The sequence below is a fragment of the Amycolatopsis ruanii genome (genome assembly GCF_003385175.1).
Lineage (GTDB): Bacteria > Actinomycetota > Actinomycetes > Mycobacteriales > Pseudonocardiaceae > Amycolatopsis_E > Amycolatopsis_E thermalba.
Genome location: NZ_PQHY01000006.1, coordinates 1 through 176,030 on the forward strand (window position 1 = coordinate 1; position 176,030 = coordinate 176,030).

Here is a 176,030-nt window from a genome sequence, read left to right on the forward strand (position 1 = left end):
CGGCCCCCCCCACACGAACTGCCCCCGCACGAGCTGCTCGACCCGCAGCCGCAGCCCGACGCGCCGCTCGTCGCCGAGCCGGCCCCCCAGCGTCGGCTGGGGCGGTGGCGGTGGTTGGGGCGGGGGCGGCGGTGGTAGCTGAGCGGCTGGGCCCGGTCGGCGTGACCGACTTCGCGGGCCTGGGGGGTGCCGGTCTTCCTGCTGGTCTACGCCGGACTGGTGCTGATCCCGGTCGTCATCCGGCTCGTGGTGCCGCACCTGCCGCGGCTGCGCCGGGGCGCTGGCCGTTCCCGCCGTTGCCATTGCCCCGGTGGTGCTGCCGGGCTCGCGGACATCCAGTGGGCGGACGGTTCCGGGTGCGGCGGCTGCGGAGGTGGTTGCGGTGGGGGTTGAGCGGCTGGGCGTGGGGATCGGGTGGCGGCCCGAGATCGACCTGTCGATCGCCCGGTTGCCGGGTGTGGAGTGGGTCGAGGTGATCGCGGAGAACCTGCACCCGGGGAATCTGCCCGCGTCGCTGGTGGAGCTGCGCGAGCGTGGCCTGCCGGTGTTGCCGCACGCGGTGTCGCTGTCACTGGGCGGCGCGGAGCCGCTGGACACGCGGCGGGTGGAGCACCTGGCCGCGGTCGCCGACGAGCTGGACGCGCCGCTGGCCAGTGATCACGTGTGCTTCGTGCGCGCGGGCGGGCTGGACGCGGGGCACCTGGTGCCGCTGCCCCGCACGCGGGAGGCGCTCGACGTGCTGGTGGACAACGTGCGGCTGGCGCAGTCGATCGTGGGCCGGCCGTTCGCGCTGGAGAACATCGCCGCGCTGCTGGAGTGGCCGGACGTGGAGTTGAGCGAGGGCGCGTTCCTGGCCGAGCTGGTGTCGCGGACCGGGTGCTGGTTGATCGTCGACGTGGCGAACCTGTACGCGAACGCGCGGAACCTGGGCGCGGACCCGGTGGGGTTCCTGGCGGAGGTGCCGCTGGAGCGGGTGGCGTACGTGCACGTGGCGGGCGGCATCGAGGTAGGTGGTCTCTACCACGACACGCACACGCACCCCGTGCTGCCCGAGGTGCTGGACCTGCTGGGCGAACTGCGCCGCCGGAGTGAGCCCCCGGGAGCCCTCCTGGAGCGCGACGGAGCGTATCCCCCGGACGACGAGCTGGCCGGGGAACTGGAGTCGATCCGGCAGCGGCTGGGTGGTGCAGGGCCGGCGCGCCAGGCCGGACTGCCGGCGGTCCGGGAGCAGCCGGCACGCCAGGCTGCACCGCGGGCGATCCGGGCGCAGGTGGGCGGTGCGCTGCCGGCGCGCCCGACGCACGGGGAGCGGCGGTGAGCCGGGAGGAGCTGGCCGCCCGGCAGGCCGAGTTGCTGCGCGCCCTGCTGGCCGGCGCCGAGCCCCCGCAAGGTTTCGACGCGGGGCGGGTGGCCGCCGAAGTGATCGCCCTGCGGGCCAAGCGCCGCTCCATCGTCGCCAACCTGCGGCCCGACCTGTGCCACACCCTCGGCGACCGGTTCCGCCCCCTGTTCGACGCCTACGCCGAGGCCACCCCGCGCACCGACGGCACCGGCTACCGCCAGGACGCCGCGAACTTCGCCGCCTGGCTCACCGACCGCGGCGCGCTGCGACGCCCCCGCCGGAAGCTCTTCCGGCGCGGCTAAACCATTCCGCGCACGAGCCACCCCCGCAGCTCACCCACCGCGGGAACTCCCCCGCACCACGTCCGCCGAACGCCAGCACGCGGCCCGCGACCGGCCCCGCGATCACGTGCGTCGGATCGAGCACCGGCACCACACCCAGCGGCCGCACACCCGCCACACCACGGCGGCCAGGGTCGCCGCGGCGACGATCATCGACGCGGCCGCCGCCACCCGGTACGGCCCGGGCCGCACGCCCTCCGCGCCGGTGAACTCGACCGGGCCGGGCGCGTCACCGGTCAGGTCGCGCCACAGCGCGTCGAACACCTACGGCAGGTTCAGGATCAGCTCGGCGGGCACGACCCTGGTGCCGGTGTAGAACGGGATCTCCTCCCGCACGTGGCGCCGCGCCTCGGTGCCGCGCAGGTGACGCATCAGGTCGACGATGCGGTGCAGCTCGTCGGCCTCGAAGGCGAGGATCCACTCGTAGTCGCCCAGCGCGAAGGACGCGACGGTGTTGGCGCGGACGTCCGGGTAGTCCCGGGCCTCCTTGCCGTGGTCGGCGAGCATCTTGCGGCGCTCGGCGTCCGGCAGCAGGTACCACTCGTAGGAGCGCACGAACGGGTACACGCAGACGTACTTCCGCGCCTCCTCCCCGGCCAGGAACGCGGGGATGTGGCTGCGGTTGAACTCGGCGGGGCGGTGCAGCGCGAACTGGCTCCACACCGGCGTCGACACCCGGCCCAGCGGCGTGCGGCGGAACCCGGTGTAGGCGGCCTGCACCTGCTCGGGGGTCTCGGCGTGCCACCAGATCATGTAGTCGGCGTCGGCGCGCAGCCCGGCGACGTCGTAGACGCCGCGCACCACGACCCCCTTGCCCTCCAGGGCATCGAGGTACTCGGTGGTCTCCGTCGCGGCCTGGCCGCGGTCCTCGGGCAGCCGCCCGGGCTCGACCCGGAACACCGACCAGGCGGTGTAGCGGATGGTGTCGTTGAGCTCCTGATAGTTCAGCCGCGCCATGCCCCCATCTTGGCACCGCGGCGAAACCGGCTGCTAGCGCACCAGGTGTGAGGTGACGCGGGTCGCGGCCGCGGTGGCCGTCGCGATGCACGCCGGCACGCCGACGCCGTGCAGGGCGGCCCCGGCCAGCGCCAGCCCCGGCACCTCGGCGACGGCCCGCTCGGCGCGCTCCACCAGGTCGAGGTGCCCCGGCCCGTACTGTGGCAGCCCGCCGCCCCAGCGCTGGACCGCGACGTCGATCGGCGTCGCGGTGATCCCGGTCAGCTCGGCCAGGTCGTCGCGCACCAGGCGGACCAGCTCGTCGTCGTCGCGCTGCAGCGCGCCGGGCTCGCCGAACCGGCCGACCGAACCACGCAACAGCACCGGCCCGGTGTCCAGGTGCGACCACTTGCGGGAGGAGAAGGTGAAGGCCTTCGCCGCGAACGGCCGGCCGTCGGCGCGGCGTTCGCGCGCGCCGATCAGCACCCCGGAGGCGGCCGGCAGCTCGGTGCCGGGCGGCAGGGCCATCGCGACGACCGCCATCGAGGCCAGCTCGACCTCGCCGAGCGCCGACGACGCGGCCGGCGCGACGTCGGCCAGGAGCCGGCGGGCCGCCGGGGCGGGCACCGCGAGCAGGACGGCGTCGGCGTCGATCGCCTCGTCGCCGATCTCCAGCCGCCAGCCGTTCGCCCGCCGCCGCAGCCCGGTGACCGGCTGTCCGAACCGGATGTCCGGCTTGGCCAGTTCGACGAGCCGGTCGATCAGGGTGCCGAGACCGCCGGGCAGGGTGCCGAACACCGGCGCGCCGCTGGGCTTGGCGGGGATCAGGCCGGCCGCCGCCGCGGTCAGCGAGGGCGCGCCGCGGTCGATCGCGGCGGCGAGGGCGGGGACGGTGGCACGCAGGCCGAGACCGTCGGCGCCGCCCGCGTAGACGCCGCCGAGCAGTGGGTCGACCAGGCGGTCCACCAGTTCGTCGCCGAAGCGCTCGCGCAGCAGGACGCCCAGCGCGGTGTCGGACTCCAGCGTCACCGGGGGCAGGTCCGGCTCGGCCGCGACCCGCGCGCGCCCGGCGCCGGAGAGCACGTCGGCGACCGCGTCCGGTGAACCCGGGATGCCCATCAGCGTCCGGCCGGGCAGGGGCGCCACCCGCCCGCCGGCCCGCACCGTGGAGCGGGCCTTCGTCGGGTGGACCAGCTCCAGGCCCAGCTCCGCCGCCAGCCCGGCGCCTTCCGGGCGGCGGGCGAGGAAGGCTTCGGCGCCCACGTCGTAGCGCACGCCCGCGACCTCCGCGGTGCGCAGCTTGCCGCCGAGTGTGCCGGTGGCCTCGACGACGGTGATCGCCGCGCCGTCGCCCAGCGCGGCGCGCAGCCGGTACGCCGCGACCGCGCCCGAGACGCCTCCGCCGACGACCGCGACGTGCATCAGCCCTCCAGGCTGTGGACGAGCTCGACGACGCGGGTCAGCACCTCGGGGCCGGTGCCGGGCGGCACGCCGTGGCCGAGGTTGAAGATGTGTCCGGCGGCGGCGCGGCCCTCCGCGGCGATGCGCCGCACCTCGGCCTCGATCACCGGCCAGGACGCCTGCAGCAGCGCCGGGTCCAGGTTGCCCTGCACCACGGGCGGGGGCTCCCCGTGCGCGGTCAGCCGCCGCACGGCCTCGTCCAGCGGGACGCGCCAGTCGACGCCGACCACGTCGGCCCCGGCCTCGCGCATGGCGGGCAGGATCTCGCCGGTGCCGACGCCGAAGTGGATCCGCGGCACGTCCAGGTCCGCGACCGCGCCGAGGACGCGCGCCGAGTGCGGCAGCACGAACTCGCGGTACTCGCGCAGGGTCAGCGCGCCGGCCCAGGAGTCGAACAGCTGCACCGCGTCGGCCCCGGCCTCGACCTGGCCGCGCAGGAAGGTCACCGCGATCCCGGCGAGCCGCCCGGCGAGGTCGTGCCACACCTCCGGCTCGGAGTGCATGAGGGCCTTGGTGCGCTCGAAGGTGCGGCTGGGGCCGCCTTCGATGAGGTAGGAGGCGAGCGTGAACGGCGCGCCGGCGAACCCGATCAGCGGGGTCTGGCCCAGCCGCTCGACCAGCAGCCGGGTGCCGTCGAGCACCGGCTCGAGCCGCCGCGGGTCGAGCTCGGGGAGGCGGCGGGCCGCCGCGGCGTCGCGCACCGGCTCGGCGACCACCGCGCCGAGGCCGGGCACGATGTCGACGTCGATGCCGGCGGCCACCAGCGGGACCACGATGTCGCTGAAGAAGATGGCGGCGTCCACGCCGTGGCGGCGGACCGGCTGGATCGTGATCTCGGCGATCATCTCCGGGTCGAAGCACGCCTGGAGCATCGGCACGCCCTCGCGCAGCGCGCGGTACTCGGGCAGCGAGCGGCCGGCCTGGCGCATGAACCAGACGGGCAGCCGCGCGGGACGGCGGCCGCGGGCGGCCGCGAGGAAGGGAGACCCGGCGAGGTCCCGGTGGGCCGTGCGTGGCCGCGACTGCGCAGGAGTGGACATCGTCAACCATGGTGCCACGCGGCCCGGCGGCGCCTTCCCTCGGCGCGTCTGCCGCCCGGCGCCCGTTCCCCGTCCTACAGTCGGGCTGTGACCGCGATGACGCATGCGCCCGAGATGTTCCGTGAAGCTGTCGCGGCGTTGCAAGCGATCCGGCCGCGGCCGGAGATGACCCTCGAACCCGTGCGCGCGCCGCAGCGCCTGGCCCCCTGGTCCTACGCGCTCAGCTGCGACGCGACGGGTCCCGCGGACGTGACGGCCACCGGCCGCCTGGTGCTGCTGCACGACCCGGAGGGCCAGGAGGCCTGGAACGGGGTGCTGCGGATGGTCGTCTACGTGCGCGCGGAGATCGACCGGGAGCTGGCCAGCGACCCGTTCCTGCCCGCGGTCGGGTGGTCGTGGCTCACCGACGCGCTGGAGAACTCCGGGGCGGCGTGGACGGCGCTGGGCGGGACGGTCACCGAGACCTCGTCGGCCCGCTTCGGCGACATCAGCGGCCCCGCCCGCACCGACGACCTGGAGCTGCGGGCGTCCTGGACGCCGGCCGACCAGCACCTGCGCCCGCACGGCGAGGCGTTCTGCCAGCTGATGTCGAGCGTGGCGGGCCTGCCACCGGTCGGGGTCTCGCTGTTCGGCCACCGCCAGAGCGGCTGAACCGGCCCTCCGGCGCGCCGGGTGTGACGCAGACCTCAATCCGGGGCCGGGGACAGCACGGATAGAGTTCGCTCGCGCGGTTCCCGGTCACCCCGATTTCCCCCGTACGGGGCGCTCCGGGGCCGCCCGCGGGCCGCCTACGCTGCGCGAAGTGATCGCGTACGTCGATCCGATGACACCCTCACCCCGTCCGGGGAACACCGGGCGGCACCGCGCGTGAGCAGATGCACGGTCCGTATGCACGCGCAGCGCTCTGTCCCCAAAAAGGGTTTATCGCTGGCGCTCCGCGACGCGTTAGCCACGCGCGGTGTATTACTCCGAACGTGCTACACCGATGCCAGCTAGTAACTACCCGATCGAGATAGATACCCGTTCGATCCCCCCGCGGAGGGCGATCGGCGGCTAGAGTGCCTCTTCGACGACACCACTTTCGGTCTAGAGCTGGCGCGGCTGATCGGCCGAAAGTACCCGGTGCCGGTCGGGGGGCACGACCGACTCCAGGGAGGTAGTGACGTGGCTGCCGTCGGCTTGTCGCAGGCCGTCAGATCCACGCCAGCCGGTGCTTTGCCGGCGAGCATGGTCCCGCACCCGCGGGAAGAGCTGTTTTCGGTGCTGGTGGTCGACGACCACCCGCTCCTGAGGGAGGCGATTGCCGCACGACTCGCACAGATGGGTGCGGGCACCGTACACGAAGCTGCCTCGGTGGCCGAGGCGAGGGCGCGGGCGACCGCGACGGGTCCGTGCGACCTGGCCATCCTCGACCTCGGGCTGCCGGACGGGAGCGGGATCGACCTGGTCACGGAGCTCCGTAGCCAGGGCTGGCCCCGGATCGTGGTGCTCGCCTCCTCCGACGACCCGTATGCCGTGCGCTCGGCCTTCCAGGCCGGTGCCCAGGCGTACCTGCTGAAGTCGGCCTCGCCCATGGTGGTGACCGACGGGGTGCGCCGGGTGCTGGACGGCGGGGTGTACGCGGACCCGAGCGTGGCCCCGGTCCTGGCGACCGGCACGCGGGTGCCGGGCACCGACAACACGCCGCGGGAGCTGTCCGCGCGCGAGGTCGAGGTGCTGCAGCTGGTCGCCGACGGCCAGTCCAACAAGGAGATCGGCGAGGAGCTCAGCCTCTCGGCGCTCACCGTCAAGTCGCACCTGTCCCGGATCGGGCGCAAGCTCGGCACCGGCGACCGGGCGCAGATGGTGGCGCTCGCGATGCGAGCCGGCGTCATCCGCTGATCCCAGCCGATTGCACGACCCCAACGGACGGGCGTACCGGTGACGGTGCGCCCGTCCCGTAGGGTTGACCGACGTGGAAACCGCAGATCAAGTGCCTGATACCAGCGAACCGGACGTCCCGGTCACGCTCAAGGAGCCGGCCGACGGGACGCCGGACGTGGTGGCGGACGAGCCGGCGCTGGCGCGTGCCTGCGCACGGCTGGCGGCGGGCACGGGTGCGATCGCGGTGGACACCGAGCGCGCGTCCGGCTACCGCTACTGGCCCAAGGCCTACCTGGTGCAGCTGCGCCGCGAGGGCTCCGGGACGGTCCTGGTGGACCCGATCGCCCTCGCGGGCAGGCTGGGGCCGTTGCGGGACGTGCTGAACGGCCAGGAGTGGGTGCTGCACGCCGCCTCGCAGGACCTGCCGTGCCTGGCCGAGCTGGACCTGGTGCCGGGGAGCCTGTTCGACACCGAGCTGGCCGGACGGCTGGCCGGGTACGAGCGCGTGGCGCTGGGCACGCTGGTGGAGCGGTTGCTGGGCTACCACCTCGAGAAGGGCCACAGCGCGGCGGACTGGTCGAAGCGGCCGCTGCCGGTGGACTGGCTCAACTACGCGGCGCTGGACGTCGAGCTGCTCATCCCGCTGCGGGAGAAGCTCGAGGCCGAGCTGGCTGCCCAGGGCAAGCTGGACTGGGCGCGCCAGGAGTTCGAGGCCGTCCGGACCGCCCCGCAGCCCCCTCCGCGCAGCGAGCCGTGGCGGCGCACGAGCGGGATCCACAAGGTGCGCACCGCGCGCGGCCTGGCGGCGGTCCGGGCGCTGTGGGAGGCCCGCGACGAGCTGGCCCGCAAGCGCGACCGCGCGCCGAGCCGGGTGCTGCCCGACAGCGCGATCGTGAACGCGGTGCTGGCCGACCCGAAGTCCGTGGCCGAGTTGCAGGCGCTGCCGGTGTTCGGTGGTCGCGTGCAGCGGCGGTACACCGGGAACTGGTTCCGGCACCTGCAGGCCGCCCGTCAGCTGCCGCGGGACCAGCTGCCGAACCCGGCGCAGCCCAACGACGGCCCACCCCCGGCGAACCGCTGGGCGGACAAGGACCCCGACGCGGCGGCGAGGCTGACCGCGGCACGGGCGGGGCTGGCGAAGATCGCCGAGCACCACCAGCTGCCGGTGGAGAACCTGCTGCTGCCGGACCTGTTGCGCCGCACCTGCTGGCGGCCGCCGGAGGACCGCAGTGTGGCGGGCGTGTCGGCGGCACTGGCCGCGGGAGGCGCCCGGCCGTGGCAGGTGGAGCTGACGGCACCAGTGATGGCGAAGGCCCTCCAGGCGACTGCCTGAGCGCTGGGGTTGGTGCTTGAGGTGGGCGGTGCCGTGTCTTGGGCGGAGGCCGCCGCGGGCAAGGCCGCCGGGGTTACCGCTGGATGGTGAGATCGGCGCCGCTCACGGGGGTGGGTCGCCGCTCCGACGGCGAGTGGCCCCTGCAGGCGCGAAGTCAAACCACGAAACGCCGCCCGGCAACGCAACAGCACCGACTACCCCAACCAGACCTCCCCCGCCCCCGATCCACAGCCGGTCTTTGGTCGCCGACCAGGCGTGTCAAGGTACTCTTTCCCGCCTTGACACGCCTGCTCGGCGACCGAAACACAATCAGGCATCGGGGGCGGGGGTGGTCGGAAGGTGACCTTCCGGCGCCGTGAGGCGCTTTCCGCCCGAAGGGCGTTGCCCGCCCGTAGGGCGGACTCCCCGCCTGCCCAACGTCACCTCTAAAGATCAAAAGATGTCCTCGCCGGACGGGCAGGCTCCGGGATGACGGGGGACCGTTGTCGGCTCACCTCGAGCAGGTGGTCGCTGGGTGGTCATCCCGTCGCCTTCCGGTTTGTGCATATCACCTTGAGCCAGGCCCGCAAGGTTGGCATGGTCGGCCGCCGGTTGGCGGCCTGGGTTGCGGCCCTGGCTCAAGGTGATCGTCCAGTGTCAGGCGACGGGATGACCACCCAGCTACCTTGGGTTTGCCGCCCCGGGTGCCGCTCGAAAAGGTGGTCTCACCCACCACCCTGGTTACCCACCGGTAACCGGGGTTAGAGTGGCGTCATTACCGCCGGGTAACCGGCGTCCCAGTACTGACAGAGGGAGCACATCGTGGCCGCAACCCCCCTTGCGCCGACCGCGCGGGCGGTGCGCACCGTGGCCTTCGTCGAGGGGGTCCGCACCCCGTTCGGCAAGGCGGGTGACAAGGGCATCTACGCCAACACCAGGGCCGACGACCTCGTCGTCAAGGTCATCCGCGAACTCCTGCGCCGCCATCCGGAGCTGCCGCCGGAGCGGGTGGACGACGTCGCCATCGCCGCCACGACCCAGACCGGCGACCAGGGCCTCACGATCGGCCGCACGGCCGCCCTCCTGGCCGGCCTGCCGCGCTCGGTCCCGGGCTACGCCATCGACCGCATGTGCGCCGGCGCCATGACCGCCGTCACCACCGTCGCCGGCGGGATCGGCTTCGGCGCCTACGACATCGCCATCGCGGGCGGCGTCGAGCACATGGGCCGCCACCCGATGGGCGAAGGGGTCGACCCCAACCCGCGCATCGTCGCCGACCGGCTGGTCGACCCGTCCGCGCTGGTCATGGGCCAGACCGCGGAGAACCTGCACGACCGCTTCCCGGCGATCACCAAGCGCCGCGCCGACGAGTACGCCGCGCAGAGCCAGGAGCGCTACGCCGACGCGGTCAAGGCCGGCAAGATCGGCCCGGAGCTGGTCCCGGTCGCGATCCGCTCCGAGCTGGGCTGGGGCCTGGCCACCGAGGACGAGCCGCCCCGCCCCGGCACCACCGTCGAGACCCTGGCGAACCTCAAGACCCCGTTCCGCCCGCACGGCCGGGTCACCGCGGGCAACGCCGCGGGCCTCAACGACGGTGCGACCGGTGCGATCCTCGCCGACGAGGAGACCGCCCGCGAGCTGGGCCTGCCGGTCGCGATGCGGATGGTCGGCTACTCCTTCGCCGGCGTCGACCCCGAGGTCATGGGCGTCGGCCCGGTGCCGGCCACCGAGAAACTCCTCAAGCGCACCGGACTGTCCATCGACGACATCGGGCTGTTCGAGATCAACGAGGCGTTCGCCGTGCAGGTGCTGGCCTTCCTCGACCACTTCGGCATCGACCAGACCGACCCGCGCGTCAACCCGTGGGGTGGCGCGATCGCCTGCGGCCACCCGCTGGCCTCCTCCGGCGTGCGGCTGATGACCCAGCTGTCCCGCCAGTTCGCCGAGCACCCCGAGGTCCGCTACGGCATCACCACGATGTGCATCGGCCTCGGCATGGGCGGCACCGTGATCTGGGAGAACCCTGCCTACGACGGGAGTGACAAGTGACGTTCACGGTTGAGCAGGCCAAGGCCGCCTTCCCGGACGAGGTCGTCACCCGGGCGACCACGCGCCTGATCAAGGTTCCCGGCCTGGACCAGCAGGTCGCACTGATCACCTTGGACAACGGGCACGACCACACCCGCCCGTCCACGTTCGGCCCGCAGGGCCTGGTGAGCCTGAACGCCGCGCTGGACGAGGCGTTCGCCGCGGAACCGGCCGCCATCGCGGTCACCGGCAAGCCGTTCATCTTCGCCGTCGGCGCCGACCTGTCCGGCGTCGAGGCGATCAGCGACCCGAACCTGGCGCACGAGATCGCCGAGACCGGCCACGCGGTGTTCCGCCGCCTGACCGACTCGAAGATCCCGACCTTCGCGTTCGTCAACGGCGCGGTCATGGGCGGCGGGCTCGAACTGGCCCTGTCCTGCCACTACCGCACGCTGTCGGAGTCGGCGGCCGCGATCTCGTTCCCCGAGGTGTTCCTCGGCCTGTTCCCGGGCTGGGGCGGCACCCAGCTGCTGCCGAACCTGATCGGGCCGGACGCCGCGGTCACCGTGATCATCGAGAACGCGTTGAACCAGAACAAGATGCTCAAGCCCGCGCAGGCCGCGCAGCTGGGCATCGTGGACGAGCTGCTGGGCAGCGCGGACTTCCTCGAGCAGTCGCTGCTGTGGCTGTCCAAGGTGGTCAACGGCCAGGTGACCCCGCAGCGCAAGGAGATCGACCGCGGCGCCGGGTGGGACGCGGCGATCGCCCGCGCGAAGGCCATTGTGGACGGCAAGACCAAGGGTGCCTCGCCGGGCGCGACCAAGGCCGTCGAGCTGCTCGAACTGGCCCGCGCGAACGACCTGGACGCCGGGTACGCGGCCGAAACCCAGGCGCTGGCGCAGCTGCTGATGGACGACACGCTGCGCGCCGGGCTGTACTCGTTCAACCTGGTCAACAAGCGGGCCAAGCGGCCGGCCGGCGCGCCGGACAAGTCGCTGGCGCGCAAGGTGACCAAGGTCGGCGTCGTCGGCGCGGGCCTGATGGCCAGCCAGCTGGCGCTGCTGTTCGTGCGGCGGCTGAAGGTCCCGGTCGTGCTGACCGATGTGGACCAGGCGCGCATCGACAAGGGCGTGTCCTATGTGCACGGTGAGATCGACAAGCTGCTCGGCAAGCAGCGGATCTCGCCGGACGAGGCGAACCGGCTCAAGGCGCTGGTGAGCGGCTCGCTGGACAAGGCCGCCTTCGCGGACGCGGACTTCGTGATCGAGGCCGTGTTCGAGGAGATGGGCGTCAAGCAGCAGGTCTTCGGCGACCTGGAGAACTACGTCAAGCCCGAGGCGATCCTGGCGACGAACACCTCCTCGCTGTCGGTGTCTGAGATGGCCTCGAAGCTGCGGCACCCGGAGCGGGTCGTCGGGTTCCACTTCTTCAACCCGGTGGCCGTGCTGCCGCTGCTGGAGATCGTGCGCGGCGAGCAGACCGACGACGCGGCGCTGGCGACGGCGTTCGCGGTCGGCAAGCAGCTGAAGAAGTCCAGCGTGCTGGTGAAGGACGCCCCGGCGTTCGTGGTGAACCGGCTGCTGCTGCGGTTCCTCGGCGAGGTGCTGACCGCGGTCGACGAGGGCACCCCGTTCGACGTGGCCGACCGCGCGCTGGAGCCGCTCGGCCTGCCGATGTCGCCGCTGACGCTGATGCAGCTGGTCGGCCCCGCGATCGCGTTGCACGTCGGCGAGACGCTGCACGACGCGTTCCCGGACCGCTTCGCGGTGAGCGAGAACCTGAAGAAGTTCGTCGCGTCGGGCAAGACCGCGGTGTGGCAGTGGGACGAGCAGGGCAACCCGAGCGTCGACCCGGAGGTCGCGGCGCTGTGGCAGCAGGGCGACCGGCCCTCGACCGCCGAAGAGCTGCGCGAGCGGGGGCTCGCCGCGATCGCCGAGGAGATCCGGATCATGCTCGACGAGGGCGTGGTCGCGGAGGCGCAGGACATCGACCTGTGCCTGATCCTCGGCGCGGGCTGGCCGTTCTGGCTCGGCGGCATCACGCCGTACCTGGACCGGACCGGCGTGTCGGCCAAGGTGACCGGCAAGCCGTTCCTGGCGCCCGGCGTCGCCTCGGTGCCGGCGTAGTCACCCGACCTGACGGCCCCCTCGCCCACGGGCAAGGGGGCCGTCGGCGTCCGGCGGGTTCCCGACCTAGGACTCCTTGGCGACCCTCTCGCGGACGGCCGGCACGATCTCCCGCGCCCAGCGTCCGAGGGAGACGTCGTCGTGGGCGGCGTGGCCCGGTGGGAACAGGATGAAGCCGCTCATGCCGTGCTCCAGGACGCCCGTGGTCAGCTCCTCGACCCACTGGTCCACGGACCCGCCGATCCAGCGGCCCTCCGCGTCCCGCGTCTTCGCCAGCGGCGCTTCGGTGATCGTGCCGGGGAAGTTCAGGATCGTGCGGACCTCGCTCGGGTCGCGGCCCGCCGCGGCCGCCGCGTCGTCGATCACCGGCCGCGACGTGCGGTACCGCTCGCTCAGCCAGTCCGCCGCGTGGCCGGGGAGCCAGCCGTCGGCCACGCGGCCGGTCGCGGCGAGCGACTTCCGCCCGACCGACCCGGTCCACACCGGCGGCGCGGGCACCGGCGCGGGCTCGATCCCGCGCACCCGGTAGTGCCGCCCCTCGTGGGTCACCGGCTCGTCACCCCCGGCCAGGCTCTTGACCAGCAGGATCGCCTCCTCGAAGGCCTCCACCGCCTCGGCCGGGGTGAACCGCGGGCCGCCCATGTCGGCGATCCGGTCCGGCAGCCCGCCCGCGCCCATCCCGAGCACGACCCGGCCGCCGGACAGCGCCGACAGGGTCGTCACCGTCCGGGCCAGCATGGCCGGGGGCCGCAGCGGCAGGTTGGTGACGTTGGCGAAACCGGCGATGCGCTCGGTGTGGCCCAGCAGGAACCCGACGGTCGCGTAGGCGTCCAGCCTGCCGCCGAAGTAGGGGTGGTCGGACAGCGAGACCAGGTCGAGCCCGTCGGCGTCCGCGCGCCGGACCAGGCGCAGCAGGTCCGGCACCTCGTCGACGCCGGTGTGCGCGCCGAACCCGAAAACCACGTCAGATGCGGTCATGATGCCCTCCTTGAAGTTCGTACTGCGAACAATAATGGTTCGCAGTACGAACTGCAAGCGCGGTCAGCGGTCGAGGAAGACCGGGGGCACCTCGTTGTCCGTCACGACCCGGCCGAGCAGGCGGGCCTGCCGGTCCCGCTCCGCGGCGTCGAGCCCCGCGGGCAGTTCCTCGATCCGGCGGCACGTCTCGGCGTAGAACTCCCCCGCCAGCCGCTGCCCCTCCGGGGTGAGCGCGACCCGGACCGCCCTGGTGTCCCGGGGATCCGGCTCGCGGCGCACCAGGCCGTTGCGTTCGGTGCGGTCGACCAGCCCGGTCAGGCTCGACTTCGCCAGCCGCAGCACCGCGCCCAGCTCGGTCATGCCGTAGGGCCGCGCCATCAGCACGCACAACAGCTGCCCCTGCGGCATCGTGATGCCGTACTCCCGGGCCGATTCCGAATACACCGCGTTCACCAGGAACGTGGACCGCACCAGAGCGGTCACGATCCCCATCCGGCCGTCATCCTGTGCGGGCATTCCGCCAGACTAACAGTTCGTGGTGCGAATTACCTCACGCGTCGGGGTGGGGACCGTGCCGGTCGCCGGACTCCAGGGTCGCCAGGCCGGCGATGTCGTGGGAGTCCAGCTCGAAGTCGAAGATGCCGATGTTCTCCCGGATGCGGCTCGGGGTCGCCGACTTCGGGATGATCATGTGCCCCATCTCGATGTGCCAGCGCAGCACCACCTGCGCCGGGGTCTTGCCGTGCTTGCGGGCGATCGTCGTGATCACCTCGCTGTCCAGCTGCCTGCCGCGGGCGAGCGGGCTCCACGCCTCGGTCACGATGCCGTGCTTCTCGTGGAACCCGCGCAGCGCGGCCTGCTGCAGGCCGGGGTGCAGCTCGATCTGGTTGACCGCGGGCACCACCTCGGTCTCGGCCATCAGCCGCTCCAGGTGCGGGATCTGGAAGTTCGACACGCCGATCGCACGCGCCTTCCCGTCGGCCAGGATCTTCTCCAGCGCGCGCCACGTCTCCACGTACTTGTTCTGCCGCGGCACCGGCCAGTGGATCAGGTACAGGTCGACGTAGTCCAGCCCGAGCAGCTCCAGGCTGCCGTCGAACGCCTTCAGCGCCGAGTCGTAGCCGTGCTCGGTGTTCCACAGCTTGGTGGTGACGAACAGCTCCTCGCGCGGCAGGCCGGACGAGCGCACCGCCGCGCCGACGCCCCGCTCGTTGCCGTACAGCGTGGCGGTGTCGAAGCTGCGGTAGCCGGCCTCCATCGCCACGTGCATCACCGCCTCGACCTCGTCATCGGGCAGCTTGTAGACCCCGAACCCGAGGGCGGGCAGCTCGACGTCGTTGTTCAACCGGATCGAAGGGACCATGCCCAGCACCGTAACTCAGCGGGTCGCGGGCAGCCGGACGGTGACCGCGACGCCGCCCCCGACCACCGGTTCCGCGCTCACCAGCCCGTCGTGCGCCTCCACCGCCGCCCGCACGATCGACAACCCGAGACCGGCGCCGTGCCGGGCGGTGCGCGCCACCCCCGCGCGGCGGAACGGCTCGAACAGCTCGTCCACCGCCTGCGGGTCGACCAGCCCGCCGGAGGATCGCACCCGCAGCGCCGACCACTGCTCCCCGGCCTGGGTGGTGACCTCGATCCAGCCGGCGTCGACGTTGTGCCGCACCGCGTTCTCCAGCAGGTTGCCCGCGATGCGCTCCAGCAGCGCCGGATCGCCCGTGGTCCAGGCCGGCTCGACGTGGAAGGTGGTCTTCAGGCCGCGCTGGTCGGCCTCCCCGGACACCGCCCGCCACGCGCTGGCGACCAGCCCCGCGAGGTCGACCGGCTCGGTCACCACCAGCCCGGCGCCGTCGGTGCGGGCGAGCAGCAGCAGCGACCCGACGAGCTGGTTGGCCCGCTCGGTCGCGTCCCGCACCACGCCCGCCATGCGGCGCAGCTCGGCGGTGTCGGCCTGGTCGTCGGCGAGCGTGACGTCCAGCTCGGTGCGGATCACCGACAGCGGGGTGCGCAGCTCGTGGCTGGCGTTGGCGACGAAGTGCCGCTGCGCCTCGAACGCCGACTGCAGCCGGTCGAGCATCGCGTCGAACGTCTGGGCCAGCTCGGCCAGCTCACCGCGCGCGTCGACGTCGCCGATGCGCTCGCCCAGCGATTCCACCGACAGCCGCCGCGCGGTGCCGGTGATGTCCCGCAGCGGGCGCAGCACGCGCGAGGTGAACGTCCAGGCCAGGACCGCGGTGGCCAGCACCACGCAGCAGAACGCGATGGTGCCGGCCAGCAGCATCTTGTCGCGCGCGTGGTCGCGCAGGTGCGCGGCCAGCGCGGCGGCGTCGACGTCCACGCCGTCGACGCGCACGACCGTGCCCGGCGGCATCTGCGGCACCGCGGACACGGCGTCGCCGACCAGCGTCCAGGCCAGCCAGAGCAGCACGAGGCTGACGCCGGCCGCCAGCCCGGTCGCGAGCAGCGTGATGCGCGCCCGCAGGCTGCGTACCGGCGTGCGTGTCGAGCGCGAGCTCACCCCTTCGCGGGGCCGGTGTCGCGTGCCCGGTACCCGGATCCCACCACGGTCTCGATGATCCCAGGTTCGCCCAGCTTCTTGCGCAGGGTCATCACCGTGACCCGGACGGTCGTGGTGAACGGGTCGGCGTTCTCGTCCCACACGCGTTCGAGCAGCTCCTCGCTGCTGACCACCGCGCCCTTGGCGGCCATCAGGACCTCCAGGACGCCGAACTCCTTGCGGGTCAGGTCGACGGGGCCGCTCGCGCGGCGGACGGTGCGCTTGGCCGGGTCCAGCTGCACGTCGCCGACGGTGAGCAGCGGCGGCGCGGCCGGGGTGGCGCGGCGGCCGAGCGCGCGCACGCGGGCGACCAGCTCGGGGAAGGCGAACGGCTTGGCCAGGTAGTCGTCGGCGCCCAGGGACAGGCCCTCGACGCGGTCGGAGACCGTGCCGCTGGCGGTCAGCATGAGGACGCGGGTCAGCTCGTCGGAGGAGACGATCTGACGGCACAGCTCGTCGCCGGACATGCCGGGCAGGTCGCGGTCCAGCAGCACCACGTCGTAGCGGGTGATGCTGGCCTTCTCGTGCCCCTCGTCACCGGTGAGGGCGACGTCGACCGCCATGCCTTCCCGGCGCAGCCCGCGCGCGATCGCGTCCGCCAGCGGCGCCTCGTCCTCGACTACCAGAATTCGCACGCGAACCACCGTGCCACAGTTTCCTGAGAGTTACCTCAACGGCGGTGTCCCGGGCGTTCCGGGACGGCGCCGGTCACTTGCCGGACAGGGTCCGCGCCGCGATCGTCACCAAGTCCTTCAGGTGCGGGCGCCGGTGCCCGTCGGCGACGGCGAGGCAGATCTCGAACTCCTCGGCGTCGCCGATGCGGCGGTGGATCACGTCGGGCCGGGAGTAGTAACGCGCCACGCTGCGGGGGATCATCGCGACGCCGCGGCCGGCCGCGACCAGCTCCAGCTTTTCCTCGATCGTGCTGACCCGCCTGTCCTGCCCGTCGATGAGGTGTTCGCCCTCGAGGTCGGCGTACCGCACCCGCCGCCGCTTCGCCAGCGGGTGCGCCGCGGGCAGGCACACCACCTTCGGCTCGCTGCCCACCCGCAGCGTCCGCAGGCCCGTGGCGTCGAACGGCTGCCGCAAGTAGCCGACGTCGGCGCGGCCGTCGCGCATCGCCTCGGCCTGTTCGAACCAGTGGAGGTGCAGCAATTCGACCTCGACGTCCGGGTGCGCCTGCGCGAACACCCGCACCGCCGGGGAGACGGTCAGCCCCGGCGCGAACCCCAGGACCAGGCGGCGCGTACCCCGCGCGGCGCCGTAGGCCCGGCGCGTCGCCGCCACAGCGGTCGCCAGCACGCCCGGCGCGTCCGCGTACAGCTGCTCACCGGCCGCCGTCAGCCGCACCGACCGCGTCGTGCGCTCCAGCAGCTCGCAGCCCAGTTCCCGTTCCAGCGCGCGGATCTGCCTGCTCAGCACCGGCTGCGCGATGTGCAGCCGCTCCGCCGCGCGGCCGAAGTGCCCGTGCTCGGCGACGGCGGTGAAGTACCGCAGCTTGCGCAGGTCCAGATCCATACCCGAAGGGTATCAATGCCGGCGAAGAGGTATTGGACGATCGGCGCCGCCCGGGCGGAGGCTGGTCGCATGATCGTCATCACCGCACCGGCCGGCCGGATCGGCCGTCAGCTCACCGAATCCCTGCTCACCGCCGGGGCGCCGGTCCGCGTCATCGTGCGCGACCCGTCCCGGCTCGCCCCCGCGGTCCGGGAGAAGGCCGAGGTCGTCATCGGCTCCCACGGCGACCCCGAGGTCGTCGGCAAGGCGTTCGCCGGCGCGGACGCCGTCTTCTGGCTGGTCCCGCCGAACCCCGCCGCGGACAGCCTGGACCGGGCGTTCCTGGACTTCACCCGGCCCGCGTGCGAGCTGTTCCGCACCCAGGACCTGCGGGTGGTCGGGGTGTCGGCCCTGGGACGCGGCGTCGCGGTCAACGCCGGGCTCGTGTCGGCGTCGCTGGCGATGGACGACCTGATCGCCAGCACCGGGGTGCCCTACCGCGCGCTGACGATGCCGACCTTCATGGACAACGTGCTGTGGCAGGCGGCGTCGATCACGCGCGACGGCGTGTGGTCCGAGATGGCCGTCCCCGGTCACAAACGACCGCTGTGCGCGACGAAGGACATCGCCGGCGCCGCCGCCCGGCTTCTGCTCGACGAGACGTGGACTGGGCGGGGCGAGGTTCCGGTGCTCGGCCCGGAGGACCTGTCCCACCTGGAGATGGCCGGAATCATGTCCGACGTGCTGGGCCGGCCGGTGCGGTTCGAGCAGGTCACGGCCGAGGCGCTGAAGGCCGGCCTGCGGCAGCGGGGCTGGACCGAGGCGATGGCGCAGGGCATGGCCGACATGATGGCGGCCAAGAACGCGGGCCTGGACAACGCCGAGCCGCGCACCCCGGAATCGACGACGCCGACGACGTTCCGCCAGTGGTGCGAGGAGAACCTGCGGCCCGCCGCGTAGCAACCGCCCGCGGTCCGTCCACGATGGACTGTCCACGTGTACTCGTACGCCGCGCGGCGACGACGTGGTCCGGGCGGTCGCATCCCGCGCGCGGGATGCGACCGTCCGGCACGGACCTAGTCGGTCGGCGCGTCCGCCGTCGCCGGCTGGGCCTCGCCGATCAGGTTCGACGCCCACTCCGTCACGCGCCGCGCCACGTCCTGCGCGGTCAGGCCGACGCTCGCCAGCACCTCCTCGCGCGAGCCGTGCGGCAGGAACTGCTGCGGCACGGCCAGGTCACGCAGCGGCACGTCGCACTCGGCGTCCCGCAGCACGGCCGACAGCGCGCTGCCGAAGCCGCCGTGGCGGCCGCTGTCCTCGACCGTCACGACGAGCCGGTGCTCGCGCGCCAGGCCGACCAGCTCGTGCGGCACCGGCAGCACCCACCGCGGGTCGACGACCGTCACACCGATGCCCTGGTCGGCCAGCCGCTCGGCGGCGGCCAGCCCGAGCGGCGCGAACGCGCCCACGGCGACCAGCAGCACGTCCGCGCCCGCGCCTTCCCGCGGCCGCCGCAGCACGTCGACCACGCCGATCCGCTCGGCGGCGGGCACCGACTCGGTGACGCTGCCCTTCGAGAACCGCAGCGCGGTCGGCCCGTCCGACACCGCCACCGCCTCCCGCAGCTCCTCGCGCAGCGTCTGCGCGTCCCGCGGCGCGGCGACCCGCATGCCGGGCACCATGCCCAGCAGCGACAGGTCCCACATGCCGTGGTGGCTCGGGCCGTCCGGCCCGGTGATGCCGGCGCGGTCGAGGATCAGCGTGACCGGCTGGCGGTGCAGCGCCACGTCCATCAGCAGCTGGTCGAAGGCGCGGTTGAGGAACGTCGAGTACACCGCGACCACCGGGTGCAGCCCGCCCATCGCGAGGCCGGCGGCCGAGGTCACCGCGTGCTGCTCGGCGATGCCGACGTCGAACCAGCGGTCCGGGTGCCGATCGGCGAACTCGTGCAGCCCGGTGGAGCGCAGCATCGCGGCGGTGATCGCCACGACGTCCTCGCGCTCCTCGCCGATGCGCGCCAGCTCGTCGCCGAACACCGACGTCCAGCTCAGGCCCTTCGGCTTGGGCAGGCCGGTCTCCGGGTCGATCGGGTCGGTCTGGTGCATCTGGTCGGCCTCGTGGTTCACCGCGGGCGGGTAACCGTGGCCCTTCTCGGTGACCGCGTGCACGACGACCGGGCCGCCGAACGCCTTGGCCGCCTGGAACGCCTTCTCCAGCGCGGCGATGTCGTGGCCGTCGACCGGGCCGAGGTACTTGAGCTTGAGGTCGGAGAACATCTCCTGCGGGCTCAGCGCGTCCTTGATGCCCGCCTTCGCCGCGTGCAGCGCCGCGTAGATCGGCTTGCCCACGACCGGCGTGGACAGCAGCAGCTCGCGGCCGCCGTCGAGCATGCGCTCGTAGCCGGGCTGCAGCCGCAGCGACGCCAGGTGCTCGGCGAAGCCGCCGATCGTCGGCGAATAGGACCGGCCGTTGTCGTTGACCACGATCACCACGGGACGGCCCGGCTCGGCGGCGATGTTGTTCAGCGCCTCCCAGCACATGCCGCCGGTCAGCGCGCCGTCCCCGACGACCGCGACGGCGTGCCGCCCGCCACCGGCCAGCTCGAACGCCTTCGACAGGCCGTCCACATAGGACAACGCGGTGGAGGCGTGGCTGTTCTCCACCAGGTCGTGCTCGCTCTCCTCCCGGGACGGGTAGCCCGACGGCCCGCCCTGCTGGCGCAGCAGGTCGAACTCGGGGTGCCGGCCGGTCACGATCTTGTGCACGTAGCACTGGTGACCGACGTCCCAGACGATCGCGTCCTTCGGCGAGTCGAAGACCCGGTGCAGCGCCAGGGTCAGCTCGACCACGCCGAGGTTCGGGCCGAGGTGGCCGCCGGAGCGGCGGACCTTGTCGACCAGGAAGTCGCGGATCTCCCCCGCCAGGTGCTCGAGCTGGCCGTGTCCCATGCGCTTCAGGTCGGCCGGTCCGTGCACGGACTCCAGCAGCGTCACTTTCCACCTCACCCGCATAGATCCCTCGCCCTGCCCGCCAGGGCGCGTCCAGTCAGTCTACGGAGAACCGTAGTCCCCCGGCCGCCCCGCGGGTCCCGGGTCACTGATCAGGTCGTGAGAACGTGCCTGCCGGTGCCGCAACCGTGTGAACGCGGTCTCACTGATCTGACGCACCGGGGTGCGCGAGTGGTGACATCCCGTGAGATCGGGTCCGGCCAGGCGTGGCGTTACTCAGTCCACGGGATTGGTGAACCGATCAAGACCCCGTACGGGTGGCGGCGCGCCTCAGGCGGGGTGCCCGAGGTGAGGCAAGGCACCCCGCCTCGACCGGCGAGGCACCGCACGGGCGGGGAACCCCTCGGGCGGCGTGCCGGTGGGGGGGCACCGCCCCAGCGGAGCACCGCCCCAGGTGGCCGCGCCGGCAGGCTCCCGCCCCACCACACCGCACCCGGTGACTCACCCCCACCAGCCCAACCCGCGGCGGCCTCCCCCGCCGACACTCACCGCCCGGCCAGCTCCACCCCGGCCGGCAGCGCGCCGTCCCGGTGCAGGTCGTCCAGGTGGGCGCGCAGCGTCTCCCGGAACGCGCGGGCGGCGTTGGTCGGCGCCACGTCGGTCCGCTGGGCCAGCGCGATGGTCCGCGTCATCTCCGGCGCGGTCAGCGGCGTCCCGCGCAGGGCGGGCCGCCCGGTCAGCACCAGGCTCGGCACGACCGCCACCCCCAGTCCCACCTCGACGAACCGGAGCACGGCGTCCATCTCCCCGCCCTGCGCCGCGAACTCCGGCGTGAACCCGGCGGCGCGGCAGGCCTGCAGGGTGGTGTCGCGCAGGTCGTAGCCCTCCCGGAACATCACCATCGGCCGGCCGCGCAGCTCCTCGAGCCGGACCGCCGCGCCCAGGTCCACCCCGGCGGGCGCGGCCACCACCAGCCGTTCCCGCAGCAGCGGCACCGTCGTCAGCGCCGCCTCGTCCCCGGCCGCGATCAGCACCGCGAGGTCCAGCTCGCCGTGCGTCAGCGCCCGCACCAGGTCCTTCGACCCGCTCTCCTCCACCACCAGCTCGATGCCCGGGTACTCGCGGTGGAAGCGGTGCAGCACGTCGGCGAACACGGTGACGCACAGGCTCGGCGTCGCGCCCACCCGGACCCGGCCGCGACGCAGCCCGACCAGCTCGGCGACCTCCAGGCGGGCGGTGTCCACGTCGGCGACGATGCGCCGCGCGATCGGCAGCAGCGCCTCGCCGGCCGGGGTGAGCGTGACGTTGCCCCGCGCCCGGCTGAACAGCGGCGCGCCCACCCGGTCCTCCAGCGCCCGCACCTGCTTGCTCAGTGAGGGCTGCGCCACATACGTGCGCTCGGCGGCGCGCGTGAAGTGCCGCGTCTCGGCCACGGCCAGGAAGTACAGAAGCTGTTGCAGCGTCATAGCCTCAGGCTATCGTCTTCAGCTCTTCGATATATTGGACGACTCGATCTCCCCGGCCGCACGCTGCCGGAGTGGCCCTTCTCGAACGCTCCTCACCACCACGACCGCGCGGCCTGTGGTCCTCGACCGTCGGGCAGAAGGCGATCATGGCCGTGACCGGCCTGTTCCTGCTGCTCTTCGTCATCGCGCACATGCTGGGCAACCTCAAGTTCTTCGTCTCCGCGGCGAGCTTCGACCACTACGCGGCCTGGCTGCGGACGATCCTGGACAGCGTCCTCGGTCACTCCGGGTTCCTGTGGGTGCTGCGCACCGGCCTGGTCGTCTGCGTCGTGCTGCACGCCGTGACCGCGGCCCGCCTGGCACGCCGCGCCCGCGCCGCCCGGCCGGTCCGCTACGCCCACCGCGGGCGCGTCCAGGGCGGCTACGCGGCGCGGACCATGCGCTGGGGCGGGGTGATCCTCGCGCTGTTCGTCGTCTACCACGTGCTCGACCTGACCACCGGTCACCTCAACCCGAACGGCGTGCCGGGCGCCGTGCACGACAACGTCACCGCCGACTTCCGGCTCTGGTACGTGACGCTGGTCTACACGCTGGCGGTGGTCGCCCTCGGATGCCACATCCGGCACGGGCTGTGGAGCGCGCTGCAGAGCCTCGGCTCCTCCGGCGCCGCGCGGCGCACCGCGCAGGGCGTCGCGCTCGGCGTGGCGGTCGTCGTCGTCGCCGGGTACCTGTCCGTCCCGTTCGCCGTCGTCACCGGATTGGCCGGGTGAGCACCGTGTTCGTCGAAGGAACCCCGATCTCCGACACCCGCGCGCCGGACGTCCCGCTCGCGCAGCGCTGGGAGCGGCGGCGGTTCACCGCCCGCCTGGTCAACCCCGCCAACCGGCGGCGGCTCTCGGTCATCGTGGTCGGCACCGGGCTGGCCGGCGCGTCGGCCGCCGCGACCCTGGCCGAACTGGGCTACCGGGTTCGCTCGTTCTGCTACCAGGACAGCCCGCGCCGCGCGCACAGCATCGCCGCGCAGGGCGGGATCAACGCGGCCAAGAACTACCGCGGCGACGGCGACAGCATCCACCGGCTGTTCTACGACACGGTGAAGGGCGGCGACTTCCGGGCCCGGGAGTCCAATGTGCACCGCCTCGCCGAACTGAGCGTGCGGATCATCGACCAGGCCGTGGCGCAGGGCGTGCCGTTCGCGCGCGAGTACGGCGGCTTGCTGGACACGCGGTCGTTCGGCGGCGCGCAGGTGTCCCGGACGTTCTACGCCCGCGGGCAGACCGGGCAGCAGCTGCTGCTCGGCGCGTACCAGGCGATGGCGCGGCAGATCCACCTCGGGCGAATCGCGATGCACCCGCGCACCGAGATGCTCGACCTGGTCGTGGTGGACGGCCGGGCGCGCGGGGTCGTGGTGCGGGACCTGGTCACCGGCGAGATCTCCACGCACGTCGCGGACGCGGTGGTGCTGGCCACCGGCGGTTACGGCAACGCTTTCCACCTGTCCACCAACGCCAAGGGCTGCAACGCGACCGCGATCTGGCGCGCGCACCGGCGGGGCGCGTTGTTCGCCAACCCGTGCTTCACGCAGATCCACCCGACGTGCATCCCGGTCAGCGGCGGGCACCAGTCGAAGCTCACGCTGATGAGCGAGTCGCTGCGCAACGACGGGCGGGTGTGGGTGCCCGTCACCCCCGGCGACGCGCGGCCGCCGTCGGAGATCCCCGAGGCCGAGCGGGACTACTTCCTGGAGCGACGGTATCCGGCGTTCGGGAACCTCGTGCCGCGCGACATCGCCTCCCGCGCGGTGAAGAGCGTGTGCGACGCGGGCCGTGGCGTCGGACCCGGCGGGCGCGGGGTGTACCTGGACTTCGCGGACGCGCTTTCCCGGCTCGGGCGGGACGGCGTGGAATCCCGCTACGGCAACCTGTTCGCGATGTACGAGCGGATCACCGGGGACGATCCGTACCGGGTGCCGATGCGCATCTACCCGGCGGTGCACTACACGATGGGCGGGCTGTGGGTCGACTACGACCTGCGCAGCACGATCCCCGGGCTGTTCGTGATCGGCGAGGCGAACTTCTCCGACCACGGCGCCAACCGGCTCGGGGCGAGCGCCCTGATGCAGGGCCTCGCGGACGGGTACTTCATCCTGCCCACGACGATCGGCGACTACCTGGCCGACGGGCCGTTCCCTGCCGTGGGGGACGTGTCCGGGCCGCAGGCGGAGGTCGAGGACCGGATCGCGCGGCTGCTGGCTGTGGACGGGGACCGGTCCGCCGAGGACTTCCACCGCGAGCTGGGTGCGGTGCTGTGGGAGCACTGCGGGATGAGCCGCACCGAGGCGGGGCTGCGGAAGGCGCTGGAGCTGATCCCGGCGCTGCGGGAGGAGTTCTGGGCGCGGCTGCGGGTGCCGGGTTCGGGCGCTTCGCTGAACCAGTCGCTGGAGAAGGCCGGGCGGGTCGCGGACTTCCTGGAGCTGGCGGAGCTGATGTGCGTGGACGCGTTGCACCGCACCGAGTCCTGCGGCGGGCACTTCCGGGAGGAGAGCCGGACCGTCGACGGTGAGGCCCAGCGCGACGACGCCGCGTTTTCGTACGTGGCCGCGTGGGAGTTCACCGGGCCCGGGAAGCCGCCGGTGCTGCACCGCGAAGCCCTGACGTTCGACCATGTCACCCCCAGTCAGCGGAGCTACTCGTGAAACTCGTGTTGAAGATCTGGCGGCAGAAGGATGCGGCCGACCGTGGCCGGCTGGTGCGGTACGAGGTGGACGACCTGTCGCCGGACATGTCGTTCCTGGAGGTGCTCGACGTGCTGAACGAGCGCCTCACCGCGGCGGGCGACGAGCCGGTGGCGTTCGACCACGACTGCCGGGAGGGGATCTGCGGGGCGTGCGGGGTCGTGATCGACGGCACGGCGCACGGTCCGCAGCGGGCGACCACGACGTGCCAGCTGCACCTGCGGCACTTCGCGGACGGGCAGACGGTGACGGTCGAGCCGTGGCGGGCGCGGGCGTTCCCGGTGGTCAAGGACCTGGTGGTGGACCGCGGGGCGCTGGACCGGATCATCGAGGCGGGCGGGTACATCACCGCGCCGACCGGCAGCGCCCCCGACGCACACGCGACGCCGGTGCCGAAACCCGCCGCGGACCGCGCGTTCGAAGCCGCGGCCTGCATCGGCTGCGGCGCCTGCGTGGCCGCGTGCCCGAACGGCTCGGCGATGCTGTTCACCGCCGCCAAGACGACGCACCTGGGAACCCTGCCCCAGGGCGAGCCGGAACGGCTCCCACGGGCGGTGACGATGGTGGCCGCGCAGGACGCGGAGGGCTTCGGCGGATGCACCAACAGCGGCGAGTGCACGGCGGTCTGCCCGAAGGGGATCCCGCTGGAGACGATCGGCCGCTTGAACCGGGACGTGCTGGGGGCGGCGCTGCGGCCAGGGTGAGGTGAGGTGGGGTGGGGTGGGGTGGAGCCGCGGTAGCGCGAAGCGCGGCGGTAGCGCGAAGCGCGGCGGTAGCGCGAAGCGCGGCGGTAGCGCGAAGCGCGGCGGTAGCGCGAAGCGCGGCGGTAGCGCGAAGCGCGGCGGTAGCGCGAAGCGCGGCGGTAGCGCGAAGCGCGGCGGTAGCGCGAAGCGCGGCGGTAGCGCGAAGCGCGGCGGTAGCGCGAAGCGCGGCGGTAGCGCGAAGCGCGGCGGTAGCGCGAAGCGCGGCGGTAGCGCGAAGCGCGGCGGTAGCGCGGCGAGGCGGGGCGCGGCGGGGCGCGGCGCGGGGCGCAGCGGGACGCGCCGCCGCACGCGGGCGGTGCCCTTGACGGCCCCGCGGAGCAACGGCGCCCCTGGGCAGCACCTCAACGCGGACCGCGCCTGGGCGACGCTCAAGATGAAACTCCGCCTGGGCAGCGCCTCGAGACGAACCAGCCACTGGCGGTGCCTCAGGGCCAACCGGTGCATCGGCAGCGCCCCGCGGCGAACCGTGCGCCAGGCCCGGCGTGTCTCCGTGAAGAACCCATCGCCGGGTGGCCAGGAGCGCATCCGGCAATGCAGCCCCCACGAAAGACCCCTCCTAACCAGCCCCCAGTTCCGTGCGCTCCACCGTCAGCCGGGCGTGGTTGGCTGCTTCTCGGCCGGCTGTCCAGCCCTCGCCGTTGCTGATGGTTGTCCTGTGGCGCGTTGTGTGGGGGAACAGTTCCGCGAACAGCGTGTCCACCTCCTGCCGACGGCGAGTCAGGATCGGCAGCAAGCGCGAATCGGCGAACTGGGCGCCTGCCGTGCGGTCCGCCTCGGTCAGGCGCTCGCCGATTCGGGTGGCGTACGCGAGCAGGAACGCGTGCCGGAACGAGCGGGTTCTCGCTCCGCGGCCGGCGGCCAGCATCGCCTCGTTGGCTTGCACCAGCAGCGACGTCGACAGCAACTCCACCAGGTCCAGGTCCACCTCGTGACCCACCAGCGCCACGAAACCCAGCTTCGCGTAGAACGCCGCCCGGCACCGGTTCGCCGTCGCGACCGCGGTGACCAGCGACGACTTCGGGCCCAGGTACGGCTGCTCCAGCCAGAACCGCCGCGCCGAACCGGACCGCGCCGCGACCCCCTCCACCAGCGCACGCTCGAACGAGTACCGGCTCATCAGCTGCTGCGCCTTCGCCGACAGCGCCTCCGCCTCCTCCGGGAACGACGTCGACTCCGCCTTCGCCAGCAGCGCCCGGATCCGCGCCAGCATCTTCTCGTCCACCCCGGCCGCCCGCTCCTCCGGAACCGGCACGTCCGGCAACCGCGGCAGCGGCAACAGCACCTCCAGGACCGCCAGCACCACGAGCAGCGCCGTCACCCGCTCGACGCCGTGCCGCTCCGACCACCGCGCCAACAACGGCCGCCCGGCGCCGTCGCACCCGGCGAGCACATCCGAAGTCAGCGCCACGCCACGCCGGTCCAGCCGCCGCAGCGCGATCTGGTGCACGTCCCGCGGCTGCCACCCGGTCCGCCACAGCCGCGCCAGCACCTCGCGCAGCGCCAGCTCCGCCGCCCGGTCGATCAGCCCCGCGTCGTAACGCGGGCCGGCCAGCTCCCGCGCCGCCAGCTCACCCAGCCGCCGCCGCGCGGCATCGCACAGCAGGACGGCGAAAGTCTCCACAGTGGACTCCGCCACGAGGTCTCCCTTGCCGGTCAACGGTTTCGCGCACGCACCAGCAACGGAGCCGGCGGCCCCCGTCCGGCCCGCGAACCACGCAGCGATGTCATGCCCGCATCATGCCGGAGGGCACCGACAATTTCCGGAGCCTCAGCGCGCCAGCAGCGCCACGCACTCCACGTGATGGGTCATCGGGAACGCGTCGAACGCCCGCAACCGCTCCAGCCGGTACCCCGACTCGGCGAACGTGGCCACGTCCCGGGCCAGCGCCGCCGGATCACACGCCACGTACACGACCCGCTCCGGCCCGGCCGCGGCCACCGCCCGCACCACGTCCCGCCCGGCCCCGGACCGCGGCGGGTCCAGCACCACGACCTCCGGCCGCCCGGACAGCGACCGCAGCACGTGCTCGGTCCGGCCCGCCCGCCAGCTCACCTGCGGCAGGTCCGCCAGGTTCTGCTCACCGTCGCGCACCGCCCGGTGCCCCGACTCGACGGCCACCACGTGCCCGGTCACCCCGACCTGCGCGGCCAGCACCGAGGCGAACAACCCGACCCCCGAATAGAGGTCCCAGGCCAGCGCCCCCGGCGAGGCCCGCGCCCACTCCCGCACCACCGCGGCGAACGTCTCCGCCGCCGCCGGGTGCACCTGCCAGAACCCGTGGGCCTGCAACCGCCACTCCCGCCCGGCCGCCTGCTGCACCGCCACCCCGCCGGCCAGCTGCCGCGCCCGGCGCTTGCCCCGCACGGTCGCCAGCTCGCGGGCGTGCACCTGGCCGTCCCCGTCGCTGGTCACCTCGATCTCGGTGCCCGGCCGCCACCGCCGCGACAGCGCCCGGTCCAGCGCGCCCGGCACCGCGATCGGGCACTTCTCCAGCGCCACGACCCGGTGGCTGCGGTGCGCCCGCAACCCGGCTCGCCCGTCCTGGCCGGCGACCAGCCGGACCCGCGACCGCCAGCCCAGCACGTCCCCGGGCAGCGCCTCGACCTCGACCGGCCACTCCAGCCCGGCCAGCCGCTGCAGCTGCTCGGCCACCACGCGGCCCTTGAGCTCCCGCTGGAACTCCGGCGTCGCGTGCTGCCAGTCGCAGCCACCGCACTGCCCCGGCACCGCCAGCGGGCACGGCGGATCGACCCGCTCCGGCACCGCGCGGAGCACCTCCACCGCGTCCGCGCGGCAGAACGAGCCGCCCTTGTCCTCGGTGACCTCGGCCCGCACCAGCTCGCCGGGCAGCGCGTGCCGCACGAACACGACCCGGCCGTCCACCCGGGACACGCAGTGCCCGCCGTGGGCCACGGGTCCCACGTCGAGCTCCAGGATCCGGCCGGTCCAGTCCTGCCCGGTCACTTCCCGCCGTCCTTGCCGGCCCCGTTACCGGCAGCCCCGTCCTCGATGAAGCCGCGCCGCACGTCACCGGCCGCCGGACGGGTCCGCGCCGCGCGCCGCACCGCCTTCGCCGACGACGCCAGCTGCCACGGCACGCTGGTCACCATCACGCCCGGCTGGAACAGCAGCCGCCCCTTGAGCCGCAGGGCGCTCTGGTTGTGCAGCAGCTGCTCCCACCAGCGCCCGACCACGTACTCCGGGATGAACACGGTCACCACGTCCCGCGGGTTGTCGCCGCGCACGCGCTTGACGTAGTCCAGCACCGGCCGGGTGATCTCGCGGTAGGGCGACTCGACGACCTTCAGCGGCACCTTGAAGCCCTTGGCCTCCCAGTCGGCGGCCAGCTGGCGCGTCTCGGCGTCGTCCACGTTGACCGTCACCGCCTCCAGCACGTCCGGCCGCATCGCCTTGGCGTAGGCCAGGGCGCGCATGGTCGGCAGGTGCAGTTTGGACACCAGCACGATCGCGTGGTTGCGCGAGGGCAGCACGGTCGGGCTGCCGTCCAGCGCGGCCAGCTCCTCGGCGACCCGGTCGTAGTGCTTGCGGATCGCGGTCATCAGCAGGTAGATCACCACCATCGCGGCGATCGCGATCCACGCGCCGAGCAGGAACTTGGTGATCAGCACGATGATCAGCACTGCGGCCGTCATGAACAGGCCGAACGAGTTGATCGCCTGCGACCGGCGCATCCGGCGCCGCGCGAGCGGGTCGGTCTCCGTCCGGAGCAGCCGGTTCCAGTGCCGGATCATGCCGCTCTGGCTCAGCACGAACGAGACGAACACGCCGACGATGTAGAGCTGGATCAGCCGCGTGACCTCGGCGTCGAACGCGATCACCAGGATCGTCGCGAACCCGGCGAGGAAGATGATGCCGTTGGAGAAGGTCAGCCGGTCGCCGCGGGTGAGCAGCTGGCGCGGCAGGAACCGGTCCTTGGCCAGGATCGAGCCGAGCACCGGGAAGCCGTTGAAGGCCGTGTTGGCCGCCAGCACCAGGATCAGGCCGGTGAAGAACACGATGTACCACACCGCGGGCGGGAACCCGGCGAACACCGCGGCGGCCAGCTGGGCGACCAGGGTCTTCTGCTCATAGCCGGCCGGGGCGCCGACCAGGTGCGCCGTGTCCTCGACGATCACCGCGCCGCTCACGTGCGCGAGCACCAGCAGCCCCATGAACATCGTGACCGCGATCACACCCATCAGCAGCAGGGTGGTCGCGGCGTTCTTCGACTTCGGCTTGCGGAACGCCGGCACCCCGTTGCTGATCGCCTCGACGCCGGTCAGCGCCGCGCTCCCGGAGGAGAACGCGCGCAGCACGAGGAAGGCGAAGCCGATGCCCGCGAGGTGCTCGCTGTTCTCGGCGATCTCGAAATGAGCGCTCTCCGCGCGCACGTCCTGTCCCAGCACGATGACCCGGACCAGGCCGTAGATGATCATCGACAGGATGCCGAAGACGAACGCGTAGGTCGGGATCGCGAAGGCGCTGCCGGACTCCCGGATGCCACGCAGGTTGACAGCGGCGAGCACGACGATCGCGGCGACGGCGAACAGCACCTTGTGCTCGTTCACGAACGACACGACCGCGCCGATGTTCGCCGCGGCCGACGAGATCGACACCGCGACCGTGAGGATGTAGTCGACCAGCAGCGCACTCGCGACCACCAGGCCCCACCTGCGCCCGTGGTTGACGGTGGCGACCTCGTAGTCGCCGCCGCCGGAGGGGTAGGCGCGGACGTTCTGCCGGTAGGAGGCGACCACGGCGAGCATGACCACCACGACGACGACGCCGATCCACAGGCTGAACGCGTAGGCGGACAACCCGGCCACCGACAGGGTGAGCAGGATTTCTTCCGGCGCGTAGGCGACGCTCGACATGGGGTCGGAGGCGAACACCGGCAGCGCGATCCGCTTCGGCAGCAGGGTGTGGGACAGCCGGTCGCTGCGGAACGGACGGCCGACGAGCAGCCGTTTGGTGGCGGTCGCAATCTTCGACACGTCAGAAGGGTACGGGCGGGTCCGCGAAGGGGCCGGACAAGGTAGGTTCTGCGTCGGCATCTACCGGGTAACCGCCGTTCGGGTGACACACAGGAGGCAGGACGTGCACGTGGTGATCATGGGGTGCGGCCGGGTGGGCGCGTCCCTGGCCGCGGCCCTCGAGCGCCTCGGTCACGAGGTCGCGGTGATCGACAAGACGCAGGAGGCGTTCCGGCGGCTCGGCAGCGACTTCCACGGCCAGCAGGTGCTCGGCATGGGCTTCGACCGGCAGGTGCTGATCGACGCCGGCATCGAGAAGGCGGGCGCCTTCGCGGCGGTGTCCAGCGGCGACAACTCCAACATCATCTCCGCGCGGGTGGCCCGCGAGAACTTCGGCGTCGAGCACGTCGTGGCCCGCATCTACGACCCCAAGCGCGCGGCGGTCTACGAGCGGCTGGGCATCCCGACGGTGGCGACCGTGCCGTGGACGACCGACCGGTTCCTGCGCACGCTGCTGCCCGACGGGGTGGCTTCGGCGTGGCGGGACCCCAGCGGCAACGTCGCGGTGCTGCAGCTGCCGCTGCACGAGGGCTGGGTCGGCCGCAGCGTCACCGAGCTGCAGGAGACGACCGGCGCGCGGGTCGCGTTCATCATGCGGTTCGGCACGCCCGTTCTGCCCGATTCCAAGACGGTGTTGCAGGCGGACGATCTGGTCTACGTGGCCGCGAAGTCCGGGACCGTCGGCGACGTGACGAGCATTGCGGCGCGTGCGCCGGAGGAGGAAGCCTGATGCGGGTCGCGATCGCGGGGGCCGGCGCGGTGGGCCGGTCGATCGCCAAGGAGCTGATCGACGGCGGCCACCAGGTCATGCTGATCGAGCGGCAGGACGGGCAGTTCGAACCGGACGCCGTCGAGCAGGCCGACTGGGTGCTCGGCGACGCGTGCGAGGTCTCGACGCTGGAGGAGTCCGGCATCGAGCGCTGCGACGTGGTGATCGCCGCGACCGGTGACGACAAGGTGAACCTGGTCGTGTCGCTGCTGGCGAAGACCGAGTTCGCGGTGCGGCGCGTGGTGGCGCGGGTGAACAACCCGGCCAACGAGTGGCTCTACACCGACGCGTGGGGCGTGGACGTCGCCGTGTCGACGCCGCGGATCCTGGCCGCGATGGTCGAGGAGGCGGTCAGCGTCGGCGACCTGGTGCGGCTGCTGACGTTCCGGCAGGGGCAGGCCAACCTGGTCGAGCTGACCCTGCCGGACCAGACCCCGCTGGCCGGGCGCCCGGTGAGCGACCTGGCGCTGCCGCGGGACGCCGCGCTGGTGACGATCCTGCGCGGCGACCGGGTGATCGTGCCGCAGCCGGAGGACCCGCTGGAGCCCGGCGACGAGCTGCTGTTCGTGGCCAGCGCCGAGGTGGAGAACGACATCCGCAAGGCGCTCGGTTACTAGCGCACTGGGCTACTGGCGGCCGAGGAGGTCCCGGATCGCGGCGGTGACCTCGCCGGGGCGTTCCTCCGGCAGGAAGTGGCCGCAGGGCAGGACCCGCGTGCGCAGGTCCGGCGCCCAGCTCGCCCACAGCTGCCGCGGGTCGAACGGCAGGACCACCTCGCCGGGGTCCTGCCACATCGCCAGGACCGGCATCGTCAGCGTGCGGCCGGCGTCGCGGTCGGCCTGGTCGTGCCCGGCGTCGACGAACGCGCTGGCGCGGTAGTCCTGGCAGATCGCGTGGATCGCGGCCGGAGTGCCCGCCGCGGCCAGGTAGGCGGCCCGGACGTCGGCCGGGATCGCGCCCGGCTCGGCCGTCCAGGTGTCCAGGAAGTGACCGAAGAACACGTCCGGGGCTGCCCCGATCATCCGCTCCGGCAGGCCGGAACCCTGCGCGAGCAGGTACAGGTGGAACGCGAACACCCCGCCGGCGCCGTGCAGCGCGGCCCAGTTGTCCACGGTCGGGATCACGTCGAGCACGGCGAGGTGCTCGATGACACCGGGGTGGTCGAGCGCGGCCCGGAAGGCGACCAGCGCTCCCCGGTCATGCCCGACGACGCTGAACCGCTCGTGACCGAGTTCGCGCATCAGCGCGACCATCGTGGCGGCCGTGACGCGTTTCGCGTACGCGGCGGGGTCGTCGCCCGGCGGCGGGGCGCTCGCGCCGTAACCGGGCAGGTCCGGGCACACCACGTGGAAGTCCGCGGCCAGCGAGGCGGCCACGTGCCGCCACGCCAGGTGGGTCTGGGGGAAACCGTGGAGGAGCAACACCGGGTGCCCGGCGCCGCCGTGTGCCACGTGCACGCTCGAGCCGTCCACCGCAACCGTGCGCTCGACCAGTCCAGGGATCACTTCCGCAGCCTCCAGCTGTACGGCGTCCAATTCATACTGGACACTGTACAGTAGGCGTCGTGGAACGTGCTCCTGGTCATCGCGCCGGACTGACCCGCGCGGCGGTGGTCGGCGCCGCGCGCGAATTGCTGTCCGAGCGGGGGCTGACCGGCTTGTCGATGCGGGCGCTGGCGGCGCGGCTCGACGTCGCGCCGAACGCCCTCTACAGCCACGTCGCGAGCAAGACGGCCCTGCTCGACGCGGTGCTGGACGACGTGCTCGCCGAGGTCGACACGCCGACGGAGGACGGCGACCCGGCCGAGGGCCTGCAGCGGCTGATGACCTCGACCTACACGGTGCTCCTGGACCACGCGGACCTCGTGCCGCTCTACCTGAGCCGGCAGGGCGCGCACGGCCCCAACGCGCAGCGCCTCGGGGAGATCACCGCCGCGCTCCTGCGCCGGGCGGAGGTCGCCGAACCGGCCGTGCCGGAGGCGTTGCGGGTGCTGATCGTCTATACGATCGGTTTCGCCGCGTTCACCCGCCACCTGCCCCCGGGAGCGGGCACCGAGCGGCAGCCGAGCGCGGCGGAGATGCGGGGCAACTTCGACCGGGGCCTGGGCTGGCTGCTCACCGGCATCCGCGTGCAGCCGGACCGGCGGCGCTAGGCCTCCTGCGGCGGCTGGCCGTACTTGAGCCGGAGGCGGGCCTCGACGTCGGCCTCCTCGGCGACGCGGGCCTCTTCGAGGGCCTTGAGGCGCTTGTCGGAGCGGCGCACGGCCCACACGACGACCAGCAGCGCCAGCCCGTACAGCGGCCAGCCCATCGCGATCTTGGCGAAGGCCAGCCAGCCGGTGTAGTCGGCGTCGTAGAGCCACCGCTGCACCACGAACCGCGCGCCGAAGACGGCGGCGAGCGCGAGGGTGGCGATGTCGTAGCCGAGGCGCGACGGCTTGTCCCGGCGCCACGCGGTGCCGGTGCCGTTGAGGAAGTTCCAGATCACGCCAGCCAGCGGCCAGCGGACCAGCACGGACGCCACGAACACGCCGCAGTAGACGAGGCTCGCCCAGATCCCGAACAGGAAGAACCCCTTCGCCGACCCGGTGCGGTAGGCGATGAACGCGCCGATGCCCACGCCGAACAGGCCGGAGATCGCCGGCTGCAGCGACTCGCGGCGCACCAGGCGCACGATCGTGATCAGCGCGGCGCTGGCGACCGCGCTCCAGATGCCCACGGTGAGCCCGAAGAACGAGTTCGCGAGCACGAACACGACGATCGGCACGGAGGAGTAGACGAGCCCGGACACGCCGCCCATCTGCTCCAGCATCGTGGGCTCGGGCCGCTCACCCACCCGCCCAGGCTCGGCCCCGGACTCGGACTCGGCGGGGCGGTCGTCGGTCTTGTCGCCTGGACGGGCAGGTTCAGTCACGCGGTTACCAATTCAGGAGGTCGTCTGCAGCTCGTAGAACGGGTTGTACAGCACCTTCTGGCCGTCTCGCTCGGCCATGCGGCCACGGACCTTGATGGTCCGGCCCGGTTCGATGCCCGGGATGCGGCGCCGTCCCAGCCAGACTAGCGTCACGCCCTCCGTGCCGTCGAACAACTCGGCACGCAGTGTCGCCGCCTCTTTCGTGGGACACAGCTCCACGCTGCGTAACCGCCCCAGGACGGTCACCTCTTCGCCCGACCGGCAGTCGCAGGCTCGTCGCGCACCGCCGGCCTCGGATTTTTCGGACAGATCATCAGCGTCGAGTTCCTCGACGTCGCTGGTCAGCTTGCGTACCAGCCGGCTGAAATAGCCGCCGTCTTTGGCGGACATAGGCGTCTGCTCCTGTTCCAGGGCCCCCGACTCGAACGGCCCGTACGTCATCCAGCCTAACCTCGTGGGGGCCAGCACAACGGCTTTGCGGCAAGATCGCAACGTGACGTCCGCTATGCCGAAACCGGCCGCCGTTCTGCTACCCGGGACGGGCTCGGACGAGGTGTTCGTCCGGTCCGTTTTCGCAGGTCCGCTGGCCGCGTTCGGGATGCGCACGGTGGCCCCGCCGCCGCCGCGCGGGGCGGCGGTGACGGCGGGCCTGCTCACTTCGCTCGACGAGGCGGCCGCGGACGGCCCGGTGCTCGCCGGAGGCGTCTCCTTGGGGGCGCATCTGGCGGCCGAATGGGCGGTGCGCAATCCGGGCAAATGCGCCGGACTGCTGCTCGCGATGCCCGCGTGGTGCGGCCATCCGGGCGAGGCGCCGGCCTCGCTCGCCGCGCGCGCGTCGGCCGACCTGGTCGACGCGCACGGGCTGGACGAGGCGCTGCGGCTGGCGACGGCCGGGGTGGCGCCGTGGCTCGGCGCCGAGCTGACGCGGGCGTGGCGCCGGCACGGCGACGGCCTGGCGGCGAGCCTGCGCGTCGCGGCGGCCCACCCCGCGCCGACGCTGGAGGCGCTGGCGGAACTGGACATCCCGGTCGGAATCGCCGCGTGCACGGACGAGCCGGCCCGCCCGGCCGCGGTGGCGCACGCCTGGGCGAAAGCGCTTCCCCGGGCCGTGGTCCGGGAGACCACGCTGGCGGCGCTGGGCGCCGACCGCGAGTCACTGGGCCGGGCCGCACTGCTGGCCTGGCTCCAGGCGGGCGGGTGAGGTCCGCACCGCCGCCGCGGCGGCCGCCACGGCGGTGACCGCCAACGCGGCCGCGGCGAGCAGGGTCGCGCCGTCCGGTCGCAGCAGCGCCTGACCACGCAGCGCCTGCCAGGTCAGCAAGACGATCAGGCCGAGGTACTCCACCGCCGCGATCCGGATCAGCCGCCGCCGCACGACCGCGGCCCGCAGCACGGGCACCCGGCGGGCCAGCGCCTCCAGGCCGAACGCCAGCAGCGGGATCAGCTGCAGCGCGTGCAGGCCGGCGAAGTGCGCGATCCGCAGGTCGCCGCCGTCCACGCTCCAGCCGGTCAGCGGCAGGCCGGGCCCGTCCTCTGGCGCCCCGACGCTGTGCGACCCGACGACTGCGGGCTCACCGCCCGCGTCGATCACGGCCTGCTGTTCCGGGGTCGGGGTGAACATCAGCATGCCCAGCGCCATCCCGGTCAGCGCCAGGAAGAGCCCGGCGCGGATCGCCGAGGCCCGCGCGGGGTCGGCCAGGCGCTGCCACACCAGCAGCAGCGCGACGACCAGGGTCGCGGCCCAGAGCAGGTACACCGCGGTGGCCATCTGGTTGTGGATGAACCGGTCGGCCTCGGTCGCGAAGTTGAAGTGCAGGCGCCGCCCGCGGACGATCGTCTGCCCGATGATCAGCACCATCTCGACGGTCAGCCCGGCGGCCACGGCCGTGCCCATCCACCAGCCCCAGCGCCGCGCCCTGGGCAGCAGGGACAGCATCCCCGACAGAGTGGCCGTGTACAGCGCGATCGAGACGGCGAACTTGGCCGTCTTGCTCCAGACGGGAGCGCCGACGAGCTGCCGGGGATCAGCGAACAGGCCCACCACGGCGACCGCGGCCAGCACGGCCATCACGGCGGTGACGACTACCAGCGGGCGGTGCAGACCCGCCCGGCTCTCGATCAGCGACATGATCAAGAGCTTTCCGCCCGCCGGGAGCACGCACACTGGTGCGCGCTCCCGCGATCACGGTGGGGCGGGCCCCCTACTGCTGCGCCTGCTGCTGCGCGATGTGCTCCGCCACCGCGTCCGGCAGCGTGATCGGCAGCGGCGTGCGCACCGGCATCGGCGCGTCGCCCCGGTCGACGATCGTGCCGCGGACGATGTCGCGTAGCACCGCGGGCGCCTCGGCGGCCATCGACTGCGGTCCGGCGATCACGCCGCGCAGCATCCAGCGCGGGCCGTCCACCCCGACGAACCGCAGCGCGACGTCACCGATCAGCGCGGACAGCTCCGGCCCCCACTCGCCCTGGCCGGGGGCGACCTTGGCGCCGTCGGTGCGCAGCTGGTCGGTCAGCTCGGCGATCACCTCGCGCCACAGCCCGCCCGACCGCGGCGCGGCGTAGGCGCTCACGGTGACCTGCCCGTGGGCCGTCACCACGTGCACCGCCCGCACCCCACCGGCCTGCGGGTCCATCTCGACCTGCACCTGGGTGCCGTCGGGCACCGGGACCCGCACCGAGCCGAGGTCGATCCGCGGCCGGCCGTCCTCGGGCGCCTCGGTGACGTCGAACGGCCCCTCGGAGGCGTCCGGCTCCGGGTCCTCTTCCGGCTCCTCGGCGACGTCCTCTTCCCAGGACTCGTCGGGGTCGGCCATCGCGTGGCGGCCCCGCTTCTTGCGTCCGAAGATGCCCACTACTTCCTCGTTCCTTCCCCGGGGTTTCCGGTCAGCGTCGCATGCCCGCCGGTCGATCCGTACCCGCCGGCCCCGCGCTCGGTGGCCGCCAGCTCCGCGACCTCCACGAACTCGGCCGTCTCCACGCGCTGGACCACCAGCTGCGCGATCCGGTCACCCCGCGCGAGCCGGATCGGCTCGGTGCGGTCGTGGTTGACCAGGCACACCTTGATCTCCCCGCGGTAGCCGGAATCGATGGTGCCCGGCGTGTTCACCACGGACAGCCCGGTGCGCGCGGCCAGTCCCGAGCGCGGGTGCACGAACCCGGCGTAGCCCGGCGGCAGCGCGATCGCCACGCCGGTACCCACCAGCGCCCGCTCGCCGGGCTCCAGGACGACGTCGGTGGTCGTCACGAGGTCGGCGCCGGCGTCACCGGACCGGGCGTAGGACGGGATCGGGACGCCCGGATCGAGCCGGGTGAGCAGGACCTGAACGGGGGACACGGGCGGCGAGACTACCCTGAAGGCATGGGTGAGCACGCGAGCGCGGCCGGTGCGGTGGGTGAGACGGCCACGGGAGACGGCCGGACGCGGTATTCCGAACGGCTGTACCTGTCGTGGTGGGGCTGGCCGCTGCCGCTGGCGGGCGCGGCGCTGCTGGCCTACGAGATCCACCTCGGCTACCCGGCGGTGCCGTTGTGGCTGCCGTTCGCGGTGCTGATGCCGCTGGCCGTGGCGTTGCTGGTGGCGATGGGCCGGGCCCGGATCCGGGTGACCGGCGACGAGCTGGAGGTCGGGGACGCTCATCTGCCGTTGCGGTTCGTCGGTGAGGTCGAGGTCATCGGGAAGGACCGGAAGCGGAAGGCGATGGGACCGGAACTCGACCCCGCCGCTTACGTGACGCATCGCGGCTGGGTCGGTTCGCTGCTGCGCGTGCACCTGACCGATCCCGCGGACCCGACCCCCTACTGGGTGTTCAGTACCCGCCGGCCGGAGGCACTGGCCGAGCTGCTCCGCTCAGGGAAGTAGCCCGGCCGCCCGCGGTGTCACGCGCAGTCGCGGCAGATCATCTGCCCGTTGTGCTCCTCCGCCAGCCGGCTGCGGTGGTGCACCAGGAAGCACACGGAGCAGGTGAACTCGTCCGCCTGCTTCGGCACCACCTTCACCGTCAGGTCCTCACCCGACAGCCCGGACAGGTCCGCGCCCGGCAACTCGAAGTTCTCCGCGCTCGCGTCCTCGTCCACGTCCACCACGCCGGACTGCGTCTCGTTCCGGCGAGCCTTCAGCTCCTCCAACGAGTCCTCGGCGAGCTCGTCGGCTTCGCTGCGGCGCGGAGCGTCGTAGTCGGTCGCCATTGTCCCTCACCCCTGCGATCAGCTCTGTAATCACTGTTCAAGCACGCTGTTCGCATGCCATCGTGCCGCTGGACAACGTCCCAGCGCCCCGGTTTGTGCCCGCCGCCGTAGTGAGCCAGGTCTCTCTTCAGCAACGTGTTTCGATACCTGATCCACGGGCGGAGCCCGCAGAGGGTAGCTCACGCTTTACCCGGACGCGCAGAGTGTCATTCGAAGCAGGACGTACGTCACCCAACAGGGGGAACGCGGTGCGGGGAGGTTCATGGGACCGTGCGACACGGACCCCGGCTTCGGCCGGGTGACGGCGCTGGTGCACTGTAACGCCTACGCTGATCAGGAACGACGGTTCGGGCGAGCGGGTGTTCGGGTCTTCGATCGAAGGGATGGGGCAGGTGTCGTCGGGGATCGGTTACGGCAACCGGAGATCGCGGCCCTACCGCAAGCGCCGTCCGCTGCCCGCCCTGATCGTGATCGGAGTGCTCGGCCTCATCGCGATGTTCATCTGGGTGCGCGCGATCACCAGCAAGCAGGACATCGACGCGGCGCTGCGGTGCGATCCGCCGCCCACGCCACCGCCCGGGGTGACGTACACCAACCTGGGGTACACCGCGCTCGACGGGACGACACCGGTGCCCGCCGACCGGATCGCGGTGAAGGTGCTCAACGCCAGCGAGAAGCGCGGGCAGGCCGCGATCACCACGGAAAGCCTGCGGCAGCTGGGTTTCACGCAGATCGCGCCGCCCGAGAACGACCCCGCCTACGCGACCGCCGAGGCGGCCTGCCGCGGCCAGTTGCGCTTCGGTGACAACGGCAGCTCCGCGGCGCGCACGCTCAGCCTGGTCGTGCCGTGCGTCGAGCTGGTGCGGGACAACCGCGAGGACGCCAGCGTGGACCTGGCGATCGGCAGCGCCTTCGGCGACGTGGTGCCGACGCAGGCGGCGCGCGAGATCCTCGCGCAGCTGCAGGCGTGGTCGGCCCAGCACGACGGCGACGGCGGCGAGCAGTCCGCGGTGAGCCCCCCGCCGATCGACGAGGCACTGCTGGCCGCCGCGCGCCCCGGCACCTGCTGAGGCCCGGCGAGTCCCCCACTCGGGGAGGCGAGTCCCACGCTCCGGCTGGCGAGTCCCCCACTCGGCCCAGCGAGTCCCACGCTCCGGCTGGCGAGTTCCGCGCTGCGGCTGGCGAGTTCCGCGCTCACGCGCGCGAGTCCCCACTCGGGCAGGCGAGTTCCGCGCTCGGCGCGTGGCCCCGCGAACGCGGGTGGACGGGCGCCGCGGCGGCCAGCCTCATCCAGCGCCCGCGAGTCCCACGCACGGTCCGGGGAGTTCCACGCTCCGGCACGTGAGTTCCGCGCTCGGGCCCGGCAGGCGAGTTCCACGCTCGGCGCGCAGGCGCCGCCAACACGGGCGGAAGGGTGCCGCGGCGGCCAGCCTCATCCGCCCGCGAGTCCCACGCTCCGGCTGGCGAGTCCCACGCTCACGCGCGCGAGTCCCCACTCGGGCCGACGGGCCCCGCACTCCGGCTGGCGAGTCCTGCAACCCGGCAGGCGAGTTCCGCGCTCGGCGCGCGGCCCCGCCAACGCGGGTGGACGGGCGCGGCAGCGGGCCAGCCTCAGCCGCGCCCGCGAGGCCCACGCACGGTCCGGGGAGTTCCACGCTCCGGCACGTGAGTTCCGCGCTCGGGCCCGGCAGGCGAGTTCCACGCTCGGCGCGCAGGCGCCGCCAACACGGGCGGAAGGGTGCCGCGGCGGCCAGCCTCATCCGCCCGCGAGTTCCACGCTGCGGCTGGCGAGTCCCACGCTCACGCGCGCATGTTCCACGCTGCGGCTGGCGAGTCCCACGCTCACGCGCGCGAGTCCCCACTCGGGCCGACGGGCCCCGCACTCCGGCCGGCGAGTCCTGCAACCCGGCAGGCGAGTTCCGCGCTCGGCGCGTGGCCCCGCGAACGCGGGTGGACGGGCGCCGCGGCGGGCCAGTCTCATCCTCGCCCGCGAGTCCCACGCACGGTCCGGGGAGTTCCACGCTCCGGCACGTGAGTTCCGCGCTCGGGCCCGGCAGGCGAGTTCCACGCTCGGCGCGCAGGCGCCGCCAACACGGGCGGAAGGGTGCCGCGGCGGCCAGCCTCATCCGCCCGCGAGTTCCACGCTCGGGCAGGTGAGTCCCCACTCCGGCAGGTGAGTTCCGCGCTCACGCGCGCGAGTCCCCCACTCGGGGAGGCGAGTTCCGCGCTCGGCGCGTGGCCCCGCCAACGCGGGCGCACGGGCGCGGCAGCGGGCCACCCTCATCCGCGCCCGCGGGCCACCCGGCGCTACACGTCCTTGACGCCGCACTCCACTGCCGCGTCGTAGAGCGCCTCGGCGATCGACGGGGCCGCCGCGAAGGTCGCGTCCTCCCCCAGCGCCGGGTCCGCGCCCGGCAGGTGCACCACCGCGGCGTCCTCGGCCGCGATCAGCGCCCCGGCCGCCCAGTCCCACCGGTTCAGCCCGTGCTCCACGTACCCGTCCAGCCACCCGGCCGCCACCGCGCACAGGTCCAGCGACGCCACCCCGGCCCGGCGCACGTCCCGCACCCTGGTCAGCAGCCCGGACACGAACCGGGCCTGCCGGGCCCGCCGCTCGGCCTGGTAGGCGAACCCGGTGCCGACCAGGCTCAGCTCCAGCCGCGACGGCGAGGACACCGCCAGCCGCCGCCCGTCCAGCCACGCGCCCTGGCCCCGCACGGCCGTCCAGCAGCGCCCGCTGACCGGCTCCACCACCGCCCCGGCCACCGACACCCCGTCCACCTGCGCCGCCAGCGACACGGCGAACAGGGGCGCGCCGTAGAGGAAGTTCACGGTGCCGTCGATCGGGTCCACCACCCACGTCACCCCGTCACCGGCGGAGCCGCCGGCCTCCTCCCCCAGCACGTGGTCCCCCGGCCGGAGCTCCGCCAGCCGGTCGCGCACCAGCTGCTCGGCCGCGCGGTCGGCCGCGGTGACCACGTCGGTGTCGGTCGACTTGGTCTCGACCGACACCGCCTCACCTGCGACCATGGCGTCACGGGCACGGCGGACCAGGTCCGCGGCCTCGGCCGCGACCCGGACCGCGACGTCCTTCAACTCTGTTTCGGCAGCTCCCACGTCCACCATGGGACCACACCCGGTTAAAGTCTCCGGCACAGGTTTCTGAATCGAGCGAGAAGGGACGGCGCCAATGACGGCGACCCGAGGTTTCGGAATCGACATCGGCGGCAGCGGTATCAAGGGCGCCCTTGTCGACCTGGAAAAGGGCGCACTGATCGGCGACCGCTTCCGGATCGACACCCCGCGCCCGGCGACCCCGGACGCGGTGGCCGACGTGGTGGCCCAGATCGTGGCCCACTTCGGCTGGGACGGCCCGGTCGGCATCACGCTGCCCGCGGTGGTGAAGAAGGGCGTCGCGCACACGGCGGCGAACATCGACCCCGCCTGGATCGGCACCGACGCGGACGCGCTGTTCGCCAAGCGGCTGGACCGCCACGAGGACGACATCGCGATGCTCAACGACGCCGACGCGGCCGGCATGGCCGAGATCCGCTACGGCGACCCGGCGGCCCGCAAGGGCGTCACCACCCTGCTGACCTTCGGCACCGGCATCGGCAGCGCCCTCTTCCAGCACGGCACCCTGATGCCGAACACCGAGTTCGGCCACCTCGAGGTCGACGGGCACGACGCGGAGAAGAAGGCGGCCGCCTCGGTCAAGGACAACGAGGGCCTGTCCTACCCGCAGTGGGCCAAGCGCGTGAACCGTTACCTTTCCGTGCTGGAGAACCTCATCTGGCCGGATTTGTTCATCGTGGGCGGCGGGGTCAGCAAGAAGGCCGAGAAATGGGTCCCGCTGCTGGAGATCAGGACACCGGTCCTGGTCGCATCGCTGCAGAACAACGCGGGGATCGTGGGCGCGGCGCTGGCGGCCGCCGAGGGCCTGGAGCACTGAGTCCCGGACCGGGTTCGCCGAGTTCGACCGATGATCGGCCGCAACACACCGGCGTATCGTCGTTACAATGGAACACGGCCCACGGTCGCGGAGGACAAAACCGCAGGCCGCGGGACGTTCCCCGAATCTGAGGCGGCCGGGACGCACCATCCCGGCTCGCCGTGATCGACCGCTGCGAAAGGGCGTACGTGGCAGCCGCAAAAACCGCTACCCGAAGCGGCACGAAGACAACGAGCGCCGCCGACGTGAGCGCGGAACCCGACGCGGGCCGTGAGAACGTGACCGAGGCCGAGGCTCAGGGCTCCGGCGCCACGAAGAAGGCGACCACCCGGAAGCCGGCCGCGGCCAAGGGCCCGAAGAAGGCTCCGGCCAAGGGCCGCTCCACCCGCAAGGCCGGCAAGACCGACGACGGGGAGCCGGACGGCCCCGGCGGCGAGGAGATCGAGGACGTCGACCTCGAAGCCGATCTCGCCGACCTCGAGAGCGAGGTGGAGGTCGACGTCGTCGACGCGACCGTCACCGACGAGGCGGAGGATCTCGACGAGGACGAGCCGGACGAGAAGACGCCGGCCAAGTCGGGCGCCAAGTCGACCGACCGCGACTTCGTCTGGGACGAGGAGGAGTCGGAGGCCCTGCGGCAGGCCCGCAAGGACGCCGAGCTCACCGCGTCCGCGGACTCGGTGCGCGCGTACCTGAAGCAGATCGGCAAGGTCGCGCTGCTCAACGCCGAGGAGGAGGTCGAGCTCGCCAAGCGGATCGAGGCCGGCCTGTACGCGGCGGAGCGGCTGCGCGTCGCCGAGGAGGAGGGCGAGAAGCTCGCCACCCAGATGCGCCGTGACCTGCGCTGGATCATCCGGGACGGGGAGCGCGCCAAGAACCACCTGCTGGAGGCGAACCTCCGGCTGGTCGTGTCGCTGGCCAAGCGCTACACCGGTCGCGGCATGGCGTTCCTGGACCTGATCCAGGAGGGCAACCTGGGCCTGATCCGTGCGGTCGAGAAGTTCGACTACACCAAGGGCTACAAGTTCTCCACCTACGCGACGTGGTGGATCCGGCAGGCGATCACCCGCGCCATGGCCGACCAGGCGCGCACCATCCGCATTCCGGTGCACATGGTCGAGGTGATCAACAAACTCGGCCGCATACAGCGTGAGCTGCTGCAGGACCTCGGCCGCGAGCCCACCCCCGAGGAGCTCGCGAAGGAGATGGACATCTCCCCGGAGAAGGTCCTGGAGATCCAGCAGTACGCCCGCGAGCCGATCTCGCTGGACCAGACGATCGGCGACGAGGGCGACTCGCAGCTGGGCGACTTCATCGAGGACTCGGAAGCGGTCGTCGCGGTCGATGCGGTGTCGTTCACGCTGCTGCAGGACCAGCTCCAGTCGGTGCTGCAGACGCTGTCCGAGCGCGAGGCCGGCGTGGTCCGGCTGCGCTTCGGCCTGACCGACGGTCAGCCGCGGACTTTAGACGAGATCGGCCAGGTCTACGGCGTCACGCGCGAGCGCATCCGCCAGATCGAATCGAAGACCATGTCCAAGCTGCGCCACCCCAGCCGGTCGCAGGTCCTCCGGGACTACCTGGACTAGCAGAAGAGAAGAGCCCGGGCTGCCGACGGTGGCCCGGGCTTTTTTCTTTTCCAGCACCACGGCTGAACCGCAAGCCGGCAACGGCAGTGGACCGACCACGCACCAGACCTCCCCCGCCCCCGCTCCACGGTCGTCAACGCGGTACTCGAGGGCGGGCTGAGCTATACCGAAGCGGCGCGCGATGTTGATGTGGTCGCGCAGACGGTGCACAACTGGGTGACGGCCGAGAAAAAGAAGAGAGCTGAAGAGTCGCCGACCGCGACGCGGGGCCAGGTGGGCGAGCTGGAGCGGCGTATCCGCGAACTGGAGCAGGAGAACGCGTTCCTGAAAAGCGGCAGCCTTCTTCGCGAAAGAACAACGGTAGCCCAGCGCTACGCGTGTATTGCAGCGGAGAAGGCGCATTTCGACGTGGCCCTGATGTGTCGGCTGATGGGTGTGTCACGCTCGGGCTTCTACGACTGGGAGCGTCGCACGGTCTCGGCGCAGGAACAGCGCCGGGGATTGTTGATCGAGCAGATTCACGTGGTGTTCGCCGCCTCGAAGCGCACCTACGGCTATCGGTGCGGGCATGCCGAGCTGGTGCGCGGCTGGTCGGCGATATCACGCAGCTCAACACCGGGGCAGCGCACCGTATCCGACTGCCCGCCGGATCGATGTTCGGCAAGCACGTTGCGTGATACGCTCCGCTCGAGCCGCGTCCGACATTCTCGGAGCACATCACTTTCCCGCCTTGACACCCTGCTCGGCGACCGAAACACAATCCAGGAGCGGGGGCGGGGGAGGTCCACCCAAGGTGACCGTCCGGCGCCGTAAGGCGCTTCGCCTGCAAGGCGCCTTCGTCACAACAACCGCCCACCGCGCTGCGCGTCTTCAGGTGATCTTCTAACGTTCCACCATGGGCATCACCCGAACGCTCGACGTCAACGAAGTCCTCGCCCGGCAGGAGTCCAGCGACCTGAAGCGCCGCCTGCGGGCCAGGGATCTGGTCGGCTTCGGCGTCGGGATCATCATCGGCACCGGCATCTTCACGCTCGCGGGCGTGGAGGCCAAGACGCACGCCGGGCCGGCCGTGACGTTGTCGTTCGTGATCGGGGCCGTCGTCGCGGGCCTGGCGGCGCTCTGCTACGCCGAGCTGGCCTCCAGCGTGCCCACCGCGGGCAGCGCCTACACCTACGCCTTCGCCACCCTCGGCGAGGTGTTCGCCTGGATCATCGGCTGGGACCTGCTCCTCGAATTCGCCCTCGGGGCCGCCGTCGTGTCGCGCGGGTGGTCCGGGTATCTCGCCAACCTGCTCGGCCTGCCCCAGGAGTGGTTCGGCGAGGACGCCACCGTCAACGTCGGCGCCGTCGCGATCATCGCGATCCTCACCGTCGTCGCCGTGCTCGGGATCCGCGAGTCGGCCCGGGTGACGAACGTGCTGGTACTCGTCAAGGTCGCGGTGTGCGTCCTGATCATCGCCGTGGGCGTGTTCTTCATCAAGGGCGCCAACCTGACCCCGTTCATCCCGCCGGCCCGGCCGGGCGAGAGCGGCGCGAGCGTGCTGCACCAACCGGTCGTGCAGGCCGGGCTCGGGCTCGAACAGTCCATCTACGGCATCGGCGGTGTGCTGTCGGCCGCGGCGATCGTGTTCTTCGCCTACACCGGGTTCGAGGCGCTGGCCAACCTCGGCGAGGAGACCCGCAACCCGCGCAAGGACCTGCGCGTCGGCATCCTCGGCGCCCTCGGCGTGTGCGCCCTGCTCTACATCGGCGTCTCGCTGGTGCTGACCGGCATGGTGCCGTTCACCGACATCGACGCCGGTGCCCCGCTCGCCGCCGCGTTCGACTCGGTCGGCCAGCACTGGGTCAGCGCCCTCATCTCGCTGGGCGCGGTCACCGGCCTGACCTCGGTGATGATGGTCGAGCTGGTCACCATCGGCCGCATCGGGTTCGCGATGGGCCGCGACGGGCTGCTGCCCAAGCCGATCGGCACCACCCACCCGCGCTGGGGCACGCCGCACCGGATGACGATCAGCGGCGCGATCCTGATCGCCCTGCTCGCGGCGTTCGTGCCGATCACCGAACTGTCCGACATGGTCAGCATCGGCGCGCTGTCGGCGATGGTGATCGTCGCGATCGCGGTGCCCGTGCTGCGCCACAAGCGCCCCGACCTCCAGCGGCCCTTCACCGTCCCGCTGTCCCCGGTGCTGCCGATCGTCGCCGCGCTGGCGTGCCTGTACCTGATGCTGAACCTGGACGTGCTGACCTGGATCCGGTTCGCCGTGTGGCTCGCCATCGGGCTGACCATCTACTTCGCCTACGGCCGCAGACACTCCCGGCTCGCGCCTAAGGAGTGAGGCGCGCCCGCGCGACGACCGCCCGCGCCGAGGGCGCGTCGGCGGCGGGCACCACCAGCAGCAGCCCGCGCAGTGCCGCGACGACCCGGTCCAGCATCTGCAGGTGCACGCCGTCCCGGCCGATCGAGCGGTAACCGTCCACCACGGCCACGAGCGTGCCGCCGGGACCGCTGACCGTGCCCGCGAGGAACACCGGATTCCGGGCGTGCCAACGGGAACTCCAGAACGGCGGCAGCCCGCCGTCGAGGTAGTCGCGCAGAGCCCGGTCCGGCGTGTCCGGCGCGCCGAGGTCCGCGGTGTCCACAAAGGCCACCAGCGTGACGTCCAGCTCGGGCACACCGGCCAGGATCGCCCGGAGCGCCGCGGCGGTCCACGCGCCCTCCGCGGGGACCGCCGTCAGCTCGCCCCCGGACAACTCGGCGATCGCCGCCGCGGCCGACGCCGGTGACGACCCGGCGGAGGCGGTGTCGTCCTGGCTCGCCACCGCGATTCCGTGCGCCCGCAGGGAAACCAGCGTGACGAACGCGGCCGACTCGCTCTTCTGCTGCGGCATTTCGGCCCGCGCGAGGTCGACGAGGCGCGCGGCGCCGGGGAACCAGCGCACCTCGTCGAGCAGCGCCACTAGTACCGCCAGAGGTGGGCGGCGACGATGTCCTCGACCGTCCGATCGGCGGCCCAGCGCCGGTCGGAGGCCCGCACCGCGCGGAACGCGCAGAGCAGCTCCGCCCCCAGCGCCGCACGCATCCGGCCACTCGATGCCAGCGCCCTGTCCTGTTCGTCCGGAGTGTCCGGAAGGCGGGTGATTCCGGCGGCCGCACGGCGGTCCTCGGTCCAGGTGCCCGGGTCCTCACCCACCGGGTCCGGCAGGGCAAGCCCGTCCGCCAGCCCCTCGACCCCGGCCGTGATCACCGCGGCGAGCGCCAGGTACGGGTTGGCCGAGGCGTCGCACGGCTTCAGCTCGACGTTGGCGTGGTCGTCGCCGAGCAACGCCGACCCCGGCACGTACCGCAGCGGGGCCTCCCGGTTCTCCACGCCCCAGAACGCGTACGCGCTGGCGAAGTAGCCCGGCCGCAGCCGCAGCGTGGACGGCACGCTGGGCGCTGTCACCGCGGTGATCGCGGGCAGGTCCCGCAGCAGCCCGGCGAGGTAGCCGGCCCCGTCGCCGTCCGGCAGCCCGGCCAGCAGGTTGCGTCCCCTGCGCCACACCGAGGTGTGCAGGTGCCAGCCGTTGCCCGCCGCGTCCGGGCTGACGATCGGCGCGAAGCTCAGCCGCAGGCCGTGCCGGTGCGCGGCGGCGTGCAGGGTCTGGCGGGCCAGCAGCTGGTCGTCGGCGGCGGACACCGGGTCGGTCGCCGCGAGCGAGAGTTCCAGCTGCGCCAGGCCGTATTCGGCGTGGAACTGGTTCAACCGCAGGCCGTTGGCCTCGAAGTCGTGCAGCACGGTCGCGACGAAGTCGTCGAGCGGGATCAGCGCGTGCGGGCTGTAGGCGGGGCCGTGGTGACCGGGGGCGGAGGCGATGTCCGGCGCCCCGGCTGGCGCGACGGCGAACTCCATTTCGAAACCCGCGCGGATCTCGTAGCCCCGCCTGGCCGTGGCGGACACCACGTTCTCCAGGGCCGTGCGCTGGCAGTAGGGCCACGGCGACCCGTCGGCGGCGACCTGCCGTCCGGGCGCCCAGGCGAGCGCCGGCTGCCCCGCGAGCCGCCGTAGGCGGTCGATCACCGGCACGAGACGCACGTCACCGGAGGGCGTGGCCAGCCCGGGGTGGTCGAAGGTGATGACGTCGTGCGTGTCGAACACGGCGAACAACGAGGTGATCCCCACGCCGCGCGTGGCCGCCGCGGCCAGGCCGCTCAGCGGCACGATCCGCGACCGCGGGATGCCGTTGTTGTCGGCCCAGGCGAGGTGCTGCGCGCCGACCCCGGCCGCCGCCAGGTCCTTCGCGGCCGCCGACGCCTGCTTCGTCATGACAACGAGTGTCTCGCAGGAACCGGCACTGCCCCGCGCGGGGGATGGTTTCGCACACGGACTGATCACGATCTCACCTCGGACCGGTCCGCCGAATTCCGCTGAGAACGAACAAGCCCGTCCGCGCGGCCGCTTGACACCCGTTTTCCCGGGCCGGGTTCCGCCTCATCACACTGGTCCTGACCACGGGAAACAGGTTTCCGGCAGTCCTCTTCGTCCCGGCTGGCGGGATTGATCTACGACATCCGGGGTAATTCTGCGTGACACACATCCCACACAGCCGGGAACACTTGCCAGGCGCTCAACGTCTGCAAGAGTGGAGGCCAGCGAACACCGCGGAGCCGACGGGCAACCGCAGGGCCGAAGTGGTCGCCGCTGGATCGATGGCATCGGGCAGCCGATGCCGGGACGGAGGGAGACTCCAATGACATCACCGACGCTCACCCGCCCCGAGTTGACCGCAGCCGACCGTTGTGACCGGTGCGGCGCTGCAGCACAGGTACGAGCCATCCTCTCCAGCGGTGGCGAGCTGCTCTTCTGCGGCCACCACGCCCGCGAGTACGAGTCGAAGCTCAAGGAGATCGCTGCGGAGATCCAGCGCGGCTGAGCCAGACCACAGACAGCGAGCGGGCGCCCGGACGGACCGGGCGCCCGTTTTCGTTTGTCCCCGCCGGAATTGTGCCCGGCGTCACACCGGGAACCACCGCGCCGCTCCCGGCGACCTGGAGGGAAAGCCGGTCCCTCCCCGCCGAGGAGCAGCATGACGACGGACGACCTCCGCCAGCCGGCCGCGCCGACCGTCGCCGCGGCGCGCGGGACGCTGCGCCCGGTCCTGCTGCGCCTGCACTTCTGCGCCGGGATCCTCGTCGGCCCGTTCCTGCTGGTGGCCGCGATCACCGGCCTGCTGTACGTGTTCGCGCCGCAGCTCGAGCAGGTCGTCTACGACCACGAGCTGCACGTGCCGGCCGGGACAACGACGCAGACGCTGGCCGCCCAGGTCGCCACCGCGGAGGCCGCCGTCCCGGAAGGCACGTTGTACAGCGTGCGGCCCGGGCCGACGGCGACCGACACCACGCAGGTCGTCTTCACGGTCGACGGCCTGCCCGAGAGCTACTACCGGACCGCCTTCGTCAACCCCTACGACGGCGAGCTGCGCGGCGTGCTGGACACCTACGGCTCCGGGGGCGCGATGCCGATCCGGGGCTGGCTGGACAACCTGCACCGCAACCTCCACCTGGGCGAGGCCGGCCGGCTCTACAGCGAGCTGGCGGCGAGCTGGCTGGCGGTCGTGGTGGCCGGCGGGCTGGTCCTGTGGTGGGGCCGCCGCCGCAAGCGCCGGGCCGCGACCGGCCGGGCACGCACGCTGTCCTGGCACGCCACCACCGGCACCGGGGTGGCGCTGGTGCTGTTCTTCCTGTCCGCGACCGGGCTGACCTGGTCGCAGTTCGCCGGGCAGAACATTTCCGAGGTGCGGGCCGCGCTGAGCTGGCAGACGCCGTCGGTGCCGTCGAAACTGCCCGCCGCGACCGCGGCCCCGGCGGTGGGTTTCGACGAGGCGCTGGCCGCGGCGCGCACGGCCGGTCTGGACAACCCGGTCGAAATCACCCCGCCCGCGGCCGGCAAGGCGTACGTGGTGAAGCAGATCCAGCGCAGCTGGCCGGAGAAGCAGGACGCGGCCGCGATCGACCCGGGCACCGGCGAGGTGCTCGGCGTCCTGCGGTTCGCGGACTGGCCACTGGCCGCGAAGCTGGCGCGCTGGGGCATCGACGCGCACATGGGCCTGCTGTTCGGCCTGGCGAACCAGATCGTGCTGGCGGTGGTGATGGTCGGCCTGATCGCGCTGATCGGGTGGGGCTACCGCATGTGGTGGCAGCGCCGCCCGACCGGGCGCGCCCTGGGCCGCCCCTACCCGCGCGGCTCACTGCGGCGGCTGCCCAGGAGGGTGCTGGTGCCGCTGGCCGCCGCCGGCATCGTGGCCGGCTGGTTCGCGCCGGTCTTCGGGCTGTCGTTGCTGGCGTTCCTGCTGCTCGACGGATTCCTCGGGTGGCGGGCCCACCGCGCCGGGACTGCGGTGCCGCGCAGCGGGACGTAGCCGCCGCGCAGGGCAGGGGCCGTGCGCTCCGGCACTTGGCCCTAGGAGTCGCGAAGCCACCCGGCAACGGCCCACCCAGGACGCACTGCGCCCCGACCGCCGCTGCGTAGGGCGGCGCTCCCCGGCCGGGTCAGCCATCCGTGGCCGCCGCGGCCAGCGGGTTCGCTGCCGTCCCCGTGGTCACCACGCCGGTCGCGCTCCGAGGGAGCCCGGCTCACCAGGAGCGCAGCGTCGCGATCCGCTCCTCCAGCTGCTCCATCGTCGCCATCGCCGTCGGTGGGCCGCCGCAGGCACGGCGCAGCTCGCTGTGGATCGCGCCGTGCGGTTTGCGCGTGCGGTGGTGGTACATGCCCACCAGGGTGTTCAGCTCCTTGCGCAGCGCGGCGATCCGCTCGTTCACCGACTGCGGCCGCGGCGCCGGCGCCGGGACCTGCTCCTTCTCCGGCTTGCGGCGGCTCTCGGCGTCCAGCTGCTCCTCCTGCCGCTTGCGCAGCAGCGCCCGCACCTGGTCCGGCTCCAGCAGGCCGGGCAGCCCCAGGTACTCCTGCTCCTCCTCGCTGCCGGAGAACACCGCGGTGCCGAAGGAGTTGCCGTCGTAGATCACCTGGTCCAGCTCGGCCGAGGCGCCCAGCGACGTGAACGCCTTCTCCTCCTCGCCGGGCTCGTCCTCGGTGCGGTTGGCCTGCGCCAGCAGCTCGTCGTCCCAGCCGTCCTTCTCCCGGTGCGGCTTGCCGAGCACGTGGTCGCGCTGCGCCTCCAGCTCGCCGGCCAGCTCCAGCAGCACCGGCACGCTCGGCAGGAACACGCTCGCCGTCTCGCCCTTGCGCCGCGCCCGCACGAACCGCCCGATGGCCTGGGCGAAGAACAGCGGCGTCGACGCGCTCGTGGCGTACACGCCGACCGCCAGGCGCGGCACGTCGACACCTTCGGACACCATCCGCACCGCGACCAGCCACCGGTCGGTCGACTCGGAGAACTCGCCGATCCGCGCGGTCGCCTTCGGGTCGTCGGACAGCACCACGGTGGGCGCCTCGCCGGTGATCCGCGCCAGGATCTTCGCGTAGGCGCGCGCCGACTCCTGGTCGGTGGCGATGACCAGACCACCGGCGTCCGGGATGCCGCCGCTGCGCAGCTGCTGCAGCCGGGTGTCCGCGGCCTGCAGGACCGACGGGATCCACTCGCCGCCGGGGTCGAGCGCGGTGCGCCACGCGCGGGCGGTCTGCTCGGCCGTCAGCGGCTCCCCCAGCCGCGCGGTGAACTCCTCCCCCGCGCTGGTGCGCCAGGACGCCTCACCGCTGTAGGCGAGGAACACGACCGGCCGGACGACGCCGTCGGCGAGCGCGTCGGCGTAGCCGTAGGCGTGGTCGGCCTTGCTGCGCAGCGAGCCGTCGCCGTCGGGCTCGTAGGTGACGAACGGGATCGGCGAGTCGTCGCTGCGGAACGGGGTACCGGTCAGCGCCAGGCGCCGCACGGCCGGCGTGAACGCCTCGCGGATCGCGTCGCCCCAGCTCTTCGCGTCACCGCCGTGGTGGATCTCGTCGAGGATGACCAGCGTCTTGCGGCCCTCGGTGCGCACCCTGTGCAGGGTCGGGTGGGCGGCCACCTGCGCGTACGTCAGGGCCACGCCGCGGTAGTCGGCCGCGACGGCGCCCTGGCCGTTGCGGTAGTTCGAGTCGATCGGGATGCCGGCCATGGCCGCCGAGGCGGCCCACTGGTGCTTGAGGTGCTCGGTCGGGGTCACGATGGTGACCGCCTCGACCGTGCGATCGGACAGCAGCTCGGCGGCGATGCGCAGGCCGAACACCGTCTTGCCGGCACCGGGCGTCGCGACGGCGAGGAAGTCCTGCGGCTGCGTGCTCAGGTACTTCGTCAGCGCCCGGCGCTGCCAGGCCCGCAGCGGGCGGGCGGTGGAGTCGTGCTGGGGCTCGGGTGCGGCGAAGCCCTGACCGGTCCGATTACCCTGGGCCGTGTCCGACAAGGGATTCCTCCCCCTCCTCTCGCCGACGATGGAACGCGACATGCGAATGCCCCCACGGAACTGCCCGGCCGCGACGCCGGACGGGGGTGAGGGCGGCTCATCGGAGATTACCCGTCCCCACCGACAAGGGCCGCGAACGGCACGGCGGAGTTGAACACGCCACAGCTCTTGACAAGCCAAACCGCGCCGCTTCCGCCATGCTTGGGGCTGAGATGAGTGCACCGTCCGACGAGACGCCCGAGGCCGCCGCCCGCCGCAAGGGCCCAGCGCGCCTGCTCGGGCGCACGCTCAACAAGGCGTGGGAAGGCAACATCTTCTCGGAGTCGGCGGAGGCGGCCTTCTGGCAGACGCTGTCGCTCCCGCCGCTGCTGCTCGGGCTGCTGGGCAGCCTCGGGTTCATGGGCGACTGGTTCGGCCAGGGCTTCGTCACCGCGGTGCACGACCGGATCATCACGTTCGCGGACAAGATCTTCAGCGACAGCGTCGTCACCCAGATCATCGAACCGACGGTCGACGACATCCTGACCATCGGCAAGGGCGAGATCGTCTCGGTCGGCTTCCTGATCTCGCTGTGGGCGGGCTCGTCGGCGATGTCGTCGTTCGTCGACGCGATCACCGTGGCGCACGACCAGTACGGTGTGCGCAACGAGGTGTGGCAGCGGATCTACGCGCTGCTGCTCTACCTGGCCAGCCTGGTGCTGCTGGTGGTCGGCCTGCCGATCATCGCGGTCGGGCCGGACATCCTGATCGACTTCCTGCCGGACGGCTGGGCGCCGACGATCACCACCTGGATCAGCTGGCTGTACTACCCGGTGATCGGGGTGCTGCTGGTCCTGGCCGTGGCGACGCTGTACAAGCTGGCCCTGCCGCGCCGGCTGCCGTGGCACCGCGGGCTGCCCGGCGCGGTGCTGGCGATGGTGATCTTCCTGCTGGCGAGCGTCGGGCTGCGGGTCTACCTGTCGTGGATCACCAGCACCGGCTACACCTACGGCGCGCTGGCCACCCCGATCGCGTTCCTGCTGTTCACGTTCTTCATCGGCATGGCCATCGTCGGCGGCGCCTACTTCAACGCCGCGATCCAGGAGCTGTGGCCGGCGAAGATGACCCGCCGCCAGCGCCGCAAGTGGCGGCGGCTGGAGATGGAACGCGCCAAGGAACGCCTGCGCGAGGACTCGCCGTCACTGTGGGAGCGCACGACGCAGCCGCTGCGCAAGCCGCGCAAGCCGGAGGAGGCCCCGGCGGAGGAGGACCTCGCGGATCAGTCCTCGCCGTCCGGACCGGGGCGCAAGCCCTCGTAGATCTCCTTGCACGCCGGGCACACCGGCGAGCCGGGCTTGGGCGAGCGGGTGACGGGGAAGACCTCGCCGCACAGCGCCACCACGTACGTGCCCATGACCGCGCTTTCGGCGATCTTGTCCTTGCGCACGTAGTGGAAGACCTTCGGCTGATCGCTGTCGGTCTCCTCGGTGGACTCCGGGCGGGTGTCTACCTCGGGCAGCGTCGATGTGCTCATGTGCCCATTTTGCCGCAGCGCCCCGGCACGGCGACACCGGTGGGCATCTGTACCTATTGGTATGTACAGTGAGGGCATGCCTCTCGTTCGCATCGACGCCCTGCCCACCCACGACGACGCCACGCTGGCCGCCCTGGGCGACGCCGTCCACCAGGCCATGACCGAGACGATCGACGTGCCCGCGGACGACCTGTTCCAGGTCATCTCGACCGGGGGCCTGCTGCGGTACGGCACCTACCCTGGCATCCGCCGGGACGACGGGGTCGTGTTCGTCAGCATCACCATGCGGGTGGGCCGCACCGACGCGCAGAAGAAGGCGCTCTACGCGCGGATCGCGGAACTGGCCGCCGAGCGGGCCGGGATCGAACCGCGGAACGTGTTCGTCAGCGTGACGGAGAACCACCCGGTGGACTGGTCCATGGGGGAGGGCGTGGCGCAGTACCTGAAGTGAGGCGGCCCGGCTCGCCCACCCGCCGGGGCTCTCCCCCGGACCGTCGGTGAAGATGGTCCCTCGTGACACCCCCGATATCCCTGGCCGACGAGGTCGCCGACGCCGTGCACAGCGGCCGCGCGGTCGTCGCGCTGGAAAGCACGATCCTGTCCCACGGCCTGCCCCCGGGCCGCAACCTCGCGGTCGCGAACCGGCTGGAGGAGACCGTCCGGAAGGCCGACGCGGTGCCGGCCACGATCGCGGTGCTCGACGGCGTCGCCCACGCCGGGCTGTCCCGCGCCCAGCTGGAGCGCGTGTGCGCGCCCGACGCGGGGCTGGACAAGCTGTCCCTGCGCGACCTCGGGCCCGCCATCGGGCTCGGCCGCTCGGGCGCGACGACGGTGGCGAGCACCTCGGCGCTGGCGCACGCGGCCGGGATCGGCGTGTTCGCCACCGGCGGGCTGGGCGGCGTGCACCTCGGGGCGAACGAGTCCTGGGACGTCTCGGCCGACCTCGGCGTACTGGCGCGGGTGCCGGTGCTGGTGGTCTGCTCGGGGGTGAAGTCGGTGCTGGACATCGCCGCCACCCTGGAGGTGCTGGAGACGAACTCGGTGCCGGTGCTCGGGTACCGGACCGGCGAGTTCCCCGCGTTCTACCGGCGGACCTCGGGTTTCGGCGTGCCGTGGCGGGTCGACGACGCGGGCGCGGTCGCCGCCGTGGTCGCCGCACACCGGCGGTACGCCTCGTCGGGCGTGCTGCTGGCCAACCCGATCCCGGCCGAGGCGGAGATGGACGCCGAGCTGCACGACCGGTTGCTGGCCGAGGGGCTGGCGCTGCTGGAGTCGCGCGGGGTGCACGGCAAGGAGGTGACGCCGGTGCTGCTGGAGCACTTCCACACCGCCAGCGGCGGGGCGAGCCTGGACGCGAACGAGGAGCTGGTGGTGTCGAACGCGCGGGTCGCGGCCGAGGTCGCGGTGGAGCTCGCGTGAAGGTCGTCGTGGTGGGGGACGCCGGGCTGGACGTGGTGGCCCGGCACGAGGGACCGATCGTCCACGGCGGCGACTCGCGGTCGCGGGTGCGGCTGGCCGGTGGCGGCGCCGGCGCGAACACGGCCGCGTGGCTGGCCGCGAGCGGTGTCGAGACCACGCTGATCGCCCGCGTCGGGGACGACGCGGGTGGGCGGATGGTGCGGGCCGAGCTGGAGGCCGCGGGCGTGTCGTGCGCCTTCGCGGTCGATGCCGCCGTGCCCACGTGCTGCGTCGTGGTGCTGGTGGACGGGTCGGGGCAGCGGAGCATGCTGCCGGACCGGGGCGCGATGGGGCGGTTCGCGCCGGAGGACGTGTCCCCTGCCGCGCTCGACGGTGCGGATCACCTGCACCTGTCCGGGTACGTGCTGCTGGATCCGTCGTCGCGGCCGGCCGGGCTGGCCGCGCTGGCGGCGGCGAAGGAAGCCGGGCTGACGACGTCGGTGGACCCGCAGGCGGCGGCGTTGATCACGGACGCGCGGGCGTTCCTGGCGGACGTGCGCGGGACGGATCTGCTGATGCCCAACACCGCGGAGCTGCTGGCGCTGACCGGTTCGGCGGCACCGTCGGCGGCGAAGGCGCTGCTGGACGACGTCGGCGCGGTGGTGGTGACGGCCGGTCTGGAGGGCGCGACGTGGGTGTCCGCGGACGGCGAGGTGAGCGTCCCGGCGGAGGAGGCCGAGTGCGTGGACTCCACCGGCGCGGGCGACGCCTTCGACGCGGGCGTGCTGGCGGCCTGGCTGCGGGGTGAGTCCACTGTGGACGCCCTGCGGGCGGGCGTACGACTGGGCGCGCGAGCGGTCACGAAGGTGGGCGCGCAACCCTGAGCCTCGCGCCCCGCGAGTCCCACGCTCAAGCCCGCGAGTCCCACGCTCCGGCCCGCGAGTCCCACGCTCAAGCCCGCGAGTCCTACGCTCCGGCCCGCGAGCTCTGCACTCGCGGACGCGAGTGCTGCACCGGGGTTTCCCCGCGAACGTGGAACTCGCCCGCGCGAACGTGGAACTCGCCTGCGGGGGCGTGGGACTCGCGTGCGGGGGCGTGGGACTCGCGGGGGTCAGCCGTCGATGATGCGGTGTTCGCGGTGCTCGATGGCCTTCGCGGAGCGCTGGTAGCGGTTGACCTCCTCCCGCTTGCGCGGGGGGCGGTCGTTGGCGATCAGCACCGCGACCCACGGCAGCGGGACCGAGATGACGATGAACAGCAGCGCGAGCCACCAGGTGTGGTAGAAGAGCCCGGCCAGCACCAGGCACGGGAACCGCATGCCCATCATGAGCATGTACTTGCGCTTGCGGGCCGCGTGTTCCTCTTCGTAGGACGGGGCGGCCTCGGTGATGAGAACGGGGGCGTCCTCGTCGCCGGTGCCCCGGGGGGACCTGTTCACCGCGACCACCTCCTGTGCCCTCCATGCTGCCACTTCCCCCGCACCGGCGATACTCGGGTGGCGTTAAATCCCGCACCAGGCGGCACAGATGCGCTTCAGGATCTCCACCGACTCCGCCAGGCGGGTGATCGAGCACCACTCGTCGGTGACGTGCGCCTGCTCCGGCTGGCCGGGGCCGCAGATGAGCGTCGGCACGCCGCCCAGCGCGGGCGTCAGCACGGACGCGTCGGTGAAGTACGTCGCCGTCGCCACCTCCCCGCCGGCGCCCGTGACGTCCCGGACGATCTCGGCCGCCGAAGCCGCCCACTCGTCGCCCGGATCGGTCCACACCGGCGGCAGGTCGATCAGCGGCCGGACCTCGACGCCGGCCACCGAGGCCAGTTCGGCCAGCAGCGCCGCGTGGTCCTGCCCCGCCACCGTGCGGACGTCGACCGTCGCCACCGCGCGGTCGGGTACCGAGTTCGTGTTCAGCCCGCCGGCGAAGGTGCCGACGTTGAGCGTCGGCGGCCCCATCACCGGGTGCGGCTCCACGCCGAACCGGTACTCCGCCAGCCGCGTCACCGCCGCCGCCAGTTTGACGACCGCGTTGTCCCCCAGGTGCGGCATCGACCCGTGCGCGGTGACCCCGGACGCGTGCGCCTCCAGCCACAGCGCGCCCTTGTGGCCGTGGAACGCCACGTTCGCCGTTGGCTCGGTGATCACCAGCGGCCCGCTCGGCCCCAGCCGGTCCGCCACGAACCGCGCGCCCTGCGAGCCGGTCTCCTCCGCCGCCGTCAGCACCAGCCGCAGTCCGGACCGCCGCGGCCGGGACCGCGCGACCGCGACCGCCGCCGTGACGATCGCGAGCACCCCGGCCTTCATGTCGCTCACCCCGCGGCCGTAGACCCGGTCGCCGTCGGTCTCCCCGGCGAACGGGTCGCGCTGCCACGGCGCGCCGCCCAGCGGCACCGTGTCGACGTGCCCGGACAGGCACAGCGGCGGCACGTCGTGCCCGGTCTCCCACTCGGCCACCAGCGTGCCGCGGCCGGGTTCGTGCTCGAACACCTCCAGCCGGAACCCCGCCTCCCGCAGCAGCGGCGCCACGACCTCCAGCGCCGCCGTTTCGGCGTGCCCCACCGTGTCGACCGCGGTCAGCGCGCGGGTGAGCGCGAGTGCGTCGGTCACGTTTCCCTCCTTCAGTACCCGGTCTTGCCGTCGATCCGTTCGCGCAGCAGGTCGGCGTGCCCGTTGTGGCGGGCGTACTCGGCGAGCACGTGCACGATGATCCGGCGCAGCGAGACCGGCGTGCCCGGCGGCGCGTGCACGCCGGTGACGTCCAGCGACGGCGCGTCGGCGACGATCCGCCGCGACTGCTCGCACTCGGCGCGCCACACCGCCAGCGCCTCCGCCGGATCGCCGTCCAGGCGCTCGAAGTCCTGCTCCGGATCGTCGTCGGAGTAGTACAGGACCGGCACGTCCTCGCCGCGGAACTGGATGCGGAACCACCAGCGTTCGACACCGGCGAGGTGGCGCAGCAGCCCGTGCAGGGTCAGGCCCGACGGCGGGATCAGCTTCTCGGACAGGCGATCCGGTGGCACGCCGGCGCACTTGAGCTCGAAGGTCTGCCGGTGCCAGTCGAGGTAGGCGGTGAGGATCTCGCGCTCGTCACCGGTCTTGGGCAGGGGCGGGCGCGTGTCCTCGGCCCACAGCTGGGCGAAGTTGGCGGCCGGGATCTCGGTCATGCTCCGAGCGTGCCACCACCCACCGACAAAAACGTGAGCGCGGCCACGACCAGCGTCTCCACGCCGGTGCGCAGCGTCGGGTGCAGCACCGGCGCGAACCGCGGCGAGTGGTTGGACGGCACGTCCCGCTCGAACCGGCCCTCGGCCATGGCGGTGAGCACGAAGTCCTGGTCCAGCCCGCCGACCAGCCAGAACACCGACGGCACCCCGGCCGCGCGGCCGAACTCGCCGAAGTCCTCGCTGCCGGTGACCAGCGGCGCCTCCATGGTGCGGTCGGCGCCGAAGTGGGCGGTGAAGGCCTCGCTCAGCGTCCGGTTCGCGGCCTCGTCGTTGCTGGTCACCGGGAACGTCGCGATCGGCGTGATCTCCGGGGGCCGTGGCGCGCCCGCCGCGGCCGCCTCGCCCCGGACGATGCGCTCGACCGCGGCCAGCACCCGGGACCGGACCTGCTCGTCGAAGGTGCGGACGTTGACCTCGAGCACGGCTTCCTCGGCGATGATGTTGGGCGCGGTGCCGACGTGCATCGACCCGACGGTCACCACGGCCTGCTCGGTCGCCGCGATCTCGCGGGACACGATCGTCTGCAGCCGCATCACCACCGACGCGGCCAGCACCGCCGGGTCGACGGTCGTCTCCGGCCGGGAGCCGTGCCCGCCGCGGCCGTGCAGCACGATCCGCAGCGAGTCGGTCGCCGCCATCAGCACGCCCGGCCGGGTCAGCACCCAGCCGGCCGGGCCGGGCACGACGTGCTGGCCGAGCACCACGGCGGGTGTGCCGACCAGGTCGAACAGGCCGTCGCGGACCATCGCCTCCGCGCCGTCGCCGACCTCCTCACCGGGCTGGTAGACCACGACGAGGGTGCCCCGCCAGCCGTCCCGCCGCGCGGCGAGCAGCCGGGCGGCGCCGTCGAGCCAGGTGGCGTGCATGTCGTGGCCGCACGCGTGCATGACCGGGACCTCGTCGCCGCCGGCGTTCGGCGCGCGCACCTCGCTGGCGTAGGGCAGGCCGGTCTTCTCGGCGACCGGCAGCGCGTCGATGTCCGCGCGCAGCATCACGGCCGGGCCGTCCCCGTTGCGCAGCACCCCGGCCACGCCGGTGCCGCCGATGCCGGTGTGCACCTCGAACCCGGCCTCACGCAACCGCGCCGCGAGCTTGCCCGCGGTCCGGTGCTCGGCGAACGACAGCTCGGGGTGCCGGTGCAGGTCGACGTAGAGCTCCTGCAGGCCCGGCAGGAGCTCGTCGAGCCCCGCGAACAGCGCTGCCCGGTCCGTGGTGGTCATACGGCCATCACAGCACAGCCGCGGCGGCTCGCGTGGGAGGATCACCCACCGTGAGCATTCCGCGGTTCTCCGACGATTTCCTGGCCCGGCTGCGCGAGGCGTTCCGGCGGACCGGCTACGACGCCGACGGCGTGGTCGGCGCGCTCGGCGGGACCGCGCACGCGGCGCTGGGCCGCGGTGAGCCCGAACTCGCCTTCCGCGCCACCGCGGACGCCGGTGAGCTCGGCACGCTCATCCGCCTGTTCCTGCTGGGCTCGGCCGAGCCGGAGGCGGCGGTGCGGGCGGCCCTGGCGCCGCTCGCGCTGGACGACGCGCTCGCGGCCGGTCTCGTGCGCGGACGGGAGCTGCTGCGCGCGGGCCTGGACGTGCGGCCGCACGGGGACGAGCAGGGTTCCTGGTGGGTGGTGTCGGACCTGGACTCCGACGTGCTCGGCGCCGAGGTGCCGCCGGACCACGTGCTCGGCGTCGGCCACGCGTCGCTGAGCCTGATCCGCGCCACCACCCGCCGCCCGGTGGGCAGCCTGCTGGACCTGGGCACCGGCAACGGGGTGCAGGCGCTGCACGCGACCCGGCACGCCCGGCGGGTCACCGCCACCGACGTGTCGGAGCGGGCGCTGGCGCTGGCGGACGCGACGTTCCGGCTGAACGAGCTGGACGTGGAACTGGTGCGGGGCGAGTGGTTCGCGCCGGTCGCGCGCCGCCGGTTCGACCAGATCGTGTGCAATCCGCCGTTCGTGGTGGGACCGCCGCGCATCGACTACACCTACCGCGACTCCGGGCCGGCCGGCGACGACGCGAGCGCGCTGGTGATCCGCCAGCTGCCCGGGTTCCTGACCGAGGGCGGCACCGGGCAGCTGCTCGCCTCCTGGTTGCACGTCGACGGCGAGGACTGGGCCGACCGGGTGAGCCGGTGGCTGCCGGGCGGCACGGACGCGTGGTTCGTGCAACGCGACGTAGCCGACCCGGGGCTGTACGTGGGCACCTGGTTGCGTGACGCGGGCATCGATCCGCGCTCCGAGCGCGGCCGGGCCAAGGCCGCCGGCTGGCTGGATTGGTTCGCGGAGAACAAGGTCCGGGGCGTCGGGTTCGGGTTCGTCACGCTGCGCCGGACCGACGCGGCGCACCCGACGGTGGTGTGCGAGGACCTGCGGCAGGCCTACGACGATCCGCTGGGCCCGGAGGCCGGCGCCTGGCTGGACCGCGTGAGCTGGCTGCGCGAGCACGGCCACGACCTGCTCGGCGCGCGCTTCCGGGTGCCGCCGACGGTGCTGCTGGAGCGGGTTTCCGCGCCCGGCGACGAGGGCTGGGACACCACCGTGCTGCGGCTGCACCGCTCCGACGGGCCCGGCTGGCAGCACGAGGTCGACGAGACGGTCGCCGCGCTGCTGGCCGGCTGCCGGGGCGCGCTGCCGCTGTCGGACCTGCTGTCGCTGCTCGCCGCCGGGCACGGCCTGGACGCCGACGCGCTGACCGAGGCCGCGTTGCCGCTGGTGCGCGAGCTGGTCCGCCACGGGTTCCTGGAGGCGGTGTGAGGGCGGTCGCGGCGCGGGTGACCGAGGCGAGCGTCACAGTCGGGGGTGAGGTCGTCGGCGCGATCGAGGAGCCGGGGCTGCTGGTGCTGCTGGGCGTCCACGTTTCGGACACCGAAGACAAAGCGGTCACCATGGCACGCAAGCTGCACGAGCTCCGGATCCTGCGCGACGAGGAGTCCTGCGCCACTTCCGGGGCCCCGCTGCTGGTGGTGAGCCAATTCACGCTCTACGGCGACACCCGCAAGGGGCGCCGTCCATCGTGGACGCAGGCGGCCCGCCCGGACGCCGCGCTGGCGTTGTTCGACCGCGTCGTGGCGGAGCTGCGCGAGCGCGGAGCCCGTGTGGCCACGGGGAAATTCGGCGCCATGATGGCGGTGCACAGCGCCAACGACGGGCCCTTCACGGTGCTCGTAGAGGTCTGAACCACTGCCCCGCCGGGCGGGTCTCTCAGCAAAACCTCAGCTTTGGTGGAGCAACCCGGTCCGGTACCGCCCCGTCTGGAAGTCGAGGAGGCGGGAACGTTTTGGCAACGGCCGGCGTTGGAACCATTGTCCAGCCGACGAGCTGGGCGCGCGGGGGTGGAGTACTCCACAGGATTCACCCACGCGGCGCAGGAGCCGGTGTGACGCACCGAACGTGTCCGCCCGTGACCGGGGAGGCAGAACATGTCAGTACAGACTCTCGAGCGTCCGACTCGTGAGGTCCCCGAGCCCGAATTCGAGCCCGTCGAGTCCAGCGTACGCCCTTCGCCGAACCTCGACGCGGATCTCGACGCCCAGGGCCCGGCCGCGGACCTCGTGCGGGTCTACCTCAACGGGATCGGCAAGACCGCGCTGCTGTCCGCCGCCGACGAGGTCGAGCTCGCCAAGCGCATCGAGGCGGGGGTGTTCGCGCAGCACATGCTCGACACCGCGCCGAAGCTGAGCCCGCAGCGCCGCAAGGAGCTGGAGGCGCTCGTGCGCGACGGCCACAAGGCCAAGAACCACCTGCTGGAGGCCAACCTCCGGCTGGTCGTGTCGCTGGCCAAGCGCTACACCGGACGGGGGATGCCGCTGCTCGACCTGATCCAGGAGGGGAACCTGGGTCTGATCCGCGCGGTGGAGAAGTTCGACTACTCCAAGGGGTTCAAGTTCTCGACCTACGCGACGTGGTGGATCCGCCAGGCCATCACCCGCGGCATGGCCGACCAGGGCCGCACCATCCGGCTGCCCGTGCACCTCGTCGAGCAGGTCAACAAGCTGGCCCGCATCAAGCGCGACCTGCACCAGCAGCTCGGCCGTGAGGCCACCAACGAGGAGCTGGCCGCCGAGTCCGGCATCGCGGTGGAGAAGGTCGCCGACCTGCTCGACCACGCCCGCGACCCGGTGAGCCTGGACATGCCGGTCGGCACCGACGAGGACGCCCCGCTGGGCGACTTCATCGAGGACTCCGAAGCCACCGACGCCGAGAGCGCGGTCATCTCGGGCCTGCTGCAGGACGACCTGCGCCGGGTCCTGGCCACGCTCGACGAGCGGGAGCAGCAGGTCATCCGGATGCGCTACGGCCTCGACGACGGCCAGCCGCGCACCCTCGACCAGATCGGCAAGCACTTCGGGCTGTCCCGCGAGCGGGTCCGCCAGATCGAGCGCGAGGTCATGTCGAAGCTGCGCCAGGGCGAGCGGGCCGAGCGGCTGCGCGCCTACGCCAGCTGACCCGTCCAGGGCAACCGACAGGGCCACTCCGCCTACGCGGGGTGGCCCTGTTTGCCTTCCACGACAACCCGATCGGCCGTGTTGACGTATGACGTAGGTCACGTCACCGTGGAAGCAACGTCTGGTGAGTTCTTCACGTCCTACGGACGGTGAACTTCGCGGCGGGCGCCCTGTGCTCCCGGCCGCTTTCCCCGGAAGGTCGGGTCCGTCGGGGTGGGCCCGGCCTTCCGACTTTTCCGGGGTGGTTCGCGCCACGCGATCGCCGGCGAGGTCCGCGCCACACCTCAGCGTGGGTGAGCACGCGCAGGCGGTAACGTCAAGGGCCCGAATTGCCTGCGAGGGAGCCCGAGTGACCACCACCACCTTCCAGTACACCGACGTGCTGCCGCTGGGTCCGGACCACGAGACCGAGTACCGGCTCGTGACGGCCGAGGGCGTCCGGGTCGTCGAGGCCGCCGGACGGAAGTTCCTGGAAGTCGACCCCGAAGCGCTGACCAAGCTCGCCCGGACCGCCATCACCGACATCCAGCACCTGCTGCGCTCGTCGCACCTGGCGCAGCTGCGCGCGATCGTCGACGACCCCGAGGCCAGCGGCAACGACCGCTTCGTGGCGATGGACCTGCTGCGCAACGCCGCCATCTCGGCCGGCGGGGTGCTGCCGATGTGCCAGGACACCGGCACCGCGATCGTCATCGGCAAGCGCAGCCAGGGCGTGCTCACCGGCGGCAACGACGAGCAGGCCCTCGCGCGCGGCATCTTCGACGCCTACCAGGAGCTGAACCTGCGCTACTCGCAGATGGCGCCGGTCACCTTCTGGGAGGAGAAGAACACCGGGACCAACCTGCCGGCCCAGATCGAGCTGTTCCACAAGGACGGGACCGGGGATCCGAGCTACGAGTTCCTGTTCATGGCCAAGGGCGGCGGCTCGGCCAACAAGACGTTCCTCTACCAGGAGACCAAGGCCGTCCTGAATCCGAAGCGGCTGGCGAAGTTCCTGGACGAGAAGCTGCGCAGCCTCGGCACCGCGGCCTGCCCGCCCTACCACCTGGCGATCGTGGTCGGCGGCATGTCGGCCGAGTACAACCTCAAGGTCGCCAAGCTCGCCTCCGCGCGCTACCTGGACAACCTGCCGCGCGAGGGCTCCCCGCTCGGCCACGGCTTCCGGGACACCGACCTGGAGCAGCAGGTCCTGGAGATGACCCGGCAGTTCGGCATCGGCGCCCAGTTCGGCGGCAAGTACTTCTGCCACGACGTGCGCGTCATCCGCCTGCCGCGGCACGGCGCGTCCTGCCCGGTCGGCATCGCGGTGTCCTGCTCGGCGGACCGCCAGGCCAAGGCGAAGATCACCGCCGACGGCGTGTTCATCGAGCAGCTGGAGCGCGACCCGGCCCGCTTCCTCCCGGACGTGACCACCGACGACCTGTCCGACGAGGTGGTCCAGGTCGACCTGAACCGCCCGATGGACGAGATCCGCGCGCAGCTGTCCTCGCTGCCGGTGAAGACCCGCTTGTCGCTGACCGGCCCGCTGGTGGTGGCCCGCGACATCGCGCACGCCAAGATCGCCGAGCGCCTCGAAGCCGGTGAGGAGATGCCGCAGTACCTGCGCGACCACCCGGTCTACTACGCCGGCCCGGCCAAGACCCCGGACGGCTACGCGTCCGGCTCGTTCGGGCCGACGACCGCGGGCCGGATGGACTCCTACGTCGCCCAGTTCCAGGCGGCAGGCGGGTCGATGGTCATGCTCGCCAAGGGCAACCGGTCCAAGCAGGTGACCGCGTCCTGCCGGCAGCACGGCGGCTTCTACCTGGGCTCGATCGGTGGCCCGGCGGCGCGGCTGGCGCAGGACTGCATCAAGAAGGTCGAGGTCCTGGAGTACCCCGAGCTGGGCATGGAAGCCGTGTGGAAGATCGAGGTCGAGGACTTCCCGGCGTTCATCGTCATCGACGACAAGGGCAACGACTTCTTCGCCGAGACCTCGGAACCGGTGCTGCAGATCAGCTTCCGCTCCTGACCGGCTGACGGGAACGGGCGCCACCCGCGGGTGGCGCCCGTTCCTTCACGCCTGGAACAGGTTCACCAGCCGGTCCAGCGTCTTGTCGATGGCCTGCTTGTTCTTGCGCGGGAAGAAGCTCAGGTCGATCAACAGCGGGATCCGCGCGGTGGACCAGTCGAAGGTCTCGGTGACCTCGGTCGAGCCGTCCTCGAGGGGCGTGAGCTGCCAGCGCCAGCGGTGCCCGTTGAAGTGCCGCCAGGCGATCAGCCGGTTCTCGTCGTACTCGACGACCGTGTTGAGGATCTTGTACGGCGCGCCCATCTTCATGTCCATGCCGAAGCGGGAGCCGAGCGTCAGGCGTTCCGGCCCGCTGCTCTGCGCGGCCAGCACCGTGCCGGACCCGTCGATCAGCGGGTGCTTCGACGGGTCCGTGAGCAGCTCGAAGATCTTCTCCGGCGGAGCCGCGACGATCCGCGTGGCGGAGACCTGGCGTTTCTTCATGCCCGGGATACTACCGGTCAGTAACCTCGTTTGGCGCTCGTCAGCACCACGGTCCGCTCGTTCAGGGGTTCGGACAGGGTCGCCGATACCACCGGGTAGCGCATGTCCATGGTGCACATCTGGCCCGCCAGGTTGCTCTTGTTCTCCACCAGGGTGACCACGACCTGCCGCGCGTCCTGGGCGGTCACCTCGGCCGCGGCGCGCCCGCACCCGCCTTCCTCGGCTCGGACGAACAGCTGCCTGCCGTCGGCGCTGACGTACACCTCGCGCGGGAAGTCCGAGGGCAGCGCCGAGGAGTCGACGCGGGTGGCCGGCACCTGGGCGGTGTCCGCGGGCGGCTGCATCTGCCGCGGGCCGCCGGGCATCACCGGGGGCAGGTCGGTGGTCGGGATGGGCGCGACGACCGAGGGCTCGCCGGTGGGCTGACCGCCGGAGCCGGGCTGGACGGATTCGGGTCGCTCACCGCAGGCCGTGGCCGCCAGCAGGACGAGGCCCAGCCCGCACATCGTTGCTTTCCACCTCATGCTCCCTGGACGGTACGGGCCCGCCGGCGGGTTGCACGAAAAATCTCCGGGGCCGTGTCGATCGAATCGTTCCCCGTTCGACCCATGGGGTGAGAGGGTCCGAGAGGGACCCGGACATCGAGGGAGAAACACCGTGAAGTTCATGCTGATCTGGCGGGCCACCGACGAGGCGTTCGCGAACCTGGGCGACTTCGACTTCGACCAGATGATCGAGATGACCGGACGCTACAACCAGGAGCTGATCCGCGCGGGCGTGCTGGTCGCCGCCGAAGGGCTGGACGACGCGAACGACGGCGTGGTGGTCGACTTCTCGTCCGAGCCGCCCGTGGTCACCGACGGCCCGTACGGCGAGACGAAGGAGCTGTTCGGCGGGTTCTACATCCTCAACGTGGCCTCCAAGGAGGAGGCGGTCGAGTGGGCCAAGCGGTCGCCGATCAAGGGCAAGGGCTTCAAGACCGAGATCCGCCGCGTCACCACCATCGACGAGTTCCCGCAGGACAACGAGTGGATCCAGAAGGAGCGGGCGTGGCGCGAGGCGACCAGCCAGCTCTGAGATGACCGAACGGGAAGCGATCGCCGCGGTCTGGCGGATCGAGTCGGCGCGGATCGTCGGTGCGCTCGCGCGCTACACCGGCGATTTCGCGCTGGCCGAGGACCTCGCGCAGGAGGCGCTGGCCGAGCCGCTGGTGACCTGGCCGCGTGAGGGGGTGCCGCGCAACCCGGCGGGGTGGCTGCTCACGGTGGGCAGGCGGCGGGCCGTCGACGCGTTCCGCCGCCGCTCCGCGCTCGACTCGAAGTACGCCGTCCTCGCAGCCGACCTGCGCGAGGACGGCGGCGAGGTCGAGTGGGACCCGGACCAGATCGACGACGACGTGCTCGCGCTGATGTTCATCTCGTGCCACCCGGTGTTGTCGCGGGAGGCCAGGGTCGCGTTGACGCTGCGCGTGGTGGGCGGTCTGACCAGCGACGAGATCGCGCGGGCGTTCCTCGTGCCGACGGCGACCGTGCAGGCGCGGATCACGCGCGCGAAGAAGACGCTCGCCGCGGCGCGGGTGCCGTTCGAGGTGCCCGCGCCGGACGAGCGGGCCAAGCGGCTCGGCTCGGTGCTGAACGTGATCTACGTGATCTTCACCGAGGGGTCGTCGGCCAGCTCGGGCGGCGACCTGATCCGGTTCGACCTCGCGGGTGAGGCCCAGCGCCTCGCCCGGGTGGTGTCGCGCCTGATGCCGGACGAGCCGGAGGTGCACGGGCTGCTGGCGTTGCTGGAGCTGACGGCGGCCCGGTTCCCGGCGCGGACCGGGCCGGACGGCGAGCCGGTGCTGCTGGAGGACCAGGACCGGCGGCGCTGGGACCGCTCGGCGATCCGGCGGGGCCGGGCGGCGCTGGCGCGGGCGGAGGCGGCCGGGCGGGGGCTGGGCGCGTACGGCCTGCAGGCCGCGATCGCCGAGTGCCACGCCGTGGCGCCGTCGGTGGCGGAGACGGACTGGGCGCGGGTGGTGCTGCTGTACGAGGCCCTCGGGCGGCTCGCGCCGTCGCCGGTGGTGGAGCTGAACCGGGCGGTGGCGGTGTCGATGGCGCAGGGTCCGGTGGCGGCGCTGCCGCTCGTGGACTCCCTGGCGGCCGGCGGCACGTTCGAGAAGTCCCACTTGCTGCCCACCGTGCGCGGGGAACTGCTGGTCCGGCTCGGCCGGACCGGTGAGGCCCGGGCCGAACTGGAGCGGGCGATCCAGCTGTGCGGGAACGACCGGGAACGCGCGGTGCTGCGGCGCAAACTGGACGCTCTCGGTTGAGCCCGCGTCGCCGAACGAACGGCCGCCGAACATCCCGTAACGGATCACCACCACGGCCGGGCCACCGGCTACGGTCTCCCCGTGACAGGACTGACGCGCCGGCTCGGGACCGGGGACGCGGTGGTGATCGGCCTCGGGTCGATGATCGGGGCCGGGGTGTTCGCCGCCTTCGCGCCCGCCGCCCGCGCCGCGGGGGCCGGCCTGCTGGCCGGGCTGGCGCTGGCGGCCGTGGTCGCCTACTGCAACGCCACCTCCTCGGCCCGGCTGGCCGCCCGGTATCCGGAGTCCGGCGGCACCTACGTCTACGGCCGCGAGCGGCTCGGCCCGTTCTGGGGCTACCTCGCCGGGTGGGGGTTCGTCGTCGGCAAGACCGCGAGCTGCGCGGCGATGGCGCTGACCGTCGCCGCCTACACCGCGCCCGGCGCGGGCCGGTTCACGCAGTCGCTCGTCGCCGCGGCCGCCGTGCTCGCGCTGACCGCCCTCAACTACCGGGGCGTCCAGCGCTCGGTGACCGTCACCAAGGTCATCGTCACCGTCACGCTCGTCGTCCTCACCGCCGCGGTCGTCGCGCTCGCCACGGCCGGCGCGCCCGTCCCCGGCGGCCTCACGCCCGCGATCGACGCCGGTGGCGTCCTGCAGTCGGCCGGGCTGCTGTTCTTCGCCTTCGCCGGGTACGCGCGCGTCGCCACCCTCGGCGAGGAGGTGCGCGACCCCGCGCGCACCATCCCCCGCGCCATCCCGATCGCACTCGGGATCACCCTCGTCGTCTACGCGGTCGTCGCCGTTTTCCTGCTGCGGCAACTGGGCCCGGACGGACTGGCGTCCACTTCGGACCCGATCGCCACCGCGATCACCGGCACGTCCTGGCCGGCGCTCACCCCGGTCGTGCGGGCGGCCGCGGCACTCGCCGCGCTCGGCGCGCTGCTCGCGCTGGTGCTCGGCGTGTCCCGGACGACGTTCGCCATGGCCCGCGACGGTCACCTGCCCGCTCCCCTGGCCGCCGTGCACCCGCGGTTCGCCGTGCCGCACCGCGCGGAGGTCGCGGTCGGTGTCGCGGTCGGCACCCTGGTGCTGGTGACCGACCTGCGCGGCGCGATCGGGTTCTCCTCGTTCGCGGTGCTGACCTACTACGCCATCGCGAACGCGAGCGCGTGGACGCTCGGCACCCGGCGCGTGGTGCCGGTGGTGGGCCTGATCGGGTGCGTGGTGCTCGCGTTCAGCCTGCCGCTCGCGTCGGTGATCAGCGGTGCCGCGGTGCTGGCCGTGGGCGCCGTGGCGTGGGTGGCAACTTCCGGCCGACGCCGTTGAGGACGCCTCCTCCGGCGCGGACGATTCCGGGCATGACGCTGGAGATGGCACGGACGCGGCCCACCTTCGCCGCGGTGATCGGTGAGGCCCTCCGGAAGTCGTTCGTGGGCACCGGCCGGATGTCGCGGCGCGACTTCTGGTTGTTCGTGCTGTTCTGGTTCCTCGTCAGCTGGGGTCCGCTGCTGACCGCGACCGCGATCGGACAGGAGTGGGTGGGGACCGTCGGGGTGGTCGCCGGCATCGTCCTGATGTTCCCGCTGATCTCCGCGGGGATCCGCCGGCTGCACGACACCGGCCGCTCCGGCGCGTGGTGCCTGCTGCTGCCGACCTTCGCGTCCTTCGTCGTGCTGATCCTGTGGACCGAGGCCGCTCAGCCCCACGCGAACCAGCACGGCCCGGTCACCGGGTCTTGTCGAGCCGGTCGAGCGTCTCGGAGTAGCCGCTGACCAGGTCGGCGATGATCTCGGCCACCGGGCGCACCCGGTCGATCCGGCCGATGATCTGCCCGGCCGGCATCGACACCACCGTCGGGTCGTTCGCCGCGTGGATGCGGTTGTGCGCCTTGCTGACCAGCAGGTTCTGCAGCGGCATCGGCAGCGGCTCGGGCGCGTCCGCGGCCGACCAGGCCTGCGTCCACCGCGTCTTGAGCAGCCGCGCGGGCTTGCCGGTGTAGATGCGCGTCCGCACGGTGTCCGACGACGTGGCCCCGACCAGCGCGCTCTGCATCGCGGTCGAGTCCGGCATCGTCTGCAGGTACTCCTCCGTCGCGAGCCAGATCGAGCCGGTCCACGCGCCGGACGCGCCCAGCGCCAGCGCGACCACGGCCTGCCTGCCCGAGCCGATGCCGCCCGCGGCCAGCACCGGCGCCCGGTCGCCCACCGCGTCGACGATCTCCGGCAGCAGCACCATCGACGCGATCTCGCCGGTGTGCCCGCCGGCCTCGTAGCCCTGCGCCACCACGAAGTCCACGCCGTTGTCGACGTGCCGCACCGCGTGCTCGGCCTTGCCCGCGAGCGTGTCGGCCGGCACGCCGTGCTCGTGGGCCTGCTCGATCACGTCGACCGGCGGGGAGCCGAGCGCGTTGGCGATCAGCTTGATCGGGTGCTTGAGCGCGACCTCGACGTGCGAGCGGGCCACCGAGTGCAGCCAGCCGAGCACACCGGCGCGTTCCGCGGTGTCCTCCGGCAGCTCCGGCACACCCAGCTCGCGCAGGGTCCGCTCGACGAACGCGCGGTGCTCCTCCGGGATCAGCTTCTCGAGGTCGACCGCGGCGCCCTCGGCGGGCACCTTCGCGGGCATGACGATGTCGACCCCGTAGGGCTTGCCGTCGGTGTTGGCGTCCATCCAGTCCAGCACCCGGTCGAGTTCCCCGGCGTCGTTGAACCGCACGCAGCCGAGCACGCCGAGCCCGCCGGCCTTGCTGATCGCGGCGGCCACGTGCTCCGACGGGGTGAACCCGATGATCGGGTACCGGATGCCGAACGTCTCGCACAGCGCGGTGCGCATCAAGTGTCTCCTCAGGCCTTCTGGATCTCGGCGGGCGGGTTCGCGGCGGCGTGCCGCTGCGCCCACGGGTAGTCGGGTTTGCCGCTGGGCAGGCGGCCGATCTCGTCGACGACCCACACGCTGCGCGGCACCTTGTAGCCGGCGATCCGGGTGCGCACGTGGGCCTCGACGTCGGCCAGGTCGAGGCTGCCGCCGGGCCGGGCCTGCACGATCGCCGCGACCCGCTGGCCGAGCCGGTCGTCCGGCACGCCGATGACGAGCGCGTCGAACACGTCCGGATGCGATTTCAGGGCGCCCTCGACCTCTTCCGGGAACACCTTCTCGCCGCCGGTGTTCACGCACTGCGAACCGCGGCCGAGGAGGGTGACGGTGCCGTCCCCCTCGTAGCGGGCGTAGTCGCCGGGCACGACGTAGCGCTTGCCGTCGATCTCCACGAAGATCGTCTCGGTCTTGGCCGGGTCCTTGTAGTAGCCCAGCGGCACGTGCCCGCGCCGGGCGATCCGGCCGACCGCGCCGGGTGCGCGCTCCACCAGGTGGTTGTCGTCGTCGATGAGGATGGCGTCCTTGCCGAAGTTCACCCGCGGGCCCGCGGAGTGGTCGGCGTCCTTGGCCACCATGCCGATGCCGGTGAACCCGCTCTCCGACGAGCCGATCGCGTCGGTGAGCACCAGGTTCGGGAACGTGCGCAGGTACTCCTGCTTGACCGACTGCGAGAACAGCGCCGCGTGGCTGGACACCGCCACCAGCGAGGACGCGTCGTACCCGCCCTGGTGGTAGGCCTCGATCAGCGGGCGCGCCATGGCGTCGCCGACGATCGTCAGCACCTGCACCCGGTGCCGGGCGACCTCGGTCCAGATCTCGTGCGGGTCGAACTGCGGCACGAACACGACGGTGCCGCCGCTGAACATCGCGCCGAACGCGGCCCACTGGGCGGCGCCGTGGATGAGCGGGGCGGCGGGCAGCCGGACCATCGCGCCCTGCTTGCCCTGCTCGGACATCGTCCACTCGTCCGGCACGTACTCGCCGGTGATGAAGTCGATGCCGCCGCCCAGGGCGCGCCAGACGTCCTCGTGGCGCCACATCACGCCCTTCGGGTACCCGGTGGTGCCGCCGGTGTAGAGGATGTAGAGGTCGTCGGAGCTGCGCTCGCCGAAGTCGCGGTCGGGCGACTGGGCGGCCAGCGCCGACTCGTAGTCGACCCCGCCGTAGCCCGAGCAGTCCGCTCCGCTGCCGTCGTCGACCACTAGGACGTGTTTCAGTTTCGGGGTCGACGGGAGCACCGCGGCGACCCGGTCGGCGTACTGCCGCTCGTGCACCAGCGCGACGAGGTCGGCGTTGGTGAACAGGTACTCCAGTTCGGCGTTGACGTAGCGGTAGTTGACGTTGATCGCGATGGCGCGCAGCTTGTACGCGGCGAACATCGCCTCGATCATCTCGACGGAGTTCCGGGAGTAAACGCCGATGTGGGAGCCGGGACCGACCCCCTGGGCGGCGAGGTGGTGCGCCAGCCGGTTGGCCCTGTCCTCCAGCTGGGCGTAGGTGACGTGCCGTTCGCCGCAGATGACCGCGGGGCGATCCGGCACGGCGTCGACGGCGTGCTCGAGCAGATCCGCGATGTTGTAAGCCACGCAGTCAAAGTAGAACATGTTATCGTTTTGGGCAATGGCGCCGGATGGAGAGGTACTCATGGAACAGCCGCACGCCCTGGTGGAACAACGCGCGCACACGCTCGTGGTGACGATGAACCGGCCGGAAGTCCGCAACGCGATCAGCGGCGAGATGATGGCGATCCTGGTCGAAGCCTGGGACCGGGTGGACAACGACCCGGAAATCCGGTGCTGCGTGCTCACCGGAGCGGGCGGGGCGTTCTGCGCGGGCGCGGACCTGAAGTCGATGAACCGCAACTCCCCCGCCGACTCCTACGAGCGCGGCACGTTCGACCCGGGCCGCATCGAGGGCCTGCTGAAGGGGCGGCGGCTGACGAAACCGCTGATCGCGGCCGTGGAGGGCCCGGCGATCGCGGGTGGCACGGAGATCCTGCAGGCCACCGACATCCGCGTGGCCGGGGAGAGCGCGCGGTTCGGGGTGTCGGAGGCGCGGTGGGGGCTGTTCCCGATGGGCGGTTCGGCGGTGCGGCTGCCGCGGCAGATCCCGTACACGCTGGCCGCGGAGATCCTGCTGACCGGGCGGCACCTGACCGCGGCCGAGGCGAAGGAGATGGGGCTGATCGGCAGCGTCGTGCCGGACGGTCAGGCGCTGGAGCGGGCGCTGGAGCTGGCGGACCTGATCGCGGCCAACGGACCGCTCGCGGTGCAGGCGATCCTCCGCACGATCCGCGACACCGAGGGGATGCCCGAGGAGGAGGCCTTCAAGCTGGAGGCGCAGTACGGGCTGAAGGTCTTCCAGTCGGCCGACGCGAAGGAGGGGCCGCGCGCGTTCACGGAGAAGCGCAAGCCCCGGTTCGAGGGCCGCTGAAACTGTCGGTGGTGGCCGCTGGCTCGGGGCGATGGACGACGACTTGCCGGCGGGGCAGTGCGCGTACTGCACGCCGCCGCCGGCGGGAGTGCTGCCCCGGGGCTGGCGCACCACGGGCGGACCGGCCTACCACAACGACGCCCGGCGCGAGTGGCTGGTCAAGGGCCAGGACTCGTGCAGCGCAGGGGCGCCGACGTGGTGCCGGTCCGCTGGGCCGGCGTGGGCCCGGAGAAGCTGCAGCCGTGCGGGCACTGCTGGCTGCGTCTGCGCGGGAAGGCCGAGGCGCCGGCCAGGCCCGGCCCGGTCCAGGACGGCGAGCAGTGGGTGCCCGGCACGCTGACCTGGGAGAAGCACCCCCCGCGGCAACGGGATGTGGTGGGCGTCGGTGCGGTTCTCCCGTGCCGGAGACCTGGTGACGGAGGAGCGCAGTCAGCGCGCGGTGCGCCCACACCCGGCCTGAACCGAGGGCGCGGCGGGGTGGTACCGAGGGGCGGTCTCCTCCGGCAGGCTCGCCCGACCGGCAGGCTCGTCTGGCGGGCTGGCTCGCCCGGCTGGCTGTGGCATCACCTGCGGGGCCTGGTCGTGCCACCGGACTGGTGCTCACCGCGTGCGCCGTCCGTGGTCAGTGGCGTTCCGTGCTCGAAGTGATCGTGCCGGCGCCTCCCGGCAACGCGATCAGATCTTCCGGTCCGTCCAATAGGGATCCCGCAGCTTCCGCTTGTACAGCTTGCCGTTGGGGTCCCGCGGCAGCTCCTCGGCGAAGTCGACGCTGCGCGGCCACTTGAACTTCGCCAGGCGGCCGCGCACCCACTCCAGCAGCTCCGCCGCCAGCTCGGGTCCCGGCGAGACCCCCGGCGCGGGCTGCACGACCGCCTTGATCTCCTCGCCCCAGTCCTCGTGCGGGATGCCGAACACCGCGACGTCCGCGACCTTCGGGTGCATCACCAGCTCGTTCTCGATCTCCGCCGGGTAGATGTTCACCCCGCCGGAGATGATCATGTCGTTCTTGCGGTCGTGCAGGAACAGGTAGCCGTCCTCGTCGAGGTACCCCACGTCGCCGAGGGTGAACAGGTCCCCCACCCGCGCCTTGCGCGTCTTCTCGGCGTCCTTGTGGTACTCGAACGTCGACGAACCCATCCGCATGTAGACCGTGCCGGGCTGACCCGCGGGCAGCTCGTTGCCGTCGTCGTCCAGGATCTTGATCACCGAACCCGGCCACGGCATCCCGACCGAACCGGGCTTGCGCAGCCACTCCTCGCCGGTGATCATCGTGCCGCCGCCCTCCGTCGCGGCGTAGTAGTCGGTCACCACCGGGCCCCACCACTCCAGCATCCGCCGCTTCACCTCCGGCGGGCACGGCGCGGCGCCGTGGATCATGTTCCGCAGCGACGACAGGTCGTAACGCGACCGCACCTCCTCCGGCAGCGCCAGCAGCCGCCGGAACTGCGTCGGCACCATGTGGCTGTGCGTGACGCGGTACCGCTCGATCAGCCGCAGCATCTCCTCCGGATCCCACCGGTCCATCAGCACGACCGTGTGCCCCAGCTGGATCGAGATGGACGCGAAGTTCAGCACCGCCGTGTGGTAGAGCGGCGACCCGCACAGGTGGACGTGGTCGTCGAACGGCTTCAGCCCGAAGATACCGAAGAACCACGTGGACGCCGCCGGCACGCTGTCCGGATCGGCCCCGCTCAACGGCCGCCGCACGCCCTTGGGCCGTCCCGTCGTGCCGGAGGTGTAGAGCATCGGCGACCCCGCCGTGCGCACCTCCGGGCGGCCGCTGCCCCCGGCGCCCAGCTCGGCCACGTCGCGGAACCCGTCGATCCGGCCCACCGCGAACCGCGCCGAAGCGGGCACCCCGGCTTCGTCCGCGGCCGCGATCGCCACCTCGGCGAACCGCTCGTGCGCGAGGAAGGCCTTCGCCCCCGAATCGGACAGGATGTAGGCCACCTCGGGCCCGACCAGGTGCCAGTTGACCATCACCACGTACAGCCCGGTCTGCAGCGCGGCGAAGTAGGCGGCGAGCAGCTCGTCGCTGTTGGGCTGCAGCACCACCACGACGTCGCCGGTCTCCAGGCCCAGCTCGCGCAGACCGCGCGCGTAGGCGTTGGCCTTGTCCGCGAGGGCGCCGTAGCCGACCTCGCTGCCGTCGGGGTTCACGATCGCCGTCCGGTCCGGCTGCCCGGCCGCGATGTGCCACAGGCCGATCGTCTCCAGTGCGGTGGTCATACCCCCGAATCTAGAACTTGTTCCACTTACCGCGCAAGCTCCCGGCGGAGCGTCTTGCCGGGAGATCGAGAACGTGTTTCACTTCGATTCGTGAGTACACCGCTGTCCGCGCCGCTGGATCTCGCCTTCGACTACACCCGCTCCCTCGGGCCCGTGCTCGGCCGGTTCGCCGCCGGTCTGCGCGAGCGCCGCATCGAGGGCGTGCGCGGCTCGGACGGCCGCGTGCACGTGCCGCCGGTGGAGTACGACCCGGTCACCGCCGCGGCGCTCACCGAGTTCGTGCCCGTGTCCGACGAGGGCACGGTGCTGTCCTGGTCGTGGATTCCCGAGCCCCTGGACGGTCAGCCGCTGACCACGCCGTTCGCGTGGGCGCTGATCCGGCTGGACGGCGCCGACACCGCGATGCTGCACGCCGTGCACGTGGCCGGCCCCGCCGACATGCACACGGGCATGCGGGTGCGCGTGCGCTGGGCCGACGAACCCGCCGGTCACATCCGCGACATCGCCTACTTCCGGCCCGTCGGCGCCGGCGACGGGCCCTCGCCCGCGCCGCCGCCGAAGTCCGGACAGGACGGGGTGATGGTCACGCCGATCCAGCTGCACTACCAGCATTCGGCCTCCCCGGAGGAGAGCCGCTACCTGCGAGGTCTCGCCGAGGGCAAGCTGATCGGGCAGCGCTGCCCCGCGTGCGCGAAGGTCTACATCCCGCCGCGCGGCGCCTGCCCCACCGACGGTGTGCCCACAGTGGACGAAGTGGAGCTGCCGGACACCGGGATCGTCACCACCTTCTGCATCGTCAACGTGCCCTTCCTCGGCCAGCGCATCGAGCCGCCCTACGTCGCGGCCTACATCCTGCTCGACGGCGCCGACATCGCGTTCCTGCACCTCGTCCTCGGCTGCGACGCCGCCGAGGTCCGGATGGGCATGCGGGTGCGCGCGGCGTGGAAACCGCGCGACGAGTGGTGGACGAGCCTGGAGAACATCAGCCACTTCGAGCCGACCGGCGAGCCGGACGCGCCCTACGAGTCCTTCGCCCACAACCTGTAGAGGGGAACTGCCATGCGAGACGTCGCGGTGGTCGGGTTCGCCCAGGCCCCGAACGTGCGCTCCACGCCGGGCACCACGAACGGCGTGGAAATGCTCGTGCCCATCTTCGCCGAGGTCTACCAGCAGACCGGACTGTCCAAGAAGGACATCGGGTTCTGGTGCTCCGGCTCGTCGGACTACCTGGCCGGACGGGCGTTTTCGTTCATCTCCGCCATCGACGCGATCGGCGCGTTCCCGCCGATCCACGAGTCGCACGTCGAGATGGACGCCGCCTGGGCGCTGTACGAGGCCTGGCTGAAGATCCGCACCGGCGAGGTCGACACCGCGCTGGTGTACGGCTTCGGCAAGTCCTCGGCCGGGCAGCTGCGCCGGGTGCTGGCGCTGCAGCTCGACCCGTACACGGTCGCGCCGCTGTGGCCGGACTCGGTGAGCATCGCCGGCCTGCAGGCCCGGCTCGGGCTGGACGCCGGGCTGTGGAGCGAGAAGGACCTGGCCGAGGTCGCCGCCCGCAGCCGCGCCGACGCCACCCGCAACCCGCGCGCCCAGTTCTCCGGCGCGAGCGAGGTCGCCGACCTGCTGGACGCGCCCTACGTGGCGGATCCGTTGCGGGCACACGACATCGCGCCGGTCACCGACGGCGCCGCGGTGATCGTCCTGGCCGCGGCCGACCGGGCGCACGAGTTCGCCGAGCAGCCCGCGGTCATCACCGGCATCGAGCACCGCGTGGACACGCCCGTGCTCGGCGCCCGCGACCTGACGCGCTCACCGTCGACGGAGGCGGCCGGGCGCGCGGTCGGCACCGGGGACGTGGAGGTCGCCGAGCTGCACGCGCCGTTCACGCACCAGGAGCTGATCCTGCGGACGGCGCTCGGGCTCGGCGACGACGTCCGTGTCAACCCCTCGGGCGGCGTGCTCACCGGCAACCCGATGTTCTCGGCCGGGCTGGCGCGCATCGGCGAGGCCGCCACCCGGATCCTCACCGGCCAGGCCTCGAAGGTGCTCGCGCACGCCACCAGCGGCCCGGCCCTGCAGCAGAACCTCGTCGCGGTCCTGGAGGCGTGAAATGGCGAAGCAGCTCGCCGCGGTGCTCGGCACCGGGCAGACCCACCACCGGGCCAAGCGGACCGACGTGTCCATGCCCGGCCTGCTGCGGGAGGCGATCGACCGCGCGATGGCCGACGCGCGCGTGGACTGGCCGGACATCGACGCGGTGGTCATCGGCAAGGCACCGGACCTGTTCGAGGGCGTGATGATGCCCGAGCTGTTCCTGGCCGACGCGCTCGGCGCGACCGGGAAACCGTTGCTGCGCGTGCACACCGCGGGTTCGGTGGGCGGGTCGACGGCGCTGGTCGCGACGAGCCTGGTGCAGTCCGGCATCCACCGGCGGGTGCTGACGGTGGCGTTCGAGAAGCAGTCCGAGTCGAACGCGATGTGGGCGCTGTCGATCGCGCCGCCGTTCACGATGCCCGTCGGCGCGGGCGCGGGCGGGTACTTCGCGCCGCACGTGCGGTCCTACATCCGGCGGTCCGGCGCGCCCGAGCACATCGGCGCGATCGTCGCGGCGAAGGACCGGCAGAACGGGGCGCTGAACCCGTACGCGCACCTGCGCCAGCCGGACATCACGGTGGAGAAGGTGCGGTCCTCGCAGGTGTTGTGGGACCCGATCCGCTACGACGAGACCTGCCCGTCCTCCGACGGCGCGTGCGCGATGGTGATCGGCGACGAGGCCGCCGGGGACGCGGCGGCGGGCGCGGCGTGGGTGCACGCGACCGCGATGCGCACCGAGCCGACCACCTTCGCCGGCCGCGACCAGGTGAACCCGCAGGCCGGCCGCGACGCCGCCGCGGCGCTGTGGCGCGAGGCGGGGATCACCGATCCACTGTCCGAAATAGACGCCGCGGAGATCTACGTGCCGTTCTCCTGGTTCGAGCCGATGTGGCTGGAGAACCTGGGGTTCATGCCCGAGGGCGAGGGGTGGAAGCTGACCGAGGCCGGGGAGACCGCGCTGGGCGGGCGGCTGCCGGTCAACCCGTCCGGCGGGGTGCTGTCGTCGAACCCGATCGGGGCGTCGGGAATGCTGCGGTTTTCCGAGGCGGCGAAGCAGGTGATGGGCCGGGCGGGCGACTACCAGGTCGACGGCGCACGCCGCGCGATGGGCCACGCGTACGGCGGAGGCTCCCAGTACTTCGCGATGTGGGTGGTGGGCGCGGAGAAGCCCTAGCGGACGGACGCGGCGGCGCAGTCAGGGCGCCGCCGGGAAACCCACCCTCCACCGGCGCGGCGGGCACCGAGATCGCCGCGGTGCCCGGTCCAGCCCCGCCGCGTGATCAAGGTGCGACCGGGAAACCACCCACCTCCCGCTCGTAGGCCGCGGCCACGCGGAGGACCGTCGCGTCGTCGAAGCGGCGCCCGGCGATCATCAGCCCGGTCGGCAGGCCGTCCACGGGGGCGGCGGGCACCGAGATCGCCGGGTGGCCGCTCGCGTCGAAGGGCGCCGTGTTGCCGACCATCCCCAGCGCGTTGACCATCCGCTCTTCGCGCGTGGTGTCCGGCCCGGGCAGCGGCTTCGCCACGTACGGAACCGTCGGCAGGACCAGCACGTCCACCTCGGACAGCGCCGCGTCGTAGCCCGCGCGCAGCTCCCACGCCAGCTCGCGCGCCATCGCGTAGTGCCGCATGTCATACCGCTGCGCGGCGTAGGCGCCGGTGAGGATCATGGTCTTGAGCGTGTCCGACATGTCGTCGGCGTGCACCCGCCTGCCCTGCGCGAAGTGCACCATCAGCTCGGGGTCGTACCGGCCGGGCACGTTCATGCCGTAGCCGTTGCCGTCGATCATCTGCCGCGCGGTGCCGTCCGTGCCGATCACGGTCCACACGTCGAGCCCCTCGCGGTGCCACGGCACGCTCACCTCGGACACCACCGCACCCGCCGCCGCGAGCCGGTCGGCCGCGGCGCGCACGGCGTCGTCGACGGCCGGCTCGGACACCGGCAGCCCGAAGCCCTCGGTGAGCATCCCGACGCGCACGCCGCGGATGTCCTGCTCGACCGCGGCCAGGTAGTCCGGCGGCTCGGGCGTGCGGTACTGGCGCGGGTCGAACCCGTCGTCACCGGCGAGGACGCTCAGCATCAGCGCCGCGTCCCGCACGGTGCGGGTCATCGGGCCGAGGTGGTCGATGGTGGTCTCGATGGGGAACGCGCCGGTGTAGGGCACGAGCCCGTGCGTCGGCTTGTGCCCGACCACCCCGCAGAACGCCGCCGGCATCCGCACCGACCCGCCCTGGTCGCCACCGATCGCGAGGTCGGCCTCACCGGCGGCGAGCAGGGCCGCGTTGCCCGACGACGAGCCGCCCGCGTGCCGGGCGGGGTCCCACGGGTTGCGCACCGGCCCGCTGGCCGACGTGAAACTGGACCCGGAGTAACACAGGTCCTCGCACACCGCCTTGCCGACGATCGTGCCGCCCGCGGCGAGCACCCGGCTCACCACGGTCGCGTCCCGGCGCGGCACGAACCCGTCCACCGCGCGCGATCCGTTCATCATCGGCACCCCGGCGACCGCGATGTTGTCCTTGATCACGACCTCGCGGCCGCTCAGCGGACCGTCACCGGACGGCGGGATCCGGGTGCGCACGTACCAGGCGCCGAGCGGGTTGTCCCCAGGCCACTCGTAGTCGCGGTGCGGGGCGCTGGGCGCCGAGCGCGCGTACAGCCGCTCGACGGCCTCGTGGGCGGCGAGATTGGCCTCCACGAGGCCGGCGAAGGACTTCCGGTCGGCCTCGCTCAGCTGGAAGCCGTAGCGGGCGGCCAGTTCGGCGAGTTCTTCCGGGGTGGGCGGGATGACGGGCAACGGGCACCTCCTGGCGAGGACGATCGCCTGCGAGGTGTGAGCGTAACCCCTATTCGTAGGCCACCCGGTAGTGCTTGATGCCGTTCAGCCAGCCCGAACGCAGCCGCTCCGGCGGCGCGACCTCACGGATACCAGGCATTTCGTCGGCGATCGCGTTGAAGATCAAGTCGATCTCCAGGCGGGCCAGATTCGCCCCGATGCAGTAGTGCGAGCCGGTGCCGCCGAAGCCGACGTGCGGGTTCGGGTCGCGCAGGACGTCGAAGCGCTCGGGCTCGTCGAACACCTCGGGGTCGAAGTTGGCCGAGCTGTAGAACATGCCGACCCGGTCGCCCTTGCGGATGTGCTGGCCGCCCAGCTCGGTGTCCGCGGTGGCGGTGCGCTGGAAGGCGATCACCGGGGTGGCCCAGCGGACGATCTCGTCCGGCGCGGTCTTGGGCCGCTGCTCGCGGTAGAGCTCCCACTGGTCGGGGTGGTCGAGCATGGCCTTCATGCCGTGGGTGATGGCGTTGCGGGTGGTCTCGTTGCCGGCCACCGACAGCAGGATGACGAAGAAGCCGAACTCCTCCGAGGTGAGCGACTCACCGTCCACATCGGCCTGGATAAGCTTGGTGACGATGTCGTCCATCGGGCACCTGCGGCGCTCCTCGGCCATGTTCCACGCGTAGCCCACCAGCTCCGCGGAAGCGGCGATCGGCTCGACGTCGTACTCCGGGTCGTCGTAGCCGATCATCTGGTTGGACCAGTCGAAGATCTTGCGGCGGTCCTCCTGCGGGATGCCGATCAGCTCGGCGATGGCCTGCAGGGGAAGCTCGCACGCGACGTCCTCGACGAAGTCGCCGGAGCCCTTCTTCTTCGCCTCGTGCACGATGCGTGCGGCGCGGTCGCGCAGGGTGTCCTCCAGGCGGGCGATCGACCGGGGCGTGAAGCCCTTCGAGACGATGCGGCGCAGCTTGGTGTGCTGGGGCGCGTCCATGTTGAGCAGGACGAGGCGGTTCGCGTCGAGGCTCTCGTCGGTCATGTTCTCGTCGAAGCGGATGATCGCCAGCTTCTCCTGCGAGGAGAACAGCTCGCTGTCCTTCGACACGGTCTTGACGTCCTCGTGCCGGGTGACGACCCAGAACCCGTCGTCGCGGAAACCCGCGCGGTTGTGCGGCTGCGCGTTCCACCAGACCGGCGCGGTCTTGCGCAGCTCCGCGAACTCCTCCAGGGGCAGCCGCGTCGCGATCAGGTCGGGGTCGGTGAAATCGAAGCCGGCGGGGATCAGGGGCGTGGCCACGGCTACCTCCCGAGGTGCCTCACATCGTCGTGGAACACGTTCTAAACGCGATTAGAGCATACGGTGTTAACTAAGTCGAGAGGTTGAGTGAAACCCGTTTACTCGATCTTGAACGCGCTGGTGGTCCAGTTGGGCACCGAATGGCGGTTGACCTGGGTCACGCTTGCCCAATACTGAAACAAGTTCTACTTTGAGGGCGAGTCGAGTGGAGGAGGGCTGCCGTGGGTGACCCCGTCATCGTCGAGGCCGTGCGGACGCCGGTCGGGAAGCGGCGTGGCTGGCTGGCCGGGTTGCACGCGGCCGAGTTGCTGGGCGCGGCGCAGCGCGCGCTGGTCGAGCGGGCCGGGGTGGACGCGGCGATCGTGGAACAGGTTATCGGCGGTTGCGTGACGCAGGCGGGTGAGCAGTCGGGCAACGTGACGCGCACGGCGTGGCTGCACGCCGGGCTGCCGGAGACGACCGGTGCGACGACGATCGACGCGCAGTGCGGGTCCGCCCAGCAGGCGGCGCACCTGGTGGCCGGGTTGATCGCGACGGGGGCGATCGACGTGGGGATCGCGTGCGGGGTGGAGGCGATGAGCCGCATCCCGCTCGGCGCGAACCGCGGGGTGGACGCGGGCGCGCCGAAGCCCGGGTCGTGGGCGATCGACATGCCCAACCAGTACGGCGCGGCGGAGCGGATCGCGGTGCGGCGCGGTCTCTCGCGGGAGGATGTCGACCGGTTCGGTTTGGCATCGCAGGCCAAGGCGGCGACGGCGTGGGCGCAGGGCCGGTTCGAGCGCGAGGTGGTGCCGGTGAAGGCGCCGGTGCTGGACGAGGAGGGCCGGCCGACCGGGGAGACCCGGCTGGTGGCGCGGGACCAGGGCCTGCGCGAGACGACGCTGGAGGGGCTGGCCCGGCTGAAGCCGGTGCTGGACGGCGGTGTTCACACGGCAGGCACGTCGTCGCAGATCTCGGACGGCGCGGCAGCGGTGCTGATCATGGATTCGGCGCGGGCGGCTTCGCTGGGCCTGCGGGCCCGGGCGCGGATCCGCGCGCAGGCACTGGTCGGCGCCGAGCCGTACTACCACCTGGACGGACCGGTGCAGGCGACGTCGCGGGTGCTGTCGCGTGCTGGGATGGCGGTCGGTGATGTCGATTTGTTCGAGGTCAACGAAGCGTTCGCGTCGGTGGTGCTGTCGTGGCAGCAGGTGCACGAGCCGGACCCGGAGCGGGTGAACGTCAACGGCGGCGCCATCGCGCTGGGGCACCCGGTGGGCAGCACCGGCGCGCGCCTGCTGACGACGGCCCTGCACGAGCTGGAACGCCGCGACGGCGAGACCGCGCTGGTGACGATGTGCGCCGGCGGAGCACTCTCCACGGCAACCATCCTGGAGCGGCTGTAGGGCGCGCCCGCGCGGCAGGCTGGCGCCGGGGTGCTCGACCAGCCCGGGTGGCCGTCGAGCCCGCCTGCGCGCTGGACCGATGCCGGAGCGCTCCCCACCGCATACCCAACCCGGAGCGGCTGCCGAGCCCACGCGCGCGCCAGACCGGCCGCGGAACGCTCCCACTGCCACCAGTCCGGAGCGGCTGCCGAGCCCGCCCGCGTGCCAGACCGGCCGCGGAACACTCCCACTGCCACCATCCCGGAACAGTTGCGGAGCCACACCCGCGCGCCGGACCGCCGCCGGATTGCTCGCCACAACCACCCCAGCCCGGGTGGCCGTCGAGCCCGCCTGCGCGCTGGACCGATGCCGGAGCGCTCCCCACCGCATACCCAACCCGGAGCGGCTGCCGAGCCCACGCGCGTGCCGGACCGCCGTCGGATTGCTCGCCACGACCACCCCATCCCGGGGTGGCTGTCGAGCGCGCCTGCGCGCTGGACCGCCGCCGAGCACGCTGCCCGCCGCCACCAACCCGGCGCGGCTGCAGAGCCCGCGCACCGCCCCGGAGCACCCGCCACCGCGACCATCCCGAGGTGACTGGAGAGCCCGTCACGGTCAGGGGAACGCTCGCCACGACCAGCAGCTCGCAGCTGTAGCAGAACCCACCTGCGCGCCGGCACGGCCAACGGGGCACTACCGCCGCGACTGTCCCAGCTCGCTCACGGCGCCCGCCCACGCGCCGTCGGCGAGGCGGCGGCCGGCGCGGGCGCGGCCGCCCACGGGCCACGGGCGCCCACGGGCCACGGGCCACCAGCCACGGGCCACGGGCATCAAGCCCACCCTCACGCCCGCCGTGTGAGGGGTGTCCTCGTACCTGTTCTCACTTGCGCTCGAAACGCACCACCTCCCGGCCCGGCCACCAGGTGGTCGCCACCAGCTTGTCGGCCTCGACCGTTGTCAGCACCGCCTGCTGGAGGTCCAGCCGGAAGAGGTGGCTTGGTTGCATGTCGCCCTGGATGGCGTCCAGGACGGCCTTCTCGGTGATCTCGATGGCGACTCCGGACAGCTTCGCGTCGCCCTCGGAGGAGGGGAAGGCGTGCAGCGCGAACCGGCCGTCGCGCTGCAGGTCGCGTGCCTTGCGTGCGCCCCACATCGACCCGATGTACAGCTCGGGCTCCCGCAAGTCGACCTCCGTGCCGCTCACCCGGGGCGACCCGTCCCGCCGCAGGGTCGCCAGCACGTGCGTCTCCGCCGCCGTCAACCGCTCACGCACCGCCGCCGCCAGCGCGGGTGCCTGCTCTTCGAATTCCCTCCAGTTGGCCACGTCCGCAGTGTGCCAGGGGGTACCGACAAAAACGGGACGCGCGCGACCCGCCTTCCAGATAAGGTGCGAACCGTGCCCGACGCGATCTTCGCCCACGCCCGCCTCGCCCCGATCTACGACACCTTCGACGGCGAGCGCGACGACCTCGACCTGTACCTGTCCATCGCCGACGAACTCAAGGCCGAACACGTCCTGGACGTCGGTTGCGGCACCGGCAGCCTGGCCGTGCTCCTCGCCGCGAAGGGACGCACCGTCATCGGCGTCGACCCGGCCGAGGCGTCACTTGCGGTCGCGCGCGCCAAGGACCCGGACGGGAAGATCACCTGGATCCACGGTGACGCCACGGATCTGCCCCCAGCCGTCGGCGATCTCGCCGCCATGACGGGAAACGTCGCGCAGGTGTTCCTCACCGACGACGACTGGGGCCAGACCCTCGCCGGCATCCGGACCGCGCTGCGCCCCGGCGGCCACTTCGTGTTCGAGACGCGCCGCCCGGAACGGCGTGCCTGGGAGGACTGGGCCGCGACCACCGACCCGCTGGTGCTCGACGTCCCCGGAGCCGGCCCCGTCGAGCGCCGTCTCGAGGTCACCGACGTCAGCCTGCCGCTGGTGTCGTTCCGCTTCACGTACCGGTTCCTGGCCGACGGCGAAGTGGTCACATCGGACTCGACGCTGCGCTTCCGCGATCGCGACGAGATCGAGGAAAGCCTTGCTGCGCAAGGTTTCCGCGTGGCCGACGTGCGGGACGCCCCGGACCGGCCCGGCATGGAGTTCGTGTTCCTGGCCCAGCGCGACTAGCTCACGCCGCCCCCACCAGGCGGCGCACCGCCTCCGCGATCACGACGAGCGTGCCGGTCGGGTCGTCGCCGAGTGGGTAGACGCCGACGTGGTCCGCGCCGGCCGCTCGATGGGCCAGCAGCCGTGCCGCCGTGGTGGCCGGGTCGCCGTGTGCGACGAGCGCGTCGATGAGCCGGTCGCTGCCCGCGCCTGACAGGTCGTCTTCGGTGAAGCCGAGCCGCCGCAGGTTCCTCGCGTAGTTGCTCACACCCAGCGCGGTTCCGGGCGGCGCGGACCGGGCGACCGCGCGGGCTCGCTCCACATCCGGCTCGACGAGGGCGAAGTGGCCGGGCAACAGCAGCTTTCCGGGCGCGAGGATCGAGCGGGCGCGCCGGGTGTGCTCCGGGGTGACCATGGCGGGAACGGCTCCGCCGCTGCGGGCGCCGGCCATGCGCAGCATCCGCGGCCCGAGCGCGGCTACCACAATGCGGCCGGCCGGCACGCCCGCAGCGACGAGCCGGTCCACATAGGGCACCAGCGTGTCGTACGGCGAGGCGTATTCAGCGTGGACTTCCCGGTGCCCGATACCGACGCCGAGCAGGAGGCGCCCAGGGTGCTTGGCTTCGATCCTGCGATAGGAGGCGGCGACCGTTTCCGCGTCGGCGGTCCAGACGTTCACCACGCTCGTGCCGACGGTCAGCCGGGTGGTCGCATCGAGCAGCTCCTCCGCGAGGGTGAGATCCGCCGGCGGCGAGGCGTCCAGCCAGAGGGTGCCGTAGCCCGCGCGCTCCACTTCGACCGCGCGGCCGGGGTTCACTTCGTGCCCGCGCAGGTGCGCGCCGAGCAGACCGAGATCGATGTTCATGTCCCGACTCCAGCACCGGAGCCCGCCGGGAACCAGGACCAAGGCTGACGCGCAGCGATAGCCTGGAGGCATCGTCGCGGAGGAGAATCGAGTGGAACTGCGGGCGTTGCGGTACTTCGTCACGGTCGCCGGCGAGCTGCACTTCGGCCGCGCCGCCGAGCGTCTGCACATCGCTCAGCCCGCGGTCAGCAGGCAGATCGCGGCACTGGAGCGCGAGCTGGGGGTCCGCCTGTTCGACCGCTCGCCGCGCCGGGTGCGGCTGACCGATGCGGGACGCCGGGTGCTCGCCTCGGCGCGGGAGGCGCTCGCGGCCGCCGATCGGGTCCGGGTCGTGGCGCGTGAGCAGGCGGGTGTCATGCGCATCGGGACCGGTGCGGGGCAGTTCACCGCCCGTCTGGAACGCGGGATCGACGCCCTGCGGGAACAGGCCCCGGGGTTCGACGTCGTGCTCGTCGACCTGCCGTTGACCGCGCGCCTGAACGCCCTGAGGCAGGGGGAGATCGACCTGGCCCTGGCGAGAGAAGTGCGTTCGGCGCGCGGGTTGCGGGTGTTGCCGGCCTGGACCGAGTCCTTGTTCGCGCTCGTGTCCACCCGGCACCCCGCCGCCGGTCGCGCGGCCGTCGGCGTCGCCGAACTGGGTGCCGATGCCCTGAAGACTTCCCTGGGCCACGACTTGTCGGTGCTCAGCGCGCTGCGGGACGTCGGACTCCAGGGCTCACCGGCGCGCCGCGCGGGGACGGTGCAGGACACGATCGTCGAGGTCGGCTCCGATCCGCGCAGCTGGACGGTGTTGCCCGCCGACCAGGTGACCGAGATCCGCTCCACCCGGGTGCGCGCGATCCCGCTCGAGCCGCGAACGACGATCACGGGCAGCGTCTCGTGCCGGACGACCTCCCGTGCGCCTGCGCGGCGGCCCACGTGACCGCCTTCGGTGACGCCACGGCCGCCTGATCCCAGGACGCAGACGGCTGCGAGCGCGCGTCTAGCGCGCGACCGCCGCCTTCGTCTCGTCGTAGGCGCGACGCGCGGCCATCACGTCCTGCACCCGGCCCTCGACCAGCACGATCAGCTCCCGCAGCCGGCCCGCGACCTCGGCGCCGAGCGGCGTCAGGCTGTACTCCACCCGCGGCGGGATCGTCGGCTCGGCCTCGCGGTGCACGAAACCGTCGCGCTCCAGTGCCTGCAGCGTCTGGGCCAGCATCTTCTCGCTGACGCCGTCGACCTTGCGGCGCAACGCGTTGAAGCGGAACGGCCCCTCGGCGAGCGCGGCCAGCGCGAGCGTGCCCCAGCGTCCCGTCACGTGCTCCAGCACGCCACGTGAGGTGCACGCGCGCGCGAAGACGTCGGCGACCAGCTGGTCGTGCTCGGCGTCGCAACTCATGCCGTCGAGGATACCTGGTCGGCCCCACGGTGGCCTGTGACGGTACTTACCAATGGTTGGTACTCACCAGAAGTTAGTACTAACTTGAGGCGCAGTCGTCCGAGAAGGAGCGAGGAACATGACCATCGTCGTCACCGGTGCCACCGGCCAGCTGGGCCGCCACGTCATCGCCGGCCTGCGTGAGAAGCTGCCCGCCGACCAGATCGCCGCCGCGGTGCGCAACCCGGAGAAGGCCGCGGACCTCGGCGTCCAGGTACGGGAAGCCGACTACGACCGGCCGGAGACCCTGGTGGCGGCGTTCGCGGGCGCGACCAAGGTGCTGCTGATCTCGGGCAACGAGGTGGGCCGCCGGGTCCCGCAGCACCAGGCGGCGGTGGACGCCGCGAAGCAGGCCGGCGTCACCCACGTGATCTACACGAGCGCGCCGCGCGCGGACGACACCACGCTGGTGCTGGCGCCCGAGCACCAGGCGACCGAGGAGATCATCCGCGCGTCGGGCGTGCCGTTCACGATCCTGCGCAACAACTGGTACACCGAGAACTACGTGCCGAACGCCCAGCAGGCCATCGCGAGCGGCGTGCTGATCGGCAGCGCCGGCTCCGGCCGCGTCGCCAGCGCCACGCGGGCCGACCTCGCCGCGGGCGCCGTCGCGGTCCTCACCGGCGAGGGGCACGAGGGCAAGGTGTACGAACTGGGCGGCGACGTGGCGTGGACGTTCGACGACCTCGCCGCCGAGATCTCCGCCATCGCGGGCACGGAGATCCGCTACCGCGACCTGACCGCCGACGAGCACCGCGCGGCGCTGATCGAGGCCGGGCTGCCGGCGGAGACCGCGGGGTTCGTGGTGGCGCTGGACCAGAACATCGCCGAGGGCACGCTCGCGGAGGTGACCGGCGAGCTGTCGGCGCTGATCGGCCGCCCGACGACCCCGCTGGGCGAGGGACTGGCCGCGGCGCTGAAGGAAGCCTGAGAACCGTCCTTTTCGGACCGAGGAGGCCGGAAGGCGGTTCCGGCGGCCAACGCCACCCCGCTGGCAAACACCCGGCGGGGGTAGCGAGCAGACGCCCCGGCGGTGTGAGCTCCGCAGTCGGCGCGCGCGAGGGTCGAGCACCCACGCCGGAGGGAAAGGCCGGGAGCCCACCGGTCAGCCATCGTGTTGTGCTTGACTTCGCCCATGATCTCGGAGAGCACGTGCCCGGTGCCGGACGGGGAGTTGCACGTCGAGCGGGGTGGGGCCGGGCCGGCGCTGCTCCTGGTGCCCGGGGGGACCGGGGCGGCCGCCTCCTACCGGGCCCTCGCGCAGCGGCTCGCGAGCCACTACACCGTTCTCGCCTACGACCGGCGCGGTCACTTCGGCAGCACGGACTCCACCGAGGGGCCCCTGACGATCGCGCGGCAGGCCGACGACGCGCGCGCCGTCATCGAGCACTTCGGCTACGGCAAGGCCCTCGTGTTCGGCAGCAGCGCCGGCGGCGCGATCGGGCTGGAACTCGCCATCCGGCACCCCGACGCCGTCAGCGGGCTGGTCGTCCACGAACCGCCCACGGTCGGCCTGCTGCCGGACGCCGACGAGTGGATCCGGTTCGCCGAGGAACAGGCGGCGCGCAGCGCGGACGGCGACGTTTTCGGCGCCTTCCAAGAGTTCCTCGCCTCCATCGCGGGCGCCGGACTGCCCCCGCTCAAGACCGTGCGCCTGCCGCACGAACACGAGTGGCGCCTGCTGTTCGACCGTGAACTCGTCGGCATCTACCGCTACCTGCCGGACCTGGACGCGCTCCGCCGCAGCCCAGTACCCATCGTGCTGACCGCGGGCGAGGGCAGCCGCGGCTACTACCACTACCGCCCGGCCCGCGCGCTCGCCCTCGAACTCGGCCTGCCGTTCGTCGAACTGCCCGGCGCGCACCTCGCCCCCCAGCGGAACCCGGAAGCGTTCGCCGACGCCCTGAACACCGTTCTCGCCGACCTGGTCCTCTGACCCCGCCACGCCGAAACCTGTCGAGTTCCTGTGAAACCGGTCCGCACAGCGAAACGCGCGCTATCCTGAATTCATACGGCCGGTGTCATCCTCCCCAGTTTCACACCGGCCGGTGCTCCGGCGCTTACCTCCCCCTCGGGCGCTGGAGCGAGGCCCCCGGGCCGCGCCTTCCTCCCCCAGTTTCGGCGCAGTCCGGGGGTCTTCTCACTTCTCCGAACCCGGCGCGACCACCCGCACGCCGTCCTGCCACACCTCCCGCACCCGTCCGGGCAGCGCGGCCAGGTCGTAGGCGTCGCCGGACACCACCACCAGATCCGCGCGGTACCCGGGCGCCAGCCGGCCCAGCGAGTCGCCGTAGCCGAGCAGCTCCGCCGCCGACGACGTGGCCGCCGCCAGCACCTGACCGGGGCTCATACCGGCCGCTTGCATCAACGGCAGCTCCTCGAGGTTCGTGCCGTGCGGGCCGACGCCGCTGTCGGTGCCCATCGCGATCTTCACCCCGGCCTCGACCGCGCGGCGGATGGACTCGGCGTGCACCTCGGCGACGTCCTCGGCCTTGCGAACCATCTCGTCGGTCAGCGCGGCACCGGCGCGGGCCGCGCGGATCACCGCGATCGGCGCGATCAGCGTCGGCACCAGCCAGGTGCCGTGCGCGAGCATCAGCTCGATCGCCTCGTCGTCGAGGTAGATGCCGTGCTCGATGGACCGGATCCCGGCCCGCACCGCGTTCTTGATGCCGTCGGTGCCCTGCGCGTGCGCCATCACCGCCTTGCCCTGCATCGCGGCCTCGGCGACCAGCACGTCCAGCTCGGCCGGCGTGAACTGGGTGTGCCGCGGGTCGTCGCCCGGGGAGAGCACCCCGCCGGTGGTGCACACCTTGAGCACGTCGGCGCCCGCACGCAGCAACTCCCGCGCCACCTTGCGCATCTCGTCCGGCCCGTCGACCAGCGTCGACGGACGGCCGGGGTGCGGCACCATCAGCGGAACGCAGTGCCCCGAGGGCATCCAGTCGTCACCGTGCCCGCCGGTCTGGCTGATGATGCCGATCGAGATGTCCAGCCGCGGGCCGCTGATCAGCCCGTCCGCCTGGGCCTTCTTGATGCCGAGGTCGGCGCCGCCCGCGTCCCGCACGGTGGTGATGCCCAGTTCGAGCGTGCTGCGCAGGTTCCGCGCCGCCTCGTAGAACTGGTAGGAAAACGGTTTCTGGAACAGCTTGATCAGGCTGATGTCGGACACCGTGACGTGCACGTGGCAGTCGAACAGCCCGGGCAGCACCGTGGTGCCGGTGCAGTCGACCACCTCGTCGCCGTCCAGCCCGGTGCCGATCTCGGCGACGCGGCCGTCCTCCACCACCACGTCCGCGTCGAACGGGTCGCTGCCGGTGCCGTCGAAGACCCGGCCGCCGGCGAACAGGATGCGGGTCACGCGCCCACCCGGCTCAACCGCCGCGCGGCCAGCGACGCGAGCAGCGCCGCCTCGTCGGCGACCACGCTGTCGTCGAACGATGCCTCCGGGGAATGGTTGTAGGGCGCGGAGCCGGGGTCGTCGGCGAAGGTCGCCCCGAGGAACACGAACGCGCCCGGGACGCGGTCGAGCACGCGGGAGAAGTCCTCCGATCCGGTGACCGGGGCGTCCGCCACGGAGAACCGCTCCTCGCCGAACACCTCGCGCACGGTCTCGGCGACGAACTCGTGACCGGCCGCGTCGTTGACGGTGACCGGGTACTCGGCCTGGTAGGTGACCTCGACCTCCAGGCCGTGCGCCGCCGCGATATCCCGGCACAGCGGGACGGCCAGCTCCGCGACCCGCTCCCGCGCCTCCTTCGAGAAGCTGCGGATGGTCGCCTCGAAGCGGGCGTCCGGCGGGATGATGTTGCGCTGGGTGCCGGCGTGGAAGTTGCCGACGGTGACCACGACCGGGTCGAACACGTCGAACCGGCGGGTCACCATCGTCTGCAGCGCGGTGACCATCTCGCACGTGGCCGGCACCGGGTCGAGCGCCGCGTACGGCCGCGACCCGTGCCCGCCCGCGCCGATCACCCGGACGAACAGCCCGTCAGCGGCGGCCATGATCGGGCCGGGCCGGGACACGAACTGCCCGCGCGGGATCATCGCCGACACCACGTGCAGCCCGTACGCCTCGGCGACCGGGCGGCCGGCGGCCTCCAGCACCCCCTCGGCGATCATGTGCCCGGCGCCGTCGTGGCCCTCTTCGCCGGGCTGGAACATGAACACCACGTCCCCGGCCAGCCGGTCCCGGTGCGCGGACAGCAGCCGCGCGGCGCCGACGAGGCCGGCGGTGTGCAGATCGTGCCCGCACGCGTGCATCCGGCCCTCGTGCCGCGAGCTGAAGGCGGCCCCGGTGTTCTCGGTGACCGGCAGGGCGTCCATGTCACCGCGCAGCAGCACCACGGGCCCGCTGCCGCCGTCGCCGCCCTGCCCGCGCAGCACGGCGGTGACCGACGACAGCCCGGTGCCGGTGCTGATTTCCAGGGGCAGCCCGTCGAGGGCGTCGAGGACCGTCTCCTGGGTGCGCGGCAGGTCGAGGCCGAGTTCGGGAACCTGGTGGAGCGCGCGCCGGAGTGCCACGAGGTCGTCGGACAGCTCGCGCGCGTCGTGCCTGAGATCCATTCCCCGACTCTAGAGCCGCCGGGCGGGGCAGGTCACGCGGCGATCGCGTCGACCTCGAAGAGCATCCCGGGCAGCGCGAGCCGGGCCACGCCGACGAGGGTCTGCGCCGGCGGCCGCGACCCCCAGATCTCGGCGATCTGGCTGCCGAGCACCACCAGCTTGTCCGCGTCGTGGTCGACGATGTAGGTGCCCAGCCGCACCACCGAGCCGAAGCCGAGCCCCTCCGCGGCGAGCGCGGTGCCGAGGTTGCGGAAGGACTGGCGCACCTGCTCGGCGAAGTCGTCGGAGACGATCCGCCCGGTTTCGTCGGCCGCGTACTGCCCCGCCACGAAGACCAGTCCGCTCGGCGTGCGGGTCAGGTGGCTGTACCCGTAGGGCACGGGGTCGGCCAGGCCGGCGGGGTTGACGACGGTGTGCGTCATCTCGGTTCCTTCCACTGTGGACACATCTCGCCGGGGACGTCCCGGCGAGATCGAATCTACCGATCACCGACCTGCCGCGCCCACGATTCGTGCGTCACCGCACCATGCGGAAGAACGCGCGCACCTCCGCGGCGAACAGGGCGGGTTGCTCCCACGCCGCGAAGTGGCCGCCGCGGTCGGGTTCGCTCCAGTGCCGGATGTCGGTGTAGCGGCCGGCCGCCCAGCGGCGGGACGGGCGCGGCATCTCCTTCGGGAACACCGTGCAGCCGGTGGGCACGGTGACCGTGTCGTCGGTCGCCGTGGTGAACCACTCGCCGACCTGGCGGAAGCTCTCCCAGTACAGCCGGGCCGACGACGCGGCGGTGCGGGTGAGCCAGTACAGGGTGATGTCGTCGAGCATCTCGTCGCGGGTCAGGACCGTCTCGGGGCGCCCGCCGCTGTCGGTCCAGGACGCGAACTTCTCCACGATCCACGCGCACAGGCCGGCCGGTGAGTCGGTCAGCGCGTAGCCGACCGTCTGGGGTTTGGTGGTCATCTGCTCGGAGTAGCCGGACTCGTGCGCGGCCGCGTGGCGCAGGTCCGCCAGTGCCGCCTTCTCGGCCGGGGTGAGGTCGCCGAACGTGGCCGGGTCCGGCGCCGCGATCGGCGGCACGACGTGGATCCCGGCCAGCTCACCGGTGTTCTGCTGCCCCATGCTGGTGGTGACGCTGGTGCCCCAGTCGCTGCCCTGCGCGCCGTACCGCTCGTACCCGAGGCGGGCCATCAGCTCCCGCCACGCGGCGGCGATCCGCTGCACGCCCCAGCCCGGTGCGACGGGCCGGTCGCTGAACCCGTAGCCGGGCAGCGACGGGATCACCACGTGGAAGGCGTCGGCCGGATCCTCCGGGTCGGTCAGCAGCGGGATGACCTTCTCGAACTCCAGCACCGACCCGGGCCAGCCGTGGGTGAGCACCAGCGGCAACGCGTGCTCGTGCGGTGAGCGGACGTGCAGGAAGTGGATGCCGACGCCGTCGATCTCGGTGCGGTACTGGGGCAGCGCGTTCAGGCGCCGCTCGGTGGCGCGCCAGTCGTACTCGGTGGCCCAGTAGTGGCACAGCTCGCGCAGGTAGGCCAGCGGCACGCCCTGCGACCAGTCGCCGACCGGCTCCTCGTCGGGCCACCTGGTGCGCAGGAGCCGCTCCCGCAGGTCGGTCAGCTCCTCCTCCGGAATGGCGATGCGGAACGGGATCACGTGCCGGTCCTCCTCGGTCGGTGTGGTGCGGCGGCGGCCGCCAGTGCGGACAGGGTCTGCGGGGTGAACGGCTCCCCGGCGATCGCGGTGAGCGCCCCCGCCCACCCGGCGACGAAGTACTCCCAGCCGTCCCGGGTGGACAGTCCGTGGGCCGCCGCCTGGTGCAGGAACCTCAGATCGCCCCGGTAGTTCAGGTCCCACGCCACCGTGCCGGGGGTCCACGGGGCGTGCCCGGTGAGGGGGCTGCCGGGCCGGTCCTTGCCGAGCCCGGTGGCGTTGACCACGAGCGTCGCATCCGGGACGAGGTGGTCGGCCGGCCCGGACAGGTGCACCAGTCCGGGCCGCGCGCCGATCCGCTCGGCGACCCGTCGCAGCGCGTCGAGCGCCGCCGCGTCGACGTCGGCGAACACCAGCCGCTCCGGCGCGTCCGCGCGCGGCCTGCCCGTCTCGACGTCCAGGTGCAGCGCGAGCAGCAGGGCGGTCGCCGCGCCGCCCGCGCCGAGGCACACGATCCGGCCACCGGACGGGGAGCCGAGGATCGCGGTCAGCGAGCGGGCGTCGTTGGCGTAGGCGGCCACCCGCTCACCGGTGACGAGGGTGTTGATCTCGCCGGTCAGGTCGACCAGCCGGTCGCGTCCGGGCAGGTCGGCGGCGCACGCGCGGTACAGCCGCAGCTTGTGCGCGGTCACCACGGCGCCCTGGACCAGCGGGTTGCCGCGCATCGCGGTGAGCAGCCGCCGGTAGACCGGTGGCGGCGTGTCCGGCGGCAGGTCGACGCCGCGCAGCACCCACGGGCGGCCGAGCGCGCGGGCCCAGCCGTCGAACACCGCGTGCGCCAGCGATCCCGCGGTGCTGATGCCGGCGAACAGGACCAGCGGCGGGCCGGTCCAGGTCTCGACGTCCTCGACCGTGATCACGTGGTCCGGCATGGTCCTCCGTTCTCCCCCACGGCCCGCCGCCACGCGGCCACCGTGCCGTCCAGGTCCTGGGCGCGTTCGAACACCGACGCCCCGAAGAACCCGAAGCGCACCCCATCGTGTCCGGTTCGCGGGAACGCTGCCGGATCGGTCAGCGGACCACCGTGCGCCAGCAGCGGCACGGCCGGAGCGGCCGCCGCCACCGCGGTGAGGGTGGCGGTGTGCTCCGCGGTGAGCGGACCCGGGCGGGTGATGCCGAGGTGGATCACGACCGCGTCGGCGCCGTGTGCCACCAGATCCGCCGCCTGCGAGGGTGCGCACGCGTACCCCCAGGCCAGCAGCCCGCGTTCGCGCGCCAGCCCCATCAGCTCGACCTCCCGCCGGTAGCCCAGCCCCGCCTCCTCCACCGCGGCCCGCACCGGCCCGGACAGCAGAGCGGTCGTGGGCGCGTTGAGGACCCCGGCTACTCCGTGCCCGGCCAGTTCGTCCAGCACCGGACCGGGTGGGCGCAGGGCGTCGTTCGCGCACACCGTCGCCAGCACGGGCCGTCCGGCGGCCGCGGCGACGACCTCCGGGACGATCCCGAGCGTCAGCTCGTTCGCGTTGGCCCACGGCAGCAACCCGGCCACCGAGGGCAGGCCGCGGCGGCGCAGCACGCTGGAGTGGTACGCGACGATCACGTCCACCCCCGCCCGGGCCAGGCGCTCCGCGGTGTCCGCGTCCCCCGCGGCCGCGGCGATCAGCGCGTTCACAGCAGGTTCGCGTGCCGCTCGGACAGGGCCGCGTCCGGTATCGCGTGGGCGTGCTGGAAAGCCCCGCACAGGGCGTCGCCGAGCAGGAGGCAGGCCTGCTCGAACAGGGAACCGCCGTGTTGCCCGCCGCCGGTGGGGACGACCACGACGAGGTCGGCCTCCGCGGCGAGCGGGGAGTCCGGCGCCGCGGCCACCACGGCCACCCGGGCGCCGCGGGCGCGGGCGACGCCGGCGTTCGCGAGCGGACCGGTGGTGCGGCCGCTCGCGGACAGGCAGACCAGCAGGTCGTCGGCCGTGATCGCGGGCGCGGTGGTCTCGCCGGCCACGTGCACGCGCAGCCCGAGGTGCATCCACCGCATCGCCAGCGCTTTCGCCACCAGGCCGGAGCGGCCGCGCGCGTCGAAGAACACCGTCCGCGCCGTGGTGATGGCCGCGCCGAGGGCGGCCGCGGCGGCCGGGTCGACGGCGGTCACCGCGTCGTGGACCTCCGCGAGCACCGCCCGGGCCCGGTTCAGCACGCCGGACCGGTCCAGCACGTCAGGCATGCGCGTGACCTCCGATCCGGGCCCGGGCGGCGACCAGCAGACGGCTCGCCGCCCGCTCGTCGTCCCGGCTGGCGAACCTGGCCTGCAGCGCCGCGGTGAGCACGGGCGTGGCGATGCCCTGCCGCACGGCCTCCTCCGCGGTCCAGCGGCCCATGCCGGAGTCGGCGACGGCCGAGCCGACACCGGTGAGGGCGGCGACGGCGGCGAGCGCGTCGACGGTCTGCTCCAGCAGGAACGACCGGGCCGAGCAGCCCGCCTGCCACACCCGCAGCGCGGTGAGCGGGTCGAGCCCGTCGCGCGCGGACAGCAGGGCGAAACCCTCGGCGTAGGCCTGCATCAGCCCGTACTCCACGGCGTTGTGCACCGCCTTGACGAAGTGCCCGGCCCCGGTGGGCCCGACCACGGCGACCGCGCCGGGCGCGGCCAGAGCCGCCAGCACCGGGTGGATGCGCTCGGCGTCCTCCGCCGCGCCCCCGACCGTCAGCCCGTACCCGTGCCGCCAGCCCCACTGGCCCCCGCTCACCCCGACGTCGAGGAACCGGACGCCCGATTCCGCGAGCCGCGCGGCCCGCCCGGCCGCCTCCCGCCAGTCGCTGTTGCCGCCGTCGACGACGAGATCGCCGTCCGCGAGGAGTCCGGCGAGCTCGTCGACGACCCCGCCGGTCGCGGGCGGCGGCACCATCACCCAGACCGCGCGGGGCGGTGTGAGGGCAGCGACCAGGTCGGCCAGTGAACCGGTGACGCTGGTGCCCGCCACCCGGGCCCGTTCGGCCGCGGTCGGAGACGAGTCGGCGCCGATCACCTCGTGCCCGGCCGCGGCGAGGCGCCGCGCCATCGGGCCGCCCATCGTCCCCAGACCAACCAATCCGAGCTGCATGCCTCGACCTTCCGCCAGTGGATTGACATCGGATACCTCGTTGATGCCAATATGGCGGAGTTCTTCCCGCCCTGATAGGACCAATCACGGTCCGATTGGTTGGAATCGCCATGCACATCCAGGACGCGCTCGGCGACTGGTCCGCCCGCCCGGGTCCGCTGTACGCCCGGTTGTCCGCAGCGCTGGCCGCGGCGATCGATCGCGGCGACATCCCGCCCGGCACCGCGCTGCCGCCGGAGCGATCGCTGGCCACGCGGCTGGCGATCGGCCGGAGCACGGTCATGCACGCCTACGCCCGCCTCCGCGAAGCCGGGATCCTGGAAACCAGGCAGGGCAGCGGTTCCTGGGTCACCGGCGCGCGCCGGACGGGGACCGCGGAGTCTCCGCGCGAATCGCTGGCGGTCGCCGCCCTGCGGAACCCGGCGGCACTCGTCGACCTCGCCACCGCCGCGCTGCCCGCGCACCGCCGTCTGCGCGAAGCGGTCGCCGCGCTGCGCGTGGCCGACGCCGGCACCGCGGCGGTGCTCGACACCCCCGGCTACCACCCCGCCGGGCTGCCCGCGCTGCGTGCCGCGCTGGCCGAGCGGCTGACCGCGCAGGGCCTGCCCACCGACGCCGGCCAGGTGCTCGTCACCACCGGCGACCAGCAGGCGTTGTCGCTGCTGGCCGCGCACGCGCTGCCGGACGGGGAACCGGCGGTCGTGGAGACCCCGACCAGCCCCGGCATCCTCGACGTGCTGCACGGGCTGTCCGTCCCCGTGCGCGGTGCCCCGCCGGTGACCGGCGGAGGCGACGACCTGCCCGCACTCGTCGACCGGATCCGCCCCGGCCTGGTGTACCTCGTGCCGACGCTCGGCCCGCTCGGCCGGATCCTCGGCCCGACTGACCGGAAGCGGCTCGCCACCGCGCTCGCCGGCCGGGACGCCCTGGTGGTGGACGACGTCAGCCAGGCCGGGCTGGCGTTCGAGCAGGCGCCGCCGCCGCTCGCGGCGTACGCGGAGCCGGGCAACCTGGTCACCGTCGGCTCGCTCAGCAAGCTCCACTGGGGCGGGCTGCGGCTCGGCTGGGTCCGCGGCTCGGCGTCGCTCGTGGCCGCGCTCGCCCGGGCCAAGGCACGCGCCGACCTCGGCACCCCGGTGCTCGACCAGGTGCTGGCCACGCGGCTGCTCGGCATCGAGGACGAGGTGCGGGCGGAGCGGATCGCCGAACTGCGCGACCGGCTCGCGCACGCGACCGGCGTGCTGACGGAGTCGCTGCCGGAGTTCCGGTGGACTCCGCCGGAGGGCGGGCTGAGCCTGTGGCTGGCTCTCCCGGCCGGGACGGCGACCCCGTTCTGCGAGGTCGCCGCCCGGTTCGGGGTGGCGGTGGTGCCCGGCGGCGTGCTGTCGTCCCGCGGGCTGACCGACGACCACGTCCGGGTCGTGTACGCGCGGCCGCCGGAGGTGTTCGACGAAGGCGTCCGCCGCCTGGCCGCCGCGTGGGCGCGGTACCGGCACGCCGGCGACGACCAGCCGGTGCTGCTGTGACCACCCTCGGCATCGACCTCGGCGCCACGCACGTCCGAGCCGGGCTGGTCGACCGGGACGGCCGGCTCAGCGACGTGACGCGGCAGGTGCTGCCGCCCGGTCCGGCGGCCCGGCTGGACGCGGTCCGGGCGGTGCTCGCGCACTACCCCGAAGCGGCCGCGGTGGGACTGGCGGTCGCCGGTACCGTGCGGGACGGTGTGCTGACCTGGTCGGCGAACCTCGGGCTGTCCGATGTGGACTTCGCAGCGGAACTGGGCCGCCCGGTCGCCGTGATCAACGACGCCCGCGCCGCCGGACTGGCCGAGGCACGCTTCGGGGCGGGCGCCGGCGCGGCGACGGTCCTGCTGGTGACCGTGGGGACCGGGCTCGGCGGGGCGCTGGTGACCGGCGGACGGCCGCACGAAGGCACGGGGCACGCCGGCGAGGTCGGCCACCTGGTGCTGGACGCCGGTGGACCGCCGTGCCGGTGCGGCAACCACGGGTGCTGGGAACAGCTCGCGGGCGGGGTCGCGTTGAACCGGACCGGCGCCGGGCTGGGACCGGACGGCGGCGGAACACCCGGCGCCGCCCGGCTCGCCGCGGCCGCCGCGGCCGGGCAGCCACGGGCCGTGGCGGCGCTGGCGCGGCACGCCCGGGAGTTCGCCCGCGGGCTGGACAGCCTCTGCGCCGTCCTCGCGCCGCACACCGTCGTGCTCGGCGGCGGTCTGGTCGCGCGAAGCGGCCCGATCCGGGAGGCCTACCTCGCCGCCGCGCGCACCCTGCGCTGGCACACCGGCCCCGTCCGCCCCGCGCGGCTGGGCGACGACGCCGGGGTCATCGGCGCGGCACTGGCGGCCAATCTGTCCTGATTGGTTCTGGAAACCCGCGCCGCGGCGGGGTTTCCTGGTGCCATGCGCGATCGTCCGTGGTGGCAGGACGCCATCGGTTACCAGGTGTACCTACCGTCCTTTCAGGACAGCGACGGGGACGGCTGGGGCGATCTACCCGGGCTGATCAGCCGGCTGGACCACCTCCGGGACCTCGGCGTCACGTTGCTGTGGATCAGCCCGTTCCACCCCTCACCGATGCGTGATCACGGGTACGACGTCGCCGACTACCGGGCGGTCGACCCGCGCTACGGCACGCTGGACGATCTGGACAAGCTGCTGTGCGCCGCCCACGAGCGGGGCATCCGGGTCGTCGCCGACCTGGTGGTGAACCACACCAGCAGCGAGCACCCGTGGTTCCGCAGCGCCCGCCGGTCCCGCACCGACCCCATGCGGGACCGCTACATCTGGCGCGATCCCGGGCCGGACGGCGGCCCGCCGAACAACTGGCTCGCGCACTTCGGCGGTCCCGCCTGGACGTTCGACGACCACACCGGCCAGTACTACCTCCACCTGTTCACCCCGCACCAGCCGGACCTCAACTGGGACAACCCCGATGTCGCCGACGAGGTCGACGACATCCTGCGCTTCTGGTTCGACCGCGGCCTCGACGGCTTCCGCATCGACACCGCGCACTACCTCACCAAGCACCCCGGCCTCCCGGACAACCCGTGGCTGGCGCCGGAAGACGTGCCGTCGCAGGGCGGGGTGGCGGCCGAATGGCTGCGGCAGGACCACCGGTACGACATCGGGCAACCGTCCGCGTTGGACATCCACCGCCGCTGGCGCGCGATCGCCGACTTCTACCACGCGGTGCTGATCGGCGAGGTCTACATCCTGGACCCCACCCGGCTCGCCACCTACGTGCAGGCGGACGGCCTGCACTCCACGTTCTGGTTCGGGCTGGTCGAGTCCGGGTGGGCACCCGAGCGGGTGGCGACCATGCTGCGGGCGGCCGCGGCCGCCGCGCCCACCCTCGCCTGGGTGCAGAGCAGCCACGACCGCAAGCGCGCGGTCACCCGCTACGGCAGCGCCCGGCGCGCCATCGCCGTGGCCACCCTGCTCATGGGGCTGCCGGGCATTCCGTTCCTGTACAACGGGGAGGAACTGGGCCTGCCCGACGGGACCGTCCCACCCGGACACGCGCGGGACCCGCTCGCCGCCGCCGACAGCGGCAGCCAGTCGCGTGACGGCGCCCGCACCCCGATGCCCTGGGAGCCGGGGCCGGGACTGGGCTTCACCACCGCACCGGCGGCGTGGCTGCCGTTCGGGGACCGCACCCCAGCCGACACGGTCGCGGTGCAACGGGAGGACCCGGACTCCCCGCTGTCGATCCACCGCAGGCTCATCGCCGCGATGACCCGCACCGCGTCCGTCCGAGCCGCGCCGCTGTGGCTCGACGAATTCGGCGACGTGCTCGGCTACCGCACCGGCCCGGTCGTCGTCGCCGCCAACCTCGCCGACCGGCCGCACCCGTTCGACCCCGGCCCCGGCAACTGGCTATGCGAGTTCGACACCGACGACCCCGAGGCCTGCCAGGTGCCCACCGAGCTGGCCCCCGGCCAGGCGGTGATCCTGATCGACCGCGCGGCGGTCACAGCCAGTCGTCCGGACCGGCCCAGCTGAGCACGTCCGCCTTGACCGGCGCCGCGCCGGTGTACTGGCCGCGGTAGAACAGCAGCGGCCGCCCGTTGGACGCCTCCCCCAGCGCCGTCACGCGGCCGACGACGACGAAGTGGTCGCCGGCCTCGAACACCGTCTCCACCACGCAGTCCACCCAGGTCAGCGCGTCCTCCAGCACCGGACACCCGGACGGCGCGGGCGTCCAGTCGACGGCGGCGAACTTGTCCCCGCCCCGCGTGCCGAACACCCGGCTGACCTGGTGCTGCCCCTCGGCCAGCACGTTGACCGCGAACCGGCCGCTGCGCTCGATCACCGGCCAGGTCCGCGACGCCCGGCCCGGGCAGAACAGCACCAGCGGCGGGTCCAGCGACAACGCCGCGAACGACTGGCACGCGAACCCGGCGGGCTCGGCACCGTCCATCGTGGTCACCACGGTGACCCCGGTGGCGAAGTGCCCGAGCACCTGCCGGAACCGCGCCGGTTCGATCGCGGAGGAGATCACTTCCGCATCCCCACGCTGAAGTCGTGGCCCCACAGGCTCACCGCGGTGCTCTCCCGCGCGATCCACGACTCGTCGTCGACCTGGCGGCCCTCGCAGCCGAACTCGACGTCGAACCCGCCCGGCGTCTTCATGTAGAACGACAGCATCAGGTCGTTGACGTGCCGCCCCAGCGTCGCCGACATCGGCACGTTGCGCCGCTTCGCGCGGTCCAGGCACAGCCCGACGTCGTCGGTGTTCTCCACCTCGACCATCAGGTGCACGATCCCGCTCGGCGTCGGCATCGGCAGGAACGCCAGGCTGTGGTGACGCGGGTTGCAGCCGAAGAACCGCAGCCACGCCGGTGGTCCGTCGGCGGGGCGTCCGACCATCTGCGGCGGCAGCCGCATCGAGTCCCGCAGCCGGAACCCGAGCACGTCGCGGTAGAAGCGCAGCGCGGCGTCGTCGTCGTGGGTGGACAGCACCACGTGCCCGAGGCCCTGCTCGCCGGTGACGAACCGGTGCCCGTACGGGCTCACCACGCGCCGGTGCTCCAGCGCGACGCCGTGGAACACCTCCAGCGTGTTGCCGGACGGGTCGTCGAAGCTGATCAGCTCGGTGACGCGCCGCTCCGCCAGCACCTCGGCGCTGCCCTCCTTGTACGGCACGCCGCCTGCGTCCAGCCGCGACCGCACCTCGTCCAGTTCCGCGGCGTTGGCGGCCTCCCACCCGGCCACCGCGAGCCGGTCGCTGTCCCCGGGCACGATCACCAGCCGGGCCGGGAAGTCGTCCATCCGCAGGTACAGCGCGTCCGGATGCGGGCCCTTGCCCTCGACCATGCCGAGGACCTTCAGGCCGTACTCGCGCCAGGCGGCCATGTCGGTCGCCTCGACGCGCAGGTAGGCCAGGGAGCGGATGCCCATCTCATTCACCTCGCAGGAAGTCGAGGGCCAGGCGGTTGAACTCGTCGAACTTCTCGACCTGCGCCCAGTGTCCACACCGGCCGAACACGTGCAGCTGCGCGCGCGGGATCGTCTTGAGCGCCACCAGCGCGCCGTCGAGCGGGTTGACGCGGTCCTCGCGGCCCCAGATCAGCAGCACGCGTTGCCGCAGCCGGTAGGCGTCGCGCCAGAGCATGCCCTGTTCGTAGTCGGCGCCGGCGAAGGACGCGCCCATCGCGCGCATCGCGGCCAGCGATTCGGGCGTGCTCGCGTTGGCGTAGCGTTCCTCGATCAGCTCGTCGGTGATCAGCGCCGGGTCGAACACCATGAGCCGCAGGAACGCGGCGAGCTTCTCCTTGCTCGGCCCGGGCGGCGCGGCGAACCGGCCCAGCGCCTTGACCCCCTCGGTCGGGTCCGGCGCGAACAGGTTGGTGCTCAGCCCGCCCGGTCCCATCAGGACGAGTCGCCCGGCCCGGTCCGGGTGGTCCAGCGCGAACCGCACCGCGGTGCCGCCGCCGAGCGAGTTGCCCACCAGGTGCGCCTTGCCCACGCCCAGCGCGTCGAGCAGGCCGGCGACCGCGGCCGAACTGTGCGTGAAGTACTGCGGGTGCTCGGTCGGCTTGTCCGACCTGCCGAACCCGGGCTGGTCGACCGCCAGCACGCGGAAGGACTTGGCGAAGACCGGGATGTTGCGGGAGAAGTTGCTCCACGCCGACGCGCCCGGCCCGCCGCCGTGCAGCAGCACCACGGTTTCGGCGTGCTCGGTGCCGGCTTCGTGGTAGTGCAGCCGCAAGCCCCCGCCGACCTCGGCGTACTTGCCCTCGGTCATGTCACACCATCGCATTCTCGACCGGGACGCCGAACTCGCCGTTGCCGTACATGATGTAGGCGCGTTCGGGGTCGTTGGCGGCGTGCACGCGCCCGGCGTGCGCGTCGCGCCAGAACCGCTGGATCGGCGTGCCCCGCTTGAGCGCGCGGCCGCCGGAGTTCTCGAAGAGCCGGTCCACGGCGGCGATCGCGCGTTCGGTGCCGCGCACCTGGTCCCGCCGCACGCGCAGCCGGGTGGCGAACGGCAGCTTCTCGCCGCGGCAGGCCAGCTGGTACAGCTCGTCGATGTTGCGGGTCAGCTGCAGCCACGCGGCGTCGATCTCGCTGGCCGCCTCGGCGACCCGCACCTTGGCGAACGGGTCCTCCTTGGACTGCTCCCCCAGGTACGCGGCGCGGACGCGGGTGCGCTGGTGCTCCACGTGCGCCTCGTAGGCGCCCTGCGCCATGCCGATGATCGGCGCGGTGATCGTCGACGGGTGCACCGACCCGTACGGGAGCTTGTACAGCGGCCCCGGGTTGATCTTCTGCCCCGGCGTGCGGCACTTCGACGTGGCCTGGAAGCTCAGCGCGCGGTGCGCCGGGATGAACGCGTCGTCGACGATGATGTCGTTGCTGCCGGTGCCACGGAGGCCCACGGTGTCCCAGACGTCCTCGATCGCGTAGTCGCCGATCGGCAGCAGGTAGGTGCAGAAGTCGACCGGCTTGCCCTCGGCGTCGAACGCGGGCGCGCCGAGGAACACCCAGGTCGCGTGGTCGCAGCCGGAGGAGAAGCTCCACCGGCCGGAGAGGCGGTAGCCGCCGTCGGTCACGGTGGCCTTGCCCATCGGCGCGTAGGACGACGAGATGCACACGTCGACGTCCTCGCCCCACACGTCCTGCTGCGCCTGCGGCTCGAACAGCCCGAGGTGCCACGGGTGCACCCCGAGGATCGAGGCGACCCATCCGGTCGAGCCGCACGCGCTCGCCAGCAGCTTCACCGCGGTGTAGAAGGTCACCGGGTCGGCCTCGTAGCCGCCGAAGGTCTTCGGCTGCAGCAGCTTGAAGAACCCGGTCTCCTGCAGCGCCTTGATCGACTCGTCCGGAATGCGCCGCGCGTCCTCGGTCTCCTGGGCCCGCTCCCGCAGGACGGGAAGCAGCTCCCGGACCCCGGCCAGCACCCCGCGACCATCCTGATCGGTCATCCCCACGCCCCGTCCGTCATGTACCTGCGTTGTCGTCGGCAAGACTAGAACACGTTCTCGTTTTTGTCATCACTCCGCCCGCCGAGCTGCGGAAATTCCGGCTCTCCGTCCGGAAAACACACAGTCGGCGAGCGACAGCCCGCTCACGTACGACCTGGAACAGATTCCCACCGCGGACCGGCCGGCGGCGTACAGACCGGTGATGCCCGCGCCGTCGGCGTCCCGCACCTGACCGGTCGACTCGTCGACGACGAGACCGCCGAGCGTGAGCATCGGGCACGGGAAGCCCAGGCTCGGTTTGATGGAGACGTCGATCAGCGAGTACGGCGGCGTGCGGACCGGCCGCACGTACTCGGCCGGTTTGCCCGCGGGGTCCGCGGCCCCGGCCTCGGCGGCCGCGTTGTAGGCCTCGACGGTCGCCCGCAGCCCGTCCGGGTCGACCCCGGCCGTGCGCGCCACCTCGTCCAGGCTGCGCCCGGACACGCGGCCGCGGTGCAGCAGGTAGCGGGCCTGCAACCACTGGAACCACTGGCTCTCCCGCCGGGCGGTGCGGCGTGCCTCGGCGATCGTCTCGGCGTCGGCGAGCAGCCAGCCCTTGCCGTCGTGCTTGCCGATCATCGCCTCGCCGACCGCGGCGCCGTAGCGGGACTCGTCGATGATCCGCCGCCCGGCCGCATCGACCAGGACGCCCTTGAGCATCGCGCTGGGCGGGGTGACGAACCGCCACGCGGAGATCCGGTGCATCTCGCCGGTCGCCGCGCCCACCGCGGCGGCGAGCCCGATGCCGGATCCGTCGTCGGCGATCGTGCCCAGCGTCAGGCCGCCGCGGTAGGCGGGGGCGTGCTCGCGCACCAGCGCCCGGTTGAAGATGAAGCCACCCGCCGAGATCACCACCCCGCGCCGGGCGGTGATCTCCTCCTCCCGCGCGTACCGCCGCTCCAGCCGCTCGATCCGGTGCTGCAGGGCCTTGCGCACGCTGGGCACGTAGATCCCGGGCTTGGCGGCGTAGCGCGCCATGCGGGCGTGGGCGGCGCGGACCCGGGCGGGCGCGTCGCGCAGCGTCTTCACCCGCACGCCGGTCACCACGCCGCCGTCGACGATCAGCGACTCGGCCCGCGTGCCGGGCAGGACCCGCACGCCGCGATCCCGCGCCGCCCGGGCCAGCCGCGCGAACAGCAGCTTCCCCGACGTGCCCGGCCCCTTGGTGCGGTGTCCGCGCGCGGCCGGTTTCGCCAGGTCGCGGAACCCGCCGGCGGACTCGCTGCCCGAGTAGTACAGGTAGTAGTCGTCGTTGGGGTACGACGTCTTGTACGGGCACAGGCTGCCCTCGAACGGCACCCCGTTGCGCTCCAGCCACTCGATCATGGCCGGGCTCTGCTCGCAGAAGCGCCGCAGCGTCTCTTCGGAGACCGCCTCACCGACCTCGAGCCGCAGGTAGTCGTACATCGCGTCGACCGAGTCGTCGACCCCGGCCTCCCGCTGCTGGGCGGTGCCCCCGCCCGCGTAGACGATGCCGCCGCTCAGCGCGGTCGCCCCGCCCCCGTCGAACCGGTCCAGCACGAGCACGTCCGCACCCGCGTCGGCGGCCTCGATCGCCGCACAGGCGCCGGCCGCCCCGAACCCGATCACGATCACATCCGCCGTCTGGTTCACACCCGCTACCCTAGAACTGAAACACGTTCTCGTCTATCGTGACTGACGGGCCGACGAACAGGCGCTGCGCAATGTGGAACGTGTTACAGCGGAGGTGGCATGACCGACGAGTTCGACGTCGTGGTGGCCGGCAGCGTGGCGGCCGGCCTGACCGCCGCCCTCGCGGCCGCCGACGCCGGCCTGTCCGTGGTGGTGGTCGAGAAGGCGGCCAAGTTCGGGGGATCCACGGCCCGATCGGGTGGCGGGGTGTGGATCCCGGGCAACGAGGCGCTGCGCGCGGCCGGAGTCGAGGACACGCCGGAAGCGGCGCGGGCCTACCTGGAGGCCATCGTCGGCGACGTGGTGCCCGCCGAGCTGCGGCAGGCGTTCCTCGACCACGGCCCCGAGGTGGTGTCGTTCGTGCACCGGGTCACGCCGCTGCGCCTGCAGTGGGTGCCCGGCTACTCCGACTACCACCCCGAGGCGCCCGGCGGCCGGGCCGGTGGCCGCTCGGTGGAACCCAAGCCGTTCGACGGCAAGCTGCTCGGCGCCGAACTGGCCAACCTCGAACCGCCCTACAGCGGCGCGCCGCTCGGCGTGCCGATCACCCAGGCGGACTACCGCTGGCTGAGCCTGCTCGCCCGGCACCCGAAGGGGCCGCTGCGGGTCCTGCGCATCGGCGCGCGCTGGCTCGCCGGGCTGGCCCGCGGCAAGCGGCTGCTGTCGATGGGCCAGGCGCTGGCCGCCGGGCTGCGGGCCGGGCTGCTGCGCGCCGGCGTGCCGGTGTGGCTGGAGACTCCGCTGGTCGACCTGGTCACGGAGGACGACCGGGTCACCGGTGTGGTCGTCCGGCGGGACGGGCGGGAGGAGATCGTGCGGGCGCGCCTGGGGGTGGTGCTCGCCGCCGGCGGGTTCGAGCACAACGAGGAAATGCGCGCGAAGTACCAGCGCAGCCCGATCGGCACCGAGTGGACCGTGGGCGCGAAGGCCAACACCGGCGACGGGATCACCGCCGGGCTCAAGCTCGGCGCGTCGGTCGCCCTGATGGACGACGCGTGGTGGGGCCCGACGATCCCGCTGACCGGTGGTCCGTGGTTCGCCCTCGCCGAGCGTTCGCGGCCCGGCTGCATCCTGGTCAACGCCCGTGGTGAGCGGTTCGTCAACGAGTCGGCGCCCTACGTCGAGGCCGTGCACGCGATGTACGGGCCGGGCGACGGGCCCGCCGAGAACATCCCCACCTGGCTGATCTTCGACCAGCGCTACCGCGACCGGTACATGTTCACCGGCGTCGGGCCGCGGCAGAAGCTGCCCGGGCGCTGGTTCCAGGCCGGGATCGTGGCCAAGGCGCCCACCCTGGCGGAGCTGGCCGCCCGCATCGAGGTGCCGACGGCGGCGTTGGAGGCCACCGTCGAGCGGTTCAACGGTTTCGCCCGGCGCGGTGCCGACGAGGACTTCCACCGCGGGCGCAGTGCCTACGACCACTATTACGGCGACCCCCGCCACAAGCCGAACCCCAGCCTCGGCCCGCTCGAGAAGGCCCCGTTCTACGCGGTCAAGATCGTGCCCGGTGACCTGGGCACGAAGGGCGGGCTGCGCACCGACACCCACGCCCGCGTGCTGCGCGCGGACGGGTCGGTGATCCCCGGGTTGTACGCGGCCGGGAACACCAGCGCCGCGGTCATGGGACACACCTACGCCGGGCCCGGCGCCACGATCGGACCGGCCATGGTCTTCGGGTTCCTTGCCTCACGCCACCTGGCCACCCAGAATCGCACTGGAGGTCGATGATGACTGAAGTCCGCACGATCGACGCGGGTGCGCCGCCGGCGCGGTTCGCCCGCGGCTGGCACTGCCTGGGCCTGGCCGAGACGTTCCGCGACGGGAAACCGCACGCCGTCAACGCGTTCGGCACCAAGCTCGTGGTGTTCGCCGGCGAGGACGGCAAGCTCAACGTCCTGGACGCCTACTGCCGCCACATGGGCGGCGACCTGAGCCAGGGCAGCGTCAAGGGCAACGAGGTCGCCTGCCCGTTCCACGACTGGCGCTGGGGCGGCAACGGCAAGTGCGTGTCGATCCCCTACGCCAAACGGGTTCCGCTGCGGGCCCGCACCCGGTCGTGGATCACGCTGGAGGAGAACAAGCAGCTGTTCGTGTGGCACGACCCGCAGGGCAACCCGCCGCCGCCGGACGTCGTGATCCCCCGCATCGACGGCATCTTCAGCGGCGAGTGGAGCAACTGGACCTGGGACTCGGTGCTGATCGAGGGGTCCAACTGCCGCGAGATCATCGACAACATGGTCGACATGGCCCACTTCTTCTACATCCACTACGCGTTCCCGACCTACTTCAAGAACGTGTTCGAGGGCCACATCGCGACGCAGTACCTCAACACCAAGGGCCGCCCGGACGTCGGGATGGCGTCCAACTACGGCGGCGAGGACAACCTGCTGCGCTCGGAGGCGTCCTACTTCGGGCCGTCGTACATGATCAACACGCTGCTGAACACGTACAAGGGCTTCGAGATCGAGAACGTGCTGATCAACTGCCACTACCCGGTGACGCCGACCTCGTTCGTGCTGCAGTGGGGCGTGAGCGTGAAGAAGCTGCCGGGCGTGTCGGACGAGCAGGCGGACAAGATCGCCGGCAAGTTCGCCAAGAGCATCGGTGTCGGGTTCCGGCAGGACGTGGAGATCTGGAAGAACAAGACCCGCATCGACAACCCGCTGCTGTGCGAGGAGGACGGCCCGGTCTACCAGCTGCGCCGCTGGTACGAGCAGTTCTACACCGACGTCGAGGACGTCACCGAGGACATGACGCGGCGGTTCGAGTTCGAGGTGGACACCACCAAGGCCAACGAGGTGTGGGCGCGGGAGGTGGCCGAGAACCTGGCCCGGCAGCAGGAGGCGGGGGTCGCCGGATGACCACCGCCGAGCGCACCGAGTTCCTCGCCGGTGGCCTGCGGCCGCACGCGTGCGCGTCGTGCGGCACGCGGGTGCTGGTGAAGAAGAACAGCGTCAAGCACACCAGCATCCAGTGGACCACCGACGCGGGCAGCTGCCCGGTGTTCGCGCGGGAGGTGGCCGAGGGGCGCACCACCGCGCTGCTGGACACCTGCCCGAAGCTGGTGGACAGCATCGACGGGGCGGTGCGGGACGGGGAGTTCGGGGTTCTCGATGCCGGATAGCTACACGCTGACCGTCGCCGAGGTGATCGCGGAGACGGCCGAGGCGTCGTCGATCGTGTTCGACGTGCCGGAGGAGCACGCCGCGAAGTTCTCCTACCGGCCCGGGCAGTTCCTGACGCTGCGCGCGGGTGAGGCGGCGCGGTGCTATTCGCTGTCCAGCGCGCCGCACGAGGGCGCGCGACTCAAGGTGACGGTGAAGCGCACCGACGGCGGGTACGGGTCGAACTGGTTGTGCGACAACGTCTCCGCCGGGTCCACTGTGGATGTGCTGGCGCCGGCCGGGGTGTTCACGCCCGAATCGCTGGACGCCGACCTGCTGCTGATGGCCGGGGGCAGTGGCATCACGCCGGTGATGTCGATCCTGAAGTCCGCGCTGGCTTCCGGCGGCGGGCGGATCGTGCTGGTGTACGCCAACCGGGACGAGAAGTCGGTGATCTTCGCGTCCGAGCTGGCGGCTCTGGCGCGGGAGCATCCGGAGCGGCTGGTCGTGGTGCACTGGCTGGAGAGCGTGCAGGGGTTGCCGTCGGTGACGCAGCTGCGCGAGCTGGTCCGGCCCTACGCGAAGTTCGACGCGTTCCTGTGCGGGCCCGAGGCGTTCATGACGGCCGGGAAGCAGGCGGTGAAGGACCTCGGGATGCCGCGCCAGCGGATCCACCTGGAGCGGTTCGTGTCGCTGGGCGGCAATCCCTTCGAGGACAGGGCCGAGGCAGCCGCATCGGAAGAGGCCGGCACGACGGCGTTGCAGGTCGACCTGGACGGCGCGCAGCACTCGTTCTCCTGGCCGCGTCAGGAGAAGCTGCTGGACTTCCTGCTGGCCCGCGGTCTGGACGCGCCGTACTCGTGCCGCGAGGGCCAGTGCAGCGCGTGCGCGTGCCGGATCGTGTCCGGTGAGGTGAAGATGCTGCACAACGAGGTCCTGGATTCCGAGGACATCGCCGACGGCATCGTGCTGGCGTGCCAGTCGGTACCGTTGACCGACGAGGTGTCGGTCACCTACGAGTAGGAGTGCCCGCGTTGCCCATCGATCCCGACGTCGCCATCGGTGCCGAGCTCGACGAGCTGACGTTCGCCTGGACGCCGTCCGACGTGCTGCTCTACCACCTGGCGCTGGGCGCGGGCGCCCGGCCGGCCGATCCGCGGGAGCTGCGCTACACCTACGAGCGGGACCTGCGGGTGCTGCCGACGTTCGCGACGGTGGCGGCGAACCTGCGCATCTACGAGCCGCCCGCGGTGTCCTTCCCGGGAATCGAGGTCGACCTGGCGAAGGTGGTGCACGGGACGCAGGCGGTGACCGTGCACCGGCCGATCCCGGTCGAGGGCAAGGCCGTGGCGCGGACGCGGATCGTGGACGTGCTGGACAAGGGCAAGGCGGCGGTGATCGTCAACGAGACGTCGGTGACGTCCACGGACGGTTCACCCCTGTGGACGGCCCGGTCGAGCATCTTCGCGCGGGGCGAGGGCGGGTTCGGCGGCTCGCGCGGCTCGTCTTCGCGCGTGGAACTGCCGGAACGGGAGCCGGACGCGGTGATCGACACGCCGACGCTGCCGCAGCAGGCGCTGATCTACCGGCTGTGTGGTGACCGGAACCCGCTGCACATCGACCCCGAGTTCGCCCGATCGGCGGGGTTCGAGGCACCGATCCTGCACGGGCTGTGCACGTACGGGATCGTCGCCAAGGCGGTCACGGACGCGCTGCTGGACGCCGACGTCACGCGGGTGGAGTCGTTCTCGGCGCGGTTCGCGGGAATCGTGCTGCCCGGGGAGACGCTGCGGACGCGAGTCTGGCGCGCGGACGAGGGCCTGGTGCTGACGACGACGGCGGTGGAACGCGACGCGCCGCTGGGCGCGGACGCGGTGCTGGCGCCTACAGGCCAGTGACCAGCATGTAGGCCATGCCGGCGCCCATCAGGGCGCGGCAGACCTGGCGGACCGCGCGGTGGTCGCGCAGGCTCTCGGTGCGGGCCCAGCGCGCGCCGATGATCCCGGCGCGGACGCTGTCGACCGCGAAGTAGGCGATCCCGGCCAGGGCGAGCACCGGCCAGGCGAGTTCGCCGGGCATCATGGACATCCAGGGCCCGTCGCCGTGGCCGGGCATCGCGGTGATCATGTACAGCATCGCCGCGGCGGAGACCAGGTGGTGCACGGCGCAGCAGCGCCGCCCCCGCAGCGCGGCGACGAAGAACCAGCCCGCCGTGAGGACGAGGATCGCCTGCCACCCGGCCGCCGGAATGGGCCCCCCGAGCGGCGAGACCATCGCGAGCATCGCCAGGACCATCAGCAGTTCGGCGAGGTCCTGCTGGCGGGCGTCGGCGCTGGTGGCGGCCTCCAGGCGCACCAGCCGGACCACGCTGGGCACCGCCAGCATCGCGAACGCCACCGTCAGGCTCCACGCAACCACGGCCGGGATGTGCACGTCCTCAAGTTCGCCCATGAACGTGTGTGTGCGCTAGAGGTCATCGAGGTGAATTCCACACCGCGAGACGGCGCATCCGGTCCGGCCCCGCCCAGTGGAAATCGCCGGTGTTTGGTTGCGTACTGTGATGGGAACCACAGACCGTAGGCGACGTCAGGAAAGGACGAAAGACGATGCCGGCCACCGAACCGATCACCGACAACCCCACCATGCTCGACGACGACACCCCGCCCGAGACGGTCCTCGCCGACGACGAGAGTCACCTCATCCGCGGCTACGACTGAGCCAGCACCAGCCCGCTCGTCGGCACACCGGTACCGGCCGTCACCAGAACGTGCGACACCGAGGACACCTGGTTGCAGGACGTCCCGCGGATCTGGCGGACCCCCTCGGCGATGCCGTTCATCCCGTGGATGTACGCCTCGCCGAGCTGGCCGCCGTGCGGGTTGAGCGGCAGTGAGCCGTCCAGCTCCAGCGCCCCGGACGCGACGAACCCGGGCGCCTCCCCGCGGCCGCAGAACCCCAGCTCCTCCAGCTGCATCAGCACGTACGGCGTGAAGTGGTCGTACAGCACGGCGACATCCATGTCCGCCGGCCCGGCCCCGGCCTGCGCCCACAGCTGCCGCGCGACCACCCCCATCTCGGGCAGTCCCGCCAGCTCGTCCCGGTAGTAGCTGGTCATGATGTACTGGTCCGGCCCGCTGCCCGCCACCGCCGCGGCGATCACCGCGGGCGGGCGGCGCAGGTCCCGGGCCCGCTCGACGCTGGTGATCACCAGCGCGACCCCGCCGTCGGACTCCTGGCAGCAGTCCAGCAGCCGCAGCGGCTCGGCGATCCACCGCGACGCCTGGTGCTCCGCCAGCGTGATCGGCTTGCCGTGGAACCACGCGTCCGGGTTCGTCGCCGCGTGCTTGCGGTCCAGCACCGCCACCCGGCCGAAGTCCTCGGTCGACGCACCGTAGTCGTGCAGGTACCGCTGAGCCACCATCGCGACGGTGGCCGCCGGGGTCGCCAGCCCCATCGGGTAGTGGAACGCGTTGTCCACCCCCGACGAGTTCACCTGCCCGGCCGCCGCGGACGACACCTGCCCGAACCGGTGCCCGGACCGCTCGTTGAACGCCCGGTAGGCCACCACCACGTCGGCCACCCCGGTGGCGACCGCCATCGCCGCCTGCTGCACCGTCGCCGCCGCCGCACCGCCGCCGTAGTGGACGCGGCTGAAGAACGTCAGCTCCGGGATGCCCAGCTCCCGCGCCACCGCGATCTCGGCGTTGCCGTCCATCGTGAACGACACCAGTCCGTCCACATCGGACGGGCGCAGCCCGGCGTCGTCCAGTGCCGCCCGCACGGCCTCGGCCGCCAGCCGCAGCTCGCTGCGCCCCGAGTCCTTGGAGAACTCCGTCGCGCCGATCCCGGCGATCGCCGCCTTGCCCGACAGTGTCATGCCGCCAGCTCCACGGTCACCGTGCCGCTCACGTGCGACCCCAGTCCACCGGTCCCGGTCACCTCGACCACCGCGACCCGCCCGTCCACCGACGCGACCCGCCCGGTGAACACCAGCCGGTCCCCGGCGTAGCAGGGCACCCCCAGCTTGATCTTGATCGAGCGCACCAGCGCGTCCGGCCCCGCCCAGTCGGTGACGAACCGCTGCACCAGGCCGGTGTCGGTGAGGATGTTGAGGAAGATGTCCTTCGACCCGCGCGCGACCGCCTCCGCCCGGTCGTGGTGCACGTCCTGGAAGTCCCGCGTGGCCAGGGCCGTGCTGATCACGAACGTCGGCGTGACGTCGAAGGCCAGTTCGGGCAGCTCGGTTCCGGCGGCGATCATCGCGCCACCCGCCAGGCCGGCAGCGTCAGGTCGTCGTCCACCTTCAGGAACGTCGCGGTCACCGGCAGTCCGATGTGGACCTCCGCGGGATCCGCGCCGACCAGTTCGCCCAGCATCCGCACGCCCTCCTCCAGCTCGACCAGCGCGATCACGAACGGCAGCTGCTTGCCGGGCACGGCCGGCCGGTGGTGCACCACGTAGCTGTAGACGGTGCCGCGCCCGCTCGCCACCACCCAGTCCGGCTTCGCGTCCAGGTCGCCGTCCGGTGGCATCGGCCCGGGCGGGTGCCGCAGCACGTCACCCCAGCGCTGGATCCGCAGCTCACCGGCCTTCGTGCCCGCCCAGAAGAACTCGGTGTCCCGGCTGATCACCGGCCGCAACGCACCCGGTGACGAGGGCGGCGGCGCGAACTTCAGCACCCGGAACAGCATGTCGGCGACCAGCTCGTCGCCGACGTACCAGGACGTGCGGGTGGTGACGAACCAGCCCTCGCCCAGCGCGGTGCGCTTCGGCCCCACCACCGACTCCAGCGCGGTCGAGGCCGACACGTGCTCGCCGACCCGCAGGTAGCGGTGGTAGGTCTGCTCGGAGTTCGTCGCGACCACGGACGTGTACCCGGCCTCGTCGAGCACGGCCATCATCGCGCCCAGCGGGTCGTCCGCGGCGCGCTGCCCGTGCAGGCCGTTCATCGTCCACACCTGGGCCATCGCCGGCGGCGCGATCCCCTCGGCGTACCGGGGGTTGGCGTCGCCGATCGCTTCGACCCAGTTGTTGATCATCGCCTGGTTGACCGGATCGCGCGCCAGGCGCCGGGACGACTCGCCCTGGGCGCGGATCCGGGCCGCGGCCTCCTCGACGCTCATCGCGGCACCCTCGGCAGCTTCAGCCCGGCCATCGCGATCAGTTCCCGCTGGATCTCGTTCACGCCACCCCCGAAGGTCAGCACGATGTTGCGTCGCGCCAGCACGTCCAGCCACTCCACCAGCGCGGCGGTGTCCGGATCGGACAGATCGCCGTGCCGCGCCACGATCCCCTCCATCAGCCGCGCCACGCGCTGGATGCGGTCCGAGCCGAACACCTTGGTCGCCGAGGCGTCCGCGATGTCCAGGTCCGCCGCCGCGACCTGCCAGTTGAGCAGCTCGTTGATCCGCACCACGGCGAGCGTCTCGCCCAGCGCGCGGCGCGCGGCGAGCTCGCCGAGCAGGTCCCGGGCGGCGGCCCAGGCGCGCACCCGGTCGTAGAGCCCGCCGATCCGCCCGGCCGGGCCGAGCATGACCCGCTCGTGGTTGAGCTGCGTGGTGATCAGCTTCCAGCCCTGGTTCTCCTCGCCGACGCGCATCGACACCGGCACCCGGACGTCGGAGTAGTAGGTGGCGTTGACGTGGTGCGCGCCGTCGCAGGTGATGATCGGCGTCCACGAGTAGCCGGGGTCGCTGGTGTCGACGATGAGGATCGAGATGCCCTTGTGCTTGGGCGCGTCCGGATCGGTGCGCACGGCCAGCCAGATGTAGTCGGCGTCGTGGCCGCCGGTGGTGAAGATCTTCTGCCCGTTGACCACATAGGACTCGCCGTCGCGCACCGCGGTGGTGCGCAGGGACGCCAGGTCCGTGCCGGCGCCGGGTTCGGTGTAGCCGATCGCGAAGTGCACCTCGCCGGCGAGGATCTTCGGCAGGAAGAACGCCTTCTGCTCGGGCGTGCCGTACTCCTGCAGGGTCGGCCCGACGGTCTGCAGCGTCACCGACGGCAGCTGCACGTCGGCGCGGGCGGCCTCGTCGGCGAAGAGGTGCTGTTCGAGGTCGCCGAACCCGCCGCCGCCGTACTCCTCGGGCCACCCGGCGCCGAGCCGCCCGTCGCTGCCCATGCGCCGCACGATGCGGCGGTAGACCTCGCCGTGCCGCTCCCGCAGCAGCGCCTGCCGCTCCTCCGGCGTGATCAGCCCGGCGAAGTACTCGCGCAGCTCGTCCCGCAGTTTCCGTTGCGACGCGGTCAGTTCGATGTGCATCAGCCCTCCACCAGGTCGCCGAGCCGGTCCAGCCGCGTGCTCGCGCCGCCGGTGACCACGGCGAGTTCCTTGACCATCCCGTAGTGGCGGTGCAGCGGGTAGGTGATGTCGACGCCCAGGCCGCCGTGCAGGTGGTGGCACGACGCGAGCGCCTTGGGCGCCTCCTCGGCGAGCCAGTACGCGGCCACGGCCAGGTCCTCGTCCGGATCGAGCCCCTCGGCGAGCCGCCACACGGCGGACAACGCGGCCAGGTGCAGCGTGCGGGAGGTGATGTAGACGTCGGCGATCTGCTGGGCGACCGCCTGGAACGTCGCGAGTGGACGGCCGAACTGCTCGCGCCGCCGCACGTGCTCGGTGGTCAGCGCGAGCGCCCCGGCCACGGCGCCGTCGCCGAGCGCGACCGCACCGGCGAGCGCGAACCGGTGCAGGTCGGCCACCGATCCGTCACGCAGCAGGTCCGCCTCCCCCACCCGAACCCCGGACAGGCGCAGCGACGTGCCGTGCACCTGCGCGCCGTCGGCCCGGGGATCGACGAGGAACACGCCGGTGCCCCACGGCAGCGTGGCCGGCACGAGCACGCACCGGGCCTCCGGCAACGACGGCACCAGGGTCTTCGTGCCGGTCAGCGCCCAGCCCCCGTCCGCGGCCACGGCCTCGGTCGACGGCTGCGTGACGAACGGCGCGGACGGTTCGTGCAGCGCGGCGGTGACGACCACCTCGCCGGAGGCGATCTCCGGCAGCCACCGCGCCCGCTGCTCCGGCCCGCCCAGCCGGTTCAGCGGCAGCACCCCGAGCGCGAGGGCCGCGAGCGCGGGCACCTGCGCGCCCGCCCGGCCCACCTCGGTCAGCACCACCGCGACCTCGGCCGGCCCGAGCCCGTCCCCGCCCAGCTCGGGCGGCAGGGCGAGCGCGAGCAGGCCGGCCTTCGCCAGCGCCGGCCACGCGTGCTCGGGATCCCGGGCCAGGACCTCCGCGGTCAGCGCGGCGATCTCGGCCTGGGTCGCGTCCAGGGTGAAGTCCACACCGGCTCCTCGGCAGCAAGACTGAAACCTGTTCTAGTCTTAGCCGAGGAGTGGCGTTCAGGCAAGGGTCGAGGCCGCGTGCAGCAGTTCCGTCATCTCCTCGCGCATCGCGTCGGCCAGCGACCACAGATCTGGAACGAGTTCTCGCGCGGCGAGCAGGCCGATGTCGACCTTGCCCGCGTAGGACAGCACGGTCACGTTCAGCCCGGCGCCGTGGAACACCGGGCCGAGCGGGTAGAACGCGGTGATCCGCGCGCCGACGAAGTACAGCGGCATCGGCGGGCCGGGCACGTTGGAGACGACCAGGTTGTGCACCACCGGGTGCTTGTCGGCCAGCCGCAGCGCGGAGTAGGCCCGGACCGCGAGCCCGAACAGGCCGGACGGGGCGAACTGGGCCCAGTCCTGCAGCATGTCCGCGTCGATCGAGTGGTGGTGCTCCTTGGCCTGGCGGTTGCTCTCCGCGACCGCGTAGACCCGGGCGGCGGCCTCCGGCAGGTGCGTGGGCAGGGTCGCGAAGAACGCGGACACCTTGTTGTTGCTGTCGCCCTCCTGGCTGGTGCGGTCCAGCGTCGACACCGGGACGGTCGCCACCAGCGGGTCCGTGGGCAGCTCGCCGCGCGCCTGGAGGTACCGGCGCAGCGCGCCCGCGCACAACGCCAGGATCACGTCGTTCACCTTCACCCCGAAGGCGTTCTTCACGGTCTTGACGTCGTCCAGCTCGACGGTGCCGTAGGCGATGGCGCGGACGCTGGAGATGGTCGAGTTGAACGAGGTGCGCGGCGCGGTGAACGGCACCGGCATGCCCTGGCGGCGCAGGGCGCGCCCGAGCCAGCGGGGCGCCATCCCGGCCAGGCCGGGCAGCAGCTTCGCCATCTCCACCGGGCGCCGCGCCAGCTCCTGCACGCTGGTGCGGAGCAGCTCGAGGTGCGAGGGCGGCGCGGGGTTGCGCTCGGGCTCGGGCAACGGCGGAAGTTCACCCGGTTCGGGGCCGGCCAGGTAGGCGATCAGGCTCGCGCCGCCGACGCCGTCGACGGTCGCGTGGTGCATCTTGAACATCACCGCGACCCCGTCGTCCGGGAGGCCCTCGATCACGTACAGCTCCCACAGCGGGCGGCCGCGGTTGAGCGGCTGCCCGGCGAAGTGGGCGCACAGCTCGGCCAGCGTCTCGCGATCGCCGGGCGCCGCGGCGGCGACCCGGTGCAGGTGGTGGTCGATGTCGAACGCGTCGTCCTCCACCCACACCGGGTGCAGGAAGTTCAGCGGCGAATTGTGCAGTTTCCGGCGGAACTCCGGGATCGCGGCGATGCGCTCGGCGAGCACGCGCTTGAACTCGGGGAAGCGATATCCGCCCGGTATGGTCGATCCGTCCAGCGTGAGCAGTCCGCACACGTGCAGCACCTGCGAAGACGTTTCCAGGTACAGGAAACTGGCGTCGAGTCCACTCAGCGGTCGCACCTGATAAGGGTAAGCGAGATTGACTACGATCACGGAGTATGCGACCCCGTTTCCTCACCCGCCGGGCGATCCAGCTGGCCCTGACCGCGAACGCGCTCCGCCCGGTGCCGGGGGTGCGGGCCTCGGTGCCCGCGTTCTTCGCCGGGTGGCTGACCGGGGAACTGGCGCCGCACCTGCTCGCGCTGACCGCGGCCGACACGGCGGCGCACCTGGCGCGGCACGGTGCGCGGTCGGTGCCGGACCGGGTCGGGCTCGGCCTGGCCGCGGCCTCGGCCGCCGGGCTGGGGTCGCTGATCGTCACCTCGCAGCGGGCCCGGGGCGCGGTGGAGGACGCGCTGGCCGAGGCGCTCGGGCCGGAGTACGTGGCGGACCTGTCGCGGCCGCCGGACGCGAAGGACCTGGCGACGCCGTGGGGCCAACTGGTGCTGCCGTTCCGGATGCGCAACCCGGACGTGCGGCGGGACCGCAACCTGGCGTACGCGCCGGGCGGCAAGCGGTTCCTGATGGACATCTACCGGCCGCGGGAGCCGGTCGAGGGGCGGCCGGTGCTGCTGCAGATCCACGGTGGCGCGTGGATGATCGACAGCAAGGACCACCAGGGCATCCCGCTGATGCTGCACATGGCGCAGCGCGGGTGGGTGTGCGTGGCGGTGAACTACCCGCTGTCGCCGAAGGCGCACTGGCCGGACCACATCGTCGGGGTGAAGCGAGCGGTGGCGTGGATCCGGGAGCACATCCATGAGTACGGCGGTGACCCGTCGTTCCTGGCCGCGACGGGTGGTTCGGCGGGCGGTCACCTGGCGGCGCTGCTGGCGCTGACCCCGAACGACGCCGGCCTGCAGCCGGGTTTCGCCGAGGCGGACACGTCGGTGCAGGCGTGCGCCCCGCACTACGGCGTGTACGACTTCGCCGCGACGAGCGGTTCGCCGGCGAGCAAGCAGCGGCTGCACGGGCTGCTGGCGAGGTACGTGGTGGGCAAGGACCCGGTGCGGTTCCTGGACGACTACATCGCCGCGTCGCCGCTGGACCGGATCACCGAGAAGGCGCCGCCGTTCTTCGTGATCCACGGCGCGCACGATTCGCTGGTGCCGGTCCGGGAGGCGCACGAGTTCGTCCGCCGCCTGCGGGAGACGTCCGAGCAGCCGGTGGCGTACGCGGAGCTGCCGGGGGCGCAGCACGCGTTCGACGTGTTCCCGTCGATCCGGTCGGCGCACGTGGTGCGCGGGGTGGAGCGCTTCCTGGAGTGGACGTACCTGCGCTGGCTGCGCGACCAGCGGGGCTAGCCGGCGAGGCCGAACGGGTTGTCCACCACGTAGCGCCACCGCCCGTCGCCGCCGCGGCGGGTGATGTCGGTGGCGGTCCCGTCGATGCGCACCGGGCGGCCTTCGCGGTCGGTGCCGTCGATCACCCAGTCCACGATCAGGAGGGCGATCTCCCCGGTGGCGTAGACCTGCCGCGGCCGGACCGTGATCGGCACGCCGAGGGCCTGGAACCGGGCGTTGGCGGCATGCGCGTCGGCGCCGGTCAGCGGCGAGCCCGGCGAGGCGACGAACACGGCGCCGGGTTCGTACAGCTCGGCGATCGCGGCGGGGTCACCGGTGTTGAACCGCTCGGCGAACACGGCGGGCACGTCTTCCGGGCGATCAGCGAGAGGGCGTGGCATGGTGGACCATCCTTTCGGTTGACGACGCCCGCGAACGCTAGGAGACCGCCCCGTGACTCACCAAACGGTTAGCCGCCCGGGCCTGCCCGCGGATCCGCTCGCGGAAGTGGGCGCACCGACGCCGTCCTGCCCGGTGGAGATGACCCTGGATGTCCTGCGCGGCCGCTGGACGACCCTGGTGATCCGCGAGCTGCTGCGCGGTGAGCTCGGGTTCAGCGAACTGCGGGAGCGGCTGCCCGCGCTGTCGGACAAGGTCCTGTCCGAGCGGCTGGCGCACCTCACGAGCAGCGGGGTCGTGGAACGGCATCGCGAGCGCGGCCGGCCGCCCCGGACCCGGTACCGGCTCAGCCCCGACGGGGAGCGCCTGGGGCCGGTGCTGCAAGCGCTGTGGGACTGGGGCGTGGACCGGGCAACCCCAGGTTGATCACCCGCTCCAGGTGGACGCGCGTCGCGATGGGTGCCTTCATCACGGTGCCGAGAGCCCCGGCCGCGGCCCCTGCGCGCGCTCATCCCGGCTTCCCCAGGCGGACGAGCTCCGTCAGCTCCTCGTCGCTCAGCTCCGTGATCCAGTCCTCCCCCGCGCCGATCACGCGTTCGGCCAGGCCGCGCTTCTCCGCGAGCACCCCGGCGATCCGCTCCTCCAGCGTGCCCTCCGCGATGAGCCGGTGGACCTGCACCGGCCGGTCCTGCCCGATCCGGTACGCCCGGTCGGTCGCCTGGTCCTCCACCGCCGGGTTCCACCACCGGTCGTAGTGGATGACGTGCGTCGCGCGGGTCAGGTTCAGCCCGACCCCGCCCGCCTTGAGCGACAGCAGGAACACCGGCACGTCACCGCGCTGGAACCGCGCCACCATCTCCTCCCGCTGCCGCACCGAGTCGGCACCGGAGAGCAGCTGCACCGGCAGCCCCCGTTCGGTCAGCCGCGCCTCCAGCAGCCGGCACAGCCGCACGTACTGGCTGAACACCAGCACGCTCTCGCCCTCGTCGAGGATCACGTCCAGCAGCTCCTCGAACGCGGCGAGCTTGCCCGACCGCCCGGCGACCGGCCCGCTGTCCGCGAGGTACTGCGCCGGGTGGTTGCAGATCTGCTTCAGCTCGGTCAGCAGCTTGAGCACCTGCCCGCGCCGCTGCACGCCCCGCGACTCGCGGATCACCGCCAGGTTCTCCCGCACCACCGCCTCGTACAGGGTGGCCTGCTCGGTGGTCAGCGGCACGTACCGGTCGGTCTCGGTCTTGCGCGGCAGCTCCGGCGCGATGTCCGGGTCGGTCTTGCGGCGCCGCAACAGGAACGGCCGCACCGTCGCGGCCAGGCGTTCGGCACCGCGGGCGTCGCGGTCGCGCTCGACCGGGCGCGCGATCGTGCGGCGGAAGTGCTCCAGCGTGCCGAGCAGCCCCGGCGTCGTCCAGTCCAGAATGGACCACAGTTCGGTGAGCCGGTTCTCCATCGGCGTGCCGGTCAACGCGACGCGCGCCGCGGCCGGGATCCTGCGGAGTTCCTTCGCCGTCACCGAAAGCGGGTTCTTGACGTGCTGCGCCTCGTCGGCCGCGACCAGCCCCCAGTCCACTTCGGACAGCGTCGCCCGGTCGCGGCGCAGCACACCGTAGGTGGCGAGGACGACCTCGTCGGGCGCCAGGTCGTCCAGGTGCCGCCGCCCGCCGTGGAACCGCCGCACCGGGACCTTCGGCGCGAACCGGGCGAACTCACGCTCCCAGTTGCCCAGCAGCGACGTCGGGCACAGCACCAGCGTCGGCCCCGACGGGCGGCGGTGCAGGTGCAGGGCGATGAGCTGGATCGTCTTGCCCAGGCCCATGTCGTCGGCGAGAACACCGCCGAGGCCCAGCTCGGTCATCCGGACCAGCCACGACAGCCCGGTCCGCTGGTACGGCCGCAGCGTGGCCTGCAACGCCGGATCCGGCTCGACCGGCCCGGCCGGGGCACGCAACCGGTGCACGAGACGGTCGAGCGCGGGCGGGGCGGCGAAGTCCAGCTCCTCGTCGTCGAGCCGCAGCTCGCCGGTCAGGGCCGCGGCCAGCGCCTGCGCGCCGGTGACAGCCGGGCGCGCGCGACGCAGGCGTGCCAGCAGGTGGGAGTCGGCGCGCACCCACTGCCCGCGCAGGCGCACCAGCGGGCGCTTGGCCTCGGCGAGCGCGGTGACCTCGGCCTCGCTGAGGGTTCCGCCGCCCAGGCTGAGCTGCCAGCGGAACCGCAGCAGGTCGGTCAGCCGGAACACGGCCCCGCCCTCGCTGCCCGGCGACGGCGTCACGCTCGCCTTGGCCCGCAGCGGTTCGCCGAACACGCCGCGCGGCCACAGCACCTCGACACCGGCGGCCGCCAGGGCGTCGCGGCCACCGTCGAGCAGCTCGACGACCTCGGTGTCGTCCAGGGTCAGCTCGCTGGGCGGGGCGGCGTCGAGCACGCGGCCCAGCGGAGCCCACGCGCGGGCGCCGCGCCGCAGCCCGATGAGCAGCTGCGCCTCTACCTGCTCACCGAAGCGGGACAACACGGCCTCCGGCGCGTCCCACAGCGCGGCCGCGTCCACGACCAGGCTGGGGTCGGCGCGGCTGCGCACGGCGAGGACGCCGGTGAACGCGAAGTCGTCGCCGGTCTCACGCACCTCGACGCGGAGCTGGATCTGCGCGCCGAGCGCGGGCCCGTCGGTGACCACGCGGGCCGCGGGGGTGCGGCCGAGCACGTCGGCGGTGGCGTCCCAGAGCGCGCGGACGAGCGTTTCGGGCGAGTGCAGGCGGATGCGCTTGAGGCCGGACAGCGGGAGGGCGTGCGCCTCGGGCGGCAGGGCGGCGGCCAGGTCACGCAGCAGGTCCTCGTCGGCGGTGTCGAGCGGCCCGGCGCGCCAGCTGTCCACACCGGACGGACGCCGGAGCCGGCCGCGGGCGACGAGGTTCAGGCCCGCGGCGACCGCCGCCGACCACGCCCGCACCGAAGGGCTTCCGTCGCTGACGGCGAGCAGGCGCGGGATGGCGCCGGCGAGCGGGAGGACGTGCGCGTCGACCCTGGTGCGGCGGAAGGACTTGCCGGCGCCGGCGGGCAGCACGAGTTCGACCGGTACCGGCCCCGGCTCGTCACCCCAGACGGCGAGCACACCGTCCCGGGGCGGGTCCGAGGGCACGAAGATCGCCCTGGTCGTCTCGGTCCATTCCACGGTGATCACCATAGGCGGGACCACCGACAGTTTCAGGAGCGCGGCAGCCCCAGCAGGCGTTCCGCCGCCACCGACAGCAGGATCTGCGTCGTCCCGCCGGCGATGCTCAGGCAGCGCGTCAGCAGGAACTCGTGCTGGACCGGGGCGGTCTCGCCGGTCACCAGCACGCCCGGCGGGCCCAGCAGCTCCAGGGCGGCCTCGGCCGCGGCCTGCCGGTGCCGCACCCCGATCAGCTTCCGCACGCTCGACTCCGGCCCGGGGTCCTGCCCGGCCAGCCGCCGCAGCGTCGAGCGCAGGTCGAGCAGCGCGCACGCCGACCCCTCCGCCACCAGCGCGCCCAGCCGCTCCAGCACCGCGCCGTCCGGATCTCGCACCGACGCCAGCAGCGTCTCCACGGCCTCCCCCACCGACGAGCCCCCGCTCATCGCCACGCGCTCGTTCGCCAGCGTCGTCCGGGCCAGGTGCCAGCCGCCGTTCACCTCGCCCACCACGTTCTCCGCCGGGACGAACACGTCGTCCAGGAAGACCTCGTTGAACCGCTCCACCCCGGTGATCTCGCGCAACGGCCGGACGTCGATCCCCGGCGACGACATGTCGACCAGGAAGTACGTGATGCCCCGGTGCTTGGGCGCGTCCGGATCGGTGCGCGCCAGGCAGATCGCCCAGTCCGCCTCCCGCGCGAGCGAGGTCCAGACCTTCTGCCCGGACAACACGAACCCACCCTCCACCGGCCGGGCCCGCGTGCGCAGCGAGGCCAGGTCCGAACCGGCGCCGGGTTCGCTGAACAGCTGGCACCAGGTCAGCTCGCCACGCAGGGTCGGCAGCACGAACCGCTGCCGCTGCTCGTCCGTGCCGTGCTCCAGCAGGGTCGGCACGGCCCAGGCGCCGATCACCAGATCGGGCCGCCGCACCCCGGCCCGCGCCAGTTCGGCGTCGATCACCAGCTGCTGCGCCGGTGTCGCGTCCAGACCGTAGGGCGCGGGCCAGTGCGGCACCAGGTACCCGGTGGACGCCAGCCGCTCGCGCCGGTCCCCCTCGGGCAGCGCGGCGATCTCCTCGACGGTGGCCCGCACGGCCGGGTCGAAGTGCTCCGACAGGTCGACCGCCAGGTCCCGCCGCACCCCCGCGAGCGCCAGCGACGCTGCCGAGCGACGCCAGGCCGCCGAACCGCCCAGCCACTGCCGCAGCGCCACCGCGCGGCGCAGGTACCGGTGCGCGTCGTGCTCCCAGGTGAAGCCGATCCCGCCGAGCACCTGGATGCAGTCCTTCGCGGTGTCCACCGCCGCGTCCAGCGCCCCGGCAGCCGCGACCGCCGCGGCGAACTCGTGCTGCTCCGGCGACTCGTCCGCCGCCCGGGCCGCGTCCCACGCCAGCGCCCCGGCCAGCTCGGCCCGGCACAGCATCTCCGCGCACAGGTGCTTGACCGCCTGGAACGACCCGATCGGCCGGCCGAACTGCTCTCGCACCTTCGCGTACTCCGCCGCCGTCGCCACGCACCACCGCGCGATCCCGGCCGCCTCGGCCGCGGCCAGCGTCGCCGCGAAGATCCGCGGGTCGCCGCCCTCGAACACCGTCCCGTCACCGTCGCGGAGCCGGCCGAACGAGCGGGACAGGTCGAACGACTCGATCCCCTCCGCGCCGGACTCGCGGACGCTCCAGGTGTCACCGTCGGCCACCAGGACGTGCGTGGCGTCCGCGTCGAGCACCGGCCCATCCGGCGACAACGCCACCCCCGCGCTCGCCGAACCGTCCGCGAACGCCGGGAGCAGCTCCTTCGCCACCGGCGATTCGCCGTGACGCGCGAGCACCAGCGCCGCCAGCACCGTCCCGAACACCGGCCCCGGCACCAGCGCGGCCGCCGCCGCCTCGACCGCCACCACGGCGTCGGCGACCGTTCCGCCCGCGCCGCCCAGCTCCTCCGGCACCCCGATGCCGAACACGCCGATGGCCGCCAGGTCGTCCCTGCTCCGGCCGCCGGAGCGGATCGTCCCGGCGAGCGCGCGCTGCTCCGCGGTGAGGACTGACATGCGGCTCACTATAGAACGTGTTTCAGTTTTGTGGCCAGATCCACTCGATGCGCGAGATCAGCAGGCGGACCGGTAAGCTGTCGGGTGAAACTGAAACAAGTTCCGGAGCAGGTGCCGATGGCCGCGAAAGCGAAGACGTCCACCCCACCCAAGAACGGGATGAGCGCGTTGTCCAGCGACGAGCTCGGGTCCGCCGCGCAGCGGGACCGGCGACGGCGCATCATCGACGCGACCCTGGCGCTGGCGTCCAAGGGCGGGTACGACGCCGTCCAGATGCGGGCGGTGGCCGAGAAGGCCGACGTCGCGCTGGGCACCCTCTACCGCTACTTCCCGTCGAAGATCCACCTGCTGGTGTCGGGTCTGGCGCGGGAGTTCGAGCGCGCGCACGAGAAGCTGCAGCGGTCGAGCATCCCGGGCGACACGCCGAGCGAGCGGCTCATCTTCGTGCTCAGCCGCAACACCCGGCTGATGCAGCGCGATCCGCACCTGACCGAGGCGATGGTCCGGGCGTTCATGTTCGCCGACACCACGGCCGCCGCCGAGGTCGAGCAGGTCGGGCGGCTGCTGGAGAGCATGTTCGCGCGCGCCATGGGCATCGCGGAGCCGACCGAGCACGACCGCGCGGTCTTCCACCTCATCGCCGACGTGTGGATGGCGAACCTGGTCGCGTGGGTCACCCGGCGCGCCTCCGCCGCCGACGTGGCGAACCGGTTGGAGCTGTCGGTGCACCTGCTGCTGGACAACACGCGCTGACACCCTTTCGTCGCTCGCCGTCACGATTGCCGGGAGCCGTCTGGCAGGCGGCTGTAAGTTCCCTGTAGATCACGGAAAACCGGGGTCCGCCTGCAACAGGCGCTGATCAAGCCCGCGTTTGTGTGGGCATGAGAAGAAGGACGGCCGGCAAGGTCGTGCTCCCGGCCGCCGTGTTCGGCGCCGTCACGATGCTGACCTTCACGATCCAGCACCAGCCGCGGGTTTCCTCGGCGAGTTCGGTCGTGCAGGTGAGCGCACCGGCGGCGCCGGCGACGCAGAGCGCGCAGCCCGATCCGACGCCGACCGCCAGCGCCTCCCCGTCGCCGGCGCCTGCCGAGAACGACGACATCGCCGCGCGGGCCCTGGCGCTGATGCGCGAGAAGGTGGCGAGCGCCGAGGCCGGGATCGAGGTGTACGACCGGGAGACCGGCGTCGTGCTGACCCAGCTCGATGCCGACCGGCAGTTCTGCTCGATGTCCCTGGTCAAGCTGCTGATCGCGCTCGATGTGTTGCGGGACAACGAATGGGAGCTGCCGGACTCCGCCACCCAGAGCCGGCTGACCCGGATGATCACCGCCAGCGACGACACCATCGCCAGCAGCCTGTGGGTGCAGCAGGGCGGCACCGCGATCGTGACCCGCATGGCGGAGCTGATGCAGCTGACCGGCACCGAACCGCCGTCCTCGCCGGGCCAGTGGGGTTCGACGAAGATCACCGCCGCGGACGTGGTCAAGGTCTACAACTACATCGAGGACACCCTGCCGCAAGCGGGCCGCGACCTGCTCTACAACGCGATGTACCACGCGTCCCAGGCCGGTTCGGACGGGACGAACCAGTTCTTCGGCATCCCGGACGCGCTGCCGGGCACGACGTGGGCGATCAAGCAGGGCTGGGGCACCAGCGGTACGCAGGCTGTATACAACACGACGGGCCTGCTCGGCGAGGACGCCCGGTACGTGGTGGTCGTCCTGAGCAGCGCGCCGTCCCGCTACTACCGCACGCTGCCCGCGGCGCTCACCGCCGGCACCCGAGCCCTGGGATCACTGGTCGACTGACGCGCGGCACGAGCACCCCGCACCGGCGCAGAATGCCTGCACCACTGCCACATGCCGGCCACGGCACCGCAGCCCCGCAACCCTCGCCCAGCTGATGCGGCACGAGCACCCGCACCGGCGCAGAGCGCCTGCACCACTGCCACATGCCGGCCACGGCACCGCAGCCCCGCAACCCTCGCCCAGGTGATGCGGCACGAGCACCCGCACCGGCGCAGAATGCCTGCACCACTGCCACATGCCGGCCACGGCACCGCAGCCCCGCAACCCTCGCCCAGCTGATGCGGCACGAGCACCCCGCACCGGCGCAGAGCGCCACCACTACCGCCCGCCCCGCAGCCCGCTCAGCTGAACCGCGGCACCAGCGCGGCCAGCGCGTCGAGCCGGCGCAGGGTGTCACCCTCGGAGGCGGCCGGCAGGCCCAGCGTGACGCGCTCGGCACCGGCCTCGGCGTAGGCGTCCAGCAGCGCCGGGTCCGGCGGGGCGGACGTCGCGGTCACCGGCACCGATCCGGCCTGCGCCACCTGCTCGGCCGCCGCTTCCGGGTCGCGCAGGGCGTTGGGCAGCCAGCCGGCTCCCAGCCGCTTCGCACGTTCCAGGGCCGCGGCGCTGTTGCCTCCGATGTAGACCGGCACGTCCCGCTCGGGCTTGGGCCACTGGAACACCGGGTCGAAGTTCACGTGCACACCGTGGAACTCGGCCTCGTCGTTCGTCCACACTGTCCGGAGTGCCTGGATCTGCTCGTCCAGCAGCGCCCCGCGCGTGCGCGGGTCGGTGCCGTGGTTGCGCATCTCCTCGCGGTTCCAGCCCACGCCCACCCCGAACAGGAACCGCCCGCCGGACAACAGGTCCAGGCTCGCGACGGACTTCGCGGTGTGCAGGACGTCCCGCTGGATCAGCAGGGTGATGCCGGTGCCCAGCTTCAGCGTCGTGGTCGCGGCGGCGGCCGCGGTCAGCGCGACGAACGGGTCGAGCGCGCGGTAGTAGGCGCGCGCCATCTCACCGCCCGCCGGGTACGGGGTGTCCCGGCTGACCGGGATGTGCGAGTGCTCGGCGACGAACAGGGCGTCGAACCCGCGGTCCTCGACCGCCTTGGCCAGCACGTCCGGCCGCGCGCTCTCGTCGGTGACGAACGTCGAAATGCCCAGTTTCACCGGTAGCCCTCCACGAGTGCGGCGAGCTCGTCCAGCTTGGTCAGCGTCTCCGGCTCGGGGCGGGTGCCGAGCAGGAACGTCACGCGCTCCACGCCGGCCTCGGCGTACCCCGCCAGCGCCTCCTCGCTGCGACCCGCGCCGAAGACGGTGAACGGGACGTCGGTGCGGCCCTGCTCGGCCAGCCAGGCGCGGACCCGCTTGATCTCCTCCGGCGGGGTGTGGGCGCGGGGCATCCAGCCGTCGGCGTGCTTGGCGAGCCGGGTGAGCGCGGCCTCGCTCTCGCCGCCGACGTAGATCGGCGGGTGCGGGCGCTGCACCGGCTTGGGCCACTGCCAGATGGGGTCGAAGTCGACGTGCTCGCCGTGGAACTCGGCCTCGTCCTGGGTCCAGATCGCCTTGAGCGCCTGGATCTGCTCGTCGATCAGGGCGCCGCGGGTGCGCGGGTCGGTGCCGTGGTTGCGCATCTCCTCGCGGTTCCAGCCCACGCCGACGCCGAAGGCCACCCGACCGCCGGAGAGCAGGTCGAGGCTGGCCACCTCCTTGGCGGTGTGGATGACGTCCCGCTGGACCAGCAGGGCGACGCCGGTGAAGAGCAGCAGGTCACGGGTCTCGGCGGCGACCGCGGTCAGCGCCACGAACGGGTCGAGGGTGCGGTAGTAGACGCGCGGCAGCTCACCGCCGCCCGGGTAGGGGCTTTCCCGGCTGACCGGGATGTGCGAATGCTCGGCGAGCAGCAGCGAGTCGAACCCGCGCTCCTCGAGCGCGCGGCCGAGCGCGCCCGGACGGATGCCTTCGTCGGTGACGAACGTCGAGATCCCGAACTTCATGCTCCGACCCAACTTCCGCACCCGGGCGCGCTATTCCCGCTCCGGACGATCCGGACGTCCGGAGCGGGATCACACCGGCTGCGACCCGGTTCCCCGGTCCGCGTCAGATGTTGCGCCGGTACTGGCCGCCGACCTCGAAGAACGCCTCCGTGATCTGGCCGAGCGAGCACACCCGCGCGGCGTCCATCAGCACCCCGAACAGGTTGTCGCCCCGGGTGGCGGCTTCGCGCAGCGCCTGGAGCGCCTGCTCGGCGTCGTGGCTGTGCCGCTGCTGGAAGTCGGCCAGCCGCGTCAGCTGCGACTGCTTCTCCTCCTCCGTCGCGCGCGCCAGTTCGACCTCGACCTCGTCGTCCTCCGGGTGCGGGTTGCGGAACGTGTTCACGCCGATGATCGGCAGCGTGCCCTCGTGCTTGAGCCGCTCGTACAGCATCGACTCGTCCTGGATCTTGCCGCGCTGGTACCCGGTTTCCATCGCGCCCAGCACGCCGCCGCGCTCGGCGATCCGGTCGAACTCGGTGAGCACGGCCTCCTCGACCAGGTCGGTCAGCTCGTCGATGATGAACGAGCCCTGCAGCGGGTTCTCGTTCTTCGACAGGCCCCACTCCTTGTTGATGATCATCTGGATGGCCATCGCGCGCCGCACCGAGTTCTCCGTGGGCGTGGTGATCGCCTCGTCGTAGGCGTTGGTGTGCAGCGAGTTCGCGTTGTCGTACAGCGCGCACAGCGCCTGCAGCGTGGTGCGGATGTCGTTGAAGCTCATCTCCTGCGCGTGCAGCGACCGGCCGGAGGTCTGCACGTGGTACTTCAGCTTCTGCGACCGCTCGTTGGCGCCGTAACGCTCCTTCATCGCGACCGCCCAGATGCGCCGCGCGACCCGGCCGAGCACCGAGTACTCGGCGTCCATGCCGTTGGAGAAGAAGAACGACAGGTTCGGCGCGAAGTCGTCGATGTGCATGCCCCGGGCGAGGTAGGACTCGACGTAGGTGAACCCGTTGGCCAGCGTGAACGCCAGCTGCGAGATCGGGTTCGCGCCCGCCTCGGCGATGTGGTAGCCGGAGATCGACACCGAGTAGAAGTTGCGCACCCCGTGCTCGATGAACCACTCCTGGATGTCGGCCATCATGCGCAGGCTGAACTCGGTGGAGAAGATGCAGGTGTTCTGCCCCTGGTCCTCCTTGAGGATGTCGGCCTGCACCGTGCCGCGCACCTGGCGCAGCGTCCATTCGCGCAGGTCCTCGGCCTCCGACGGCGTGGGCTCGCGCCCGTGCTCGGCCCGGAACGCGTCCATCCGCTGGTCGATCGCGGTGTTGAGGAAGAACGCCAGGATCGTCGGCGCGGGGCCGTTGATCGTCATCGACACCGACGTGTTCGGCGCGGTCAGGTCGAACCCGTCGTAGAGCGCCTTCATGTCGTCCAGCGTCGCGATGGACACGCCGGAGGTGCCGATCTTGCCGTAGATGTCCGGTCGCGTGTCCGGGTCGTGCCCGTACAGCGTCACCGAGTCGAACGCCGTCGACAGGCGCTTCGCCTCGGAGTCGGCCGAGAGGTACTTGAACCGGCGGTTGGTGCGGAACGCGTCGCCTTCGCCGGCGAACATGCGCGCCGGGTCCTCACCCTCCCGCTTGAACGGGAAGACGCCGGCCGTGTAGGGGAAGTAGCCGGGCAGGTGCTCACGGCGCAGGAACGACAGCAGCTCGCCGCGGTCGGTGTAGCGCGGCAGCGCCACGCGCGGGATCCGGTTGCCGGACAGGGTGTCCCGCCACAGCTGGGTGCGCAGCTCCTTGTCCCGGATGCGGACGACCAGCTCCTCCTGCCGGTAGGACTCGGCCAGCTCGTCCCACCGCTCCAGCAGCCCGGCCACCGACGGGTCCACCTCGGACTCCGCTTTCGCCAGCAGCGCCTCGATCGGGCCGGTGTCCGCGCCGTCCGCGGCCAGCGCCCCCTTCGCGGCGCGCAGCTGGTCGACCTTGCGCACGGCCGCGACCTGGTCCCGCGTCTTCTCGTGGTAGCCGCGCACGGTGGCGGCGATGTCGGCGAGGTAGCGCTCCTTCGACGGCGGGATGATCACCGTCGCCCCGGTGGACACCTTGGCCTCCACCTTCGGCAGCTGGCCCGCCGACACCGACAGGCCGCGCTCGGCGAGCGCGTCGCGCAGGTACTGGTACAGCGCGGTCACACCGTCGTCGTTGAAGCGCGCGGCGCTGGTGCCGAACACCGGCATGTCCTCGGGCGAGGCCCCGAACGCCTCGCGGTTGCGCACCAGCTGGCGCGCCACGTCGCGGCGCGCGTCCTCGGCGCCGCGGCGCTCGAACTTGTTGATCGCCACCACGTCGGCGAAGTCGAGCATGTCGATCTTCTCCAGCTGCGACGCGGCGCCGAACTCCGGCGTCATCACGTACAGCGAGTAGTCGACGTGGTCCACGATGCCCGCGTCGCCCTGCCCGATGCCCGGCGTCTCGACGACCACCAGGTCGTAACCCGCGGCCTTGCACGCCAGCACGGCCTCGTCCAGGCCGTCGGGTACCTCACCGCTGGCCTGGCGGGTGGCCATCGAGCGGAAGTAGACCTGCGCCCCGTCCAGGCCGTTCATCCGGATCCGGTCGCCGAGCAGCGCACCACCGCCGCGGCGCCGGGTCGGGTCGACCGCCAGCACCGCGATGCGCAGCTTGTCCTCCTGGTCCAGCCGGAAGCGCCGGAGCAGCTCGTCGGTCAGCGACGACTTGCCCGAGCCGCCGGTGCCGGTGATGCCCAGGACCGGGACCGTGCGGGCCCGCGCCGCCTCGGTGATGCGGGCGAGCCGGTCCTCGGTCACGCTGCCGGCCTGCAGCTGGGTGATGAACCGCGCGAGCGACGGGACGTCCCCGGCCAGCAGGTCGTCGTCCGACCCGGCCGGCACCTCGGCCAGGTCGTAGTCGCACTCCTTGATCATCAGGTTGACCATGCCCGGCAGGCCCAGCTGGAGGCCGTCGTCCGGGGAGAAGATGCGGGCGACGCCGCGGGAGTGCAGCAGCTCAATCTCCTCGCGGACGATGACGCCGCCCCCGCCGCCGTACACCTTGATGTGCCCGGCGCCGCGCTCGTTCAGCAGCTCGACGAGGTAGCTGAAGTACTCCACGTGGCCGCCCTGGTAAGCGCTGATCGCGATGCCGTGGGCGTCCTCGCTGATCGCGGCCGTGACGACCTCGTCCACCGACCGGTTGTGCCCGAGGTGGACGACCTCCGCACCCTGCGACTGCAGGATGCGCCGCATGATGTTGATCGAAGCGTCGTGCCCGTCGAACAGACTCGAGGCGGTGACGAACCGCACCGGGTGCACGGGCCGGTGAAGTGAGGCGTTCATGCCTCAAAAATACTTGGACTTCCTACTATCGCAAACCCAAGCGTGACCGCGGCGACATCCAGCGCGGGACCGTAACGATTCAGAAGGCGGACAGCACGACGACGGCGTCGTCCGGACGGGTGCCGGGCCCCCGCCCGGCACTTCCCCAGCTACCTCGCCGGCGTCAGCGCGCGCCGGCCGTGCGCATCGCGATCCACTGCCGCATCGCGTACTCGACCAGCGTGATCAGCGTCTGCTTGGTCGACTCGCGGTCGCGGGCGTCGCAGCGCACGATCGGAATGCTCTCGTCGATCGCCAGCGCCTCGCGCACGTCGCTCAGCTCGTGGTGCAGCTGCCCGTCGAACGTGTTGACGCCGATGATGTAGGGCAGCCTGCGGTCCTCGAAGAAGTCGACCGGCGCGAACGAGTCCGCCAGCCGCCGCGTGTCCGCGAGCACCACGGCACCGATCGCGCCGCGGACCAGGTCGTCCCACATGAACCAGAACCGCTGCTGACCGGGCGTGCCGAACAGGTACAGGATCAGGTCCTTGTCCAGCGACACCCGGCCGAAGTCCATGGCCACGGTGGTGGTGGCCTTGTTGGGTGTCTGGTCGAGGTTGTCGATGCCGCGGCTCGCGTCGGTCATCATCGCCTCGGTGGTGAGCGGCACGATCTCCGAGACCGAGCCGACGAAGGTGGTCTTGCCGGCACCGAAACCACCGGCGACCACGATCTTCGCCGAGGTCATGGTCTGCGGCGCGGCCTGCCGCGGTGCCTTAAAGCCGACGGAGTCCACTCAACACCCTTTCCATCAACATGAGATGCGCCTCGGCGTCGTCGTTGGTCGACACCGTGCGGTGCACGGTGACCAGACCAGCATCGGCGGCGTCGCTGATGAGGACTCTGGCCACGCCGATCGGGACCCGCAGCAGCGCTGCGACCTCCGCGACCGACCGCGGTGTACGACATTCTTCCATGATCGAGCGGTGCTCGAACTGCACCGTCAGCGCGCCGGCGTCGAGCCGGGCGAGGACGGCGTCCTGGACGGAGATCAGCGTCTCCAGTTCCAGGGCGACCCGGGCCTTGGTGCGGCCGCCGGTGAGCGCGTAGGGGCGCACCACCGCGGTCTCCTCGGCGGGGTGGAGCTCCGGCTCCTCGCGGCGCGACGGCACGCGCGGGGCCGGCTGCGGGGGCTGCACCGGGTCGAAGAACCCGCTGCCCGGCGAGGAGTCGAAGAGGCTCGCCGGCCGGGCCGGGTGCTCCGGCTCCGGTCGCGGCGCGGGTGCCGGTTGCGGTGACGGCTGGGGCACCGGCGGCGCCTGCTCGGCCTGCGGTGCTTCGGGGGCCTCGGCCGTTTCGGTCCCGGGCTGCTGGTCGCGCTGCTTCTTGCGCTTCCAGCGGCCACGCCCGGAGTCCAGGCTGAAGCTGTTCATCACGTCGGCGAACGTCGGCTCCGGTTCGCCGCCGGATGGGGAGCCACTCTCGGATCCCGTGGTCATGTCGGCATCATCCCACCGGTTCACCGATCAGGGGGCCACCGGCTCCCTGCAGCTGAGCCCGCAGTTCGGGGGTGAGGATCTGGCCCACCCGGTCGACCAGCATGGTCATCTCGTAGGCGACCTGGCCGATGTCGCAGTTCGGGGCGGCCAGGACCGCCAGGCACGAGCCGTCGCTGATGGACATCAGGATCATGATCCCGAGTTCCATCTCCACGACGGTTTCGTTGACCGCACCGGCTTCGAAGCACCGCGCCGCGCCCTGGGTCAGGCTGACGAGCCCGGAGGCCACCGCGGCGAGCTGGTCGGCGCGGTCGAGCGGCAACCGGTTCGAAGCGGTCAGCAGCAGGCCGTCGGCCGAAACGACCACCGCGTGCGCTACGCCAGGCACACGCTCGGCGAAATCATTGACCAGCCATCCGAACTGGTTCTGTGGCTGCGGCGTGGTCATTCACCCTCCATGGTTCCTTGTTCGGGGTCGGCGGACTGAGCGGTCCGGTGCCTTCCACGCTGAACACCTTGCTGGAAACTGCTCAGCCTGCCACGCACATCCTGCGGGTCACGGCGTGTCCGCGGTGCCGGGGCGGGCGCCCCCGGGGACAGGGCGCTGCCGGGCAGCAACTGCTCACCGCGGCGCCGCTTGGGCAGCCCCGCCGCGGTGAAGTTCGACGGCGACGACGAGGAGACGGTCTGAACCGCCGCCCAACTCTCGTCCGAGGCGAACGACCAGGCGCCACCCGGGACACCCTCCGCTCCGGCCGGCTGGCGGTCCGGGGTGGATCCGGACTGCTGGCCGCCGCCGGGTCCGGACTGCTGGGCGCGGGCGGGTTCGGGCTGCTGGCCGCCGCCGGGTCCGGGCTGTAGGTCGCCGGCGGGTCCGGGCTGCTGGGCACCGGCGCGTTCGGGCCTCTGGAAGAGGCCGGTGCCCTCGCCGGTGCCCGGACGCTGGAACAGCCCGGTGCCCTCCACCGGCCGCGGCTGGCGCCGGGGCAGGCCGTTCTCGGCCTGCCCCGAGGCCGGCTGCCGCTGGGGCAAACCGTTCTCCGGCTGAGCTTCGGCACCCTCGGCAGGCTGCGGCTGGCGCTGCGGCAAGCCGGGCTCCGCCCCGGCAGCAGCAGCCGTCTCGGCCGACGGGCGCTGCGCCAGGCCGCTCTCGGCAGGCTTCGGCTGGCGCTGCGGCAGGCCGCTCTCGGCAGACTTCGGCTGCCGCTGCGGCAGGCCGGGCTCCGCCCCGGCAGCAGCAGCCGTCTCGGCCGGCGGGCGCTGCGCCAGGCCGCTCTCGGCAGGCTTCGGCTGGCGCTGCGGCAAATCGGGCTCCGGCTGAGCGTCCGCGCCCGCCGCAGGCTTCGCCTGACGCTGCGGCAGGCCGGGCTCCGGCTGAGGCTCCGCGGACGGCTTCGGTTCGCGCTGGGGTAGCTCGGGGCCCTTGTTCGTGGCGGTGGGCTCGGGCTTTGGCTCGGGTTTCGGTTGGCGGCGTGGCAGGCCGCTGTCCGTGGCGGTGGGCTTCGACGAGCCGTCCGCATCCTTCGCCTTCGGGAGAGCGGCCTCGGCGCCTTCGGCTTCCTTCGCCTGCGCGCCGGCCTTCGGCTTGCGGCGGGGTAGTCCGCTCTCCGTCGCCTCGGTGCTCTTCGGCTCGCGCTGCGGGAGGCCGCTGTCCAGCTGCGGCGCCTCCGCGCCCGGGCGCGGCTTGCGGCGCGGCAGGCCGGTCTCCGGCTGCGCCGTCCCGGCGGCGGTGCCCTCCGCCGGAGTGGCAGCGCTTTCCCGCTGCGCCGCGGCACCTTCCTGCGCCGCGGCGCTCGCCTTCGCAGCGGCACCCGCCTGCGCAGCGCTAACCCCTTGCGTCGCGGCGCTCGCCTTCGCAGCAGCATCCCCCTGCGCAGCAGCTTCCTGCGCGGCAGCACCCTCCTGCACTGCGCCAGTCCCCTGCGCGGCGGCGCTGCCCGGCACGGGGGCACTCCCCTGCCCAGCGGATCCCGGCACAGCAGCAGTCCCCGCCGCAGCAGCAGCTCCCGGCGCGGCACTGCCCGCACCCGCGCTGCCCTGCGTAGTCGCAGTGTCTCCGTCCGCGCTGGTAGCGCTTTCCCGCCCCGCAGCGGCTTCCGCGGACTGGTCCCGCTTCGCGTGGCGGGCGCGGTTCACGCCGTGCTGGAAGCTGCTCAGCCGGCCCCGCACGTCGGCCGGGTCGCGGACCGGCATCTCCCGCTGCGGGTTCGGCTCCGGGGTCTCCGCGGCGGCACTGCCGGGCAGCAGCTGCTCCCCGCGGCGGCGCTTCGGCAGGCCCGCGTCGGTGAAGGTCTTCGGCTCCACCTGGGACGCCGCCTGGACCGCGCGCCAGTTCTCGTCGACCGCGAAGTCCCAGCCGCTGGCCGCCTTGGCGCTCTCCGGCTCGTCCGAAGTGGACTCACCCGCCGTCGAGGCCACCTTCGCAGCCGCCGGCGGATCGTCGCTGCGGAACCACGCCGACAGGGTCTCGTCGAAGATCGGCGTCGTCTCGCGGCGCGACGGCGGCGGCGTGGCCGGCTTCGGCTCGTTCGCCGCCGAGCTCCACCACTCCGACAACGGGCTGCTGTTCGCCGCGAACAACGCCTTCCCGCTGGGCAGCTCATCCGAGGCCGGCGTCGGCTCCGGCTCGGCAGGCGCCTCGGGCGCGGGCGACGGCTCCGCACCCTCCGCGGGGATCGGCGTGAACAACGCGGTCCCGGAGATCTCCAGGTCCGACGGCGGCCGCGGCGGCAGCACCCCGGAGTGCCCGTTCTGCGCCCACGACGGGGCGTTCGCACCATCCCCGGGCGTCGGCGCCTGACCGAAACTCGCCAGCGCCTCCGGCCGCCCCGCACCGTTGACCGTGCGCCGCCGCGGCAGCGCGGCCGACGGGTCCGGCTGGGCCGGGGCCGGCGCGGGCAGGTCCATGACCAGGTCCGCGGGCACGGTGACGGTCGCCCGCACCCCGGCGATGTCCTTGCCCCCGTGCAGGACCACCCCGATGTTGTGCCGCCCGGCGAGGCGGCCGACCACGAACAGGCCCATCCGGCGCGAGGTCGCGAGGTCAACCGTGCCCGCCTCGGTCAGCCGGGCGTTGGCCTCGGCGACCTCGGCCTCGTTCATCCCGATGCCCTGGTCGATGATGTCGATGACCAGGCCGCCCTGGTCGTTCGCGCGGGTCGTGACCGTCACGTGGGTCTCCGGCGCGGAGAACGCGGTCGCGTTGTCCAGCAGCTCGGCGACCAGGCGCATCAGGTCGCTCGCGGCGAACCCGACGATGCGCGCGTCCGGCGGGGTCTGCACCACGACCCGCTGGTACTGCTCGATCTCCGACACCGCGGCGCGCAGCACGTCGGAGGTGGTGACCGGCTGGCCGGAGCGGCGGCCCGGCTCGGCGCCGGAGAGCACCATCAGGTTCTCGTTGTTGCGCCGCATGCGGGTCGCCAGGTGGTCCAGCTGGAACAGCGTCGCGAGCTGGTCGGCGTCCTCCTCGTCCCGCTCCAGCCGCTCGATCAGCTGCAGCTGCCGCTGCACGAGGCTCTGGCTGCGGCGCGAGAGGTTGACGAACACGCTGCTGTAGCCGGTGCGCATGTTGGCCTGCTCGACCGCGAGCCGCAGCGCCTGGCTGTGCACCGCGTCGAACGCCTTGGCCACCTCGCCGATCTCGTCCTTCGTGCCGACCGGCACCGGCTGCACGTCGGTGGTCTGCTCGCGGCCCTCCTGGATGTTGCGCACCGCGGCAGGCAGCTGCCGGTCGGCGACGTCCAGGGCGCCGGCCCGCAGCACGCGCAGCGAGTGCAGCAGCTGGCGGGTGATGAGGATGACGACCGCGGCGGTGACCACGAGCGCGAGGAACAGCAGCACCGCGAGCAGGCCGGCGTCGGTGCCCGCGCTGTCCGCGAGGTCCGCGGAGGTCGCGGTGAGCTCGTCGCCCAGGCTGTCGCTGACGGTGTTCAACGCGGCGATCACCGACGCCGACACCGCGGTCCACTGCTGGGCCGAGATGCCGCGCAATGCGCTCGGCACGGAGGCGCCCTCGGCGGCGTGCCGGTCGTTGACCAGGCGGCTGCGGGTGTTGAAGTCCTGGCCCATCACCGTGCGGTCGAACAACGCCTCCTGCGCGGAGCCGGCCGCGGCGCGGAAGTCGACGAGCCGGTCGGTCAGCCGCAGCTCGGCCGTGCGCAGGTCGTTGAGCTGGCTCGGGGTGAGGTTGCCGCGCGCGATGCCGTAGCCGAGCAGCGACTGGGCGATGGACGCCTCTTCCTTCACCACCAGCACGTCGTGCAGCGCGCTCGGCGTGCCGCCGATGGCGTCGTCGCCGATGCCGGCGACCAGCGAGGTGTCCAGGCCGATCAGCGACTCGGTCATCTCGCTGTAGGCGGCCAGCGCCTGCACCGCGTCGAGGCGGCCCTCGGCGACCTGGCGGCGCACCTCGGGCAGACGGCCGACGGCGGCCGCGGCGGCCTCGCCGGGCGCGCGGATGCCGTCGTCGGCGTCCGCGGCGTGCCCGGTGGCGCCGGCGAGCGGGCCGGTGGCGCTGTCCACCAGCTGCCGGGCGGCGTCCAGCCGCGGGGAACTGCCGACGGTGCCCTGGGTGAGCAGCGCCGCGGTCTCGGTGCGCTCCTGTTGCAGGGCGTCGACCAGCGTGCGGACCGCGCCGTTCAGCTCGACCAGCCGGTTCATCCGCTCGTAGTTGCCGGAGCGCTCGACCTGGTTGCCGATGGTGATCCCGCCCAGCACCAGGGCGACCACGATGGGCACCAGGGACACGGCGGCGAGCTTGGCGGACAGCCGCCAGTCCCGCCAGCGCGTGAGCGTGGCCCACTTCGACGGCTCCTCCGGTTGCTGGCCGAGGAGCTGTCCCACAGGCACTTGGCCCTGTCCTGCAACGGTCACGAAGGTGACTCCCTGTCCGGCGTCTGCTGTGCGTGGTGGGCCGGACCCGTGCCGGAGCGCACGGCGGCGGCACCGCGTGACCTCAACCGCATGGCTCTCCTCATCACGGGTGGAACTCGTCGCTTCTCTTGCAGCCCCAGCCGACGGCGCTGTCCCGGCCGCCCGCCGTCCCGCCGGACCGGCCCGGCGCCGTTGCCGGTGCATCATGCGGTGTGCACGATGCGGCGCACAACACCGGTTTACGCTCGGTCACAGCGAGTCAGCGTGGCCCAGGAAGCGTACACCAAACGGGCCCCACCGAAGCCCGCCGAACCTGGCGGTGCTGACCTGCGGAAATACCGCTGGTGACCAGGGGTTTACGCGAAATGCCTTGTCAGGGCGCCAGAAGCGCGGTTTCCGGTTACCGCAGGGCACACCCACACCGTGGACCTGTCACCCACTTAGCCCAGAGCTGACTGGGACGAAGCGGAAAATCCACACCGACCGTGCGGACGCCCCGTGTCCGGCGAGCCGAATACCCCCCGATCTTGTGGCTTTCGCTGTGATGTGGATTTCTGCCCGGTCACCACGTCTGGCCAGCGCTTTTTCACCACCGCCGCGGTGTTACGCGGTATCGCGCGCCTCACCCCTTCCAGGGACGGCACCCCGCGTCACCTCACTGCCGGTTACGTGCTTCGGCGGAATCCCGCCCGCCTTTCGCCCGATCAGCGGATTAACCCGTCCGGGTGGCCCAGGCCCGCTTCACTCTGAAGAGGTCCTCCGATGTCGGAGGCCCAGGTCGGCGTAGTTAGCATGTGCGCCCACTGAAAGAGTTTCACCGACTTCGCTCGCTTGCCGGGAGGCAGAGATGCAGAACGTCGCCCCCACCGCCGCGACGCGCCCCGGGGAAGACACGGGGCAGATGCGGCCGCTGTTCGGCAACCCCAGCGAGCAACCGCCGCCCGCGCCGCGGCGTCCGGCCGGTCCCGACTTCGTCGCGATCCAGCGCAGCCCCGAGTTCGGCGAGCTGCGGGGGCGGTTCCGGCGGTTCGTGTTCCCGATGAGCCTGGCGTTCGTGCTCTGGTACCTGGTCTACGTGCTGCTCGCCGCGTACGCGCACGACTTCATGAGCATCAAGGTCTTCGGCGAGGTCAACGTCGCGATCGTGCTGGGGATCCTGCAGTTCGTCTCGACCGCCCTGATCACGGCCGCGTACCTGCGGTTCGCCCGGCGCCGCATCGACCCCGCCGTGGACGAGGTCCGCCAGCAGGCAGGAGTGCAGTAACCCGATGACCCACCTTCTCGCCGCGGGCACCGCGACCGCGGCCAGCAACCCGGTCCTCAACATCGCCGTCTTCGCGTTGTTCGTCGCCATCACGCTGTTCGTGGTGTACCGCGTGAGCAGCCGGAACTCCTCCCGCTCCGACTACTACGCCGCGGGCAGCGCGTTCACCGGGCGGCAGAACGGCATCGCGCTCTCCGGCGACTTCCTGTCGGCCGCGTCGTTCCTCGGCATCGCCGGCGCGATCGCCGTGCACGGCTACGACGGGTTCCTCTACTCGATCGGCTTCCTGGTCGCCTGGCTGGTGGACCTGCTGCTCATCGCGGAGCTGCTGCGCAACACCGGCCGCTTCACCATGGGCGACGTGCTGAGCTTCCGGATGAAGCAGCGCCCGGTGCGCGCCGCCGCCGCGACGTCGACCCTGGTGATCTCGCTGTTCTACATGCTGGCCCAGATGGCCGGCGCCGGTGGCCTGATCGCGCTGCTGCTGGACATCCACGGCGGCTTCGGCCAGGCCCTGATCATCGCCGTGGTGGGCATCGTCATGGTGCTGTACGTGCTGGTCGGCGGCATGAAAGGCACCACCTACGTGCAGATCATCAAGGCCGGCATCCTGATCCTGTCCGCGGTGCTGATGACCGTGTTCCTGTTCGGCAAGTTCGGCTTCAGCCTGTCGAACCTGCTCTCCCAGGCCGCCTACCACAGCCCGATGGGCGACAAGCTGCTCGAGCCGGGCGGCCAGTACGGCGCGAACGGCACCACGAAGCTGGACTTCGTGTCGCTGGCCATCGCGCTGATCCTGGGCGCGGCCGCCCTGCCGCACGTGCTGATGCGCTTCTACACCGTGCCGAACTCGCAGGAGGCGCGCCGCTCGGTCGTGTGGGCCACCGCCTGCATGTTCGTGTTCTACCTGTGCACCCTGGTCATCGGCTTCGGCGCGGCCGCGCTGGTCGGCACCGACGCGATCAAGGCCGCGCCCGACGCCGAGAACTCCGCGGCGCCGCTGCTGGCCCTGCACATCGGCGGCACCCTGCTGCTGGGCATCATCGCCGCGGTGGCGTTCGCGACGATCCTGGCGGTCGTGGCCGGCCTGACGCTGACCGCGTCGGCATCCTTCGCCCACGACGTGTACGCCAACATCTTCAAGCGCGGCCACGCCGACCCGGTCGACGAGGTGCGGGTGGCGCGGCTCACCGCGATCGTGATCGGGGTGCTGGCGATCCTCGGCGGCATCCTCGCCAACGGGCAGAACATCGCGTTCCTGGTCGCGCTGGCGTTCGCGGTCGCGGCCTCGGCGAACCTGTCGACGCTGCTGTACTCGCTGTTCTGGAAGCGGTTCAACACCACGGGCACGCTGTGGGCCATCTACGGCGGCCTGGGCGCCTGCCTGGTGCTGGTGATCTTCTCGCCGGTGGTGTCCGGTTCGCCGGACTCGATCATCAAGGGCGTGGACTTCCACTGGTTCCCGCTGAAGAACCCGGGGCTGGTGTCGATCCCGTTCTCGTTCCTGTGCGGCTTCCTCGGCACGATCCTCGCCAAGGACAAGGCCGACCCGCGCAAGCACGCCGAGATGGAGGTCCGTTCGCTGACCGGCATCGGCTCCTGAGACGCTTCGGGGGTGACACCCCGAAGCCTCGGCCGGATCCGGCGCTTCCTGGCCGCGCACGACGTGCCGACGCCGTGCCTGGTCGTGGACACCGACGCGGTCGCCACGCGCGTGCGGGAGCTCCTCGGCGAGTTCCCGCACGCCCGTCTGTGTTATGCGGTGAAGGCGAACCCGGAGCCGGCGGTGCTGCGGGCCGTGCTGGGCGCGGGCGGCGGGTTCGACGTGGCGAGCCCGGCCGAGATCGAGGCGTGCCTGGCGGCCGGCGCCGAGCCCGCGGCCCTGTCCTACGGGAACACGATCAAGAAGCCGGCCGACATCGCGTTCGCCTGGTCGCGCGGGGTGCGGGACTTCACCACCGACGCCGAGGGCGACCTGGCCGCCTTGGCCGCGCACGCACCGGGCGCGTCGGTGTCGGTGCGGATCCTGGTGGACGGCCCGGCGTCGGCGACGCCGTTCGGGCAGAAGTTCGGCTGCGAGCCGGGCCGCGCGGCCGACCTGCTGGTGGAGGCGGACCGGCTGGGCCTGGACACGGCCGGGATCGCCTTCCACGTCGGCTCGCAGCAGCCGGAACCGCAGGCGTGGGAGGCCGGGATCGCCGCGGCCGCCAAGATCTTCGCCGACTGCGCCGCGCGCGGGGTGCGGCTGCGGCGCCTGAACATCGGTGGCGGTTTCGGCATCACCTACCGGCAGGCCGTGCCGTCGCTCGCCGCCTACGCCCGCACGATCCGGGCCGCGGTGGCGGCGTACTTCCCCGACGAGCCGGAGGTGCTGCTCGAACCGGGCCGGGCCGTGGTCGCCGAGGCCGGGCTGATCCGCACCGAGGTCGTGCTGGTGTCGACCCGGTTCGGGCGGCGGTGGGTCTACCTCGACATCGGCCGGTACAACGGCCTGGCCGAGACCGAGAACGAGGCCATCCCCTACCGGCTGGAGCCGCTGGACTCGCACGGTGAGCGGGGTCCCGTCGTGCTGGCCGGGCCGACGTGCGACGGTGACGACGTGCTGTACCAACGGACTCCCTACGAGCTGCCGCTGTCGCTGCGCGCCGGGGACCGGCTCGACATCCTCGACGCCGGCGCCTACACGGCGAGCTACTCGTCGGTGGCGTTCAACGGGATCCCGCCCCTGCGCACCTACTGCCTGGAAGGAGGCACCCTCGCCGATGGCACGTGAGATCGGCGCGTTCGCCGGACGGCACGTCCTGGCCGAGCTGCGCGGCATCGACCCGGGCCTGCTGGACGATCCGGCGTTCCTGCGCGACGCGCTGCGGACCGCGGTGACCGAAGCCGGGGCGACGGTCCGCGAGGTGGTCGGCCACCGGTTCGAGCCGCAGGGCGTGACGGTGCTGGCGCTGCTGGCCGAGTCGCACGCTTCGGTGCACACCTACCCGGAGATCGGGGCGGTGTTCGCGGACGTGTTCACGTGCGGGGACCAGGCGGATCCGGTGCTCGCGGTGCGCCTGCTGGCCGCCGCTTTGGGCACCGCCGAGGTGGAGATGTCGGTCGTCGAGCGCGGGGAGAAGCATGTCACGGCAGATCGTTGAGCCCCTGGGCCCCGGGTTGTCGCGGGTGTGGGACGTGCCGGAGGTGCTGTTCGACGAGCACACCGGGTTCCAGCGGCTGCTGATCGGCCGGACGGCCCAGGGCGTGTCGCTGTTCTGCGACGACGAGCGGCAGAGCACCGAGGCGAGCCAGCTCGTCTACCACGAGGCGCTGATGGTGCCGGCGATGCTGCTGGCCGAGCGGTTGCGCAGGGTGCTGATCATCGGGTCGAGCGAGGGCGTGGCGAGCCAGCTGGCGGTGGCGTTCGGCGCGTCGCAGGTCGACCACGTCGACATCGACCGGGTGGCCGTGCGTACGTGCGCTTCGCTGCTCCCCTACGGCTACACGGCCGAGGAGCTGGAGGCCGCCGAGCGCGGCGAGGGGCCGGTGCGGGTGCACTACGCCGACGGGTTCTCGTTCGTGGAGTCGTCGCCGGGCGGGTACGACCTGGTGGTGATCGACCTGCCGGACGAGAACACCGATCCGCGGGCCCAGCACAACCGGCTCTACGGCGCGGACTTCCTGCGGCGGTGCGCCGGGTTGCTCGCGCCCGGCGGGGTGGTCTGCTGCCAGGGCGGCTGCCCGACGCTGTGGCGCAACGAGACGCTGCGGATCGCCTGGGCCCGGTTCACCGAGGTGTTCGCCACGCCGGTGTACTACGGCAGCGACGAGCACGAGTGGGCGTTCCTGTCCGGCCGCGTGGACGAGGTGGCCGACCCGGTGGGCACGATGATCGCCCACCTGGACGGCTTCACCCCGGCGACGCTGGACGCGGACACCCTGCGCGGGTCGACCGTGGTGCCCTACTCGCTCAGAGCTTGCGCCCCGCCTGGACGCGGTGCGTGACCGACCGCTCCGCGACGAACGACAGGAACGGGATGGTGCCCGCGAGCAGCACCAGGATCGTGCCCTTGATCGACCACCGCGCCTTGAGCGCCAGGTCGACCGCGAACACCAGGTAGACCATGTAGAAGATGCCGTGGCTGACACCGGCCCAGCTCATCATCCCCGGCGAGTCGAACGCGTACTTGAGGATGAAGGCCGCCGTGAGCAGCAGCAGCGCGATACCGGTGGCGTAGGCCAGCACGCGGTAGCGCAGCAGCGGTCCCCGCAGGGCCGGCGCGGCCTTCGCGGCCGGGGCGCCTTCGCGTTCGTCCGTGTCCACCATCAGGTCTGCCTTTCTAACTCTCGCGCTGGTCGCGGGCGTGCAGCTCGGCCAGGTAGCGGTTGTAGGCGGCGAGCTCGGGGTCCTCGTCCTCGGCCGGGAGCTGCCGCCGCACCCGGGGCGCCGGCACCTCGCTCACCGGCTGGTGGCCCCACTCGGCACGCGACTCCTCCGGCCGGGCGTCCTCGTCGGCCGCCTCGCGGCGCAGCTTCCAGATCCGCCACACCAGGAACGCCGGGAACACCCCGAACAGCGGCCACTGCAGCACGTAACCGAGGTTCTGGAACGAGCCGCTCGCCGATTCGAACCGGTTCCACTGCCACCAGGCCAGCCCGCAGCACACCGCGAACGCGGCGACGCACAGGACGCCGATCGCGATCCGGCGCGGCGTGAACAGACCCGTGGGCACACCACGACGCTAGCACCCGCGGGTCAGGAGACCTTGACGACCTGGGCGGCCTTGGCGTAGGCGTCGGCCAGGCCGAACACCTTCTGCGCGTAGTCGACCGAGTTGTTGTACGACAGGATTCCCGACCACCAGCCGTTCGCGCTGGCCATGTCGCGGCTGCCGACGCACAGGTACTTGGCGGCGGCGAGCGCGGCGGCGTCGATCTGCTGCGGGTTGTAGCCGCCGCCGTAGCGGGCCCACGTGCTGGGCAGGAACTGCATCGGCCCGACCGCCCGGTCGTACACCGGATCGCCGTCGAACCGGCCGCCGTCGCTGTCGCCGATCGCCTTGATGCCGGGCGAGCCGTCCAGCGGGACGCCGACGATCGCCTTCGACGGCAGCCCGTTGGCCTGCAGCACCGCGCCGCCGTACTGGCCGTGGTTGGACTCGACCCGGCCGATGCCGGCGAGCGTGGCCCAGGACAGCCGGCACTTCGGCTGCGTGGCCCGCATCTCCAGCTCGGCGTTGCCGTAGGCGACGAGCGCGCGGGCCGGGATGCCGGTGACGTCGGCGACCTGGGCCGCCCACCGCGAGAGCAGGTCCCCGCCGCCGGACTGCTGTTGCTGCTGGGGTTGTTGCTGCGGCTGGGTCTGCGCGGCGGGCGTGCCCTCGACGGTCACGCTCACCGGGGCGGCCGAACCGGGTTCGACCTGCGCCGCGGCGTTGGCCAGGTCGGGGATCTCGGTGGTGGTCTCGGTGCGGCCGGGACGGGTGACCGCGCTGGTCGTCCAGATCCCGCCGACGGCCGCGGCCAGCACCAGCACCACGACCGCGAGCCTGCCGAGCATCGCGGGCGCGGCCCGGGCGGGCCGGGCCGCGGGATCGTCACCGGTGGACACGTCCGCAGGGTCGTGCTCGATCTGCTCCGTGTCCAAGAACCTTGCCTCCCACCTGTCGCCCGCACGCTTCGCGCGCCGACGATAGGTGCGCCGATGTCAAGCGAGCGCTAAAGCCTCACCTGACCAACGAGGCCGCGTTTCCTGACGTTACGCGGCCACGACGGTCAGCTGGCGCGCTGGCGGGCGAGCCGGGCGACGCACCAGGCCGGGGCGCTGCCGCGGCGCAGGTGCTGCAGGACCGTCATCGGGCCGAGACGACGGGACAGGTCGGACGGGGTGAGGCCGGCGGACCGGTAGTCCAGGGCGCGCTGGTCGAGCGGGCTGATGCCGGCGTCCCACCAGGCCTTGGCCTCCTCGATGTCGCCGACCATCTGCCACCAGCCGGCGGCCGCGACGAGCAGGTCGACCGGCACATCGGGCAGCCGTTCCTGCATCGCGTCAAGGTAGTCCGGGTCGGCCGACTCGACCGGCTTCCACGTGCGGGTGCCGGTGCGGGCGCGCTGGCCGGGGATCCCTGGTGGTTGCTGCGGCAGTTCGGCGAGCCAGGCGGAGGCGATCCGGTCGGCCTCCATCTCCTCGGGCGTGCGCTCGAGCTCGGACGCCCACTGGGCAATCACCGCATCCACCCCGGGATCTCCGGTCATCCCTGCCTCCTTGTGCCCCAACTGAAAGCCACCATCGAACGGCGATGATCGAAGCGATCGACCGTTTCGCCCGTGAGAACCGGCCGGTCACGCAATGTGAGCACCGTAGGGGGAATTCGGGCCGTCGCGCCAGAGGTTCCGGGCAAGGAATTCGGCGACCAGCGCGTTAATCACGGCAATCCACCCGGATGGTCGAACAGTGCCCCTCTGATGCCAGGATTGATGACTTTGCGTAGTTGTCCACGGAACGCGCACGGCCACGGCCGGCACCGCGGCGAGGCGGTGCCGGCCGTGGCCGGATGGGGTCAGGAGAAGAGGCTGCGGACGAAGGTCACGATGGCTTCGGCACCGTCCCGGAGCCAGCCCAGCGCGCTGCGCACCACCTCGGCGGACTCGGTGGGACGGGTGATCAGGAAGAACAACACAAGCGCGACGACGGCCACGATGACGATCTTCTTGGTGTTCGCCGACATGGCCGTGTTCCCCTCGCTGCACTGGACCCGCGGGCCTGGTTCCCCCCGATCAACGGCAATCCTGCCGTCACCGGGACGTTTTCGACACCCCTTCACACGGATGGCTGGGCGTTGTGACGCTGCGTGCCCAGCCGGGACGTGTGACCACTCTAAACGATCTGTCGCACGCGCGTCAGGAGGCGATCACCCCCGCCTGCCGCAGCGCCGCGACACCGTCGGTGTCATACCCGAGTTCGGCCAGGACATCCTCGGTGTCCGCCCCCTTTTCGTGCGGTGGTTCCGGGGTGGCGGGCGGGGTGCGGTCGAACGTGGTCGCCGGGGCGGGCTGCACCACGCCACCGATCTCGACGAACGTGCCGCGCGCCGCGTTGTGCGGGTGCGCGGCCGCCTCCCACGGGCTGAGCACCGGCGTCAGGCAGGCGTCCGTGCCCTCCGCCCGCGCCACCAGCTCGTCGCGGGTGTACTTGCCGATCGCCGCCGCCAGGATCTCGCGCAGCCGCGGCCACTGGTTCCAGTCCAGGTGCACCGGCAGCTCCGCCGGGTCCAGTTCGAGCACCTGCACCAGATCGCCCCAGAACCGCATCTCGATCGCCCCGACCGCGACGTACTTGCCGTCCGCGGTCTCGTACGTGTCGTAGAACGGCGCGCCCCCGTCGAGGACGTTGCCACCCCGCTCGTTCGGCCACATCCCGGCCGACCGCATCCCGAACAGCTGCGTCATCAGCAACGCCGCGCCGTCGACCATCGCCGCGTCCACGACCTGCCCGCGCCCCGAGGTGGTCCGCTCGTGCAGCGCGGCGAGGATGCCGAACGCCAGCAGCATCCCGCCGCCGGCGAAGTCACCCACGAGGTTGAGCGGCGGCACCGGCCGCTCCCCCGCGCGCCCGATGGGTTCGAGCGCGCCCGCGACGCTGAGGTAGTTGATGTCGTGCCCGGCCGCCGATGCCAGCGGCCCGTCCTGGCCCCACCCGGTCACCCGGCCGTAGACGATCCGCGGGTTGCGCCCCTGCACGTGCTCGGGCCCCAGACGCATGCGCTCGGCCACGCCCGGGCGGAAGCCCTCGATGAACACGTCGGCCCGCTCCGCGAGCCGCAGCACGACCTCGACGCCGTCGGGGGTCTTGGTGTCCACGCCGATGGTCCGGCGCCCGCGCGTGAGCGGGTCGCCGGGCACGCCGAGGACGTCCGCGCCCGGCTTGGCCCGGTCGACCCGCACCACGTCGGCACCGAGGTCGGCCAGCAGCGTGCCCGCGAACGGCGCCGGGGCCAGGCCGGCGAGTTCGACGACCTTCAGCCCGGCGAGTGGTCCCGCCATCACAGCGTCCGCGAGATGACTTCGCGCATGATCTCGCTGGTCCCGCCGAAGATGCGGGAGATGCGCAGATCCGTCCACGCGCGGGCGATCGGGTACTCGGTCATGTAGCCGTAGCCGCCGTGCAGCTGGACGCAGTCGTCGACGACCTTGTTGGCGCGCTCAGTGGTCCACAGCTTGACCATCGCCGCGCCCTGGACGTCCAGCTCGCCCTTGAGGTGCCGTTCGACGCACTGGTCGAGGAACGCGCGCGCGACGACCGCCTCGGTGGCCGCGTCGGCGAGCTTGAACTTGCTGTTCTGGAAGTTGTAGACCGGGCGGCCGAACGCGGTGCGGCCCTTGGTGTACTCGATGGTGAGGTCGATCGCGGCCTCCATGCCTGCCACCGCGGTGACCGCGATGATCAGCCGCTCCTGCGGGAGCTGCTGCATCATCTGGATGAAGCCCTGGCCCTCCTCGCCGAGCAGGTTCGCCGCGGGCACGCGCACGTCGTCGAAGAACAGCTCGGCGGTGTCCTGGCCCTTGAGGCCGACCTTGTCCAGCACGCGGCCGCGGCGGAAGCCCGGCCGGTCGGTCTCGACGACGATCAGCGACACCCCGGCCGCGCCGGCGTCCGGATCGGTCTTGCAGGCCAGCACGACCACGTCGGCCATGCCGCCGTTGCTGATGAAGGTCTTGGCGCCGTTGATGACGTACTCGTCGCCCTCGCGAACCGCGCGGGTTTTGATGCCCTGCAGGTCGGAGCCGGTGCCCGGCTCGGTCATCCCGATCGCGCCGACCCACTCGCCGCTGGCGAGCTTGGGCAGCCACTCCTTCTTCTTCTCTTCGGTGGCGTAGTTGAGCAGGTAGTGCGCCACGATGCCGTTGTGCACGGACACGCCCCACGAGCCGTCCCCGCTGCGGGCCTGCTCCTCGTAGAGCACGGCTTCGTGCGCGAAGGTGCCGCCACCGCCGCCGTACTCCTCGGGGATCGAGATGGCGAGCAGCCCGACCTCGCCGGCCTTCGTCCACAGCTCACGGTCGACGGACTTCTGCTGGTTCCACCGCTCCTGGTGCGGCACGAGCTCCTTCTGGCAGAACGAGCGGGCCAGTTCGCGGAACTCGCCCAGGTCCTGCGCCCAGGAACTCTTCGGTGCGGGCAACGGCATCGGTGACCTCCAGCAGTGGAAAACATTACGGACGGAATGTAAGTTCCAGGTGGAATGTACATCCGGCGGGAGCGCCGGTAAAGGAGGCGACGTGACCGCGCGGGGGCACCGCACACAGGCGCAGCGCCGGGAGCAGACCCGGACGGCCCTGCTCGACGCGACCATCGAGTGCCTGGTCGAGCTGGGGTATGCGCGCACGTCGGTGCAGGAGATCTGCGCCAGGGCGGGGGTCTCGAAAGGCGCGGCGCAGCACCATTTCGCGGACAAGGCCGAGCTGATGGCGGCCGCTGTGGCGCATCTCACGGCCCGGCGGACGGAGGCGCTGTCGGAGTCGTTCGCGGACCTGCCGAGCGGCGAGGAGGCCATCCCGGCGGCGATCGACCTGCTGTGGGCGGGTTACTCGGGCACGCTCGCCGCGGCGGCGACGGAACTGTGGATCGCGGCGCGCACGGACCCCGTCCTGCGGGCGGCGATCCGGCCGGTCGACCGGGCGCTGGGCCGGGAGACGCTGACGCAGATCCGGAACCTCGCGCCGGACCTGCCCCGGGAACGCGTGGAAACGCTGTTCTGGCTGACGGTGAACTTCACGCGAGGACTGGCGCTGGACGCCGAACTGGGCGGCGCACCCGCACGGCGAAAGCAACTACTGGAGGAGTGGAAGCGACTCGCGGTGGCCGCCTACCGGGGCGACACGGAGGCTGACTGAAGGCGACACCGACACGACAGCGAAGCGCGGAGCGGCGGGAGCCGCCGCGCGGACGCGACGGACCACGCAAAGCACCTGGACCGCGCCATCCCGGCGAAAAGGGCCGCGGGAGCGGCCCGCCGGCCTCCCAAACGGGCAGCGGGAGCACCAACGACGTGCCGGCCCCGAGAGCACCCTGGCCAGGGGCGGTCGCCGGGGAGTGAGTGGCCGGCCCGGCCCTCGCCCGGGCCGGCCGCTCACTCTTGAGACGTGTGGATCTCCGAATGTGACGTTCGCGAACGGAAAGAGTGTGCCGCCATACCGGCGGTATGCTGTACTCGCCGGTAACGTTGCCGACCAGTGCCAGGAGGGCCGATGACCAGCACCACCGCGAGCACGGGCGAGGCTTCGACGGGGCCGAACACCGTCGGCGGCATCGTCGGTGCGCCCACCGCCGCCCGGGCCGCCCAGCGCGCCCGCCGCGCCGAAGGCGGTCAGGACTCCGCCCCGGTCGAGATCACCGCCCCGTTCACCGGGCTGCCGACCGCGACCCTGCCGCAGGCCACCGACGCCGACGTGCGTGCGGTGTTCGCCGAGGCCCGCAAGGCGCAGCGCGCCTGGGCCGCCCGTCCGGCGACCGAGCGGCAGCGCGTGCTGAAGCGGCTCGGGGACCTGATCCTCGGCCGCCAGGAGGAGATCCTGAACCTGGTGCAGCTGGAGGCGGGCAAGGCACGCATCGACGCGTTCGACGAGGTCAGCGCGACGGCGCTGGTCGCGGGCTACTACGGCAAGCACAGCGCGAAGTTCCTCGCCGCCCGGCGCGCCGCCGGGGTCATCCCGGTCGCGACGAAGGCGGGCGAGATCCGGCACCCCAAGGGCGTCGTCGGGGTCATCTCGCCGTGGAACTACCCGCTCGCGCTGACCGCCATGGACGTGCTGCCCGCGCTCGCCGCCGGGAACGCGGTCGTGCAGAAGCCGGACAACCAGACCGCGTTGTCCGCGCTGTGGCTGCACGAACTGGCCGAGGAGGCCGGGCTGCCGTCGGGCGTGTGGCGGATCGTGCTGGGGCGGGGCTCGCGCATCGGCGACGCGCTCGTCGAGGAGTCGGACTACCTGTGCTTCACCGGGTCGACGCCGACGGGCAAGGCGCTGGCGGAGAAGGTCGCGAAGCGGCTCACCGGCTACTCGCTGGAGCTGGGCGGCAAGAACCCGATGATCGTCCTGCCGGACGCGAACGTCGCCAAGGCCGCGGCGGGCGCCGTCTCGGCGTGCTTCTCCTCGGCGGGGCAGTTGTGCGTGTCGGTGGAGCGGATCTACGTGCACGAGAACATCCGCGCGGAGTTCACCCAAGCGTTCGTGGCGCGGACGAAGGCGTTGAAGCTGGGCGCCGAGCTCGGGTTCGGCGCGGACATGGGTTCGCTGACGAGCGCCGCCCAGCTGGCGGAGGTGAGCGCCCACGTGGAGGACGCGCGCGCCAAGGGGGCGACGATCCTCACCGGCGGCCGGGCCCGCCCCGATCTGGGGCCGCTGTTCTACGAGCCGACGGTGCTGACGGACGTGACCGAGGACGTGGCGCTGTTCCGGGAGGAGACGTTCGGCCCGGTGGTGTCGATCTACGGCTACACGGACCTGGACGAGGCGATCGAGCGCGCGAACGACACCGAGTACGGCCTGAACGCGAGCGTGTGGTCCGGCAGCGCGGCGGCGGGATGGGCGGTGGCGTCCCGGTTGAAGGCCGGGACGGTCAACGTGAACGAGGGCTACGCCGCCACTTTCGGGACCGTCGGGCTGCCCATGGGAGGCATGAAGGAAAGCGGCTTCGGGCGGCGCAATGGCAAGGAAGGGCTGCTGAAGTACACGGAGGCGCAGTCGATCGCCGTGCAGCGCGGCATCCGGCTGCGGCCGCCGCGGGTGGTGCCGGGGAAGGTCTGGGCCCGGGGGATGACGGTGGGGCTTCGGTTGCTGGGCAAGCTGCCGGGCCGCTGATTCTCCTTGTGCAGAAGCGTTCGGCCGACGTGAGGCGCTTCCACCCGCGGGGCGGGGACTGTTGTCGGCTCACCTCGGGTGGGTGGTCGCTGGGGTCACCGCCGGCGCGTCAGGTCAGCAGGCCCCTGTCGTAGGCGATGGCTACCGCTTCGGCTCTCCGGCTGGCTCCCAGTTTCGCCATCACGCGGGACAGGTGAACGCTCACCGTTTTCTCGCTGATGTACAGCTCTTCGCCGACCTGTCGGTTCGTTCGGCCCAGCGCCACTCGTTCCAGGACGGCTCGTTCGCGTTCGGTCAGCGGGTCGATCGTGGGACGGGTGGCCGGTTTCGGCTCCACGCCCGGGATCTCGATGCGGGCTCGCCGCGCGACCTCCCGCACCGCGTCGCGGAGGGGTTCGGCTCGCAGGCGGTCGGCGACGTCGTGGGCGGCCAGCAGTTCCTTCGCGGCCAGGCCCGCGTCGCCCTGGGCGGCCAACAGCGCTTCCGCGTGGTGCCAGCGGCAGATCGCCTGTTCGTACACCGCCCCGTAGTCGAACTCGGCCACCGCCGCGGCCCACAGCGCCGGGTCGGCCGGGCCCTCCAGGCCGCTCGCGGCGGCTTCGGCTCGCGCCAGCCACGCTCGCGCCTCCGGGCCGAGCGTCTGGGCCCGCGGCTTGCCGTTCTCGCCGGCGTACCGGACGTGCTCGATGAGCTTCCGGCCCGCGATGACCGCCTGCTCGGCCACGCCGTGGTCACCACGCTTCCGGGCGCTCACCGCCCACGCCGTGGCCGCCTCGACCCCCAGTGCGCCGAGGCGGACGGTGCCGAGCAGGTACCCCTCGTCGAACGACAGCAGGAACTCGGTGACCTTCCGCACCCACGCGATCGCCTGCTCGTACTCGCCTTCCCACAACGCCAGTTCGGCGCCCGTCGCGCCGCTCACGACCGCCGTCAGCGGCTCGGCCCGCCAGTGCGGACGCAACTCCCCCAGGTACTTCCGCGCGGTGTCCACCCGGCCCCGCGCGACCGCGAACGGCAGCCAGGACGACGTCATCCGCGCCGCCAGCACACTCGACACACCCCGGGCCGGCGCGTTCGTGCTCGCCATCGCCGGCCAGTCGCCGGTGAGATACCGCAGCGTCAGGTGCCGCGCGCGCATCTCCAGCCCGTAGATGCTCCACGTCAGCCCGGTCTGCTCGGCCCGCTCGATGCCGCGCTGGTAGATGTCCATCGCCGGGCCGTACTCGCCCAGGTCCTCGTAGCTGAACGCGAGGAAGCAGAGGGCGCGCAGCTCGACGTTCAGCGCGCCGGAGTCGCGGGCCTTGTTCTCGGCCTCGCGAAGACGCTCGCGCGCCTCGCCCGGCTCGCCCGCGCCGTCGGCCAGCGCGCCCAGCGTCACCAGGGCCGCGGCCTCCGCACCCGTGGCGCCGACAGCCTGCGCGTCGGCGACCGCGGCGTGCGCGTTCCACTGCGAGTCCTCGTGCGTGCCGGCGCTGCGCAGGATCGCGGCCCGGGTGGCCAGCACCCACGCCCGCGTCTTGCTCGGCTCGCCCTCCGCGACCAGCTCCCACGCCCGGTTGATGGCGTTCAGTGCCTCGTGCAGCGTCCCCTCGGCGTTGAGCAGCGCCTCGGCGAGCCGTCGCCACGCCTTGGCCGCCTTCTCCCGTGGCACCCCGTACAGGTTCTGCACCGACGACCGGGCGTAGGCGATCGCGCGCTCCGGCTCCCCCGAGGTGCCCGCGAAGTAGGACGCCTCCTGCAGCAGCCGCAGCTCGCTGATGTCGGCAGGCCGGTCCTCCTTCGGCACCGCGTCCCAGATCTCCAGCGCCTGCTCGGTGTGCCGCAGCGCCGCACCGGGCGCGCCCAGCCGCTCGGCCTCGTCGGCGGCCTGCAGCAACGCGGCCAGCGCCGTCTTCAGGTCCCGGCTGCGCAGGCTGTGGTACGCGAGCTTCGCGTCGTGGCCGCGGCCCTGCGGGATGCGGCGGATGCGTTCGGCGTAGGCCGCGTGCATCCGGACCCGCTCCCCCGGCAGCAGGTCCCCGTACACCGCTTCCTGCAGCAACGCGTGCCGGAACGTGTAGGCGCCCCGCTCGATGACCAGCACGTGGTGGTGCACCGCTTCGCGCAGCGCCTCGTCCAGCTCCAGCTCACCCAGCCCGGTGACCTCGGCCAGCGCCGCGTGCGCCACCGAGTCACCGGCCGCCGAGATCGTCCGGACCACGCGCCGGGCCTCGGGCGAGAGCCGTTCCAGCCGGGACAGCAGCACCTCGGCCAGCCCCGCAGGCAGGTCCTCGCAGTCCACCCCCGCGGCCATCAGCTCCTCGGCGAAGAACGGGTTGCCCTCCGACCGCTCCGCGACCCATCCGACGATCTCGGGCGACACCGGCCCGTCGGCCAGCGCCTCGACGAACGCCCGTGCTTCCGCCGTGCCGAACGGCCGCAGCTCGATCTGCTCGACCGCGGGCAGGCGGACCAGCTCCACCAGCATCGCCCGCAGCGGGTGCCGCCGGTACACGTCCTCCTCCCGGTAGCTGCCGACCACCAGCAACCGCTGCCCCCGCAGCCGGTTGAGCAGGAACGACAGCAGGTTCCGGCTGGACGAATCGGCCCAGTGCAGGTCCTCCAGCACGAGCAGCACCGGCCGGTGCGCGGCGACCTGCGTCAGGACGCCCAGCACCGCGTCGAACAGCTGCAGCTGCCCGAGGTCCTGCTCCGGGCGCACCCGGTACGGCACGTCCCGCTCACCGGAGGTGTCCGGCACCAGGTGGTCACCGCTCACCAACGGCGGCGTGGCCCCCTGTGGCAGCAGCCGCGCGAGCGCCGGCCGGACCCGGACGGCCTCGGCGACCTCGGGATCGTCGTCCAGGCTCAGCGGCGACAACGCCTCGGCGAACGGCAGGTAGGGCAGGCCGCCTTCCCGCACGTCCAGGCAGCGCCCGCTGAGCACGAGCGCACCGCGGGACGCGGCGTGCTCGGCCAGCTCGGTGAGCAGCCGGGTCTTGCCCACCCCGGCGTCACCCGATACGAGGACCGCGCCCGCCTCACCCCGCTCGGCGGCGGCGAAGGCGGCACGCAGCCGTCGCATCTCGTCGGCACGGGCGACCAGTGGGATTCCGGAACCTAGGCGGGGCACGACCATCATTCTGTCGCACTCCACCGACAAAACCGGCACACTTTTCGCCGTGGGCGGACCCACACCTGCCCCCTACCGGGCCTGTACCAGCTCGGCCGCGCTCGGACGGCGCTGCTCCGGCACGCGGACCCCGGCCTTGTTCCTGGCCCGCCCGAACCAGCGGGGGCCGGGCCGGCTCGCCTTCTCCAGCTGCTCCCGGCGGTAGGCCACCTCGGCCATGACTGCGTCGAACATCAACTCGTTGCGCATCGGGAGTTCCCTCTTCCGGCTCTCTCAGTTCCTCTTGTGAACCTCAGAGTCGTCCTGAGGGCCGCCTCCCGGCATCGGACGATCACCTCGTCCCGGACGCGAAACGACCCCTTACCCCGCCTCATCCCCTGCTCGGCGGCGTAAGGGGTCGTCCGTTCGGCTTACCTCAGGCGCGGTCGAGCGCGCCGACGGCGCGGAGCAGGCCGCGCCAGCTGTCGGCGGACACGTGCAGCTCGCCCGCGCCGGGATTCTTGGAATCGCGGACGCCGACACCTCCGGTGATCATCGCGACCTCGACGCAGTCGTTCCCGCCACCGCTGTGGCTGCTCTTGCGCCACACCGGGGCAAATCGCTCCACATGGGACATTTCTCCCCGCTCCTCACTTCCCAGGCACACGTTGGGTACGGCTCACCGGCAACCGTTATCCGGAAAAACGTTCGGCGGCCGCGGCGATCACCTCGACCGAGTCGTCCGGTTTCAGAGCCGTCGCACGCAAATGATCGAACATGAGGATATAGCGGCGCACATCGGGGGGCAGCTCGAGGAAAAAACCACCCGAAGTGCTGTCCACGTACACCACATCGGGGTCGGCCTGCTCCGGGAATCCGAGGATCAGGAACGGTCCCTCCATCCCCGGGTGGGCGCCCGCCCCGAACGGGACCACCTGGATGGTGACGTGCGGCAGCTGCGCGACGGCCAGCAGCCGTTCGGCCTGGTGCGCCATCACCTCCGGCCCGCCGACGACGCGGTGCAGCACCGCCTCGTCGATGACGGCCCAGTACTCGGGCGGGTTCGGGTCGGTCAGCAGCTGCTGGCGGGCGGTGCGGGCGGCGACCCGGCGCTGGATGTCGGACTCCCCGGCGTCCGGCCGCATGGCGCGGATGACCGCGCGCGCGTACGGCTCGGTCTGCAGCAGGCCGGGCACGAGCAGCGCCTGGAACGCCCGCAGCGAGCTGGCGTCGGCCTCCAGCCCGACGAAGGTGCCGGTGAAGACCTCCTTGTAGGCCTGCCACCAGCCCGGTTTGCGGGCCTCGCGGGCGAGCTGGACGAGCGCTTCCCGCTCGTCACCGGTCATGCCGTACAGCTCCAGCATGTCGCGCGCGTCGCGTGGCGTGACGCCGACGTGGCCGGTCTCGATGCGGCTGATCTTCGACGCGGAACACTCGAGCTTCTCGGCGACCTCGTCGATCGTGAGGTCCGCGGCCTCACGCAACCGGCGCAGTTCACTCGCCAGCCGCCGCCGGCGAATCGTAGGACCCTGACCCCGACTCATGTCCGCTCCTCCACTCCGGCCCGCGCATTCCCCCCGGCGGCTCGTGGACAACCCGTTCCATCTAACCAGCAGAATCCGAAAACCCAGCCGGGGCAGCTCACCCCGTTGAGGTATCTTCGGCAGTTAGCGGTCTGCAAATTGCATAATGCCGCGGTAATCTTGCCCGCGCGAACTGAACTTCCCCAGGAGGCGGCGTGCTCGACCGCGACACCATCGTCGGTCCACTACAGACGTCCGTGCAGCGCCGGCTGGACGATCTCAGCCGATCGGTGGATCTCGCCGGCCCCGCCCAGGCCGCCGACCTCGCCGCCCGGGAGATCCCGCTGCTGGTGGAAGCGCTGCGTGCCACGCTGGCCACGCACGCCCCGGACGCGCGCGGCCACTGCCCGGTCTGCCGCGGCCGCGTGTCGCGGCTGTTCTTCCGCCGCCGCGGGCGGACGCCGTGCCGCGCCTACCTCGCGGCGCAGCTCAGCCTGGGTCCGGGGATCGAGGACGTGGTGCGGCCGCGGACGAAGCACCTCCGGCGCCGGCGGGCAGCTTCGCTGAGCCCGCTGGGCTGAGGGGCGCGCGGCCGTCGGAGGTGGGATCGAGGCGGCCCCCGCTGACCGGCCGACGCGGGAAGGATCACTTTCAGCGCGCACCAGCTCAGCGCAGCCGGGGCACCTCCGGCGATGGCCGGGTGCGCCAGCCTGGTCCGGCCCCTTCGCGGCGGTTCGGTGCGCGCTCGGTGGGGCCTCACACGCCTGCGGTGCCAGCCTCAGTCTCGCTGCGAGGATTGGCCGTCGGGCGGCACGACCCTCAGCAAACCCTCCTGCACGACCGTCGCGATGAGGTGGCCCTCCCGGCTGAAGAAGCGGCCCGTGGCCAGCCCGCGGCCGCCCGAGGCCGACGGGGACTCCGTGTCGTACAGGAACCACTCGTCGGCTCGGAAGGGGCGGTGGAACCACAGCGCGTGGTCCAGGCTGGCGCCCAGCACGCGGTCCAGGTCCCAGTACACACCGTGCCTCGCCAGGGGCGAGTCGAGCAGGGTCATGTCCGACGCGTAGGTCAGGACGCACACGTGCAGCAGCTGGTCGTCCGGCAGCACGCCGTCCGCGCGCATCCACACCTGGTTGCGGCCCGGCCGCTCGCCGGTCTGCCGGGTCACCCACGGCGGGTCGTTGACGTACCGGATGTCGATCGGCCGGGGACGTTTGCGCACGTCCGGCAGCGCCTGCGGGAACTCGGCGAGCCGTTCGGCGTACGTCGGCAGCGTCTCCGGCTCCGGGACGTCCGGCATCGCGTCCGCGTGCTCCAGCCCCGGCTCCACCTTCTGGAACGACGCGGACAACGCGAAGATCGCCTTGCCGTGCTGCACCGCCACCACGCGGCGCGTGGTGAACGACCGTCCGTCGCGGATGCGGTCGACCTCGTACACGATCGGCACCCGCGGGTCACCCCCGCGGATGAAATACGCGTGCAGCGAGTGCACCCTCCGCTCCGGCGGCACGGTCCGCCCGGCGGCGACCAGCGCCTGCCCGGCCACCTGCCCGCCGAACACCCGAACCGGCGAGTGCGGCGGGCTGACCCCGCGGAAGATGTCCTCCTCGATGCGCTCCAGGTCGAGCAGCGCGACGAGGTTGTCGAGGACGGCCTGCCCGCCGGCGCCTTCCTGGACGTCCAGTCCCGCGGCAGCGTCCCGAGCCAGCTCAGTCATGCGGAGAAGCCTACGGGGCACCCCTCAGGCGTGGTCGTCCTCACCGAGCTTGTGCACGCGGATCAGGTTGGTCGACCCGACGGTCCCCGGCGGGGAACCGGCCACGATCACCACCAGGTCGCCGTCCTGGTAGCGCCCGGTCTCCAGCATCGCGCGGTCGACCTGCTTGATCATGCGGTCGGTCGAGTCCACCGACGGCACCAGCTCGGTGTGGGTGCCCCAGGTCAGCGCCAGCTGGCTGCGCACGCTCTCCTCCGGCGTGAACGCCAGCAGCGGCAGCCGCGTGTGCAGCCGGGCCAGACGGCGGACCGTGTCACCCGACTGGGTGAACGCGACCAGCGCCTTGGCGTTGAGCCGCTCGCCGATGTCCTTCGCCGCGTAGGAGATGACGCCCCGCTTCGTCCGCGGCACGTGCGACAGCGGCGGCACGGCCGGGGTGTCGGCCTCGACGGCCTCCACGATCCGCGACATGGTCTGCACGGTCTCGATCGGGTAGCGGCCCACGCTCGTCTCACCGGAGAGCATGACCGCGTCCGCGCCGTCGAGCACCGCGTTGGCCACGTCGGAGGCCTCGGCGCGGGTCGGGCGCGAGTTGTTGATCATCGAGTCGAGCATCTGCGTGGCGACGATGACCGGCTTGGCGTTCTCCCGGGCGATCTGGATCGCCCGCTTCTGCACCAGCGGCACCTGCTCCAGCGGCAGCTCGACGCCCAGGTCACCACGGGCGACCATGACGCCGTCGAAGGCCAGCACGATCGCCTCGAGGTTGTAGACCGCCTCGGGCTTCTCCAGCTTCGCGATGACCGGGCGGCGGCCCTTGCCCACGCGGTCCATCACCTGGTGGACCAGGTCGATGTCGGCGGGCGAGCGGACGAAGGACAGCGCGATGAAGTCGGCACCCAGTTCGAGCGCGAACTCCAGGTCCTCGACGTCCTTGTCCGACAGCGCCGGCACGGAGACGTCCATGCCGGGCAGCGAGACGCCCTTGTTGTTGCTGACCGGGCCGCCCTCGGTGACCTCGCACACCACGTCCGGGCCCTCGACGCCCTTCACGACCAGGCCGACCTTGCCGTCGTCGACGAGCAGGCGGTCGCCCGGCTTGGCGTCCTTGGCCAGGCCCTTGTAGGTGGTCGAGACCCGGTCGTGGGTGCCGGCGACGTCCTCCACGGTGATGCGCACGACGTCACCGGTGCGCCATTCGACCGGGCCGCCCGCGAAGGTGCCGAGCCGGATCTTCGGGCCCTGCAGGTCGGCGAGGATGCCGACCGCGCGCCCGGTTTCGGCGGCGGCCTCCCGGATCAGGTCGTACACCTGCTTGTGGTCGCCGTGGCTGCCGTGGCTGAAGTTCAGCCGCGCCACGTCCATCCCGGCGTCGACAAGGGCTCTCACCTTGTCCGCGGTGGCGGTCGCGGGGCCCATAGTACAAACGATCTTCGCGCGTCGGCTCACGTCCCAATAGCGTAGTCGCTTACCCCGCGCACGTCTGTACCGATCTCTCGAACGGTTCAGGAAACGTTCACCAGTGAGCCGCGTCACGGCTGCTCAGAGGCCGGACAACGGGATCGGAGCCGAGTTCACCCGAACCGGGGAGGTCAGCGGCGGGGCTTCTCGCTGACGCCGACGTGGTCGCGTGCCCACTCGTTGAACGGGCGGACCTGCCGCCAGGCCTTGCGGACCCGGTCCAGGCACGCGCGCTCGTGCAGGGTGTCGTCCGGGTCCCAGGACTTCACGGCGTACAGGGAGCGGTGCTTGAGCAGCTCCAGCCGCGGGTGGTCGTCGGGGTAGCCGCGGGGCTTGGTCTTCATCGCGTCGCCGGTGACGGTCCAGCCGGCGCGGCGCAGCTTCGCCAGGATGTCCTCCAGCGCCTTGCCGTGGATGTCGGTGTCGACCGCCTGCCGGAAGCGGGCCAGCTGGTCGGACTGGAGGTGGAAGCAGCCGCCGCCGACGCGCATCCCCGCCGACGAGACCTCCACGTAGTAGGCGCCGCCGCCGCGGCCCTGCTCGATGACGCCGCCGCAGTGCGTCTTGTACGGGGTCTTGTCGTTCGAGAAGCGCACGTCGCGGTAGGGGCGGAAGACCTTGCCCTCGCCGAAGCCCGGGCCGAACTCCGGGGTGAGCTCGGCGAGCAGCGCCTCCATCGGGCCGCGCACGTCGGACCGGTAGATCTCGACGTGGTCCTCCCAGTACGGCTTGGAGTTGTCGGCGCTCAGGCCGTCGTAGAACTCGACCGCGTGCTCTCCGAATCCGGCGAACTTCGTCACCGCGCCACGATAATCCCCGGCACCGGCACCCCCGGCCGGGTCCGCCACGGGGACGGACCCGGCCGGGCGGGCTCAGGAGTTCATCGCGGTGATGAGCTCGCCGTCGGCGGTGTCGCCGGACAGCTCCCAGAAGAACGCGCCGCCCAGGCCCTGGCTCTTGGCGTAGCTCATCTTCCCGGCGATGGTCGCCGGGGTGTCGTAGCTCCACCACTCCGAGCCGCACTTGGCGTAGGCGGTTCCGGCGATCGTCCCGGTGGACGGGCAGCGCGCCTTGAGGATCTTGTAGTCCTCGACGCCCTGCTCGTACTTGCCCGGCGCCGGGCCGGTCGCGCTGCCGCCCGGGGCCGCCTGGGTGACGCCGGTCCAGCCGCGGCCGTAGAACCCGATGCCCAGCAGCAGCTTGCTCGCCGGCACCCCCTTCGACCTCAGCTTCTGGATCGCCGCGTCCGAGTGGAAGCCGGCGACCGGGATGCCGTCGTAGGAGGTCAGCGGCGAATGCGGCGCGGTCGGGCCGGCCGGGGTGAAGCCGCCGAAGTAGTCGTAGGTCATCACGTTGTACCAGTCGACGTAGCGCGCCGCGCCGCCGTAGTCCGCCGCGTCGATCTTGCCGCCGGACGACCCGTCCGCGGTGATCGCGGCTGTCACCAGCTGGCCGCCGAAGCGCGATCGCAGCGCGGACATCAGGGCCGGGAACGCGCCCGCGCCGCTGGTGTCGCAGGTGGCGCCGCAGGCGTTCGGGTACTCCCAGTCGATGTCGATGCCGTCGAACACGCCCGCCCAGCGCGGGTCGTTGACCAGGCGGTAGCAGGACTCGGCGAACGCGGCCGGGTTCCGCGCGGCCTGGCCGAACCCGCCGGACCAGTTCCAGCCGCCGAAGGACCACAGCACCTTCAGGTTCGGGTACATCTGCTTGAGCTTGCGCAGCTGCCCGAAGTTGCCGCGCAGCGCGCCGGCGTCCCACGTGTCGGCCACACCGTCGACGCTGGTGGCGGCCGAGTAGGCCATGTCGTAGGCGGCGTAGCCGTCGCCCACGGCGCACTGGCCGTTGGTGACGTTGCCGAACGAGTAGTTGATGTGGGTCAGCTTGGCCGCCGACCCGCTGGTGTGGATGTTCTTGACGTAGTACGCCCGGTCGTAGACGCCCCACTCGGCGAAGTAGCCGAGCAGCTTGCCCACGGGCGCCGCGGTCGCGGCGGGCGGTGCGGCGGTGATCGTCATCAGGACCGCGGCGAACAGTCCGCCGAGTGCGAGGCCGAGTCTGCGCATGATGCCTCCCTGAGGGCCGGAGGGGACACCTGCGACGGTAGGAGGTCTGAACCAATCCGACAATGGTTCAGACCACTGAACACGACGAAAGTAGGGGCGCGGCGGTCGTCCGCCGCGCCCCGCGCGATCAGCCGAAGAAGACCTCGGCCTCCTCGTAGCGCTCCGGCGGCACGGTCTTCAGCTCGGCGGTCGCCTCGGCGAGCTTGACCCGGACGATGTCGGTGCCGCGCAGGGCGACCATCGTGCCGAAGTCGCCGTCGGCGACCGCGTCCACGGCGTGCAGGCCGAAGCGGGTCGCCAGCACCCGGTCGTAGGCCGTCGGCGTGCCGCCGCGCTGGGTGTGCCCGAGCACCACCGCGCGCGACTCCTTGCCGGTGCGCGCCGCGATCTCGTCGGCCAGCCAGGTGCCCACGCCGCCGAGCTGAACGTGCCCGAACGCGTCCTTCTCCCCGGTCTTGAGCACCTCGGCGCCGCCCTCCGGCACCGCGCCCTCGGCCACCACGATGATCGGCGCGTACATCTTCTCGAAGCGGCGCTCGACCCACTCCACGACCTGCTCGACGGAGAACGGCCGCTCCGGCACCAGGATGACGTTGGCGCCACCGGCCAGGCCGGCGTGCAGCGCGATCCAGCCCGCGTGGCGGCCCATGACCTCGACGACCATCGCGCGGTAATGCGATTCGGCGGTGGTGCGCAGCCGGTCGATCGACTCGGTGGCGATGTGCACCGCGGTGTCGAAGCCGAACGTGTAGTCGGTGGCGGCGAGGTCGTTGTCGATCGTCTTGGGCACGCCGACCACGCCGACGCCGTCGTCGGTCAGCTTCTTAGCGACCCCGAGGGTGTCCTCGCCGCCGATCGCGATGAGCGCGTCCACGCCCTGCTCGGCGAGGACGGACTTGATCCGCTGCACGCCGTCCTCCTCCTTGTACGGGTTGGTGCGCGAGGAGCCGAGGATGGTGCCGCCGCGGTTGAGGATCTCCTCGACGTCGGCGAGGCCGAGCGGCCGGCTGTCGCCGGTCAGCGGGCCGCGCCAGCCGGAGCGGAAGCCGACGACCTCCCACCCGTGCGTCTCGATGCCCTTGCGGACCACCGCGCGGATCACCGCGTTGAGCCCGGGGCAGTCGCCGCCACCGGTCAGCACGCCGACACGCATCTGATCAGACCTCCGAAAAGTTGTGCTGGTCACCTGGCGATCGCCAGAGTAGCGGTAGTCACCCTTGATCGGTAAAGCGGCGGGAGCGGGTGCTAGGGTGTCGGACGTGCAGCGCTATTTCTGGTTTAGCGGGCCGGCCCTGGGTGGGCCAGCCGGCGGCCTCGCTGCGCGCTGACCTTCCACCCTGGAGCCGGAGATCGACCGGCTCGTCAGGGACTCGTGCGGGCCGGTCACCGAAAGGAAACCCCCGTACATGTCTCTCAGCGCAGGCCCCGCGGACGTCACCGAAGGCCTCGACAACCAGCGCACCCTCGGCGTCAGCCCGTTGATCTCGCCCGCCCTGCTGCGGCAGGAGCTGCCGGTGGACGCGGCGATCGCCAAGACCGTCGCGCAGGGCCGGGCCGCCGCCGTCGACATCCTGAACGGCGACGACGACCGGCTGATCGTGGTCGTCGGCCCGTGCTCGGTGCACGACCCCGCGGCCGCCCTCGACTACGCCCACCGCCTGGCCGAGCACGCTGCCGGCCTGCGCGACGAGCTGCACGTGATCATGCGGGTGTACTTCGAGAAGCCGCGCACCACGCTGGGCTGGAAGGGCCTGATCAACGACCCGGACCTGGACGGCAGCTACGCCGTCAACAAGGGCCTGCGGATGGCGCGCAAGCTGCTGCTGGACATCTCGGCGCTGGGCCTGCCGGTCGGGTGCGAGTTCCTGGACCCGATCACGCCGCAGTTCATCGCCGACACCGTGAGCTGGGGGTCGATCGGCGCCCGGACCGCGGCCAGCCAGGTGCACCGCCAGCTGTGCAGCGCGCTGTCCATGCCGGTCGGGATCAAGAACTCCACCGAGGGCGACGTGCAGGTGGCGGTGGACGCGACCCGCGCGGCCGCGGCGAGCCACGTGTTCGCCGGGATCAACAACGACGGCCTGGCGGCGCTGTTCACCACGGCCGGCAACCCGGACTGCCACGTCATCCTGCGCGGCGGCTCCGCCGGGCCGAACTACGACGCGGCGACGGTGGCCGACACCCTCGCGCGGCAGGCGAAGGCGGGGCTGCCGGAGCGGGTGATCATCGACGCGAGCCACGGCAACAGCGGCAAGGACCACGTGCGGCAGGGCGTGGTGGCCGGGGAGATCGCGGACCGGATCGCCGCCGGGGAGCGCGGGATCGCCGGGATCATGCTGGAGAGCTTCCTCGAAGCCGGGCGGCAGGATCTCGTGCTGGGTCGGGCCGGGGAGCTGGCGTACGGGCAGTCGATCACCGATGCTTGCCTGGATTGGCGGAGCACTGGGGAGCTGCTGGACCGGCTGGCTTCCGCTGTGGCTGCGCGGCGGTAGGGCGCTACGCGGGTTTCTCAATCGCCGGCTTCGCTTCGCTACGCCCCGATTGGTGCCCTCCCGAACCCGATCTTTCAGTGTTCGGTTGCCGAGAAGTCGCGTCAAGGCGGGAAAGCGTGCCTTGACCCGACTGCTCGGCAACCGATTTGGCTGGGGATCGGGTTGCGGGAGAGGGGTGGCTCGGGCGGTGGGGCCGGTTGCGTTGCCGGGTGGCGGTGCGGTGTGGCTGTTAGGCGGGGTAGCCCTTGCGGCGTCGTACCTCGTCGATGATGCGCCAGCGCTCCAGGTTGAAGCGGGCGTCGGCCAGGGCGTCGTGCGCGTTTTGCGGGGGTAGGGGCAGCTTGGGCTTGCCCACGTCCTCCCACCGCTGCCTCAGGTCGCGCGTGAACCGGGGCAGCTGGCGCGGCAGCTCGGGCATCGTGCCCCACAGCTGGGCCAGCGCGACGTGATCGTAAGCCGCGTACCAGGCCCACAGCTCGATCCCGCCGGGCGGGCGCCCGAAGAACTCCAGCAGGTCTTCCCTGATCCGGGCCCGGCTGCGCCACGCCTGGTCCGCCGGCGAGGGCAGCTTCGGCAGGACGTTCTCGCGCACCCACGGGCCGGCCTTGGCGGGGTCGAAGTCGGTGGAGACGGCGTAGAACTCGCGTCCCCGCTCATCCACGACACCGATCGACACCAGGTCGATCGTCACGCCGTCCTCGATGAATTCGGTGTCGTAGAAAAACCGCACCGGAGCACCTTAGACAGGCGCCTAGCCGGCCTTGGTCTGCGGTACCCGGTCGACGTCGGGCACGCCACTCTGCGTCGGCACCACCGCGCGCACCCCGGCGGCCTCGGCGGCCATCAGTTCCTTGGCCCTGGCCGCGTAGATGTCGACGTACTCCTGGCCGGACAGCTCCATCAACGCGTACATGATCTCGTCGGTGATGGACCGCTCGACGAACCGGTCCCCGGACAGGCCCGCGTACCGCGAGAAGTCCAGCGGCTTGCCGAACCGGATCTCCAGCCGGCGCGGGATCCACATCTTGGAACCGATCGGGTTGACCTTGTCGGTGCCGATCATGGCGACCGGGATGACCGGGACACCGGCCTCCAGCGCGACGCGGGCGACACCGGTCTTGCCCTTGTAGAGGCGGCCGTCCGGCGAGCGGGTGCCCTCCGGGTAGATGCCGAGCAGGTTGCCCTCACGCAGCAGCCGGATCGCGGTGTCCAGCGCCGCCTGCGCGGCCGAGCCGCCGGAGCGGTCGATCGGGATCTGGCCCGCGCCGGTGAAGAACCACTTCTTGAGGGTGCCCTTGACGCCCTTCTCGGTGAAGTACTCCTGCTTCGCCGGGAAGGTGACGCGGCGCTTGACGCGCAGCGGCATGAAGAACGAGTCGGCGACCGCGAGGTGGTTGCTCGCGAGGATGGCGCCCCCGGTGTCGGGGACGTTCTCCACCCCGGTCACCTTCGTGGGCCACAGGAGCCGGAGCACCGGCCCGAGCAGCACGTACTTCAGCAACCGGTACAGCACGCGACGTGCCCTCCTACCTGCCCGAACAGCCTGCCGCGTCCAGGGTAGGAAACGGCGTCCAACCGCACAACGGCCGCACCCGCAGTGGGCGGGAGGTCACAGCCGGGGGACGGCGCGCGACGGGCGGTCCCGGAGCGGGCCGGGGCATGCGACGATGGGGCCGCGTTCGGAGGAGAGGGGCGGATGCCATGCCTGTGCTCGCCGGTGCGGAACCGTTCGCGCACACCGGTTCGGCCGAGGTCGGGGTGCTGCTGTGCCACGGCTTCACCGGCACGCCGCAGAGCCTGCGGGGCTGGGCCGAGCACCTGGCCGCGCGGGAGTTCACCGTGCGGCTGCCGCGCCTGCCCGGCCACGGCACGACGTGGCAGGAGATGAACAAGACCGGCTGGCCCGAGTGGTACGGCGCGGTCGAGCGCGAGTTCCTCGACCTGCGGGAGCGCTGCCGGTCGGTGTTCGTGTTCGGTCAGTCGATGGGCGGGACGCTCGCGCTGCGGCTGGCCCAGCAGCACGGGGACGCGGTCGCCGGGCTGGTGCTGGTCAACCCGTCCGTCACGCGGCTGAGCTGGGACACCAAGCTGCGGACCGGGCTGTCGTGGGTGGTGCCGTGGTCGCGCGGCGTCGCCAACGACATCGCCAAGCCGGGCGTCACCGAGCTGGCCTACGACCGGGTTCCGGTGCGGGCGGCGGCGAGCCTGGCCCGGCTGTGGAAGCTCGTGCGGGCCGACCTGCCCCGGGTGACGCAGCCGCTCCTCCTGCTGCACTCGCTCGTTGACCACGTCGTGGAACCCGAGAACGCGCGCATCGTGCTGTCCGGCGTGCGCAGCCGGGACGTGACGGAAGTGGTGCTGGAGAAGAGTTTCCACGTCGCGACCCTGGACCACGACGCGCCGCTCATCTTCCGGCGTAGTGTCGAGTTCGTGGAAGCGGTCCGTGACCCGGGGCAGGTGGGGGCCCGATGAACTCACGCGTACCCGATCCCGAGGACGTCGACGCCACCTTCGCGGCGATCGTCGCGGACCTGCGGGCCGAGGGGGTCGGCCTGATCGACGACGAGGCCGAGCGGACGCCCGCGCGGCCCGAAGCGGCCGAGCCGGAGAAACCCGCGGAGCCGGAGAAACCGGTCGCCGACGCGGGCTGGCGCGGTGGCGGCACCCCGTGGGAGGACACCGTGCTGGGCGACGACCCGGCCGGGGACGACGAGCACTACGTGCCGCCGGAGCCGCCGCCGTTGCCGCGGCCGGGCAAGGGCGCTTTCGTCGTGCTGCTGTTCTTCGTCGCCGGGCTGCTGTTGCTGATCGTGCCCGGGGTGGTCGGCGTGAGCACCACCGTCGCGACCCCGCTCGGGATCCTGGCGCTGGCGACCGCGATCGCGTTGCTGCTGCTGCGGGTCAAGCAGGGCCCGCCGGACGGCGACGGGGCGCAGGTGTGACGCGGGTCGTCGTCGCTCCGGACAAGTTCAAGGGCTCCCTGCCCGCCGAAGCGGTGGCCGCCGCGATCGCGGCCGGGCTGCGGCGCGGGCGTCCCGGGGCCGAGGTGCTGGAGTGCCCGATCGCCGACGGCGGCGACGGGACGGTGGCCGCCGCGGTGGCCGCGGGCTTCGAGTTCGTGCCCGTGCGGGCGAGCGGGCCGGTCGGTGAGCCGGTCTCGACGGGTTACGCGCGCCGGGACGGCACGGCGGTGATCGAGCTGGCGGCGGTGTCCGGGCTGGCTCTGCTGGACGAGCTCGCGCCGCTGACCGCGACGACGCTCGGGGTCGGGGAGCTGATGCGGGCCGCGCTGGACGCCGGTGCGTCCCGGCTGGTGCTGGGGCTGGGCGGCAGTGCGAGCACCGACGGCGGGGCCGGGTTGCTGCAGGCGCTCGGTGCGCGGCTGCTGGATTCCGCGGGCGCGGAGCTGCCGCCCGGCGGGGCCGCGTTGCGGCGTCTGGCACGGGTGTACCTGGACGGGCTGGACCCGCGGCTGCGGGACGTCGAGCTGCTGGTGGCCAGCGACGTGGACAACCCGCTGCTGGGTGAGCACGGCGCGGCCGCGGTGTACGGGCCGCAGAAGGGCGCGTCGCCGGAGGACATCGAGCTGCTGGAGTCGGCGCTGCGGCACCTGGCGGAGGTCGTGCGGGCGTCGGGGCTCGACGTGGCGAACGTGCCGGGGGCGGGCGCGGCCGGCGGCACCGGGTACGCGCTGGCGCTGCTCGGGGCGTCGTTCCGGCCGGGGATCGACGTGGTGCTGGAGCTGACCGGGCTGACGGAGAAGCTGCCGGGCGCGGACCTGCTGATCACCGGCGAGGGCTCACTGGACGAGCAGACGCTGCGCGGCAAGGGCCCGGCGGGCATCGCGGCGGCGGCCGCCGAGCGCGGCATCCCGGTGGTGGCGCTGGCCGGGCGCAACACGCTGTCGCCGGAGGCCCTCCGGTCGGCGGGCTTCACCGCCGCCTACGGACTGACCGACATCGAGCCGGACGTGCGGCGCTGCCTGGCTGAGCCGGCGCCGCTGCTGGCACGCCTCGCCGAGCGGGTGGCGCGGGAGCACCTCTAGCCGCCGAACAGCGTGTGCCACTCGTCAAGGTTGCGGGGGCGGTAGACGAAGTTGTTCTCCTTCACCGAGGACAACGACGCCGACGGCGCGGCCGAGTACTGGTGCCCGGGGTAGACCACCGGGTCGCCCGGCAGCTCCGCCAGCCACCGCAGGCTGTGGTACATCGCCTCGGCGTCGCCGCCCGGGAAGTCCGTCCGGCCGCAGCCCTCCAGGAACAGGGTGTCCCCCGCGACGAGACGGCCGTCGACCAGGAAGCACTGGCTGCCGGGCGTGTGGCCGGGCGTGTGCAGCAGCCGGATCGGGATGGCGCCGACCTCCACGACGTCGTCGTGGTCGTGCCCGGTCAGGTCGGTCGCCGACACGCCGGTGACCCGCTGGACCCACTCCGTCTCGTCGCGGTTGACGTGCACCGGCACGCTCTCCCGCGCCAGCAGCTCGGGCAGCCCGGCCAGCGTGAACCCCATCATGCTGCCGCCGACGTGGTCGGGGTGGTGGTGCGTGGCCAGCACCCCGGTGAGGCGCATGTCGTCGGCCGCCAGCACGTCCAGCAGGTCCCCCACGGCGTACGCGGGGTCCACGACCACCGCCTCCCGGGCCTCCCGGTCGCCGATCAGGTAGGCGAAGTTGACCATCTGGGTGGCCACCGGATCGCCCACCGCGAAGTCGCGGCCGGACAGCAGCTGGCGGAAGTACAAGCGGTCGCTCATGCTCCGCAGGGTAGGCCGTCAGGCGAACTTGGTCTTCGGGCGCTCCTGCTTCACGCCGTCCAGGTAGACGTCGACCTTTTCGTCGTAGAACGCGACCAGCCCCTGCACCTTCTGGCTCTCCGGCAGCGGCGTCCGGTAGTACCAGACCACGTCCTCGTGCAAAGCGTCCCCGACGCGCACCGAGTAGTACTCCGCCTCGCCCTTGTACGGGCAGCGGGTGATGGTGTCGCTGGGTTCGAGCAGGTCCAGCCGCACGTCGGTCTTGGGCAGGTAGTAGCGGGTCGGCAGGCCGGTCTCGAACAGCAGCCGCGGGCTGCGGGATTCGGCCACGGTCACGCCGTCGATCTCGATGCGCACGTGCCGTGAGCTGGCGAGGATGTCGACGCGCGTCCGCGGGTCGCGCGGGTGCACGAAGATCTCCTCGTCCTCCTCGAACCAGGCGTCCATCGCCGCGAAGTCGAGCCGCACGTGCCCCTTCAGCGCCTCCAGCGGCGAGTCCTGGTACTCCAGCGCCGCGCCGGCCGCCTCGCGGCCGCCCACCCGCACGGTGAACACATCGGCGTCGCCCCGGCTCGGCGAATGCGCCGTCTCGCCGGTGGCGACCAGGTAATCGCCGCGCACGTCCGCCCGCGGGACGTAGTAGGCCGGGTAGTACGGAACCTCCCACACCATGAGCGGGCGCAACGTGTCGGCGACGACCTGCCCGCCGAAGACCGCCCGTACGCGCTTGGTGCCCGGCTCGGTCCGGACCCGGCCACGACCATCGGTTGTCATACCGGTCGCAACCACGCCGGTCGCGGGCTTATTTCCGGTGCCGGGCCAGCAGGTCGCGCGCCATGTCGCGGGCCCGGAGGGCGGCATCGGTGTCACCCTCCGCGGCGGAGACGATCGCGCCCTTCATCAGCAGGTGCCAGGAGCGGGCGAGGTCCTCGGGCTCGGCCAGCCCGGCCTCACGCGCCAGCCCGGCCACGATGTCCCGGATGGTGTCCAGGTGCCGGATGCAGGCCCGGCCGAGCGGGTGGTCGGCACCCATCTCGAGCAGGACGTTGACGAACGCGCACGCGTCGAAGTCCTCGGGCGAGCGGAACCAGTCGTCGAGCACGTCGAAGATCGCCAGCAGCCGGCCCTCCGGCGTCTCGCCGCGGGCGCGGGCCTGCCGTTCGATCAGGCCGACGGTCCACAGCTGCTCGCGCCGGTCGAGGAAGGCCAGCACGAGGTCGTCCTTGGACGGGAAGTGCCGGTACAGGGTCGCCTTGGCCACCTGGGACCGCGCGATCACCTCGTCCACGCCGACGGCGCGGATGCCGCGGCGCGAGAACAGCTCGTAAGCGGTCGTCAGGATCCGCTCACGGGCACCGGCGGGCAGCGTGGTGGTCATGGCGCGCCGATGATAGCCCCGCCGGACCGGGTGCGGAACCGGCCGGACAGACCGGTCTGCCCGAGCACCCGTTTGCCGCAGTGGACGTGGGGTATCCGGCGGCCATGACCACGCCCGACCCGGAACGACTCCGCGCACTGCTGTCCGATGTGGACTTCCCGTGCGATCGGGCCGAGCTGATCCGCCAGGCCACGGCCCACGGCGCGGACGACAGCACGCTCGGGCACCTGGGCGCGATCCCCGACTCCACCTACCCCGACCTCGACGCCGTGACCAGCGCCTGCGGCGAAATCACCTGATGGCCATGCGGCTGCGCAAGAGCAAGCTCTCCGAGCCCGGCATCCGGCGGCGGCGCAGTGGCCGAGGCTTTCGCTATTTCACCCCCGAGGGGGAGCCGCTGCGCGACGAGGAGACCCTGCAGCGGATCAAGAGCCTCGCGGTGCCGCCGGCGTGGCGCGACGTGTGGATCTGCCCGTATCCGAACGGTCACATCCAGGCGGTGGGCACCGACGACGCCGGCCGCCGCCAGTACCGCTACCACGACCGCTGGCGCCAGGAGCGGGACGAGGAGAAGCACGAGCGCGTCGTCGAGCTGGCGAAGCGGCTGCCGCAGTGGCGCCGGCGGGTCGCCGAGGACCTGGTCAAGCCGGGTCTGGGCTGCGAGCGCGTGCTGGCGGCGGTGCTGCGGATGATCGACCGGGGCGTCTTCCGGGTCGGCAGCGAGGAGTACGCCGAGAACAACGGCACCTACGGGGCCGCGACCCTGCTGCGCGAGCACGTCACCGTCAAGCGGGACGAGCTGACCTTCTGCTACCCCGCCAAGGGCGGGATCGAACGCAACATCACGCTGAGCGACGCCGAACTGGCCGCGGCGGTGAAGGCGTTGCGCCGCGCGCGGACGGGAAGCGACCGGTTGTTCGTGTACCGCACACCCAACGGCTGGCACGAGGTGCACGCCGACGAGATCAACGAGCGCTTCAAGGAGATGGTCGGGGACGACTTCACCGTGAAGGACCTGCGGACGTGGAACGCGACCGTGCTCGCCGCCACCGCGTTCGCGGCAGCCGAAGAGGTGAAGTCCCAGCGCGGGCTGAAACGCACGCAGGCCGCCGTGATGCGCGAGGTGTCCGAGGAGCTGGGCAACACCCCCGCGGTGTGCCGGAAGTCCTATGTGGACCCGCGGATCGTGGAGGCGCACGCGCGCGGCAGGACCATCGCCTCGGCGGTGCACCGGCTCGGCCACACCGGCATCCGCGGCGACGAGGACCGGGAGGTGCTGGAGCGCGCGGTCGTCCGCCTGCTGGACAACGTTTGACTTCTCCTCCTGGTGGTACCTGCAACAGGTGAAACTGCTCAGACTTCCCGGGGTGTACCGGCCACAGGCGGACACCTGGCTGCTGATGCGCGCGATGCGGGAAGCGCGCCTGCCGGCCGGCGCGCGGGTTCTCGAGGTGTGCACGGGCACCGGCGCGCTGGCGATCGCCGCGGTCCGCAATGGAGCGGCGAGCGTGACCGCGGTGGACCGGTACCTGCCCGCGGTGCTGAGCGCGCGGTTCAACGCGCGGGTGCGCGGGCTCCCCGTGGAGGTGCGGCACGGCGACCTCTCGCGGACCATCGAGGGCGCGCCGTTCGACGTGGTGCTGGCCAACCCGCCGTACGTGCCGTGCGAGTCGGGCGAGGACCCCGACGGTGCGGCGCTGGCCTGGGACGCCGGCGTGGACGGGCGCAAGCACCTGGACTGCCTGTGCGACCGGGCCTACGACCTGCTCACCCCCGGTGGGACGATGCTGGTGGTCCATTCGTCGCTGTGCGGTACCCGCCAGACGGTGGAGATGCTGCGGGACAACGGGTTGAAGACCTCCGTGGTGGCGCGGGCGATCGAGCCGTTCGGCCCGGTGCTGCGTGGCCGCGTCGACTTCCTGGAACGCTCCGGGCTCATCGCGCCGGGGCAGCGACACGAGGAACTGGTGGTGATCCGTGCCGATCGGACGGAACGCTGAGCCCCGCAAGGTGACGCTCGTCGACGGCGGGCCCGTGCTCGTGGAGGGCCCGGTGGAGCTGGAGATGCCCGACGGGACGGTCGCGCGCTCGGACCGGTTCGTGGTGGCGTTGTGCGCGTGCCGCCGCAGCAAGCGGTACCCCTTCTGCGACACGAGCCATCGCAAGCGCGTGCGGAACTGAGGTTTCCCGCCCCCAGTAGGATGCGGCCGTGAAACCGCCGCTCGCAGTCCTGCTCACCGCGATGTCGCTCTGCGGCGGGCTGGTGGCCTGGGCGGCGGTGACCGCTTTGGAGGCGAAGCGCTGCCTGGAGGGACAGGACTTCAGCGCCGCGATCAGCGCGCGGGGCTGTGAGATCGGCACGGCGGCCGGCGGGACCGTCGTGGAGCCGATCCCCGGGCCACCGTTCGAGGCGGGAGTGGCGGGAGCCGCCGGGTTCCTCGTCCTGACCGTGGTGCTGGTGCTCACCCGCCGCGCGCGGCGGGTGAGCACCGGGTAGGTCTACAACGGCTCGCGCAACGCGCTGCGGCCCTCCTGCCAGGCGCCCAGCACGTGGTCGGCGAAGCGCTGCTCCACCAGGTCGGTGGCCTGGATGCCGAACACGATGTCGCCGGCCAGTTCCGGCTCGGTCGCCAGCAGGCCGCCGAGGACGTCACGCCGCATGATCTGCTCGTGCACCGCGTCGGCCTCGATGTGCTCGGTGTAGAAGTACCGGCACCGTTCGTCGGCGTCCAGGCGCCGCAACGCCTTCTCCATGCGCTGGGCACTGGGCGCGGTGGTGATCTCGGCGGCGGCGAAGTGCCCGGCCAGCGCGGCGCGGAACCGGCGGTGCAGGCCGAACAGCGACATCATGTTGACCACCGCGAGCATGCAGGCCGGGGCGTGTTCCAGGTAGTGCAGGTAGTCGGAGTTCAGCCCGGCGCCGTCGAGCAGGTCGGCGTAGAGCTGGGCGTGCACCTGGTCGGCGCGGCCGCCGCCGTACTCGTCGAACTCCACGGCCACCAATGCCGCCTTCGGCTTGCCGCGCAGCCGCGGGATCACCCACGCGTGCGGATCGGCCTCCTTGTGGTGGTAGATCGAGCGCAGCACGAAGTACTCGCGGAGGTGGTCCCAGGTGCCCTCGGCGGCGAGGAACTGCGACAGGCCGGTGCCGTTCACCGGCTCGACGAGCAGCGGCGCGAGCGCCTCCTCGACGTCGTCGCCGCCGGGCGTGTGCGCGCGCAGGGCGGCCAGGAACACCCGCTCCATGGCGGCGCGCAGGCGCAGCAGGTCGGGGTCCCACTCCCAGTCCGGGTCGACCCCGGTGAACCCCTGGTAGTGCAGTTCGTAGCAGACGTGCAGGGCGAGCTGGAGGTCCTCGCCGAAGGGGTCGGCGGCCACCGTCTCGGGCAGTTCCGGGAAGTCCCCGCGCTCGTCTCGGCCGAGGGCCTCGATCACGGCCGCGGAGAGCGGTCCCCTGGCTGCCGGGAGGGCAGCCGAAAGCGTCATGGCAGTCGTCACGACGGACGGTTACCCCGGCCCGGTGCTGGTCAACCCTGGTGGGTGAGGGTGGCGAGCAGCGCGGGCAGGCCGGCCGCGGCGGCCTTGCGCTGCCGTCGCGCGCCGCTGCCCTCGCGGCGCAGGCGTTCCAGGGTGATCGCCACCAGCTCCCGGTCACCGGTTTCGTCGAGCGCGGGTGCGACGTGGTCGACCAGTTCGGTGACGAGCTGCCAGGCCGGCATCCGGGTGGCGCGCAGCGGGTGGACTCCCTCGCCGTCGATCCCGTCCCGGGCCGCGGCCCACAACGCGGCCGCGGCGACCTGTTCGGACATTTCCGGCGGCGCGGTGTCCTCGGCGAGGGCGCGGCGCACCAGGGCGCGGGACAGCACGGCCTGCAGAACCGCCTCGTCCACTGTGGACGCGGCATCGGCGACGCGGAACTCCAGCGTCGGGAACGACGAGGACGGGCGGACGAGCCAGAACGACATCGACTCGTCGACCAGCGCACCGCAGTCCACCAACCGCCGCACCTCGGCGCGGTAGGCCGCGTGGTCGCGGAAGCGCGGCGGGATTCCCGCGCCGGGGAAGCGGGACTGCTGCACCATCCGCCAGCTGCCGTAGCCGGTGTCGCGGCCGCGGTCGAACGGCGAGTTCACCGACAGCGCGAGCAGCGTGGGCAGCCACGGGCGCAGGTGGTTCATGACCGCGACGGCTGCCTCCGGGCCGGGCACGCCGACGTGGACGTGGCAGCCGCACGCCTCGTAGTCGGCGACCATGCCGCGGTAGATCCGGTCGATGTCACCGAAGCGGCCGTCCTGGTTCTCCGATGTGGACGGTCCGGACAGGACCGGGGTGCCGCAGGAGGCGACGACGGCGCCGTGCACGCGGGCCGCGTCGGTGAGGGCCGTGCGGTTCATCACGAGCTGTTCGCGCAGGCGGCCGGCCTCGGTGCACACGCCGGTCGCGGTCTCCACCTGGGTGGCGCGCAGCTCGCGGTGCAGTTTCGCGCCGGGCGGCAGGGGCGGGTCGGCGGCCAGGATCGCGGCCGCGCGTGGCAGGGTCGCGCCGGTGGCGGGGTCGAGCAGCAGGAACTCCTCCTCGACGCCGATGGTCAGGCCGGCGGCAGTGGCCGGGTCGCCGGGCCCTGGATCACCGAGCCGTCCGTGGCGAATCGCGATCCGTGACATGCGCAGTCCCAGGTCTTCTCGGCGTTGTTGAACGCGACCACGCAGCCCAGGTGGGTGCAGCGGGCGCTGACCTCCCGCAGCTGCCCGTCCTCGCCGCGGTAGGAGGCGACGACGTCGGCGCCGCGGCGGGACACCTTGGCGGTGCCCGGGGCGAGGTCGTCGGGGGTGGCGGTGAGGGCTCGGGAGTATCCGGTGACGTACTGCTTGCCGACCTTGACGCCGTCCTCGGCCAGGGTGACCGAGGACTTCAGGTCGAAGCGGTTCGGGTCGTAGAGGCTCGCGGCGGGGTGGTCGCCACCGGTGATCAGCTGGGTCAGGACGAGCCCGGCGGAGGTGCCGCCGGTCATGCCCCACTGGCCGAAGCCGGTCGCCACCCACACGTTGCGGGTGGCCGGGTGGTAGCGGCCGATGTAGGGGACGTTGTCGAGGGTGGTCATGTCGTGGGCGGACCAGCGGTGGGTGGCCTTGGTGACGCCGAAGGTCGCGGCGGCCTCGGCGAGGCGGCGGTAGCGGGCCTCGACGTCGACCGGTTCACCCGTGCGGTAGTGCTCGCCGCCGACGATGACGTAGTGGCGGTCGACTTCGGTGTGGCCGCGGATGGAGCGGTGGGTGACCGCGTCGAGGTACACCCCGTCCGGCTCCGGCACGTCCCCGGCGACGACGAGGTCGCGGGTGATGTCCAGGCGGGCCCAGTAGAGGCCGCGGTCGAAGATCGGGTAGTGGGTGGCCACGACGACGTCGCGGGCTTTCACCTGGCCGCGGTCGGTGTGCACGGTGGGTGTGGGCCGCTCGTCCAGCTTGCGGGCGCGGACCCGCTCGACGATGCGGCCGCCGAGCTGCTCGATCGCGTCGGCGAGGCCCAGCAGCCAGCGGCGGGGGTGGAACTGGGCCTGGTCGACGAACCGGACCGCGCCGACGGTGGTGATCGGCAAATCGACGTGCTCGACGAAGTCCGCGGGCAACCCGGCCTCGGCGGCGGCCTCGGCCTCCTGCTGGAGCTTGCCGAGCTGGGCGGTGTCGGTGGAATAGACGAAGCTGTCCCGCCGGACGAAGCCGCAGTCGATGCCCAGCTCGGACGACGTGCGGGCCACCCACTCGATCGCCTCCAGCTGGGCGCGCCCGTACCGCGTGGCGGCTTGCCTGCCCTTGCGGGAGGTGAGGGTGGCGTACTTGAGGGCGTGCTGGGCGGAGAGCTTGGCGGTGGTGTGGCCGGAGACGCCGGAGGCCACCTCGGCGGCCTCGAGGACGACGACTTGCCGTCCGGCGCGGGCGAGCCCGTAGGCGGTGGTGAGACCCGCGATGCCGGCCCCGATCACGACGACGTCCGCCTCGGCGGGCAGATCACGCCCACCCCGGTCCGGCGCCGGAGCGGTCTCCACCCAGAGGGAACGGGGTTCAGGCAGCTCGATGCTCACGGCCCAGATTGCCCCGGAGCAACGAAACCGAAACGCACCGGAGGGCGCGCAGCGCGGATCTTCGAACCCAAGGTAGCTGGGTGGTCATCCCGTCGCCTGACACGTGACGATCACTTTGAGCCAGGGCCGCAACCCGGGCTCTCTCCGGCGGCCGACCATGCCAACCTTGCGGGCCTGGCTCAAAGTGATATGCACAAACCGGAAGGCGACGGGATGACCACACAGCGACCACCTCGCCAAGGCGAGACGAGGCACCCCTTGGTCATCCCGGAGCCTGCCCGTCCGGCGAGGACATCTTTTGATCTTTAGAGGTGACGTTGGGCAGGCGAAGAGCCCGCCCTACGGGCGGATGGCGCCTACGGCGCCAAAAGGTCACCTTCCGACCACCCCCGCCCCCGATGCCTGATTGTGTTTCAGTCGCCGAGCAGGCGTGTCAAGGCGGGAAAGAGTACCTTGACACGCCTGCTCGGCGACCAAAGGGACTGTTTCAAGATCGGTGTTTCTGGCCCGACACGCCGGGCTGAGGTCCGGCGGGATGGGCACTGTGAGTGATGACATCTGGGGCTGTGACTCCACGTAAGAGTGAGAAGCGGTTGTCACCGGAGCAGGCCGCTGCGGTGGCGATGGTGGCCGAGGCCCGGCAGCGGGGGCTGGAGCTGACCGGCCCGAACGGGCTGTTGAAGCTGTTCACCAAGAACGTGTTGGAAACCGCGCTGAATGAGGAGA

Annotated in this window: 167 protein-coding genes and 2 pseudogenes; 74 read left to right on the top strand and 95 right to left on the bottom strand. The window is 72.4% G+C overall.

What is annotated here, in order from left to right:
- Window positions 1–373: 373 nt before the first annotated feature.
- Entirely contained in the window at window positions 374–1,318 is a 945-nt protein-coding gene (locus D0D28_RS04675) for a DUF692 domain-containing protein (protein WP_429727843.1), read from the top strand.
- Entirely contained in the window at window positions 1,315–1,644 is a 330-nt protein-coding gene (locus D0D28_RS04680; protein ID WP_094007219.1) for a hypothetical protein, read from the top strand. The genes D0D28_RS04675 and D0D28_RS04680 overlap by 4 nt, the downstream gene beginning before the upstream one ends.
- A gap of 102 nt (window positions 1,645–1,746) precedes the next feature.
- On the opposite strand, the gene D0D28_RS04690 is transcribed toward D0D28_RS04680, so the two are convergent.
- From D0D28_RS04690 to hemE, 4 genes are read right to left on the bottom strand one after another with little or no spacing between them, the layout of a single operon-like run.
- On the bottom strand, window positions 1,747–1,947 hold the full coding sequence (locus tag D0D28_RS04690; protein WP_240323097.1) for a hypothetical protein: 201 nt from the start codon (window positions 1,945–1,947) through the stop codon (window positions 1,747–1,749).
- Window positions 1,948–2,640 carry a hydrogen peroxide-dependent heme synthase gene (gene hemQ, locus D0D28_RS04695; RefSeq protein ID WP_094007216.1) on the bottom strand — a complete coding sequence of 231 codons (693 nt, stop codon included), beginning with the start codon at window positions 2,638–2,640 and terminating at the stop codon, window positions 1,948–1,950.
- A gap of 33 nt (window positions 2,641–2,673) precedes the next feature.
- A complete protein-coding gene (gene hemG / locus D0D28_RS04700) occupies window positions 2,674–4,041 on the bottom strand; it encodes a protoporphyrinogen oxidase (protein ID WP_116109852.1) in 1,368 nt (455 codons plus the stop codon).
- Window positions 4,041–5,120, bottom strand: a complete 1,080-nt coding sequence (gene hemE, locus D0D28_RS04705; RefSeq protein ID WP_116109853.1) for a uroporphyrinogen decarboxylase — start codon at window positions 5,118–5,120, stop codon at window positions 4,041–4,043. Before hemE ends, hemG begins: the two co-directional genes overlap by 1 nt.
- 87 nt (window positions 5,121–5,207) lie before the next feature.
- Between hemE and D0D28_RS04710 the strand changes: the two genes are divergently transcribed.
- The 5 genes from D0D28_RS04710 (at window position 5,208) to D0D28_RS04730 (ending at window position 12,449) form a co-directional block, all read left to right on the top strand.
- Window positions 5,208–5,771: a DUF3000 domain-containing protein gene (locus tag D0D28_RS04710; RefSeq protein ID WP_162830694.1), complete on the top strand. Its 564-nt coding sequence runs from the start codon at window positions 5,208–5,210 to the stop codon at window positions 5,769–5,771.
- 513 nt (window positions 5,772–6,284) lie between these two features.
- Window positions 6,285–7,001, top strand: a complete 717-nt coding sequence (locus tag D0D28_RS04715; protein WP_038532327.1) for a response regulator — start codon at window positions 6,285–6,287, stop codon at window positions 6,999–7,001.
- Between the two features lie 91 nt (window positions 7,002–7,092).
- Window positions 7,093–8,316 (top strand): ribonuclease D, encoded by a 1,224-nt coding sequence (locus tag D0D28_RS04720; protein ID WP_116109854.1) that lies wholly within the window; start codon window positions 7,093–7,095, stop codon window positions 8,314–8,316.
- Between the two features lie 837 nt (window positions 8,317–9,153).
- Window positions 9,154–10,344 (top strand): thiolase family protein, encoded by a 1,191-nt coding sequence (locus tag D0D28_RS04725; RefSeq protein ID WP_094007211.1) that lies wholly within the window; start codon window positions 9,154–9,156, stop codon window positions 10,342–10,344.
- Entirely contained in the window at window positions 10,341–12,449 is a 2,109-nt protein-coding gene (locus D0D28_RS04730) for a 3-hydroxyacyl-CoA dehydrogenase NAD-binding domain-containing protein (RefSeq protein WP_116109855.1), read from the top strand. Before D0D28_RS04725 ends, D0D28_RS04730 begins: the two co-directional genes overlap by 4 nt.
- A 66-nt stretch (window positions 12,450–12,515) precedes the next feature.
- On the opposite strand, the gene D0D28_RS04735 is transcribed toward D0D28_RS04730, so the two are convergent.
- The 6 genes from D0D28_RS04735 to D0D28_RS04760 form a co-directional block, all read right to left on the bottom strand.
- Entirely contained in the window at window positions 12,516–13,427 is a 912-nt protein-coding gene (locus D0D28_RS04735) for an LLM class flavin-dependent oxidoreductase (RefSeq protein WP_116109856.1), read from the bottom strand.
- A gap of 63 nt (window positions 13,428–13,490) precedes the next feature.
- On the bottom strand, window positions 13,491–13,919 hold the full coding sequence (locus D0D28_RS04740; RefSeq protein WP_116109857.1) for a MarR family winged helix-turn-helix transcriptional regulator: 429 nt from the start codon (window positions 13,917–13,919) through the stop codon (window positions 13,491–13,493).
- A 58-nt stretch (window positions 13,920–13,977) separates the two neighbouring features.
- Window positions 13,978–14,790, bottom strand: coding sequence for an aldo/keto reductase (locus tag D0D28_RS04745; RefSeq protein ID WP_198958308.1), 813 nt, complete (start codon window positions 14,788–14,790; stop codon window positions 13,978–13,980).
- A gap of 15 nt (window positions 14,791–14,805) precedes the next feature.
- Window positions 14,806–15,945 carry a sensor histidine kinase gene (locus tag D0D28_RS04750; RefSeq protein ID WP_116109858.1) on the bottom strand — a complete coding sequence of 380 codons (1,140 nt, stop codon included), beginning with the start codon at window positions 15,943–15,945 and terminating at the stop codon, window positions 14,806–14,808.
- Complete coding sequence (locus D0D28_RS04755) at window positions 15,942–16,619, bottom strand: response regulator transcription factor (protein ID WP_162830693.1); 678 nt, start codon at window positions 16,617–16,619, stop codon at window positions 15,942–15,944. Before D0D28_RS04755 ends, D0D28_RS04750 begins: the two co-directional genes overlap by 4 nt.
- Window positions 16,620–16,692: 73 nt before the next feature.
- On the bottom strand, window positions 16,693–17,502 hold the full coding sequence (locus D0D28_RS04760) for a LysR family transcriptional regulator (RefSeq protein ID WP_116109859.1): 810 nt from the start codon (window positions 17,500–17,502) through the stop codon (window positions 16,693–16,695).
- A gap of 69 nt (window positions 17,503–17,571) precedes the next feature.
- Here D0D28_RS04760 and D0D28_RS04765 point away from each other — a divergent pair, with 69 nt between their 5' ends.
- Window positions 17,572–18,441 carry an NAD(P)H-binding protein gene (locus D0D28_RS04765; protein WP_094007203.1) on the top strand — a complete coding sequence of 290 codons (870 nt, stop codon included), beginning with the start codon at window positions 17,572–17,574 and terminating at the stop codon, window positions 18,439–18,441.
- Between the two features lie 116 nt (window positions 18,442–18,557).
- On the opposite strand, the gene dxs is transcribed toward D0D28_RS04765, so the two are convergent.
- Both dxs and D0D28_RS04775 read right to left on the bottom strand, forming a co-directional pair.
- Entirely contained in the window at window positions 18,558–20,474 is a 1,917-nt protein-coding gene (gene dxs, locus D0D28_RS04770; RefSeq protein WP_094007201.1) for a 1-deoxy-D-xylulose-5-phosphate synthase, read from the bottom strand.
- Between the two features lie 500 nt (window positions 20,475–20,974).
- On the bottom strand, window positions 20,975–21,895 hold the full coding sequence (locus D0D28_RS04775; protein ID WP_116109860.1) for a LysR family transcriptional regulator: 921 nt from the start codon (window positions 21,893–21,895) through the stop codon (window positions 20,975–20,977).
- Between the two features lie 71 nt (window positions 21,896–21,966).
- On the opposite strand from D0D28_RS04775, the gene D0D28_RS04780 reads away from it, so the two are divergent.
- From D0D28_RS04780 to D0D28_RS04790, 3 genes are read left to right on the top strand one after another with little or no spacing between them, the layout of a single operon-like run.
- Window positions 21,967–22,665, top strand: a complete 699-nt coding sequence (locus tag D0D28_RS04780; protein WP_116109861.1) for a succinate dehydrogenase cytochrome b subunit — start codon at window positions 21,967–21,969, stop codon at window positions 22,663–22,665.
- A complete protein-coding gene (locus D0D28_RS04785) occupies window positions 22,662–24,590 on the top strand; it encodes a fumarate reductase/succinate dehydrogenase flavoprotein subunit (protein WP_116109862.1) in 1,929 nt (642 codons plus the stop codon). The genes D0D28_RS04780 and D0D28_RS04785 overlap by 4 nt, the downstream gene beginning before the upstream one ends.
- Window positions 24,587–25,333, top strand: coding sequence for a succinate dehydrogenase/fumarate reductase iron-sulfur subunit (locus D0D28_RS04790; RefSeq protein WP_116109863.1), 747 nt, complete (start codon window positions 24,587–24,589; stop codon window positions 25,331–25,333). The genes D0D28_RS04785 and D0D28_RS04790 overlap by 4 nt, the downstream gene beginning before the upstream one ends.
- 616 nt (window positions 25,334–25,949) lie before the next feature.
- On the opposite strand, the gene D0D28_RS04795 is transcribed toward D0D28_RS04790, so the two are convergent.
- The 3 genes from D0D28_RS04795 to D0D28_RS04805 form a co-directional block, all read right to left on the bottom strand.
- Complete coding sequence (locus D0D28_RS04795) at window positions 25,950–27,029, bottom strand: DUF2786 domain-containing protein (RefSeq protein ID WP_116109864.1); 1,080 nt, start codon at window positions 27,027–27,029, stop codon at window positions 25,950–25,952.
- Between the two features lie 132 nt (window positions 27,030–27,161).
- Complete coding sequence (locus tag D0D28_RS04800) at window positions 27,162–28,358, bottom strand: class I SAM-dependent RNA methyltransferase (protein ID WP_116109865.1); 1,197 nt, start codon at window positions 28,356–28,358, stop codon at window positions 27,162–27,164.
- On the bottom strand, window positions 28,355–30,388 hold the full coding sequence (locus tag D0D28_RS04805) for an APC family permease (protein WP_116109866.1): 2,034 nt from the start codon (window positions 30,386–30,388) through the stop codon (window positions 28,355–28,357). The genes D0D28_RS04800 and D0D28_RS04805 overlap by 4 nt, the downstream gene beginning before the upstream one ends.
- A gap of 103 nt (window positions 30,389–30,491) precedes the next feature.
- Here D0D28_RS04805 and D0D28_RS04810 point away from each other — a divergent pair, with 103 nt between their 5' ends.
- Window positions 30,492–31,157, top strand: a complete 666-nt coding sequence (locus D0D28_RS04810; protein WP_116109867.1) for a potassium channel family protein — start codon at window positions 30,492–30,494, stop codon at window positions 31,155–31,157.
- Entirely contained in the window at window positions 31,157–31,813 is a 657-nt protein-coding gene (locus D0D28_RS04815) for a potassium channel family protein (RefSeq protein WP_094007187.1), read from the top strand. The genes D0D28_RS04810 and D0D28_RS04815 overlap by 1 nt, the downstream gene beginning before the upstream one ends.
- Window positions 31,814–31,822: 9 nt before the next feature.
- Here the strand turns inward: D0D28_RS04815 and D0D28_RS04820 are convergent, their stop codons facing one another.
- Window positions 31,823–32,701, bottom strand: coding sequence for an alpha/beta fold hydrolase (locus tag D0D28_RS04820; protein WP_094007185.1), 879 nt, complete (start codon window positions 32,699–32,701; stop codon window positions 31,823–31,825).
- A 59-nt stretch (window positions 32,702–32,760) separates the two neighbouring features.
- Here D0D28_RS04820 and D0D28_RS04825 point away from each other — a divergent pair, with 59 nt between their 5' ends.
- Window positions 32,761–33,348 (top strand): TetR/AcrR family transcriptional regulator, encoded by a 588-nt coding sequence (locus tag D0D28_RS04825; RefSeq protein ID WP_162830979.1) that lies wholly within the window; start codon window positions 32,761–32,763, stop codon window positions 33,346–33,348.
- Here the strand turns inward: D0D28_RS04825 and D0D28_RS04830 are convergent.
- Both D0D28_RS04830 and D0D28_RS04835 read right to left on the bottom strand, forming a co-directional pair.
- Window positions 33,345–34,109 (bottom strand): DUF3159 domain-containing protein, encoded by a 765-nt coding sequence (locus tag D0D28_RS04830; RefSeq protein ID WP_240323098.1) that lies wholly within the window; start codon window positions 34,107–34,109, stop codon window positions 33,345–33,347. The genes D0D28_RS04825 and D0D28_RS04830 overlap by 4 nt on opposite strands.
- Window positions 34,110–34,121: 12 nt before the next feature.
- Window positions 34,122–34,499, bottom strand: coding sequence for an OB-fold nucleic acid binding domain-containing protein (locus tag D0D28_RS04835; protein ID WP_026153310.1), 378 nt, complete (start codon window positions 34,497–34,499; stop codon window positions 34,122–34,124).
- Between the two features lie 115 nt (window positions 34,500–34,614).
- Between D0D28_RS04835 and D0D28_RS04840 the strand changes: the two genes are divergently transcribed.
- Window positions 34,615–35,310, top strand: a complete 696-nt coding sequence (locus D0D28_RS04840) for an alpha/beta fold hydrolase (RefSeq protein WP_116109868.1) — start codon at window positions 34,615–34,617, stop codon at window positions 35,308–35,310.
- Here D0D28_RS04840 and D0D28_RS37275 read toward each other — a convergent pair.
- The 3 genes from D0D28_RS37275 to dut form a co-directional block, all read right to left on the bottom strand.
- A complete protein-coding gene (locus tag D0D28_RS37275) occupies window positions 35,263–36,237 on the bottom strand; it encodes a hypothetical protein (RefSeq protein ID WP_116109869.1) in 975 nt (324 codons plus the stop codon). The genes D0D28_RS04840 and D0D28_RS37275 overlap by 48 nt on opposite strands.
- Window positions 36,238–36,310: 73 nt before the next feature.
- Window positions 36,311–36,961 carry a DUF3710 domain-containing protein gene (locus D0D28_RS04850; RefSeq protein ID WP_094007179.1) on the bottom strand — a complete coding sequence of 217 codons (651 nt, stop codon included), beginning with the start codon at window positions 36,959–36,961 and terminating at the stop codon, window positions 36,311–36,313.
- A complete protein-coding gene (dut, locus tag D0D28_RS04855) occupies window positions 36,961–37,443 on the bottom strand; it encodes a dUTP diphosphatase (protein ID WP_094007178.1) in 483 nt (160 codons plus the stop codon). The genes D0D28_RS04850 and dut overlap by 1 nt, the downstream gene beginning before the upstream one ends.
- Window positions 37,444–37,467: 24 nt before the next feature.
- Between dut and D0D28_RS04860 the strand changes: the two genes are divergently transcribed.
- Window positions 37,468–37,968: a DUF3093 domain-containing protein gene (locus D0D28_RS04860; RefSeq protein WP_094007177.1), complete on the top strand. Its 501-nt coding sequence runs from the start codon at window positions 37,468–37,470 to the stop codon at window positions 37,966–37,968.
- Window positions 37,969–37,985: 17 nt separating this feature from the next.
- Here the strand turns inward: D0D28_RS04860 and D0D28_RS04865 are convergent, their stop codons facing one another.
- The gene (locus D0D28_RS04865; RefSeq protein WP_017983710.1) at window positions 37,986–38,294 is read right to left on the bottom strand and encodes a DUF4193 domain-containing protein; all 309 of its coding nucleotides are present in this window, start codon (window positions 38,292–38,294) and stop codon (window positions 37,986–37,988) included.
- A gap of 392 nt (window positions 38,295–38,686) precedes the next feature.
- On the opposite strand from D0D28_RS04865, the gene cei reads away from it, so the two are divergent.
- Window positions 38,687–39,364, top strand: a complete 678-nt coding sequence (gene cei / locus D0D28_RS04870) for an envelope integrity protein Cei (protein ID WP_162830980.1) — start codon at window positions 38,687–38,689, stop codon at window positions 39,362–39,364.
- Between the two features lie 1,237 nt (window positions 39,365–40,601).
- Here the strand turns inward: cei and D0D28_RS04875 are convergent.
- Window positions 40,602–41,420 (bottom strand): inositol monophosphatase family protein, encoded by an 819-nt coding sequence (locus D0D28_RS04875; protein WP_116109870.1) that lies wholly within the window; start codon window positions 41,418–41,420, stop codon window positions 40,602–40,604.
- 64 nt (window positions 41,421–41,484) lie between these two features.
- Between D0D28_RS04875 and ppgK the strand changes: the two genes are divergently transcribed.
- The 4 genes and pseudogenes from ppgK to D0D28_RS04895 all read left to right on the top strand — a co-directional run bounded on the left by ppgK (window position 41,485) and on the right by D0D28_RS04895 (window position 46,167).
- Window positions 41,485–42,246 carry a polyphosphate--glucose phosphotransferase gene (gene ppgK / locus D0D28_RS04880; RefSeq protein ID WP_094007171.1) on the top strand — a complete coding sequence of 254 codons (762 nt, stop codon included), beginning with the start codon at window positions 41,485–41,487 and terminating at the stop codon, window positions 42,244–42,246.
- 161 nt (window positions 42,247–42,407) lie between these two features.
- Window positions 42,408–43,832: an RNA polymerase sigma factor gene (locus D0D28_RS04885; RefSeq protein ID WP_369806809.1), complete on the top strand. Its 1,425-nt coding sequence runs from the start codon at window positions 42,408–42,410 to the stop codon at window positions 43,830–43,832.
- A gap of 135 nt (window positions 43,833–43,967) precedes the next feature.
- Window positions 43,968–44,645, top strand: a pseudogene (locus tag D0D28_RS04890) (transposase); the annotation flags it as partial.
- Window positions 44,646–44,727: 82 nt separating this feature from the next.
- Window positions 44,728–46,167 (top strand): amino acid permease, encoded by a 1,440-nt coding sequence (locus tag D0D28_RS04895; protein WP_094009019.1) that lies wholly within the window; start codon window positions 44,728–44,730, stop codon window positions 46,165–46,167.
- On the opposite strand, the gene D0D28_RS04900 is transcribed toward D0D28_RS04895, so the two are convergent.
- Window positions 46,157–46,789, bottom strand: a complete 633-nt coding sequence (locus D0D28_RS04900) for a DUF6885 family protein (RefSeq protein ID WP_116109872.1) — start codon at window positions 46,787–46,789, stop codon at window positions 46,157–46,159. The two genes, D0D28_RS04895 and D0D28_RS04900, sit on opposite strands and share 11 nt — an antisense overlap.
- The gene (locus D0D28_RS04905; RefSeq protein WP_116109873.1) at window positions 46,789–48,135 is read right to left on the bottom strand and encodes a glutamine synthetase; all 1,347 of its coding nucleotides are present in this window, start codon (window positions 48,133–48,135) and stop codon (window positions 46,789–46,791) included. The genes D0D28_RS04900 and D0D28_RS04905 overlap by 1 nt, the downstream gene beginning before the upstream one ends.
- Window positions 48,136–48,559: 424 nt before the next feature.
- On the opposite strand from D0D28_RS04905, the gene D0D28_RS04910 reads away from it, so the two are divergent.
- Together D0D28_RS04910 and D0D28_RS04915 are read left to right on the top strand one after the other, a co-directional pair.
- A complete protein-coding gene (locus D0D28_RS04910) occupies window positions 48,560–48,742 on the top strand; it encodes a DUF7455 domain-containing protein (protein ID WP_017983718.1) in 183 nt (60 codons plus the stop codon).
- A 153-nt stretch (window positions 48,743–48,895) separates the two neighbouring features.
- On the top strand, window positions 48,896–50,227 hold the full coding sequence (locus D0D28_RS04915) for a PepSY-associated TM helix domain-containing protein (RefSeq protein ID WP_094009022.1): 1,332 nt from the start codon (window positions 48,896–48,898) through the stop codon (window positions 50,225–50,227).
- Between the two features lie 214 nt (window positions 50,228–50,441).
- Here D0D28_RS04915 and D0D28_RS04920 read toward each other — a convergent pair whose 3' ends face one another.
- Complete coding sequence (locus D0D28_RS04920) at window positions 50,442–52,205, bottom strand: DEAD/DEAH box helicase (protein ID WP_116109874.1); 1,764 nt, start codon at window positions 52,203–52,205, stop codon at window positions 50,442–50,444.
- Between the two features lie 212 nt (window positions 52,206–52,417).
- On the opposite strand from D0D28_RS04920, the gene D0D28_RS04925 reads away from it, so the two are divergent.
- Window positions 52,418–53,503, top strand: a complete 1,086-nt coding sequence (locus D0D28_RS04925; protein WP_094009024.1) for a YihY/virulence factor BrkB family protein — start codon at window positions 52,418–52,420, stop codon at window positions 53,501–53,503.
- Here D0D28_RS04925 and D0D28_RS04930 read toward each other — a convergent pair.
- Window positions 53,464–53,718 carry a DUF3039 domain-containing protein gene (locus D0D28_RS04930; RefSeq protein WP_094009025.1) on the bottom strand — a complete coding sequence of 85 codons (255 nt, stop codon included), beginning with the start codon at window positions 53,716–53,718 and terminating at the stop codon, window positions 53,464–53,466. The two genes, D0D28_RS04925 and D0D28_RS04930, sit on opposite strands and share 40 nt — an antisense overlap.
- Before the next feature lie 76 nt (window positions 53,719–53,794).
- Here D0D28_RS04930 and D0D28_RS04935 point away from each other — a divergent pair, with 76 nt between their 5' ends.
- The 3 genes from D0D28_RS04935 (at window position 53,795) to D0D28_RS04945 (ending at window position 56,000) form a co-directional block, all read left to right on the top strand.
- A complete protein-coding gene (locus D0D28_RS04935; RefSeq protein ID WP_094009026.1) occupies window positions 53,795–54,169 on the top strand; it encodes a tautomerase family protein in 375 nt (124 codons plus the stop codon).
- Window positions 54,170–54,231: 62 nt separating this feature from the next.
- Window positions 54,232–55,137 carry a pseudouridine-5'-phosphate glycosidase gene (locus D0D28_RS04940; protein WP_116109875.1) on the top strand — a complete coding sequence of 302 codons (906 nt, stop codon included), beginning with the start codon at window positions 54,232–54,234 and terminating at the stop codon, window positions 55,135–55,137.
- Entirely contained in the window at window positions 55,134–56,000 is an 867-nt protein-coding gene (locus tag D0D28_RS04945) for a carbohydrate kinase family protein (RefSeq protein WP_116109876.1), read from the top strand. Before D0D28_RS04940 ends, D0D28_RS04945 begins: the two co-directional genes overlap by 4 nt.
- Window positions 56,001–56,227: 227 nt before the next feature.
- Here D0D28_RS04945 and D0D28_RS04955 read toward each other — a convergent pair whose 3' ends face one another.
- Genes D0D28_RS04955 through D0D28_RS04970 form a run of 4 tightly spaced genes read right to left on the bottom strand, consistent with a single transcriptional unit; the run spans window position 56,228 to window position 59,555 of the window.
- The gene (locus D0D28_RS04955; protein WP_094009029.1) at window positions 56,228–56,563 is read right to left on the bottom strand and encodes a DUF3099 domain-containing protein; all 336 of its coding nucleotides are present in this window, start codon (window positions 56,561–56,563) and stop codon (window positions 56,228–56,230) included.
- 54 nt (window positions 56,564–56,617) lie between these two features.
- Window positions 56,618–57,718 (bottom strand): M20 family metallopeptidase, encoded by a 1,101-nt coding sequence (locus D0D28_RS04960; RefSeq protein ID WP_116109877.1) that lies wholly within the window; start codon window positions 57,716–57,718, stop codon window positions 56,618–56,620.
- Between the two features lie 11 nt (window positions 57,719–57,729).
- Window positions 57,730–58,275: a DinB family protein gene (locus tag D0D28_RS04965; RefSeq protein ID WP_116109878.1), complete on the bottom strand. Its 546-nt coding sequence runs from the start codon at window positions 58,273–58,275 to the stop codon at window positions 57,730–57,732.
- Complete coding sequence (locus D0D28_RS04970) at window positions 58,272–59,555, bottom strand: amidohydrolase (RefSeq protein WP_094009032.1); 1,284 nt, start codon at window positions 59,553–59,555, stop codon at window positions 58,272–58,274. Before D0D28_RS04970 ends, D0D28_RS04965 begins: the two co-directional genes overlap by 4 nt.
- 50 nt (window positions 59,556–59,605) lie before the next feature.
- Here D0D28_RS04970 and D0D28_RS04975 point away from each other — a divergent pair, with 50 nt between their 5' ends.
- From D0D28_RS04975 to D0D28_RS04990, 4 genes are all read left to right on the top strand, one after another.
- Window positions 59,606–61,087 (top strand): N5-glutamine methyltransferase family protein, encoded by a 1,482-nt coding sequence (locus D0D28_RS04975; RefSeq protein ID WP_162830981.1) that lies wholly within the window; start codon window positions 59,606–59,608, stop codon window positions 61,085–61,087.
- A complete protein-coding gene (gene dtd, locus D0D28_RS04980) occupies window positions 61,084–61,509 on the top strand; it encodes a D-aminoacyl-tRNA deacylase (RefSeq protein ID WP_094009033.1) in 426 nt (141 codons plus the stop codon). Before D0D28_RS04975 ends, dtd begins: the two co-directional genes overlap by 4 nt.
- A 243-nt stretch (window positions 61,510–61,752) precedes the next feature.
- Window positions 61,753–62,778: a sigma-70 family RNA polymerase sigma factor gene (locus D0D28_RS04985; RefSeq protein ID WP_094009034.1), complete on the top strand. Its 1,026-nt coding sequence runs from the start codon at window positions 61,753–61,755 to the stop codon at window positions 62,776–62,778.
- Between the two features lie 349 nt (window positions 62,779–63,127).
- The gene (locus D0D28_RS04990) at window positions 63,128–64,789 is read left to right on the top strand and encodes a fumarate hydratase (RefSeq protein ID WP_094009035.1); all 1,662 of its coding nucleotides are present in this window, start codon (window positions 63,128–63,130) and stop codon (window positions 64,787–64,789) included.
- A 45-nt stretch (window positions 64,790–64,834) separates the two neighbouring features.
- On the opposite strand, the gene D0D28_RS04995 is transcribed toward D0D28_RS04990, so the two are convergent.
- Both D0D28_RS04995 and D0D28_RS05000 read right to left on the bottom strand, forming a co-directional pair.
- On the bottom strand, window positions 64,835–65,272 hold the full coding sequence (locus D0D28_RS04995; RefSeq protein WP_094009036.1) for an SRPBCC family protein: 438 nt from the start codon (window positions 65,270–65,272) through the stop codon (window positions 64,835–64,837).
- Between the two features lie 17 nt (window positions 65,273–65,289).
- A complete protein-coding gene (locus D0D28_RS05000; protein ID WP_233157545.1) occupies window positions 65,290–65,796 on the bottom strand; it encodes a hypothetical protein in 507 nt (168 codons plus the stop codon).
- 133 nt (window positions 65,797–65,929) lie between these two features.
- Here D0D28_RS05000 and D0D28_RS05005 point away from each other — a divergent pair, with 133 nt between their 5' ends.
- The 4 genes from D0D28_RS05005 to D0D28_RS05020 all read left to right on the top strand — a co-directional run bounded on the left by D0D28_RS05005 (window position 65,930) and on the right by D0D28_RS05020 (window position 69,340).
- Entirely contained in the window at window positions 65,930–66,349 is a 420-nt protein-coding gene (locus D0D28_RS05005; RefSeq protein WP_116109879.1) for a YciI family protein, read from the top strand.
- 1 nt (window position 66,350) lies between these two features.
- A complete protein-coding gene (locus D0D28_RS05010; RefSeq protein WP_116109880.1) occupies window positions 66,351–67,586 on the top strand; it encodes an RNA polymerase sigma factor in 1,236 nt (411 codons plus the stop codon).
- 90 nt (window positions 67,587–67,676) lie between these two features.
- A complete protein-coding gene (locus tag D0D28_RS05015) occupies window positions 67,677–68,894 on the top strand; it encodes an APC family permease (protein ID WP_205413187.1) in 1,218 nt (405 codons plus the stop codon).
- A gap of 32 nt (window positions 68,895–68,926) precedes the next feature.
- Window positions 68,927–69,340, top strand: a complete 414-nt coding sequence (locus D0D28_RS05020; RefSeq protein ID WP_116109882.1) for a DUF805 domain-containing protein — start codon at window positions 68,927–68,929, stop codon at window positions 69,338–69,340.
- Here D0D28_RS05020 and D0D28_RS05025 read toward each other — a convergent pair.
- Entirely contained in the window at window positions 69,294–70,400 is a 1,107-nt protein-coding gene (locus D0D28_RS05025; RefSeq protein WP_116109883.1) for an NAD(P)H-dependent flavin oxidoreductase, read from the bottom strand. The genes D0D28_RS05020 and D0D28_RS05025 overlap by 47 nt on opposite strands.
- Window positions 70,401–70,411: 11 nt before the next feature.
- Entirely contained in the window at window positions 70,412–72,028 is a 1,617-nt protein-coding gene (locus tag D0D28_RS05030) for an acyl-CoA synthetase (protein ID WP_205413186.1), read from the bottom strand.
- 58 nt (window positions 72,029–72,086) lie between these two features.
- Between D0D28_RS05030 and D0D28_RS05035 the strand changes: the two genes are divergently transcribed.
- Entirely contained in the window at window positions 72,087–72,875 is a 789-nt protein-coding gene (locus D0D28_RS05035; RefSeq protein WP_116109885.1) for a crotonase/enoyl-CoA hydratase family protein, read from the top strand.
- A gap of 675 nt (window positions 72,876–73,550) precedes the next feature.
- On the opposite strand, the gene D0D28_RS05040 is transcribed toward D0D28_RS05035, so the two are convergent.
- Window positions 73,551–75,104, bottom strand: a complete 1,554-nt coding sequence (locus D0D28_RS05040) for an acyl-CoA synthetase (protein ID WP_116109886.1) — start codon at window positions 75,102–75,104, stop codon at window positions 73,551–73,553.
- 90 nt (window positions 75,105–75,194) lie between these two features.
- On the opposite strand from D0D28_RS05040, the gene D0D28_RS05045 reads away from it, so the two are divergent.
- Genes D0D28_RS05045 through D0D28_RS05055 form a run of 3 tightly spaced genes read left to right on the top strand, consistent with a single transcriptional unit; the run spans window position 75,195 to window position 78,372 of the window.
- Entirely contained in the window at window positions 75,195–76,151 is a 957-nt protein-coding gene (locus D0D28_RS05045; RefSeq protein WP_116109887.1) for a Zn-ribbon domain-containing OB-fold protein, read from the top strand.
- Window positions 76,152–76,163: 12 nt separating this feature from the next.
- A complete protein-coding gene (locus D0D28_RS05050; RefSeq protein WP_116109888.1) occupies window positions 76,164–77,213 on the top strand; it encodes a thiolase domain-containing protein in 1,050 nt (349 codons plus the stop codon).
- A 1-nt stretch (window position 77,214) separates the two neighbouring features.
- The gene (locus D0D28_RS05055; RefSeq protein WP_116109889.1) at window positions 77,215–78,372 is read left to right on the top strand and encodes a thiolase domain-containing protein; all 1,158 of its coding nucleotides are present in this window, start codon (window positions 77,215–77,217) and stop codon (window positions 78,370–78,372) included.
- 106 nt (window positions 78,373–78,478) lie between these two features.
- Here D0D28_RS05055 and D0D28_RS05060 read toward each other — a convergent pair whose 3' ends face one another.
- Window positions 78,479–79,996, bottom strand: coding sequence for an amidase (locus tag D0D28_RS05060; RefSeq protein WP_116109890.1), 1,518 nt, complete (start codon window positions 79,994–79,996; stop codon window positions 78,479–78,481).
- Between the two features lie 49 nt (window positions 79,997–80,045).
- Window positions 80,046–81,272: a cytochrome P450 gene (locus D0D28_RS05065; protein WP_094009051.1), complete on the bottom strand. Its 1,227-nt coding sequence runs from the start codon at window positions 81,270–81,272 to the stop codon at window positions 80,046–80,048.
- A 221-nt stretch (window positions 81,273–81,493) separates the two neighbouring features.
- Here D0D28_RS05065 and D0D28_RS05070 point away from each other — a divergent pair, with 221 nt between their 5' ends.
- Window positions 81,494–82,657 (top strand): steroid 3-ketoacyl-CoA thiolase, encoded by a 1,164-nt coding sequence (locus tag D0D28_RS05070; RefSeq protein ID WP_116109891.1) that lies wholly within the window; start codon window positions 81,494–81,496, stop codon window positions 82,655–82,657.
- Window positions 82,658–83,516: 859 nt separating this feature from the next.
- On the opposite strand, the gene D0D28_RS05075 is transcribed toward D0D28_RS05070, so the two are convergent.
- Window positions 83,517–83,960 (bottom strand): pyridoxamine 5'-phosphate oxidase family protein, encoded by a 444-nt coding sequence (locus tag D0D28_RS05075; RefSeq protein ID WP_116109892.1) that lies wholly within the window; start codon window positions 83,958–83,960, stop codon window positions 83,517–83,519.
- Between the two features lie 72 nt (window positions 83,961–84,032).
- On the opposite strand from D0D28_RS05075, the gene D0D28_RS05080 reads away from it, so the two are divergent.
- The gene (locus D0D28_RS05080; RefSeq protein ID WP_116109893.1) at window positions 84,033–84,758 is read left to right on the top strand and encodes a class I SAM-dependent methyltransferase; all 726 of its coding nucleotides are present in this window, start codon (window positions 84,033–84,035) and stop codon (window positions 84,756–84,758) included.
- 1 nt (window position 84,759) lies between these two features.
- Here the strand turns inward: D0D28_RS05080 and D0D28_RS05085 are convergent, their stop codons facing one another.
- Window positions 84,760–85,602 carry a TIGR03620 family F420-dependent LLM class oxidoreductase gene (locus tag D0D28_RS05085; protein WP_116109894.1) on the bottom strand — a complete coding sequence of 281 codons (843 nt, stop codon included), beginning with the start codon at window positions 85,600–85,602 and terminating at the stop codon, window positions 84,760–84,762.
- A 91-nt stretch (window positions 85,603–85,693) separates the two neighbouring features.
- Between D0D28_RS05085 and D0D28_RS05090 the strand changes: the two genes are divergently transcribed.
- Window positions 85,694–86,524, top strand: a complete 831-nt coding sequence (locus D0D28_RS05090; protein ID WP_240323099.1) for a LysR family transcriptional regulator — start codon at window positions 85,694–85,696, stop codon at window positions 86,522–86,524.
- 60 nt (window positions 86,525–86,584) lie between these two features.
- Here D0D28_RS05090 and D0D28_RS05095 read toward each other — a convergent pair whose 3' ends face one another.
- A complete protein-coding gene (locus tag D0D28_RS05095) occupies window positions 86,585–86,983 on the bottom strand; it encodes a winged helix-turn-helix transcriptional regulator (RefSeq protein ID WP_116109895.1) in 399 nt (132 codons plus the stop codon).
- A 118-nt stretch (window positions 86,984–87,101) separates the two neighbouring features.
- Between D0D28_RS05095 and D0D28_RS05100 the strand changes: the two genes are divergently transcribed.
- Window positions 87,102–87,953, top strand: coding sequence for an SDR family oxidoreductase (locus D0D28_RS05100; RefSeq protein ID WP_116109896.1), 852 nt, complete (start codon window positions 87,102–87,104; stop codon window positions 87,951–87,953).
- A gap of 204 nt (window positions 87,954–88,157) precedes the next feature.
- Window positions 88,158–88,958: an alpha/beta fold hydrolase gene (locus tag D0D28_RS05105; RefSeq protein WP_116109897.1), complete on the top strand. Its 801-nt coding sequence runs from the start codon at window positions 88,158–88,160 to the stop codon at window positions 88,956–88,958.
- Window positions 88,959–89,162: 204 nt separating this feature from the next.
- Here the strand turns inward: D0D28_RS05105 and D0D28_RS05110 are convergent, their stop codons facing one another.
- The 8 genes from D0D28_RS05110 to D0D28_RS05145 all read right to left on the bottom strand — a co-directional run bounded on the left by D0D28_RS05110 (window position 89,163) and on the right by D0D28_RS05145 (window position 96,416).
- Window positions 89,163–90,383, bottom strand: a complete 1,221-nt coding sequence (locus D0D28_RS05110) for a metal-dependent hydrolase family protein (RefSeq protein ID WP_094008233.1) — start codon at window positions 90,381–90,383, stop codon at window positions 89,163–89,165.
- Window positions 90,380–91,588 (bottom strand): M20 metallopeptidase family protein, encoded by a 1,209-nt coding sequence (locus D0D28_RS05115; protein ID WP_116109898.1) that lies wholly within the window; start codon window positions 91,586–91,588, stop codon window positions 90,380–90,382. The genes D0D28_RS05110 and D0D28_RS05115 overlap by 4 nt, the downstream gene beginning before the upstream one ends.
- Window positions 91,589–91,620: 32 nt before the next feature.
- Complete coding sequence (locus tag D0D28_RS05120; protein WP_116109899.1) at window positions 91,621–92,010, bottom strand: RidA family protein; 390 nt, start codon at window positions 92,008–92,010, stop codon at window positions 91,621–91,623.
- A gap of 94 nt (window positions 92,011–92,104) precedes the next feature.
- Window positions 92,105–93,241, bottom strand: a complete 1,137-nt coding sequence (locus tag D0D28_RS05125) for an epoxide hydrolase family protein (RefSeq protein ID WP_116109900.1) — start codon at window positions 93,239–93,241, stop codon at window positions 92,105–92,107.
- Window positions 93,238–94,170: a shikimate dehydrogenase gene (locus D0D28_RS05130; protein ID WP_116109901.1), complete on the bottom strand. Its 933-nt coding sequence runs from the start codon at window positions 94,168–94,170 to the stop codon at window positions 93,238–93,240. Before D0D28_RS05130 ends, D0D28_RS05125 begins: the two co-directional genes overlap by 4 nt.
- Window positions 94,155–94,910 carry a phosphoenolpyruvate hydrolase family protein gene (locus tag D0D28_RS05135; RefSeq protein WP_158224476.1) on the bottom strand — a complete coding sequence of 252 codons (756 nt, stop codon included), beginning with the start codon at window positions 94,908–94,910 and terminating at the stop codon, window positions 94,155–94,157. The genes D0D28_RS05130 and D0D28_RS05135 overlap by 16 nt, the downstream gene beginning before the upstream one ends.
- Window positions 94,907–95,455 carry an SIS domain-containing protein gene (locus tag D0D28_RS05140; RefSeq protein WP_116109902.1) on the bottom strand — a complete coding sequence of 183 codons (549 nt, stop codon included), beginning with the start codon at window positions 95,453–95,455 and terminating at the stop codon, window positions 94,907–94,909. The genes D0D28_RS05135 and D0D28_RS05140 overlap by 4 nt, the downstream gene beginning before the upstream one ends.
- Window positions 95,448–96,416, bottom strand: a complete 969-nt coding sequence (locus D0D28_RS05145) for an NADP-dependent phosphogluconate dehydrogenase (RefSeq protein WP_346009475.1) — start codon at window positions 96,414–96,416, stop codon at window positions 95,448–95,450. Before D0D28_RS05145 ends, D0D28_RS05140 begins: the two co-directional genes overlap by 8 nt.
- 26 nt (window positions 96,417–96,442) lie before the next feature.
- On the opposite strand from D0D28_RS05145, the gene D0D28_RS05150 reads away from it, so the two are divergent.
- From D0D28_RS05150 to D0D28_RS05160, 3 genes are read left to right on the top strand one after another with little or no spacing between them, the layout of a single operon-like run.
- Window positions 96,443–97,858, top strand: a complete 1,416-nt coding sequence (locus tag D0D28_RS05150; protein ID WP_116109904.1) for a PLP-dependent aminotransferase family protein — start codon at window positions 96,443–96,445, stop codon at window positions 97,856–97,858.
- Window positions 97,855–98,706 (top strand): ROK family protein, encoded by an 852-nt coding sequence (locus D0D28_RS05155; protein ID WP_162830982.1) that lies wholly within the window; start codon window positions 97,855–97,857, stop codon window positions 98,704–98,706. The genes D0D28_RS05150 and D0D28_RS05155 overlap by 4 nt, the downstream gene beginning before the upstream one ends.
- A 42-nt stretch (window positions 98,707–98,748) precedes the next feature.
- The gene (locus tag D0D28_RS05160) at window positions 98,749–100,350 is read left to right on the top strand and encodes an alpha-amylase family glycosyl hydrolase (protein WP_116109906.1); all 1,602 of its coding nucleotides are present in this window, start codon (window positions 98,749–98,751) and stop codon (window positions 100,348–100,350) included.
- Here the strand turns inward: D0D28_RS05160 and hsaB are convergent.
- From hsaB to D0D28_RS05185, 5 genes are all read right to left on the bottom strand, one after another.
- On the bottom strand, window positions 100,319–100,849 hold the full coding sequence (hsaB, locus tag D0D28_RS05165; RefSeq protein WP_116109907.1) for a 3-hydroxy-9,10-secoandrosta-1,3,5(10)-triene-9,17-dione monooxygenase reductase subunit: 531 nt from the start codon (window positions 100,847–100,849) through the stop codon (window positions 100,319–100,321). The genes D0D28_RS05160 and hsaB overlap by 32 nt on opposite strands.
- The gene (gene hsaC / locus D0D28_RS05170) at window positions 100,846–101,748 is read right to left on the bottom strand and encodes an iron-dependent extradiol dioxygenase HsaC (RefSeq protein ID WP_116109908.1); all 903 of its coding nucleotides are present in this window, start codon (window positions 101,746–101,748) and stop codon (window positions 100,846–100,848) included. Before hsaC ends, hsaB begins: the two co-directional genes overlap by 4 nt.
- A 1-nt stretch (window position 101,749) precedes the next feature.
- Window positions 101,750–102,595, bottom strand: coding sequence for a 4,5:9,10-diseco-3-hydroxy-5,9,17-trioxoandrosta-1(10),2-diene-4-oate hydrolase (gene hsaD / locus D0D28_RS05175; protein WP_094008245.1), 846 nt, complete (start codon window positions 102,593–102,595; stop codon window positions 101,750–101,752).
- A 1-nt stretch (window position 102,596) separates the two neighbouring features.
- Entirely contained in the window at window positions 102,597–103,775 is a 1,179-nt protein-coding gene (gene hsaA / locus D0D28_RS05180) for a 3-hydroxy-9,10-secoandrosta-1,3,5(10)-triene-9,17-dione monooxygenase oxygenase subunit (protein WP_116109909.1), read from the bottom strand.
- A gap of 69 nt (window positions 103,776–103,844) precedes the next feature.
- Window positions 103,845–105,428, bottom strand: a complete 1,584-nt coding sequence (locus tag D0D28_RS05185; RefSeq protein WP_116109910.1) for an FAD-binding protein — start codon at window positions 105,426–105,428, stop codon at window positions 103,845–103,847.
- Between the two features lie 99 nt (window positions 105,429–105,527).
- Between D0D28_RS05185 and kstD the strand changes: the two genes are divergently transcribed.
- Genes kstD through D0D28_RS05210 form a run of 5 tightly spaced genes read left to right on the top strand, consistent with a single transcriptional unit; the run spans window position 105,528 to window position 110,469 of the window.
- Entirely contained in the window at window positions 105,528–107,195 is a 1,668-nt protein-coding gene (gene kstD, locus D0D28_RS05190) for a 3-oxosteroid 1-dehydrogenase (protein ID WP_116109911.1), read from the top strand.
- Window positions 107,192–108,328, top strand: a complete 1,137-nt coding sequence (locus D0D28_RS05195; RefSeq protein ID WP_429727870.1) for a Rieske 2Fe-2S domain-containing protein — start codon at window positions 107,192–107,194, stop codon at window positions 108,326–108,328. Before kstD ends, D0D28_RS05195 begins: the two co-directional genes overlap by 4 nt.
- Entirely contained in the window at window positions 108,325–108,591 is a 267-nt protein-coding gene (locus D0D28_RS05200; RefSeq protein WP_094008250.1) for a hypothetical protein, read from the top strand. The genes D0D28_RS05195 and D0D28_RS05200 overlap by 4 nt, the downstream gene beginning before the upstream one ends.
- On the top strand, window positions 108,581–109,594 hold the full coding sequence (locus tag D0D28_RS05205; protein WP_116109913.1) for a ferredoxin--NADP reductase: 1,014 nt from the start codon (window positions 108,581–108,583) through the stop codon (window positions 109,592–109,594). Before D0D28_RS05200 ends, D0D28_RS05205 begins: the two co-directional genes overlap by 11 nt.
- 11 nt (window positions 109,595–109,605) lie before the next feature.
- The gene (locus D0D28_RS05210; RefSeq protein ID WP_116109949.1) at window positions 109,606–110,469 is read left to right on the top strand and encodes a MaoC/PaaZ C-terminal domain-containing protein; all 864 of its coding nucleotides are present in this window, start codon (window positions 109,606–109,608) and stop codon (window positions 110,467–110,469) included.
- On the opposite strand, the gene D0D28_RS05215 is transcribed toward D0D28_RS05210, so the two are convergent.
- From D0D28_RS05215 to D0D28_RS05245, 7 genes are all read right to left on the bottom strand, one after another.
- A complete protein-coding gene (locus D0D28_RS05215; protein ID WP_094008252.1) occupies window positions 110,456–111,022 on the bottom strand; it encodes a DUF5134 domain-containing protein in 567 nt (188 codons plus the stop codon). The genes D0D28_RS05210 and D0D28_RS05215 overlap by 14 nt on opposite strands.
- A gap of 256 nt (window positions 111,023–111,278) precedes the next feature.
- Window positions 111,279–112,448, bottom strand: coding sequence for a lipid-transfer protein (locus tag D0D28_RS05220; RefSeq protein WP_116109914.1), 1,170 nt, complete (start codon window positions 112,446–112,448; stop codon window positions 111,279–111,281).
- Window positions 112,445–112,831 (bottom strand): MaoC family dehydratase, encoded by a 387-nt coding sequence (locus D0D28_RS05225; protein ID WP_116109915.1) that lies wholly within the window; start codon window positions 112,829–112,831, stop codon window positions 112,445–112,447. Before D0D28_RS05225 ends, D0D28_RS05220 begins: the two co-directional genes overlap by 4 nt.
- Window positions 112,828–113,694: a bifunctional MaoC family dehydratase N-terminal/OB-fold nucleic acid binding domain-containing protein gene (locus D0D28_RS05230; RefSeq protein WP_116109916.1), complete on the bottom strand. Its 867-nt coding sequence runs from the start codon at window positions 113,692–113,694 to the stop codon at window positions 112,828–112,830. The genes D0D28_RS05225 and D0D28_RS05230 overlap by 4 nt, the downstream gene beginning before the upstream one ends.
- Window positions 113,691–114,833, bottom strand: a complete 1,143-nt coding sequence (locus D0D28_RS05235) for an acyl-CoA dehydrogenase family protein (protein ID WP_116109917.1) — start codon at window positions 114,831–114,833, stop codon at window positions 113,691–113,693. The genes D0D28_RS05230 and D0D28_RS05235 overlap by 4 nt, the downstream gene beginning before the upstream one ends.
- Window positions 114,833–115,855, bottom strand: coding sequence for an acyl-CoA dehydrogenase family protein (locus D0D28_RS05240; RefSeq protein ID WP_116109918.1), 1,023 nt, complete (start codon window positions 115,853–115,855; stop codon window positions 114,833–114,835). Before D0D28_RS05240 ends, D0D28_RS05235 begins: the two co-directional genes overlap by 1 nt.
- Before the next feature lie 57 nt (window positions 115,856–115,912).
- Window positions 115,913–117,310: a WS/DGAT/MGAT family O-acyltransferase gene (locus tag D0D28_RS05245; RefSeq protein WP_116109919.1), complete on the bottom strand. Its 1,398-nt coding sequence runs from the start codon at window positions 117,308–117,310 to the stop codon at window positions 115,913–115,915.
- 38 nt (window positions 117,311–117,348) lie between these two features.
- Between D0D28_RS05245 and D0D28_RS05250 the strand changes: the two genes are divergently transcribed.
- Window positions 117,349–118,593: an alpha/beta hydrolase gene (locus D0D28_RS05250; protein ID WP_116109920.1), complete on the top strand. Its 1,245-nt coding sequence runs from the start codon at window positions 117,349–117,351 to the stop codon at window positions 118,591–118,593.
- On the opposite strand, the gene D0D28_RS05255 is transcribed toward D0D28_RS05250, so the two are convergent.
- Window positions 118,590–118,973 (bottom strand): YybH family protein, encoded by a 384-nt coding sequence (locus tag D0D28_RS05255; protein WP_116109921.1) that lies wholly within the window; start codon window positions 118,971–118,973, stop codon window positions 118,590–118,592. The genes D0D28_RS05250 and D0D28_RS05255 overlap by 4 nt on opposite strands.
- A 106-nt stretch (window positions 118,974–119,079) precedes the next feature.
- Between D0D28_RS05255 and D0D28_RS05260 the strand changes: the two genes are divergently transcribed.
- Complete coding sequence (locus D0D28_RS05260) at window positions 119,080–119,397, top strand: winged helix-turn-helix transcriptional regulator (RefSeq protein ID WP_233157481.1); 318 nt, start codon at window positions 119,080–119,082, stop codon at window positions 119,395–119,397.
- A gap of 82 nt (window positions 119,398–119,479) precedes the next feature.
- Here D0D28_RS05260 and D0D28_RS05265 read toward each other — a convergent pair whose 3' ends face one another.
- The gene (locus D0D28_RS05265) at window positions 119,480–122,143 is read right to left on the bottom strand and encodes a DEAD/DEAH box helicase (protein WP_116109950.1); all 2,664 of its coding nucleotides are present in this window, start codon (window positions 122,141–122,143) and stop codon (window positions 119,480–119,482) included.
- 23 nt (window positions 122,144–122,166) lie between these two features.
- Window positions 122,167–124,161 carry an acyl-CoA dehydrogenase gene (locus D0D28_RS05270; RefSeq protein ID WP_116109922.1) on the bottom strand — a complete coding sequence of 665 codons (1,995 nt, stop codon included), beginning with the start codon at window positions 124,159–124,161 and terminating at the stop codon, window positions 122,167–122,169.
- Between the two features lie 117 nt (window positions 124,162–124,278).
- Here D0D28_RS05270 and kstR point away from each other — a divergent pair, with 117 nt between their 5' ends.
- Together kstR and D0D28_RS05280 are read left to right on the top strand one after the other, a co-directional pair.
- Complete coding sequence (kstR, locus tag D0D28_RS05275) at window positions 124,279–124,914, top strand: cholesterol catabolism transcriptional regulator KstR (protein WP_094008263.1); 636 nt, start codon at window positions 124,279–124,281, stop codon at window positions 124,912–124,914.
- Between the two features lie 128 nt (window positions 124,915–125,042).
- A complete protein-coding gene (locus D0D28_RS05280; protein ID WP_240323100.1) occupies window positions 125,043–125,969 on the top strand; it encodes a hypothetical protein in 927 nt (308 codons plus the stop codon).
- Window positions 125,970–126,310: 341 nt separating this feature from the next.
- On the opposite strand, the gene D0D28_RS05285 is transcribed toward D0D28_RS05280, so the two are convergent.
- From D0D28_RS05285 to D0D28_RS05315, 7 genes are all read right to left on the bottom strand, one after another.
- Window positions 126,311–127,120, bottom strand: coding sequence for an LLM class F420-dependent oxidoreductase (locus D0D28_RS05285; RefSeq protein WP_116109924.1), 810 nt, complete (start codon window positions 127,118–127,120; stop codon window positions 126,311–126,313).
- Complete coding sequence (locus D0D28_RS05290; protein ID WP_116109925.1) at window positions 127,117–127,947, bottom strand: LLM class F420-dependent oxidoreductase; 831 nt, start codon at window positions 127,945–127,947, stop codon at window positions 127,117–127,119. Before D0D28_RS05290 ends, D0D28_RS05285 begins: the two co-directional genes overlap by 4 nt.
- Before the next feature lie 103 nt (window positions 127,948–128,050).
- The gene (gene icmF, locus D0D28_RS05295) at window positions 128,051–131,287 is read right to left on the bottom strand and encodes a fused isobutyryl-CoA mutase/GTPase IcmF (RefSeq protein ID WP_116109926.1); all 3,237 of its coding nucleotides are present in this window, start codon (window positions 131,285–131,287) and stop codon (window positions 128,051–128,053) included.
- 163 nt (window positions 131,288–131,450) lie between these two features.
- A complete protein-coding gene (locus D0D28_RS05300; protein WP_094008268.1) occupies window positions 131,451–132,062 on the bottom strand; it encodes a GTP-binding protein in 612 nt (203 codons plus the stop codon).
- Entirely contained in the window at window positions 132,043–132,765 is a 723-nt protein-coding gene (locus D0D28_RS36020; RefSeq protein ID WP_116109927.1) for a DUF742 domain-containing protein, read from the bottom strand. Before D0D28_RS36020 ends, D0D28_RS05300 begins: the two co-directional genes overlap by 20 nt.
- Before the next feature lie 7 nt (window positions 132,766–132,772).
- On the bottom strand, window positions 132,773–133,213 hold the full coding sequence (locus tag D0D28_RS05310) for a roadblock/LC7 domain-containing protein (RefSeq protein WP_094008270.1): 441 nt from the start codon (window positions 133,211–133,213) through the stop codon (window positions 132,773–132,775).
- Window positions 133,210–137,610 (bottom strand): nitrate- and nitrite sensing domain-containing protein, encoded by a 4,401-nt coding sequence (locus D0D28_RS05315; protein WP_116109928.1) that lies wholly within the window; start codon window positions 137,608–137,610, stop codon window positions 133,210–133,212. Before D0D28_RS05315 ends, D0D28_RS05310 begins: the two co-directional genes overlap by 4 nt.
- Window positions 137,611–138,487: 877 nt before the next feature.
- Here D0D28_RS05315 and D0D28_RS05320 point away from each other — a divergent pair.
- From D0D28_RS05320 to D0D28_RS05340, 5 genes are read left to right on the top strand one after another with little or no spacing between them, the layout of a single operon-like run.
- Window positions 138,488–138,904 (top strand): DUF485 domain-containing protein, encoded by a 417-nt coding sequence (locus D0D28_RS05320; RefSeq protein ID WP_094008272.1) that lies wholly within the window; start codon window positions 138,488–138,490, stop codon window positions 138,902–138,904.
- Window positions 138,905–138,908: 4 nt separating this feature from the next.
- Window positions 138,909–140,507, top strand: a complete 1,599-nt coding sequence (locus D0D28_RS05325; RefSeq protein WP_116109929.1) for a solute symporter family protein — start codon at window positions 138,909–138,911, stop codon at window positions 140,505–140,507.
- A gap of 12 nt (window positions 140,508–140,519) precedes the next feature.
- Entirely contained in the window at window positions 140,520–141,677 is a 1,158-nt protein-coding gene (locus D0D28_RS05330; protein ID WP_116109930.1) for a type III PLP-dependent enzyme, read from the top strand.
- Window positions 141,667–142,047 carry an adenosylmethionine decarboxylase gene (speD, locus tag D0D28_RS05335; RefSeq protein ID WP_116109931.1) on the top strand — a complete coding sequence of 127 codons (381 nt, stop codon included), beginning with the start codon at window positions 141,667–141,669 and terminating at the stop codon, window positions 142,045–142,047. The genes D0D28_RS05330 and speD overlap by 11 nt, the downstream gene beginning before the upstream one ends.
- Window positions 142,028–142,891, top strand: a complete 864-nt coding sequence (locus tag D0D28_RS05340) for a spermidine synthase (RefSeq protein ID WP_116109932.1) — start codon at window positions 142,028–142,030, stop codon at window positions 142,889–142,891. Before speD ends, D0D28_RS05340 begins: the two co-directional genes overlap by 20 nt.
- On the opposite strand, the gene D0D28_RS05345 is transcribed toward D0D28_RS05340, so the two are convergent.
- From D0D28_RS05345 to D0D28_RS05370, 7 genes are all read right to left on the bottom strand, one after another.
- Window positions 142,857–143,213 carry a DUF3817 domain-containing protein gene (locus D0D28_RS05345; protein ID WP_094008277.1) on the bottom strand — a complete coding sequence of 119 codons (357 nt, stop codon included), beginning with the start codon at window positions 143,211–143,213 and terminating at the stop codon, window positions 142,857–142,859. The two genes, D0D28_RS05340 and D0D28_RS05345, sit on opposite strands and share 35 nt — an antisense overlap.
- Window positions 143,214–143,226: 13 nt before the next feature.
- Window positions 143,227–143,619, bottom strand: coding sequence for a hypothetical protein (locus tag D0D28_RS05350; protein WP_116109933.1), 393 nt, complete (start codon window positions 143,617–143,619; stop codon window positions 143,227–143,229).
- 23 nt (window positions 143,620–143,642) lie between these two features.
- Window positions 143,643–144,533: a murein transglycosylase gene (locus D0D28_RS05355; RefSeq protein ID WP_094008279.1), complete on the bottom strand. Its 891-nt coding sequence runs from the start codon at window positions 144,531–144,533 to the stop codon at window positions 143,643–143,645.
- Window positions 144,534–144,661: 128 nt separating this feature from the next.
- Complete coding sequence (locus D0D28_RS05360) at window positions 144,662–145,141, bottom strand: transcriptional regulator (protein ID WP_094008280.1); 480 nt, start codon at window positions 145,139–145,141, stop codon at window positions 144,662–144,664.
- Window positions 145,142–145,446: 305 nt separating this feature from the next.
- On the bottom strand, window positions 145,447–145,614 hold the full coding sequence (locus tag D0D28_RS36025; RefSeq protein WP_020418820.1) for a hypothetical protein: 168 nt from the start codon (window positions 145,612–145,614) through the stop codon (window positions 145,447–145,449).
- Between the two features lie 172 nt (window positions 145,615–145,786).
- Window positions 145,787–146,929: a CaiB/BaiF CoA transferase family protein gene (locus tag D0D28_RS05365; protein ID WP_162830984.1), complete on the bottom strand. Its 1,143-nt coding sequence runs from the start codon at window positions 146,927–146,929 to the stop codon at window positions 145,787–145,789.
- Window positions 146,929–148,074: an acyl-CoA dehydrogenase family protein gene (locus D0D28_RS05370; protein WP_094008282.1), complete on the bottom strand. Its 1,146-nt coding sequence runs from the start codon at window positions 148,072–148,074 to the stop codon at window positions 146,929–146,931. The genes D0D28_RS05365 and D0D28_RS05370 overlap by 1 nt, the downstream gene beginning before the upstream one ends.
- Window positions 148,075–148,165: 91 nt before the next feature.
- Between D0D28_RS05370 and D0D28_RS05375 the strand changes: the two genes are divergently transcribed.
- Window positions 148,166–148,780 carry a TetR/AcrR family transcriptional regulator gene (locus D0D28_RS05375; protein ID WP_094008283.1) on the top strand — a complete coding sequence of 205 codons (615 nt, stop codon included), beginning with the start codon at window positions 148,166–148,168 and terminating at the stop codon, window positions 148,778–148,780.
- A 354-nt stretch (window positions 148,781–149,134) separates the two neighbouring features.
- A complete protein-coding gene (locus D0D28_RS05380; protein WP_116109935.1) occupies window positions 149,135–150,745 on the top strand; it encodes a succinic semialdehyde dehydrogenase in 1,611 nt (536 codons plus the stop codon).
- Between the two features lie 109 nt (window positions 150,746–150,854).
- On the opposite strand, the gene D0D28_RS05385 is transcribed toward D0D28_RS05380, so the two are convergent.
- From D0D28_RS05385 to D0D28_RS05395, 4 genes are all read right to left on the bottom strand, one after another.
- On the bottom strand, window positions 150,855–153,866 hold the full coding sequence (locus tag D0D28_RS05385; protein WP_116109936.1) for a helix-turn-helix transcriptional regulator: 3,012 nt from the start codon (window positions 153,864–153,866) through the stop codon (window positions 150,855–150,857).
- A 63-nt stretch (window positions 153,867–153,929) separates the two neighbouring features.
- A complete protein-coding gene (locus D0D28_RS36030; protein ID WP_167481465.1) occupies window positions 153,930–154,106 on the bottom strand; it encodes a hypothetical protein in 177 nt (58 codons plus the stop codon).
- 166 nt (window positions 154,107–154,272) lie between these two features.
- The gene (locus D0D28_RS05390; protein ID WP_094008286.1) at window positions 154,273–154,473 is read right to left on the bottom strand and encodes a DUF397 domain-containing protein; all 201 of its coding nucleotides are present in this window, start codon (window positions 154,471–154,473) and stop codon (window positions 154,273–154,275) included.
- A gap of 55 nt (window positions 154,474–154,528) precedes the next feature.
- Window positions 154,529–155,380: a helix-turn-helix domain-containing protein gene (locus D0D28_RS05395; RefSeq protein ID WP_094008287.1), complete on the bottom strand. Its 852-nt coding sequence runs from the start codon at window positions 155,378–155,380 to the stop codon at window positions 154,529–154,531.
- Between the two features lie 194 nt (window positions 155,381–155,574).
- Here D0D28_RS05395 and D0D28_RS05400 point away from each other — a divergent pair, with 194 nt between their 5' ends.
- Window positions 155,575–155,940, top strand: a complete 366-nt coding sequence (locus D0D28_RS05400; RefSeq protein ID WP_116109937.1) for a hypothetical protein — start codon at window positions 155,575–155,577, stop codon at window positions 155,938–155,940.
- 197 nt (window positions 155,941–156,137) lie between these two features.
- Here the strand turns inward: D0D28_RS05400 and tesB are convergent, their stop codons facing one another.
- The 5 genes from tesB to D0D28_RS05425 all read right to left on the bottom strand — a co-directional run bounded on the left by tesB (window position 156,138) and on the right by D0D28_RS05425 (window position 161,756).
- On the bottom strand, window positions 156,138–157,076 hold the full coding sequence (gene tesB / locus D0D28_RS05405; RefSeq protein ID WP_094008289.1) for an acyl-CoA thioesterase II: 939 nt from the start codon (window positions 157,074–157,076) through the stop codon (window positions 156,138–156,140).
- A gap of 24 nt (window positions 157,077–157,100) precedes the next feature.
- Window positions 157,101–158,525, bottom strand: coding sequence for a pyruvate kinase (pyk, locus tag D0D28_RS05410; protein ID WP_116109938.1), 1,425 nt, complete (start codon window positions 158,523–158,525; stop codon window positions 157,101–157,103).
- A 143-nt stretch (window positions 158,526–158,668) separates the two neighbouring features.
- Entirely contained in the window at window positions 158,669–159,337 is a 669-nt protein-coding gene (locus D0D28_RS05415) for a DUF2461 domain-containing protein (protein ID WP_094008291.1), read from the bottom strand.
- A 72-nt stretch (window positions 159,338–159,409) separates the two neighbouring features.
- On the bottom strand, window positions 159,410–160,603 hold the full coding sequence (locus D0D28_RS05420; protein WP_094008292.1) for a glycoside hydrolase family 18 protein: 1,194 nt from the start codon (window positions 160,601–160,603) through the stop codon (window positions 159,410–159,412).
- A 127-nt stretch (window positions 160,604–160,730) separates the two neighbouring features.
- Window positions 160,731–161,756 carry a 6-phosphofructokinase gene (locus D0D28_RS05425; protein ID WP_094008293.1) on the bottom strand — a complete coding sequence of 342 codons (1,026 nt, stop codon included), beginning with the start codon at window positions 161,754–161,756 and terminating at the stop codon, window positions 160,731–160,733.
- Window positions 161,757–162,009: 253 nt separating this feature from the next.
- On the opposite strand from D0D28_RS05425, the gene D0D28_RS05430 reads away from it, so the two are divergent.
- Window positions 162,010–163,095, top strand: a complete 1,086-nt coding sequence (locus D0D28_RS05430) for a 3-deoxy-7-phosphoheptulonate synthase (RefSeq protein WP_094008294.1) — start codon at window positions 162,010–162,012, stop codon at window positions 163,093–163,095.
- 229 nt (window positions 163,096–163,324) lie between these two features.
- Here the strand turns inward: D0D28_RS05430 and D0D28_RS05435 are convergent, their stop codons facing one another.
- Together D0D28_RS05435 and D0D28_RS05440 are read right to left on the bottom strand one after the other, a co-directional pair.
- Entirely contained in the window at window positions 163,325–163,825 is a 501-nt protein-coding gene (locus D0D28_RS05435) for a polyadenylate-specific 3'-exoribonuclease AS (protein WP_094008295.1), read from the bottom strand.
- 21 nt (window positions 163,826–163,846) lie between these two features.
- Window positions 163,847–164,608, bottom strand: a complete 762-nt coding sequence (locus D0D28_RS05440; protein WP_116109939.1) for a lysophospholipid acyltransferase family protein — start codon at window positions 164,606–164,608, stop codon at window positions 163,847–163,849.
- 188 nt (window positions 164,609–164,796) lie between these two features.
- Between D0D28_RS05440 and D0D28_RS05445 the strand changes: the two genes are divergently transcribed.
- From D0D28_RS05445 to D0D28_RS05455, 3 genes are read left to right on the top strand one after another with little or no spacing between them, the layout of a single operon-like run.
- Window positions 164,797–165,567 carry an alpha/beta hydrolase gene (locus D0D28_RS05445; protein ID WP_116109940.1) on the top strand — a complete coding sequence of 257 codons (771 nt, stop codon included), beginning with the start codon at window positions 164,797–164,799 and terminating at the stop codon, window positions 165,565–165,567.
- Window positions 165,564–166,037 carry a hypothetical protein gene (locus D0D28_RS05450; RefSeq protein ID WP_094008298.1) on the top strand — a complete coding sequence of 158 codons (474 nt, stop codon included), beginning with the start codon at window positions 165,564–165,566 and terminating at the stop codon, window positions 166,035–166,037. Before D0D28_RS05445 ends, D0D28_RS05450 begins: the two co-directional genes overlap by 4 nt.
- Window positions 166,034–167,140 (top strand): glycerate kinase, encoded by a 1,107-nt coding sequence (locus D0D28_RS05455; RefSeq protein ID WP_116109941.1) that lies wholly within the window; start codon window positions 166,034–166,036, stop codon window positions 167,138–167,140. The genes D0D28_RS05450 and D0D28_RS05455 overlap by 4 nt, the downstream gene beginning before the upstream one ends.
- Here the strand turns inward: D0D28_RS05455 and D0D28_RS05460 are convergent.
- Genes D0D28_RS05460 through D0D28_RS05470 form a run of 3 tightly spaced genes read right to left on the bottom strand, consistent with a single transcriptional unit; the run spans window position 167,137 to window position 169,225 of the window.
- Complete coding sequence (locus tag D0D28_RS05460; RefSeq protein WP_116109942.1) at window positions 167,137–167,847, bottom strand: MBL fold metallo-hydrolase; 711 nt, start codon at window positions 167,845–167,847, stop codon at window positions 167,137–167,139. The two genes, D0D28_RS05455 and D0D28_RS05460, sit on opposite strands and share 4 nt — an antisense overlap.
- An 18-nt stretch (window positions 167,848–167,865) precedes the next feature.
- Window positions 167,866–168,621, bottom strand: a complete 756-nt coding sequence (locus D0D28_RS05465) for a DUF427 domain-containing protein (RefSeq protein WP_094008301.1) — start codon at window positions 168,619–168,621, stop codon at window positions 167,866–167,868.
- Window positions 168,622–168,649: 28 nt separating this feature from the next.
- The gene (locus tag D0D28_RS05470) at window positions 168,650–169,225 is read right to left on the bottom strand and encodes a TetR/AcrR family transcriptional regulator (protein ID WP_094008302.1); all 576 of its coding nucleotides are present in this window, start codon (window positions 169,223–169,225) and stop codon (window positions 168,650–168,652) included.
- Between the two features lie 104 nt (window positions 169,226–169,329).
- Here D0D28_RS05470 and D0D28_RS05475 point away from each other — a divergent pair, with 104 nt between their 5' ends.
- From D0D28_RS05475 to D0D28_RS05495, 5 genes are read left to right on the top strand one after another with little or no spacing between them, the layout of a single operon-like run.
- Window positions 169,330–169,524 (top strand): DUF2795 domain-containing protein, encoded by a 195-nt coding sequence (locus D0D28_RS05475; RefSeq protein WP_094008320.1) that lies wholly within the window; start codon window positions 169,330–169,332, stop codon window positions 169,522–169,524.
- A gap of 5 nt (window positions 169,525–169,529) precedes the next feature.
- Window positions 169,530–170,540 (top strand): DNA topoisomerase IB, encoded by a 1,011-nt coding sequence (locus D0D28_RS05480; RefSeq protein WP_116109951.1) that lies wholly within the window; start codon window positions 169,530–169,532, stop codon window positions 170,538–170,540.
- 28 nt (window positions 170,541–170,568) lie between these two features.
- On the top strand, window positions 170,569–171,225 hold the full coding sequence (locus tag D0D28_RS05485) for a HemK2/MTQ2 family protein methyltransferase (RefSeq protein WP_094008303.1): 657 nt from the start codon (window positions 170,569–170,571) through the stop codon (window positions 171,223–171,225).
- Entirely contained in the window at window positions 171,203–171,406 is a 204-nt protein-coding gene (locus tag D0D28_RS05490) for a CDGSH iron-sulfur domain-containing protein (RefSeq protein WP_094008304.1), read from the top strand. Before D0D28_RS05485 ends, D0D28_RS05490 begins: the two co-directional genes overlap by 23 nt.
- A 28-nt stretch (window positions 171,407–171,434) precedes the next feature.
- Window positions 171,435–171,722, top strand: a complete 288-nt coding sequence (locus tag D0D28_RS05495) for a hypothetical protein (RefSeq protein WP_094008305.1) — start codon at window positions 171,435–171,437, stop codon at window positions 171,720–171,722.
- A gap of 2 nt (window positions 171,723–171,724) precedes the next feature.
- Here the strand turns inward: D0D28_RS05495 and D0D28_RS05500 are convergent, their stop codons facing one another.
- The 3 genes from D0D28_RS05500 to D0D28_RS05510 are packed head-to-tail and all read right to left on the bottom strand — an operon-like array spanning window position 171,725 to window position 175,304.
- Window positions 171,725–172,711: an iron-containing redox enzyme family protein gene (locus D0D28_RS05500; RefSeq protein ID WP_162830985.1), complete on the bottom strand. Its 987-nt coding sequence runs from the start codon at window positions 172,709–172,711 to the stop codon at window positions 171,725–171,727.
- Window positions 172,712–172,752: 41 nt separating this feature from the next.
- Window positions 172,753–173,889 (bottom strand): carboxylate-amine ligase, encoded by a 1,137-nt coding sequence (locus D0D28_RS05505; protein WP_116109944.1) that lies wholly within the window; start codon window positions 173,887–173,889, stop codon window positions 172,753–172,755.
- Window positions 173,814–175,304, bottom strand: coding sequence for an FAD-dependent oxidoreductase (locus D0D28_RS05510; protein WP_116109945.1), 1,491 nt, complete (start codon window positions 175,302–175,304; stop codon window positions 173,814–173,816). Before D0D28_RS05510 ends, D0D28_RS05505 begins: the two co-directional genes overlap by 76 nt.
- 566 nt (window positions 175,305–175,870) lie before the next feature.
- On the opposite strand from D0D28_RS05510, the pseudogene D0D28_RS36540 reads away from it, so the two are divergent.
- A pseudogene (locus D0D28_RS36540) lies at window positions 175,871–176,030 on the top strand (IS256 family transposase); the annotation flags it as partial.

Bases quoted from the DNA above. Each gene is read 5' to 3' on its own strand.
- D0D28_RS05055 (WP_116109889.1), top strand. From the start codon at position 77,215: ATGGCGAAGCAGCTCGCCGCGGTGCTCGGCACCGGGCAGACCCACCAC.
- hemE (WP_116109853.1), bottom strand. From the start codon at position 5,120: ATGTCCACTCCTGCGCAGTCGCGGCCACGCACGGCCCACCGGGACCTC.
- D0D28_RS05160 (WP_116109906.1), top strand. From the start codon at position 98,749: ATGCGCGATCGTCCGTGGTGGCAGGACGCCATCGGTTACCAGGTGTAC.
- D0D28_RS04915 (WP_094009022.1), top strand. From the start codon at position 48,896: ATGACGACGGACGACCTCCGCCAGCCGGCCGCGCCGACCGTCGCCGCG.
- D0D28_RS05385 (WP_116109936.1), bottom strand. From the start codon at position 153,866: ATGATGGTCGTGCCCCGCCTAGGTTCCGGAATCCCACTGGTCGCCCGT.
- D0D28_RS05050 (WP_116109888.1), top strand. From the start codon at position 76,164: ATGCGAGACGTCGCGGTGGTCGGGTTCGCCCAGGCCCCGAACGTGCGC.
- D0D28_RS05445 (WP_116109940.1), top strand. From the start codon at position 164,797: ATGCCTGTGCTCGCCGGTGCGGAACCGTTCGCGCACACCGGTTCGGCC.
- D0D28_RS04935 (WP_094009026.1), top strand. From the start codon at position 53,795: ATGCCTCTCGTTCGCATCGACGCCCTGCCCACCCACGACGACGCCACG.
- D0D28_RS05000 (WP_233157545.1), bottom strand. From the start codon at position 65,796: ATGAGGTGGAAAGCAACGATGTGCGGGCTGGGCCTCGTCCTGCTGGCG.
- D0D28_RS05250 (WP_116109920.1), top strand. From the start codon at position 117,349: ATGCGACCCCGTTTCCTCACCCGCCGGGCGATCCAGCTGGCCCTGACC.
- D0D28_RS05290 (WP_116109925.1), bottom strand. From the start codon at position 127,947: ATGAAGTTCGGGATCTCGACGTTCGTCACCGACGAAGGCATCCGTCCG.
- D0D28_RS04965 (WP_116109878.1), bottom strand. From the start codon at position 58,275: ATGACCGAGATCCCGGCCGCCAACTTCGCCCAGCTGTGGGCCGAGGAC.
- D0D28_RS05235 (WP_116109917.1), bottom strand. From the start codon at position 114,833: ATGCACATCGAACTGACCGCGTCGCAACGGAAACTGCGGGACGAGCTG.
- D0D28_RS05380 (WP_116109935.1), top strand. From the start codon at position 149,135: ATGACCAGCACCACCGCGAGCACGGGCGAGGCTTCGACGGGGCCGAAC.
- D0D28_RS05430 (WP_094008294.1), top strand. From the start codon at position 162,010: ATGTCTCTCAGCGCAGGCCCCGCGGACGTCACCGAAGGCCTCGACAAC.
- D0D28_RS04760 (WP_116109859.1), bottom strand. From the start codon at position 17,502: ATGGATCTGGACCTGCGCAAGCTGCGGTACTTCACCGCCGTCGCCGAG.
- D0D28_RS36020 (WP_116109927.1), bottom strand. From the start codon at position 132,765: ATGACCACGGGATCCGAGAGTGGCTCCCCATCCGGCGGCGAACCGGAG.
- D0D28_RS04910 (WP_017983718.1), top strand. From the start codon at position 48,560: ATGACATCACCGACGCTCACCCGCCCCGAGTTGACCGCAGCCGACCGT.
- D0D28_RS37275 (WP_116109869.1), bottom strand. From the start codon at position 36,237: ATGTCGCTGATCGAGAGCCGGGCGGGTCTGCACCGCCCGCTGGTAGTC.
- D0D28_RS05205 (WP_116109913.1), top strand. From the start codon at position 108,581: ATGCCGGATAGCTACACGCTGACCGTCGCCGAGGTGATCGCGGAGACG.
- D0D28_RS05195 (WP_429727870.1), top strand. From the start codon at position 107,192: ATGATGACTGAAGTCCGCACGATCGACGCGGGTGCGCCGCCGGCGCGG.
- D0D28_RS05255 (WP_116109921.1), bottom strand. From the start codon at position 118,973: ATGCCACGCCCTCTCGCTGATCGCCCGGAAGACGTGCCCGCCGTGTTC.
- D0D28_RS04745 (WP_198958308.1), bottom strand. From the start codon at position 14,790: ATGGTCCCTTCGATCCGGTTGAACAACGACGTCGAGCTGCCCGCCCTC.
- D0D28_RS05280 (WP_240323100.1), top strand. From the start codon at position 125,043: ATGAGAAGAAGGACGGCCGGCAAGGTCGTGCTCCCGGCCGCCGTGTTC.
- D0D28_RS05345 (WP_094008277.1), bottom strand. From the start codon at position 143,213: ATGGTGGACACGGACGAACGCGAAGGCGCCCCGGCCGCGAAGGCCGCG.
- D0D28_RS04860 (WP_094007177.1), top strand. From the start codon at position 37,468: ATGGGTGAGCACGCGAGCGCGGCCGGTGCGGTGGGTGAGACGGCCACG.
- D0D28_RS05340 (WP_116109932.1), top strand. From the start codon at position 142,028: ATGTCACGGCAGATCGTTGAGCCCCTGGGCCCCGGGTTGTCGCGGGTG.
- D0D28_RS05475 (WP_094008320.1), top strand. From the start codon at position 169,330: ATGACCACGCCCGACCCGGAACGACTCCGCGCACTGCTGTCCGATGTG.
- D0D28_RS05115 (WP_116109898.1), bottom strand. From the start codon at position 91,588: ATGGATCTCAGGCACGACGCGCGCGAGCTGTCCGACGACCTCGTGGCA.
- D0D28_RS05395 (WP_094008287.1), bottom strand. From the start codon at position 155,380: ATGAGTCGGGGTCAGGGTCCTACGATTCGCCGGCGGCGGCTGGCGAGT.
- D0D28_RS05370 (WP_094008282.1), bottom strand. From the start codon at position 148,074: ATGCCGTTGCCCGCACCGAAGAGTTCCTGGGCGCAGGACCTGGGCGAG.
- D0D28_RS36030 (WP_167481465.1), bottom strand. From the start codon at position 154,106: ATGCGCAACGAGTTGATGTTCGACGCAGTCATGGCCGAGGTGGCCTAC.
- D0D28_RS04875 (WP_116109870.1), bottom strand. From the start codon at position 41,420: ATGGTGGACGTGGGAGCTGCCGAAACAGAGTTGAAGGACGTCGCGGTC.
- D0D28_RS05310 (WP_094008270.1), bottom strand. From the start codon at position 133,213: ATGACCACGCCGCAGCCACAGAACCAGTTCGGATGGCTGGTCAATGAT.
- D0D28_RS05470 (WP_094008302.1), bottom strand. From the start codon at position 169,225: ATGACCACCACGCTGCCCGCCGGTGCCCGTGAGCGGATCCTGACGACC.
- D0D28_RS05220 (WP_116109914.1), bottom strand. From the start codon at position 112,448: ATGACACTGTCGGGCAAGGCGGCGATCGCCGGGATCGGCGCGACGGAG.
- D0D28_RS05010 (WP_116109880.1), top strand. From the start codon at position 66,351: ATGACCGAACGGGAAGCGATCGCCGCGGTCTGGCGGATCGAGTCGGCG.
- D0D28_RS04815 (WP_094007187.1), top strand. From the start codon at position 31,157: ATGCGGGTCGCGATCGCGGGGGCCGGCGCGGTGGGCCGGTCGATCGCC.
- icmF (WP_116109926.1), bottom strand. From the start codon at position 131,287: ATGAACGCCTCACTTCACCGGCCCGTGCACCCGGTGCGGTTCGTCACC.
- D0D28_RS05130 (WP_116109901.1), bottom strand. From the start codon at position 94,170: ATGCCGGACCACGTGATCACGGTCGAGGACGTCGAGACCTGGACCGGC.
- D0D28_RS05085 (WP_116109894.1), bottom strand. From the start codon at position 85,602: ATGAACATCGATCTCGGTCTGCTCGGCGCGCACCTGCGCGGGCACGAA.
- D0D28_RS04840 (WP_116109868.1), top strand. From the start codon at position 34,615: ATGCCGAAACCGGCCGCCGTTCTGCTACCCGGGACGGGCTCGGACGAG.
- D0D28_RS04775 (WP_116109860.1), bottom strand. From the start codon at position 21,895: ATGACGCTGCAACAGCTTCTGTACTTCCTGGCCGTGGCCGAGACGCGG.
- D0D28_RS04740 (WP_116109857.1), bottom strand. From the start codon at position 13,919: ATGGGGATCGTGACCGCTCTGGTGCGGTCCACGTTCCTGGTGAACGCG.
- D0D28_RS05040 (WP_116109886.1), bottom strand. From the start codon at position 75,104: ATGACCACCGCACTGGAGACGATCGGCCTGTGGCACATCGCGGCCGGG.
- hsaC (WP_116109908.1), bottom strand. From the start codon at position 101,748: ATGGGCATCCGCTCCCTGGCCTACCTGCGCGTCGAGGCGACCGACATG.
- D0D28_RS04735 (WP_116109856.1), bottom strand. From the start codon at position 13,427: ATGACCGCATCTGACGTGGTTTTCGGGTTCGGCGCGCACACCGGCGTC.
- D0D28_RS05230 (WP_116109916.1), bottom strand. From the start codon at position 113,694: ATGAGCGTCGAGGAGGCCGCGGCCCGGATCCGCGCCCAGGGCGAGTCG.
- D0D28_RS05020 (WP_116109882.1), top strand. From the start codon at position 68,927: ATGACGCTGGAGATGGCACGGACGCGGCCCACCTTCGCCGCGGTGATC.
- D0D28_RS05200 (WP_094008250.1), top strand. From the start codon at position 108,325: ATGACCACCGCCGAGCGCACCGAGTTCCTCGCCGGTGGCCTGCGGCCG.
- hemQ (WP_094007216.1), bottom strand. From the start codon at position 2,640: ATGGCGCGGCTGAACTATCAGGAGCTCAACGACACCATCCGCTACACC.
- D0D28_RS04995 (WP_094009036.1), bottom strand. From the start codon at position 65,272: ATGAAGAAACGCCAGGTCTCCGCCACGCGGATCGTCGCGGCTCCGCCG.
- D0D28_RS05320 (WP_094008272.1), top strand. From the start codon at position 138,488: ATGCAGAACGTCGCCCCCACCGCCGCGACGCGCCCCGGGGAAGACACG.
- D0D28_RS04765 (WP_094007203.1), top strand. From the start codon at position 17,572: ATGATCGTCATCACCGCACCGGCCGGCCGGATCGGCCGTCAGCTCACC.
- D0D28_RS05390 (WP_094008286.1), bottom strand. From the start codon at position 154,473: ATGTCCCATGTGGAGCGATTTGCCCCGGTGTGGCGCAAGAGCAGCCAC.
- D0D28_RS04925 (WP_094009024.1), top strand. From the start codon at position 52,418: ATGAGTGCACCGTCCGACGAGACGCCCGAGGCCGCCGCCCGCCGCAAG.
- D0D28_RS04905 (WP_116109873.1), bottom strand. From the start codon at position 48,135: ATGACGAAGCAGGCGTCGGCGGCCGCGAAGGACCTGGCGGCGGCCGGG.
- D0D28_RS04985 (WP_094009034.1), top strand. From the start codon at position 61,753: ATGTCAGTACAGACTCTCGAGCGTCCGACTCGTGAGGTCCCCGAGCCC.
- D0D28_RS04930 (WP_094009025.1), bottom strand. From the start codon at position 53,718: ATGAGCACATCGACGCTGCCCGAGGTAGACACCCGCCCGGAGTCCACC.
- D0D28_RS05365 (WP_162830984.1), bottom strand. From the start codon at position 146,929: ATGGCGGGACCACTCGCCGGGCTGAAGGTCGTCGAACTCGCCGGCCTG.
- D0D28_RS05215 (WP_094008252.1), bottom strand. From the start codon at position 111,022: ATGGGCGAACTTGAGGACGTGCACATCCCGGCCGTGGTTGCGTGGAGC.
- D0D28_RS05105 (WP_116109897.1), top strand. From the start codon at position 88,158: ATGATCTCGGAGAGCACGTGCCCGGTGCCGGACGGGGAGTTGCACGTC.
- kstR (WP_094008263.1), top strand. From the start codon at position 124,279: ATGGCCGCGAAAGCGAAGACGTCCACCCCACCCAAGAACGGGATGAGC.
- D0D28_RS05425 (WP_094008293.1), bottom strand. From the start codon at position 161,756: ATGCGTGTCGGCGTGCTGACCGGTGGCGGCGACTGCCCCGGGCTCAAC.
- D0D28_RS04970 (WP_094009032.1), bottom strand. From the start codon at position 59,555: ATGACCACCACGGACCGGGCAGCGCTGTTCGCGGGGCTCGACGAGCTC.
- D0D28_RS05150 (WP_116109904.1), top strand. From the start codon at position 96,443: ATGCACATCCAGGACGCGCTCGGCGACTGGTCCGCCCGCCCGGGTCCG.
- D0D28_RS05100 (WP_116109896.1), top strand. From the start codon at position 87,102: ATGACCATCGTCGTCACCGGTGCCACCGGCCAGCTGGGCCGCCACGTC.
- D0D28_RS05465 (WP_094008301.1), bottom strand. From the start codon at position 168,621: ATGACAACCGATGGTCGTGGCCGGGTCCGGACCGAGCCGGGCACCAAG.
- D0D28_RS05270 (WP_116109922.1), bottom strand. From the start codon at position 124,161: ATGTCAGTCCTCACCGCGGAGCAGCGCGCGCTCGCCGGGACGATCCGC.
- D0D28_RS05480 (WP_116109951.1), top strand. From the start codon at position 169,530: ATGCGGCTGCGCAAGAGCAAGCTCTCCGAGCCCGGCATCCGGCGGCGG.
- D0D28_RS05420 (WP_094008292.1), bottom strand. From the start codon at position 160,603: ATGCGCAGACTCGGCCTCGCACTCGGCGGACTGTTCGCCGCGGTCCTG.
- hsaD (WP_094008245.1), bottom strand. From the start codon at position 102,595: ATGACCGAGGGCAAGTACGCCGAGGTCGGCGGGGGCTTGCGGCTGCAC.
- D0D28_RS05325 (WP_116109929.1), top strand. From the start codon at position 138,909: ATGACCCACCTTCTCGCCGCGGGCACCGCGACCGCGGCCAGCAACCCG.
- D0D28_RS04835 (WP_026153310.1), bottom strand. From the start codon at position 34,499: ATGTCCGCCAAAGACGGCGGCTATTTCAGCCGGCTGGTACGCAAGCTG.
- hemG (WP_116109852.1), bottom strand. From the start codon at position 4,041: ATGCACGTCGCGGTCGTCGGCGGAGGCGTCTCGGGCGCGGTCGCGGCG.
- D0D28_RS05035 (WP_116109885.1), top strand. From the start codon at position 72,087: ATGGAACAGCCGCACGCCCTGGTGGAACAACGCGCGCACACGCTCGTG.
- D0D28_RS04865 (WP_017983710.1), bottom strand. From the start codon at position 38,294: ATGGCGACCGACTACGACGCTCCGCGCCGCAGCGAAGCCGACGAGCTC.
- D0D28_RS05500 (WP_162830985.1), bottom strand. From the start codon at position 172,711: ATGACGCTTTCGGCTGCCCTCCCGGCAGCCAGGGGACCGCTCTCCGCG.
- D0D28_RS05140 (WP_116109902.1), bottom strand. From the start codon at position 95,455: ATGCCTGACGTGCTGGACCGGTCCGGCGTGCTGAACCGGGCCCGGGCG.
- hsaA (WP_116109909.1), bottom strand. From the start codon at position 103,775: ATGACCGATCAGGATGGTCGCGGGGTGCTGGCCGGGGTCCGGGAGCTG.
- D0D28_RS05095 (WP_116109895.1), bottom strand. From the start codon at position 86,983: ATGAGTTGCGACGCCGAGCACGACCAGCTGGTCGCCGACGTCTTCGCG.
- D0D28_RS05450 (WP_094008298.1), top strand. From the start codon at position 165,564: ATGAACTCACGCGTACCCGATCCCGAGGACGTCGACGCCACCTTCGCG.
- D0D28_RS36025 (WP_020418820.1), bottom strand. From the start codon at position 145,614: ATGTCGGCGAACACCAAGAAGATCGTCATCGTGGCCGTCGTCGCGCTT.
- D0D28_RS04895 (WP_094009019.1), top strand. From the start codon at position 44,728: ATGGGCATCACCCGAACGCTCGACGTCAACGAAGTCCTCGCCCGGCAG.
- D0D28_RS05505 (WP_116109944.1), bottom strand. From the start codon at position 173,889: ATGTCACGGATCGCGATTCGCCACGGACGGCTCGGTGATCCAGGGCCC.
- tesB (WP_094008289.1), bottom strand. From the start codon at position 157,076: ATGACTGAGCTGGCTCGGGACGCTGCCGCGGGACTGGACGTCCAGGAA.
- kstD (WP_116109911.1), top strand. From the start codon at position 105,528: ATGACCGACGAGTTCGACGTCGTGGTGGCCGGCAGCGTGGCGGCCGGC.
- speD (WP_116109931.1), top strand. From the start codon at position 141,667: ATGGCACGTGAGATCGGCGCGTTCGCCGGACGGCACGTCCTGGCCGAG.
- D0D28_RS05360 (WP_094008280.1), bottom strand. From the start codon at position 145,141: ATGACCGGAGATCCCGGGGTGGATGCGGTGATTGCCCAGTGGGCGTCC.
- D0D28_RS05025 (WP_116109883.1), bottom strand. From the start codon at position 70,400: ATGCGCACCGCGCTGTGCGAGACGTTCGGCATCCGGTACCCGATCATC.
- D0D28_RS05225 (WP_116109915.1), bottom strand. From the start codon at position 112,831: ATGATCGCCGCCGGAACCGAGCTGCCCGAACTGGCCTTCGACGTCACG.
- D0D28_RS05120 (WP_116109899.1), bottom strand. From the start codon at position 92,010: ATGACGCACACCGTCGTCAACCCCGCCGGCCTGGCCGACCCCGTGCCC.
- D0D28_RS05460 (WP_116109942.1), bottom strand. From the start codon at position 167,847: ATGAGCGACCGCTTGTACTTCCGCCAGCTGCTGTCCGGCCGCGACTTC.
- ppgK (WP_094007171.1), top strand. From the start codon at position 41,485: ATGACGGCGACCCGAGGTTTCGGAATCGACATCGGCGGCAGCGGTATC.